We start from the raw sequence: 178,287 nt of genomic DNA, 5'->3' as shown, positions 1-178,287 counted from the left end.
CGGTCAACCAGACCGGGTCGCGCGATGCGCTGCGCCGTCGAACGGAAACGGAGCATCAAAGAGGCCATGGGCAACTGCGCGTGCTATCCGGCCACCAGTTTGCCGCCTTGGCGCAAACCGCGTTTTTTCCGGAAGCCCCTAAGCGGCGATCAGAATGTGGTCTTCTGCAAGAGCGCTCGTGAACTCCACCCCGCAGCCCGTATCCGTCTGCCGGACGACCCTGGCCTGCAGCTGGCTGCCGTCATCAAAGTCCAAAGTGATACTTTCGCCGATCTCCAACCCTTGCTGAACCTGGATCAAGGCACCGGTCCGGCTGACATCACCGAGCTGAACTGAATGAATGCTGCCATTCTTGCGCGTGAGCGTCACATTGTCCGAAACCGCCTTTCGGGCTGCGCCGCTCCGGTCTTCCACATCCCGTGTGACAGCGCTCAGGAACCGTTCCACCTCTTCTGACAGGAGGGTGCTGGCATCGGACACCAGGTCGGAGGCGGTTTTGACCGCACCGGTTTCCTCCGCCGTCTGCAGCACCGCGCCGGACACGGAAGCCATGCCGGTTTCTGCTTCTCCAGTACTCTCGCTGGCGGATCTTGCAGAGCGGGCAATCTCTTGATTGGCAGCCCGCTGTTCTTCAATGGCTCCGGCGACAGAGCTGGTCAGAGACCGGATTTCCTCAACCTTCTCACCGATATGACCAATGGCCCCCGCCGCGTCCTTTACGGAAGTCTGGATGCCCGTGATCTGGCCGGAGATCTCATCGGTGGCCTTGGAGGTCTGTTCGGCCAGTTCCTTGACCTCGGACGCAACCACGGCAAAGCCACGCCCGGCTTCGCCAGCCCGCGCTGCCTCAATCGTCGCGTTCAGGGCCAGAAGGTTGGTCTGCTCGGCGATATCACGGATCAGATTGACCACGCTGCCAATGTGTTCGGCCGCCTCCGACAGGGTCTGAACATTCTGGTTGCTCGCCTCTGCGGCTTCCACCGTCTCCGTAACGATCCGGGTGGTCGCCTCGGTCTGGTTGGCAATTTCCTGAACGGTCGCAGTCATTTCCTCCGTCGCAGCCGCAACTGCGGCAACATTTTCAGAGGCGTTTCTGGAGGCAGAGCCAGCCTGATCCGTTTCCGAACTGGCATTGTTCGCAAGTTCGCCGAGCGTGTCCGCCGATTGGCGCATCCTGCCCATCTGGTCGGCGACGGTTTCCAGCCGTTCGGACATGGTCCCCTTGAAACCGTTGATCAATTCTTCAAGGAACTTCTGCCGCTGGCGTTCCTTGTCCCGGTCGCCCCGGGCAAAGGCTTCCAGTTTCCGGCGTTCAATGGCGTTGTCCTTGAACACCTGGACCGCCCGGCTCATATCGCCGATCTCGTCCGCACGCTCCGCGCCGGCCAAATCCACATTCACATCCCCGCCCGCAAGCCGGGCCATCACATCCACAAGCCCGGTAATGGGCGTTGTGATCATGCGGGCTGCGAAGAGCCCAACAAAGGCTGCAACAGCGATCAAAAGGCTCCCGACCAGGAACATGCGGTTGCGCATGTCAATCACCGGCGCAATCGCTTCGCTATAGGCCTGCATGGCCAAAAGGAGATAGTGATTGCCGCGATACTCGAACCGGATGGCTTCGACATCCATCAGCTCTCCACGGTGCATCTGCGCATAGCCGAAACTTTCGCCCTTGGCCTTGGCCTCGTCCACAATCGGACCTTCGATCCGGGTTTCCAGAATGTCGTTGACATCAGGCGTATAGGTGCTGTCGTTGCGCATCAGACCGTCTTCACCGATCAGCACAAGCTCCCCGGTTTTGCCCAAGCCCAAAGTGTGGCTCATCAGTTCGTTGATCCTGTCAACCGGCATCTGGAAGGCCAGAACCCCAATCGTCTTGTTGTTCCCATCGATCACCGGATGTGCCATGAAACTGGCCGGCGCATCCGCACTGGGGCCATAAGGCGCGAAATCTTCAAAGGCCACGTCACTATGTGCCGTGATTTTCATCGCGTCCCGATAAACTTCCCCGAGATCGGAGTCCGCCCATTTGCCCCCGCCTGCCTCAAAATTGGTGGCGTAGTCCAGTTCCTTGAAGACGGAATAGATCAGGTTGCCCTTGGTGTCGAAGAGGAAGACATCATAAAAACCTTCATCCTGCTGCAGCTTGTGAAACCAGGGATGAAAGCGGGCATGCACCGCATCATAGGAAGAGCCACTGTCTGCAGCATAGAGCTTGTCTTTCTCGCCTGTCGGGTGGGGGTTGTCCGAGATATAGGCCCGCTGAAGCTCGGCCTCCATATCGGTTCCCGCAGCAGACATCTCCTGCCAGGCCTTGGAAAACGCTTCGACAGCCGAAGCTGTGCCAGGATTTTCCGCAATCAACACGAGCTCACGTTCAATCGTTTCCAGATAGGACCTGATTTCATCAGATCCGGTTTCCGCCGCTGCCAGAAGACGCTGTCTGGTAAGCTCTTCTATGCTGGCGGCCGATGTCATGTAACTGGCAACTCCGATGCCAATACCAACGACCGCAGCTACGCCGGCCACCAAAGCGGGAATCTTTTTGGAAAGTCGCATGTCTTCGTGTCTCCTTCCTCAAGGAGGAATCTAGTCTTTCAAAGAATTTTTCCTTAATCTAAAATCAAGCACCAAAAGAAACATTAACGAAACACATGAGATCGACCCAATAAAATAAGCAATTATGCTCACTTTATTTCAAAATTTCTATAATTATACTATAAGTAAATTTAACTAGGCGCGAACTTACTCGCGGTTTTAAAATAAAGGTCTTTAAACCGTCTCGATGCAGTCCACCAGCGCGCCCCGGTGCTGGATCACGGTTCCAGCCAGTTTCGCTCCGGCCGCCACACTGGAGGACACGGACCCGCTAACCAGATAGTCCGCCAGGAAGGCTGCGTTGAAACTGTCCCCTGCCGCTGTTGTATCGACCACGGTTTGAACTGGAGCTGGCTGGAACCTCTGCCGTTCAGTTTTTGAGGCACAGATCACTTCCTGCGGGCCGTTCTTGACAACGGCCATGCCCGCTCCGGCCGCAAGATACCGGTCCACGCTTTCCTCGGCGTTTGCGTCGCCAAAATAAGTCAGCTCATCCTCAAAGGACGGCATGACAAGGTCACAATGGCTGGCCGCCTCCGTCACACGCGCCCGCATCGTCTGCGCGTTCTCCCAAAGACGCGGCCGCAGATTGGGGTCGAACGCTGTCCTGGCTCCGGCCCGGCGGGCCGCTGCCAGAGCCTCAAAAAAGATCTGCCGGTCCGCGTCCGGCAAAATGGCCAGTGTAATACCGCTGAAATAGATCAGATCGGCACCGGAAAAGCTTTTGTGCAAGAAATCAGCCTGCTCCGCCAGACAGCGGGCCGCTGCCTGAGACCGCCAATAGGCAAAACTGCGCTCGCCGTCTTTCAGCTGGATCATGTAGAGGCCAACCGTCCTGTCCTCCATCCGGTGGATCGCCGAAACATCAAGGTCCGACTCTTCCAGAAAGGCGAGCATCCGGTCCGACACCTGATCCTGACCAACGGCTGTCACATAGCCAACCGTCCAGCCGGCCGGCAGGCATTTACGCGCATACCAGGCGGTATTCAGCGTGTCACCGGCAAAGCCCATGGCATAGGTTCCCTGGCCGGTCGGCGCCATCTCGACCATACATTCTCCAACGGCCAGAAACCTTTTCGACACAACAGCTCTCCTTTGAAACCACCTGAAACTTCAGATTGAGAACCCCGGCTTTTCCGGGATTTAAATCCATTTAAAAGCGGAGTGTGTTCATAGCATGAAACGGGGCCGGGTCAATTCCGGCAACCACTCGCCCCCCCCCCTCACCCAACAAGATCCTATTCGAGCGTGTCCTGAGAACGATGTGCAAGGAGCGTGTCACAGGGCGATGTGGGGCATCGTTCAGGAGGCGCGACACGGCGGAACGCATTCATGCCGTGGCCTCAGGGGCCTTTTTAGGTGAGCTTGGCATCAGGACCGGGAAAGGCACAGGCAGAAGCCCTGCCCAAAACGGGATCACCCGGCTATTTGATGCCCGCGCGCATGAAGCTCTGAACGAACTGGCGCTGGAACAGGAGAAAGGCGATCAGCAACGGACCTGAGGTCATCAGAGTCGCCGCATTGATCACCGACCATTCAATGCCGCTGTCAATGGCAGAAAAGATGCTCAGACCAACGGTGACCGGCCGTGTTTCCACCGAGTTGGTAACAATCAGCGGCCACAGGAAATTGTTCCAGTGGTGGCTGACGGAGACCAGCCCGTAGGCAAGATAGGTCGGTTTGGCGAGCGGAATATAGACCTTCCACAAGACACCGAGAAACGAGGCGCCTTCAATGCGTGCAGCCTCGTCCAGTTCCTTCGGAATGGTCATGAAGGTCTGGCGCAGCAGAAAAATGCCGAAGCCGGAGGCGATATAGGGCAGCGCAATCGCCGGGATCGTATCAACCAGATCCAGCAGGCGCATGGTCTGGTAGTTTTCGACCATCAGGATGTCCGGCATCACCAGAAGCTGCAGCAGCACCAATGCGAAAAAAAGATTGCGGCCCGGGAAGGAAAAACGGGCAAAAGCATAGGCGGCCAATGTGCACAGGAAAAACTGCCCGACCAGGATCATCGTAACCAGCACAAAGGTGTTGAAGAAATATCGCGCAAAGGGGGCCGCAGCCCAGGCGTTGGCGAAATTGTCCAGCGTCAGCGGCGCGAAGAGATCGAACCGGGCTTCATAGGCCGCGGGATGAATGGCGGTCCAGACCGCATAGGCGAGCGGCAGCACCCACAGGATCGCCAAGGCCCAGGCGGCCACCGTGTTCAGGGCCCGGTCAACAATCTGAGAAGCGCCGGTCATTTGTAATGTACCTTGCGGTCAAAGAAGAAGAACTGGCCAATCGCCAGCAGCGACAGCAGCAACAGCAGAGCCACGGTCAGGGTGGCCCCATAGGCCGTCTCCCAGAAGCGGAACGCCACCTCATAGATGTAGAAGAGCAGCAGAGCGGAGGCATTGTCCGGACCGCCATTGGTCAGAATGAAGATGTGGTCCACCAGACGGAAAGAATTAATCACCGCATTCACACTGACAAACAGGGTCGTCGGCATGAGCAGGGGAAAAGTGATCCGCCAGAACACCGTCCAGCGCCCGGCCCCTTCAATCTTCGCCGCTTCCTTCAAAGACACCGGGATGGCCTGCAGGGCAGCCAGATAGAAGATCATGAAGAAACCGGCTTCCTTCCAGACCGTGACGACAATGATGGCATTGAGCGCAGTGTCAGGACTGCCGAGGTAGTTGCTGGCGGGCCAGCCGAACAGGGTGCCCGTGATCTGGTCGAACAGACCGAAACCTGGCGTATAGAAAAACAGCCAGATATTTGCGACCGCAATCAGTGGCAGCACCGTGGGGGTGAAATAGGCCATGCGCACGAAAGACCGTCCGGCCAGCCTGTCATTCACCCAAAGGGCCATGACAATGGCCAGGGCGATGGAAAGCGGGATCGTGCCGGCGGCAAACCAGACATTGTTCCACAAAACCTTCCAGAAGACCGGGTCGTGGAGCATGCGCTCGTAATTGTCGAGCCCGATGAACTTGGCAGCCCGGCGCCCGCGCGGTGTGGAATAGAAACTGTTGATCAGGGTCGCAACGGCGGGAATATGCGTGAAGGCAAACAGAAACACCATTGCCGGCAGCAACAGCAGCCAGCCATAGATCCATTCCCGTTTCACCGTCACAGCGCGCATGTCAACAGCCCGGTTTTTTTAAAAGTCAAAGCCTGTAAAGGCCAGGAACAGAGCGCCGGATCAAAGCCCGGCGCTCCGCGTCTCAGAGCCGCTTAGCGGTATTCGGCCAGAATGGCGTCGGCTTCAGCCTGGGCATCTTTCAAAGCCGTGGCCGCATCCTTGGTGCCGGTGATGGCAGCAGCCAGGGCATCGTTGAAGATGCGCACAACACGCTGGTTCTGGTAGGTGGACAGTTCCGCCTTGGCATAGTCAAGCTGGTCCCGGGCCACCAGAGCCGGCGGGAAGTCAGCCGTATAGGCTTTCATCGTGTCCGTGTCCCAGGTCTCCGGACGCGGCGCCACATAGCCGGTGGCAATGGTCCACTTGGCGGACTGTTCCGGTGCCGTGATCCACTGAACGAATTTCACGGCTGCCGCGCTCTGTTCCTTGGACGCGCCCTTGAACAGATAGAAGTTGCCGCCACCAGTCGGTGCCCCGCGCTGGACCTTTTCCGGCAGCATGGCCACACCGAACTCGAACGGCGCATTGTTGCGCACATTGGTCAGGTTGCCGGTGGAGGTCCACATCATGGCCGTCTGGCCTTCAAAGAACGCTTTCGGTGTTGCACCCCATTCGATGATGCCCGGCGCCATGACCTTGTATTTGGTGCTCAGGTCCACGAGATATTGCAGGGCTTCGACCACTTTCGGATCATCAAAATTGGTCTGGTTGCCTTCCGCATTGGCGAGGGTCGCGCCGTTTTCAATGGCAAGGCCCTGGAACAGCCAGTAGGGGAACCCGGAGGACGGAATGCGCACACCCCATTGGGTGACATTGCCGCTGGCGTCGGTCTTGGTCAGCTTCTTGCCGAATTCAACCATGTCATCCCAGGTTGCCGGGGCAACCTCCGGATCAAGACCGGCTTCCTTGAACGCTTCCTTGTTCCAGTAAAGGACCGGCGTGGAGCGCTGGAACGGGATGCCATAGGTCTTGCCGCCGGTCTGGCTGTTTTCCATGAAAGCCGGATAGAAACCGCCCAGCCACGCCTTGTCTTCGGCTTCCGTCAGGTAGTCATCAAAGGGGGTGATCAGGTCTTCATCGATCAGCGTGAACATGTCGGTGGACAGGATCACGGAGAGCTGGGGCGGGTTGCCGCCGCGCGCGGCGGTGATCGCCTTGGCGACCGTATCCTGGTAGGAACCGGCATAAACGGCGTCGATGGTCACATCCGGGTTCTGGGCGACATAGGCGTCGGTCAGTTCCTGGATGGTCTCGGCAGCCTTGCCGCCAACGGCGACGGGGAAATAGAATTGCAGATCAACAGCCTGAGCAGACGCCCAGGTGCTGACAGTAAGCGCCGTTGCAGCAACGGCCTTCAGGAAAGTCGACTTCAACATCCATTCACTTCCTAAGGTTTGAACATCCGCATCATTGCGGCTGGTCTACGCAGGCGCGCGCAGTCGGTCAGGAACGCAGCCGCGTTCCAAATTCCAAAACAAGGTCATCCCGGCGCCGGCCCGTATCGGCGTCAAAAACATGAAGCGCTTCCGGCGCAAAGCCGAGGTCAATCGTCTCACCGGGCTGGACAGGCCGTGTGGTCGGCAGACGCACCTGAAACGAGGTGTCCGCGACAACACAATCGGCCAGAACATCCGCCCCCAGATATTCCACAGCCCGGATTTTGGCGGTAACCGGTCCGCCCTCTTCAACAAACATGGCCTCCGGGCGCAGGCCGAGCTGAAAATCCGGCGCAGTCGACAGTTTCTTGAGCGCATTTGCCGGAAACAGGTTCATGGGCGGCGTGCCGATGAATTTTGCCGCGAATGGATTGGCCGGGCGCTCATAAAGCTCCCGGGGCGCAGCCGCCTGCACCAGCTGCCCCTGATTGAGCAGCACCACCTGGTCGGCCATGGTGATCGCTTCCACCTGGTCATGGGTCACATAGACCATGGTGAACCCGAGCTGTTGCTGAAGAGCGCGGATTTCAAGGCGCATTTCATGCCGCAGTTTCGCATCCAGGTTGGACAGGGGCTCATCCATCAGGCAGATCGGCTTTTCGCCGATAATCGCCCGGCCAAGGGCAACACGCTGTTGCTGGCCGCCGGACAACTGGCCCGGCTTGCGGTCCAGAAGGCCTGACAGACCCAAAAGATCCGCCACCTTCTTGAGACGCGTGTCCCGTTCGGCCCGGCCGACACGGCGGACCTTGAGCCCGAAAATGATGTTTTCCGCAACGCTCAGATGCGGAAACAGCGCATAAGACTGGAACACCATGGACAGGTCGCGCTTGGGGGACGGCAGACCGGTTACGTCGCTGCCGCCAATCAGGATGGTCCCCTTGCTGACGCTTTCCAGCCCTGCAATCATACGCAAGGTGGTGGACTTGCCGCAGCCGGATGGCCCCAGAAGCGCCGTGAACGAACCCACCGGAATATCAATCGACAGCGCGTCCACCGCCACGGCCTCGTCCCAGATGCGCGAGACCTCTTCAAGAGAAATGGGTTTCCCGGCGGCCGCCAGACTGGTGTCCGCCATCACGTCCGGGCCCCTTCAACCGCCACAAAGACCTCGGTTGCCGATCCGTCCAGATTGTCCAGATAGGCACCGGGCACCGGCCGGTCAGTGAAAATGGCATCGACATCCTGCAAATGCCCGCCGCGCACATGGGCATTGCGGCCAAACTTGCTACGGTCGAGCACCAGATAGGATTTGCGGCAATTGGCCAGGATCGACTGGCGGGCGGCTACCTCATCCTCATGGAAATCGAGCAGAGTGCCGTCCTCATCCACCCCGGCAACACCAAAGATGCCGATATCGACCTTGTAGTTGGAGAAAAACGCCTGAGCGGCAGATCCGAGAATGTCCCGGTCGCCATGGCGCAGGCGCCCCCCGGCAATAGTCACCTGAAAGGTCGGGTTGCTGGAAGCCGTAAAAGCCACATTCAGATTGTTGGTGAAGATGGCCAGATTCTCATGGCTGCTCAGCGCCTGCATGACGATTTCCGGCGTTGTGCCAATGGAAAAGGCCAAGGACTGCTGGTTTTCGACCTTGCTGGCCACCAGGTGTGCGATCAGCTGCTTTTCCGGCAGTTTCAGGATCTGGCGGGTGGAATAATGGATGTTGGAGGCTGGGGCTGGCGGCTCGACGCCGCCATGGGTCCGGCGCAGGATACCCTGTTCGCACAGGCCGTTTACATCCCTGCGGATCGTCTGGGTTGTCACCTCGAACCGCTCGGCCAATTCCTCAACAGAGGCGAAGCCCGTCTTTTGCACGAGATCGGCAATCTCGGCCTGACGTTTTGATATATCCACCTGTCCCAGCATAGATCCCAATTCCGAATACCTTTTGACCCGTTGCTCCCAGACCGAAGGCTAGGCTGAGTCAGGCACGCCGCAGTGACGTGAACACGATCACTTCGCAGAAGCGATAAATCATTTTCATATGAACCTTATTCGACGTTCATATGAAAATGATATGACATTTTCAGAGGGAAGGTGAAGACCAGCCTATGCACTGGCCGGGTGGCCCTGCTGCGCAGCCACCTCAAACAGTTTTGCCGCGCCGGGTTCGCCAGTTTTCTGACGCTAAAGCGCCGGGCTCACTGAGACAGATGACCTGCCGGGCCTACCGGTAGAGGAACGACTTGCCCGCACTGTCAAACAGATGCAGCTTGTCCGGAGCGGCCGTCAGGCGAAGTTCGGTGCCCTTGGCAATCTTCTGTATGCCAGGCAATTTGGCAATGAAAGCGTCCTGCCCGTCACGAGGCGCGAAATAAAGCACTGTGGTCTCGCCCAGGGCTTCCACGATCTCCACTGTGGCCGAGACCAGATAATTGTCACCGTCTGTCAGCTGCAGGTCTTCCGGCCGCACCCCCACTTTCACCGCTGCATTCAGATCCGCGTCCCGGGACGCAATCGGCACCTGTGCATGGCCCTGATCGGGCATCTGCACGGCGGTCGTCTTTCCGGTGCCGGTGACAACCGCTTCCACAAGGTTCATGGCAGGTGAGCCGATGAACTGGGCCACGAAGGTGTTGGCCGGACGCTCGTAAAGCTCCAGCGGCGCGCCGAACTGCTCCACATTGCCCCCATGCAGCACCACGATCCGGCTGGCCAGCGTCATGGCCTCCACCTGGTCGTGGGTGACGTAGATCATCGTGCTGTCCGGCATGCTTTCCTTCAGCTGGGCAATCTCGATCCGGGTCGCTACACGCAGGGCCGCATCCAGATTGGACAAGGGCTCATCAAACAAGAACACCTTCGGGTCCCGCACAATGGCCCGGCCAATGGCCACCCGCTGGCGCTGCCCCCCTGACAGGGCCTTGGGCAGCCGGTCGAGAAACTTCGTCAGCTGCAGGGTTTCCGCAGCGCTGCGCACCGCCCGGTCGATTTCCTCCCGGGACTTGTGGGCCAGTTTCAAAGCAAAGGCCATGTTGTCATAGACCGTCATATGCGGATAAAGCGCATAGGACTGGAACACCATGGCAATGCCCCTTTGGGCGGGCGGCACGTCATTGACCACAACATCGTCGATTTCAAGCATGCCGCCGGTGATTTTTTCCAGTCCGGCTATCATGCGCAAAAGGGTCGACTTGCCGCAACCGGACGGGCCGACAAAGACGACCAGCTCGCCCTTTTCGATCTCCAGATCGATGTTGCGCAGAACCTCAACCTCGCCATAGGACTTGCTGACATTCTTCAAGGACAAGGAGGTCATGCCTGCGGTTCCCCAGTTCGTATCTTGTTCATATTATTTGACCGAGCCCGCCAGGAGCCCGCGCACCAGATAGCGCTGCATCGCGAAGAACACGCCGAGCGGCACGGCAATGGACACAAAGGCGGCCGTCGCCAGGATTTCCCAGTTGCCGCCCCGTGTGCCCAGAAGCTCGACAATCTGGTTGGTCATCACCGTGGTTGAGCCAGTTGCATCGATCAGGAACACCTTGGCCACCAGAAGATCGTTCCAGGTCCACAGGAACTGGAAGATGGCAAAGGAGGCCAGCGCCGGAAAGCTCAAGGGCAGGATGATGCGGGTGAAGATCTGGAAATCCGTCGCCCCGTCCACCTTCGCATTCTCGATGATATCGCGCGGCAGGCCGACCATGTAATTGCGCAGTAGATAGACCGCGAGCGGCATGCCGAAGGCCGTATGCGCCAGCCAGACCCCAAGATACCCCTTGCCGATCCCGATCCCCAGATGCAAACGCAACAGCGGGATCAGCGCCAACTGCAAAGGCACGACCAGAAATCCGACCACGGCCGCAATCAGAAGGGCGCGGCCGGGAAACTCCATCCAGGCCAGCGCATAGGCAGCAAAGGCAGCAACGACAATGGGAATGATCGTTGCCGGAATTGTCACCGTCAGCGTGTTGAAGAAAGCCTTGGCCATGTTGTCCTGGCCCGTGCCGGAAAACAGAATCGTACGGTAGTTGTCCAGGGTGAAATCCGGCGGCACGGTCGCAGTGATGAAGATCCGCTGCCCCCGCCCGGAGAGCTGTTTGTCCGACCCGCGCCAGACATAACTGCCATCATCCTTCAAGGTGACGGTTTCCCCGCCCTTCATTTCAGCCACATCGCCGGGCTGATAGGCATCGACCGCCCGGGAGGAGACACCCCAAGCCAGGATCTCACGCGGAGCTCCGTCGAAGATGGTGCCGCGCACCACATAACCGTCCCCGTCGGCCACCCGGTGGTCATCAGGGTCGGCGGCCCGGTAAACCTCGTTCTGTTCGGCCGGGAACAGGGCAGCCCACCAGCCCGAACTGGAAATCTGGTCCGCGGTGCGGAAAGAGGACACAAACAGGCCCACGGTTGGAAACAGCCACAGCAGCACAAGGATCAGAACTGAGAGGTGAACGGCCCAGGTCAGGCTCGACTTCTTGCCGGCAATGCGACCCATCACTTCATCTCCTTGCGCGCATTATAGACGTTCCAGACAAGGATCGGGGTCACCAGCAGCATGATGACGATCGCGCTGGCCGAACCGACGCCCCAGTCATTGGCGCGGAACAGCTTGTCATACATGTAGTTGGCCAGAACCTGGGTCTCCCACTGGCCGTTGGTCATGGCAAAGACGATGTCGAACACTTTGAGAACCGTCAGCGTGATCGTGGTCCAGACCACCACGATGGTCCCCATGATCTGCGGCACCTTGATCTTGAAGAAGATCTGAAACGGATTGGCCCCGTCGACAATGGCCGCCTCCACGGTTTCCTCCGGAATGCCGCGCAGCGCCGCGGACAAGATCACCATGGCAAAGCCCGTCTGGATCCAGATCAGCACCACCATCAGGAAGAAATTGTTCCAGAATGGCAGGGTCAGCCAGGTCTGCGGTGCGCCGTAGGGAAGTTCGACAATCCAAAGGCTCACAAGCGAGGTGAGCGACACATAAAGAAGCCAGAGCGCGGCGCCGGCGACCAGAAGGCGCAAGGGCAGAAGCCAGACCGACCTGTCCTCCCCCTGTGCCACAATCGCGCGCACGAACGACCAGGAAACGGAGGCCACCACAATTGCAAAGCCAATCAGCAGGACCGACGGCAACACCTGCAGCAGCAGGATGGAGCCGATCCCGCCATCCAGCTTCAGCCAGATGGCATTCAAAATGCCGATCTGGTTCTGGTCTTCCGGGCGGGTGTCATAGATCAGCTTGAAAATGACCGATGCCCCGACAAAGGAAATCGCCATCGGCATGAAAATAAGGGACTTGGCCAGGTTGCCCCAGCTGATGCGGTCGGTGAGCTGGGCCACCAGCAGGCCGAACGCGGTCGAGACCGCCGGAACGACGATCAGCCAGAGCATGTTGTTGCGCACCGCTTCCCAGAATTTGGGCTCATCCATCATCTGGCGGTAATTGGCCAGGCCCACAAAGGCGCCGCCCTGATCCCGGTCGGTCAGCGACAGGCGCAAGGTTTCAAAGACGGGATAGGCCAGGTAGAGCGCAAGGGCGAACAGGGCTGGAAACAGGAACAACCAGGGGCGGATCATGTTCGCCCGGTTGATGTTCCGCCCGGCATTCGGCCCGGAGGCGGGAAAGAGCACCTTGTCGAGAAACAGGTTCGACAGAAAAAAATATCCGAGACAGGCACCGACCCCGAACACAATGGTCGTCAGGCCCAAAAGAGCCGGATTGTCCGCGAACATGAACGCTCCCTCCCTGTTCTTCTGCCGGAGACCTCCCGGTCAGACCGGGGGCTCCTTGTTTTTGGGATAAGGGGCCGATGGGGAACGGTGCCTTATCCTGCAGACCCGGCGGACCTTATAGCCCTGCCGGTATTTCAGTGCGTTCTTATTTCAGAGCGTCCCAGCTTTCCTGGATCTGCTTGGCGACCGTGGCCGCATCCTTGCCGCCGGTATAGTCGACCATACCGGTCCAGAACGTGCCGGCCCCCACAGCGCCCGGCATCAGGTCCGAGCCGTCAAAGCGGAATGTGCTGGCATTGACCAGAATTTCCCCCTGCTTACGCAGCGTGTCATCCTTATAGGCCTGCGGATTGGCCCCCTTGTGCGGTGTCAGGAAACCGGTCTGGGCCATCATCACCTCGTGGGCGATCGGCAGCTGGAAGAACTTCATCAGTTCATTCGTTGCATCAGAGGGATTGGTGATCGCCATCAAAGTGCCGCCCCCCAGCACCGGACTGCCGAGATCCTTGTCCGCATAGGAGGGGAAATAGAAGAAGTCGACATCACTGCCAAATTCCACACCTTCCGGGAAAAAGGCCGGAACGAAGGATGCCTGACGGTGCAGGTAGCATTGCGGCGGCGAGGAGAAGAGACCTTTCGGGCTGTCCCGGAAATCAGTGGAGGCCACCGCACTGGCCCCGCCGGCCACTTTGGCATCATCGCGGGCGAACCAGCCGAATTCCTCAATGGCGCCGACCACACGCGGATCGTCAAACGGGATTTCGTTGGCCACCCACTGGTCATAGACATCAGCGGGCTGGGTGCGCAGCATCAAGTCTTCCACCCAGTCGGTTGCCGGCCATCCCGTGGCCGCGCCAGATCCGAGCCCGATGCACCAGGGCGTTTCCCCATCAGCAACGATCTGCTCGGTAAGCCCTTTCAGGTCTTCCATCGTGTCCGGCACTTCATAACCGGCATCTTCAAAATTCTCCGGCACATACCAGACAAGGCTCTTGACGTTGACATTGTAGAAGAAACCGAACAGCTGGTCTTTGCCGTCCGCATCCTTGTAGGTGCCGAGGTCCACCCAGCTGTCGCCCGCGCCGTAATTTTCGGCAATCCAGCTGCCCATGCCCTCCGGCAGGGGCTTCAAAAGGCCGCGCGAGGCCATGTCTGCTGCGAGGCCCGGCTGCGGAAACACTGCAATATTGGGCGCCGCGCCAGCCTCCGCATCGATAACGATCTGCTGTTCGAAGGAATCGGAGCCCGTATAGATGACCTCAGCGCCGGTGGCATCCGTAAAATAGGCCAGCACATTGCGGAAATAAACGTCTTCCGGCTGCAGCCAGGGACCCGCGATCGTCACGGTCTGGCCGCTCAGATCCGGTGCATTTTCCTTCCAGCTTGCGTAGCTGTCCCAGTTGAAAGGACCATCTCCCGGCGCGAATTTCAGCGCTTCTGCCTGTGACGCTTCGGAACCCAGCGCAACACCAAGCACCAAGCCTGCTGCGCAAGCCATCAAACGAGTTTTCATGTCAGTCCTCCCAGATTGGTCCTTTTACGGAACCTTCCCTTTAAAGTGGCACACTTGGCCGGGCATCTGCAATACCGGGGCCCCTCTCCCCTGCATCAAACCAACCGGAACCCGGCACCCAAACCGCTTTGGATTTCGCGATTACCATGTCGCCGCGCTTCTGTCTTGTCAAGCGAACAAGACGCGAATTATGGTTGTCTTTTCAAGAACCCGCTGCCGGGAGTTCGCAGTCACAGCGTTTTGAGCATTCATGAGCAAAAATGTTAATCTCAAGGAATTATCGCACCGGCTGAATCTGTCCCAGACAACCGTCAGCCGCGCGTTGAACGGCTATCCGGAAGTCAGCGCGAAGACGCGCCGCCGGGTGACAGAGATGGCGGACAGGCTTGGCTATGCGCCGAACAGCCAGGCCCGGCGCCTTGCCACCGGGCGCTCCATGGCCATTGGTCACGTAATTCCCCGCTCGATCCATGAAATGATGAACCCGATTTTTCTGGAATTCATTGCCGGGGCCGGAGAGACTTACTCCAGGCACGGCTATGACATGATCATCAGTGTGGTGGATGACGATCAGGAAACCGAGGCCTATCGGCAAATTGCGAACCGCAAGAAGGCGGATGGCGTGATCATCCATGGCCCGGCAGCGGAAGAACAGCGGCACAAGCTGCTGGGGGAGCTTGGCCTGCCCTTTGTGGTGCACGGGCGCATTCCAGGCGTGGAATCTGAAACCTGCTGGATCGACATGAACAACCGGCGGGCCTTTGAGCGGGCAACCAGCCTTCTGCTTGATCTCGGCCACACGCGCATTGCGCTCTTGAACGGAATGGAACAGATGGATTTCGCCCAGCGCAGGCGCCAGGGCTTTGAAGAGGCCCTGGAAGCCCGGGGCCTGAAACCCGACCCCGCCCTCATGCGCAGCGCCGAAATGACCGAACCATACGGCTGCAACAGCACCCTTGAGATGCTCCGCCTCGACACACCTCCCACAGCCTTTCTGGTCTCCTCCATGATCACCGCCATTGGAGTGGCCCGCGCACTCGGGCAATGCGGTCTTGAGCCGGGCAAGGATGTCTCCATCGTGACCCATGACGACGCCCTGTCCTTCTTGCCCAACAGCGGCGCGGTGCCGACTTTCACCTGCACCCGCTCGTCCGTGCGCTATGCCGGACAGAAGGCGGCCGAACTCCTTCTTGAAATGATCGCCGTGCCGGACCGGGAACCCACATTCCTTCACCTGGAAGCCGAGTTGATCCTCGGACAATCGACCGGTCCCGCCCCTGTGTCCTGACAAACGTTCAGATCTGGACATTCAGGCCAGGGCGTTCAGATCTGGCTGTTCAAGCCTGGACGTTCAGACCTGAGAGAGGCCACTGGATTGCAGAAGATGATCCATCGTCTTCAGACCGCGCTGACGGTGCGCCCGGGACACATCCGCCGCAAGCTCCGCATCTCCCGCTTCAAAGGCCTCGTAAAGGCGTTGATGCTCTTCCACATCCGCTGCCGGTGCCCCGTTGAGGCGCAACAGCACGGAATTTGCCCGAAAGACCTGATCCAGCAGCCCCTGGATCTGCCCCTGGAGCCGCTCGTTGCCGCAGTGTTCGGCGGTCAGCCGGTGCAAGGCATCATCCAGCCTCACCCAGGCACCGATATTGTCCGTTTTCAGAGCCATGTCGCTCTCCATCAGAATCACGCCCATTTTCCGCAAGGCCCGGCTGCGCTCATCAGACGCAGCAATTTTCCGGGCCGCCAGCGCCTCAAGCTCCGCAAGGATCTCGAAGATCTCCCGGATGTCCTTCTTGGTGATCGCAACCACCCGCGCGCCCCGGCGGGGAACAAGATCGACGAGCCCTTCCGCCTCAAGCCGGATCAACGCTTCTCGCACCGGGGTCCGGCTCATGCCGAGCCGGTTGGCAATGTCCGGCTCCGGGGCCTGATAGCCCGGCGGCAGTACCCCTTCGAGTATCTCCCTTTTCAGCCGCTCATAAGCGTTGTTGACCCGCGTGGACTTGGCTTTCACTAGCATCGCCTGACGTTTCCGAAACCTTTTGACATAAAACAATGGACTCAGGGCCTCAGTAAGGCCCCCGAGCGAACAGGCGTGTTTTGCTAGCAAATCAATTCTTGCGCCTTAACGAAAACAGTAAAATTTTAGGAAAACTCTACCGGCCTTGAACACATTTCAGGCAACACCACGAAAAGGCCCAATTTTCGCATTGAAAAATATGAAGAATTTCTGAGATTAACCCAGTAAGAATATCGTCAAAAATACTGATAACAATTCAAAACCGGCATTGTCAGAGACTGCAAAAGCCAGATCCCGGGAACAGGAACGGTCCTGATTAGGAGCCCCCCTGCAACGGCTGGCCCAGCCCACTGCCGCTTTCTTGAAAGTCAAACAGCCGGCGCGCGCCCAAACCTGCACCAGCCGCCTCTGACGTTAAGAAACCTGAAGTGATGCCAGCCCGTCAACGCGAGCAACTTTGCTCTCTCAGACGCGTCTCTGACAAAATAGAAAGTTCAGGAAATCCGCCGCACTGCTCCTTTGCAAAAAGTCTAACGAAGTGAACAGTCAACATCTCCAAAAATATCCAGATTTTCGAAACAAAACACCTTTGAATACACCAGAATAGTCACTTGTACGTATTCATCCTATTTACCCCAACCCCCTGAGGCTTAATACGTATTTTTTTACATTGGAAATATATGCCCTAGTGGCACTTGGGCAGAATTCACCGTCAAACAGCCCGGCGCGATTACGATTGCTTAACCAAGAAAATTTACTTTGACGAATGACGAAATCAATGGCGCAGCAATGACGTTTTCTTCCGCCTCTTTCAAGCTTTTTCAAGCTGCCAGGGCCCTCCCTGCCGTATTGGCAAGTGGAGCTGCTGCGGGCAGTGCCCTGCTTGTGCCCGGCTCGTTATCCGCCCAGTCCCTGGAAGAGGCGATGGCAGCTGCCTACGCGGTCAATCCTGCCCTTAAGGCGGAACGCTCGCGCTATCAGGCGACCAATCAGGGCGTCTGGACCGCACGCTCGGAGTTCCTGCCAACAGTGACGGGCTCCTATCTGGCCGAACATGATGCGCACCGGCTCGACAGCACCGGCAGCCGGGACCGGTCCTTTTCCCATGAGGTCAATGTCACTGTCTCCCAGACCCTTTTTCAGGGGTTTGCGGGGCTCAACCGGTTGAACCAGGCCCATGAGGAGGCCGCCTCCGGCCGCAATCAGCTGATGGGTGCGGAACAGTCTCTGCTGCTGAACACCGCCGACGCCTATCTTCAGGTCGTGCGTGACCGGGCCATTCTCAACCGGCTGCAGGCCTATACCGCCATCGTTCAACGGGAGGTCAGAGCCGCCCGCGCCCGCTACAAGTCCGGCGATGCGACCCGCACGGACATAGAACAAGCTCTCGCCCGCCTTGCGGAAGCGGAAGGCAACCGGGATCAAGCGATTGGCGATCTGGAAAGTTCCGAAGCCCTTTATGAACGGTTGACCGGCCAGACGCCAGGCAAGCTCGGCTGGCCCGCCATGCCCAAATCGCTCCTGCCGCACAAGGTGGACGAGGCCGTGGCCATTGCGTTGCAGAACAATCCGTCTATCCGCTCTGCTACCGCAGACGCGAGGGCAGCCCGCTATGCGGCCCGCGCCTCCGTGGGGGACATCCTGCCACGCGTGACGCTGGAAAGCGAATGGGAAACCGGATACGAGGACAATCTCGGCACCCAGGATGACGAGGAATTTCGGCTGGGCGTGCGCGTTTCCGCACCGCTCTTTTCCGGCGGGCGCAACATTGCTGCCGTCAAACGCGCAAAGTTCACTGCAGCCCAGGAAGAATATGAGTTGGATGACACCCAGCAGATTGTCCGGGAAAACGTCATCCGCTCCATGAAACAACGTACCGCCGCACAGCGCCGCGCCGAGGCCCGCAAGCGTGCCATTGAAGCGAACCGGCGCGCCGTAAAGGGCCTGCAGGTGGAATTTGACAGCGGCCAGCGCTCTCTTCTCGATGTACTGGACGGGGAGCGGGAACTGCTGTCGAGCCGGATCGACTATGTCCGGGCCCGCTATGATGCCCGCATCGCCGATTTCTATCTTCTGGCCAATATTGGCCGCCTGGCCCCCGGGCACTTTTCCATTGTCGAGGACCGGCCCGAACCGGCCGCCCGCCTTGTGCCCGAATTCAACACCTGGGACCTGAGGCTCAGTCCCTCTGGCAGCATCCCCGCTGAGACGGATCTGGCGGACGACCTCACCCTTGCCCCGCTGAGCTACAACGCGGAGACCACCGGATCCGTGGACTGGGTTAGCTGGCCTTACCGCACCGGCGCCCGGTCAGCTCCGGACCTGGGCAGCAAGACCAACCGGACCCGCACACTCTGGAACGCGCTCGCCGCACTGGGACTGCCGCAGTTTCCGTTGAGATAAGCTTGTGGCGGCCTGCCCCAAAGGCTAGGTGTAGCCCCCTGGGCCGTCCTCTGAGGGCTGAAAAGATCCAAGACCGGCGCACTCAGCCCCGCCGGTCAGCCTGTCACATGCCCAAAGCACCCTCCAGCCGTTTCAGGAGCCCCCATGACACCGGTCATCCCTTTCGTGCCCGCCCGCCAGCTGCCAGAGCGGGACATGTGGCAGGCCGCGCTTGCCAGCGCCCTGGGCACCTTTGCCCGTATCACGCCCTTTGAGGAGCTCACACCAGACGAGAGGGCTGCTGCCAAAGTGGCCATCGTGGCCAATCCGGCCCCTGAAGATGTCGCCGCCCTGCCGAACCTGTCCTGGGTGCAAAGCCTGTGGGCCGGGGTGGAACGGCTGACGGCGGACCTGCCAGAAGAGGGGCCGCTGATCGTGCGGCTGACCGATCCGCAACTGGCCGAAACCATGGCGGAAGCAGTTCTCGCCTGGACACTCTATCTCCACCGGGACATGCCCCGCTACCGGCAGCAGCAGGATCAGAAGGTCTGGCTGGAACACAGTCTGAAACTGCCCCGGGAGCGCACGATCGGCGTTCTCGGCCTTGGCAAACTGGGCAAAGCCTCAGCCCGCCGGCTGGCTGCCAACGGGTTTCAGGTTCTGGGCTGGAGCCGCAGCGTGAAGGCGCTGGATGGCCTGACCTGCCTGCATGGCCCGGAAGGACTGACCTGTCTCTTGCAGCACTCAGATATCATCGTCATTCTGCTGCCGCTCACCGATGAAACCAAAGGCCTTATCGGCAAAGCGGCCCTTCAGGACTGCAAACCGGGCGCGGCGGTGATCAATTTCGGGCGGGGTCCGGTTCTGGATAGCAACGCCCTTCTGGAGGCGCTCGACCGGGGCCAGCTCTGCCACGCCGTATTGGATGTTTTCGACGAAGAGCCCCTGCCCACGCAAAGCCCGCTGTGGCAGCATGCGCAAGTCACCGTCCTGCCGCATATTTCCGCGCCGACCGTTCCAGGCACCGCCTGCCGGATCGTGGCGCAGAACATCAAGACCTTTCTGGACAACGGTACTATCCCTGCTTCGGTTGACCGAAAACGGGGATACTGACCTCACACCGGTTGCCGCGTCGCAATAGTGTCAAGGACTGCACCGTATCAGTCTGGCAACCACTTCTCTTTCCAGCAGGTGTTTCATGCCAGACCTTCCGATCCTTGGTGCCGCCCTCAACCTCAACTCCCTTGAAACACACCGCCAGCTGATGCTGGACAAACCCCGGGACCTGGAGCTGCAGGACTTTGTGCTGGCCGAGATCCTGAACGGAGACTGGCAGTCTCTGGTGCAGCGCGCCAAGATCCTGCTCGACGGCCATGAGGGCCGGGTCGGCATTCATGGCCCTTTCTGGGGCTTCACAATCGACACGATGGATCCGGATGTGCGCGAGATTGTCAAAAAGCGCCTGTTGCAGGGCCTGGCGGTCTGCGAGGCTCTCGGCGGCACGCATATGGTCGTTCACAGCCCCTATTCCACCTGGGACCACAACAATCTGGACAACTACGACAACGCCCGCAGCCGCAAGATCGAACTCTGCCATCTGACCATGGCAGAGGCAGTCAAGCGTGCCGAAGAGATCGGCTGCGAGCTTGTGCTTGAGAATATCGAGGACAAGGACCCTTATGCCCGCGCGGAGCTTGCCGAAAGTTTCGGCTCCCAGGCAGTGAAACTGTCCATTGACACCGGTCACGCCCATTATGCCCATGGCTCAACCGGCGCCCCGCCCGTTGATTATTACGTGAAGGCTGCCGGCAATAACCTACGCCACATTCATCTTCAGGATGCCGACGGCTATGCGGACCGCCACTGGAGTCTGGGCGAAGGCACGATCAACTGGCCATCCGTTTTCAGTGCCCTTGGCAAGCTCGACAGCGATCCGCGCCTGATCGTGGAACTGCGCGACCATGCGGGCCTGCCCGGCTCCATCGCCAGCATGGCGGCCCTTGGGCTGGCGCAATAAGGACAGTAATGGAGGTTGGTATAAGGCTGCAACAGGGCAGCCGCCCACCGTTTTGTGAACAAGCGTTAGCGGACAGATCCGCCTCCTTTGCCTAACTACTGGTTTCAAACGCACCGGCGAACGAACCGGAGCATGTGACTTGATGGCTAGGCACAGGTGAGCAGATCAGATGCTTGAACTTCCCTTGGCGTATCTTGCCGGACTTCTGACACTCATCAATCCATGTGTGCTTCCTGTCCTCCCGATTGTGCTTGCCTCGGCGTTGAATGCGGACCGGCGCGCGCCGATTGCCCTTGCCGCCGGAATGAGCGTCTCTTTCGTGAGTGTTGGCATGCTGGTCTCGACCCTCGGCTATGCCATCGGCCTGACAGAGGACTTCATGGCGCGGGCCGGCGCCGTGCTCATGATCCTGTTCGGCCTGGTTCTGCTTGTTCCCGTCTTCAGGCAGCGCTTTGAAGTGGCCGTTGCCGGTATGGCTGGCTCCGCCGGACAGAAGCTGCAGGAAACCGACACCAATGGCCTGAAAGGGCAATTTGTCGGCGGCGCCCTTCTAGGAGCCGTCTGGTCCCCGTGCATCGGCCCGACCCTTGGCGGCGCCATTGCCCTGGCCGCCCAGGGCGAGCACCTGGCCTATGCGGCCCTGATCATGAGCTTCTTCGCCCTCGGGGTGTCTACCCTGATTATCGGGCTTGGCGTTGGCGCGCGGGAAACCTTGCGCCTGCGGGCGGACCGGTTGCGCGGGCTGGCGGAAAAATCCAAACCCGCCATGGGCCTTGTCTTCATTGTCGTGGGAGGTCTGCTTTTGATGAATGTCCATCACATGATCGACACCTGGGCGCTCAAGGTCCTGCCCGTCTGGCTGCAGGACCTGTCTGTCCGCTACTGATTGTCAACAGGAAAGGAACCGAAATGAACCGCCGCCAATTTCTGCTGTCCACCGCCTCTGCCAGTCTTGCCGCAACGCTCCTGCCGTCTGCTGCGACGGCCGGGACAACAGTCGATTATGCACCGGGCCTTATTGAAAAACAGCTCGCAGCCGGCAAGATAGTCTTTGTCGATTATGCCGCCTCCTGGTGCGGCACGTGCGCCCGCCAGGAACGGGTTATCAACGCCCTGCGCAACGCCAACCCGGCCTATGACCAGGCGATGGTGTTCGTTCGGGTGGATTGGGACACCTATAAGGGCCATATCGTGACCACGTCGCGCAAGATCCCGCGCCGCTCCACCCTGCTGGTTCTGAAAGGCGACGCGGAACTCGGCCGCATTGTCGCCGGAACCGGCGAAGCCCAGATCAAGGCCCTGCTGGACACCGGCCTTGAGGCGAGCAGCTAGAGATCGCGCTGCGCCTCTTCAAAGCTAATCCGGTGGCAGGCCCCTTCAGTGACAGGCCCCTCCAGTAAAAGGCGGCTTGCGTCAAGGGGGCCGCACACTACATGGCTGCGCCCCTCCTTTTGTCAAAGGAAGAAGGAGGGGTCGCTTCAGATCAGCCCATTGCCCAGGGGCCGTGATAGCCGCCACCATCCTTGTCGGTGCGCTCAAAGCCATGGGCGCCGAAAAAGTCCCGCTGGCCTTGCAGCATGTTGGCCGTAGACCGGCCCGTGCGCATGATGTCGAAATAGGACAGGGCAGCCGACAGGGCGGGAACCGGCAGGCCATGAAGGGCCGCAGCGGCCACCACCTGGCGCAGGCTGGCTTCGGTCTCTTTCAGTTTGTCCGCAAAGAACGGCGCCAGCATCAAATTGCGCTGCGGATCATCGGCCAGGGCTGCCGACATGTCGTTCAGCATCGCGGAGCGGATGATGCAGCCATTGCGCCAGATCCGGGCGATCTGCGGCAACGGCATGTCCCAGCCATATTGCCTGGCCGCTTCCAGGATCAGGCCGAAGCCTTGCGCATAACAGACGATCTTGCCCGCAACGAGCGCCGCTTCCAGCGCAGCCACACTGATGGCGGAGCGGTCAAGCGCCTGGGGCGCGGCCCCGAAAGCCCCTTCCCCCGCCTTGCGTTCCTCCAACCGGGACGACATGTTGCGCACGGCCACTGCCGCCTCGATCGTGCTGGCAGGCGTGCCCAGCATCAACGCCTCGATGGCCGTCCAGCGGCCCGTGCCCTTTTGCCCGGCCCGGTCCAGAATGATGTCCAGCATCGGCTTGCCCGTCTCCGGGTCCGCCGTTCCGGCCACCTTGCCGGAAATCTCGATCAGGTAGGACTGCAGGATGCCGCCGTTCCAGGTTTCGAACACGGACCCAATCTCGGCCGCAGACAGGCCAAAGCCGTCCCGCATCACTCCATACACTTCGGCGATCATCTGCATGTCGGCATATTCGATGCCGTTGTGAACGGTCTTGACCAGATGGCCTGCCCCCGCTTCGCCCAGATGGGCCGCACAGGGCTCGCTCTCATGCTTGGCCGAAATGGCCTCCAGAATGTGCCCGACCTGATCCCAGGCATCCCTGGCCCCACCGCCCATGATCGACGGGCCGAAACGGGCCCCTTCCTCACCGCCGGACACGCCGATGCCCATGAAACGCGGACCTTTTTCAGCCGCCTCGGCCGCCCGCCGGTTGGTGTCATGGTAATTGGCGTTGCCCGCATCGATGATCAGATCTTCCGGTGCCAGCAGTGGCCGCAGCGCTTCGATCTGGGCATCGACCGCCTCACCGGCCGGAACCATCAGGATCACGGCACGCGGACTCTTGATCGAGGCCACAAAGGCTTCCAGTGTCTTGGACGGCGTCAGCTTTCCGGCCAACGGCCCCGCCTTTTCCATGAACTGGTCGGTCTTTTCCGCCGTTCTGTTATAGACCGCGATCTGAAACCCGTTTTCGGCAATGTTCAGGGCAACATTGCCGCCCATCGTGCCAAGCCCGATCAGGCCGATCTGCGCAACAGCGTCTGGTGAACTCATCGGCGGTGCCTTTCTAAAATCGATTTAGCGTATCGTTGCGTCGTGATAGCCGACCTGCCCCGCTCCGGCAATGCCGGTCGCAAGCGGTTTCGGCCCCTCTCCTGCTGGAAAAGCACTGCCGCCGGCTCAGCTGGCCCTAAAAAGCTGATTGTCACGCTCAAATTTTATTCGCATCTGTCATTTTACGGACCTGCCGAAAAAGACTGTCACATAAGCCTGCTAACCACCGGGACACCCGCTTCTTCCTGCGGATCTGTTCAAAGGATTTGTCTGATGAAAACCATTCTGATCTCTGCCGGCCTTCTGGCCATGGCCTCCGTGTCCGTCCAGGCGGCGGACGTTTCCGGCAAGCTTGTGCTCTACACATCCCAGCCGAACAAGGACGCCCAGGCGACCGTCGACGCCTTCACCGCCAAACATCCTGATGTGGACGTGGAGTGGGTGCGTGATGGCACCACCAAAATGATGGCCAAGCTGCGCGCCGAGTTCGAAGCAGGCGCCCCGAAACCGGACGTTCTCCTGATTGCCGACATGGTCACCATGGAAGGGCTAAAAAAAGAAGGCCGCCTCATGGCCTATGAGGGCGCCGATGTCTCTGCCTATGACCCGGCGATCATGGACAAGGACAAGACCTACTTCTCCACCAAGCTGATCACTACCGGCATTGTCTACAACACCAATGCGCCGATGAAACCGGCCTCCTACAAGGATCTGCTGAAGCCGGAGGCCAAGGACAAGCTGGCCATGCCGTCTCCGCTGACCTCCGGCGCTGCGGCAATCCACATGGACACGCTGACCTCCAACCCCGATCTGGGCTGGGCATTTTATGAAGGCCTTGCAGAACAGGGCGCCAACCCGAAAGGCGGCAATGGCGGCACCTACAAGGCCATCGCAGGCGGCGAAAAGCTCTATGGCTTCGTGGTCGATTTCCTGCCGATTCGCGAAAAGCTGAAAGGCGCGCCGGTGGAGTTCGTGTTCCCGGAAGAAGGCGTTTCGGCCGTCACCGAGCCCGTTGCGGTTCTGTCCACCGCCCAGAACCCGGAGGCTGCCAAGGCTTTTGTCGACTTCCTGCTGTCTGAAGACGGCCAGAAACTGGCCTCTTCTCAAGGCTATCTGCCCGCCCATCCGGCCGTTGCAGCTCCCGAAGGCTTCCCGGCCCGCGATGACATCAAGCTGATGGCCTTTGATCCGGAAAAAGCTCTGGAACAGGACAAGGCGAACAAGATGAAATTCACCGAAATCTTCGGCGGCTAACCTTAGCTCCGCAGACGCCAGACGCAGCGCGGGCTCTCCGCGCTGCTTTTTCCTGTCACACCAATCTCGCTGATAGAATCCCAACCCGCCCTTGTCTTCGTATCCCTTCCCAGATCTGTCCCGAATTCGGTCTGCGGCCTCCGAACGGCTCACCCTAGGGGCGCTCGTTGTCAGCGCAACGCTTTTGTGCGGCCTGCCGCTGATGCTGCTGTTCAAGACCGGCCTGACAAACGGCGCCGGGCTCGACCTCGGCCCGCTTTGGGAGGCCGCGCAAAGCCGCTCGGTCCAGCGTGCGCTCTGGCACTCCATTGAAAGCAGTCTCCTGTCCGCTCTGGCCGCAACCGCACTCGGCACCCTTCTGGCCCTTCTGATTGGCCTTACGGATATACGCGCCAAGGGCCTTCTCGTGTTCCTGATCCTGCTGCCGATGATGATCCCGCCCCATGTGACGGCAATTGCCTGGATTCAGGCACTCGGGCCTGCCAGCCCTGTGCTGCGCTGGCTTGGTGTGGCGCCGGAACTGGGCTCCACCCATCCGCTCTATTCGCGCGGCGGGCTTGTGCTTCTCTTGACCCTGCAAAACAGCCCGCTGGTGTTCCTGGTGGTGCGGGCCGCCCTGCGCTCCTTCCCGAGGGAGCTTTCCGATGCGGCCCGGATTTCCGGCGCCGGGGCGCTGACCATGCTGCGCCGGATCACTCTGCCCCTGCTCGGCCCGTCGCTTCTGGCCGGTTTTGCGCTCGCCTTTGTGGCTGCCCTCGGCAATTTCGGCATCAATGCCCTGATCGGCATTCCCGCCCGCTACACCACCTTGCCCGTGCTGGTCTGGCGCCGACTGTCCAGCTTCGGGCCGGATGTGCTGCCAAATGTGGCGGTGATCTCCGTTCTTCTGTCGGCCGTCGCTTTTGCGGCCATACTGATCCAGGCCCTGTTGCAGCGGCGCCTGCGCGCCAGCCTGATCGGCCTGCCCCAGGCCCCGCTGGCCATTGCCCTGGGACGCAGACGCTCCATTGTCGAAGCTGCCCTATGGGTCTTTGTCGGCTTTATCCTCCTGCTTCCGGCCGCCTCACTGCTGGCGACCGCGCTGGTGACAACCTATGGCCTGCCCCTGTCCCTCAAGACGCTGACACTGGACAATTTCTCCGAAGTGCTGTGGCGCCAGACCGCCACCTTGCGAGCCTTTGCCAATTCCACCCTCATTGCAGGGCTGGCCGCAGTGGTGATTGCCGCCCTCAGCCTGCCGCTCGGCTATTTTCTGTCACACCGCTCCACCGGGCCAAGACGGTGGGCGGGGCTCGCCGTCACCCAGGCGGAAATCGCCTTCGCCGTGCCGGGCCTTGTCCTGTCCATCGCCTACATCCTGGCCTTCATCCGCCCGCTGCCCATCGTCAATGTCTCGCTCTACGGCACCCTCTGGATCATTCTTCTGGCCTATCTGTCCGCTTTCCTTGCGGTCGGCCTGAAACCGGTCGCGGCAGCCTTCCTGCAAATGGACGGATCGCTGGAAGATGCAGCCCGGGTGTCGGGCGCCGGTTTCCTCAGGCGCATGCGCCGGATCTTCGCACCGCTCGCTGCGCCCTCCGCAGCGTCCGGAGCCATTCTCGTCTTTCTGACGGCCTATAACGAGATCACGGTCTCGGCCCTGCTCTGGTCAACGGGCAACGAGACCATCGGCACCACCATCTTCAACTATGAAGATGGCGGCTACACCACACTGGCAGCCGCCATGTCGGCGGTTGTGGTCGCCGCCACGGTTGTCATCATGCTGGCGATGAACGCCCTTTCCAGGAAGGTTCCACCCGGAACGATTCCCTGGAAGGACTGAGACCAGTCACAATTGATGTGGGCCACCTGGCAAGTGGAAAGGGTCCGGCACGTTTCAGTCCGGCAGCACCCAGCCGCGCAGGATGTCGAGCCACAGAATCTCGCCCGGCGCGGCCTTCCGGTGCAGGCTCATCATCAGCGGCTGTTCTAGCCCCTCGATCGTGACAAAGACATCCCAGGCGCCGCCGCGGTAGATGGTACGCACCACCCTGGCCTCAAATCCGGCACGGCCTGCGGCCAGCACCAGATGCTCCGGACGCAGCAGCAACGTGGCCGGTCCCGTGCGCGTTCCTTTGGGGCAGTCCACCTCGACCGGCCGTCCGCCAACCAGAACCCGGGCGCCCGAACCATTCACCTGCTCCACCCTTACAGGCACAAGCGTGCTGCGGCCGATGAACCCGGCGACCTTTCGGGACAGGGGCCGCCGGTACAGCATGTCCGGCTCGTCCACCTGCAGGATTTTGCCATCCCAGAGAACCGCCACCTGATCGGCCAGCGCCATGGCCTCCCGCTGGTCATGGGTAATGAACAAGGTGGTCGCCCCGCTGGTCCTGTGAAAGGCGGCCAGTTCCTCTTCCATGGCACCGCGCAGATGCGGATCCAGATTGGCCAGTGGCTCGTCCATCAAAACGGTTTCCGCGCCCTGCGCCAGACATCTGGCCAGCGCCACCCTCTGGCGCTGGCCGCCGGACAGATCCGCCGGCTTGCGCTGCCCGTAAGGCGCCAGCGCCACCGTCTCCAGGCACTCGGCCACCCGGGCGGAGATTTCTGGGCGCGGTTTGCCCGCCGTTTCAAGGGGAAAGCCCACATTGGCCGCAACACTCATATGCGGCCACAGGGCATAGGACTGAAACACAACCCCGGCCCGGCGTGCTTCCGGCGCCACATGCACGCCCTTTCCCGCCACCCGGCGGCCACCCAGCGCAATCTCTCCCGCGTCAACCGGCTCAAGCCCGGCAATGGACCGTAACAAGGTGGACTTGCCGCATCCCGACGGCCCCAGCACGACAAAAAACGTGCCCGTCTCAATAAACAGGGACACGTCATTCAAAGCCAGATGCGAGCCGAAGGATTTGGACACGGAGACAAGGGAAATCGACATGCTTCCCGGTATCTCCCTTATGTGACAGGGACATAACACCAAGCCATCTGACGAAAGGTCATGATCAATTGCGCTTGGTATCGGTGCCTCTACTTGAGATCAAAGCCCTCGGGCTTGCCGCCCTCTTCGAGCCTCCAAGAACTCTTGCTATGCTTTCGGCAGATCGTAGATCACAATCCGCCCCCGCTCATCAATTTCAAGTACTCGATTCACCATGACATCAGCTGGATTTCCCATATTCTTGAGGTGAGCCACGGCAGCGCGAATGAGTTGCTTTGCTGAGTGTCGATCGACACAAGGTAAGATGATCATCCCAGGATGGATTTCAGCCCTGGCAGCCAACGCTCGGAAATCACGCGCGTTTTCCGTGACAATCAAAAGGTCTTCGTCAATGCACCTCTCGAGAACTTGGTGATCAGGAGCACCAAGCCCGCCCATGTTGCGAGGATGGACAATGTAGTGCCCATCCTCCTCCATCAATTCATTTGCAGTTTGAGGCGACAGGCACTCATCAAGAAAGATCTTCAAGTCCTAAAGCCTTAAGCGTTACGCCATGGCTTACCAGACTCGGGTCTTCCCCGGGGAGGATGTGTTCTCGCATAGATTTCCGCCGCTTCGAACGCTTCCCGAGGAATTTCAGGATAGTCTTCGGTCAGTTCATCGAGAGTTTCGCCACCTGACACGCGTCCAAGAACCGACCTACAAGTAATCCGGGTCCCCGTGATAACGGGCTCCCCGCCGAAGATTTCTGGATCTGACGAAAGATGTTTCTCGCGCGCGCGAAGGTAGCGAAGAGCTTTAATCCACTCTGTGCCTGCGACATCATTGAGTGTCAAATAAAGTCCGGCTGAGAGATGCACAACTCCGAGATCCTCGTCGTGACTGTGCTTAAGGAACTTCCAAATACGCTTCTTCGCAGATGTTTCCATTCGAATTCCACGAATTCTCGTCAATGTAGCAGCATACGCCACTGCATGAACTGGGACATGCGCAGCTTCATTGCGACGAAGCCGAAGCCTCATCTTGGTTTTTGGAACGATACCTTCTTCGGCAGCTTTTTCGATGCGCCTTACTGAGACGCCTGCGAGAAACGCAGCTTCATTCACAGTGAGAGCTTCACTTGCGATAGCCATGATAATCTTCCCCTATGAGGGAAAGATAAGATCTAGCCTCAAAAAAGTCAATGAAGCGAGCTTCCCCTCCATCGAGGCCCGTAGGCTTCGATTAAATTTTCTCGACATACTTACGATTAAGGTCAAGTATTTAAGATGATTTTATTCATAAAAAACAGAGCCCTACCGCAAAATCTGAGATAGGGTTGGCTCTCTTCGCGTCCCACCACACGGAATGTGTCCCTGCAGACGGGCCCCTGCACTTGACTCCGCCACCGGGGCGGAACCTTATTTCAGCCGAAGGATCTTCGCGCCAAGGCTGCGGGCATAGTTTTCCTGGCTGATCACCACCAGATTGGTCTCGCGCACATCCGTCTGTTTCAGCTCCAGCGGGGTCTTGCCATCCGGATTGACAATCACCTTTCGAGTGGGCGGCAGGCCCCGGAACACCAGAACACCGGCTTCCTTGGTCACAATCGCCCCATAGGGTTCATCATGGACAATACGGGTGGTGCCGCTCTCGGCCAGAGCCGCCGAGCCAAGACAGGAGACCAGACCGCCGGCAACCAGCGCAGATTTCAAAACGGTTTTCATGACGCACTCTCAATTAAGTCTTTATTTACCGTGAATCGTAACCTTTCCTTAAGATTTGCACCAGCTTTTCCGCCATTTTCACCAGAAAAAGACCCCAAAGACAAAGATCAGCGTTAACATTTGTCTTGAAATGAAACACCTTGACCAGCCCCGCTGCGAAACCGGCAGATGGGATCCGGTTGTCTTTTCTTCAGACAGATTGAACAAGCCAGATCTGGCCAGATCCGGCCAGATCCAACCCAAACCGAACGGGCGGGGCTTGGCGCGGCCGGGCAAATCAGGGTAAGCAACCAGGTCCGCAATTCGCAGGAGCGTTCCGGTGGCCTGGTCCCCTCAACAAGATGACGCCTTGAAAGAAGCCGCCGCATGGCTGAAGCGGGGTGACCGTCAGGTCTTCCGCCTGTTCGGCTATGCCGGCACCGGCAAGACAACCCTCGCCCGCCATCTGGCCGGGGATATCGACGGTGATGTCTGTTTCGGCGCCTTCACCGGCAAGGCCGCCCATGTGCTGCGCCAGAAGGGCTGCGAGGATGCGGGCACCATCCATTCCCTGATCTACCGCCCCCGCTCTGCCAAGGAAGAAGAAGAGGTGGACGATGACGAGGATGATACCGGACCGCAATTTGCCATCAAGCGGGACAGCGCGGCGGCGACCGCCAAGCTGATCGTGATCGATGAATGCTCCATGGTGGATGAGGATCTGGGCAAGGATCTTTTGTCCTTTGGCACACCGGTCCTTGTGCTGGGCGATCCGGCCCAGCTGCCACCGGTCAAGGGCGGCGGTTATTTCACCGAGGCCGAGCCGGATGTGATGCTGACCGAAGTTCACCGCCAGGCCCAGGACAACCCGATTGTGCGCATGTCCATGACCATCCGCGACGGCGGCCAGCTCGACTATGGGGACTACGGCGAAAGCAAGGTGATCCACCGTCGCCAGATCGACAAGGACCAGATCCTGTCGAGCGATCAGGTGCTTGTGGGCACCAACAAGACACGGCGTCTCTATAATGGCCGCATCCGGGAATTGAAGGGGCTTTCAACGCCCATGCCGGCGGTCGGCGACAAGCTGGTGTGCCTGCGCAACGACAAAACCAAGGGTCTGTTGAACGGCGGACTGTGGACGGTCAAGCGCCTGCGCCAGCCGCGCGGCAACACGTTGAGATTTGACGTTGTCTCTGAAGAGGAAGTTGCAGGCACGACGGTCAAGGTCAAGGTTCTGCCCGCCATGTTTGAGGATGGCGCGGAGAGCATCCCTTACGCTATCCGGCGCAAGGCGGACGAGTTTGACTATGGCTACGCCCTGACCGTGCACAAGGCCCAGGGCTCCCAGTGGGACGATTTGGTGCTGTTTGATGAAAGCTGGGCGTTCCGCGAACATAAGAGCCGCTGGCTCTATACGGCGGTGACCCGCGCGGCCGAACGCATCACCGTGGTGAGGTAGCCACAGTCAGCCGGACATTGCCGCCGCCGCCAAAGGTCTGGCTCTGATCGCTGAGAGGCAGGGATTGCAGGCCGGTCTCGATAAAGGTCGTCAGCTCTTCGCGCGCCACACCGCTGCGGCCCAGCACCGCGAGCGCCGAAAACTGCCCGCCAAGAAAAATTACCGCTCGGTGAATATCCGCATCCGCTGTTATTTCGGCCCTAGCAAGCGCTTTCGTCAGCCGTTCGCGGATGCCCTCATTGCGCCTGTCCCGCAGTCCCTTGACCACTTCCTGATGGCTCACCGGTCCGTAGGTGCTGTCCACCATGGCGTTGACCAGAAAACAGCCTGCGGGTGTCTTGTTGTTCAGGACGAGGTCGGCCACCGCATGCAGCGCTTCGCGGAAGTCTTCAAGCACATGCTGGCGTGCTTCCAACATCCGGGAAAAGATCGGCACCCCATAGGTGTCGAAATAGTGAACCAGAGCCTTTTCGAAAATGGCTTCCTTATCGCCAAAAGCGGCGTAAAGACCGGGTTTTGCCATGCCTGAGGCTTCGGAAAGGTCGGTCATGGAAGTGCCCGAAAATCCGTTCTGCCAGAACGCAATCGTGATGGCGTTCAGGGCCTCGTTGAGGTTCGTTTTTCTCGGCCGTCCGCGTGGCATTCACTCTACTCCTAAGTCACACCCCACACCAGGAACCGGACAAACCCCAATTGACCCGAATCCTGACACCGCCGATTTGGATACGTACCAGCAAGGTCAATTCGATCATCACAAATTGGCAGACCAATGACCAGGTTGCGGCGCAGCATACGCAGCTTGACGCGGTGCATTCAAGATACCTGGGCAAACTATTTCGAAAGCCGGTTCAATTCCGTCATCGGGACAGCGGGCACTTTGCGGCAGGGTGTGCTGGTCTTAAGCCAGTTAAACACCTCGATTCCCGCAGCTGGAGGAGAGAGCAGCTCCCGCTTCAGGCCAAATTGCCGGTGGACGGCCCCACACGGTCTCTTTTCCGCCGGATTGAGGCGGAATATCTTCGGCCGCCTGACTTGATCCATTTGAAAGCCGCATTCCACATGACCAGCCTCTCCTCTTCCGACACGGCCCCGGCCCACCCGAAAGGCGCGCTTGCCGCCGAAACGGCCTTGCGCATCGCGCACCGGATCGCAGACGAGGTCGGCTGCAAGGCCGGTCAGGTGAACGCGGCAGTCCAGCTTCTGGATGAGGGCTCCACCGTGCCGTTCATTGCCCGCTACCGGAAAGAAGCAACCGGCGGACTGGACGACAGCCAGCTGCGCAAGCTGGAAGAGCGGCTGATTTATCTGCGCGAACTGGAAGACCGGCGCGTCGCCATTACCCGATCCATCGAGGAACAGGGCAAGCTGACAGAGGCGTTGAGCGGCTGCATCGCAGCGGCTGAAACCAAATCCCAGCTGGAAGACATTTATCTGCCGTTCAAGAAGAAGCGGCGCACCAAGGCCCAGATCGCCAAAGAGGCCGGGCTGGAACCGCTGGCCGATCTGCTGCTGGCCGACCCGGGCAAATCCCCCGACGCCGAAGCGGCGGCTTTCCTTGATGACAGCAAGGGTATTGCCGACACCAAGGCGGCTCTCGACGGGGCCCGCCAGATCCTGATGGAACGGTTTTCGGAAAATGCCGGACTGGTTGGCCGCCTGCGCCGCCATGTGGAAGAGCGCGGCGTGGTCCAGTCCAAGCTTATTGACGGCATGGCGGACAAGGGCGCGAAATTCGCCGACTATTTCGACTACAACGAGCAATGGTCGAAGATCCCCAGCCACCGGGCCCTGGCGCTTTTCCGGGGCCGCAACGAAGGCATCCTGTCGGTCGACCTGACCGTGGACGCAGACGATGTGTCTCCGGTCCTGCCGGCCGTAAGGATGGTTGCCGACACCTATGGCATTGCCGATCAGGGACGCCCGGCGGACAAGTGGCTGATGGATGTCGCCCGGTTCGCCTGGAAGGTGAAACTGGCCCTTCACCTGGAGCTCGACCTGATGGGTGTTCTGCGCGACAAGGCCGAGGAAGAGGCCATTCAGGTCTTTGCCCGGAACCTGAAGGACCTGCTGTTGGCCGCCCCGGCAGGCGCCCGGTCCACCCTTGGCCTCGATCCCGGCATCCGCACGGGTGTGAAGGTGGCCGTGGTGGATGACACTGGCAAGCTGGTCGACACTGCCACCATCTATCCCTTCCAGCCGCGCAACGACCTGTCAGGCTCCCGCGCCACCCTGCTGGCGCTGATTGCAAAACACAAGGTTGGGCTGATCGCGATTGGCAACGGCACCGCCAGCCGGGAAACGGACAAACTGGCTGGAGATGTGCTGGCTGACATTCCCTCAGCCCAGCGGCCGGTGAAGGTGATTGTCAACGAGGCGGGCGCGTCCGTTTATTCCGCCTCCGAGCTTGCGGCAAAAGAAATGCCCGATATCGACGTCTCCTTGCGCGGAGCTGCCTCCATTGCCCGCCGCCTTCAGGACCCGCTTGCGGAACTGGTCAAAATCGAACCGAAATCCATCGGTGTCGGCCAGTATCAGCATGACGTCAACCAGACCAAACTGGCCCGCGCGCTCGACGCTGTTGTGGAAGATGCGGTGAATGCCGTGGGTGTCGATCTCAACACGGCCTCCCCGGCGCTCCTATCCCGGATTTCCGGCCTTTCGGACAGCCTGGCCAAGGCTGTTGTCGAGCACCGGGAGACCATTGGCCGTTTTGAAAAACGCTCCCAGCTGAAAGACGTGCCGCGGCTTGGCGCCAAGGCGTTTGAGCTTTGCGCCGGGTTCCTGCGCATTGCCGACGGCTCTGAGCCATTGGACGCCTCCTCGGTTCACCCGGAGGCCTATCCGCTGGCCAAACGCATCGTGAAAGCCTGTGGCCGGGACGTGCGCCAGCTGATGGGCGATGCTTCGGTGCTGCAAGGGCTCGATCCGAAAGAGTTTACGGATGAGACCTTCGGCCTTCCCACCGTGCGCGACATTCTGTCGGAGCTTGAAAAGCCGGGCCGCGATCCGCGTCCGGGATTCAAGACCGCCGCCCTTCAGGACGGGGTGGAGGAAATCTCGGATCTGAAGCCGGGTATGAAACTGGAAGGCACGGTGACCAATGTCACCAATTTCGGCGCCTTTGTCGATGTGGGCGTTCATCAGGACGGCCTTGTCCATGTCTCTCAGCTGGCCGACCGGTTCGTGGACGACCCGCACCAGGTGGTCAAGGCGGGCGATATCGTCAAGGTGACGATCCTGGAGGTGGATGTGCCGCGCAAGCGGATCTCCATGACCATGAAGTCCCAGGCTGATTACCAGGGCCAGCGGGAGCGGTCCGGCAGCGACCGGCCCGGCCCGGGCGGCCGTCCTCAGAACCAGCGCACCCCCGGCGGCCATGCCCCCCGTGGCAAAGGTCCGCGCGGCGGCGGTAAAGATGGCGCCCCCAAGGGGGGAGACAGCGGCAGCGGCAACAATGCCATGGCCGCAGCTCTGGCCGCAGCCATGAACAGGAAACGGACCTGAGCGAAATACCACCTTCGACACATCAACCCATCCAATAGGGTCTTATGTGCTCAGGCTGGTCAAAACCGCCCGCTTCGCGCCCGCAATTGGGTCCTTCACCGGCGCTTGTCCTGCAGACCGCCCTTCGTTGCACGGCAAGCAAGAACCTAAAAGGGCGGGAAGCGGACGTTCGCTGCCGTCGGAACGCAGAACCGAACTGGGGCCGTTTCCGGACGCTCAGGTTTAACGTGCCGGAAACGGGAGAGCTGCCTTTGGTGTGCCCTACCAAATAGCTGTGGCGCCACAATAATTCCGACGGGAAATGTTTCCCCGTGGCAACCTGTGATCGATCAACGGATAGTATTTCCAACCGTTTCGTTATCGCCTTTTAAGATTCACGCGTATGTCATCACCTTGGAACCAACCGCCTCCCTCGCTCCATGAAGAGATAATATCGCGAGAATCAAGCCATTGGACTAGCAAACGATTTTCATCTGAATTCGGTAATCTTGGTTTGTGATGTCCCGTCGTGATCTCACAAAACGGTTTCGGAAGTGACGCGAGGACTTCGCGAGCTTCCTCTACAGTCATGGTCGACTGAAGCTTGTTAAAGAGAGAAATCTGCGTCTCAACGGGGTTTGAATTGAGGATTAGCGATCGCCCTGTGCTAACATCAAGGTGGGGCAATCTTGCATCGGTGCGATCAAGAATCGAACCGATGAGTGCTGCTCGATCCGGAAACTCCGTGAGCGCGCTCATATTCATAAGATCAATGATGGCGCGCTTGTCGCCATCGTTTATGTCGCCTCTAAGGAGCGCTTCGCGGAAGTCGTCGTCAAGCGCAAACGTCTCAGGACTCGCGAGATAGGTTTTGATGTTTGCTGCTACGAAAAGCACCGGCAAGTCTGTCTCGTGATCTAGAAAGTCCAGGTTTTCCTTCGAAAAGGTGAGCTTATTCTCCTCGATAAGTATGGTGAGCTTCGAGGAAGATAGCTCCGCCGGAAAATTCTTCATCGGGTAGGGAATTGCTCGGACATACCCCCGGTAGCTTTCGTCGCTCATTGCATCCGCGTTAACGAGAATTTGGCGTAGCGGTAGTGTCTCCGAACCGCTCGGCAGAGGAGACTCCAGGATGACCGCGCGCACATCTTGCTGATCAAGATAGGTCACCAAGATATCAGCCGCGAAGCCACTGCCTCCCATAAACGCGATGCAATTCCCCCATGTCGGTTTGATACGTTGAAGCTCAAACACCATGGCGTGGAATCTCTCGGGAACTCCATCCAGCGTTGGGAGGAGAGCCGTTTGTCGTTCAAGAAACGTGCGCAGACTGCCTTCGTCAATTTCCTCACGGCATAGGATATCTATTATGGCCGCGACATCCTCTTCGGAATTGTCGTCAAGCTCGAGAAGCACGTCGCTAAGATAGAGACCGAAGTCGCGTTCAACCCTCGTCAACAATGTCGGGTCCGTGATTGAACGTATTGTCGTGTAGTTACGCTCGCGAAACGCGGTGAGATTTGTCTCCCCCAGAACCTCTCGATAGACATGTTCAAGATTGGGTATCGAGAGCTCAAACAACCCCTTATTTACCATGAAGCGGACGGTCCGGGCGTATGACCCTATGGCCGAAAGATCCCGCACCTCGAAGCCAATGCACTCCAAGCGTTCGGGTGGCAGGTCAGATGCAAGTGCCAGAATTTCAGCGAGGTTCTCCGCGACGAATCCAGAGAATTCGCCGTTATCGCTTGCCGTCTTTGTGAGTGCACTTGGAGGAAGGTTCGTCAACAATTGCGTGACATGGGAGAGACTGCGCGTGCTTGCGATGGCTGTCGGAATGAAGCGCTTCCAATTATTGGCCAGGCCGGAAAGCAACCCGGAGACGTTGCGTCCCGCAGCATAATAGGCCTCGAAGAAAGCTTCGCAGTTGTCGAAATTGGACGCGATGAACTCGAAGAGCCTCCGAGTCTGATCGCTATAATGGGTCGTCTCGCTTAGAAGGGTGTCAACCAGCTTGATGTTAAGGACATAACTTTGACCAAAGTCCTCATCGCGCATCGCCGCGATGACCTCTTTTGGGTTGTCGATTGGAAAGGCTGGAACAGGTGTAACGAACGCTCGTATCTGAATCAGGAACTTGTTGTCATTCGGCGACAGTCGGCCAGAGTGGAAGAGTGATGTATATTGGTAATATGTGTCGTCAAGATGCCCTTCCAAAATAAGAAAGCGAGCCAGATCTCCTTTCTCGATAAATCCGTCGAATAGATCAGTTACACGATCGGCGCTTGAACGGACAAGCTCATTGAATTTAATTGTTCGAAGCGTTCCGATTCTTGATCTTAGATCCCGAATTCGGCGCAAGCTCTCGTCCTTCTTGGCCGTCGCCTTGTTTTCTATTTCCAACTTGCGTTGCGAATAGGATTTCAAAGGATCAACATTGTCTTGCAAACTGGCGATACTCACACGCGGCTGGTGGCCATTGACCTGCAGGCAATGGAGATGTTCAGCTCCGATCAATTGTTCAAAATCATTGTGGCCTGCCACCTCTTGAATCATAATCCAAGACCGTCCGTCTAGGCTGACAGCGTAGACTTTTGCCGGCAGCATCTCCATAAGAGCCATTCCGTAGATCAGACGTAACTCTTTTAGGTCGGAGGGGGTCTGTCGCTCGGCGGTTTCAATCGTCTGTTCGAGATCCGCGATCTCGGATCGAAACGCGGCCTCGCCCTGCATTATGAGTTCATCTTTGCGGTTCAAGATGTTGGCGAGATTTCCTTCGCCGCGATGCAGGTGTTCAAAGTCTCGGGGATAAACGTTCTTGTAGATCAAGACTGCCAGCAGCTTATCTGCGTTGAGCACATTCTCGTCGTCGGTTTCCAAGTTAGCAGCGTATATAGCATATTCATTGAATATATTCTGGATCAGCCGGAGGTCGTTGAGATAGCGCGAAACTTCTCTGAGGAATTGACGACCAAGACGGCTGTCGAGCGCCAGCCTCTTTCCTTGCTCCAAAACCATATCGATCGAGTTCGATGCGTTAATGATCGGAATGACTGGAATTATGAATTCGAAGAACTTGGTTCGATCAGTATTGGCGAATACGTCATCGCGTAAGGCATAAAGAAACCTGATGGTTCGATTGACGCCCGCGTTCTCATTTACCAAGCTGTTGATTTCACGCAATGTCACGAAGATTTCGGGGTCTTCGAAGCGGTCTAAGTCCTCAATGATGACGAGATCATATTCTGTCGATTGGAAGAAATAGATGATTTCATCTAGGTGACGGTTGAGGATGGAATCCTGATTATCTGATGCTGGCCTTATCTCAATATCTTTCAGTGAGAAACTCTTCAGTGATAACCCGAAGCTGGCCACATAAAAGTGATGCAGCACTGCCCAGAGGAATAGCGCTGCGAAGGCGAAGCCTCCGAGATTAAGCCAATTGCTCAGAGCGAACGGACTGAAGAAACTGCCGTCTAGAATAACTTCGCGCTTTGCGAAAACGTACCAAAGCGCAACCAGACCGATCGTGATGTACAGCGATTTTAATATCGATAGAACGCCGGGCGACTGAATTCGCTTAAAGCGCGACAATGGGAGTTTATTGGCGTCGGCGCCGTAAAGCATCTGCTCCAGTATGCTTCTTTCAATTCTTTTGCGTCTTTCGTCACCATTCACTGGGGCCGCTTCGTGTGCGAACGCTGCGAGAGATATGTGAAGCCTCGACCTAGGATGTTTTTTAAGGAAGGATTGGATAATACTGCTTTTTCCTGACCCGTAGGGACCTGTAAGCGCAATATTAAATACCTTCGGATCGGTCGTGGCGAAGTCTAAAGCTTCTGCATATACACCGTCCTTGTCAGCTTGATCAGTTGGAGCGAGATTTACGAACCTAGACGGCGTGGCCGCCGAACTACCCATACTTTTCAAAAAGTCCGCCAAACCAATGAGTCGTGCCGCCAACCAGTTTGTTAGTTTTGCAATGCCTTTGCTCATAATTTCCTACAATCAACGTTCCAAGCAGTTAAAATTAATAGGGCTTGGAAATCACCTAATTCTAGCTGGCAATAGCTCCGCATCTGAGAATCAATCACTAGGACTCCAGCATTCGCAATCATAACGCGAAGTGGCCAACGGCAATAGTTTTGATGGTCGGCAGCTATCGCGCGATAACGATATCAGACGGAACGACGAGAATGGGGACGCGGAGCCGCCATTGAACCTGCTGGTGATGAATGACCGCTCTGGGCCGCGAACGACGCTGGGGCAAAGTCGATCGCTGTGATCATCGTTGCGGCGCAGCAGGTCGGCTCCGGGTCCCAGTGTTGACGACTGCTGCGGTTTGCACGAATGTCTGCCTCGATGGAGATCTCGTTTGAAGAGGCAATGCAATGATTGATTTTCACATCCTGCTCGTGTTCTTCCCCATTGCATTGGCTCTAAACATGACGCCCGGCGCAGATATGCTTTTCTGCCTTGGTCAGGGCGCGAAATCCGGACCAAGAGCCGGCCTTTTCGCGTCTCTTGGGATTGCGACCGGATCGTTCATCCACGCCCTTGCTGGCGGCCTTGGTCTTGCAACATTGATCGCTGCGAACCCCATCGCATTCGAAGTGATCCGTTGGGCGGGCGTCGCCTATCTCGTTTATCTGGCCTTTCAGACAATCATGTCTCCAATAGGTCAGGTTTCACCAAACAATATTGAACGTTCATCTGCTTTTAAGGCATGGAAAGACGGCGCTTTTGTTTGCCTGCTCAATCCAAAAGTTGCGATCTTCATGCTTGCGCTGGTTCCTCAGTTTGTTGATCCGGAGCGCGGCTCAGTCCTGCTCCAGTTTTTGATCTTCGGAACAATTCTGAACATTGGCGGCACTTTGATTAACGGGATAATCGGCATGTTTGCGGGCAGGATCAGCGGTGTCTTGGCGAAAAACAAGCGCGTAGCGCGTGGCCTCCAGTACGCGACGAGTTCCGTCTTTTTCGGGCTTGCAGCGAAGCTGGCGTTTGATCGGCGCTGATGTTTCCACATGCCTGTTGTCATTATTGACCGGACATTCACGGGATGAACCGCAGCTGTGGCAATGTCCCGCAGTGCCGGCATCTGGCGGGCAATCGTCTTTGCTGACGTAGCGAATGGAGGCTTCGACGGGCTGCATCGCGGCAGTATATCAGCGGGTGAATGTCGGCAATGAGCCGGAAGCGACGACGAGCCTACAGGGCGCGAGTGGCTGTTTCGCCAAATGCCGGAACCCAAACCTTTATGGCAACACATAACTGCGCTTGGTAGTGCTTGAAACCACATTTGGATCAGGGTCTGGGGAGCGCTTCCACGCCTTTTCTTTCAACGCAGGCGCCCCCAAGCCCTTCTTCCGGTAGCGCCTTCAGGACAGACGCACAAGCTGTTTGCCGGGAGAGATCCAGAACACCCGCTACGCAAAAACATCCGCTTCACTTGGCAGATGTTCGCCCTGCTCCTCAAGGTCCTTGCGATAGGCCTGACAGATGACCACCGCAAAGACGGCAAAGCTGGATGACGAAATCAGCTTGACCGCGGCCAGCGCCAGAGCCCCGGCCGGATCCGGAATGCCCTGTGGCGTGACCGGATCTGATCCGATGCCGAGATTTTCAAAAAGGATCAGGGCTGCGAATCCGAGTGCCATCACCCCGCCGACCCCAAAAGCCAGTCTCGGGAGCAGATACCGGGCCTGCCGGATCGCCCGGCCAACCGCCAATCCCGCTCCCGGGCGAACCCCCAGCAGCATCGCCGGAAAGGCCGTCCCGAAAAGGAACATCGTCAGAAAATAGATCCCGGCTCCGCTAAGGACTGTCAATCCGAGAAAAGCTTCCCGGTTCAAACTCTGGTCGAGGGACCCCGCCATGAGCAGAAAGATGACGGCGATACCCACCACGAGGATCGGCACATAAAGCAGCAGGAAATAACGCAGGAGAAAACCGGCAAATTTCCGATTGATATCCTTGCCCTTTGGGTCCAGCCCCAGCAGATGCACACAAAAGTAGAAGACAAGACCGGCCTCGGCGAGGCCACGCGCAAATGTGATCGAGTTGTTCAAGTCATAAACAACATTGACCGTTTCCAGACCATAGAGCGCGCCGGTAAAGCCGAGAGATGCCGGCCAGCACGCCAGGATCGTGCTGTAGGCCTGCGAAAAGATATTGGACCCGTTCACGCAAAACACCTTCCGGGGATATAATCGCCTTCCTGTCTAGCCGGTTTTCAGGCCTATGAGCAACCGGTCCGGGTACAGATGACAGTTTCCCGTATTGAGAATCCGGAGACATGGTCAATGCTTTGAAAAAAGCGATCTGAAAGCGTTGTCACAGATGAAGAAAGCAATGCGCCTCCGCCGGGTCAGTCCGGCCGTTTTTCCGGTGTCAACAGCCAGGAGAAAACGGCAAGTGCCAATGCCGCACCGGCAAATTCGGCGGCAATGAACCCGGGCAGATCCGCCGGGCGGATGCCCGCGAATGTATCGGTAAAGGCCCTGGAAATAGCCACAGCCGGATTGGCAAAGGAGGTTGACGCCGTGAACCAGTAAGCAGCCGTGATGTAAAGCCCGACCAGCCAGGGCACGGCCGCTTCCCGGAACCTTATGCCAGCCAGAATGCTGGCCAGAAGCCCGAAGGTGGCAACGACCTCCGCCACCCATTGCCCCGTCCCGGTGCGGATGGTTGAAGAGGCTTGAAGCACCGGCAATTCAAACATGATGTGGGCCACAAGCGTTCCGCAAATTCCGCCGAAGATTTGAGCGGCCATGTAACCGATGCCGGTGCGCAGGTTCATGTCGCGTTTCAGCCAGAAGACGAAGGTGACCACCGGATTGAAATGAGCCCCGGAAACGGGCCCCAAAATGGTGATCAGAACGACCAGAATGGCGCCGGTGGGAAGTGTGTTGCCCAAAAGGGAAACGGCAACATCCTCAGACAGGCTGTCCGCCATGATGCCCGAGCCAACCACGGTGCCCACCAGCATGGCGGTTCCAAGGGCCTCGGCGGCCAGCCGGCGGGAAAGGCTAAAATGCAGCATGAAGGGCCTCGTTCAATCTTCCAAAGTGCCAATGGCAGCCAGTCTGGATGCACCGTCTCCGGCCTCAAAAACATCCTCGCCAAGGGCAAGCATCTCGCCGATCCGGCGCTCCAGGCGTTGATAGGCAAGATCAAAGGCCGCGCCCCGCACAGCATCATCACCTTCCACTGAGGCCGGATCGGCAATGCCCCAATGAACCACCAGCGGATGCCCGGGCCAGACCGGGCAGGCTTCTCCCGCAGCGCTGTCGCACACCGTGACAATCAGGTCCATTTGCGGTGCTTGAGGGCCGGCGAACTCTTCCCAGCTCTTGGAGCGGAACCCGTCGACCGGCAGGCCTTTGCGGCTCAGACAGGCCAGAGCATCCGGATTGATCTGGCCCCTAGGCGTTGATCCGGCGGAAAAGGTCGCAAATTTCCCCGCACCCAGATGCCGTAAAATTGCTTCCCCCAGCACGGACCGTGCCGAATTTGCCGTGCATAGAAACAGGACATTGCGCATTGTCCGTCAGCCTCGCTTGCAGTTCATGTCTTGATGAAAGGGCCTGAGCCCCTGGAGAGGTCTGGAGACAGGCCGGCAAACGGAGCACACAGAGCCGGCTGCCCACCGCAGCAATCCTCAAGCAGATAGGTCACCAGGTGCTGCATTTGCACCAGGTTCGCCCGGTAGAGAATCGAACGCCCGTCCCGCTCGGCCTGCACAAGACCGGAACGGGACAGAGCGCCCAAGTGGGCCGATAGGGTATTCGGACGCACCTTGAGTGCATGTGCGATCGCCCCGGCGGTCATGCCGTCTTTTCCCGTTTTCACCAAAAGGCGGAAAACGTCGAGGCGGGTTTCCTGACCTAAGGCAGCCAATGCAGTCATGGCGTCTTCTTTTTCCATAATTCGAGAATACCCGAATTATGGAATTGATCAAGGACAAATTTTTCTCAGAACAAAGGGCATGGTTTGATTGCAAAAGCCAAAAGCCTGCACCTGATACCGCCCGCAACCATTGCTGCGCTCAGACAGAGCGGCGAAAAACAGCTTGGGCCGCGGGAAGATCTTCAGTCAGCGCGGAGGCTCGATGTGACCAGAGCCGCAATCGGCGTGCACAGATCCGGCTGGCCGCCGCAGCAATCCTGCAGCAGGTAGGTCAAGAGAGATTGCATTGTCGACAGGTCGGCCCGGTAATGAATGGAGCGCCCGTCCCGCTCCGCCTCTACGAGGCCAGACCGGGACAGGGCGCCCAAGTGGGTCGATAGGGTGTTCGGACGCACATTAAGTTCTTCTGCAATGGCACCGGCGGTCATGCCTTCTTTTCCCGTTTTCACCAGAAGGCGAAACACGTCGAGGCGGGTTTCCTGACCCAAGGCTGCCAAAGCACTCAAGGCATCTTCTTTTTTCATAATTCGATAATACCCGAATTACCGAATATTGCAACTTTCAACTGATATTCCATCCAACTTCAAGTGAAGATATGCGTTTTCACGGATCCCGGTCTGCGCGAATGCCGCTTTTTCCACAACTGAGAAACACCCCTGGCGCCCTTCTGCCGGGCATCTCATACCACCCTCACTAGATAGGAACCGATCTGACCGTGTTTGGGGACTGTTCGGCAAGGAGCAGGTTGCAGGGCGATATGGTTTATCGTTCAAAACCTGGGACGCAGCTGAACAGTCCTCAAACACGGCCTCGGTGGCCTGCTCCGGCCCGCCGGACTGCGTTGCGCCGCTTGAACGGCCAAAAAGGCCGTCCTGCGCAACGCGCCTTGCCGGCCAATCCGGACCAGCGCCATCAGATGGGTTTCTATCTAGTGAGGTTGGTATCAGGCGGCCTTGGCCGCCAGACGTTTCCTGATGCTGTCAATATCGGCCCTGGGGGTCGCGGCAAACAGGGTCTTGGTGTAGTCGTGCTGCGGGCTGTTGAAGACCTCATCGCGCGTGCCGTATTCTACCACTTCCCCGAAATACATCACCATCACCTTGTCGGCGATATAGCGCACCACCGACAGGTCATGGGAGATGAACACATAAGTAAGGCCCATCTCGTCCTGAAGGTCTGCCAGGAGGTTCAAGATCTGCGCCTGGACGGACAGATCCAGTGCGGAGACCGGTTCATCCAGCACCAGCAGTTTCGGCTTCATCATAATGGCCCTTGCAATGGCAATGCGCTGGCGCTGGCCACCGGAGAACATATGCGGATAGCGCCCGTAATGTTCCGGCTGCAAACCAACCTTCTGCAGCATTTCAAGGGCCAGATCCCGGCGCTCAGCGGCCGGCATGTCTGTGTTGAGAAGAAGCGGTTCTTCCAGCACATGACCGATCTTCTGGCGCGGATTGAGCGACCCATAGGGGTTCTGAAAGACAATCTGTACCTTCTGGCGCATTTCCCGCGAGATACCGGTTTTTGCAATATTGATGGGCAGGCCGTCGATTTCGATCGTGCCTGCGCTTTGCGCATCGATCATGGTCAGCATGCGGGCCAGGGTGGACTTGCCGCAGCCGCTTTCGCCAACCACCGCCAGGGTCGTACCCCGCTCAACATCGAGGCTGACGCCCTTGACCGCCGTTAGCTGCGACGCCTTCTTGAAGAGGCCGCCCTTGATGTCATAGGTCCGGTAAACATCCCGGACTTTCAGGATTGTATCCTCAGCCATTTCAGAACCCTCCTGCTTCGGCAAAATCACTGACCGTCGGCAGGCGGTCACCCGTTGCATTTTCCGGCAAAGCCGACAGCAAGGCCCGAGTGTAGGGGTTTTGGGGGTTTTCAAACAGGGACAAGACGTCCGCCTCCTCCATCTTGCGGCCCTTGTATTGCACGATCACCCGGTCGGCGGTTTCCGCAACCACCCCCATATCGTGGGTGATCATGATCAGCCCCATGCCGCTATCCTGCTGCAGCTGGACCAGAAGATCCAGGATCTGCTTCTGGATGGTCACGTCGAGCGCCGTTGTCGGCTCGTCGGCAATAAGCAGTTTGGGAGCACAGGAAATGGCCATGGCGATCATCACACGCTGGCACTGGCCACCGGACATCTGGTGCGGAAAGGCGTTGAGCCGGCCAGCCGGATCGGGAATGCCGACTGATGTCAGCAGCTCCACCACCCGGTCCCGGACCTTGCGGCCTTTCAACTCCGTATGGGTCTTGAGCGCTTCGCCGAGCTGAAAACCGACCGTGAAACATGGGTTGAGGCTGGCAATCGGCTCCTGGAAGATCATGGAGATGTCCCGGCCGATCACCCTGCGCCGGTCCCGGGCGTTCAAGCTGCGCAGATCAAGGCCCTCAAACGTCATGGCATCGGCCGTGATGGTGGCCGTCTCCGGCAGCAGGCCCATTGTGGCCAGCATGGCAACGGATTTGCCCGACCCGGATTCCCCGACAATAGCAAGCACTTCACCCGCATCGACGGTATAATCAACCCCGTCCAGCGCCTTGAACGGCCCTTTGGCGGTGTCGAATTCGACCCGCAGGTTGCGAATTTCAAGGAGTGGCATTATATTTTTCCTCAGTATGAAAGGTCATACAGCACAAGAGGCCAGACGACATGCGAACGAAACCTATCATTCCGCTGATCTGAACCCGGCCGGTTCCGGCTAAGGGGCCAGGCATTTTTGCAGCCCCCCGAACAGCGCCGCCAGGTCGGCCGCGTAAACTTTCACGACAAGATTGACAATCAGGCTGGCCGCAACAATGAGCAGCCCGGCGCGGGCCACTCTCGACAGCCAGCAATAGACAGCGATCATCCGCCGCGCATTCGCCCCCGCCTTCAGGCAGGACCGGGCGATCTCGCGCAAGTTGCCCAGAACCGCCGTCTTGCGGTCCACACTCAAGGCCCGGAACGCATCGCTGCGCAGATCCGACAAGAGATAGTAAAGCCCCCGCTCCAGATTGTAGTAGCGCACGATGGAGCGCAGCGGCGAGTTCGGGATGATGGACAGCTCGCTCTTCACCGTTCCCATGACCAGATTGTCGCCGCTGGCGAGCGTGTAGATGTCATAGGTCTTGAAGGCCCGGCTGGCCGCTTCCAGCTGTTCGGTGATCCGCTGATATTGCTCGTCGGACGCATGGGGTTCGACCCCGTCCATATTGGTGCGGATCTCGACCTTGAGCGCGGTCAGAAGCTCGTCCTGCTTGCGCAGGCGCTCATACCACCACACCAGCCAGGCAACGACGGATTTCGCCAGCCAGGCCGCCGCCGCGATCATCGCGGCCGTGGCCGCAGCAATCACGGTGGCCGCGCCCCGCTCCAGCCCTTGCAGAAACAGAACGGCTTCACACAGGACGTCCACCCGCCTCAGCTCCTCTTCAGTTTCGGGTCAAGCGCATCGCGCAGACCGTCGCCGACCAGATTGATGGCCAGAACGGTAATCAGGATCGCCAGCCCCGGGAAGGTCACCACCCACCAGGCCCGCAAAATGAATTCCCGCGCCTCGGCCAGCATCGTGCCCCATTCCGGGGTTGGCGGCTGGGCGCCCATGCCCAGAAAGCCGAGAGCGGCCGCATCCAGAATGGCATTGGAGAAAGACAGGGTTGCCTGAACGATCAGAGGCGCCAGGCAGTTCGGCAGGATGGTCTTGAACATCAGCCGCATGTGCCCGGCTCCGGCCACCTTGGCCGCAACCACATAATCCCGGGACCGTTCCGAAAGCACTGCCGCCCGGGTGAGGCGGACAAAATGCGGCTGCAGCACGATGGCAATCGCGATCATGGCATTGATCAGCCCCGGCCCCAGAATGGCCACCAGAACCAGCGCCAGCAGCAAGGAGGGAAACGCCAGGATGATATCCATGATCCGCATGATGAAAGTATCAACGGCCCCGCGCATATAACCGGCCACCACCCCCATGGTGATGCCGCCGGTCAGGGCGATCGTGACCACCATGACCCCCACCAGCAGGGACAGGCGCGCTCCATAGATCAAACGGGAGAGGATGTCCCGGCCGATGGCATCCGTGCCCAGCAGAAAAGCGTCCTTGCCGCCCTCCTGCCAGACCGGCGGGGTCAGGAAACTGTCCCGGTACTGGAAGTCAGGATCATGCGGAGCCAGGACCGGTGCGCCAACCGCCATGAGAACCAGCAGCACGAAGACCACCAGTCCGGCGACCGCGCCCTTGTTCTGGGAAAAATAATACCAGAACTCGGCGAGCCGGGCTTTGGTCGCATTCCGGCTTTCCGTTTCCAGTTTCAATGTGTCTGCCTTTGCAGGCGCAGAGGGATCTATCATTGCTCTTTTCCTCCGGCTCAGGTGTGGCGAATGCGCGGATTGATGAGGCCGTAGAGCACATCAACAATCAGATTGACCATCATGATGATCCCCGCGATCAGAAGCAGCCCGCCCTGGACCACCAGATAGTCACGCCGGGAAATACTGTCGACAAGCCACTTGCCGATCCCGGGCCAGGAGAAGATCGTCTCGGTCAGGATGGCCCCGGCCAGAAGCACGCCGACCTGCAAGCCAATGGTTGTGACCACCGGAATGAGCGCATTGCGCAGGGCGTGCAGGCCGATGACCGAGCGCGGCGGCAGCCCTTTGGCCCGCGCCGTGCGCACATAGTCCTCGCCCAGAACCTCCAGCATGGCGGACCGGGTCTGGCGGGCAATCACCGCCATGGGAATGGTCGCCAGCACGATGGACGGCAGGATCAGATGCTGAACCGCCGACAGGAAGGCGCCCTTCTGCCCGGACAGCAGGCTGTCGATCAGCATGAAACCGGTCACCTGTGGAAAGTAGTACAGCAGGGAAATGCGCCCGGAAACCGGGGTCCATTGCAGGATGCCGGAAAACAGGATGATCAGCAGCAGCCCCCACCAGAAGATCGGCATGGAATAGCCCACAAGAGCCGTGCCCATGATGGCCTGGTCTGCCACGGTACCGCGCTTGACCGCTGCGAAGATGCCCGCCGGGATGCCCAGGCAGACCGCAATCAGGATCGCGCACAGGGCCAGTTCTGCGGTTGCGGGAAACAGCGTCAGAAAATCGTCCAGAACCGGGCGTTTGGAGACAAATGAAATCCCGAAGTCTCCCTGAAAAATCCCGAGAATATAGTCGAGATACTGCTGCCACCAGGGTTTGTCGAAGCCAAGCTGCGCCAGGATTTCAGCCCTGCGTTCGGGGCTCACGCCGCGCTCGCCGGCCAGAAGAACAACCGGGTCCCCGGGCAAGAGGCGAATGAACACGAAGGCGACAAAGGTGACGCCAAGAAAAGTCGGGATCAACAGACCGATACGGCCCAGAAGAAAACGAAGCATGTCAGGTTCCAGATACGAAGAACCAGCGGACCCCTTCTCAGGAAAGGAAGGCCTCCGCCGGTCAGAATTTGCGAAAGCGCCGGCAGAATCCCTGCCGGCGCTTCACGTTTTCAGGCGGGTTTACTCCGCGATGTCCACACCCTTGAACCAGTGGCCACCAAGCGGGTCCATCACATAGCCGGAGACCTTGGAGGACATCGGCATGAAGACGACGGAATGGGCGATCGTGGCCCAGGGCGCCTGCTCCTTGAAGACAACCTGCGCCTCTTCATAGAGCTTGGTGCGCTCGGCCTTGTCGGTGATCGTCTTGGCTTTCTGGATCAGAGCTTCGAACTCGTCGTTGCACCACTGGGCACGGTTCGAGCCGCCAACACCATCACAGCCAAGCAGAACGGCCAGGAAGTTGTCCGGGTCGCCATTGTCACCGGTCCAGCCGAGCAGAACAGCCCCGTCGCGGTTGACGTCCTTGGAGCGGGACAGGTACTCGCCCCACTCATAGGAGACGATCTCGACATTGACGCCGATCTTGGCAAAGTCGGCCTGAATGACCTCGGCCATACGCCGTGCATTCGGGTTGTAGGGCCGCTGTACCGGCATCGCCCAGATCTTCATGGACAGGTTTTCGACACCGGCAGCCGCCAGCATTTCCTTGGCCAGCTCCGGATTGTAGTCGTCGTCTTCAACAGCGTCGTTGTAGGACCACATGGTCGGCGGAATCGGGTTCTTGGCCGCTTCGCCGGAGCCCTGGAAAACCGCATCCAGAATGGCCTGTTTGTTGATGGCGTGGTTCAGGGCCTTGCGCACTTCCGGCTTGTCAAACGGCGCGACCTTGGTGTTGTAGGCCAGATAGCCCACATTCAGGCCCTGCTGTTCCATCAGGGTCAGGCCGCTGTCAGCCTTGATATCAGAAATATCGGCCGGTGCCGGAAAGGGCATCACATGACACTCACCCGCCTTCAGCTTCTGAAGACGCACCGCCGCATCCGGGGTGATGGCGAAGATCAGGTTGTCGATCTTTTCCTTGCCGTCCCAGTAGTCAGGATGGGCCGCATAGCGGATGACCGCGTCTTTCTGATAGCCGACAAACTTGAACGGACCCGTGCCGACCGGCTGCTGGTTGAGCTGTTCCTTGGTGCCCGCGGCAGCCAGCTGATCGGCATATTCGGCGGACACGATGGAGGCGAAATCCATGGCCAGGTTCGCGATCATCGGCGCTTCCGGCCGGTTCAGCACGAATTTGACGGTATAGTCGTCAACCTTCACGATCTCCTTGATGAGATCAGGCATGGACATGCCGTTGAAATATTCCCAGGCTGCACCGGCGGTGTATTCATGCCACGGATTGTCCTTCTTCAGCTGGCGCTCGAAGGAGAAGATCACGTCATCGGCGTTGAAATCGCGGGTCGGCGTGAAAAAATCGGTCGTGTGAAACTTCACACCCTTGCGCAGGTTGAACGTGTTTTCCAGACCGTCTTCAGACACATTCCAGCTTTCCGCGAGCCCCGGAAGCACTTCCGTGGTGCCGAGCTTGAACTCGACAAGCCGGTTATAAAGCGGTTTGGAGGACGCATCGAATGTGGTACCGGCGGTGTAAAGGGCGGTATCGAAGCCTTCAGGAGACCCTTCCGAGCAATAGACCAGGGTCTTTGCCGACGCGCCGCTTGCCGCAACCACAGCAAGGCTCGCACCGAGAAGAGTTGCCTTCAAGGTTTTTTGAAAATTCATCAATTTGTTCTCCCCTTGATGAAGGGCAAGGGCCTTGCATCATTGAAACGTGCAAAGGAGTTAAGCCCGAGCCAGCGCAAACTAAGGCTTTTTTCCGACAGAAAATCAACTGCCAACATATTTCTAATTTTACGCATGTTTTGAAATGTTTTTGCTAGGTAAGCGGCGCTGACGTAGTTTTCTCACCGGAAACACTCTTAACGGGGAAGCTTTATCACAGCAGAATTATTTGACCGAATGGTCTAAGTTTTTGAAAAAGAAAGATCTCTCAGCACCTTCCCTTTCAGAAGGGCAAAAGGCCGCAGGAATCCAGGCGCCAGCGGGCCAGCTCACTCCCCCAAGGGAAGATGCCAACCCGTCCGGGCACCCGGGGCATGGCCTTTTCAAGAAGATTTTGAGCGTGTTCTGCCAACCGCATCCCGCCAGCCTGCCAGCAGACGGCCCCGCTGGATCTCCTCAAGCCCGGGCTCGAAACGTTTTTCCAGTTTCCATTGGGCGGAAAACGCGTCCTGCCCCGGCCAGATCCCGGCCTTTGACCCGGCCAGCCAGGCCGCCCCCAGTGCTGTTGTCTCAGCAATCGTCGGACGATCAACCGGCGCGCCCAGAATGTCGGCAAGAAACTGCATCGTCCAGTCGGAGGCGGTCATACCGCCATCCACCCGCAAGACAGGCGGCTCGACGCCGGACCAGTCGGCCCGCATTGCCTCCACCAGATCGCTGGTCTGATAGCCGACACTTTGCAGAACCGCGCGGGCAATTTCCTTCGGCCCGGTGTTCCGGGTCAGGCCGAACATCGCCCCGCGCGCCTCCGCATCCCAATAGGGCGCGCCGAGCCCGACAAAGGCGGGCACCAGATAGACATCCTGCGTGGGATCAGCACCTTCCGCGAGCCCCTGGGTGTCGGTGGCGCTTTCAATGAGCCCGAGCCCGTCCCGCAGCCACTGGACCGCCGCACCGGCTACAAAGATCGAGCCTTCCAGAGCGTAGGTGGTCTCACCATCAAGCCGGTAGGCAATGGTTGTCAGCAGCCGGTTCCTCGACCGGACGGCCGTGCTGCCCGTGTTCATGAGGGCAAAACAGCCGGTGCCGTAGGTCGACTTTACCATGCCGGGATTGAAACAGGCCTGGCCGACCGTCGCCGCCTGCTGATCGCCTGCGACCCCGAGGATCGGCAGCGCCCGGCCAAACAGCTCCGGATCGGTCGTGCCGAACTCATCCGCGCTGTCCTTGACCTGCGGCAGGAGGCTCATGGGAATGCCAAGCACTCCGCACAGCTCTTCGTCCCAGCCGTTTTCGTGAATATTGTAGATCAGCGTGCGCGAGGCATTGGTCGCATCCGTCGCATGCACCTTGCCGCCGGTCAGATGCCAGATCAGCCAGGTATCGACCGTGCCGAATGCCAGCTCACCGCGCTCGGCCCGGGCCCGCGCGCCGTCCACATTGTCCAGCATCCAGGCGACCTTGGTTCCGGAGAAATATGGATCAAGCAGCAAACCGGTCCTGGAGGTGAACATGTCCTCCAGCCCTTTCTCGCGCAGGCCCGCGCAGAAATCCGCCGTACGCCGGTCCTGCCAGACGATCGCATTATAGATCGGCTCTCCCGTGGCCCGGTCCCAGATCAGCGCCGTCTCGCGCTGGTTGGTGATGCCGATTGCCGCCACGCCGCGGCCGCCTTCGGGCGCCTTGGCAAGCGCGTCCCGACACACCCGCAAAGTGCTGGTCCACAAATCGGAAGGGTCATGCTCCACCCAGCCGGATTTTGGAAAATGCTGCGGAAATTCCTGCTGTCCCACACCAACAGGACTAAAGGTCCCGTCAAACACAATGGCACGGCTTGATGTTGTGCCCTGGTCTATGGCCAAAACACATCCTGCCATGGCGCACCTCCCGATAGTCTTGTTGATTTAATCCGCCTCGAGTGTGGTGGACTTGAAATACGCCTGATTTGTGCAGCGCGCGCCGTAGCGTATTCCAATTCCGAAAACCATACTAGAAACATAGACTTTCTAGTCACCCTCATGAAGCTGAAGCTTGTTCTGAACGCGCTGGAAAGGAGACGAACTTCAGATTCAAGAGGGTCACCAGGCAAACCGGCCGCGATCTGCGGCCGGGCAAACTATGCCGCAGCGCCGGTCTTCTCTGCAAGACGGCCAGTCATATAGGCATCAAGCCGCTCAGCGGCCTCCTTGCCGACGCGCAGGCCCAGCTTGGTTCGCCGCCACAAAACGTCTTCCGCCGTCCGTGCCCATTCACGGCCCATCAGCCAATCGACCTCCGCGAGCGTCAGATCTGCCCCGAAACACTCGCCCAGATCGTCCAGGGTGGCTGCCGCCCCGAGCACTTGCCGGGCATCCGTGCCGTAGAGCCGGACAAGCCGGGTGGCAAATCTATCGGTCAGGAACGGATAGTCCTTCTGCAGCCCGGCCACTTCCGTTTCGAAGGCCAGCACCTGGAAATCCCCGCCTGGCAGTGGCGCCCCGCCGGTCCAAAGCCCGCCCTTCAAGGACAGATGATCGTCAAGTTTCTCCAGAACCTGCTCCGCCAGCTTGCGGTAGGTCGTGATCTTGCCCCCGAATACCGACAGAACCGCTGGCCGGCCTTCGCCCGCATCCAGTTCCAGCACATAGTCGCGCGTTGCCGCCTTGGCATCCTTGGCACCGTCATCATAAAGCGGCCTCACCCCGGAATAGGTGTGCACCACATCTTCCGGCGTGATCTCCTGTTCCAGATACTCGCTGGCGGCCGCGCACAGATAGGACACCTCATCACCGGAAATCTGCACCGCACCAAGGTCGCCCTGATAATCCACATCGGTGGTGCCGATCAGCGTGTAGTCGCCCTCATAGGGAATGGCGAACACGATCCGGCCATCGCCATTCTGGAAGATGAAACAGCGGTCGTGATCAAACTGGCGCGGCACGATGATATGGCTGCCCTTGACCAGGCGGATACCGGAGCTGTTATTGGCACCAACAACACCGCGCAGCATGTCCGCAACCCACGGCCCGGCCGCATTGACCAGCACCCGTGCGGTTACCATCCGCTCTTCGCCGGTCGCCAGGTCTTTCAGAACCACGGACCAGGCTTCGCTGTCCCGGCGGGCGCTGATGCATTTGGTGCGGGTCAGGATCTTTGCGCCCCGGTCCGCCGCATCCCGGGCATTGAGCACCACCAGCCGGGCATCATCCACCCAGCAATCGGAATATTCAAAGCCCTTGCGGAACAGTTTCTTCAGGCCTTGCGCATATGGCCCCTGGTCCAGACGGACCGTTTGCGTGGCCGGGAGCAATTTGCGCCCGCCCAGATGATCATAAAGAAACAGACCGAGGCGCAGCAGCCAGGCCGGCCGCAGGTCCTTGTGATGGGGCAGAATGAAGCGCAGCGGCCAAGCAATGTGCGGCGCAATACCCCACAGCACTTCCCGTTCCTTCAGCGCTTTGCGCACAAGATCGAATTCATAATATTCCAGGTAGCGCAATCCGCCATGGATCAGCTTGGTAGAGGCAGACGAGGTCGCGCTGGCCAGATCCCCCATTTCGGCCAGAAGCACCGAGGCGCCGCGCCCGGCCGCATCCCGGGCAATCCCCGTTCCGTTGATCCCGCCACCAATTACCAGAAGGTCATATTCAGCCGCCATCGGCCTGTCTCCGGCTGGAGCCTCCTGCGCGTGAGCGAGCGCCCAGGAAGGCTCGATCCATGAAAAATCCGGCCAACGTCCAAGAGCGCCCCGATTTTGGCCGCGCGCCGCTGACCCCGAGCGCATACGCGCCCTTTGAACTCCAAATGAAAATAAAACGAAACTTCTCGAAATTCAACCAACAATTCGGCCGAGACCTCAAGACACGCTTTCAGGGCCAGCTCGAAGGCCAGCCCTCACAGTGCGAACTGTTTGAGAGGTATCTGTTTTCGAACGCGGCCCGCTCATCCGGCTTCAAGACGCCCTGTCCTGCGCGCCGGTATTTTTTCAGTGTCAGACTGAAAAAGCCCTCCCGGTAGAGCACGATGGGCTCAAAAGGCGCCTATGGCCGACGTCTAAGGCGCAGCTTCGGCGTCAGCCGGTGCATCATCCGCAGGCGCGTCAGACACGGCAGACGCGCCGTCTTTCCCCATTAACGGTGCCTTGCCCCCGGCAAAGGGTGGGGTTGCCGCGTGATAGGTCACCTGCGGGAACGGGATTTCGATGCCCCTTTCATCAAACACCTGCTTGATGAATTCATTATAGGCCCGGCCGACAGACCACTGGTCCCCTGGCGTTGTCTTGATGCGCGCGCGGATGTCGATGGAGCTGGCCCCGAAATTGGTGACCCCGTGCATCTCCAGATCGCCGAAGATCTTGGCCCGGAAATCCGTTTCCTGCAGCCGATCGAAAGCATCGCACATGGCCTGTTTCGCAAAGGCGATATCCGTGTCGTAAGACACCCCGATCAGAGCCACATGATAGGAGAAGCCGCGCATGAAATTCGACACCATATCGACCGAGGAGAACGGAATGATATGGGTCGTGCCGTCCAGATCACGGATCCGCACGGAGCGGATGGTGATCCCCTCCACCGTGCCGGTCAAACCGGCCACCGTGACCACATCCCCCTCATTGATGGCATTTTCAATCTGAATGAAGGCCCCGGTGATGATGTCCTTCACCAGCGTCTGGGCGCCGAAGGAAATGGCCAGACCGACCACACCGGCACCGGCAATCAGCGGCCCGATATTGACGCCAATTTCCGACAGGCCGAGAAGCACTGCCATCACCAGAATAATGATGCTGAAAGCATTGCGGAAGAGTTGGAACAAGGTGCGTTCGCGAGCGCTGACAATATAGCCTGCCCGCGACTGCAGGCGCAGATCCACCCAGGACATGACCGCGAGCCAAACCACAAAGGCCACGAGCACCACAAAGAAAGCGGAGCCGTAACGCCCGACAAGATCCCGCCCGATATCACTGGAGAACCAGCCCAGCACATCCATGACACCCCAGATATCCAACAGGAGAAGGATGGTGCCGAGAAACACGACAAAGCGGATGATTTTCAACAGACGTGGCACAAAGGCATTGAGCCGGTACTGCAGCGCCGGCAGCTTCCGGTGAATGTCTTCCGGCAGCCGGATGCCCCCCTTGATAGCCCGGGTCATCACCAGAGAGAGCAGCATGCCGGCCATAATGGTGATGATCGACAGGCCCGTGGCCCGCAAAATGATGGTGGTGGCATCAAAGGGCCGCGTCACCCAGACCAGGAACACCGCAAGAATGTAGCCATAGGCAGCCAGATGCCAGAGATTGCCGAGATTGGACAGGGCCCGCTGCGCCAGGACGCTCTGGAGCGACTGCGCATAGGCCTTTACTCCTTTGCGGACCTTGACCCGGTTGATGCTGATGAGCCCCATAAGCCCCAGCATGCCGGCAAAGACCACCAGAAACCGCAGCGCGTTGCCAAGCACAAAGGAAACGGCGAGATTGGCCGCCGGAACCAGCAGGAACACGCCGTAATTGTTCCAGTACATGTAAATGCGCAGCCTTGAATACCAGTAATCGGAGCTTTCGTTCCCGAAGGGCAGCAGGCGCAGTTCCGGACGCCGCGGTGCAAATACAAACCGCAGGGCGACATTCGACATGCCCGTGATGAAAAAGGCGTTCAGCGCCAGACTTTCCTGGATTGTCACGCCGGTCTCCAATCCGCCATAGCCCAGCAGCGCGATGACATAGCCGACCCCGAGGCCAACGGCGACCGTCAGTGCGTCGATCAGCGTTGTCACGATCAGGATGAAGGCGCGCATCAGGCCGCCCCCATAGCGGGCCTTGAGCGCCATCTTGGGATAGATCCGGCGCGCGGCAAACTGGCTGATCCAGAAAGCGCCATAGGCAACCACCAGAACCACCGCAACCTGCCAAAGCACCAGATAGACCCGGTCCCACTTGACCGGAATGTCCCCGCTAAGGATCAGCCGCAGCCCTTTCAGAGAATGGCGGACCCGGTCCAGAACATTTCCGGCTTCATCGGCCAGGGCACGCGTGTACTCGCCAACCCGCAACACAAAGCCCCGCCCAGCCGGATTGGAGGCTGCCGCCTCTGGCGTGGCAGCGGCCCCATCCGACGCAAGCGCCGCGCCTTGCGCAGGCGGCGCCGCAGGTGCCGCCTCCTGAACTGCGCCTCCGGCCTCAGTCCCGTTTCCGGCAGCATCAGCTGCGTTTTTCTGCAAAATTCCGATGAGCGCTTTCCGGCTCTCCGGATCGTTCAGAACCTTGATCAGCGCCTCACTGGCCTCTTGCATTTCGGCCGCATTTTGTGATGCAGACGCCTGCTCCTGCGCAGCAGCCGGAGCCTCAGACAGCACAAACATTCCCAGAACAACCGCAAGACATAGGCGCAGCGTTTTCATCTCATTCCCGCTTGGTTCGACATCATCATGACCGCTTCAGTCACAGACGGACACTAGACAGGGATCTGCACCGGATGAAAAGCCCCCGGAAATGCCCGTCAACGGCTTTCGCGCGACGCGCTAAAAACAACCTGAGATACACATAAACCCTTTTTTAATTTCGATAAAATCACCTGAATCTTACGCTTGGGAACAATTTATACGCGAACCACGCAAGCCTCGGTAATTTTTAGTAACGCAAAAATAACAATATTCAGAAATAATCCTCCTGTTGGAGGTAGGATGGCACGCTCACTCATCAAACTTGCTCAAGATGAGACCGTGGAGGCACGGCGCAAGCTGTTTGCTGAAGTCAGCAGGCTTGTGGCGAACGATCTGGACAAAAGATCGAGCAAGGAACTCGCGCTGTTTGCCGAAGTGATGCTCGAACTGTACAGCATCGGTGCACCTGATGACCGTCTGCATCTGGCGCAAAAGGTCGCCCCGTTTGATCAGAGCCCCCTTAATCTGGTTCTCAGGATTGCCTGTGACGACCTGAAGGTTGCCGAGCCGGTCCTGGCCAGATGTTCCCTGTTGTCGCCGGAGGATCTGCTGGATCTGTCGCAACGCCTGAGCAAGGCCCATCTTCAGGTGCTCGCCCAGCGCACGGACCTGCCCGCAGAGGTGTCGGACTTGCTTGCAGAAAAGGGCGGCACGCCCGTACATCACATTCTGGCAGGCAATCGGGAGATCAAGCTGTCCCGGGAGACCCTGTCGACCTTCACCAGGCTGGCGGCCGATGACACCAAGCTGCGTGACGCCCTTGCCTTGCGCTCCGATCTTTCACCGGCCGCCTGCCGGCAGTTGCTTCCGCTCGTGGATGAAGAAACAAAGCAGCGGCTTCTGGACATCATCGAAGGGGCCCTGTCGAAGGACCAGCTGGATCAGATTGCCCGGCTGAAAGCCCTGCGCAAATCCTTCGGCCACTCCTTGAAGTCACAGGATGTGAGCCAGCTGTGGCGTGAAGCCCAGCGAGCGGACGTCACCCTGGACGAGCTCATGATCCTTTTGCTGCAGGACAACCGCTTCAACCATGCAGTCGAACTGTTGAGCGCCAGAGGACGGATCGCCCTGTCTTCACTGAAGGATGCCCTCTTCAGCGGTAAAATGGATGTGGTGCTGCGCACCGCTGCCAAGGCCGGTCTGCAAGTGCCCGCCTTTGCGCTTTTGGCCAAAGCCCGCAGCACCCATATGAGAATTCCCTCCGCCCAGGGCGGTGAATGGACGTCTGCCTACGCCAAACAACTGTCCGATGCAGCCAAGGCAAAGGAAAACCGCAGCGACGATTTTCAGGCCCGCCGGCGGGTGAAAAAGTCCTGAAGCATCAAGCCGGTTCCCAAATCCGGTCCTTGTCCCAAACTCAACACATCATACCAAGTTCAATTGGATTTGCGCTTTGCTCCCTGAAATCAGAGGGCTCAACATGGAACACAATACGCTTTGAAACCGGATGCGCTCGGCGCACTTTAATATCTTGAAAAACACATGACGATCAGGTGCGGGAACACATACTCGCGGCGACGGCGGTTGACAGGGTCGCTGCAGCATAGAACCAGAGACCTGGCAAAATGGCCGCCGCCGCAAGGCCACTGGTCTTGGCTGCGAACAGAACCAGCGCCACCAGCATCACATCCAGCATCGACCATTTGCTGACCATGGACAGAAGGGCGAGGGATTTCGACCGCCCACCGGTCACCACGGCCACATGGATCAGCAGAATCTTGACAGCGGGAAAGCCGATAGAAAAAAGGCCGACAATAGAAGCCAGCGCGACATCGCCCTGCTCCCAGAGCCCGCCAATCATTTCAATCAGGGTGGGCCGCTCTTCCAGAAAGTACAGCCGTTCGAACCGCATCAGCGGCTGGGTCAGCCCCAGCGCAAAAGAGAACGTGGACAGCGGCAGCAACACAGCCAGAAACAAACGCATCGTCAGACCCAACTCCCCGGAACGTGATCGCCGCCTTCACACATGAGGCTCGCGCGGCCTGTTTGCAACAAACAGGCACCGGCACAGGAAAGACAAGCCCGCAAACGACGAAACCCGACCGCCGGATCCCGGCAATCAGGTTTCAAACGGGAAAACCTCCGTCAGGGGGGCACGTACCGGCGCGGGGACCCAAGCCCCCGGGCCGGTCTTTAGCGGGTGCGCGCGCGTGCCGCGACTTCGTCGAGCTGGTCCTGTTCGGCAATTTCCTGTGCCGTACGCTCCCTCTGATGGTCGCGCTCTTCCAGCTGTTCAAATTTCTTCAGTTCCTCGATCGCTTCGCTGAGCTCATCCTGAGCCCGCTGCAGCTGATCGTCCAGCTCATGGGCGGAATTGCGCAGGTTATCCCGCCGGTCCGCCGCCGCCTTTGCAAAAGTCGGATAGGCAAAATGGGTCACATCCGTAATGCCGACGCGTTCCTGCTCGGAGCGGATCTGGTCATCCAGCTCGTCGGCCATCCGGTTAAATTCGGCAATCATGCTTTCGATCTGCGCAAGTTGCCGCCGTTTTTCGTCAACCTGAAACCGCTTCAAGCGGATCAAACTGTCGCGGGTCTTCATAACTCAATACTCCCCTAACATGGGCAGTCTACTCTGGAGTCATTTCCAAAAGGTTGGCGAGTTGCAAATATCCATCAGAAAGTGATGTTGCCTCGTCTTTTCCCTGATTGAGAAAATCATCAATCAGGGCAAACCGGTGAATTGCCTCGTCGACGGTCGGATCAGAGCCCTTGCGATACGCCCCCAGGCGGATGAGTTCTTCCATATCCGTATAGGTCGACAGCAACTGTTTGGCCCGCCGCAGGATCGGAAGCTGCTCCGGCGGCACACAGCGCGGCATGGTCCTGGACACGGATTTGAGCACATTGATGGCCGGGTAACGCCCGCGTTCGGCAATGGCCCGCTCCATGACCACGTGACCGTCCAGAATTCCGCGCACCGCGTCGGCCACTGGTTCGTTGTGGTTGTCGCCTTCCACCAGAACCGTGAACAGGCCGGTGATCGAGCCTTCCTCCGCACGGCCCGGGCCCGCCCGCTCCAGAAGACGGGGCAACTCGGTAAAGACGGTCGGCGTGTAGCCTTTGGACGTGGGCGGCTCGCCGATGGACAGACCGATTTCCCGCTGCGCCATGGCGAATCGCGTCACCGAATCCATCATGCACAGAACATTATGCCCCTCATCACGGAAGTGTTCAGCCACTGTCATGGTCAAATAGGCCGCCTGCCGGCGCATCAAAACACTTTCATCCGATGTCGCCACAACGACAACTGAGCGCGCCAGACCGGCCTCCCCGAGATCATCCTCGATGAACTCCTGAACTTCACGCCCCCGCTCCCCGATCAAACCGATCACCGCCACATCGCAATTGGTGTTGCGCGCCAGCATGGACATGAGCACGGATTTGCCCACGCCCGAGCCCGCAAAGATGCCCATACGCTGGCCTTCACAGCAGGTGACAAAGGTGTTCAACGCCCGGACACCGAGATCAAGCGCGCCCCCCACGCGCTTACGCTCAGAGGCGGGTGGCGGTGCGCTTCGCAATTTGCGAGGCACTCCGCCATTTGGTAAATCCCCTTTTCCGTCAATCGGTTCGCCGAGAGCATTCACCACCCGGCCCAGCCACGCTTCCGCCGGATGAACGACGCTGTCCCGGGAGCTGATCACCGCCTTGCAGCCCATGCGCACGCCTTCCAGACCTGAGAACGGCATGCAAAGCGCATGCCCGTCCCGGAAGCCGACAACTTCCGCCGGAACTTTCGGGTTATCCTCTCCACTGTCGATCAACAGCCGGGAGCCGACACTCATCTCGTGAATGGGCCCGGCGATCTCCACAAGAAGGCCCTGCACCGCAGTTACACGGCCATAAATTTCGGTCGGCATGAGCGAATCGATCTCGGCAAAAAGCGCCTTCAAGGAAAATTCCTTTCACTGTTAACGGATTTGGTAACCGATCGTTTACGACTCTGGTTAATCTTAACCTTTGGAAGGCCCACAAGCGAGAGCCATTTCGAAGTCAAACTGGGTTTGTTGAAAGGAATCTGATCGGAATCGGTTACGCCGATTTGTTAATGTTCAACTTTAAGCTTTATGAATCCAAGTTTTTTTCGGGGATTCAACAAGTTGTCCGTTGTTCACAGATTCGTTTCTTCGGAGCTTGCAGCTACGAATCATAATTTGTTAACCATTAACCGATAGCTTTGAGTCGGGGTTAACAACAGTCCTTCGTAGTCCGGTACCGACAGAGCCGTTGCGACTTGCCCAGGAAAGGCAGAATAAGGGGATTGGCATGCGTGTATTGTTGATTGAGGATGATAGCGCCACAGCGCAGAGCATCGAGTTGATGCTGAAGTCCGAGAACTTCAACGTCTACACGACAGATCTTGGCGAGGAAGGCATCGACCTCGGCAAACTGTACGACTACGACATCATAATGTTGGATTTGAACCTTCCGGATATGTCCGGATATGAGGTTCTCCGCACACTTCGTGTTTCCAAGGTCAAGACTCCGATCCTGATCCTGTCCGGAAACGCGGGCATCGAAGACAAGGTTCGCGGTCTCGGCTTCGGCGCCGACGACTACATGACCAAGCCCTTCCACAAGGATGAGCTGGTTGCGCGGATCCATGCGATTGTCCGCCGCTCCAAGGGACATGCCCAGTCGGTGATCGTGACGGGTGACCTGAAGGTCAATCTGGATACCAAGACCGTGGAAGTCGGTGGCCAGCGTGTCCACCTGACCGGCAAGGAATATCAGATGCTTGAGCTTCTGTCCCTGCGCAAGGGCACGACGCTCACCAAGGAAATGTTCCTGAACCACCTTTACGGCGGCATGGACGAGCCGGAGCTGAAGATCATCGACGTCTTCATCTGTAAGCTCCGCAAGAAGCTCGCTTCTGCGACCTCCGGCAAGAACTACATTGAAACGGTCTGGGGCCGTGGCTACGTTCTGCGCGAACCGGAAGTGGAAGCCGCCGCCTGATCCATCGGATCACCACACAGAATTTAAAAACCCCGGTCTTTCGGCCGGGGTTTTTGCTGTGAAGATTTGCGCCTTTCTGAGAGCATGCCGCGTCATACAGATTTCAGCCGGTTTGTCTTAGCGTTGAAATCTCTGATTTCAGGCAGCAGAACATCCGGTGACAGGCGGTGTGATCTCAAAGGGACATCTGATAAGAGGCCGGCACATAGCGGTAGCCGCTGCCGTCTTTGGCCACATATCCCACTGCCGGGAACGGCATGTGGTAGCCGACAAAGGGGATCTTGTCCGCAGCCAGCATGTCGAAAACCGATTTGCGGGTGGCAGCAGCAGCTTCCTTGTCCATGTCGAACCGCACTTCCCAGTCCGGGCGGGCCAGCGACCAGACATAATGGTTCGCCGTATCGGCTGCCAGAAGCAGCTGTTGCCCGCCGCTTTCCAGCATGTAGACCATATGGCCAGGCGTGTGCCCATGGGCACCCACGGCCGTAATGCCCGAGGCGACAGCGCCGCCATCGCCGAGAAACGTCATGTTTTCGGCCAGCGGCTTGACGTTGCCGGCGACCAGCCTGGTCACCCCATTGGCCTCAGGATCCATGCCCGACCAGAAGTCAAACTCCTTCTGGCCCGTCACATAGCGCGCATTGGCAAAGGCCGGGGCGCCGCCTTCCATCAACCCGCCAATATGATCGGGATGCATATGGGTCAGGACCACGATATCGACCTGTTCGGGCGTATAGCCTGCACTTTCCAGCGCAGCCCGCATGTTGCCACGCGCCGGACGGCCACCCTCGCCCACGCCGGTATCAAACAGAACCAGTTCATTGCCCGTGTTGACCAGGGTCGGTGTGAAAAAGGCCCTGAAACTGTCCGCCGGAATGAAATTGTCTGCAGAGGTTTGGGCGAAGGACTGCGCATCCACATTCATACCGAAGGTTTTTTGCGGCTCGGCTACGGCCACCGCACCGTCCAGCAGTGTATTGACCTCAAACTCCCCCACCTGATAGCGGGCGACAGGCGCAGACAAAGCTCCCTGCTTATCCGCAGCGGCCAGCGCAACGCCGGATGTGGCCAGGCCAGCCCCGGCCAGTCCGGCTCCAGCCCCCATCAAGGCGGCGCGGCGTGTCAGGTTCACAGTCAGGCTCATATTTTTCCCTCCAGCAGGAACGTTGGTGTCCGCGGGGCCCTCAGCTTCGCATGCCGGTCACGGTTCACCGCAACCAGCAACCACAGGCAAGCACCCGCTTGTTTCACACCGACTATGTGGAGCAAAGCTCTGGAAAGAAAAGATCCCGTGCAGGAGAGCGGCGGACTGCAGAAACAGATCCTACGCCCAATGGCAGCGAAACTTCCCCAGAGGGATCAGGTTTTTAGCGTGAAACACCACCTCCCGCCACGCTGTGAAACCGCAATGCAGGCGGGCGCTCACCAATATGTGAACACAAGGGAGGTGCGAGCGCCGGATGCGGCCAGTCCCCCGCCAAAACAAAAGGGCGGTCGAAAGACCGCCCTTTGCAATTCCATCTGGAAAAATCTCAGACCGGCCGGAGGCCTAGCGGTGGAACCCCGCTCCACCACCAACGGCCAGTTTCGGACGCGGTGAGGTTCCGGTGGCGGCCTGGACGGCCGCCTTTTTCTGGAAGAGGCCGCGCTTGCCAGCGACCGGCTTGAACGCATCGGTCAGACCGACGACCGTTTCGGCGGCCCCCAGAACCAGATAACCATCATCGGGCAGGCACTTGGCCAGCCGGCCCAGGATCTCCGATTTGGTGGGCTGATCGAAATAGATCAACACGTTCCGGCAGAAGACGATATCAAATTCGCCAAGATGGGAGAAATTCTCAAGCAGGTTGAGCTTCTTCCACTCCACCATGGCCCGCATGGCAGCATTGATCTGCCACATGTCGCCCTTCTGGTCGAAATATTTCAGCAGCATCTGGATCGGCAGACCCCGCTGGACTTCGAACTGGCTGTAAAGACCGGCTTTTGCCTTTTCCAGAACCTCCTGTGACAAGTCAGTGCCCAGAATGCGCGTGCGCCAGCCCGCCATCTTCGCCGCTTCTTCCTTCAGGCAAATGCCCAGGGAATAGGGTTCCTGTCCCGTCGAGGCCGCAGCACACCAGATCTTGAGCTGGCGGCGGGAGGCCCGGGCCTCCAGAAGCGACGGCAGCATGGTGTCCCGGAAATGGTCGAACGGGGTCTTGTCCCGGAAGAAAAACGACTCGTTTGTCGTCATGGCTTCGATGACGTCGGTCTCGAGTGCCTTGTTGGTGCCCCGCTGCAGGGTCTGGATGACCGCGCTTAAGGTTTCCAGCTTCGAGCTACGGGCAATCGGCTGCAGACGGCTTTCCACCAGATATTGCTTGTCGTTCGAAAGCACCAGGCCGGACCGGGTTTTCAGGAAAGTCTTGAGGAATTCGAACTCGCTCGGAGTCATCTTGTATTCCCCTTCAGTACGCGAGAAATCTTCGACCCAATCTGGTTCAACGGCAGAATGTCACTGCACATGCCGGTTTGAGCAGCAGCTCCCGGCATCCCCCAGACAACGCTGGTGGCTTCATCCTGCGTGATCACGCTGCCACCACCGGACGCAATTGTCTTGACCCCGTTGGCACCGTCATGGCCCATGCCGGTCAGGATAACCCCGAGGCTTGCGGACCCATAGACCTTGGCAACACTGTCAAAGAGCGGGTCGACTGCCGGTTTGCAGAAGTTCACCGGCTCATCATCCGTCAGACGGATTTTGACAGCCCCGCCATCCTTTTCCAGGATCATATGTTTGCCGCCAGGGGCAACATAGATGTTTCCGGGCTTGAGGGTTTCACCGTCTTCGCCTTCCTTTGCCGGGCGCAGGGCAGCCTTGCCCATATGTTCGGCCAGGATGGCGGTAAAGGTCGGCGGCATGTGCTGCGTGATGACCACGGGCACATCATTGATCGCGGTGCCCGCTTCCTTCATGACTTCCTGAAGGGCCTGAGGCCCGCCGGTGGATGAACCGATGGCCAGGATACGCGGCCGGGCAGAGGAATAGGGGCGCGTCTTGAGACCGGCTTCCGTTTTGGCGGCTGGCTGCGCAGCCCCGCGGAAACTTGCGCGCGTGTCGGTTGCCGGACGGCTGGAGACTGGCCTGACCGGCTGGGCCGTCTTGCCCGCACGGGTTTCGGCACGCATGGTCCGTGCCGGACCGCGCATGCGGATGGCCCGGGCGCCAAGCGCCTTTACCTTTTCGATCAGCTCGCGGCGGAAATCGACGGAGGTGGTGACTTCGGAAGTCGACTCAGGCTTTGGCACATAGTCGGCCGCCCCGAGAGACAGGGCCTTCAGACTGATCTCCGCATTGCGTCGGGTCAGTGTGGACGCCATGATGACGACGAGGTCACGTTTTTTGGCCAGCATCAGCGGCAGAGCCGTCATGCCGTCCATTTCAGGCATTTCGATGTCGAGAACGACAACGTCAGGATCACTTTTTTCGATGTCTTCAACGGCCAGTTTGCCGTTGCGCTGGGAGCTGACAACTTTCAGTCCCTTGTCTTCGCCGAGCCAACGGGTCAGCAGACCGCGGATGACGACTGCGTCGTCAACAACCATTACTTTGATGGGGTCATTACCTGGGTTGGTTCCCAAGGAAACGTTTCTTTGTGCAAATGCCATTTAGGACCGCCCAACTGAAGCTAGATGAGACCAACTTCCTGAAACTTGGCTTCGACGATCTCCCGGTCGAAGGGCTTCATGATATATTCATTTGCGCCGGCACGGATCGCGCGGGCGATATGGGCCACATCATTTTCCGTCGTGCAGAATACGACGACCGGGTTTTCACCGCCCTCTTCAGCCCGCAGGCTGGTCAGGAATTCCAGGCCATCCATCACCGGCATATTCCAATCCAGAAGAATGGCGTCCGGCATGGTTTGCTTACAGGCGTCAAGCGCCTGCTGACCGTCTTCCGCCTCCACAATCTCGAAGTTCATATCTTCGAGAATACGGCGCGCTACCTTACGGATGACACTGGAGTCATCAACTACAAGGCACTGTTTCATCTGGCATTACTCCACTCGTTGGCCTGTTGGCCGTTATGCTGCCGCCATAGGTTCTGTAAACATTGATCCAAGCAAGCGGTCCACATCCAGGATCACCATCAGCTTCCCATCCAGACGGTGCACACCGCCGGAGATTTCCGCCCAGCGGCGATCCAGGTTGGACGGGTTCGGCTCGGCGGAGGCGCTGGTCAGTGTCAGCACTTCCCCTACCGTATCAATGACCAGCCCGTAGCTTTCCTGCTTGTATTCGATGCCGACAGCCATCATCTGCTCGTCTTCCAGCGGCGGCAGATGCAGGCGGCGGCGCATGTTGATCGCGGTGACAATGCGTCCGCGCAGATTGAGCACACCGGCCACTTCCGGGGCCGACATGGGCACCCGGGTCACGCTTTCCGGAACGAACACGTCATGGACCTGGGAGATCGGCAAACCAAAGAGCTGGCCCCCGATCACCACGGTCACATACTGGATCATGTCGCTGGCAGTGGCAGCGTCCTCATTGAGTTTATGTTCCAGCACACTCATGCTGCAGCTCCCAATTCATTGGAGAAGACATCTTTAAGGGCCGCGATCAAGCCGGGACGGTCGAACTTGGCGACATAGTCGTCAAACCCGGCCTGGCGGCCGCGCTCGATCGAGGCCGGGGTCACCAGCGACGACAGCGCAAGGATCGGAACCTGCCGGAAACGCGGGTCACGCCGGAGCGATTCACAGAACTCGAAGCCGTTGATTTCCGGCATTTCGATGTCGCTGACAATCGCATGGAACTTGTCGCCGTTCTCCAGAATCTCGAAGGCCTGCTGCGGTCCGATACAGGTGGTCACATCATACCCGGCCGCCTTGAGAACCGGCGTCAGCATGTTGCGGAAGAAGGCGGAGTCGTCGACGAAGAGAACCTTCTTCGTCAGCGCTTCGATGTCCATCTCCTTGCGCATGAACCAGTCTTCAAAGGCCTGTGGCAGATAGTAGCCAAGATCGATGATTTCGGTTGCACGTTCCTTGATCACCGCAGAGCCGAGAATGCCGAGGCGTTCCGAGCCGACTTCGATGTCCAGGCGGTCTTCGACAATGTCGACGATCTCGTCGACCACGAGGCCCATGGAGCGGCCGGAGTCGGAGAACACGAGCATCGGCTGCGTGCCTTCCGTCTTGTGGCAATCGCCGTCGTTGACATAGACCAGCGGCATAAGCGCGCCGCGGTACTGAACCAGATCCCGGCCATTCGAGCGTTCGATCTTGGAGACCTCGAATTCTTCCAGGCGGGTGACCAGGGACAGCGGCACAGCCTTCGGCTCCGGCGCCCCGGCCCGGAAGAGCAGCATCGAGATTGCGTTCTGGCCGGTCATGGCCTTGCGATGCAGATCTTCATTGTCTTCTTCCTGGCTCTCGGCCACCGCGCTGGACGCATGGCTTGCCATGGCGCCTGCAATGCCGTTCGGGTCGATGATCATGATCACCGAGCCATCGCCGAGAATGGTATTGCCGGAGAACATGTCGAGATTGCGCAGCATGGTCGACATCGGCTTGACGACGATTTCCTCCGTGTGGAAGACCCCGTCAACCACAACACCGAAGGTCTGACTGCCGACCTGCATAACAACGATGAAGCCGTTGTCGGAGCTGATCGCCTGCTCGACATCTTCACCTTCATAGATACCCAGAAGCTGGGACAGATGCACCAGCGGCAGCAACTTGTTGCGCAAGCGCAGCACCGGGGTGTCCTTGATGCGCTCGATGCGGTGCTCCGAATTCGCCTGAACCCGGACAAGTTCCACGACCGAAAGCTGCGGAATGGCGAACCGGTCACCGCCTGCTTCCACAATCAAGGTGGAGACAATGGCCAGGGTGAGCGGAATCTTGATGATGAAGCTGGAGCCCTTGCCCGTGGTCGAGCGCAGGTCAACCGTGCCGCCGATCAGCTCGATGTTGTTGCGCACAACATCCATACCGACACCGCGTCCGGAAACGCTGGTAATGGCGGCAGCGGTGGAGAAGCCCGCATGGAAGATGAATTTATGGATCTGGGAATCCGTCATCTTCTCGACTTCGGCTTCCGTTGCAAGACCGCGTTCAACGACCTTCGACTTCACCTTGTCGACATCGATGCCCTTACCGTCGTCCCGGACTTCGATGATGATGTGGCCGCCTTCATGATAGGCTGCAAGGGTGATCGTGCCTTTTTCAGGCTTCCCAGCCGCCCGGCGGTCTTCCGGCAGCTCCAGACCATGGTCGGCGGAGTTGCGGACCATGTGGGTCAGCGGGTCCTTGATCATTTCAAGGACCTGGCGGTCCAGTTCCGTATCGGCGCCGATCATTTCCAGTTCGATCGGCTTTTCCAGTTCCTGGCTCAGATCGCGCACGATCCGCGGCAGTTTCTGCCACGCATTCCCGATCGGCTGCATCCGGGTCGCCATGACCCCTTCCTGCAGCTCAGCCGTCACGTTGGACAGGCGCTGCAGCGGTACCTTGAATTCGCTGTCTTCATGACGGCGGACAATTTCAAGAAGCTGGTTCCGGGTCAGCACGAGCTCGGAAACCATCGTCATCAGATGTTCGAGCGTGTCGACTGCGACACGGATGCTCTGGTTGGAAACACCGCCTCCGGCAGCTTTCTTCTCAGCGCCACCCTCCGCCTTTTTGGCGGCGGCCGGTTTTGCAGGTTCGGGTTTGGCTTCCGCCTTGGCAGCAGGTGCAGGCGCAGGGGCCGGAGCAGGCTCCTCGGCCTCATCCGCAGCCTCTTCGGCTTCTGCGGTTTCCGGCTCGGCGACCTCAACCTCTATTTCCGTCTCACGGAACGCCCGCTCAAGTTCATCCAGGGAGACTTCCCCGGGGCGCAGCGGCCGTTCAAGCGCCTGATCAGCAGCGTTTTCCTCAGCAGCCTCTTCGGCCGGGGCCTCAGCTTCGGCTTCGGCTTCCGCCGGCGCGCTTTCCGCCGGAGCGTCGGCTTCTCCTGCCATTGCCTTGTCGGCCTTGGCGGACATCTCTTCCAGATTGCCGATCAGCTCGCTGTCGTCGCCTTCCGGCTCCTCACCTTCGGCAGCTTCCAGCTCACCGAGGATGTCCTTGATCTGGTCGATGGAGACCAGAATGAGCGAAACCGCCTCCTGGGTAACCGGAGCGCCGTCACGGAATTTGCCCATAAGGGTTTCGGCCGCGTGCGCAATCCCTTCCAGCCGGGGCAGACCCAGGAAGCCGCAGGTACCCTTGATGGTGTGTACCAAACGGAAAATGTTATCAAGAATAGTAGCGTTGTTCGGTTCCTGCTCGAACTTTACGAGCTCAACGTCAACAACATCGAGACTCTCATTGGTCTCGGTAATGAATTCCCTGAGGAGGTCGTCCATGGCCTGCTCTCACCCGACTTGTTACTGGTTCCGCATCCCGAAAGGGACGTCTGGACCGAAAGTCCATGAGAGTAGGTTGACCTCAAAGAGTTAAGATACGCTGAAACGTTTGCCGACTTTTGTTCCGGTCGACTAGTTCTTGGGCAGGGCCGTAATTTTTACGCAGTCTTCTTGCTTATCTATCGTTAATACCATGCCTGACTCACGGGCGAGAAGCAGTGTATAGATCGGCTGAACCGAGTGAGCATCCACCCGTTCAGGCTCCTGTCCGTCAAGGGTTTCCTTCATTCCGAGCGGAATACGCGGGTTAAGCCCGCTCGCCTGGAGGGTAAAGGACGGCGATTGCGGATCGCCCTCCATCTCGACCTTGATTTCGCCCCCCCGCGGTACGCACTGATTGGCGATAAGAATGAGATTTAAGAGAAGTTTGACATAATTTTTCGGCATTAAGTGCCGGGTTACTTGCCAAACTAGGTCGGATTTTTCGTTTTCCATAAACCCTGTGGCAACTACCTGTGCGTCACCGAGGTCAATCTCCGCACCGGCCGACCCCGCAGCCCCAAAGGCAAGACGGGCGAATTGCAGCTTTGCCGAGGCCTGGCGCGCGCTTTTGCGGATCAGGTCCATCGCAAAGTCGCGCATATCCTCCGAGCCCTCCTCATCGAGAACCTCAAGACCATTGGTAATGGCCCCGACCGGACTGATGATGTCATGGCAGACACGGCTGGCGACCAGAGCGGCGAGATCAAGTGAAGACAGCTCTTGAAGTGCGGACATGGCGTTGCGAGGCTCTTTTGCAGGGTCTAAGCAGAAAAACTGATTCGAGATCGTCTGACCAAGGGTTACACATCCACAAAGCGCCTGCCAAGGCAGCCCCGGACGGCAATTCGGGTCTTCCAGATGAAAGTTGCGGATTTCGCGAATTTCCGGCGATTTTCTGCCGTAGGGGAAGTTAAATTTCACTCCTCCGGAGTGCATCCTACCCTTGCAGCGTTGTCTTGCGCCTCTTTAAGAAGCTGGGTTCCGTTCACGATAAACAGGAACCGGTTCACGATTGAATAGAAGAACACCAGCCGCCCTTCGACCACCGCATAGATGAACGGGCTACCCGCAGCCGCATAGCCTTCTGACAATGCGTAGCCGCCGCACCCGGCAAAAAGCGGCGCATAGGTTTCCGGATTGCGCTTGAACGCCGCCATATTGCCCTGATTGACAAAGAGCCATTCGGCCCCGCCCCATTGCAACTCAAAGCGCCGGTCTCCCTTGCGCGGCTTGCCGTCGACAAAATAACTGACCGGATCGTGCCCGCCGATGGCATAGCCGGTGATGGAATCAGGAACAAAAAGCTGGGGACGTGCTGCCACAGTCCCTGCGAATCCCGCCAAAAGGACGGCCATTGCCACGCAAAGACACATCCATGTCTTTTTTTCAGGCCAGCTTTTCATCGATTCGGCTTATGTAGGTGCAAAGTCATGGGCGAATCAGCATGATTCTGATTCAGTGTAGGCCACAGGGTCTCAAATGAGAACGCACGGCCTGGGGATATTGCGTGACCCGGCAAGGCTTCCGGCCGACAAAAGGAGTGTTTTTAAAATGGAACAAGGGTCCTGGCGCCTGGCGCCCTGGCTACACGCCGCCTTTTTCTGTCTGATCTTGATGGCCGCGCCCGCGCCGTCTCTTGCCCAAACCTCCGGATCTGAGCCGATCCCGTCCAACCAGACCTATGACGAGGACGAGATCCTGAAAACCGGCCATGAGTTTTTCGGCGCCGTCTCCGGCGGGCTGGCCTCGGTTTTCGAAAAGGCCTTTGCCCGGTTCGGTGAGCCCAACGGCTATATTCTCGGGGAAGAAGGCTCCGGCGCCTTTGTGGCAGGCGCCCGCTACGGCGAAGGCCATCTTTACACCCGCAACGCAGGCAACCACAAAATCTTCTGGCAAGGCCCTTCGGTTGGCTGGGATTTCGGCGCGGACGGCGCACGGGTGATGATGCTGGTCTATGGCCTGCCCAATGTGGATGCGATTTACGACCGGTTTACCGGTGTCAACGGTTCTGCCTATCTGGTGGGCGGTGCCGGCATGACGGTTCTTCTCAAGGATGAGGTCGTTCTTGTTCCCGTAAGGGCAGGAGTCGGGGCCCGCCTCGGTGTGAATATGGGCTATCTGAAAATCACACCGAAGCCGACATGGAACCCGTTCTGAGTTAAAAGATTAACGGTCTGCCGGTCTAATGTGCGGGAAGACTGTAGTTTCTAGCAGCCTTGGCGGCAGCACGGCTGTGGTCTAAAGGTAATAGAAGGGGCTTGGGAAAGCGACCGGGAGCCTGATGTGATCGAAGCGGCAATGTATGTGGCACTGGGATTTTGCACGGCCAGTCTGATCGGCCTTGCAATCCTGCCCGCCTTTTACCGCCGGGCGGCCCGCCTGACGGAGGAGGCTCTGCGCGCAGTCAATCCGACCAGCTATGCCGAAGTCCGAGCTGCCCAGGATCAGCAGCGCGCGCGCCACGCGGTCGACCTGCGCCGGGTGGAGCAGCAGCTGGAGGAAGAGCGGGCCAAGGCCGCAAAACACCATCTGGAAACCTCCCGTCTGCGCACCGAAATTGCAGCGCATACCAAGGCCCATGAAGCCGAGACCGCGGACCTGAAACAGCAGTTGGACCTTTTGAAGGGGGACGAAAAGGCGGTCGATCTTCTGACCGCCGAAATCAAGACCCTCAAGGACAAGCTTGCGGACTCGGAAAAAGCCCTCGCCGACAGCTGGAAGGCGGAACCGGAGAAGGCAGACGCCCCGCAGCCTGACAAGCCCCGCGACAGCGGCCATGACTGGATGCCGGCCGTCGACACGATGGCGCTTGCCACCATTACCGGACTGGAGGCAGAGGTTGCCACCTTGAAGGCAAAACTGGCGAAACTGGAGCCGACGGTCACCTCCGAAATCGAAGCGTCTCTGGCAGCCGACTCCAAGAGCCGGCTGGCGGAGCTTGAAACCCAGCTGATCGATACGGAAGCAAAATATGTCGCTGCGCAGGCGGAAGTCACCCGCCTGTCACTGCTGGTGGATTCCGGCACAAGCGGAGAGACTGATGCCCGCAACGGTTTGACGGCCCAGATCGAGGACCTGACCCGGAAGAACATCCAGCAGCAGGCGGACCTGACCAGCAAGGAACGGGTGCTGGAGCGGATGAAAGGCCAGGTGGAAAAACTTCAGAACGACCTGACCGACAGCCCCGCCCTGAAAGATCTGCGGCGGGATTTCAAAGCTCTGGCAGCCCGGATTGCCGTGGCCGGGGACGCGCCGGTCACCATTGCCAAATCGACTGCCCCCGCAAGCGCTACAAGGGCGGAAGCCGCTCCGGACAATCCTGCCGCCAAACCTGCGGCTGCAGACAGCACCTCCAAGGCCGCGAAAGATCAGGAGCGTGCGCCCTCCTCTTCGCCCACCCTGTCGCCTTTTGAGGTGGCCGTGAAATCGAAACGCGCCGAAAGCCCGGCCCATGCGGCTTCCGGCGCAGGCGCGGCCATTGGTACAGCCTCATCCGCTCCGTCTGCGGACAGCCTGAACTCCGCCGAGATCGCGTCGGCCGCCGAGGCTCTGGTCAGCCGGATTGTGGCCTCGAACCGCCGAAAGGACGGCGCTGCGAAAGCCGACACGTCCAAGAGTGACAAGGCGGGGGGGCCTGCGGCCAAGGCCAAGAGCACAACCCGGGCAGGCAAAGGGGCGAAAAGCAAATCCATAAAACAAAAAAAGATGGATGTGGCTTGATCTTAACGCATGGGACCGGTCATTTAGAGGGTAACCTCAAAAGAGCCTGAAGAGCCTGCTGTCCATGCTGATTGAACGCCACAACGCCATTTTGGAACTTGCCCGGCAGGTGGGCCGTGTCAGCGTCGAGGATCTTGCCAAACGCTTTGAAGTCAGCCCCCAGACAATCCGCAAGGACCTGAACGAGCTGTGTGAACGGCGCCTGCTGGCCCGAACCCATGGCGGCGCCCTGCTCTCCTCAGGGATCGAGAATGTCGGTTATGAAGCCCGCCGGATCATTTCAAGCAAAGAGAAGGCCGATATAGGCGAAAGCGTCGCTGCACTCATTCCGGACAACACCTCCATCTTCATCAATATCGGCACCACCACGGAGGCCGTTGCCCAGGCGCTGCTCCAGCACCGGGGCCTGATGGTGATCACCAACAACATCAATGTCGCCAGCTTAATGCGCGGTTATTCCCAGATTGAAGTGGTGATTGCCGGCGGTGTACTGCGCCATGCCGATGGCGGTATTGTCGGCGAGGCGGCTGTCGATTTCATGCGCCAGTTCAAGGTGGATTTTGCCGTGATCGGCGCCTCCGCCATCGACCCGGACGGATCCCTGCTCGATTATGACTACCGGGAAGTCAAGGTGACCAAGACAATCATGGACAATGCCCGCCATGTCATTCTGGCCGCCGACAGCACGAAATTCGAACGCACCGCACCGGTGCGGGTCGGCCACCTGTCTCAGGTCACCACCTTTGTCACCGACCATTGCCCGGATCCCGGCTTTAAGCAGATCGCCGCCGATGCCGAGGTCAGGCTGATCGAAACCGGCCCGGAGCCCTTGCCGGAAGACGGCTGACAACACGGCGGCCCCGAGCTGGGGAAGAGCTGTGGAGATCCTGTGACAAATTTTTGGAAAAGAATGGCACGCCCAACGGGACTCGAACCCGTGTTTCCGCCGTGAAAGGGCGGCGTCCTAGACCGCTAGACGATGGGCGCGCATGACTTGAAGCCGTGTCGGTTTCAAGCCGAGGACCGAGCGTATAAGGCGGCTTGCGGATGGACGCAAGCCCCCTTTTCATTTTTTTGTCACATGGCTGTTCATAACCCGGCTCAGGACAGGTGCAACCCTGCCCTCGCCCCTTTTGTCTGCGGTTTGGCGGGCCGCATTTTGTGGTTTCAAACAGGCTTTCCTTTGAGGTGGCCTCTTTGAAATCAGGCCGCGCAAGGCGAGCCCGGTGAAACGCAAAATGCGCTAGCGGGCGACAAAATCCGTCCGCCCGATTCGCTTGCCGGAGGCTGGATCAAAGCGCAGCAGGGCTGTCTTGCTGCCTTCCTTGACCAGAACCAGCATCACCCCGTCGGCAAAGCTGACCTGCTGCACCTCAGCCTCGGGGCCCACGGCCACGCTGGACGCAAAGGCGTCCCCGGAGATTTCACCTTCATTGGAGTTGATCTTGTACACAATTGCTGCAAAGACAGCGATCAAACCGGCAAACATGATCAGGGAAGACCCGAACAGAAGGCGCTTCAGCCGCGCCTGCATCCGTTCCGCCGCCGGATCCAGCGGCACCTCCTTCTGGTCTTCATCCCGAAAGTCAGGTTGTGACATGACAAACAATTCCCCCGAAAATCCGGCCGGAGACGGCTCGGACTTCAAATTAACGGTCGATGCAGCCGATGCCGGAAAACGGCTGGATGCGGTGTTGGCAGCGCATTTGGAAACGCTTAGCCGCAATAGGATCCAGTCCCTTGTCAGATCGGGAGATGTCACCGTCGGCGGCGCGAAAATAGTGGAACCGAAATTCCGGGTCAATGAAGGCGACGCCCTGGCCCTCACCCTGCCTGACGCGGAAGATCCCGAGCCAAAGGGCGAGGCTATTGCGATCAGCGTCGTCTATGAGGATGATCACTTGATTGTCGTCGACAAACCCGCCGGTTTGGTGGTGCATCCGGGGGCGGGCAACTGGACCGGCACCCTTGTCAATGCCCTGATCCATCACTGCGGCGACAGCCTGTCCGGGATCGGCGGCGTCAAACGGCCAGGCATTGTCCACCGGATCGACAAAGACACTTCCGGCCTTCTGGTGGTTGCCAAGACGGATCAGGCGCATCAGGGCCTGGCCGCCCAGTTTGCCGATCACGGCCGCACCGGCCCGCTAGAGCGCGCCTATTCCGCCCTTGTTTGGGGCGCGCCCCCAAGCCTGAAAGGCACCATTGACGCCAATCTCGCCCGGTCCCAGGCCAACCGCCAGAAAATGGCGGTGGTGAAAACCAGTGGCCGCCATGCGGTCACCCACTGGCAGGTGAAGGACCGGTTCGGGCCCGCAGACGCACCGGCCCTTGCCGCCTTGATGGAATGCCGGCTGGAAACGGGCCGGACCCATCAGATCCGCGTGCACATGACCCATATCGGCCATCCGCTGATCGGCGATGAAGACTATGGCTCCGGTTTCAAAACCAAGATCAACCGTCTGGAAGAGCCCCTCAAATCGGCCGTAATCGGCTTCAAACGGCAGGCTCTTCATGCCGGATTACTGGCATTCGAGCATCCGGCCAGCGGGGAAACCTTGCGTTTTGAAAGTCCTTACCCGTCTGATTTCGCAAATCTTTTGTCGATATTACAAAAATTTTAGGATCTAAATCCGCTCTTCTGCCATGCAATCGGCAATTTCGAACCTATATTGAGCTTGCGTGTGTGCCATTATGGACACGACAAAGCGTTTTCCGGTCTTCTGACATGGTTTGCTTGCGTATGGAGTGCGGGGCAGCAGGGAAGACAAAGGGGCGCGAACTTTGCGAAAGGGGGCGCATTCAATGGCCCAGAACGTACCTACTCTCACCGCCGGGGAAGGTGGCCTGAGCCGCTACCTGGATGAGATTCGTAAATTTCCGATGCTGCAGCCGCAGGAAGAATATATGCTCGCCAAGCGGTACAAGGAGCATGAAGATCCGCAGGCTGCCGAGCGTCTTGTGAATTCCCACCTGCGTCTTGTTGCGAAAATCGCCATGGGGTACCGCGGCTACGGTCTGCCGATCGGGGAAGTTGTGTCTGAAGGCAATGTCGGCCTCATGCAGGCGGTCAAACGGTTCGAGCCGGACAAGGGCTTCCGGCTGGCGACCTATGCCATGTGGTGGATCAAGGCGGCCATCCAGGAGTACATCCTGCGGTCCTGGTCGCTTGTCAAAATGGGCACCACGGCCAACCAGAAACGCCTCTTCTTCAACCTGCGGCGCCTGAAAGGCAAGATCCAGGCCCTGGACGAGGGCGATCTGAAGCCGCATCAGGTGAAAGAGATCGCGACTCGCCTGGGCGTTTCCGAAGACGAAGTGATTTCCATGAACCGGCGCCTGGGCGGCGATGCCAGCCTGAACGCACCGGTTCGGGCGGAAGCCGATGCCGGAGAATGGCAGGACTGGCTCGTGGACGAAAGCGACAGCCAGGAGACCCTTCTGGCCAATCAGGAAGAGCTGGACATGCGCCGCAAGCTCCTAAGCGATGCCATGGACGTGCTCAATGAGCGCGAGCGCCGCATATTTGAGGCCCGCCGACTGTCGGAAGATCCGATGACCCTGGAGGATCTCTCCGGTGAGTTCGGCGTCAGCCGGGAGCGTGTGCGCCAGATTGAGGTGCGGGCCTTTGAAAAGGTGCAAAAGGCGGTCCGCAGCACGGCGCGGGCCCGCGAACACCAGCAGCCCGCCGCATAACGGCATATACTGCCTGCATCATGGACGGACACAAAAACGCCGGAGACTTGCTCCGGCGTTTTGCTTTTCTTATCGTCTGATCGCAAAGAGGGGCTCGCTCCTTGAGATGTCCTTTTAGAGGGCATCAGATCAGCGAAGTTCCTTGGCATAGCTCTCCACCGGAACAACCTTGCTAATCAAACCGGCCTCGGCCATGAACTCCGCAAAGCGCATGTAGCGGCCTTCATCCAGCACGCCCGGCCGCTTGGCAAAGCGCGGCAGCGTGTCGGCCCAGGCCCGCTTGTTCAACTCATCGTTCAAATGCGGATAGGCCTCGATGAAGGCATCCCAAGCCTCATCCGGATGGTTTGTCAGATAGATGGTCGCAGCTTCCACCGCAGCCAGAAACTTGACATAACGCGGATCATCCACCGTATCCTTTCCGACCACATAGACCAGCTCATCAAAAATCGGCACGCCATTTTCTTCCGGGAAGAAGGCCCGCCCCTCCTTGCCCTCGATCTCGATCTGGGTCAGCTCGAAATTGCGGTAAGCCCCGATGACCGCGTCCACCTGACCTGCCATCAGCGCCGGAGACAGGGAGAAATTCACATTGATCAACTCCACATCATCGATGGTCAGTTCAACCGATTTGAGCATCTGCCCCAGCATGGCATCTTCAAAGCCGGACACGGAAAAGCCGATGGTCTTGCCCTTCAGGTCCTTCAAGGTCTTGATGGGCCCATCCTTGAGCACGATCAGCGAGTTAAGCGGCGTTTCCACAAGGGTTCCGATCCAGGACACCGGCAGGCCTTCCTCGATCAGCGCATGCAGGGTCGGCTGATAGGAAATGGCAATGTCGCCCTGCCCGGCCGCAACCAGCTTGGGCGGCATGGACGGGTCGGCCGGCTCGATCAGCTCCACCTCCAGCCCTTCCGCCGCGAAGAACCCCTTGGTCTTCGCCGTGATGACAGGAGCATGATCGGGGTTCGTGAACCAGTCCAGAAGCACGGTAAGCTTCTCAGCGGCCTGAACCGGACCGCTGGCCAGAAGTGCGGTGGCAAGAGACAGGGACAACAGGATTCTTTTCATGAAACTCCTCCGGAATGTGGCAGTCAGTCTTCGGCCTGCCAGGGAACAAGACGTTGGGTGAGGTGGTCGACTGCAGCGCGCATCGCCAGAACCATCAAGGCCAGCAAAATGACTGCAGCAAAAAGAAGATCTGCTTTTCCGCGGGCATTGGCCTGCAGCATGATGAAGGCAAGCCCGCCTTTGGCCCCCGCCCATTCACCAACCACCGCCCCTATGGGCGCAAAGACGGCGGCCACCCGCATCCCTGAGGCAAGCGCCGGAAGGGCCGCAGGCAGCCGGAACACCACAAGTTCCTGAACCCGGTTGACCCGGTAAAGGCGCGCAAGATCGGCAAGGCCGGGATCGAGCCGGCGCAACCCGTCATAGACCGTGGAGGTCACCGCGAAAAAGATGATCAGGATGGCCATGACGATCTTGGAGGTCATACCGAAGCCGAGCCAGAGAACAAGCACAGGGGCAATGGCAAAGACCGGCAAGGCCTGGGTCACCAGAACGGCCGGCATGACCAGGCGTCCGGCGAGCGGAAACAGCCAGACCAAGACGGCAAGCGCCGTTCCGCACAGCACCCCAAGAACAAACCCCAGCAGGGTCTCTGACGCGGTGATGCCCGCATGGTAGAATAAAAACCCTGCATTGGTGGGAAAGGCACGCAGAACATCGACCGGGCCGGGCAGCAGGAATGCAGGCGGCTGAAACACCGCCACAAGTAAGGCCCAGACCCCGAAGACCGCAAGGACAGAAACGGCAATGCGCCTCAGCACCAACAGCACGTCTCTCATGCGGCCTCTCCGGGCGCACGGCAGCTGTTTGGATCTTTCTTTCCAGCAGCCGGTCTTCGCTGGTGCGATGACGGCTGCCCTGGCAGACACGAACGCATAGGATCTCCCGTCCTCACCCCGGCCTCGCACACCCATTCAAAGGCATGCAAAAGAGACCGGCGCTCACGGCTGGCGCCCCCGCAGCTTCCAGAATCCGGTTACAGCAGGAAAATGACCAGCCAGTATGACACTGGAGATCCGGGATATAGGCTAAGGATTCCGTCCCTTCGCCGGTATGACCCGGATCAGGTTCTAAGGGTTCAGCTTAACGCCATCTCAGCTCCGGAAACCGGAACACCCCTCGGACCGAGGCGCGAACATGCCCCGCCTTGAGACAAAACGCAAGACCGGTCCGGAAACCTTTTCTCCGGCAAACCTTAAACACACTGCCATTTCAGAGAGAAAACGGCTGAAGCAACCGCATTTCATGCGCTTTGACTTTCGCTTCCAGACATCAGAGATATCACAGCAAAGCGGTTTGAAACCGGATGACAGAGCGCTCTTTCAAGCCTTAGCCCGCTTGCCAGGAGGCAACCGCCTTGTTGACGACGTCATTGCCCGTTTCGCCCTTTTCGAGGGTCAGGATGCCGCGCTTGCCGTTTTCATACAGCATCGGAATATCGATCCAGCCACGCCCGCTCAAGAGTCCCATATTGCGCTCTTCCTTGTCGATGTCATTCGACAGGGCAATCCAGAAGATGCCGGGAGAGACTTTCACAGACGCGCCGATCAGGGCATCGCCCCGGGCTTCTTCCGTCGGCTTCATGACAAGACCTGGCACATTGACCACGTCCCCGGCCGCAAATCCGTCCGGAAAGTCATATTCGATTTCCACCAGATGGCTTGCAGGCAGTGACGTGTCGTCATTCGGCTTGATACGGATATCAACTTTCACCCCACGCTCGGGGATGTCCACTTGCGCGGTCAGAACAGACAGCTGGTTGCCGTTGAGATCCGTTTCTTGCCTCAGGCCCCAGACAACCGCCCCTTGAGACGCCGTACCTGCTCCGGACGTATCTTCCCCTTCTTCATAGAGGATGGACCGCTGGGCCCCACTGGGTGCTGGCGCGCTTGCAGAGGCGCTTGCTCCCGGCTGGGTGATACTTGCCAGACCGCCCTGTGTCCCGCCAACAGACGGCTGGGCTGGTTCCACAAGCGGAATTGCAGAGGTTGAGCCGGTGCTGGCCGCTCCCGGCGAGGAGGGCGTGGAGGCAACCGGTGCGGACGGCCGCGGCGTGATCGTCGTTGTGGTAACCGTGCGGGCATCAGGCGCAACAACCTCGCCGCCGCTGTCATCCAGAAGCCTGTCGGTGTTCTTGGCACTTGCGCCCGTATCTGCCGGGTCCTCGGCCACCGAGGCCTGGGACGGCGCGGGCTCTGGCTGAAAAGTGGCAGGCTGCGTGTCCTCTGCCGGTGTCTCCTGACGGCTGACCGCCGCCTGGTCCTCCGACGGCAGGAAGAAATAAGCGGCGGCGCCCAGAACGATCAGAACCAGAACCCCAGCGAGCGCGACCGGAACCATTCGTCCGGCCCCTGACCCGCGCAACGCATCCGACGCGCTGAGCCGCTCCCGTTTGGACCGATCCTGAGGCACCGGCACCGGAACCGGCTCATGCCGGTCGGCAAAGAGCGAGGGCATCTCCTCGTCTGTACCATCTTCTTCGGCGTCATATCCTTCGTCGCCAGCGCGGATCGAGCCCCGGAAAGCCGGTTCCTTACGGGCATCGATCACAACTCCAGAGCGTTTTTCCGGGGCCGGGTCGACGGCCTCCTTGACGTTCTGAACCGCTTTGTTGGCCGCTGCGCCCAGTTGCTCGGCCTCAGACAAAGTGTCTTTCAAGGGCGAGGGAATATCCGTGTCCGCGTCTGCAGCTTTACCGTCAGAGGCCTCTGCAAATGAGGAGGCCCGAGACGGCTCCCTCTCAGGACCGTCAAGCGCGGGCAGTCCATCCTTTGGACCGGTCTCCGGCATCACAGGTGCAGCCGGTGGCGTCACGGGGGACGACACCGGCGCGGATACAGGCGGAGCTTCGGCCGCTTTGACCTCACTGCCGGGGACGTCCGGCACCGGATCTTCAGGCCGCACATCCTCGGGCGCTTCAACCTCGGGTGCAGCGACAGAAAAGTCTGGCGCCGGGGATGTAGAAGGCGCAGCAGGTTCAGGGACTTTGGCCACCTCAGGGGGGGCCTCAGCGTCTTGCGGTTCCGGCGCCTGCGGCGCGGCCGCAGAAGAAGAGGACGGCGGCGTTGGCGCGGATGTGGAGGTGCCGGGCGACGGGCTCAGCCCTAGGCTTTCCCGGGCAGCTTCCGCTTCCACTTTCCGGATCGCCTCTTCAAGGCGCAGCTGCTCGGCCGTGATTTCGGACGGGGAAAGCGGCGGCTCATAGGCTTTCAGCTGATTGACAATGGCGTTGCGTGCCCGGCTGTAAACGCTTCTGCGGGCAGCTCCGTTGCTTTCCGGCAAGGACGCGATTGTTTTCTTCAAAATCGAATAGTAATCAGCCATCTTCCTGCCTACAGGCCACGCGCGCGTTCAATTTCTGCCAGCCCGGGATATGGTTTCCCCAGAGGCTTATAGCAAGTTTTCGATGACCGGTGCCAACTCTTCCCGTATTCGCCCACACATCGTCCCTTACACAGCACATCCGTGGAACGGTTTGAAGGTCGCCTCTTGACGGCCTTCTGCCATTCCAAAGCGACGCAGAGTGATTCGCCCAGCGCCACTTTTTTTTTCAATATTGGGCCTTTTCAGCCAAAGATCTCAATCCTGGAAGGGATTCTGCACAAGAATTGTGTCATCACGCTCCGGGCTCGTCGATAGAAGCGCAACCGGTGCTCCGATCAATTCTTCGACGTGACGGACATATTTGATAGCCTGAGCCGGCAATTCTGCCCAGCTGCGGGCCCCTTCCGTGGATTCCTTCCAGCCCGGCAGGCTTTCATAGATCGGAACAACCCGCTCCTGCGCGCCTTGCGACGCCGGCAGATAGTCGATCCGCTCCCCGTCCAGCTCATACCCGATGCAGATCTTGATTTCGTCCATCCCGTCCAGAACATCGAGCTTGGTCAGGGCAATACCGTTGATGCCGGAGGTGCAGACGGTCTGGCGCACGAGCACCGCGTCGAACCAGCCACAGCGGCGGCGGCGGCCGGTCACGGTTCCAAATTCATGGCCGCGCGTGCCCAGGAACTCCCCAACCTCGTTCTGCTGTTCCGTCGGAAACGGTCCTTCCCCGACCCGTGTCGTGTAAGCCTTGGTGATGCCAAGCACATAGTCGACCGAGCCCGGCCCGAGGCCACAGCCAGTTGCCGCCTGACCTGCAACCGTGTTGGAGGACGTTACAAACGGATAGGTGCCGTGGTCGATATCCAGCAGCGCCCCCTGGGCGCCTTCAAACAGAATACGCTTGCCCTGGCGGCGCAGGTCGTCCAGCAAGTACCAGACCTTGTCCATATAGGGCAGAACCTTGTCGGCAACGCTGGCCAGTTCGTCATAGATGGCCTGCGCGGAGATCTCATCCTGCCCCAGACCGCGCCGCAAGGCATTGTGGTGGGTCAGAAGCCGGTCGATTTTCGCAGGCAGGGTCGTCAGGTTCTTAAGATCCATCAGCCGGATCGCCCGGCGGCCAACCTTATCTTCATAGGCCGGGCCGATGCCGCGTTTTGTGGTCCCGATGCGGGTGCCGGTGTTGGAATTCTCGCGCAGCGCGTCCAGCTCCCGGTGGAGCGACAGGATCAGCGTGGCATTTTCGGCAACACGCAGGGTTTCCGGCGTGACAACCACCCCCTGCTGACCGAGACGTTCCACTTCTTCAGCCAGGGCGTGCGGGTCGAGCACGACCCCGTTGCCGATGACGGACAGCTTGCCTTCGCGGGCAACGCCGGAGGGCAGCAGGGAGAGCTTGTAGCTGATACCGTCAATGACGAGCGTGTGTCCGGCATTGTGTCCGCCCTGGAACCTGACAATGACATCGGCTTGTTCCGACAGCCAGTCGACAATCTTGCCTTTGCCCTCGTCCCCCCATTGCGAACCGACAACCACCACATTCGCCATCTAGTCTTTGCTCTCCTGAAAGCAGCTTGGGCCTCTCCGGGCCTGCCGGAACGCCAACACGACAAGCCCCGGCAAGGCGGCCGGGGCAAACGGCGCGGACTATAGACAGGTTTCCCCCCGCAGGCGAGTCTCCAGAGACAAAATATCCGGGCTGCCCGGCCAGACAGGCGCAACGCCGCTTCCCTCCCTCGTCAAAACACCCCGGCAAGGTAACCTTACCTTGCGATGCCAAAGGCTTATTTCGGCGGATCAGACGGTTCCCCGCCCCTTTCACCTCCGGCCATCCTGTTGATCATCGGGGAGGTGCGCAGCAGCCAGACAAACCGCCGCCTCTGGCTGGCCGGCACAGCGTCCCGGCGGAACATCCGCATGATGATAAAGAGAACCAGCATCAGATGCAGCGTGGCCGTGTAGACAAAAAACGTGGCCGGCCCAAACATCCCCATCAAGAGAGAGGCGGCAAACGGGCCGATCATCGCCCCGCAGCCAAAGGCCAGCATGAGACCGGCCGCCATGTCGACAAACTGTCCCTCCAGGGCATGATCATTGCCATGGGCCACCGACAGGGAATAGAGCGGCAGCGCGAACCCGCCAAACAGAAACACGCCGATGAAAAGCTCAAGCTCCGTTTCGGAACGGGCAATATAGAGACAGGCCAGTGCGGCCCCAATGGTGAAGACGATCAGCACCAGGCGTCGGTCAATCCGGTCGGACACCCACCCCGCCGGATACTGGAACACCGCGCCCGCAAACACCCACAGTGCGATGAAGGCCGCCACAGTCTCCAACCCCAGCCCGATGCTTTCCGCATAGACCGGTCCGACCATCCGGAACGCCCCATTGGTCAGGCCAATGGTGAAGATCCCGACCATGGCCACCGGGGACACCTGCCACAGATTGAGCGGATTGACGATGCGGGCGGGCGGCGCCGGTGGATTGCCCTCGCGCGCCAGAGCAATCGGCACGATGGCAAAACAGAACAGCACCGCCAGCACCATGAGAATTTCAGACCCCGCAGCCCCGAAAACGGGCAGGATGAACTGCCCTCCCATCACCGCGCCCAGATCCACGATGCGGTAGACCGACAGGATGCGGCCCCGCGAAGCGTTGGTAGCAATGGAGTTCATCCAGCTTTCCAGCACCATGGCCGTGCCGCAAAACGCCGCACCGCTGACAAACCGGGCCAGCATCCAGGGCCAGCCCGCCGGAGCAAAGGCAATTGACAGCACCGCAATTGCGCTGATGGAGGCAAGCGCCGCAAAGACCCGGATATGCCCGGCCCGCGCGATCAGGAACGGTGCAAGCAGAACCCCGCAAATCATGCCGGCAAAATAGAGCGAGCCCAGCAGGCCGATACTCGCATCGGGCAGCGCCTCGGCACGGGCGCGCACCGCAATCATGGTCATGGACAGCCCGTTGGCGCCAAGCAGGCAGGCCGCAGCAATCAGGAGCGGCGCAAGGCGTCCGGCAAGAGACACGCTTTGAGCTGGCGGGGCAATCTGTGGCATGGGCACCTGGGTCTTGGGGTCCGCGGCGTAGGGACACTTTATTCTGAACGGACAGAGGTTCAGCACAACGCCTTTGACGAGATCAGCGGCACTTTGCCGAAGTGGCCCGCCAAGGCAAGTCCGGAAAGACAACTATCTCGCCAAAGGATCGGTTTTCGGGTGTTTCGGCGGCGCGGGGCCTGTTACATCGACTTCAACCATAAGACTCTATTGGGTGCGGTTGGTATTCCACCAGACAGCACCGCTGACGAAACCTAACCCGATACCGGAACACTCATGTCCCTTCGCAACTGGATCCTTCTCCTTTGTCTTGGCGCGATCTGGGGCGGATCGTTCCTCTTCGCCAAGGTGGCGGTGGCCGAAATCCCGCCGTTCGTGCTGGTGTTTTTGCGGGTCTCCAGCGCCTGCCTTGTGCTCCTCGCGATCCTCTGGGCCCAGAGGCTGCTGCGGTCGTTTCCGCTCCATCTGGCTGGCGCCTTTCTGGTGATGGGGCTGTTGAACAACGCCATCCCCTTTTCGCTGCTCTTTTGGGGCCAGACGGAAATCGGGGCCGGGCTGGCCTCGATCCTCAACGCCACCACACCGGTTTTCACCGTGCTTGTGGCAGGTCTCCTGACTGGCCAGGAACCTTTGCCCTGGACCAAGATCGCGGGAGTTGCCCTTGGCGTTGCAGGTGTGACGGTGATGCTGTCCGGCAGCCTGTCCGGGCTTGTTCAGGAACCGCTATGGGCACAGCTTTGCTGCCTCGGCGCGGCGCTCTCCTATGCGTTTGCGGCAACCTACGCCCGGCGGTTCCGCTCCATCCCTCCGCAGATCGCAGCTGCAGGCCAGCTGATGGGCTCCAGCCTGATCATGCTACCTGTGGCACTGGTGACTGGCTCCAGCTGGTCCCTTTCCGCCACCAGCCCGGCGGCCTGGGCCAATGTGGCCGCCCTTGGCGTTGCGGCAACCGCCTTTGCCTATCTGATCTATTTCAAACTGCTGGCCGATGCCGGGGCGACCAATGCGTCCCTGGTCACCCTGCTGGTTCCCGCCAGCGCGCTCTTTTTCGGCTGGCTGCTTCTGGATGAAACCTTAAGCGCCCTACAGCTTGGCGGGTTCAGCCTGCTTCTGAGCGGGCTGATTGTTCTGGATGGACGCCTGGTCCGCCGGTTTTCCCCTGGCAAGATCTAGAAACAACGTTTTGCACAAGACATATTGTGAAAAATACTAGGCATCCGGTGTCTGACTGGGCAAATTGGAGCTTCCTGCCGGGGCAGCTCCCACCAGCTCTGCCCAAGTCTGACCGAATGGAAATCCCTTCATGACCAAGTTTTTTTCTGCAGGCGCTCTCGCCGCCACGTGCCTTGCCCTGTCGGCCTGCGCCAGCATCACGCGCGGCACGCAGGAGACGGTCAAAGTCTATGTTTCCCCGGCGGATGCGCTGATTGCCAGCAATATCGGCCTGAGCTGCAACACCTCGCCCTGTTCCTTGAAGGTCTCCCGCAAGACGGAATTTGCGCTGACGGTCTCCAAGGAAGGCTACGAGAAACAGACGATTCTGGTGACAACCGGCGTTGCCCCCGGAGGTGTTGCCGGCATGGCCGGCAATGTTGTGTTTGGCGGTGTCATCGGCGTTGGCATCGATGCGGCCACAGGCGCCACGCTCGGCCACAAACCGAACCCGGTTCTTGTCGAGCTGGTTCCGCTCAACCCGAACAATCCGAAGACACCGAAAGGCGACCTGTCCGATGTGCGCGAACGCCTTGCGGCCCGCCAGCGGGAACAGGAAGAAGCCGCAAGGCGCAAATCCGGCGGCGTCTGAGACAGACGGACCGGATCAGACGCGGCGCACGCCAGTCACCTGAAACTGAAATACGCTCCGGCGCACGCTGCACAAATCAGGCGTATTTCAATTCCACCACACTAGAACTTGAGCGACTTGACCTGCTTGACGTGGGAGACCGCCTCCAGCCGGGCCATCACATCGGCAGAAACCTCCCCGTCCACCTCCACAAGGCAGATCGCATCGGAGCCCGGCGCAAGCCGGCCAAGATTGAAGGTGGCAATATTCACGCCGCTATTGCCGAGTTCCATGCCCAGCTGCCCAATGAAGCCGGGTTTGTCCTCGTTGGTGATATAGAGCATGTGCTCGCCCAGCTCAGCTTCCATGTTGATACCCTTGACCTGAATGATCCGGGGCTTGCCGTCGGCAAAGACGGTTCCTGCAACGGAGCGCTCCTGGCGTTCGGTCATCACCGTCAGGCGGATATAGGTCTCATAGGCGCCCTGCTTTTCCCGGCGGATTTCCTCCACCTTGATGCCACGGTCCTTCGCCAGCGCCGGAGCCGACACCATATTGACCGTCTGCAGCAGCGGTGTCAGCAAGCCGGTGAGTGCGGCCGCCGTCAGGGCCTGCAGGTTCATTTCCGCAACCGCCCCGGCATATTCCAGCCGGATACCTTCAATGGCTGATTCCGTCAGCTGACCTGCAAAAGACCCGAGCTGCTCGGCAAGGCGGACAAAGGGAGCCAGTTTCGGCGCCTCTTCGGCGGAGATGGACGGCATGTTGAGCGCATTGCGCACCGCCCCGTCGAGCAGATAGTCACACATCTGTTCGGCCACCTGCAGGGCGACATTCTCCTGGGCTTCGGACGTTGAAGCCCCCAGATGCGGAGTGGAGACGAAATTCGGTGCGCCGAAAAGACAGTTCTCCCTGGCCGGTTCTTCCACGAACACATCAAACGCGGCCCCGGCCAGTTTGCCCTCATCAAGGGCGGCGCGGACCGCCGCCTCGTCTGCCAGACCACCCCGGGCACAATTCACCAGATAGGCCCCGGTGCGCATTTTCGAGATCGCCGCCGCATCGATGATATTGCGGGTCTTGTCTGTAAGCGGCGTGTGCAGCGTGATCAAATCGGAGCGGCTGAAGAGATCGTCCAGCTCCACTTTTTCCACGCCGAGTGCAACGGCCCGCTCCGGGGTCAGGAACGGATCAAAGGCGATCACTTTCATTTTCAGGCCGATGGCCCGGTCGGCCACGATGGAGCCGATATTGCCGCAGCCCACGAGACCCAGCGTCTTGCCGGTCAGCTCGCGGCCCATGAAACGGGACTTTTCCCATTTTCCCGCCTGCGTGGAGGCATCAGCCGCCGGGATCTGCCGGGCAACTGCCATCATCATGGAAATGGCGTGTTCAGCCGTTGTGATCGCATTGCCGAACGGCGTGTTCATTACAATGATGCCGCGCGCCGTGGCCTTGGGAATGTCGACATTGTCGACCCCGATCCCGGCCCGGCCCACCACTTTCAGCTTGTCCGCGGCCGCGATGATCTTTTCGGTGACCTTGGTGGCCGAGCGGATCGCCAGACCGTCATACTGGCCGATGACCTCCAACAACTTGTCCTTGTCCTTGCCCAGCTCCGGCAAGAAGTCGGCTTCAACACCCCGGTCCTTGAAAATCTGCACTGCAGCGGGGGACAGCTTGTCTGAAATAAGCACTTTGGGAGCCATGTTCATTTCTCCTTGAATACGGGAACGAACCGGGCAGCAGGCCGCCCGGCAGAGTCGTCAGGGGGAGAAGAGCGGGGTCAGGCAGCCTGGGAGAAGGCCGCCTTTTCGCACGCAAAGGCCCAGTCAAGCCACAGTGTCAGCGCCTGAAGATCAGAAGCTTCCACCGTGGCGCCAGCCCAGATGCGCAGCCCCGACGGGGCATCCCGGTAGGCACCAATGTCATAAGCCACCCCTTCCCGGTCAAGCCGGGCCGCGAGAGCCTTGGCAAAGGCCGCCTGACGGTCGCCGTCAAGCGCCAGAATATCCGGATCGGTGACTTTCAGGCACACGGAGGTGTTGGAGCGCGTGGCCGGGTCAGCCGCCAGGAAACCAGCCCAGCGGCTGACCTCCACCCAATCGGCCAGAACCTTCAGATTGCCATCCGCACGGGCCTGCAGCCCGGCAAGGCCGCCAATTCCGGCCGCCCATTTCAGCGCATCCAGATAATCTTCCACGCACAGCATCGACGGAGTGTTGATCGTCTCGCCCCGGAAGATGCCCTCAATCAGTTTGCCGCCCTTGGTCAGGCGGAAGATTTTCGGCAGCGGCCAGGCCGGCGTATAGGTTTCCAGACGCTCGACTGCGCGCGGGCTGAGGATCAGAACCCCGTGGGACGCCTCGCCGCCCAGCACCTTCTGCCAGGAGAAGGTGACAACGTCGAGCTTGTCAAAGGCAAGGTCCTGGGCAAAGGCGGCGGAGGTGGCATCGCAGATGGTAAGCCCGCCCCGGTCGGCCGGGATCCAGTCTCCATTGGGCACCCGCACACCAGAGGTGGTGCCATTCCAGGTGAAGACGACATCCCTGGAAAAATCGACCTGACCCAGGTCGGGCAAGACGCCATAGGGGGCTTCCAGGCAGCGCACAGTGTCCAGCTTGAGCTGCTTGACCACATCGGTCACCCAGCCCTTGCCGAAGCTTTCCCAGGCCAGCATGTCAACGCCGCAGGCGCCGAGCAGAGACCAGAGAGCCATCTCGACAGCGCCGGTGTCCGACGCCGGAACAATACCGATCCGGTAGTCTTCGGGAACCTGAAGGATGTCCCTGGTCAGATCGATGGCCTCGGCAAGTTTCGCCTTGCCCGGCTTGGCCCTGTGGGACCGGCCAAGCGGCGCATCGCTCAAGCCGTCCAGCGTCCAGCCGGGACGCTTGGAACAGGGACCAGATGAAAAATTGGGATTGGCCGGACGCACGTCCGGCTTCACGGTAAGCTCAGTCATATCTGTCTACCCTCGCAGATAGTTGCCCCTCGTTGGGGAGGGGTGGCCCACCTATGGGGATAGGACGTTCGCAGCAGCCCGTCAAATCAAATCCGGCTAACACGCAAAAAGGCCGGTCTCCCGGACCGGCCTTTTCAGAATGCCCCTGCCCTTGCGGGGACAGAAATGTGGAGATCAGAAATTGCTGCTGATCGGTCCCTGCGGCTCGTAATAGACCGGACCGGCCGGTGCGCTCGAATTGAACGTGTAACGGGCGCCGAGCCGGAATTCATGGGCTGTCAGATCGTCCCAGACAACGCGGGAATCGGGGCTTGCCGTGTTATCCAGCTTGACCGTCTTGGCCTTGCCGAGATCCTTGTAGCGGTAGCCGGCATCCAGGCTCCAGTTCGGCGTAAATGCATATTCCGCACCAGCCATCAGGGCCCAGGCGAAGTTCCATTGGCCATTCGAACCGTTATAGTCGCTGCTGCCAACGCCCGGATTGATCGAGTAGGTGCTGTCGGTGCGCACATAGGCCGCACCAATACCGGCCCCGACATAAGGCGTGATGCGGTGCCAGGTGCCCAGATCCACATAGCCGTTCAGCATGAGGGTCCAAACGTCAATGTCCGTGCCTTCTTCGGAGTAACCACCGCCACAGCCGCCACAGACCGCGTAGCCTTTGGCGGTGGCAGGTGTTTCATAGTCAAACGTGATGTCGGAGCGGAAATAATCGTTGAACTGGTAACCGACACCTACGCCGATCATCCAGGCATTGTCCATGCTTTCCCGCTCGAACCGCAGCAGACCGGCATTGTTATAGTCATTGAAGCTGCCGCTGGGATCACCATAAACCTTGTAGCCGATGTCGCCGCGCAGATACCAGCCGCCAACAGCAGGCACTTCAGGAATATGTTCGATGACCGGCGCTGGAAGGTCCGCCGCGAAACTCGCGGAAGACAGAGCAACTGCAAGTCCGGTCAACGACAAACGCTTGAGAAGTGGGAACATGTTTCCGTCCTTGTCCAGTGAGGGTCCGTGAAATATGTCCGGACACATCAAACTTGCGCCCACCGTGACGGAAATTCATTAAAACCTGCTTAACCCTGCCCTTTAACCGAACTTCTTTACCTTAACAAGAACTTAACGCCACTAGTATCAAACAAACAAAAAAGAGAAAACGCCCCTTTAAGAGCGATTTCTCCTTCATATTTAAATCAGATAACCTTAAGCAGCAACGGAAGCCACAACACCGGCAATATCATTGACGACCTGCTTGACCAGCTCCGCATCGTCTCCTTCAGCCATGACACGGATCAGCGGCTCGGTGCCGGAGGCCCGGATCACCAGACGGCCCGACGTGCCAAGACGCGCCTCTCCGTCTTGGATCGCAGACTTGACGGCGTCCTGTTCCAGCGGTTTGCCACTGCGGTAGCGGACGTTTTTCAGGATCTGCGGCACCGGGTCGAACCGGCGGCAGACTTCGGAGACCGGCCGGTTCTGATCCTTCACGCAGGCAAGAACCTGAAGCGCGGCAATGAGACCGTCGCCGGTGGTGGCAAAGTCCGACAATACGATATGGCCGGACTGTTCCCCGCCCACATTGAAGCCATTGGCGCGCATATGTTCGACCACATACCGGTCACCGACCTTGGTGCGGGCGAGATCGAGACCGAGGCCGTCCAGATACCGCTCCAACCCAAGATTGGACATGACCGTGGCCACAATCCCCGGGCCGGACAAACGGTCACTGGCCTGCCAGGACTGAGCGACAACCGCCATCAGCTGGTCGCCATCAACCACCTGGCCGTTTTCATCGACAATGATGACCCGGTCCGCATCCCCGTCCAGCGCAATCCCGATATCTGCGCGCACTTCATGCACCTTGCGGGACAACGCATCTGTCGAGGTGGATCCGCATTCCTTGTTGATGTTGTACCCGTCCGGGGAGACCCCCATGGAGATAACATCCGCCCCCAGTTCCCAGAGCGCTTCGGGGGCCACCTTGTAGGCGGCGCCATTGGCGCAGTCGATGACCACCCGCAGGCCTTCCAAGTTCATCTCCCGCGGCAGCGTGCGCTTGGCAAATTCGATATAGCGCTGCTGCGCACCATCGATCCGCCGGGCTCTGCCCAGCTCGCGCGGGCCTGACAGATTTCCGCTCAAATCCCCTTCAATCAGTGCCTCGATGCGGTGCTCGATCTCGTCGCTGAGCTTGAACCCGTCGGGCCCGAAAAACTTGATGCCATTGTCATGAAAAGGATTGTGCGAGGCGGAGATCATCACACCGAGATCGGTACGCAAGGACCGGGTCAGCATGGCCACGGCCGGGGTCGGCATCGGCCCAAGCAGAAACACGTCCATCCCCACCGACGTAAATCCGGCCACCAGGGCATATTCAAGCATGTAACCTGACAGGCGCGTGTCCTTGCCAATCACCACCCGGTGGCGATGGCCGCCATTCTTGAAAGCCTGGCCCGCTGCCATACCGACCTTGAGAGCCATGTCCGCAGTCATGGGATAGGAATTGGCCTCGCCGCGGATGCCGTCCGTACCGAAAAATTTACGCATCAATCATGCCTGTCTGAACTGGTTGTCTGCGTTCTTGTTTAACGCACTTGCTTCGAAATTGGCTTCAAAATATGTGAGCAAATATTACGATTCACTAACGTTGTGTCTGCTGTCCCTCAAAACGCAAGAAGCCCGGCAAGCCGGGCTTCTCAACGTCACAACCGGCCAAATCAAACCTGAGGCTGGGGCTCCAGCCCACCCGACGGCTCGTCTCCGCCCCGTTTGGCGCCAGCGGTGGGCACAGCAGATGACCGTCCAATCGGCTGATCATCATCCGTATCCCGCACCGGCGGCTTGCCGTTCAAGAGATCCTTGATCTCGTCACCGGACAAGGTCTCGTACTCCAAAAGACCCTTGGCTATGGTGTGCAGCTGATCTTCATGTTCAGTCAGGATCCTCTCGGCGGTGCCGTAACCCTGATCGACATAGGCCTTGATTTCCTCATCGATCATTTTCTGCGTTACGCCGGAAATATTCTGCTGGCGGGCCACGGAATGGCCCAGGAACACTTCTTCCTGGTTCTCGCCATAGGAAATCAGGCCGAGCTTGTCGGACATGCCCCACTGGGTGACCATGGCACGGGCCAGACGGGTGGCCATCTGGATGTCGCCGGACGCTCCTGAGGTGACTTTCTCGTAGCCGAAGATCTTTTCTTCTGCCACACGGCCGCCCATGGCCACCGCCAGATCCGCATAGCACTTTGCCCGCGTCAGCGACACCTGATCCTTTTCCGGCAGGCGCATGACCATGCCAAGAGCCCGGCCGCGCGGAATAATCGTCGCCTTGTGGATCGGATCGGAGGCTTCCTGATGGAGCGCCACGAGAGCGTGTCCGGCTTCGTGATAAGCGGTGAGTTTCTTTTCTTCCTCGGACATGACGAGAGTGCGGCGTTCCGCGCCCATCATCACCTTGTCCTTGGCATCCTCGAACTCGGCCATCGTCACAAGACGCTTGGAGCGCCGCGCCGCCAGAAGGGCCGCCTCATTGACCAGGTTCATCAGATCCGCACCGGAAAAGCCGGGCGTTCCCCGTGCCAGGGTCTTCACATCCACATCCGGAGCCAACGGCACTTTGCGCATATGAACCTTCAGGATCTTCTCGCGGCCGGTGATGTCCGGGTTCGGAACCACGATCTGACGGTCAAACCGGCCTGGACGCAGCAACGCCGGGTCCAGAACGTCCGGGCGGTTGGTCGCCGCGATGATAATGATACCCTCATTGGGCTCAAAGCCATCCATTTCGACCAGAAGCTGGTTCAAGGTCTGCTCGCGCTCGTCATTGCCGCCGCCAAGCCCGGCCCCGCGGTGTCGTCCGACCGCATCAATCTCATCGATGAAGATGATGCAGGGCGCATTTTTCTTGGCCTGTTCGAACATGTCGCGCACACGGGACGCACCGACGCCGACAAACATTTCCACGAAGTCGGAGCCGGAAATGGTGAAGAACGGCACATTCGCCTCACCCGCCACGGCACGGGCGGTCAGGGTCTTACCGGTGCCCGGAGGACCGACCAGCAGCACACCGCGCGGAATACGGCCGCCCAAGCGCTGGAACTTCTGCGGGTCCCGCAGGAATTCAACGATTTCCTGAAGATCTTCCTTGGCCTCGTCAATGCCGGCAACATCTTCAAAGGTCACCCGGCCATGCGCTTCAGTCAAAAGCTTGGCCTTGGACTTGCCGAAACCCATAGCCTTGCCGCCGGAGCCCTGCATCTGGCGCATCACGAAGATCCAGATACCCAGAATGATCAGCATCGGCAGCCAGGACACCAGGGCCCCGAGCAGAGGGGAGCTTTCCGACGGCGGGCTCGCCTTGATCATCACACCCTTGTTGCGCAGCTCATCCACATACTGGGCCCCTTCCGGCGCATAGGTATGGAAAGAGCCACCGCTGTTGTAGATGCCGGTGATTGTCTGTTCCTGAATGGTCACGGATCTGACGTCACCATTGTCCACCTGCCGCATGAACTCCGAATAGGCGACATCATTGGCGGCGCCTTGCTTTGCAGGATTTTGAAACAGCTGGAACAATGCGATCAGCAATACGGCGATGATCACCCAAAGAGCAAAATTGCGAAAATGTGCGTTCATTTCGTTCCCTTAACCGCCCGACGCGACATAGTGCACGCGGTTACATTTCTCTAGAGCGAAGATAGGTCGCCCAAGGCCCGCTGCCAAGGCGGTGCGCCATAATGCGCATATGCACTGACTAATTTATTAAGCCGGGACGTCTATCAGAAGTTTGATCCCAGGAAAACTCCAGAAATTCCGTTAACGTCCGATCCTCCCGTCAATTGCCCGCCAGTTTACCCCGGAACGGCAGCCTCGCCAATCTGAAGCTGCTGCCATGGTTATTTTCAGGAACGCGCAGATCAAGCATCTCCGGAAGCCGGACCACCTCCCGGTTTTGCGTCCAGAGCACCGGGGCACATTCAAAGGCCTCCTTGGGCCAGCCGCACGGCCAGACAACACTGCTGCTTTTCAAAGGAGAGGCGCCAAACGGCCCGAGAGACAATCCCTCCCCCTTGTCAATGCCAACAGCGTCCGGCAGCACCTGATATTTGAAGCGCCGGTCCCAGATCCCTTCGCCCGTCAGCCCGTGGACAGTCTCCGGAGGTTGCCGCCCAGCTTCCCGCCAGCACCACAGAAACACGCCATCCGTTTCAAAAACAGCGCCGGACAAACACTGGCGGGCAGGCTCACCGGCCCTCAAGACCTCATCCAGAGCCCGCAGTTTGGAGAAGCGCGGCCGGGGGCGAAGACCCGTCACATCCTGGGTGATCCGGTTCAGAAACCGCAAACGCAGGTCGTCCGGCAGCCCGGCATAGGCCTGGCGCTCCACCCTAGCCGGTCCCGCCGGATGATGGGTCACGTGTTCGTCCGCAAAACCGTTGACCGTCACTTCCAGGGCCTGCCGGGCCCGCCGGAGGTGAGCGGCCGTTTCCACCAGCCGGTCCGGCGACAGGCCTTCATCTTCCAAAAGCCCCATGATCCGGCGCAGGCGGCTGCGCTTGTATTTTTCATCCCGGTTGGAGGGATCGGCACACCAGGAAAGCCCTCTGGCGCGCAAACTGGCCTCCAGCCGCGCCTTGCGCAGTCCCAGAAGGGGGCGCAGCAGATGGAGCCCCTCCGGCCCCTCGCGCTCATCAGCAGCCATGGCACTGAGGCCTGAGAGGCCACTGCCCCGCGTCAACCGGTCCAAAAACGTCTCGGCCTGATCGTCCAGATGGTGGCCAAGCAGAAGCGCCTGCGCGCCCGTTGCCCCCATCCTGGAGGCCATCAAGGCATACCGCGCCTGCCGGGCAGCCTCCTGAAGATTCTGATCGGGCTTGGGGCCCTGCCAGCGCAAAATTGCACCCCGCAACCCCAGCCGGGCCGCCTCGGCCATGACAAATTCGGCTTCCTGTCCGCTTTCCGCGCGCAATCCGTGATCCACCACCAGAACTTCGCATAGGCCGGTCCAGCCGGCACGGCGGCGCCAGTCGTCAAACAGAACCATCAGGGACAGGGAATCCGCGCCGCCGGACACAGCCAGCGCGAGATTGGAAAAAGAAAACAGGCCCGCGAACAGCGCGTCGGCCTCAGTCCGCGTCAGAGCCTCCGGCTCTTCTGCCCTATCAGGAACATTGCGCACGGCTGCGTTCGTCACGGGCCTGGGAAAGAACGGCAGGCGCTGCATTCGGGAATTTGGTCAGGAGTTCGGCCAAGGTGGCACAGGCGGCGTCGGCCTCGCCCATGCCGCGCAGGGAGACACCCAGTTTCAGCAGGCTGTCCGGGGTCTTGTCGCTGCCGGGATAGTCCGTATATGTCTTCAGGAAAGCATCTGCCGCGCCCCGGTAATTCTGCTGAGCCAGCAGACTTTCGCCCAGCCAGTATTGGGCGTTGGCGGTCAGGTTGCTGTCCGGATAAGTTTCCAGAAAAGTGCGGAAGCCACGTTCAGCGCCCGCATAGTCCCCGTTGACCGCCAGCGAATAGGCGCTGTCATAGTCTGTGCGCGGATCGCCGGTGCCAATCACATCGGCAATGGCATCGTCTTCCGTCGCCAGTCCCGGTCCGGGCTGTTCTGCGTTACCGCCCCCCGGAAGGCTTTCCAGGCCATTGGCCAGCTTGGACAGGTCAATCGGCCCGTCGCTCGGCTGGTTGCTGCCATCCTCATAGCCACCGGTCTGACCCCAATTGCCATCCCCGGACCCTTCTGCGGGCAAGGTGGCAAAGCCACCACCTGGCGCGATCAGAGGCTGCGTCTTGGGGCTGCCGTCGGCAGCCAGGCCCGGCGCGGTGCTGCCGGGTGCCCCTGTCGGTGCAGATTGGCTCGGGGCAACCTGTGAGCGCTTGCCCGGTGTGCCGCCTTCCAGCTGCTGGAACCGGTATTCATTGTCCTCCTGCATGCGGCGCATCTGGTCCTGCATTTCCCGCATCTGGTGGGAAAGTTGTTCGATCTGCCCGGTCAAAGCCCGGATCCGCTCTTCCAACTGGGTGATCCTGACTGCGGAATCGTCCTTCTTGCGGCCAAAAAGCTGCGCCTCGGACGGGGTGGCCGCCACCACCAGCACCAAGGCCAGAACCATGCCGGAAATCTGTTTTCCCGAGAGCATATGCCGGGAAAGTGTCTGACCCAAAAGGGCTTTAAAAGTCTGCATTCGGTCCTCCGGTTCGCGGACTGGGAGCCAGGAGATCACGCAGGTCAGGCTGGGCGGCCAGGGATCTGCCCTGGTCAACGGCCTGAAAACGGCGCGCGGCCACTCTGCTTTCCAGCAAGTGTCCGCCACTCCTTCCCTGCGAAGTCTTAACGCATGCCCGGCCCTGCACTCAAGGTCACAGAGCCTTGGGACTTCGGCTAAATTTTGACGGGGGGAGCTGGCCTGGCAAGAAAGACCGGATTTGCCCCCGCAAAAGCCGTCAGGCCGGGAAATACCCGGCCTGACGTATGGAAATCAGTCTCTTTGAAGATCAATTCGTGGCGTTGTTCAGCACCGTCACAGCCCGCCGGTTCTGGGACCAGCAGCTGTTGTCGTTACAGACCGCAACAGGCCGTTCCTTGCCATAGGAAATGGTCTTGATCCGGGACGCGCTGACGCCCTGGGAAATCAGATAATCCCGGGCGGCCTGAGCGCGCCGGGCCCCCAGCGCGATGTTGTACTGGCGGGTGCCGCGCTCATCTGCATGGCCTTCCACCGTGATGGTGTATTGCGAATAGCGGTTCAGCCACTTCGCCTGCCCGGCCAGCGTGGACTGGCCTTTGGCGTTCAGGACTGACTGGTCCTCTTCAAAAAAGACGCGGTCACCGACATTGACCACAAAGTCCTGTCCCGTGCCCGGTTTCACATTGCTGGTCAGGCCATCTGTGTCCGTGGTGCGCGCACAGGCTGCCAGAAACAGGAGAGCGAAGCAGACCGCAATCCATCGCGTTCCCCGAACAGCGTTTTCTTTCATCAACATTCCCGTCTCCTAACATCCCCGGCCCGCTCTCAGGGCCTCCGGCTCACCCCGGCCCAAGGTAAATGCTTTCTAGCCAAAGGTGGTTAAAAGCGCCTTGTCAAAGGTGGTTAACAGATTATGACCAATCCCTGGACTTAAAATAGAGGGGCTGGTGCCTAATTGATCAGCGGCGACCAGGATGGATCGGAGGCAAAGGCCGGTGTCTCCAGCCGCTGCTCGTTGTACCCAGTCAGGTCAACCGTCCAGATCTGAGGACCGCCATTTGCCCCTGGTGTATCTCGGAAGAACACCAGCACCCGGCCATTGGGCGACCAGGCCGGCCCCTCATTGTGATACCCCTCGGTCAGAACGCGCTCGCCTTTGCCGTCCGGCTTCATGACACCGATCATGAACCGGCCCTGATGCTGCTTGGTGAAGGCAATCAGATCCCCGCGCGGCGACCAGACCGGTGTCGAATACCGTCCAGGCCCGAAGGAAATGCGTCTGGCTTCGCCGCCATTGGCACTCATGACATAGAGCTGCTGGCTGCCACCCCTGTCCGATTCAAACACGACCTGCTGCCCGTCGGGCGAGAAGGAAGGGCTGGTGTCAATTGCAGCGGAATTTGTCAACCGTGTCGTGCGCCGCGACCTCAAGTCCATCTTGAAGATATTGGCATTGCCGCCCTGCTCCAGGCTCATAACAACGCTTTGCCCATCCGGTGAAAACCGCGGGGCAAAGGTCATGCCCGGGAAATTGCCGACAATCTCTCGCTGACCGGTTTCGATGTTCAGCAGATAAACGCTCGGGTCCGCACCACCATAGGACATATAGGTGATTTCCTGGCTGGTCGGCGAAAAGCGCGGGGTCAGCACAAGGTCGTCGCCCTTTGTCAGATAGCGCACATTGGCCCCATCCTGATCCATCAGCGCCAGGCGCTTGACCCGCTTGTCCTTGGGGCCGGTCTCATCGACAAACACGATGCGCGTATCAAAATAGCCCTTTTCCCCGGTCAGCCGCTCATAGATGGCATCGGCAATGATATGGGCCAGACGGCGCCAGTTCTCTGGTGTGGTGTAGAATTGCTGTCCCAGCATCTGTTCCTGGGCGAAAACATCCCAGAGCCGGAACTCCGCCCGCAGGCGGCCGTCCGGCTGCTTGATCACCGTACCGGTCACCAGCGCCTGAGCACTGATCTGGCGCCAGTCCCCGAAGCGCGGGGTCGAATTCACGCTCATATTCTTCTGGATGAAGCTCGCCGGATCCAGAGGATTGAACAGGCCGGAGCGTTTGAGATCTGCCGCAATAACCGACGTCATGTCGCTGGACAGGGTGCTGTCGCCGCCATCTGCGGAAAAGGAGGGCAAGGCAATCGGCAGCGGCTCGATATTGCCCTGGGTGATGTCGATCTCGACAAGCGCTGCGGCTGGCTGTGGCGACATGACAGCGGCAATGGCCAACACAACGGCAAGGCCGCAGGCTCTGTGGCCAGCCGGACCGAACAGCGTTTTCAAGATTCCCTGCATGAGCGCTGAGCTCCCTTTCCGACATTTTTCCCGGCGTTGCGGGACTATCCCCCCAGCATTTCTCTGGGGTCGAAATTGATGATCACTTCCTGCCAGGCATCATACTTAGCAACGGGGAGCGAATAAGGCTGGCACCGCATGATTGCGCGCACCGCGCTGCTGGAAGCAGCGCCGAAGGCGGGATTTCCGCTGGCATTGAGCACTTCCGGACTGCTGGACACCTGCCCGTCCTGGGACAGGGTAAAGCGCACGCGGACCGCCAGGTCTTCGGCACCGACTGCCCCGACCGGCGGGTTCCAGCACTGGGCCACCTGGCCGCGCAGGGCATCAAGCTCCGACTGGGTCATGCGCACATTCTGCGCGCCCTGGCGGGACCCCAGGGCGGCCGGCTCCTGCGAGGCATTGCCCTGTTGCCTTGCCGGTTCGACTTTGTTGAGAAGCGCCGCAATCTGCTGGGAATCAAAATCATCCTTGGGCGGCGCCGGACGCGGAGGGGCCGGTTTGGCCCGCGGCCGGGCGCTGGTCACGATCGGCTGCGGTTCGGGGGCAGCCTGTTGTTGCGGGGCCGGGTCCGGCGCGCTTTCAGGCTCCGGGGCTGGGGCCGGTTCCACAGCCTCGGCTGGCGCAGGAGCAGGCTCTGGCGCGGGTTCAGGCGCAGGTGTGGGTTCAGGCGTGGGCGTGGGCGCGGGTTCAGGCGCCGAAGCCTGTTCTGGCGCAGGTGTGGGGTCGGGCGCCGGAGTTGGGGCCGGTGCCGGGGTCGGAGGTGTTGGCTGTTGAACCTGGCTTTGCCCGGGCTTGTCAGCCGGCTGCGGCGGCTCTTCCACCTCTGCTTCGCTCGGCTGAAGGGCGGCAACATCGCGCACTTCAGCCGTTTTTTCACCCAGACGCAGCTGGGTGAATTCCTCAACCGGGACTAGGTCAACAGGCATCGAATCTACTTGCGGCACAGAAAAGCGCTCCGCGTCCGGAAAGGCGATCAGGCCCCAGACTAGAATAGCCGTATGACCGGCCAAAGACGCGATGAGACCTGCGCGCATGCGGCGTTACGAGTCCCGTTCTTCCAGTGTGACAAGTCCTAGTCGTTTGAAACCGGCCGCGTTGATGCGGCCCATCAGCTTCATCATCGTGCCGTAGTCGGCATCCTGGTCACCGCGCACATAGATGCGCTCGTCATAGCCGTTGGCGGCAATCGCCTCCAGTTTCGGCACAACTTCGTCCAGCCCGATCGGCGTATCCTGAATGAAGATCTCCCCGGCCGAATTCACCGACAGGGTGATTGGCTCCGTGTCCCCTTCCAACGCCTTGGCCTGGGTCTCGGGCAGATCAATCGGCACGCCGACCGTCAGAAGCGGCGCGGCCACCATGAAAATGATCAAGAGCACCAGCATGACATCCACAAAGGGCGTCACGTTGATTTCGGTCATCAGGGCCGCGCGGCGCCGCCGCCGTCCCCGGCGTCCTCCGCCGCCCGATCCTCCACCGGCCTGCATGCCCATGGCTCAGCCCCTCTCGTCGATCTGGCGGGACAGGATCGCCGAGAACTCGTCGGCAAAGCCTTCCATGCGTGCAACCGCCCGGCCCACATCGGAGGAGAACTTATTATAGGCAATCACGGCCGGGATCGCGGCCAGAAGGCCAAGCGCGGTCGCAAACAGCGCCTCGGCAATCCCAGGCGCGACAACGGCAAGGTTGGTGCTCTCGGACGCGGCGATGGCCTGGAAGGCCGTCATGATGCCCCAGACCGTACCGAACAGGCCGATAAAGGGCGCCGCAGAGCCGACCGTTGCCAGGATCAGCAGCCGGCTTTCCAGACGTTCCGCCTCCCGTTGGATGGTCACATCCATCACCCGGTCAATACGCTGTTGCAACGACCCGATAGCCGGGCGCGCGCCCTCATGAGAGCGTTTCCACTCACGCATGGCGGCCACGAACAGCGCCGCCATGGAATGGTTCACCCGGTTATGCAGCGTGCCATACAGTTCTTCGAGCGACTGGCCCGACCAGAACACGGTTTCAAAACGGCTCATCTGGCGCTTGGTGCGCCCCATCAGCAAGACCTTGTCAACGATGATCGCCCAGCACCACACGGACGCCCCGAGCAGTCCGAGCATGACGATCTTTACAACGATATGCGCTTGCCAGAACAACGCGAAGAAGGAGATGTCGCCATGTGGCGCTGCCAATGTCGATTGGACAAGTGTTTCCATAAATTCAATGACCCCTTGGCCGTCTGACGTGGTAGTGGTCCCGGACCCCCGGGCGCGGCAATGGCCGTCCGATATCAAAACGCCAGCTTCTCATAGCCAGCCGCCTCTCTGACGTTTGAATTTGTCAAAACTGGGACTTTGCCCAGCAAAGCAAGTCTCCTCTAAAAGGAGTCAATTAAGGTTACTGCAAGATTAACGGAGGAATCTGTTTTGCATTTTTTTGCCGGAACCTTGACTGTTCTAGCTCGGTCCCACCCGCAAATCCTTCATACGGCAGGCAGATCCCCCGGAACATAGCGCGCGAGCCGTTCTGCGAGTTTGACGGGCAGACGGGTTGGCCGCCCTTCCATCGTGATCACCGCAACATGCACGGCCGCAGACACCAAAAGGTCCTCGCCCTTGTAGACAAGCTGGTCCAGTTTGATTCTGGCCCCCCGCATTTCCGACAGACTGGTGTGGATCTCAAGAACATCGTCGATTCTCGCCGGCTTATGGAAATCAATCGTCATGCCACGCACCGCAAACGCCATAGCTGTTCCGTGGATTCCAGAGGCCAGTTCCTTGTGGTGAATGCCAGTCAGGCGCAAAAAATCGGACCGGGCCCGCTCGATAAAGCGCACATAGGCGCCATGGTAGACAATTCCGCTGAAGTCCGTGTCTTCGTAATAAACACGCACGGGGAGTACATGGCCACCATCTTCCAAGCGGCCCGGGAGGTCCGGCCAATCCGTCACAAGGACATTCCTCTTCAGCACGTCACGATTCATCGGGTTTGCCTTGCGCGGCCTGAAATCACAGATTTCAACGCAAAAGACAAAGCTGCTTCAATCCATAGGAACGCGGCGCGCTCTAAGGTTCAACAGACAAAGGCCGTCCGGTCTTGCGACCAGACGGCCTTCTGATACCTAAGTCTGCGGTCAGGCGGCTGCAACCTCAGAAAGGAATTTCTCAACCGACGTCCGAAGATGCTCGGCCTGCTCTTTCATCTCCAGGGTTGCCGTCATCATGTCACTGACAGCACCGGAATTCTCCGCAACCCCGTCGTTCAGAGAGGCGACCGTGGTCGCGACACTGCGGGTTCCCTTGGCGGCTTCCGCAACATTGCGCGAGATCTCGCTGGTGGCCGATCCCTGCTGCTGAACCGCATCGGAAATGGTTGCGGTGTAGGAATTCACCTCCTCCACCGCTTCCGACACCCGCGCAATCTCGTCAACGGCTTCGGTTGTCGAGGCCTGGATCGCCGCAATCTGGGTGGAGATTTCTTCCGTCGCCTTGGCCGTCTGTCCGGCCAGCGACTTCACTTCAGAGGCCACGACCGCAAAGCCCTTGCCCGCATCCCCGGCGCGGGCCGCCTCAATGGTCGCGTTCAGGGCCAGAAGGTTGGTTTGCTCGGCAATCGCCTGGATGAGGGACACAACGTCGCCAATCTTGTTTGCGGCTTCCGCAAGACCGGAGATCTTGTTGTTGGAACTCTGAGCCGTCTCCGTGGTGTTTTCAACGATGGTTGCCGTTGTTTCCACCTGGCGGGAAATTTCAGAAATCGAGGCGTTCAGCTCTTCGGTCGCAGATGCCACCGCCTGCACATTGGAAGACGCGCGCTCAGAGGTGGACACAGCCGCCTGCCCCTGATCCGAGGCAGAAGCAGAGCGGGTGTTGAGCTCCGAGGCAACATCCTGCACCCGGGAAATATTGGCTTCCACCAGCTCCAGGACAGACTGGGATTCCGCCCGGAAGGATGCGATCAGCGTGTCGATAAGCTCTTCACGCTTTGCCCGGGCCTCATGGCCAACCCGGCGTTCAGCTGCAAGCCGTTCCCGTTCAACCGCGTTGTCCTTGAAAACGGCGATGCACCGGGCCAGCCGGCCGATCTCATCCTGCCGGTCCGTTGCCTGAACGGCCACTTCCAAATCGCCATCGGCAATCTTGCGCGCGGTCACGGACAGGTCTTCCATGGGCGCAAACATCCGCCGGGTGACCCACCAGATCAGACCGACAATGGGCACCAGGCAGAGAAACCCGGACAGAATCGCGCCATAGGTGATCCGGTCCGCCGCAGCCGACAATTCCGTCTGCTTGACCGCTTCGATGATCCCGTAGGGCGTATCTTCGAACCTGTCCCTTGCCTCTGCATAGCGGAAGTCGCTGCCGTCCAGACGGATCAGGCGGTCGCCAGCCGAAATATCACTGAGTGCGTAAACGGCTGCAGCCCGGCCCTTGGCATCCAGCTTGACCAGTTTTCCGGCTGCATCCTCAAGCAGGTTTTGCTCGCTGTCGCCAAGCCCGGTCTTTTCATTCATCAGCCCGGCCAGGCGCTCCATGTCCGCCGTAAAGGCAATCGCACCGAAGAACTTGTCCAGATAGAAGACCGGAGCCGCCAGCACCAGGGCAACCTGACCGTCTTTGCCGACCTGGAAGCCGGAGGAAAAGATCTGCCCGGCCTCAAGGCTCTGGTTCTCTGCCGCTGCATAAAGGCCTGCCATGGCAACTTGCACCGGCGTTCCCCGGATCTCTGCATCCTTAACATTACGGGCAAATTCCGGCCCTTTGCGGTAGGAATAGGTGATGTCCCCTTCCGGGTTGGACAGGGCCACATCGGAGAACAGGCCCTGGGAGACGACCTCCTGATAGACCGGGTGCACAACCTTGTGATTGTTCACATAGTAATTCGATTCATCCGGCTCCACCAGCAAGTGGCGCTCTTCAACGGGATGCGGATTGTCCGTCACGAAAATCTTGCGAAGGGTCTCGGTCTGACCTTCCTTGAGGTTCTTCCAGCCGACGAGCGTCTTCATCAGGCTGTCCTTGGCCTCCTTCAAGGACACGAAGAAGTTGGCGCTATAGGTCACTTGATCGAGCGCCAGTTCCAGAGCCTTCTGTTTGGCCTTGGTCGCGCTCTTCAGCCCGTTATCCGCCTGCCCGTTCGCCACATCCCGCGACAGGGTCGAGGTCACGGTGACGATGGCCACGCACATGGTCAGGGCACCAGCCAAGAACATGAGAACGAGCTTGGATGAAAGCCGCTTGCGCATAAAATCCCCCCGGAAACTTGTCGTTTGATCTAGGCAGACAATCTCCAACAACCCCTTAACCAACCGTAATCGGATTAGGCATTTCTTACAATCATAAGTGGGGACGTGAGAAAAAAGGGCTATTCCGGCTCGGAGAACAGGCCCATCTGACCAGCCTCAAGCCGGTCGGGCACAGCCAGGCCCAAATGCGCAAATGCCATCTGGGTCAAGATGCGGCCCCTTGGGGTGCGCTGCAGGAATCCATTCTGGATCAGATAAGGTTCGACAATTTCTTCGATGGCGTCCCTGGGCTCGGACAACGCGGCCGCAATGGTCTCAATGCCGACGGGACCGCCGCCGAAGTTGACGGCAATCTGGTTGAGATAGCGCCGGTCGAGACTGTCCAGCCCGGCCCCGTCCACCTCAAGCTGCAGAAGGGCCCGGTCGGCAAGCGCCCGATCCACCTTCTCAATGCCTTCAACCACGGCAAAGTCCCGGACCCGCCGCAAAAGACGTCCGGCGATGCGCGGCGTGCCGCGCGAGCGTTTGGCGATCTCATGGGCACCGTCTCCGGCCATGCCGATGCCAAGCAAAGCAGCCCCGCGTTTGACGATATGTTCCAGTTCCCCGACCGTATAGAACTGGAGCCGCACCGGAATGCCAAACCGGTCCCGCAAGGGCGTCGTCAGCAGCCCCAGCCGGGTGGTGGCCGCCACAAGGGTGAATTTGGCCAGGTCAATCTTCACCGACCGCGCCGCCGGGCCTTCGCCGATGATCAGGTCGAGCTGATAATCCTCCATGGCCGGATAAAGCACTTCCTCAACCGCCGGGTTCAGCCGGTGGATCTCGTCGATAAACAAAACGTCCCGCTCTTCCAGATTGGTCAAAAGCGCCGCCAGATCTCCGGCCTTGGCGATAACCGGCCCGGAGGTGGCCCGGAAATTTACCCCCAGTTCCCGCGCCATGATCTGCGCCAGAGTGGTCTTGCCAAGGCCGGGTGGCCCGACAAACAAGACATGATCCAAAGCCTCGCCCCGCGCCTTGGCCGCCCCGATAAAGACCTTCAGATTGGCCCGCGCCTGGGCCTGACCGACGAAATCGTCCAGCGTCTGCGGACGCATGGTGCTGTCGATCTCATCGCCGCGGATTTCCGGCGTGACGATGCGGCTGTCATCCGACATGGCTTACCACCACCAGAAGCAAAACAATGAGCAGAAGCGACCAGCCCACCCTGAAAGCATAAAATTTGCGGAACTGATTGCGCACAAAGGGATCATCCGTGTCGATCCGGCGCCCTTTGATCGCGAAGGGGCGATCGCCGACGGACTTGGAAAACAGATGATCGAGATACATGATCCCGCCAATGCCGAGGGTCACGAACACAACCGCGATCACGGCGTAGGTGAAGGCAATCATCCTGCCAGTTCCTTCAAGCCGAGACGGATCAGCGTCTCGGTAGATGCGTCTTCTCCGGCCGATTGCACCGCTTTGGCGACGGCCGCACTTGCCTGCGCCTGTGCATAGCCCAAATTCGCAAGCGCGGAAACCGCTTCGGCCACCGGGCGCGCCGCGGCATTTGCCGCAACACTCTGGGACACGGCAATCGTGCCCTGATCGACCGTGGCAAGGGCGGGCGCCTTGTCCTTCAACTCGCTCAAGATACGCTCTGCCACCCGCTTGCCGACCCCCGGCGCCCGCGAAATCGTGGCTTTGTCGCCAAGCGCGATGGCGTTTGCCACCTCGCTGGCCTTTAAGATGCCCAAAATGCCGAGCGCCACTTTGGCGCCCACGCCCTGAACCGTCATCAGGATGCGGAACCATTCGCGCTCCGCTTCCTGACCGAAGCCGTAAAGGCGGATCATGTCTTCGCGCACGATGGTTTCAATGAACAGCACCGACGCCTCACCTGCACGCGGCAGCCCTTGCAGGATCCGCGACGGGCAATGCACTTGATAGCCAACCCCATGGACATCAAGGATCACATGGTCCTCGCCATAGCTGTCTATGGTTCCTTTGAGCTTGCCGATCATGCGCCCCCCTGTGCGGCCAGACGCGCCGCCGTGCTCGCCCGGTGCTGGGCATGGCAGATGGCGATGGCCAGCGCGTCGGCGGCATCGTCCGAATTGAATGTGGCTCTGGGCATCAGCACCTTCACCATGGCCCGGATCTGCTCCTTTTCCGCATGGCCCGTGCCGACAACGGTCTTCTTCACCAGGTTGGGCGCATATTCGGCCACCGGCAGCCCGGCCTGCGACGGCACCAGCAGAGCGATTCCCCGGGCCTGGCCGAGCTTCAGCGTGGCGCCCGCATCCTTGTTGACGAAGGTATGCTCGACCGCCGCTTCCATCGGTTCATGCCGGGCGACGACGGCGCGCAGGCCCTCATGCAGCTCGACCAGCCGTTCGGCGAGGCTCTTTTTGTTGTCCGACGTGACCGTTCCTGACGCGATGAAAGACAGCCGGTTTCCCGACGCTTCGATCATGCCCCAGCCGGTACGCCTCAGTCCCGGATCAATGCCGAGCAATCGAATCGCATGTACCATGGAACAAATCGGTAACAAAACTTCCCCGTTGACGCCAGACAAAGCGCATCCTACGGCTTGAAAGCCTGTCCAAAACCAGCATCGGACAGCTGATATCAAGACGCCGTGGCGCTGCCTTGATCAGGAAGGAAGAGCATGTTCAACCCGCTCGCTACATTCCCGCCCGGCCTTCTGGCTGTGCTCGCGGCTGTTCTATGCGTGGCAGGCACCGTGCGCGGCTTCACAGGCTTTGGCGGCGGCATGATTTTCATGCCGGTGGCCGCCAGCCTGCTGCCTCCGGCCGTGGCGGCGGCAACCTTTCTGGTAATCGACACAGTGGTCACCCTGCCCCTCGTATTTACAGTTCTGCGCCGCTGTGACTGGGCCACTGTTCTGCCCGCCTGCCTGGGCGCCATTGTGTTTGTTCATTTCGGCGCCTGGCTGCTGGCAACAGCGGACGTTCTTGTGCTGCGCTGGTGCATTTTTGCAATCGTTGCAGCCCTGTTGGCGCTGCTGTTGTCCGGCTGGCACTTGAGATCCCGCCCCGGCCCGGGGCTGTCGTTTGCCACCGGCGCCCTGTCCGGTGTGCTGGGCGGAGTGTCCCAGATGTCCGCACCGCCTGTTGCGGCGGTCTGGCTGTCCAGCTCCAGCAATGCCCCGGTGGTCCGGGCCAACCTGATTGTCTTTTTTGTGCTGGCAGGCCTCGGCACCTACTTTGCCTATGCCAGAATCGGCTTCTTCACAGCCGAGGTGGCCGCCCTGCTGGTTCTGGCCGTCCCTGTCTATGGAGCTTCACTCCTTCTTGGCACTTACGGGTTCAAATCCTCCGGCGGGCGCCACTACCGCAAGGCGGCCTATCTCCTGATTGCCCTTGCAGCCCTCACCAGCATGCCCCTGCTGGATCCTTATTTGCGCTGAGTGGCCCTAGGCGGACCGTTTCTGAGCGTCGACCTTGTCCTGCCATTTGGCGCATTTTTCCGCCATAAGCCGGTTCAGTTCCGCCTCAAACTCTTCCTTGCTGTCCGACGCATGAGCCAGCAGGCTTAGCGCGACAATGGCAGCGTCCGCCGCTTCCTCGCGCACATCGGCAAGGGTGTGGTTCTTGTAGGCGCTTCCCGGCGCCTTGGTGACGGACAGAACCGCCTGGGCCAGCTCGCCCGCTTCTTCAGCCAGTTTCAGCGCCCGTTCCTGAAGGGATTTCGGGTCTGCCTGGGTCAGATCATAGATGCCGAACATGGTCTTTCCATTTGGTGTTGAGCGCCAGCCCCCCCCCCAAAGAAAAACCCCGGCAAGGCCGGGGTCTTCAAAGCGTTGGTCAATCGCGCCTCAAGAGGCCAGCGCAGCCATGGTTTCCTCGTCCACATCGAAATTCGAATAGACGTTCTGGACGTCATCATCGTCTTCCAGCATGTCGATGAGTTTCATGAGGGTCTGGGCCTTGTCTGCATCGACCGGTGTCAGGTTCTGCGGCTTCCAGATGATCTTGGTAGAATCGGCTTCCCCCAGCGCTTCTTCCAGAGCTTTGGCAACGTCGTTCAGGTCTTCAAAGGCCGTGTAGATGGTGTGCCCGCTCTCGTCGGACTGAACGTCTTCAGCACCTGCCTCAATGGCGGCTTCCAGGACAGCATCCGCTTCGCCCGCTTCCGGCTTGTAGACAATTTCGCCCACCCGGTCGAACATAAAGGACACGGATCCGGTTTCTCCCAAAGACCCGCCGCATTTGGTGAAATAGGAGCGGATGTTGGAAGCGGAGCGGTTGCGATTGTCGGTCAGGGCCTCAACCACCACAGCAACCCCTGCCGGGCCATAGCCCTCGTAGCGGATCTCTTCATAGTTCTCGCCGTCCCCGGTCTGGGACTTGTTGATGGCCCGCTGGATATTGTCCTTCGGCATGGACTGGGCCTTGGCGTTCTGCACGGCCAGACGCAAGCGCGGATTGGCATCCGGGTCCGGATCGCCCATCTTCGCGGCAACAGTGATTTCCTTGGACAATTTGGAGAACATCTTGGAGCGGGCCGCATCCTGACGGCCCTTGCGATGCATGATGTTCTTGAATTTTGAATGGCCTGCCATGGCTCTTCTCGGTTCTTTGCGGATGATCTTGATGAAAACTGCGCTGCTTATAGGCAAGTTAGCCGCGAAAATCCAGCTTGGTCACGCCGGCTGGCGCAGATCAACGGGCCGCCCCCCAAAAGGACGGCAGCACCGGCTCCAGCCGCCCGCCGATCCGGACCGGGGCGATCCGGGTTGCCAGACCCGTGCGCTCGTCCGTTTCAATCGCCACACCGCTGATGGTGGCAGCCCCTGACGCCGGGCTGAAGCGCCCGCCGGGGATCTTGCGCTGGAACCGGTTCACCGGCTCGTCCTTTTCCATGCCCAGAACACTGTCATAGGCCCCGCACATGCCCGCATCAGACATATAGCCGGTGCCGTGTTCCAGGATCTGGTGATCGGCGGTCGGCACATGGGTATGGGTGCCCACAACAAGGCTCACCCGGCCGTCCAGAAAGTGGCCCAAGGCCTGTTTCTCGCTGGTGGCTTCCGCATGCATGTCGACAATGATCGCATCGGCCACGTCACCGAGCGGGCACTCGTTCACAGCCGCATCAATCGCCGCAAACGGATCATCGAGCGCGTCCATGAACACGCGGCCCATCACATTGGCGACCATGACCCGGGCGCCATTGCGCGCCGTGAACAGATGCGCCCCGCGCCCCGGTGTTCCTTTGGGAAAATTCAGCGGACGCAGCAGCCGGTCCTGCCGTTCGATATAGACCAGCGTGTCGCGCTGGTCCCAGACATGGTTTCCGGTCGTCACCACATCGGCGCCCGCATCCAGCACGTCCTGAAGGATCGCTTCGGTAATGCCAAAACCGGAGGCCGCGTTCTCGCCATTCACAATCACGAAGTCGAGGCCGTTCGCCTCCACAAGAGCGGGCAGTTCCTCGGTCACTGCGGTGCGTCCTGTCCGGCCCACCAGATCGCCCAGAAACAAAATACGCATTCTTCCTCGCCCGGTCAGCCAAACGGCCGGTAGCCGTTTTCGGTCAAAATTCCGTCCAAAGGCCTGTCATGCGCTTCTGCAGGCACCTGGTCAACCTCCTGAATGGAAAAGGCAAGCCCGATGCACAGGAGAGGCCCCTCCCGCTCCAGCGCCGCAAGAGCCGTATCATAATGCCCCTTGCCATAGCCGATCCGGTTGCCCGTCCCGTCAAATCCCGCCAGCGGCATGAGAACAACATCCGGCCGCACGGCCTCCGCCTCAGGCCCCGGGCCCATGGTGCCGAACCCGGCCTCTACCAGCTCCGCCCCGCGTTCCAGCGTTCTGAACAGAAGATGCGGCTCGGCAACAACCGGCAGGCACAGGCGATGCCCGGTCCGGCGCAGAAGATCAAGAAGCGGCCTGGGATCGATCTCGTCCCGGATCGGCCAGAACCCGGCAACACACCCCCCGTCCGGAAGCGGCAGGCTGTTGCCATGACCGGCAAGCTGCAAGCTCTTTTCAATACGCTCCACCTCCTCCATGGCCCTGCGGCGGGCCAGCACCTGCTTGCGCAGCCGGTCTTTGTGAAGGGCTTGGGCGGAACGGTCGCTCATGGGTCTTTTTAAAACAGAAGGTGAGTGTTCAAAGAGAGGTTTTTCAAGAGGCCGGGAACGGGCCGCCTATACGGGCCCGGCAAAATTGCCTGCCGGAAATGAAGCGCAGCCGTCCGACCGTTGGAAGTGCAATCCCGGGAAACCTACAATGTAGGTGGGCGCCGTATGCAACAGACCACGGTCCGAAGCAGGGACAGCTCCCGAAGGAATGCGTAAGGCCCCGGGGATAATGTTCCTGACGCACCGGGCAGCCGCCCTTCGCATATAAACCGGTGGACCGGCAATTACCAGAGCGGCGTCAAAAATGAGCCGGACTTTGGGCAGACCAATCAGGCCGTTTCGGACGGGCGCAGGCTCTTGGTCAGGCCGTCGGCGAGGCTTTCGATCCGGGTTGCTGCCGTGTTGACTGCCCGGGCCAGTTCCTCTTCGGTCTGGCTCATGTCGTCAAGGGCTGCAACCTGCTGTTGGCGGGCATCGGCCAGCTGGGCTTCCAGGGCCTGAACCTTGCGCTCCAGTTCCGACAACTGGTCGGTGGCCATGATACCGGCCATCACAGTCAACCTCTGATCGCCGATTTCGCCGAAAGCCCCTTTCAGTTCCGTGATCCAGCCGTCGAATCGGGAGGCCAATCCCTGCAGACGGTCTTCCTCCCCGTCGTCGCATGCCATGCGGAAGGATTTGCCATTGATCGTGACTGTTATCTGCGCCATTGCGGTCCCATTCTCCCGGCCTCAGCCTCCATGCGCATCCAGAACGCTGCGGATCGTTTCCATGGCTGTGACAAGTCTGCGGGACACATCCTTGTTGGCCTCTTCCAGGCGGTCTGCCCGTGCCTGGCTTTCATCAAGCGAAGCCGCCAGTTGCGACCGGTCTTCGCCAAGCCGCTGAAGATCATCTTGAAGGGAATTCAAGGACCTGTCCGCATCCATCCGCCGCTGAACCGCAGTTTCCAGATTTCCGACGGCAGCGTCCAACCGCTTTACGGCATCAGCAAGGCTGGTTTTTTCTATGCAGTCGATTTCCGCCATTATTTTAAGTCGTCCTGCCCATTTTTTGCGGCGGCCCGCTTATAAATTCCAAACTCCGAAACTGGTGGTCCGGCACCTGTGGCACAACACGCGCTGAAGTATCTTCCTGCCGCCCCGCCCGGCACGCATGTTTCAGCGAAAAAGCAAACCTCTATCAGTATTACGAGCTTAGGCATCGCACATTCTCCCCGTCAATGGCACCCTTGGCAGAATCCTCAACTCTATGCCTTGCGGCCGGTTGTTTTTCTTTCAGCCTCCGGCAGCCGCAGCTTTATTGACTTGGGGACCGTTCCTGATATTTGTCTGGCGCCTGAGCGTCACCGGCCCCGCCGGTCATGAGCCAAGACACCAGATTTTGCGCCTAGCCGGACGATTTGCCCCGGTAAAGGTGCGTCCTATGCGAGCAACGGGAAGACGATGACCGATCTTGAAAAACACCAGCGCATGGCAAATGCGATCCGCTTTCTTGCCATTGATGCCGTGGAGAAGGCGAAATCCGGTCATCCCGGACTGCCCATGGGTGCAGCCGATATTGCGACGGTCCTATTCACCGAATTTCTGAAATTCGACCCGACCGCCCCGGCCTGGGCCGACCGGGACCGCTTTGTCCTGTCTGCGGGCCACGGCTCCATGCTGCTCTACAGCCTGTTGTATCTGCTGGGCTATGAAGATTTCACCCTGGACGAATTGAAGAATTTCCGCCAGCTCGGCGCGCGCACCGCCGGCCACCCGGAATTCGGCCATGGCGCAGGCATTGAAACCACCACCGGCCCGCTCGGCCAGGGCCTCGGCAACGCCGTCGGTATGGCCATTGCCGAGCGCCTGCAGGCGGACCGGTTCGGCGCGGATCTGGTCGATCACTACACTTACGTACTGGCCGGCGACGGCTGCCTGATGGAAGGCATCAGCCAGGAAGCCCTGACGCTGGCTGGCCACCTTAAACTGAACAAGCTGATCGTGATCTGGGACGACAACGGCATTTCCATTGATGGCCGGGTCGAGATCACCGACAGCACCAACCAGCAGGCCCGCTTCGCCGCGTCCGGCTGGCAGACCATCGACGTGGACGGCCATGATCCGGAAGCCATTGCCGCTGCGATCCGCCAGGCTCAGGCCAGCGACAGCCCGACGCTGATTGCGGCCAAGACCACCATCGGTTTCGGCGCCCCCAGCAAGGCTGGCACCGCCAAGGTCCACGGCGCCCCGCTGGGCGCAGACGAAATCACAGGCACCCGGGACGCTCTCAACTGGCCGCATGAGCCGTTTGAGGTTCCCAGCGACATTCTGGACGCCTGGCGCATTGCCGGGCTGCGCTCCGCCCAGGCCCACAAGGACTGGCAGAAGCGCTTTGCCGAGACGGAGGCCGAAACCCGGGCCGAATTCGAACGCCGCAACCGGGGCGACCTGCCTGCAGGCTTCACCCAGGCAGTGCTGGACTACAAGAAACAGCTTGCCGAAGACCAGCCCACCATGGCGACCCGCAAGGCCTCCGAAGCTGTGTTGACTGTGATCAACGGCGTTGTTCCGGAAACCATTGGCGGCTCGGCGGACCTGACCGGGTCCAACAACACCAAGACCCCGCAAACGGCGCCGGTCACCCCGGACGATTTCTCCGGCCGGTATATCCACTACGGCATTCGCGAACACGGCATGGCCGCCGCGATGAACGGCATGGCGCTTCACGGCGGCATGATCCCCTATTCTGGCGGTTTCCTGATCTTCTCCGACTATTGCCGCCCCTCCATCCGCCTGGCGGCGCTGATGAAACAGCGTGTCATCCATGTGATGACCCACGATTCCATCGGCCTTGGCGAAGATGGCCCGACCCACCAGCCGGTAGAGCATTTCGCCGCCCTGCGCGCGATCCCGGACCTGACCTTCTTCCGTCCAGCTGACGTTACCGAAACGCTGGAATGCTGGCAGCTGTCCCTGGAAAACCGTGACGGCCCATCCGTTCTGGCCCTCACCCGCCAGAACCTGCCGTCCGTGCGCCCGTCCTATGAGGAGCAGAACCAGTGCGCCAAGGGTGCCTATGTTCTGGTAGACAGCGACGAGGACGACGCCGTCACGCTGTTTGCCTCCGGCTCCGAAGTCGAGATCGCCCTGGAAGCCCACAAGGAACTGACGGAAGCCGGCACACCGGTCCGCGTCGTGTCCGTGCCCTCATTCGAACTCTTCGAAGCCCAGTCGGATGACTATAAGGAAGCCGTCATCGGCACCGGCCCGGTCAAGGTGGCCATCGAAGCAGGCATCCGCATGGGCTGGGACCGGTTCATCGGCAATGACGGCATCTTTGTCGGCATGACCGGGTTTGGCGCCAGCGCGCCCTACAAGGCTCTTTACGAACATTTCGGCATCACCAGCGGCGCGGTTGTCGCGGCTGTGAAAGCCAAACTGGACATTTAATCAAAATCAATTCCCGGCGGCTGCCTTTCCTCCATAAGCTGCCGGGGCCCGGGCACAGATGTGCTCTTTATCGCAGCCACCTTTCAGGTGGCCGACCAATGGGCGCCGGATTTCAGGCGGCGCCAGAGTGCGGGAGTGGAAAATGGTAACCAAGGTAGCAATCAACGGGTTTGGCCGCATCGGCCGGAATGTTCTGCGGGCAATCGTGGAGAGCGGCCGCACCGACATTGAAGTCGTTGCAATCAACGATCTCGGACCGGTTGAAACCAATGCGCATCTGCTTCGCTACGATTCCGTCCACGGCCGGTTCCCGGCAGAGGTTTCTGTTGACGGCGACACCATTTCCGTTGGCGGCGGCAAGCCCATTAAGGTGACCGCGATCCGCGACCCGAAGGATCTGCCCTGGGGCGAGCTGGGCGTTGAAGTCGCCCTGGAATGCACCGGCATCTTCACCGCCAAAGAGAAGGCGTCCCTTCATCTGGAAGCCGGCGCCAAGCGCGTTCTGGTCTCCGCTCCGGCCGCTGGCGCCGACAAAACCATTGTCTATGGCGTCAACCATGACAGCCTGACCGCCGAAGACCTGGTCGTCTCCAACGCTTCCTGCACCACCAACTGCCTGTCACCGGTTGCCTATGTGCTCAACGAAGCCGTCGGCATCGAAAAAGGCTTCATGACCACGATCCACTCCTATACGGGCGATCAGCCGACCCTGGACACCATGCACAAGGACCTCTACCGGGCCCGGGCCGCTGCCATGTCCATGATCCCGACCTCCACCGGCGCTGCAAAAGCCGTGGGCCTTGTACTGCCGGAGCTGAACGGCAAGCTGGATGGCGTTGCGATCCGCGTTCCGACCCCGAATGTGTCCGTTGTAGACCTCAACTTCATCGCCAAGCGCGACACGACGGCCGAGGAAATCAACGCTGCGATCCGCGAAGCTGCCGATGGCAAGCTGAAGGGCATTCTGGGCTACACCGACGACAAGCTGGTCTCCATGGACTTCAACCATGACAGCCACTCCTCCGTCTTCCACATGGACCAGACCAAGGTTCTGGACGGCACCTTTGTGCGCATCCTGTCCTGGTACGACAATGAATGGGGCTTCTCCAACCGCATGGCCGACACCGCCATTGCCATGGCAAAGCTGATCTGATCCATGACGCGGATGTGCGGACATCCCCGTTAAGACCCGACCTTGGGGCGGATGCGGAACCTGCGCATCCGCCTTTTCTGTGTGCCTGCCAGTGGAGCTTTCCTTGCTCGAACTTCTGACCGTTATCTCCCTCACTATTGTTGTTGCCATCGTGCCCGGCCCGGATTTTGCCGTCGTTTTGAGGAATGCCCTGATCGGTGGCCGTCTTGCCGGGATCATGACCGCCCTCGGCATTGCGCTGGCCCTCGGCGTTCACGTGACCTACGCTCTGGCAGGCATCGGCCTGATCGTCTCCCAGTCGATCTTTCTCTTCAATGCGCTGAAACTGATCGGCGCCGCCTATCTGGTCTTTCTTGGCGTTACCATGTACCGCAGCGCCTCCAAAGAAATGCCGGCAGACACTGCGCTGGCAGGCATGCCGCCGCTGAAGGCCCTGCGCTGGGGCTTTTTCACGAATGCGACCAATCCCAAGGCCACCATGTTCGCGCTCAGCGTGTTTCTGCAGGTCACCTCCCATGAAACCCCGCTCTGGACCCAGATCGGCTACGGGGTGATCATGGCCAGCGGCGTCTTTTTGTGGTTTGTTCTGGTCACCCTGTTTTTCACGCTTCCGTCGGTCCGTCTTCAATTCACCCGCGCCAAGATGTGGCTTGAACGGTCCTTCGGCATTTTGCTGACCCTGTTCGGCATCGGCATTGCCGTCACCACCAATTCGACCCGTCCCTGACACAGGTGCCCCCATGACTTTCAAAACTCTCGACGATCTTTCCGACCTCACCGGCAAGCGCGTTCTGGTGCGTGTCGACCTGAATGTGCCGATGGAAGACGGCAAGGTCAGCGACACGACCCGCATCGAGCGGGTTCTGCCGACCTTGAGCGAGCTGTCCGGCAAGGGCGCCAAGGTGGTTCTTCTGGCCCATTTCGGCCGTCCCAAGGGCGAGCGCGTGGCCGGCATGTCTCTGGCTCCGGTCGCGCCCGCCGTAGCCCAGTTGCTCGGCAAACCGGTCGCCTTTGCCAATGACTGCATCGGCCAGCCTGCCGCAGACGCCGTTGCAGCGATGGCGGACGGGGACGTGCTGCTGCTGGAAAACAGCCGCTACCACAAGGGCGAGGAACAGAACGATCCGGAGTTCGCCAAGGCCTTGGCCGCAAATGGCGACCTTTATGTGAACGATGCCTTTTCCGCAGCTCACCGGGCGCATGGCTCGACCGAAGGCCTGGCGCGGCTTTTGCCCGCCTATGCCGGGCGCACCATGCAGGCGGAACTGGAGGCCCTTAGCTCCGCCCTCGGAGCGCCGGTCCGGCCCGTCGTGGCCGTGGTCGGCGGTGCGAAAGTGTCTTCCAAGATCGATCTTCTGGAAAATCTGGTGTCCAAGGTCGACATGCTGGTGATTGGCGGCGGCATGGCCAACACCTTCCTGGCGGCCGAAGGCATTGACGTGGGCAAATCCCTTTGCGAACACGATCTTGCCGATACGGCCAAGCGGATCATGGCAGCCGCCAAGGCTGCGAACTGCAAGATCCTGCTGCCGGAAGACTGTGTTGTGGCCAAGGAATTCAAGGCCGACCCGGACACCAGCGTGACACCGCACACCGGCATTCCTGCCGACGGTATGGTGCTGGATGCGGGCCCGGTTGCCATTGACGCCATCAAGGCCGCCTTTGCCGATGCCAAGACCCTGGTCTGGAACGGCCCGCTCGGGGCATTCGAGCTGACCCCGTTCGACAAGGCCACGGTTGAAACCGCCCGATATGCGGCGGAACTGACCAAGGCCGGCAAGCTGAACTCCGTGGCTGGCGGCGGCGATACGGTCGCGGCCCTCAATCATGCCGGTGCAGCCGCCAGCTTCTCCTACGTGTCCACCGCAGGCGGGGCTTTCCTGGAATGGCTGGAGGGCAAGGACCTGCCCGGCGTGAAAGCCCTTGAGGCCTGACCCCGCCACAAAAGACCCCAAAAAGGAGGAGATCATGCAGCGCTGCTTTGCCAACATCCTGACCGAAGAGGTGGCTGTCACTGCCGCCTTTTACGAAGAGCTTCTGGGATTGCAGCCCGCCTTCTCCTCAGACTGGTTCGTCAATCTGGTGGATCCCGAAACACCCGGACTGGAACTGGGAATCCTGCGCCAGTCCGCCGACAGTGTGCCCGCGAGGGCGCAGCGGGCCCCTGCCGGGGTCATCCTGACCTTTGTGGTCGACAATTGCGATGCGGTTTATGAGCGCGCTCTGGCCGCCAAGGCCAATATCGTGGAAGCGCCGCGCGAAATGCCCTATGGCCAGAGGCGAATGGTGCTGCGCGATCCGGCGGGAACCTTTATCGACATCAGTTCGCCCGTTTGAGACACCTGGCGCCGCCACAGGGTCCGGCCTGTGCCCTTGCGGCGGATTAATTTGCGAACCAAATTAATTCTCTTCGGAAAATTTCCCGCAGGTGCTTGTAGTTTAATTGATTTAAGCGCTCGCCACGCTCTTTCCATCACCGAAAATCTTGTTAGAACGACGGAGCTTGACGCATCGTTCGTCCCGTTTGCACTTTTTCACCAACGAGCGGCGCACGGAACCGGACTCAGGGAGTTAATTGATGGCTCGTATTACCCTTCGCCAGTTGCTTGATCACGCCGCCGAGAATGACTACGGCGTCCCGGCCTTCAATATCAACAATATGGAACAGGCCCTTGCGATCATGGCGGCGGCGGATCAGACCGACAGCCCGGTGATCATCCAGGCCTCCCGCGGGGCCCGCGCCTATGCCCATGACGTGATGCTGAAACACATGATGGACGCGGTGGTGGAGATCTACCCCCATATTCCGGTCTGCGTGCATCTGGACCACGGCAATGCACCCCAGACCTGCATGACCGCAATCCAGGCCGGGTTCACCTCGGTCATGATGGACGGATCCCTGGAAGCGGACGGCAAGACCCCGGCGGATTGGGTCTATAATGTAGACGTCACCAAGACCGTGACCGACATGGCCCATCTCGGCGGCATTTCCGTAGAAGGGGAACTCGGCGTGCTCGGCTCCCTTGAAACCGGCATGGGCGACAAGGAAGACGGCCATGGCGCGGAGGGCAAGCTGAGCCACGACCAGCTTCTGACCGACCCGGAAGAAGCCGTCAAATTCGTTCAGGAAACCAAGGTCGACGCGCTTGCCATTGCCATGGGCACCAGTCACGGCGCCTACAAGTTTACCCGCAAGCCGGACGGCGAGATCCTGGCGATGCACGTGATTGAGGAAATCCACCGCCGCCTGCCGGACACCCATCTGGTGATGCACGGCTCGTCCTCCGTACCGCAGGACCTTCAGGACATCATCAACCAATATGGCGGCGAGATGCCCCAGACCTGGGGCGTGCCGGTGGAGGAAATCCAGCGCGGCATCAAGAACGGCGTGCGCAAGATCAATATCGACACAGACAACCGCATGGCCCTGACCGGCCAGATCCGCAAGGTTCTGAGCGAAAATCCGGGCGAATTCGATCCGCGCAAATACCTGAAACCGGCCCGCGAAGCCATGCAGAAACTGTGTGTTGAACGGCTGGAAGCCTTCAACACCGCCGGACAAGCCTCCAAGATCGCGAAGATCGCCACCCTGTCCGACATGGCGGCGCGCTATCAAAATGGCAGCCTCGACCCGAAAATCGGCTGACCGCCCGGGCAAAACACGAAATCGCGCATTTTGTTGAAAGAGGGGCCTTGCGTCCCTCTTTTGCCGTCTTTAGGGACAAGAACCCGTAACTGGAACTTTGCCTGTCAGGACCGTGACCCCGTGAACCGCCCGCGCCTCTTTCTTGTGACCCCGCCCCAATTCGACGCTGCGGAGCTTGCCGTCCGGCTTGAAAACGCCTTTTCGGGCGGCGATATCGCCTGCGTGATGATCTATATGCCCGGGGCGGCCACCAAGGATGTTCAACAGGCGGCGGACATCCTCGTGCCCATCATTCAAAAAGGCGGGGCTGCGGCCATCGTCTACCGGGACACCCAGGCAGCAGGCCGCAGCGGCGCCGACGGCGTTCATGTGGACACCTCCCTGGACGACCTGAAACTGGCCGTGGACAGCTTTCAGCCAGAGCGGATTGTGGGCACCGGCGGCACCAAGCTCAAACATGATGCCATGGAATGGGCCGAGACTGGGGTCGACTATATTTTCTTCGGCAAACTGGACCTTGCCGAAAAGGAAACGGCCCACGACAAGACCCTGACCAGCGCCGCCTGGTGGGCAGAGCTGTTTGAGACCCCCTGTGTGGCGCTGGCCGGCAACACGCTGGACACCCTGGCCGATGTCGCCGCCACCGGCGCTGACTTTGTTGCGCTGAAAGAGGCCGTCTGGCAAGCGGGCGCCGACAGCCGCGCCATTGTTGAACAGGCCAACACCATTTTGGATGCCCACCCTTTCCCTGACGTGGATTGAACACAGGAGACGGCGCCTTGAAGACTGCGGGAGACGCACTGATGCAGACCGGGAGCAGCCGGTCCTGCCAGGACCAAAGCGCCGCTGCCAACGGATCCAAGGCCGCCTTTGCGGCCGCAGTCCTGCTTGCGCTGACCTCCCTGCCCGTCCAGGCAGAAGACCCGGCCCCCAAGGCCGCCCAGCCTGCAGACGCTGCGGCCGAAAGCGGAGTGGCAGCCGAGGCTGACACCGGATCTGCAGCAGCCCCGCCGCAAGAGGGCGAGGACCGCCCGAAACACGCGCTGATCGATGTCACCACCAAGGACAGAACCCTTTACAGCATTGTCGATGCCGGGCCGCCGGATCTGGAAAAAGGCGAGACCGCCAATGCCGCAACCGCCTATAGCGCGTTCCAGCGGGGCTGGTATCTGACCGCCGTTGGCATTGCCACTCCGCTGGCGGAAAAAGGCGACATGGCCGCCCAGGCCCTGCTCGGCGTGATGCATGAGGAAGGGCTTGGCATCCGCAAGGATATGGCCAAGGCGGCGGACTGGTACAGTCTGGCCGCAGCGGCCGGGGACACGGGCTCCGCCCTGCAGCTGGCCCAGCTCTATCTGCTGGGGACCGGGGTCAAGGAAGACAAGGCCAAGGCGGCAGACCTCTTCGAACAGGCTGCCAAGGCGGGCAATGCCTCCGCACTTTACAATCTGGCCCTGCTTTATCAGGAAGGCGCCGGACGCCCGTTTGACGAGAAGAAAGCCCGGGAGCTGCTGGAACAGGCGGCGCAGCAGAACGACCCGGAAGCGCAATACGCGCTCGGTCTGTCCTATCTGGAATCCCAGACCGGCCTCAACGATCCCAGCAAGGGCGCCTTCTGGCTCGGACGCGCCGCCCGGCGCGGCAATGTGTCCGCGCAAGTTTATTACGCGATCCTGCGGTTCCAGGGCAAAGGCGTGGAACCGAATGAACAGGAAGCCGCCGACTGGTTCGAGCGGGCGGCCATGGCGGGCAATCCGGTGGCCATGAACCGGCTGGCCAGAATCTATGCCTATGGCCGGGGCCGCGAACAGAATTTTGCCGCCGCTGCGGCCTGGCACCTGACGGCCCGCGCCCTCGGCGTTCCCGATTTCAAGCTCGACCGGATCGTGGAAACCCTGGATGACACCACCTTGTCAATCGCCCGCCAGCAGGCGGAGCGATATTCGGCAACCCTGATGCCGCCCACTGAGGACCCGGCGAAGTCCTCCCCTTAAGGCTCTGTTTGTGGGCCGGCCGAAGAGCTCCGGTGCCTCCGTAGTTTCCGCAAAGGCGCTGGTGCCGCTGCGAGGCAAAGGCGGCGCAAACGCCCCTGCCCCGGCCGAACATGAAGAGAACATGCCTTTTTTCCTTGAAACCGCCCCGCTTTTGTGGTGGACAGGCGCGAGCAAATTCTGGCGCCCTTGCCGAAGGCCGGGGACCGCGCTGCTTCAGATCCTAACAATTGATAAAGTCGGTCGTTCCATGAAAATCAACGGTAACGAAATCAAGCCCGGTAACGTGCTTCAGCATCAGGACACCCTCTGGGCCGTGGTCAAGGTCCAGCACGTGAAACCGGGCAAAGGCGGCGCCTTCGCGCAGGTCGAAATGAAAAACCTGCTGGATGGCCGCAAGCTCAACGAGCGCTTCCGCTCTGAAGACAAGGTCGAGCGCGTCCGGCTGGAACAGAAGGACTTCCAATATCTTTACACCCAGGACGACATGCTGATTTTCATGGACACGGAAACCTATGAGCAGCTGGAACTTCAGTCCGATTTCGTTGGCGACCGCGCGGCCTTCCTGCAGGATGGCATGATGGTGACGGTGGAGCTCCATGAAGAGCGCCCGATCGGCATCACCCTGCCACAGCATGTTACGCTGGAAATCAGCGAGGCGGATGCGGTGGTGAAGGGGCAGACCCAGTCGTCCTCCTACAAACCCGCCCTGATGGAAAACGGTGTCCGCGTGATGGTGCCGCCGTTCATCACCGCCGGTGAAAAGATCATCGTCGACACCGGCACCCTGGAATATGTCCGCCGCGCGGACTGATTTTCCGGCACGATCCCTATCAAATGGCGCGCCCGCAAGCGGGCAGCGCCCAAAAACAAGTGACACGCAATGGCCCGCACAGCACTCCTCAACGTTATGGTTCAAGCCGCCATCAAGGCCGGGCGCAGCCTGGTCCGCGATTTCGGCGAAGTGGAAAATCTGCAGGTGTCCCGCAAGGGGCCGGGGGATTTTGTGTCCGCCGCCGACCGCAAGGCGGAGGAGATCCTGCGCGCTGAGCTGAGCAAGGCCCGCCCGACATATGGTCTGGTGATGGAAGAAAGCGGCGAAGTGGACGGGACGGACGGCCAGCACCGCTGGCACATCGACCCCCTCGACGGCACCACCAACTTTCTGCACGGCATTCCGATATTCGCCACCTCCATTGCACTGGAACGGGCGGGCGAGATCGTGGCCGGGGTGATCTTCAATCCCGTGATGGACGAGCTTTACACCGCCGAGCGTGGCCGGGGCGCCTTCCTCAATGACCGCCGCCTGCGAGTGGCGGGCCGTATGGAACTGCCGGAAATGCTGTTCGGAACCGGCCTGCCCTTCATCGGCCGGGGCGACCATGGCAGGGCCCTGCGCGAACTGCGCTATATCATGCCGGAAGTCTCCGGCATCCGCCGCAACGGCGCTGCTTCCCTGGATCTCGCCTGGACCGCCTCCGGGCGTCTCGACGCCTATTGGGAGCACAATCTGAATTCCTGGGACATCGCTGCCGGGCTTTTGATGGTACGCGAGGCCGGCGGCTTCGTCAGTGACCTTCAGGGCAAGAACAAGATGCTGGAGAGCGGCGATGTGGTTGTCGGCAACGAATTCGCCCACAAACACCTGCTGCGCCTTTTGAAACAGGCTGAAGCCGCGTCTTGAGCCCCCTCTCGACCCGGACACTACCGGGCCCTCTGAAAACGGCACGTCCCTTCCATGAGGCCGCCGTTTTTGGAGCAACAACCACGCCTTACCCGTTGCCTTGCAACAGGTCAGCCGTTTTCGGGCCTTCTTTTCCCGCTTTTCAGATTTAATTGCCTTTCCGCCTTAATTCGAGGTTTTCAAGGTATTAAAAATCACGCTATCAAGGAATTACCTCTTTAAAAGGTGATTGATAGCGCAATATGGCCCGTGAATTTGATCCTTACAGTTTGTCCAGCCCGAAGGCCTACCTGACGTTCATGATCATCTTTCTGGTGATCGTTGCCTTCATCGCTTTCATCCTGTTTCCGCAAATCTCCACTGCCTTCATGAGCAATCCAGGCCTGAACGGCCTGATTGTGTTTGTCGGCGGCTTCGGAATTCTGCTCCTGTTTGGCAGGGTGATCCGCCTGTTTCCGGAAATCTCCTGGGTGAACAGTTTCCGGATCGGCGACCCCGCCCTCGACACACGCTCGCCGGTGCTGCTCGCACCGATGGCCGCATTGTTGGGCAACAAGTCCGGAAATATGGCGCTGACGCCGACAACGGCACGCTCCATCCTTGATTCCATCGGCATGCGCCTGGAGGAATCGCGGGAAATGTCCCGCTATCTCACCGGTCTGCTGGTGTTTCTGGGCCTTCTCGGCACATTTTGGGGCCTGTTGCAGACCGTCAGCTCCGTCGGGGCGACCATCCAGTCCCTTGATGTGGGCTCGGGCGATGCCAATGTGATTTTCGAAGATCTGAAAGCCGGGCTTGAAGCGCCCCTGTCCGGCATGGGCACCGCCTTTTCGTCCTCCCTATTCGGCCTGACCGGATCCCTGGTGCTCGGTTTTCTCGACCTTCAGGCGGGCCAGGCCCAGAACCGGTTCTACAATGAGCTGGAAGACTGGCTGTCCACCGTCACCGATATTGACCCGGAAGACGGGGTGTTCAGTTCGCCCGATTCTCCTGGCGTTGAACAGATCCAGGCCTCCATTCAGGCCCTCCAGCAAAACCTTGAGGACAGTGGCAGCAAAAACGCCACCCAGGCCATGGCCAATCTGGCCGAAGGCATTCAGGGACTTGTCAAACATGTGCGCTCCGAACAGCAGATGATGCGCGACTGGGCGGAAGCCCAGGGCGAACAGCAAAAGCGGATCGAGGGTCTTTTGAGCTCTATTGCCGCCGCCTTTGACCGCGCCAAGGAGTGACACCGTGACACCAGCAAAGCCGGGAGCACAGTAAATGGCCGCAGGACTGCGGGGCCGCCGCCGCGCCCAGCAAACGGATTACTGGCCCGGCTTCGTGGACGCGATGGCAACGCTGCTGCTCGTCATCATCTTTCTGCTGTCGATCTTCATGATCGCCCAGTTCTTCCTGTCCCAGCAGTTGTCCGGGCGGGACACGGTGCTGAACCGCCTGAACGCCCAGATCAGTGAACTGACCGAACTTCTGGCCCTGGAACGGGCCAGTTCCGGGGAGCTGGAAGACACGATCCTCGGGCTGCAGGCCAGCCTGTCGGATGCCCAGGCGGAGCAGACGCGCCTGCAGGGGCTTCTGGACAGCAGCTCCGGTGAGGCGGATGCCGCCGGCGGCCGGGCGGCCCGGCTGGAGAACCTTCTGGACGACGAAAAACAGGTCAGTCAGGAAGCCCTTGCCCAGGTGGAGCTGCTCAACCAGCAGATCTCCGCCCTGCGCCGCCAGATCGCCGCTGCCAATGCGGCCCTGGAAGCCTCCGAAGCCAAGGAGGCGGAAAGCCAGGCCAAGATCGCCAGCCTCGGCAAACGGCTCAATGCGGCCCTGGTCCAGCGGGTTCAGGAACTCTCCCGTTACCGGTCGGACTTTTTCGGGCGCCTGCGCGAAATCCTGTCCCAACGCTCCGATATTTCAGTGGTGGGCGACCGCTTTGTGTTCCAGTCCGAAGTCCTGTTTGATTCCGGTTCGGAAGACATCAACCCGGCCGGACGCCAGGAGCTGGACAAGCTGGCCGACGCCATTCAGGAACTGAGCGGCCAAATCCCGGATGAAATCAACTGGGTCCTGCGGGTGGACGGCCACACCGATGCCCGGCCCCTGTCCGGCACCGGGCGCTTGCGCAACAACTGGGAACTGTCGGCGGCCCGGGCCATTTCCGTCGTGCGCTACCTGATTGAACGGGGTGTTGACCCCAAACGTCTGGTCGCAGCCGGGTTCGGCGAGTTCCAGCCGCTGGAGGCGGGCGATAGTCCGGAAGCACTTGCCAAGAACCGGCGCATCGAATTGAAGCTCACGGAACGCTGAGGGCGTCCGGAAAAACCTCCCGGGCCCTGGTCAGCAGCGCCGAATAAACAGGAGCGAAAGCGGTTCCCGTGCCCTTTCTAAAAGGCCATTGGCAGCTGATTGCGGTCACTTTGCTGCTGTTTGTGCTGTGGCCAACACCGGTCGCCCTGCCACTCAAGATTCTCATCGTCTTTCTGCACGAACTGGCCCACGCCCTTGTTACCCTTTTGACCGGTGGATCGGTCGTGGATCTGTCCCTGACAATCCATGAGGGCGGGCATGTGCTCTCGCGCGGCGGCAACCGTTTTCTGATCCTTTCGGCCGGCTATCTCGGATCGCTGGTCATCGGTCTCGCCCTTCTTGTGATTGCCCTGCGCACGGAGGCCGACCGCTCTGCGCTGGCAGCCCTTGGCGGCCTGACCCTTGTGGTGACCGTGCTGTATGTCCGTGACCTCTTTGCCCTGATCTTTTGCGCCGCCACGGGGCTTGCCATGCTGGCCACGGCCCGCTACCTGAGCCGCCCTATCAATGACATGGTGCTGCGGGTCATCGGCCTCTCGAGCGTTCTCTACGTCCCCTATGACATCTTCGATGACACCATCCGCCGGTCCGGTGCGCGTTCCGACGCGGCTATGCTGGCGGAGGAATTCGGCGGCCCCACCCTGTTCTGGGGCGGCCTCTGGCTGATCTTGAGCCTTGTGGCTATTGCCGCCTGCCTGCGCTTCGGGCTCGGGCCCAGCAGCAATCTGAACATCAAGACAAAACGCAGGTAATTCCCCGCGTCCAGACAGCAAAGCGCCGCCCTCTGGAACCAGACGACGGCGCTTCTGTTGCTTTAAATTCAAGAGCCTCGGACGATAAGTCTGCACGATGCTCAAATGTAAATCACGCTTCGATGGATTTGTCTTTTGCAGGCAAAAGACGCTTATTTGAACGCCGCGTCCGGGTCCTCGCTCACCACATCTTCGGGTTCTTCGGCATCATCCGCTGCGTCCTCTTTCAGCGAATTAAGCTTGGCAAACACGGCGTCGGCGTCGATTTCCTCTTCCTCCTCACGCTGGACCGGCTGAGTCGGGTCGAGCGAGAAGGCAGCCGCAATGGCGTCTTCGCTGGTGCTGTCTTCCACCGGCATCAGGGTCTGCACCGGTTCGCCTGCTATCGGCTGCGGAGCGTTCTTCGCCGCCTTTTCCACTTCCATGTCCAGCTCAAGCTGGCTGCACAGGCCGAGCGTGACCGGATCGGACGGGGTCAGGTTGGCCGAATTCCAGTGGGTGCGGTCACGGATGGCGGCAATGGTCGGCTTGGTGGTGCCGACAAGGCGCATGATCTGCGCGTCTTTCATTTCCGGGTGGTTGCGCACCAGCCACAGGATCGCGTTCGGGCGGTCCTGACGGCGGGACACCGGCGTATAGCGCGGCCCCTTGCGCTTGGCTTCCGGTACCACCACCTTGGAGCCCTGCAGTTTGAGCTGGTAATTCGGATCGTTCTGAGCCTTTTCGACTTCTTCGCGCGTCAGCTGGCCGGTCAGGATCGGGTCGAGACCCTTGATGCCCTGGGCTGCTTCCCCATCCGCAATCGCCTTGACCTCCAGCGGGTGCAATTTGCAGAAGGATGCGATCTGAGTGAAGCTCAGAGCCGTGTTGTCCACGAGCCAGACGGCGGTGGCCTTCGGCATAAGCGGCGTGTTCGCCATCAGATAAATTCCTCTCGTGTGCTCCCCCGCCCGTCAGGGCGAAAAAGCGGTGTTCCATTTCTATTTCATGGGAAGTGGCGCGAATATAGGCCGAAACCTGCGGAAAGGCAAATCCGCTTCGCGCCCCCGCCCGGGCCCGCACAGCGCGGTGAAAGCGCCCGCCCCCGCCCCGCCGGTCATCCGGACTTAATCCCCGGTTGTCAAAACGATTTTTCCAATGTGGCCGGAGCTTTCCATGCGCCGGTGCGCTTCGGCTGCCTGCTCCAGCGGAAAGGTGGAGTCCAGGACCGGCTTCACCTTGCCCGATTCGATCAGCGGCCAGACCTTGGCTTCAAGGCTTTCCGCAATCGCTGTCTTGAAGGCATCGCTGCGCGGGCGCAGGGTTGAGCCCGTATGTACAAGCCGCTTCACCATGAGCCGGGAGAAATTGACGTTTTCAGAAACCCCGTTCAGCGTTGCAAGCTGACAGATACGCCCCTCCACGGCCGCGGCTTTCCAGTTCCGTTCCACATAGTCGCCCCCCACCATATCGAGGATCACGTCGACCCCTTTCCCGTCCGTGATCTCCAGAATACGTTTTTCAAACGTCTCTTTCCGGTAGTTGATCACATGATCGGCCCCTAGTGCCTTGACCGCCTCCGCCTTGTCTTCCGAGCCGACAGTGGTGAAAACCTCTGCCCCGAAGACCTTGGCCAGCTGGATGGCGGTTGTGCCGATCCCCGATGTGCCGCCGTGAACCAGAAAACGTTCGCCCGCGCTCAAGCCGCTCCGGTCAAAGACATTGGTCCAGACGGTGAAGAACGTTTCCGGGAGCGCTGCCGCCTCGATCAGGGACAGGCCTGCGGGAACCGGCAGTGCGTGCCCCTCCGGCATCTTGCAATAGGTGGCGTAGCCTCCCCCAGGGGTCAAAGCCGTCACCAGGTCCCCTGGCGCATAGCGGGTCACATGCGCCCCGCAGGCCACAACTTCCCCCGCCGCCTCAAGGCCCGGCAGATCGGACGCCCCGGCCGGAGGCGGATAGGCCCCTTTGCGCTGAAGCACATCCGGCCGGTTCACCCCGGCCGCCGCCACGCGGATCAAAATCTCCTCCGGCCCCAGGTCCGGCAGGGGCCGGATTTCCGGTTTCAAGACCTCCGGCCCCCCCGGTTCGGAAATCGCAAGTGCGGTCATGGTATCCGGCAGGTTTTGCATGGAGAGACATTCCTATGGTTCATTTTGGGACGGTCAGGCCCGCTCGCGCCTGATTTATGGTTAAGATATGGGCTGGTTTCCGAAAAGAAACCTTGCCATGGAAGGACACTTCGGTAGAGATGGGGTGTCACGCTTCAGGGAACGAGACAATGGGTCTTTTTGACGAAGATGTCCCCAAAAAATCCGGACCTGCAAAAATCAGCGTCGGAGACGATCTGTCGAGCCTGTCGGAAAACGAGCTTTCTGAACGGATCGCCGCCCTTGAAGCGGAAATTAACCGTACGCAGCAGGAACTGAAACAACGCAGCACTATTCGCAATGCAGCCAATTCCATTTTTAAATGAAGCCTTGTAAGCTGTTACATATTTTCTGAATATCTACGTAAATTCCTTTTAACTTTCATGCTTCAAGTAGGTAAAATTTTACCTGTTTACCTACTGTTAATCTTTCCAAAGTATAAATGACCTCATCCAGACATCTGGATGTGAGTGGCTCCTGTCCACTCTGTTTGACGCCTCCCTGTTAAAGACTCAGAGCCGCATCTTCGCGGCTCTTTTTTTTGTCCGGGCGCCATAGTATCCTCACTTCATTCTGGTTAACCGCCTCCTCAGAAGCGGAACTGGCATACGGATTGCTCAACAATTGGCATGAAGACGCGCAGCGTTTCGAAACGGGACATTCGAGACAGAATGTTCCGGCCCGGGACAGAGTTTTAAAAATGCGCGGCACACCGGAAGACTAGTTTGAGGCGCAGTAACCCATGACGGAAGACATGAAAAAAGCCGGCGGCCCTGTAGACGCAGTTCACATTGCGCACCACCTCGCCAATTCGGACAACTTCCAGAACCTTTTTCAGGAAGGCATGTCGCTCGTTGAGGAAACCGCCATGTATCTGGATGGCGAGGGCCGCGAGGAAGCCAAGCACCTGCCCCGCCCCGCCTCCCTCGCCTACGCGACGGAATCCATGCGCCTGACCACCCGCCTGATGCAGCTGGCCTCCTGGCTGCTGCTGCAACGCGCGGTCAATGAGGGGGAAATGTCCCGCGAGCAGGCTGGCAGCGAAAAGAACAAGGTGCGCCTGGACAAGCTCAGCAGTTCCATGGGCGGCCCCGCCTGGCAGGACCTGCCCGGCAACTTGAAGTCCCTGGTCGAACGCTCCACTCGTCTCCAGGAGCGCGTCGTGCACCTGGACAAGATGCTGTACCGCAAGGGCCTCGACGAGCATCCGGTCGAAGCGATCAATGACAACCCGGTCGCATCCCAGCTCAACCAGCTGCACGCCGCTTTCGGCAATCTCGGCTAGATCTAGCCCTACCTGCCAACCAGCTTCCAAGCCGCCCTCCGGGCGGCTTGTTGTGTTTAAAGGCAATCCATACCAAGCGCAGAACCCTGCGGAGATCTGGGACCAGCGCCCCTGCCTTCCCGGCCTTTTGCTCATACCAAGCGCACTTGATGATGACCTATTTGATGCCCCAATTCCGTTCAACGGCTAGGCGCATCGCGCGACCCGGTCTGGTTGACCGGATAAGCGGTGCAACGATGTCCGTTGGGCGGAATTGGGGCACCGGAGGCCGCGCTTGGAGGGACTCCGGACGTTGTCGCACGTCTGGCCCGATACCCCGTATCGGCCTGCGACGCGCTCCTAGCCGAAGACCATCCAAGCACGGTCAAATAGGTCATCATCAAGTGCGCTTGGTATCAGCCCGCTGAGCCCGGCCGCATCTGCGCCTTGGCTGCCAAATCGTTATGAGAGGCGGCAGCGTTTCTTCCTCTTAATCTTGAGGAGACCCAGCAGCCCCTCTCGAAAGATGCGCTGCGGGGTCTGAACAAGCGGCCAATGCTTCGAGACAGGCTTTCAGCCTTCCTAAAGATGAGGCAGCGCGGAGATTGGGCTTGAGACTTGCCGCCCGCTACGCCAACGAACGCCGCCAAGGCGCCTGCAAAACAGCGCCGGAAACGCAAAAAACCCGGCCAACGGCCGGGTTTTCAACATCTGACAGGCCGAATGGCTTAGGAGCCGAGGAAGCCTGCGAACTTGTTCTTGAAGCGGGACACCCGGCCGCCGCGGTCCATAAGCTGACGGTCACCACCGGTCCAAGCCGGGTGGGACGAAGGGTCGATGTCGAGCTGCAGGGTGTCGCCTTCCGCACCATAGGTGGAGCGGGTGGTGAATTCGGTACCATCGGTCATGACGACCTTGATGGTGTGATAGTCGGGATGGATATCCGCTTTCATGACCGGTCCTTTCAAGCGCTTGAACGCGTCTTTCCCTGAAAGCCTGCTCATCAGCGCAAAACGAGATTAAGGGCCACCGATCCGGAAGCGGACGCAGCCCTCAGAAACATGAGGCGGGGATATACCCCAAGGCGGCAGGCAAGACAAGAGGCAAATTCCCGCAATCCATCTTTCCTGTCAAAGCATTTGTTGCAAGCCTCCGGCCTCCTTATCTGCCTCCCTGCGGCCATGTGTCCAGGTGGTGCAGCCGCCGCTCCGCCCCGCCCTGCCACCCGCCACCTCACGGGGCCATTGTGCCGCTGCGCGAACATGATAAGACAAGCCCGTTGCCCAAGGCACAGCCGCCGCCAAAACATCAAGGAGAGCCCCATTGGCTGACGCCCCAGGATCCGAACCGCAGCATGACCTGCAAACCGGCAGGGACCGGCCGCGCAGATCCTTAAAGCCGCTTGGCCGCCTGTTGCCCTATCTCATGAAGCACAAGGGCATGGTGCTGGCGGCCATCGCCGCACTCTTTGCGGCCGCTGTGATCACCCTTGTGCTGCCTGCGGCCGTTCGGCGGATGATCGACAACGGGTTCGGCGCCGGGGACCCGGCGCTGGTAAATTCCTATTTCGCGGTTCTGATCGGCGTTGTGTTGGCCCTCGCGCTCGCCAGCGCGCTCCGGTTCTTCCTCGTCATGTGGCTGGGCGAGCGGGTGGTCGCCGAAGTGCGCTCGGATGTCTTCAATCATTTGACCCGGCTCAGCCCGGCCTTTTACGACAGCGCCCGGTCCGGCGAAATCCTGTCCCGGCTCACCGCCGACACCACCCAGATCAAGTCTGCCTTCGGGGCCAGCGCCTCCCAGGCCATGCGCAACCTGATCATGTTTTCCGGCGCCGCCGTCATGATGGTTGTGACCAGCCCACGCCTGTCCGTGTTCGTTCTGGCCGCCATTCCCGTCATTCTGGTGCCCATTATCGGCTTTGGCCGCAATGTGCGCAAACGCTCGCGCTTTGCCCAGGACACCCTGGCAGACGCGTCCGCCTATGCGGGAGAAATGCTTGGCTCGGTGCGCACCTTGCAGGCCTTCACCCATGAACAGCGCAGTGCGGACCACTACAGCACCGCCGTGGAAGCCGCCTTTGCGGCCGCCCGCAAGGCCATCACCGCCCGGGCTGCACTGACCGGATTTGCCATCTTCGTGATTGGCTCCAGCATCGTCGCGGTCCTTTGGATCGGGGCCAGCGATGTGTTTGCCGGGCGGATCAGCGGCGGCGAGCTCAGCCAGTTCCTCCTCTATTCCATTCTGGCGGCCGGATCACTGGCCACCCTGTCAGAGGTCTGGGGAGAGCTGTCCCAGGCTGCAGGCGCTGCCGAACGGCTGGCGGAGCTACTGGAGATCGATCCGGAGATCACCGCTCCCGCCACCCCGGTGCCACTGCCTGAAAACGCTGCAGGAGCCGTTTCCTTTGACGCGGTTTCCTTTGCTTATGGGACCAGCAAGACCCTGCCCGTGCTCCGGGATCTGACACTGAAGGTCAAGCCCGGGGAAACGGTGGCGGTTGTCGGCCCTTCGGGGGCAGGCAAATCCACCCTGTTCAGCCTGTTGATGCGTTACTATGATCCGGTGACGGGCGCGATCCGCCTCAACGGTGTCGACCTGCGCCAGCTCGACCCGGCCGCCCTGCGCAGCCATCTTGCTCTTGTGCCCCAGGACACCGCCATTTTCGGCACGACCATTGCCGAAAATATAGCCTATGGCCGCCCCGACGCCACCCGGGAGGAGATCATTGCTGCCGCCAAGGCGGCTCAGGCCGCCTCCTTCATCGAGGAAATGACGCTTGGGTATGATACGCTGGTCGGGGAACGGGGCATCACCTTGTCCGGCGGGCAGCGCCAGCGAATCGCCATCGCCCGGGCTGTTTTGAGAAACGCTCCGGTGCTGCTTCTGGACGAGGCCACCAGCGCTCTTGATGCGGAAAGCGAGCATCTGGTCCAGAAAGCCCTCGACAGCCTCATGGAAGGGCGGACCACCCTTGTGATTGCCCACCGGCTGGCAACCGTTCTGAAGGCGGACCGCATCGTGGTGATGGAAAACGGGCAAATCGTGGAAAGTGGCACCCATGCCGACCTGAGCGCAGCCGGCGGTCTTTATGCCAAACTCGCGCGCCTGCAATTCGGCGCCAAACCGGACGCAGCGACTCAAAAGGCGACGGCGTAATTGCCATCGCCCTGTTGTGTCGTGATGCCGGAAAAAGCTCCGGCGGCACGCGTCTCAGTCGTCGTCCGGAACCGCAACCGTATAGTTGAGCGGCAGGCGGCCACCGTCGGCGAAGATGGTCTGGCCGGTGATATAGCCCGCATCGGCTGAGGCAAGGAACGCGGCCACACCAGCAATCTCGGCCGGTTCGCCAACCCGCAGCATCGGCGTGCGGGACATGACCCGCTGGCGGGCCTCCTTGTCACTGTTCACCGAGGCCAGCATTTCCGTCATGATCGAGCCCGGGCCGATGGCATTGACCCGGATCCCGTGGGGGGCAAGAGCCAGCGCTGTCGTTTTGGTCAGCTGGGACACCCCGCCCTTGGAGACGCAATAGGGGATCTGGCTCGGGATCGCGAGCACGGAATTGATCGAGGACATGTTGATGATGCAGCCTGGTGCTCCACCGGTCTCGACCGTCTCCACCATGTGGCGCGCAACCGCCTGGGAACACAGGAACGTGCCCTTCAGGTTCACGGACAGAACCCGGTCGAAATCATCTTCTTCCAGTTCCAGGAAGCTGGCCCCGCCGACAATCCCGGCATTATTGACCAGAATGTCGATATCACCATAAGCGTTCAGGGTTTCGGCGACCATGTTGCGCACATCAAGGCGCTCGGCCACGTTGCAGTGGATATACATGACCTCGCCATGGGTCTTCAGGTCCTCAACTGCTGCTTCGCCCTTGGCATCATCCACATCGGCGATCACAACCTTGGCCCCGTCCGACACAAATCGTTTGGCAACGGCAAAACCGATGCCCTGGGCTGCGCCCGTCACAATGGCGACCTTATTTTCCAAAGACACGAAAAACCTCACGGCTGAAAGACTGGAGTCCGCGCCAGGAAGGGACGCGGGCCGCTGCGCGGCGGCCCGACCTTAGTGCCAATGCCGGAAAATATGAAGCCTAGGGTCGCGTTATTGTGCTTGAAACGCGGCAGCAGGTGCGGTTCAGCTCGAAATTCCGTGGGTTTTCATGGCTTCGGAAATCTCGTCCAGAATAGCCGGATCATCGATCGTGGCCGGCATTTTATAGGCTTCCCCATCGGCAATCTGGCGCATGGTGCCCCGCAGGATCTTACCCGACCGGGTCTTCGGCAGCCGCTCCACGGTGATCGCGATCTTGAAGGCCGCCACCGGCCCGATCTTCTCGCGCACCAGCTTCACCAATTCTGCTTCAATCTCCTCATGCGGCCGCTCGACCCCGGACTTGAGCACCACGAAACCGCAAGGCAACTGTCCCTTCAGCGCATCGGCAATACCGATCACCGCGCATTCGGCCACGTCCGGATGAGTGGCGAGCACTTCCTCCATGCCGCCGGTGGACAGGCGGTGGCCTGCCACATTGATAATGTCGTCGGTGCGCGCCATGATCGACAGATAGCCGTCCTCGTCGATCACCCCCGCATCCGCCGTTTTGTAATAGCCCGGAAACTCAGCCAGATAGGCATCAAAGAAGCGTTTGTCCGCGTTCCAGAGCGTGGGTAGAACCCCGGGAGGCAGCGGCAGTTTCACCACAATGTTACCCAGGGTCCCGGCTCCGAGCGGATGCCCGGCATCATCCAGGACCTGAACGTCATAACCGGGCATGGGCACCGTGGGCGAGCCCGGCTTGACCGGCAGCTGGCCGAGGCCCAGCGGGTTGCCCACAATGCACCAGCCGGTTTCCGTTTGCCACCAATGGTCGATCACCGGAACCTGAAGCTGATCAATGGCCCAGTTGACCGTCTCCGGATCCGCCCGCTCGCCGGCCAGAAACAGGGACCGGTACTGGGACAGGTCATAATTGCGGATCAGTTCTCCCTCCGGATCTTCCTTGCGGATCGCCCGGAAGGCGGTCGGAGCGGTGAAGAGAGACACCACCTTGTGGTCGGAAATCACGCGCCAGAACGCGCCCGCATCCGGCGTGCCCACCGGCTTGCCCTCAAAGACGATGGTCGTGCAGCCCTGCAACAGCGGCGCATAACAAATGTAAGAATGGCCAACCACCCAGCCCACATCGGAGGCTGCCCAAAACACTTCCCCCGGCTGCACATCATAAAGATTGGCCATGGACCACTTAAGCGCGACCATATGGCCGCCATTGTCCCGGACAACGCCTTTGGGCTGGCCCGTGGTGCCGGACGTGTAAAGAATATAGAGCGGATCCGTCGCCTTGACCGGAACGGGCGCAATCCGGCGCCCGGCGGCCTTTGCGGCGTCGGCCAGCTGGCCGAGATCGTGATCACGCCCTTCGATCAGGTCCGCTTCCTGGTCCGCGCGCTGAAAGACAAGGCAGCTTTGGGGCTTGTGCGCAGCAAGATCAATTGCAGCGTCAATCAGCGGCTTATAGGCAATCACCCGGCCCGGCTCGATGCCACAGGACGCGGCAATAATCGCCTTTGGCGTGGCATCATCGATCCGGGTCGCCAGCTCATTGGCGGCAAAACCACCGAAAACCACCGAGTGGATGACCCCGAGACGGGCACAGGCCAGAACCGCCATTACCGCCTGGGGGATCATCGGCATGTAAATGATCGCCCTGTCGCCCTTTTCAAGCCCCTGGTCGGACAGCACTGCGGCAAAGGCCTCCACCTCCGCCAAAAGCTCCGAATAGGTGTAGCTGGCCGTGCGGCCGGTGATAGGGCTGTCATAGATCAGCGCGGGCTGGCCCGGACGGCCCCGCTCGACATGCCGGTCCAGGCAGTTGTAGCAGGTGTTGCACTCCCAGCCGGGGAACCAGCGGCCATATTGCCCCTGATCCGGGTCAAACACCGTGTCGGTGGTGCGGACCCAGTCGATCTCCGCTGCCGCGCTCTTCCAGAAGCCGAGCGGATCCTCCTTCCAGCCCTGATAGACCTCATGATACCGGCTTGCCATGTTTTTTCCTCCCAAACAGCCGCCTCGGTATTTTGCCCCACAGTGCTGTAAGGAACGGTCCAGATGCAAGTGGGCAGGGATAGACAATTCGGAGGTCGGGACTTTACGTAATCCCTCTGGCGTGCTTGTCTCGCGCATCTTCTGTCTCGACCGCTTTGATTTTCCCGCAAATGATCCCAATTTCCGACCCCTGGTTCTATGCCGCAGCCCTTCCGGCCGTGTTTCTTGTCGGCCTGTCGAAAGGCGGCTTCGGTGGCACCCTTGCCATGCTTGGCGTGCCGCTCATGTCCCTGGTGGTGCCTCCGCTTCAGGCCGCCGGGATCATGCTGCCGATTCTGGTGGTGATGGATATCGTGGCGCTGATCGCCTACCGGGGCGAAGCCGACTGGAAGAGCCTTGCGATTCTTCTGCCCGCCGCCACGCTCGGCATCGGCCTGGGCTGGGCCACCGCCGCCTATGTGAATGACGATATCGTGACCCTGTTGATCGGCGTGCTGGCCCTGACCTTTGTTGCCGACTACCTGTTTTTGCGGCGGCGGAAGCCCCAGGCCGCCGGGCACAGCCTGCCCAAGGGCAGTTTCTGGGGCGCCATTGCCGGTTTCACCAGTTTCATCAGCCACACGGGCGGCCCGCCCTTTCAGATGTATGTGCTGCCGCTGCGCCTGGCACCGACCTTGTTTGCCGGAACGGCGGTCATTTTCTTCGCCGTGGTCAATGCCATCAAGCTGCCGCCCTATTTCCTGCTCGGCCAGTTCGACACGACCAACCTGACCACGTCCATCACCCTGTTCCCCGTGGCCCTGGTTGCGACCCTGGCCGGGGTGCGCCTGGTGCGGATCATCAAGGCGGAGACCTTTTACGCCTTTATCTATGTCTTCATGGGCCTGATCGGGGTGAAACTCACCTTTGACGGCCTTGCCGCCCTTATGGGCTGATAGGGTGCGGAGCGGCCGCCCCGCCGCGGCCGGAGGCTGTGCAAGGCGTTGCACAAAAGCGGTTTAGCGGGTTTGATACGTCAACAAAATCAAGGGAGGATGGCCATGGATGCCGATGTCAGCCCCTACACCCATGGGCTTGATAAAAACACAGCAAATTATGCGGCGCTCAGTCCGCTCAGTTTTCTGGCCCGGGCGGCGGATGTCTTTCCGCACACCACCGCAATTGTCCATGGCAGCCGGCGCACCGACTATCGCAGCTTCTATCGCCGCAGCCGCCAGCTGGCCTCAGCGCTCACGGGATTGGGGGTCGGCAAGAATGATACGGTCAGCGTCATGCTGTCCAATGTGCCGCCCATGCTGGAGGCCCATTACGGGGTGCCCATGGCCAAGGCGGTGCTGCATTCCATGAACACACGCCTGGACGCAGCCGTCATCGCCTTCCAGCTTGACCATGCGGACAGCAAGGTGCTGATCACCGACCGGGAATACGCCCCCGTCGTCAAGGAAGCTCTGGCCCTGGCCCGGGTTGCGCCCATCGTGATCGACTATTCAGACCCTGAATTCCCGCAGGATGGCGAACGGCTTGGATCCCTCGACTACGAGGCATTTCTTCAATCCGGCGATCCGGACTTTACCTGGAGCCTGCCCGATGACGAATGGGACGCCATTACCCTCAACTACACCTCCGGCACCACCGGCAATCCGAAGGGGGTGGTCTATCACCATCGCGGCGCCTATCTTCTGGCCCAGGCCAATGTGATCACCGCGTCAATGGCGAAACATCCGGTCTATCTGTGGACCCTGCCGATGTTTCATTGCAATGGCTGGTGTTTTCCCTGGTCCCTGTCCCTCGTGGCCGGCACCCATGTGTGCCTGCGCTGGGTGCGCGCCAAATCCATGTGGGATCTGATTGCCGACGAGAAGGTGACCCATCTATGCGGCGCGCCGATCATCATGTCGACCCTGTTGAATGCGCCTGACGGCCAGAAGCGGGATCTGGAGCGGGAAGTCGAGTTTTTCACCGCAGCCGCCCCGCCACCGGAAAGCGTTCTGGCGGCCATGAAACAGGCTGGCTTCAATGTGACCCATCTCTACGGGCTCACCGAAGTCTATGGCCCGGCGGTGGTCAATGACTGGCAAACCGCCTGGAACGCCCTGCCTCCGGACAGTCAGGCCCAGAAAAAAGCCCGCCAGGGGGTGCGCTATGTGGCGCTTGAAGACCTGAAAGTCCTCGACCCGCAGACACTTGAGCCCGTGCCCAGTGATGGTGAGACCCTCGGCGAAGTCATGTTCCGGGGCAATGTTGTGATGAAAGGCTATCTGAAGAACGAAGAGGCGACGCAGGACGCATTTGCAGGGGGCTGGTTCCATTCCGGCGATCTCGGGGTGATGTATCCGGACGGCTATATCCAGCTGAAAGACCGGTCCAAGGACATCATCATTTCCGGCGGCGAGAACATTTCCTCCATCGAAGTGGAGGAAGTGCTTTACAAGCACGCCGATGTGCAGGCCGCCGCCGTGGTGGCCCGGCCCGACGAGAAATGGGGAGAGACCCCATGTGCCTTTGTGGAATTGCGGCCGGGCAAAGATCTTACCGAAGCGGCGCTGATTGCCTTCTGCCGTGAGCATATGGCCACTTTCAAGGCCCCCAAGACGGTGGTTTTCTGCGAGCTGCCCAAGACCTCCACGGGCAAGATCCAGAAATTTGCCCTGCGCGAACAGGCCAAAGCGCTTTAGGGGGCGGAGAGTTCGCAGCCCCTGTCAGCCGCTTGCGCCAGAGCCCATCGTGCAAGGACAATCTGGCAACAAAAAACGCCGCGCAGAGCGCGGCGTTTCAACACTCTCAGGTAAGACGCTTAATGCAGCGTTTCACCTTGCCGTATTCGCTCAATCTCATCCTTGATCTTGAGCTTCTGTCGTTTCATGTCAGCCAATTCCAGGGAGTCCGTACTCGGGTGCATCAGAGCGGTTTCGATCTTGCGTTTCATTTCCGCATGACGGCGCTGAAGTTCTTCGAGATGCGACTGCATTGACATGGATATCCTCCTGTCTGTTGGCTCAACCCTACCATCGTGCCATAGGCCTTCCAGCCTTGTCGATTGCAGATTCCGCATATCTCTTTCGTTTCGCCGTCGAATAATGCATTTGTGCCGCCATGCTTGAGAAACCCTAAAAAAACAGGCGGAAAATTAAGCTCTGAAGGGTGATAAATAATACTCTTGGGAATTTTGCCAGCACAGCATCCTGCCCGCGCCGCAAGGACAGGAAAAGACCCCAGCAAGGCATCGCTAAAGACTTGTTTTCCCGGCTGCTTACAGCTAGGCAGAAGATGCTGTCTTGCCCGGCAGCCCGGAAATGGACTAGGACTTGTGTCCTGATTCAGTCTGATCGAGGACGTAGATGGACACCGAAGCTTTGCGAATGGAGCTAGCGCAGCTTCGTCAGGAACACAGGGACCTGGACGTTGCCGTTGAGGCGCTTGCAGCCACAGCAAACCATGACGTTCTGCAGCTTCAGCGCCTCAAAAAGAAAAAACTGATGATCAAAGACCGGATCTCAGTGCTGGAAGACCAGCTTTTTCCCGACATCATCGCCTGACCCTATTCATCTGGCCCCAATCAACTGACCTAACGCCAGATCTTCGGGCGGCAAATCCCTTTGTTCCCTTTTGGCACTGAAGACGCTCGCCAAAGACACTTTGGGGCGCGTTTCGAGCTTGCGATGCGCGCCGTGCTGCCTATACTCCGCGCCTTTCTGTACCTGGCTCGGCCACATTCGGTTGAGCACCGGGTGATCGCAGTCAAAAGGGGCGGGCATCTTGAGGCGTTGACAGAAACGCGGGATGTTCCGGCCAAATATGGAGCAAAGCATGGCGCAAGCGGATGTCGCAATCATCATGGGCAGCCAGTCGGACTGGCCGACAATGAAACATGCGGCGGACACGCTCGAGCAGCTCGGCGTTTCCCATGAGGCCCGGATCATTTCCGCTCACCGCACACCCGAGCGCATGTATGACTTTGCCAAGGGCGCCAAGGGCGAAGGCTTCAAGGTGATCATCGCCGGGGCGGGGGGCGCGGCCCATCTGCCGGGCATGACCGCCTCCCTGACCCCCCTTCCCGTCTTCGGCGTTCCGGTGGAAAGCAAGGCGCTGTCCGGCGAAGACAGCCTTCTGTCCATTGTCCAGATGCCCGGCGGCATTCCTGTCGGCACCCTTGCCATCGGCAAGGCCGGCGCCACCAATGCCGCGCTTCTGGCCGCAGCGGTTCTAGCCTTAAGCGATCCGGCCATTGAAACCGCCCTGGACGCCTACCGGGCGGAGCGCACGGCGGCGGTGGCCGGCGCGCCCAGCAACGACCTCTGACAGCGGCGGCAAAGGACAGAAGGATGATGGCATCAAAGAAGCTCCGCCCCGGCGATACGGTCGGCATTCTGGGCGGCGGGCAATTGGCGCGGATGCTGGCACAGGCCGCTGCCAGCCTTGGTTTGAAAACCCATATCTTCTGCCCAGACCCGGCCAGCCCCGCCTTTGACGTGAGCACCGCCCAGACTGTGGCACCCTATGAGGATCTTGCAGCGCTGGAGCGGTTTGCAAACGATGTGGATGTCGTCACCTATGAATTTGAAAACGTTCCCGGCGCCACTACCGCGCATCTGGACGCCCGTGTGCCCGTGCGGCCCGGCGTGCGCGCCCTGCAAGTCTCTCAGGACCGGCTGACGGAAAAGCAGTTCCTGTCCGGCACCGGTGTCGGCCTCGCCGGCTTTGCGGATATCACCTGCCAGGAGGACCTGGACACCGCCCTGGACCGGTTTGGCGGCCAGGGGGTCTTGAAAACCCGGCGCTTCGGCTATGACGGCAAGGGCCAGCTTATGATCCGCACGCCGGGGGACAGCGCGGGCGCCTTTGACCGGATTGGCTCCGTCCCCGCCGTTCTGGAAGAGCTGATCCCGTTTGACTGCGAAGTCTCGGTGATCGTTGCCCGGGATCTGAACGGCACCTGCTGCTGCTATGACATTGCCCGCAACCACCACGAAAATCACATCCTGAAGACCTCGACTGTGCCAGCAGGCGTTGCCCCGCAAACCTGCGCGGCCGCCCGGGACATCGCCGAGCGCATTGTCTCCGGTCTTGGTTATGTCGGGGTGATGGGTGTTGAAATGTTCCTGCTGCGCCAGGGGGCTGAGGAAACGCTGCTGGTCAATGAGATCGCCCCGCGCGTTCACAATTCCGGCCACTGGACCCAGGATGCCTGCCTGACCTCCCAGTTCGACCAGCATATTCGCGCGGTCGCGGGCTGGCCGCTGGGATCGGCCGAGCGCCATTCAGATGCGGTGATGGAAAATCTGATCGGCTTTGAAGCGGACCGCTGGGCCGAAATCCTGACGGCCCCGGAGGCCCGCCTGCATCTTTACGGCAAGGCGGACACCCGCGAGGGTCGCAAGATGGGGCATGTGAACCGCCTCACGGCTAAGACGGCCTAATACATAGCGTTTGCCCGACATCTGAGAGGACACCGCAAGAGACAAAGCGGTTTGGAGCCGGGTGAACGCGGCATGCTCAAGGCCCCGGCATTCGGAGCTCTTGTCAGCCCCCCCTATCTGTCAGCCGCCCAGCAGTCCGAGGTCTTCCCGGCGCGCGAACCTGACATTTGCCATTAAGGCAACACAGGCGAGCCCCGCCGCAAGGCCGCACCAGACGCCAACTCCGCCCCACCCGGCCCCAAAGCCGAGGCCGAGCGACAGGGTGATCCCGACCACCCAATAGCCGAACAGCGCATAATAGAGCGGGACGGTGGTGTCCCCGAGGCCACGCAGATTGTTGACGCCGATGATCTGCCCACCATCGGCGATCTGAAACAGCGCCGCCACCAGCAGGAATGAAGCGCCATAGGCCAGCACCTCCCGGGCCTCCGGGTCCTCAAGATCCAGATAAAAGCCGACAAGCGTTTCCGGCAGGCTCCAGAACAGGACCGCAAAACAGGCCATGAAGGCCAGCGTGACGGCCAGCGAGGTCCAGCCGGCACGGCCCACCGCCACAGGATCTTTCCGCCCGGCCGCAAGACTGACACGCGTCATTGCGGCCACCGACAGACCAACGGGGATCATGAAGGTTAGCGAGGCGATCTGCAGCGCAATACCGTGCCCGGCCAGTGGTAACGCCCCCAGCCAGCCAATCATGATGGACGAAGCCACAAACAGGGACGCCTCGGCGATGATTGTGAGGCCGATCGGCGTACCCAGACGCAGGATCTGCAGGAACACCGGCCAGTCGGACCGCCAGATACGCCCCAGCAGCGTGTAGCGGCGCAGTTTCGGATGCCAAAGCGCATAGGCCAGCAGGAACAGAAAGGTTGCCGTGGCACTGATGACGGAGGCAATGCCGGCCCCTGCAAGTTCAAGGCGGGGAAAGCCGAAGGTCCCGAAAATCAGGAGATAATCCAGAACCGCATTGACCACGGCCCCGGCCAAGGTCGCCCATAGCACCACCTGGGTGCGCTCCATGACCGTCAGGAAGCCCCGCACCGCCATGATCAGCAGCGCCGGCATCAGCGTCCATTGCAGCATCGACATGTAGTGGCCGGCCAGGGCAGCCAAGCCGGGCTCCTGCCCAAGAAGCAGAAGGACCTGTTCGGTAAACGTCAAAAACAGCCAGGCCGGCAGGCTGAACAGTACAGCGACCCAAAAGCCCATGCGCACAGCCCGGCGCAGGTCACGGAGCTTGCGCTGACCGCGCGCCCGCGCCGCAAGCGGGATCACGGCCTGTAGCACCCCCATGCCGAAAAACCACAAAAGCGTATAAAAATTGAACGCCAGCACGGAGGCGGCAAGCTCCGGCGCACCCAGGCGGCCGATCATCAAAACATCTGTTGTGTTGATCGCCATCTGCGCCAGCTGGGCCCCGGCCAGTGGCATGCCAAGCGACAGGGTCGGCAGGATGTCGCTTCGCCACAAAGAGCTGCCCCCAGCCGAATCGGGCGCCCCTGACGCGTGTTGCGCCATTGTTTCCTCCAGCAAATCAGGGCAAAAACCGTCTTGCGCAGCCTAACGATCCCAGTCAGATCTTGGGCAGATGCCAGATTTAGGCGACGGCTCTGGCCCTGTCCATCATCTTGTCTTCTTTCCCGGCCAGTTCGGACCGGTTCCGTGAGGTTTATTTGCGAATGACTGTGGACAGGCCCGGATCGCTCTGGTATGAAGCCCGTCAATGTGAGCGACGCGTCAGCGGCGATCAGGTTTCTGCACACAAGTGAAAGCCCTGCAGCATGGTGACTGCAACGGTCTGACACTGCTTGCGGTCAGGACCCGTCGCAAATTCTGCTGACAATGCCTCTCTCAACTCATTGTCTAATTTGTCTGCGGATCGGCCGCTGGACATCAGAACGGGAAAAAACGCGTGCAGGTTTTGGTTCGCGACAACAATGTCGATCAGGCGCTGAAGGCGCTGAAGAAAAAGATGCAGCGCGAAGGCATCTTCCGGGAAATGAAACTTCGTGGCCACTTTGAAAAGCCGTCTGAAAAGAAGGCCCGCGAAAAGGCTGAAGCCATCCGTCGCGCTCGCAAGCTGGCGCGCAAGCGGGCTCAGCGTGAAGGTCTGCTTCCGGGCAAGTCCGCTCGCCGCTAATCCGGCTGGAGTGCTCCCGGCGGTCAGAACCGCTTCTGCCAGCAAATCTGCCGTAGGCCGACCGACTCACCGGTCGGCTTTTGGCGTTTTGCAGCTCCCCTAGCGAAGATGGGCTTGTCGATAAGGCCATCTCTGCGGTTCATAGCCACATTACCGCCCAATTGGCAGCGGATGAACGGCGTGTCCAACTGCTTGACCTTAAGAAAGCTAATGTGCCGCATGCGCAAGACCCTGCCTCACGCACTTTTGTTCAGCCTGGCAACCTTGCTGGCTGCATGCAACACGTCCGGCGTTTATGAGGATGCCCCGGTCAACCGCTCTGCGGGCTCGTCCTCCAACATCGCCTCGTTGACGGCGGTTATCGATTCCAATCCGTCCGACGCGACCGCCTACAGCACCCGCGGTATTGCCTACGGCCAGGCCGGCAAGCTCGACAAGGCGATCGAGGACTTCAACAAGGCCCTGCAGCTGAACCCGCAAGCCTACCAGACCTATGCCAACCGGGCACTTGTCTTCCGGCGGCTTGGCAAGAACGAGCAGGCCATCTCCGACTACACCCGGGCCATCAACATCAAGCCTGACTATGATGCAGCCTATGTGGGGCGCGGCAATATCTACCGCCAGCAAGGCAACTACAATGCCGCCCTTGCCGATTTCAACTCGGTGATCACACGGGACAGCAGCGACGCGCGTGCGTTCTACAACCGCGGCCTGATCTATCAGGCCCAGAAGCAGGACAATAAGGCGATTGAAGATTTCGCCACCGCCATCGGCCTCAACCCGAAGGCCAGCGCGCCCTATATTGCCCGCGGCATTTCCTATCTGGCGATCAACGATCCCAATGCGGCCTTCTCGGACCTGTCGATGGCTGTCAATCTCGACCGGGAATCCTCCATTGCCTGGGCCAATCGCGGTCTGGCGCTTGAAATGCTGGGCAAGCCCAAGGACGCGCGGCGCAATTACACCCGCGCAATGACCCTGGACAATTCCAACAAAATCGCCCGCGAAGGCCTCGGCCGCGTCGGCCAGGGCTGACCAGCCCCACCCTTCCGGTCATTTTACGGATCCAGGCAGTTCAGAACGGGCAACCAGTCGTAAAGACCACCCGCTCGCCGCCATCCGGGTGGTGCAGTTCCAGACTTTCCGCATGCAGCGCAAGCCGGTTTGAGGCGGCCAGCGCCTCTCCGCTGGCATAAAACCGGTCGCCGATGATCGGATGCCCCAAGGCCAGCATATGCACTCGCAACTGGTGGGAGCGCCCCGTATGGGGAAAGAGATGCAGGCGCGTTGTCCGCTCTTTCCGCTCCAGCACCTGCCAGCGGGTCAGGGCCGGTTTGCCATGTTCAAAGCTGACCATCTGGCGGGGTCGGTTCGGCCAGTCGCAGACAAGCGGCAGATCCACCTCCCCCGCCTCGTCCGCCAGGTGCCCCCAGATCTCCGCTACATAGACTTTCCGGGTTTTCCGCCGCTCAAACTGCAGCCCCAGATGCCGGTGCGCGGCCGGGGTCCGGGCCAACACCATGACGCCGGAGGTATCCATATCGAGCCGGTGCACGATCCGCGCTTCCGGATAGGAGGCCTGCGCCCGCGCCTCCAGACAGTCCGAATGCTCTTCCGCCTTGCCCGGAACACTCAACAGCCCGCTTGGCTTGTCGGCAACCAGCAGGTCCTTATCGGCATGAAGAAGGCTCAGATAAGGCTCCAGGGGCGGAGCATAGATGAAGGGGCCGGGCGCATGTGCTGACATGGCGCGCTTATAGATCCAAAAACCTGGCATCCCAACACAAAAAGGCGCGGACCGGGCCGCGCCGTTCTTCAGAACCGTTGGCTAAAGAGGTCTGATCCGCTTCAGACGGACCCGTCAGACGGTCAAAATCGCCAGGATGCCGGTCAGGACAAAGATGGCAGCGGGCGGAACCCAGCCTTTTTCGCCAAGGGCAAGACCGATTGCGGAGGCAACGATCGTTCCGATAAGCATCAACCAGCCGAAGACATGGGCAACTGTGCCGCCAAAGCCGAACAGGATCAGGCACAGCACAATGTTCAAAACAGCCACGGTGCCGACTTTCGAGAAGTTGATGAACCCCTCATACGTGCGCTCGTGTGCGTCATAGTCCATTGCAGGTGCGTTGTCGTCTGCCATCAATTCCTCCCAGAAACGGTCAGTCGCTTGAAACCTTCATACAATAGAAATTGCCTGTTCGGCAATCTCGGTCACCTTACCAAGAATGCCCTTAAGGAAAGTTTTCGCACTCTCAGGGTGTCTGCATTGACCCTGGCCCGTCAGGCGGCGTTTGACACGCCCCCAAGCCCCGCCGCCGCAAGCACTCTGTCCTGGCGTGCGCGCACGGTTTCAGCCTCGAAGCCCTCGATCTGCTCGTTGAACAACTGAAAGAAGTTCAGCTCCGCCCGCAAATGCAGGAACACCCCGCCAAGGCCAATGGCGGCCCGGTCCATGAAGACAAATTCCTGCGGCACGGTCACCGGTCCGAGTTCCTTCAGCGCCGAATGTACCCGGAAGGCTTCCTTGCGGCCATATTCGGCGGCCGACACGCCGTCGGCAATGGACCGAACCCGGTCGCTCAGGAGCGGGCCATAGATGAACCGTGCCCAGATATTGAGAACCTCGATGGTCTCTTTTTTCAGATTTTTAAAACCCCAGCGCTCATAGGCGGAGATCACCCGGTCCGCGTCCTCTTCCAGAAGCCCCTTGTAGAGGTCGACGACCCCTTGCACGAAGCCTTCGGGAAACACGCGGATACAGCCATAATCGAGCAGATTGATGCCCCCCGGGCCGCCATCTTGTTCAAACACTGTGTAATTGCCCAGATGGGGATCCCCGTGAATGACGCCGAAATGGCTGAAAGGGTGCCACCAGGCATGGAACATCGTTCTGGCCAGCAGGTTGCGCTCTTCAAGACTGTGGTCCTTGAACGCCAGCAACGGCCTGCCGGTTAGCCAGCCCATGGTCAGTAGCCGCTGGGTGGACAGGTCCTCCACCACCTGCGGCACCCGGATCATATCCGTCCCGGCAAGGATCTCCCTGTACATGGCAATGTTGCCGGCCTCACGGGTGTAATCCAACTCCTCGCGCACCCGGGCGCTGATTTCCTTGGCAATTTCCCTGGTATCAATGGCCGGGCTCATGCGGCGGTGCAGGGAAAACAGCATTTGCAGCTGCTTCAGATCCGCCTCGACCGCAGAGGCCATGTCCGGATATTGCAGCTTGCAGGCCAGCACACGGCCGTCATGGCCCGTGGCCCTGTGCACCTGCCCGAGGGACGCGGCGGCCGCCGGTTCCCGGCCGAACTCCGCGAACCTGTCCTGCCAATTGCTCCCGAGTTCCGCCCGCATCCGGCGTTTGACAAAGGCCCAGCCCATGGGCGGGGCGCTGGCCTGAAGTTTGGCCAGTTCGGTGGTGTATTCCGGCGGCAAGGCATCCGGTATGGTTGACAGCAGCTGGGCCACCTTCATCAGCGGCCCCTTCAGCCCGCCAAGAGCCTCCGCCAATTCAGCCGCATTCTTGGCATTGTCCAGCTCCATGCCAAACAGCTTGGCGCCCGCAAATTTCGCGGCAATTCCGCTCATATTCGTGCCCACCCGGGCATAGCGGCCCATGCGGGCACTCAAACGGTTGCTTTCGCGGTCCTTGGTCTTCGGCATGCCTTGGGGCGCTCCTTGAACAAATGATCAGATGCTGACGTCTAAATATGCGATCTGGCCGGGATATCCAGCCCGCAGACCCGCGCGGGGGTCAGCCCCTTACCCGCCAGTCAGGCGGGGACAGCCGGACAGAACCCTTCCAGCACCCCGGCCAGCGTGTCCCGGACGCCGGTCAGGCCCTTATACGCCAGTTGATCCGCGTCCAGATCAAGCATCTGGCGGCGCAAACCGGCGGCAATCTCAGCTCGGTTGTCCTGCTGTTCCAGGGCAGTCAGCGGGTCATGGTGGATCTTGATGGTAAAGAGGATATCGCCCGTGCCTTCCAGACGGCGCAGCGTCTGACGCTCAACCCGCAAGAACAGGCCGGCCAGGGCGTGCGCCTCCATATCCATCCGGATCACCCTGGGTTCGGGATGGTGCAGACCGCTGCCCTCGTGGAGCGACCAGTTAAAACGGCAGACCAACTGTCCCGGCTTCAGATTGTCGAACAGGCGCGCAACCATCATGCCCATACGGCTGCCATTGAAGCCGGGCACCGTTTCGTGAATGCCGGTCATGGACTGGCCGAATTTCTCCGCCAGCGACCAGGACGAGGGAAAGCAGAGTGACGCAGCGGCCAGGCGGTATCCTTCCGGGGACGGACTCATGATCACCAGATCTTCCTGCACGAGACGCGACGCGGTCAGAAGGGCATCCCCTCCTGCCATCCGGACCGGCTCCTTGAGCCCGTTGATAAAGACAGCGGCCCCTTCCATCCTGTGGGTCTTGCCGTGAAACCGGCGCAGATTGCCCACAACAAGCTCCAGCACCTCCTCCTGCGACGGACCTGTCTCCAGTCCGGCCCGGAAGACCGCATCGGGTCTGGACCGAAACAGAAGATCCTTGTTCGCCAGATGCCGGGCAAGAAACGGATCGGGCTCCAGCCAGACATCCTCCGGAATGGGTTTCAGCCCGACCGTGAACGGGCTGCTGGAGCCGTCATAAGGCGTGTGCTGAAAGGGCGGTGCAGAGGACATCTGAAAGCGGTCCCGGTCAGGCCCGGTCAAGCTCTTCCAGCTCGTCAATAATCCGCTCGATCACCGCCAGACCCTTTTTCCAGAAATCCGGATCGGTCGCACTCAGGCCGAAGGGCGCCAGCAGATCCGAATGGTGCTTGGTGCCGCCCGCCTTCAGCAGATCGAAATATTTCTCCTGAAACCCGGTCTCCGCATCCTCGTATACCGCAAACAGGGAGTTCACCAGACAATCCCCAAAGGCATAGGCATAGACATAGAAGGGCGAGTGGATGAAATGCGGGATATAGGTCCAGAAAGTCTCATACCCTTCGTTCAACCTGATCGCCGGACCCAGGCTTTCGCCCTGAACGGACATCCACAATTCGCCGATCTTGTCAGCGGTCAGCTCCCCATTGCGACGCTCGGTATGGACCTTGCGCTCAAAGCTGTAAAAGGCGATCTGGCGCACCACCGTGTTGATCATGTCCTCGGCCTTGGACGCCAGCATGATCTTGCGGGTGCGCGGATCTGCGGCCTTGGCCAGAAGCGACTTGAAAGTAAGCATTTCGCCAAAGACGCTGGCGGTCTCTGCAAGGGTCAACGGTGTTGGCGCCATCAGGGGGCCATTGTGGCCAGCCAGCACCTGATGCACCCCGTGGCCCAATTCATGGGCAAGCGTCATCACATCCCGGGTCTTGCCCTGATAATTGACCAGCACATAGGGATGCGCGCACGGCACGGTGGGATGCGCAAAGGCGCCTGGCGCCTTGCCAGAGCGTGCCGGAGCATCGATCCAGCCCTTGTCGAAAAAGCGGCCCGCAATCTCCGCCATGTCGGGGGAGAAAGTGTGATAGGCAGACAGCACCGTGTCCTTCGCCTCGTCCCAGGGGATGACCCGTGTGTCCGCATCGGGCAGCGGCGCGTTCCGGTCCCAGCTGTTCAGCTGATCCTTGCCCAGCCAGCCGGCCTTCAGTTTGTAATAGCGGTGTGACAGGCGCGGATAAGCCTCCCGGACGGCGGCCACCAGCGCATCAACCACCTCCCGCTCGACCCGGTTGGCCAGATGGCGGCTATCGGCGATATCCTTGAAATTCCGCCAGCGGTCGGAGATTTCCTTGTCCTTGGCCAGAGTATTCGTGATCAGTGTGAAGGTGCCCAGATTGTCCGAAAACGTCCGCCGCAGCGCCTCAAAAGCGGACTGGCGTTTGTCCGGCGCCGGATCGACCAGAAGATTGAGCGTCGGCTCGATCGCAAGATTTTCGCCGTTCACATCAAAGGTCAGTGAGGCCATGGTCTCATCGAACAGCCGGTTCCAGGCGTTGCTGCCGGTTACCGACTTTTCGTGAAAGAGTTGCTCGACCCGGTCTTCCAGCTGATAGGGTTTGCCCTTGCGAAGATCCTCGATCCAGGGCCTGTAGTGGTCCAGCTGCTCATTTTTGAGAGCCGCCTCGATCAGTCCGTCCTCCACCGTATTCAATTCCAGAGTGAAGAACAGAAGATGGGAGCTGGCCGTGGTGATCTGCTCCTGCACATCCCCATAAAATTTCTGCGCCGCCGGATCGATTGTGTTCCCGGCATAGACGAGACCGGCAAAGGAAATCAGTTTGCCCATAAGTTCTTCGAGATCCTCATAGGCGCGGATAGCAGTGACCAGAGCCGGAATATTGCTTTCCGCCATCTCGGCGAGCCGCCCCTTGTAGGAGGCTTCGAACGTCTTGGCCCGGTCAAGGCTCTCTTTCAGGTCCTGGGCCACTTCCGGCGCGTCCAGGGCCGGGTAAAGATCACTCAGGTCCCATTCCGGCAGAGCGCCCAGATCAGAGGCAGCAGTGGTATCGGGCGCAAGGACGGGACGCGGCAGGGGCATTGTTCACTCCGGTGGCAGATTGCCCAAGGGGCAAGGAACACGTTTAGTCTTTGTTTTAGATAGGACGGGCGGCAAGGACCGCGCAATTCTGAAAACCGATTTTTTTAACCGGCCTTGGACGATTTATTTACCCAAGTGCGACCATACTGCGTCGAAACGAGACATTTTGAAGCGAATTGATCCAGCCCATGCAAGCGACAAACGGCAAAATCCTTATTGTTGACGATGATCCAATCCAGCGCCGGCTTCTGGAAGAAGCAGTGCGTAAATTCGGCTATCGCTCGAAAACAGCGGAAAATGGCCTTGAGGCCATGCGCATCATGAGCGGGCCGGAAGCCAGCGAAATCGACCTGATCATTCTGGACATGGTGATGCCGGAACTGGACGGGCTCGGTGTGCTGGAGCAGCTGCGCGCCAACAAGACAGCCACGCCGGTGATCGTGCAGACCGCCCATGGCGGCATCGACACGGTGGTCAGCGTCATGAATGCGGGCGCTCAGGACTTCGTGGTCAAGCCGGTCGCGCCGGAACGGCTGAATGTCTCCATCCGCAATCTTTTGAAAACTTCGGCCCTTGAGGACGAGATCACCCGGTTCCGCAAACAAGCCTCCGGCACGCTGACCTTTGCCGATATCATCACCCATTCCGCCGCCATGGAGCGGGTGATCGATCTAGGCAAGAGGGCCGCCGCCTCCAACATCCCGATCCTGATCGAAGGGGAAAGCGGCGTCGGCAAGGAAATGATCGCCAGCGCCATTCAGGGCTCCAGCGACCGCCGGTCCAAGCCGCTTGTGGCGGTGAATTGCGGCGCCATTGCCGAAAATCTGGTGGAATCCATCCTGTTCGGCCACGAGAAAGGCGCCTTTACCGGTGCGGTCGACAAGCATGTCGGCAAGTTCCAGGAAGCCCATGGCGGCACCCTGTTTCTGGATGAGGTCGGGGAACTTCCACAGGACGTACAGGTAAAGCTGCTGCGTGCCCTGCAGGAAAACGAAATCGACCCGATTGGCGCCCGCCGTCCGGTCAAGGTGGATTTCCGCCTGATTTCAGCCACCAACCGGCGCCTGATCGATCAGGTCAAGGAAGGCGTCTTCCGTGAAGACCTTTATTACCGGCTGAACGTGTTTCCGATCTGGATCCCGCCCCTGCGGGACCGGCGCGAAGACATTCCCGCCCTCACCCGGCATTTCCTGGCCCGTTTTGCGGCCGAAGAAGGCAAGCCCCAGGTGGCCGGTGTTGCCCCGGACACCTTGGCCCTTTTGCAGGCCTATCACTGGCCAGGCAACATCCGCCAGCTTGAAAATGCAGTCTTCCGGGCTGTTGTCCTGTGCGATGGCGCCCAGCTGACGGTAAACGATTTTCCGCAGATTGCCGCCGCCGCCGACCAGCCTCTGGGCGGCCACCAGACCCCGGGCTTTCAGTCTTCCGGCAGTCCTGGACCCGAGGTCCAGAGCCCGGCCGCAACCCAAACACCCCCATCACATCAGGCGGCTTCGCATCAGGCAGCCCAGCCCCAGGCAGCTCAAGCGCAGGCTGCCGCCCGGACAGGGACCTCCCACACGGAGATGGCCCAGCCCCCTGCCCCCACCGCGTCGCAGCCCCATCCAGCGCCCCAGGCAGGGTTCGAAGGCGGTGCGCCCTTCGGCTTCATGCGCAATCTCGACCGGGAAGGCCATGTGCGCAAGCTCAACGATGTGGAAGAAGAATTGATTCGCGCTGCAATCAATCACTATTCCGGCCGCATGACAGAAGTCGCCAAGCGCCTTGGCATTGGCCGGTCCACACTTTACCGCAAGCTGAAGGAATATGGCCTGGAGGATGGCGACAAAAACGCGGCAGCGTGAGCCCTGTGTCCTGACGGACGGGGAAATCCTGCCCATAAGGCAAACACGACGATTTTTTGACGTATTCTGCCCCTATCCAACGCTGGGGAAGGTTTTTGAGACGTGCGCCTTGCGAGTTGTAATTTTGTCACATTTATCAAGCGCGCGAAAATAGGGTAAAAACTTCTTAACTTGCACAGATTAGACTGTTGCTCCTGCTGGGGAGCACAGGATGGGTGAAAGCCATCAAAACGGCGAGACAAAGATTGCAGAACCGCTTAGTTGATTTCAGCGTCGTCGGTTGGATGTGGCGCGCGGCCAAAGCTGCGGGCCTGATCGTGATCATGTCCGCGTGTTTTATCACGGCGGCTGTTGCCGAAACCCGCACCCTCAAGCTTTACAATACCCATACCAAGGAACGGGTCTCCATCACGTTCAAGAAGAACGGCCGCTATCTGCCGGCAGGCCTTCGGGAAGCCAACCGGTTCTTGAGGGACTGGCGCCGCAACGAGATCATCAAGATCGATCCGGAACTGCTCGACCTCGTATGGGAAGTCTACCAGCAAGTGCGTGCCAAGGACTATATCTACGTCGTCTCCAGCTACCGGTCTCCGGCCACCAACAACATGCTGCGCAAGCGCTCGCGCGGCGTGGCCAGGAACAGCCAGCACACGCTTGGCAAGGCAATGGATTTCTACATTCCCGGCGTCAATCTGGCCAAGCTGCGGGCCACGGGCCTGCGCAAGCAAGTGGGAGGTGTCGGCTATTACCCACGCTCCGGCTCGCCATTTGTTCACATGGACACCGGCAGCGTGCGCCACTGGCCGAAAATGAGCCGGTCCCAGCTGGCCAAAGTGTTTCCCGACGGCAAGACCTTGCACATTCCCTCTGACGGCAAGCCGTTGAAAGGCTACAAGATCGCTTTGGCAGAATCCAAATCCGGGAAGCGCCGCACCTCCAAGCCGACGCTGGTTGCCGACAGCAGGCCGAGACCGAGCAGCAACGCTCCCAGCACCCGCGACCAGAGCCTGACCGCGCCGGGCAAACCGATTCTCTCCAGTCCGGCCTCCAGCACCCCGGCTGCGCCCGCACCACGGACCGCAAAACGGAAAGAGACCAAACAGCCGGCAGGTGGCAATCTCTTTGCCGGTCTCTTTGGCGGCGGCCAGACCCGGGACCGGAACCAGGCGAACCGGGCCGGAGCCGTGGGGAATGCGGCCCCGGCACAGACTGCAGATGCTTCTCTAACCTTCGACAACCCTCCGGTTCCGGCCAGGAAAGTGCTGGCCAGCGGGGTGTCTCCCGTCCCCCCCGCACCACTTGTGGTGGCCAGTGCGGATACGACGGGTGCGCAAGCCCAGTCCCCGGTTCCGGCCGGGACACGGCTTACACCGCCCGGACCGACACCGCCTGCAACGGTCGGCTCCGTACCTGCGGCCAATACACTTGATGCCCAGCGTTTTGCCCTGGAAAACGGCCAGCCGGTCTTCCGGCCCCAGCCGGTGGCCAATCCAGCAACGCCGAACGAGGCCATTGACAGCCGCTTCCAGATTGCTGCCGCCCCAGCGCTGAAACCGAAACATGGCCTGAGCGATGCGGCCAAGCTTGCCGCCGCCGAGCTTGGCATTACGAATGCTGCGGCCGGATCCGTTCCGGTGCCCCGCACCCCACCGGCTAATGATCCGGTGGCCGCCATTGCTGCGGCCACAGGCGCTGGCACACCCTCACCGGCCCCGGCCCCCCGGCCCGAAACAACCCTGGCCTATGCCTCGGCTTCTGCCATACCGGCCAGCCTGACCAGCGCTTTGCGCCCGGCCGCTTCCCTTAACCGCTCCGAAGCCGCAGTCCGCCCCGGCGCAGCCTCCGAACCGGCCCGCGGTGCAAGCCGTCAACCGTCCCTGTCCGGCCGCATTCCAAGTGAAGAGATCCTTGATCCCATGGCCGGCTTTGCCCGTCTTCCGGACAAGTCGGAACCTGCGCTTCTCTCCGGCGCAGGCACCACCCGGCACAAGGCTTTCGCGCTTCTGAGCCATCCGAACCAGCGCGCTTTGAAAAACGTAATAATGCCGGGGAACCGGTTTGTCGCCTCCAGCTTTGCCGCGGCCCCCTATGGCACCTTGCGCGCCGACCGCTTCGCCGGTCCAGCCGTCGTCATCCTCCCGGTTCGCTACGCCCGCTGACGGCAGAAGCGTCTTTCCAAACATACACAGCCTCTAAAGGCGGCGCCCTCAGAAGGGTCAAAGCGCACCGCACCGCCTCAAAGACGCATTCCTTGTGCAGGTGCCTGACTAATTTCTAAGCACACTCACCCGCAGCACCAGGCAAACGCACTGTTCAGAATTTTAACACTCTGATTTCATTGAAATTTCTCAAAACTCCTGATCTGGCACGGTTTCTGCTTTAGTAATATCCGGTTGAAACCCGATCAATACTGCGTCCAACGGCGGACGCAATGGCAGTGTTGCCATGAGTGTTTCGCTCCGCCCGCGCCCCTTTTGCGCCGTGGCGAGGCGGATCGTCTGAGCGCCGTATACTCCTGCGCCCGAAAAGTTTTTGCACTGGTCATGCCGCGCTGTGTCTTGGGCACACGCGCCCGGATGCGGTCCAAGCGGTCAAAGACGTGCCGGCACTCATCCACCACTGCCATTTCCTTCCCGGGCCCAGTTTCCTGCCGGTCCCAGGTCCTCCCAAGGCTGCGCGCCTGGACAACTTCTTGAAAGGACGTTCCATGTCATATGTCTCACCACAGGAATTCGCCACGAAGATGATCGAGGCCGGCGAAGCCAAGGTGTTCATGTCCACCAAAGACACCCTGATCCGGGCCTATATGGCCGGGGCCATTCTGGCGCTCGCCGCTGCCTTTGCGGTCACGATCGCAGTCAATACGGGCAACTTCCTGATTGCCTCTTTGCTGTTTCCCGTGGGATTCTGCATGCTCTATCTGCTGGGGTTCGACCTTCTGACCGGGGTGTTCACCCTGGTGCCCCTGGCCCTGTGGGCCAAACGGCCGGGGGTCACGGTCAGCGGCATGTTGCGCAACTGGGGCCTGGTCTTCCTTGGCAATTTCGCAGGTGCCATGACCACCGCCATCTTCATGGCCGTGATCTTCACCATGGGCTTCAGTCAGGAGCCAAATGCCGTCGGCCAGAAGATCGGCGTTATCGGGGAGGCCCGCACGGTCGGCTATGCGGCTGCCGGCTGGGCCGGTCTTCTGACAGTCTTCATCCGGGCGGTGATGTGCAACTGGATGGTGTCCACCGGAGTGGTCGCGGCCATGATGTCCACCTCCGTCTCCGGCAAGATCATGGCCATGTGGATGCCGATCCTGGTGTTCTTCTATCTCGGCTTCGAACACTCCATCGTCAACATGTTCCTGTTCCCGTCCGGCATCATGCTCGGCGGTGATTTCACGTGGTTCGACTACATCGTCTACAACGAAGCGCCTGTGATCCTGGGGAACCTTGTGGGCGGTCTGACCTTTGTCGGCGGCATGATCTACGCCACCCATTACAAGACCTCTCCCAAGCGCAATGCCGGCTATGAAACCCCGGCGGCAACCCCGGCCGAATAAGCCGTTCCGTCCGGCTCCCGCCGCAAGCCGGCGGGAGCCTTTTTCATGACACCAGCACACCGGGCCCGATGAAACCACTGGCGCACCATTTGAAGGTCCAACTGGGGCAGTTTTCCTCGGCCGGCGTGAAACCTGCCAATCAGGATTTCCACGGGGCCGTGGTGCCGGAAGACCAGACGCTCGTGCACAAGGGCATCGCGGTTGCCTTGGCCGACGGGATTTCCAGCAGTCCGGTGGCGCATATTGCCGCTGAAACAGCAGTCAAATCCTTCCTGACAGATTACTACTGCACGTCCGATGCCTGGAGCGTTCGCACCGCCGCCTCCAAGGTGATCCGCGCCGCAAATTCCTGGCTCCACAGCCAGACGAAGCAGGCCGCCACACCCGACAAGGGCTATGTCACAACCTTTTCCGCCCTCGTTCTGAAGGGGCGGCAGGCGCATCTGTTCCATATCGGTGACAGCCGGATCTGGCGTCTCGCCGGGCAGAGCCTGGAATGCCTTACGGAAGATCACAGGCTCCAGCTGTCAGCCTGCGACCACACGCTCAACCGGGCCCTTGGCCTGTCACAAGCCCTGGACATCGACTCCCGCGCTCTCGATCTGCGGCCGGGGGATGTGTTCATTTTGACCACCGATGGCATTCATGAGGTGCTCTCCCCGGCCCATCTGGCAAAAGCCGTCTCCCAGATGCCCGATCCGGAAACGGCCGCACGGTTGATTGCCGAAGAGGCCATGGCAGCGGGCAGCACCGACAATCTGACCATTCAGATTGTCAGGGTCGTCAGCCTGCCCGATGCGGGCCTAGAAGACATGCTTACCGGCGAGGTCGGCCTGCCGCCCGCACCCCTTCCCCGCGTTCCGGGCACCCATGAGGGTTACCGGCTGCTAAGGCTGCTGCAGGCCACCAGCCGCAGCCATATCGTTCTGGCCGAAGATCCAGAAAGCGGCCACAAGGCCGTGCTGAAATTCCCTTCCCAGGATCTGCGCGAAGACCCGGGCTATCTGCGCCGTCTCGCCCTGGAAGACTGGATTGCCTGGCGGCTGTCATCCCCCCATGTCCTCAAGGCGGCCCGCCAGCGCCAGCCCAAACAAACGCTCTTTGTGGCCACCGAATTCATCGAAGGGCAAACCCTGCGCCAGTGGATGACGGATCATCCCCATCCGGATCTGGAAACCGTGCGCGGGCTTCTTGAACAGATCGCAAAGGGACTGCGCGCGTTTCACCGCAAAGACATGGTGCATCAGGACCTGAGGCCTGAAAACATCATGATCGATGCGGCCGGAACGCTGAAGATTATCGATTTTGGCTCCGTACGGATCGCCGGCGTCATGGAAGCAGCCCCATCGCTCAACCGGGCAGAGATCCTGGGCACCCACCAATATTCCGCGCCGGAGCTTTTTCTGGGCTATCTGGGCACCGCCCTCAGCGACCAGTTTTCCCTCGCCGTCATTGCCTATGAAATTCTGACCGGACAGCTGCCTTATGGCAGCTCTGTTGCCCGCGCAGACACGCCCAAAGCCCAGTCAAGACTGACCTACCGGCCCGCTGCCGCCTTGACAGCGCGTGTGCCCAGCTGGGTCGACGGGGCACTGGCCAAGGCCCTCCATCCAGTACCCGGCAAGCGCTATGAAGCGTTGAGCGCCTTTCTGGAAGACCTGCGCCGCCCCAACCCGCAGTTCCAGTCAGAACATGCCAGACCGCTTCTGAGCCGCAACCCGGTCCTGTTCTGGCAGCTTCTCAGCGCCGGCCTGGCGGTCCTGTGCCTCGCTCTTTTCTTTCACCTTTTCCCCCCAAAATAGGAGATCCGAATGTCCCCCCTCACACGCGAAGACATCACCACCTTGATCCTGTCGGCCAAGCGCCAGGCAGGTCTGACCTGGGAAGGCCTTGCAGAGCAGATCGGCATGTCCCCGGTCTGGACCCATTCGGCCGCCATGGGCATGAACGCCATGCCCGAGGACAAGGCCCTTGCCCTGACGCAGGCCCTCGGCCTGCCCCAGGAAGCCGCGCTGATCCTGCAGGAAAGCCCCACCAAGATCTGGGAACAGACCGTTCCGACCGACCCGTGCATATACCGCCTTTATGAGATCGTCGGCGTCTACGGCCCCACCATTAAGGCGCTCATCCATGAAAAATTCGGCGACGGCATCATGTCAGCCATCGATTTCGACATGAGTGTGGAGAAGGTCCCGCACCCGAAAGGCGACCGGGTCAAGGTCGAGATGAGCGGCAAGTACCTGCAATACAACGCCTGGTAATCGCGGGGCCCGGGACCCACTGGGCCCGCCTCCGCAAAGTCAGTTTAAAAGGACGCAGGGAGAGAGAGAAATGCATGCGCCTGTCGAAAAACGCGGGTTCAGCGAGGAGCAACTCGCCTACCTGGCAGACATCGTCGCCAAGTTCGGCCTGGACAAGGCGTTTCAGGCCGGCCCTGCCACCGGCAATGGCAATGTCACGGAGACTGTCTATGGCACTCCCCTGGAGGATCTGTGCAAGGAAGAAGTCGCCAAGTTCAATCTTCATCCGCTGGATCTGAGGGCGCGGATTGAACGCTGGACAGACCGCAATGAAATGGCGACCGGGCTGGACCAGTTTCTTCTGCGCCATTGGGGCTTTTTCAACGTGGAACCCAACAGCCCAGGATACATGGTTCGCCTGCGTCTGCCGGCTTGCAAATTGCGCGGTGATCAACTGGTCGCGCTCGCGGAAATCGCCGAGACCTATGCGGGCGGCTATGCCCATGTGACAACGCGGGGCAATTTTCAGCTGCGGGAAGTCCAGCCGAAAGATGTGCTCAATGTCATGTACGCCCTGGACCAGGCGGGCCTGTCCTGCCATGGCTCGGGTGCCGATTCCGCACGCAACATGACCGCCTCCCCCACGGCCGGCGTCGATCCGCAGGAGCTGATCGATCTTGCGCCATATGCGATCCGGCTATCCAACCGGGTGCTCAACACGCGGGAGCTGCAAGGCCTGCCGCGCAAGTTCAACATTTCCTTCGACGGCGGCGGCACCATTTCCACCGTCAGCGATTCCAACGATATCTGTTTCCAGGCCATCAAGGTGGCCGCCAATGACCGGGGGCTGGAGCCGGGCGTCTATTGCCGGATCCTATTGGGCGGCATTTCGGGCCACCGGGATCTGGCGCGGGACACGGGCCTGATCTGCACACCGGAGGAAAGCGTTCTGGCAGGCACGGCCATGCTGCATGTGTTTGTTGAACATGCGGACAGGACCAACCGCAAAAAGGCCCGGCTGAAATATCTTCTGGATGCCAAAGGCCTGGACTGGTTCCTGGAGCGCACCCAGGAAAAACTGGACAGCCTTGAAGCCGGGTTCCGGCTGACCCCGCTGTCAGCAGAGCACGACCTGCCACGCCCGCCCGTGCTCCGCCAGGCCCATATCGGCGTCCACAAGCAAAAGGCAGCGGGTGAGAATTACATTGGTGTTGCTCTGGAAATGGGCCGTCTGTCTCCGGACCAGATGCGGCTTGCCGGTCAGATCGCCCTGGCAAGGGGCAGCAACGACGTCCGGTTGACCGTATGGCAGAACCTGTTGATTGCGGGCGTAAAAGACGCGGACATTGCCGCCACGGTTCAGGAGCTTGAGGCCAGCGGCCTGCCCACCAGGGCCACGGCCTTCGCCGCCGGGGCGGTGGCCTGCACCGGCCGCTGGGGATGCAAGCTCGGCCTTGCCCACACCAAGGAAAGCGGCACCAGCCTGGTGCGCCATCTGGAGCAGAAATTCACCCTCGACCGGCCGATCAACATCCATCTGACCGGTTGCCCCAATTCCTGCGCCCAACATTATATTGGCGACATCGGCCTTGTTGGCACCACCTTGCCCGATGGCGGCGAAGGTTTTCATGTGGTGGTCGGGGGCGGCAGCGACCAGGATTACGGCATTGCCCGCCCGCTTTGCGGCCCGGTTCCGGCCGAGGATGTCAACGCCCTCGTGGAAACCATCATCGGCAACTACCTGAAGCGCCGCGTTCCGGGAACAAGCTTCCTGGACTTTGTACGCGCCCTCTCCGACGCAGACCTGCCCACCCTTCTGGACGGCGCCGCCCTCGCCGCCTGATCCCCTGTCAAGGAAAGACCCGAGCCCATGAGCCAGCATGACAAAGCCTTTCTGGAGAAGATCTCCGGGGCCTCATTGAAGGAAGAGCCTCAGATCCCGGCCGATTTTCTGCCGCCCGATGCACCTTTTGACGGGGCACAGAGAGAATGGCTGAACGGGATGTTCACGGGCCTGTTTGCCGTCACCAATGCAGCGGCGAGACAGGACCATGACGCCGTACCGGGCACCGCCCTGCAAATCCTGTTCGGCTCCCAGTCGGGTACGGCGGATGCCCTGTCCAAGGACTTGAGAAAATACGCCAGGACCCAAGGGTTTGAGGCCGCCATCGCCGAACTGGATTCTGTTTCCCCTGCAGATCTTGCCGCCGCCCATCATGTGCTGATCATCGCCGCCACCTTTGGCGAGGGTGAACCGACGGACAATGCCAGGAGCTTTTACGACAAACTCATGGCCGACGATGCCCCGCGCCTTCCCGAAAGCCTTCATTTCAGCGTCTGCGGGCTTGGGGACAGCAGCTATGCGAAATTCAACCAGGTAGGCCGGGATCTTGACCGGCGCCTTGGAGAGCTGGGAGCGACACGGGTTCAGGATCTGGCCGCCTGTGACGTGGCCTATGATGATGATTATACGGACTGGAAGACAGCCGTGTTTGAGACAGAGCCCTTCAAATCCGCCGCTGGGGCCGCACAGGCCGCCGAGCCCGAGGCACCGGGAGCAGCATTTGACAAGAACCACCCCTTCATCGCCACCCTTCTGGACTGCCGGTGCCTGAATGCTCCCGGCTCCGCCAAGACCGTGAACCATATCGAGCTTTCCCTGGCTGGCGGCGGCGAGGATCTGGACTATGTTGTGGGCGACGCCCTGGGCCTGTGGCCGGTCAATGATGCGGCCGAGGTGGACGCCCTGCTTGAGGCGGCCGGATTTTCAGGCCGGGAAACGGTTGAGCTCAAAAGCGGTCCGAGCAGCTTGCGTGCGGCCCTGCTGATCCGGCTGGATCTCAGCACAATCCCGCCGAAGACTCTCGAGCTCTGGAACACGCAAAAACCGTTTGAGGCCGCGCAGATCATCGATCTCCTGCCCCTTGCTCCGTCCAGCCTGACCCCGCAGCGGCTCGTGGACGGGCTGCGCCCGTTGCAGCCGCGCCTCTATTCCATTTCCTCAAGCCCGAAAAAACATCCGGGCGAAGTTCATCTGACGGTGGGAGAAGTGCATTATGAGCTGGAGGGGGCCGCGCGCAAAGGCGTTGCCTCCACCTATCTGGGCAACCGGCTCGCCCCCGGAGGCAATGCCGGCGTCTATATCCAGCGCTCCAGCCATTTCCACCTGCCGGAAGACGACAGCGTGCCGCTGATCATGATTGGCCCGGGCACCGGGATTGCGCCTTTCCGGGCCTTTCTGGAAGAACGCGAAATGCGCGGAGCGGCGGGGGAGAACTGGCTTTTTTTCGGCGACCAGCACGAGGCCACAGACTTTCTTTACCGGGATGATATCAGCGCCTGGCAGACGAGCGGCCTCTTGACAAAAACCAGCCTTGCCTGGTCCCGTGACGGGGCAGAAAAAGTCTATGTCCAGCATCTGATTGAACGCGAAGGCGCTGGATTCTTCGATTGGCTGCAGCGGGGCGCTGCGATCTATATCTGCGGTGATGCCTCCCGCATGGCCCAGGATGTCGATACGGCGCTGCGCAAGGTCATTGCCACGCACGGCAATCTGGACGCAGCCGGGGCGGACGCCTATCTCGCCGATCTCGCCAAATCCGGCCGCTACCAACGGGATGTCTATTGATCAGCGCCTGAGAACCGGCAAGGACCTGAGGATCTGCATCCAGGACAGATTGAACGGGCTGTCAGCTGCCCGGTCCTGGGCCAGCACCAGAACACAGGCCCCGGATCTGGAATAGGCTTCCAGAGACAGGCTGTCCCTGCTGCGCACGATCCAGAATGTCTCGATAAGCGCCGGATCGGCGAAGATCCGGCACGATCCGCTGGCAAGTTCGATCAGACCGCCATGGCGGGTGACGCCGTCGAGACGGCCGGATATCAGCTGCAGGCAGGCAGCGCTTGGAACGCCAACAGTCACGGGTTGGCGCATTTCGCACAGATAGCGCAGCATATGGGGAATGACCTGGCGGTCGACCTGCCAGGCCTGATCCCGGTCCAGGATTTCAAGCCGGTCATGACGGCCCCGGCCCTGATCCAGCAGACAGGCATCCAGGTTTGAGGTGATCCCGCTGGCACTGAAGGCTTGCTCCGGCGCGCGCCTTTGCAAAGTCAGCGCTCCCTCCCGCTGGCCACCAAAAGCCTCAGGCAGATAGGCGGCCAGATCCTTTTCCCTTGTGCCATACATGAGCACATCAAAGGCAAGTTCGTCTGACAGGGACGCGATATAGCATTTATGCGCTGCCCGCCCCAGATCATCAAACACCTGCAGGGACGGCGCCTCCCGCTGCGCCTCATCCCCTTCCACCGCCACCAGCGTTTCGATCCCGTCCGGCAGCAGCCGGAGAGCAATGCCGCTATTGTCGAAGGTCAGCACTTCACCTGCCAGCATCGGCTTTTGATACATGCCGAGATCGCTCATGACGGCGGCTTCGTTCAAGGTGGTCGCGATCACCCGCACGAAGCCGGGCAACCAGTCCCGCAGCAGATCAATCCCCTCATCCAGCCCGCGCGCCCTCCGGCCCGCTGACAGGAACAGATCGGCCAGATCACAGGACCGGTCCTGAGGCGCCCGGGACAGGGGCTCCGGCCGGGTCCCGTTGTCCACCACCAGCCTGGGCCCAAACCTGTGCCCCTTTACCATCTTGTTCACGAAGGACGGCTCCCCTGCCGGATGTCATGCCAATCTCAACTGATAGAGACGTCAGTAAACGTCGCGGAGATAGCGTTTTTCGCGCTTGAGATTGGCTACATAAGCCTGCGCTCCGTCTTGCGAATGGCCGCCAAACTCGGCAATGACCTGATGCAGTGCCCGGTCCACATCCTTGGCCATGCGGGTGGCATCACCGCAGACATAAAAAGAGGCCCCCTCTTCCAGCCAGGCATAAAGATCCTTGCCGTTTTCCTGCATCCGGTGCTGCACATAGACCTTCTGGTCCTGGTCGCGCGAAAATGCGAGATCGAGCCGGTTCAGGACGCCCTGCCGGCTAAAGGTACTGAGCTCATCCTGATAGATGAAATCATGGGCCTTGTGCTGATCGCCAAAGAACAGCCAATTCGGCCCCTTGCCCCCTGCTGCACGGCGCTCTTGCAGGAAAGCGCGGAACGGGGCAATTCCCGTGCCCGGTCCGACCATGATCACCGGCCGGTCCGTGTCCTGCGGCAAGCGGAAGCTGTTGTTGGGGGACAGGAAGATGCCCGCGCTGCCGCTGTCCTCCACCCGATCGGCCAGGAATGTGGAACAGACCCCGCCATGGTCGCGGCCATGGCTGCGGTAACGCACGCTGGCAACGGTCAGATGAATCCGGTCCGGCACCTCCAGCGGACTGGAGGATATGGAATAGGCCCGGTGCTGCAACGGCTTCAGCAGCTTTGAAAATGCGCCCGCAGGCAGGCTTTGCGGTGCAAGCAGATTGAGCAGATCCAGAGTGTCCCGGCCCCAGAGCCAGGCCTCCAGAGCTTCCTTGTCCCCATGTTTGACTATGTGGCTGAGTTCCTCGTTGCCGGCCCGCTTTTCAACTTCGGCAACAAGGTCCTTAGACGGCGTAACAATTTCAAGCCGGTGCTGCAATGCGTCGCCGAACGGCCCGTCAATTCCCTCGACTGACGCATCATGATCCACCCCAAGCCAGGCCAGAAGGCTGGCAACAAACGCAGCGTCATTGACCGGCATCACCCCAAGCGCATCGCCCGCCTGATAGGAGATGCCGCTGGTGCCGAGGTCAAACTCGAAATGACGGATTTCCTTGCTCGACCCGTCCCCGGACAGGAGCCGGTTCACCGGCATTTGCGCCAAATAAGGGGACTTCCGGGTCCATTTCGGCCTGGCCGCCGCGCTTCCCGCGTCCGGACCGGCCACCGGTGCACCACCACCGGCGGCCGGACCGGCCTTGCGCTCGCCAGCCAGCTTCGGCAGAGCCTCAGCTATCCAGCCGGCAGCTGCATCTTCAAAATCGATATCGCAATCCACACGGGGCAGCAGACGGCGGGCACCCAGCTGTTCCAGACGCGTGTCGATCAATTTGCCCGCCTGGCAGAAGTCGTCATAGCCCGTATCCCCAAGGGCCAGCACACCGAAACTCAGGTTTTCCAGGCGCGGCGCGTTTTCCGCCGACAGGGCGTCCCAGAACAGCTGGGCGTTGTCCGGCATCTCGCCTTCGCCGTAAGTGGAGATCACAACCACCAGATCAGTCACGGCCTGCAAGGCGTCCAGGTCAACATCATCCAGCGCCTTGACCACCGGGGCCAGACCATTGGCCTTCGCTGCGGCCGCTGCATCCATAGCAACGGTTTCCGCATTGCCGGTCTGGGTGCCGAACAGGATATGCACCTCCGCTGGCCCGGCTCCCGTTTGCGCCGCCGGGGCGGCCGCAGCAGCAGGTCCCTGCAGGGCCAGGCGCGAATGCAGACCGGCCAGGAACCCGGACAGCCAGGAACGCTGATCCTCGTTGAAGGGGGCATCTTTCGGAATGAAGGGAATTTGCATTGTTCTTGTCTCGTCTCAGCGCGCATGGGCGGCCGTGAAGGCCATCAGGTCGTCAAGGCTGTGCCGTGCGAACAGTTCCTCGAAACTGGGCAGGGAGCCGACAAGCGCGCGGTTCTTGGCATTCTGGAACAGGATCCAGCCATAGGTGCCCGGACTGTCCATGGAAAGGACATTCCGGCGGGCAAGCGCGGTCTTGTAGTCCCGCAGCCGTTTGTCCGCGATCAGCACGGCCAACTCCTGATCGTCATATTCGCTGACCGCCGTGCGCGCTGCACTCTGCAGCTTTTTCAACAGTGCAAAATCCTCCGTCAGCAGGAGATTGCGGGCCGCCTTGTCCACTGCCTCGTCGGTAATGCTCCGACTGCCCTGCACCCGGCCTAGCGCAAGCGACTGGGCCGTGGACATGACCAGATAGTTGTTCAGAAGAACAAACATCTCCTCAGTGTCCGTCTCGCCATAGCCGGGCACCGCTCCGTCCAGAACCGGTGCGCCGGATTTCAGGGCTGTCTTGAATTTCTGCATCTGGTACGCCACCAGCGCGCTGCTCAGTTCCTCAATCAGCTCCTTGCGCGAATGGGCCGCCAGGATCGCATCACTGTCCTGATAAAGCCGCAGGGATTTCGGCATGGCGTAGACGAAATTGCGCCGCTCGCTCTCCCAGTTGTCCAGAAGCCAGACGGCCTTGGCCGAGCCGGTTGCCTCCGCATGAAGGCTCAACAGGAAATGGACCGCATCCGCATGTATCCGGGCCAGCGGCGCCTCCTCGCCGAGGGCGCCCAGATCCACCGAATCGTGACTGACTTTGGAGCCAAGCTCACCGTAAGGATCGTACTGGTAGGCAAAGCCGCCGCTCATGCCATTGGCAAAGCCCTTGCCAAAGCTGCCAATGTTCAAGACCGCACCATTGGTCATGTATTCGCAGCAGAATTCGCCAACCCCTTCAACAACGGCCGTTGCGCCGGAATTGCGGACTGCGAACCGGTCCCCGGCCTGCCCCTCAATAAAGGTGCGACCACCCGTGGCCCCGAACAGGGCGAAATTGCCGATCAGGACATTGCCGCCAGCATCCCCGGACCCGCCGCCGGGAGAGCGCACGATCAAGGTGCCACCACAGGCGCTCTTGCCGACCCCGTCATTGCAGGTGCCGCTGTGGTCGAGGCGCATGCCGTCATTGCAGAAGGCGCCGAAAGACTGGCCAGCGGCGCCCGATGTCTCAATCCGCACCGTGTCCGCATCCAGATAACGGCGGCCCCGGTCATCCTGCAGCACAGCTGGAGACAACTTGCCGGACAGGGCCTCGCCCTCGTGGTTCAAAAGGCGCTCAATGTCGATGGCCAGCTGACCGGCCACCGTCTTGTTGCAGGTGTTCAGCTGTGCGTTCGGCCGCAGCCATACGGTCTGTGCGCCGTCTTCCAGAAGCTCCTTGCGGACTGTCTCCGCAAAGCGGTCATCCAGCTGAAAGTCCTTTTCCAGATAGACCGGGTCCTCAACCTGCCTGTCTTCAACACAGGCCAGCATGGAGGTCAGATCCAGATGCCCCACCTGGGCCGCGTGGTCGATCAGGTGTAGAAGATCGCCCCGGCCTCGCGCCGCCCCAAGAGACGGCAGGCCGAGCCCGGCCAGGATTTCCCGGGTCTCGTGGGCAATGTTCAAGAGATACTGGGCAAGCGCGCGCGGATCGCCATCAAACACTTCCGGATTGGTCGTCAATCCGGCCGGACATTTGACATTGCAGTTCTTGGCCATGACGCATTTCAGCATCATCAGCGCGGTGGTGCCGAATTCAAAGGAATCCGCCCCGAGACAGGCCGACTTGACCACATCGCTGGCGGTCTGATGGGCCCCGGAACAACGCAGCACCACCTTCTGGCGAATGCCGTTGGCGCATAGCGCCTGATGCACTTCGGCAATACCGATCTCGGCGGAGCGGCCGGTATATTTCAGGCTCGTCACGGCCGCCGCCCCGGTGCCGCCGGTGTTTCCGGCCACATTGATCACATCGGCCCCGGCCTTGGCAACGCCCACCGCAATCGTGCCGATGCCTTCGGAAGACACCAGCTTGACGATCACCCGCACCCGCGCCGCTTTCGCATCATGGATGAGCTGGGCCAGATCCTCAATGGAATAGGTGTCGTGATGGGGGGGCGGCGATACCAGCTCCACGCCGGGCGTACCGCCCCGGGCTGCCGCAATTTCCACCGTCACCTTGGGCGCAGGCAGCTGCCCGCCCTCGCCCGGCTTGGCGCCCTGGCCGATCTTGATCTCGATTTCTTCCAGGTTCGGGTCAGCCAGATAGCCCGCCCAGACGCCGAAGCGGCCAGAGGCAAACTGCTTGATCTTGGAAGAGCGGATGGTGCCGTAGCGCGAAATATGTTCCCCGCCCTCGCCGGAATTGGACATGCCACCCGCCATGTTGGTGCCATGGGCCACCGCCTCATGGGCCGCAGCCACCAGCGCTCCGTGGCTCATGGCCCCGCTGGCCAGAAGCGGGGTGATCGCGCTGGCTGGCTGGACCTTCCGAAGGGCAATGCCATCGGGCGCAGGGCAGATCCGGCTCAAAAAGGCCGCAGCCTTGCCCTCAGCACGCACCTTGAGGTGGCTGTCTTCCAGCCAATGACCCTGGATCGCCCCGCCAAACCGGCGCACAAGCGCCTCGGCCAGATCAGAGCGCCGGGTCAGTTCATTGCCGCCAGCCCCGGTCAGGGCCAGTTTGAACCTATCCTCCGCCTCCCGGGCACAGGTCAGGCCCCGGATCTGGAAGGACGTATTTCCAGCAAGGGAAAAGCGGCGGAACTCGCGTTCAAATTCCGGTGCGGAGGCCGCGAACGAAACATCCGCCGGAAAGTCCAGAACATCGCGCAAGGCGGCCGGGCGGCGCGCCCGCTCCTCCGCCATCATGCGCGAAAAGGCCCGGTAGCCCGGAGTGACCGTAAACGCGTCGATCATCTGCGGGGTCAGCGTTTCGAAATTCGTATAGGTATAGGCGGTTTCGTCCAGCCCGAACGCATCCTGCAGCCGGTCAACCGGCAGAAGGCGCAGATAGTCGTCCTCCGCCCCCGCATCCGGATTGCCATTCAGCTGCACAGCTTCCTCGGTCATGTCGACAAAGCCGCGCACCGCGGTGGTGCCATAGGAATGGCCGGCCCCTTCCGCCCGCTCCTTGAAGAGGCCCAGCAGCGGAATGTCCTTTTCGCCGCTGACAGTGCGCGCGCGCTCATGCCAGTCATGAACGGCGGCTGCAATCGTCTCAAAGCCGACCCCGCCCACCGGCGTCTTCACATTGGGGAAATAGCGTTTCAGAACCGGATCCTGCGTGTCCAGGAAGTTGGGCTCGAAAAATTCCCCGCCAATATAGCTTTCCGCCGTGCACAGGCCGACCTTGCCCATAGTCTTGAGCAGCGACTTTTCCGCCGCCTTGGCAAAGCGCCTGAAGGCCGCGTCCGCGTCTTCCGGGAAGGTTTCTTCCGCCCGCAGCTGGACCGCCAGCGGATAGACCGCAGACGCGCCGAACCCAAGCGCGATGGCAATATGATGGGCCGAAGAGATCTGGCCGCTTTCCACGATCAGCGAGGCCTTGAGCCGCAGCCCTTCCTCAATCAGCTTCTGGTTGACCGCCGAGACCACCAGCGCCGTCGGCAGGGCCGCACGGCCGGAGGCAACCTGGCGGTCGCTCAGGATCACGATGCCGCCCTTGTCCGCCACATGCTCTGCCACATCTGAGCAAAGCGCATCGATCGCCGCTTTCAGGGCAGACGCATTCGCCGCCGGGTTGCCTGACACCGGACAATAGAGCATTTCCGCGACCCGGACCGGCGTCACGGTCTGGGTGCGCAGCCATTTCATGTCCGTGCGGGACAGGATCGGGCTTTCGATCACCACCTGTTTGTGGTCCGACCCGGTAAAGCTCGGTTTGCTGCCCAACGCCACGCGCAAGGTCATGCCATCGGCTTCGCGGATGGAATCGAGCGGCGGATTGGTCACCTGGGCGAAGCGCTGGGAAAAGTATTTCGCAACGCCGCCTTCCCGGTCGGACAGGGCATTGATGGCGGCGCCATAGCCCATGGCGGAGATCTTCTCCGCCCCGGTGGCCAGCATCGGGTCCATGAGAAAGCGGAAGCTTTCCTGATTGTGGGAATATGCAACGTAGCGCTGGTGCAGTGACAGGTCGCCCTCATAGGGCACAAGCCGTCCGGGGATCTTGATCGGCTCGCCCCGCTCCTCGGCAAGGTTCAGCCGCGCTTCGGCCAGAAGCGCCATGTAATCCCGCTCCGACGCCAGCCGTTCCAGAGTGTCGCGCGTTTCCCAGAGGCGCTTTTCGCGATGGTCATAATAGAGCATGCCGCCAGCTTCGATCCGCCCACGCCGTAAAATATCTTCCGGCGGGAAGTTGATCTGCCCCGCCTCGGACATGACGGTCAGATATTCGGCCGTTTCGGTGGAGCGCAACGGGCGTAGGCCCAGCCGGTCCAGCCGGGCTCCAACAATCGTGCCGTCGCTGAAGATCAGCGCCGCCGGGCCGTCATTCTTCTCCTCATAAAGAGAGAAATATTCCAGCATTGCCCGCACATCCGCGGAAAGCGAAGGATCGTTTTCCCAGGCGGGCGGCATCATTGAGACCACAGCGGTCACAAGATCCAGCTCGTCCTGCAGCACACGGCCCTGCAGGGTCTGGTCCAGACGGCAACTGTCCGACTGGCCACGCGGGCGGATGATGCTGGCGTTTTTCGCGCTCGCAACGGCCGCTTCCGACAGCCGGTTCTTCTTGTCCGTATTGAGTTCCCCATTATGCGCCATCAGGCGGAACGGCTGCGCCATGCTTGGATGGGGATCGGTGTTTGTGGAAAACCGGGTATGGAAAAACAGGGTGTGGACCTTGTGCGCCGGGTCGCGCAAGTCGGTAAAATAGGGCACCAGCTCATAGGAATTCAGCCGCCCCTTGAACACTTGCGTGCGGGCACTGAGCGACAGCGGATAAAGCCCGTCCAGCGCGGCATCCGTATAGGCCTTGGCCTCAATCGCAAGCAGGGCCTGGTGCACGGTTTTGTCGCAGATCACAGGCGTGCGCTCGTCAGCGGACACGAAAACCCATTGCCGGATCGGCAGCTGATAGGGCACGGCGCGCGGGCGCAGGGCGGCATTGTCCACCGGCACATCCCGCGTCAGGATCACCTCAAACCCATGCAATTGCAGCACGGTCTCCACAAGGGCTTCCGCCGCCGGATATTCGGCAGGATCGTTGGGCAGAAAGAAATTGCCAACGCCGAATGTGCCGGGTGTGAGCGTGTCCCGGCCGGTCAGCTGGCGGAAAAACGGTTCGGACAGATCAATCGACACACCAGCGCCATCGCCAACCCCTTCTGACGACATGCCGCCGCGATGGGGGACCGCACACAGGGCCTCATGGGCCAGCTCAAGGACGTCATGGGTCTGGACACCGTCCTTGCGTGTGATGAAACCAACCCCGCAGCTGCTCTTGGCGTCCTGCGGGTCGTATAATCCGAACTCACCCTTATGCACCTATATGCGTCTCCTCAATCTGTTGACCTTCTGCCGCCTGCCTTGTCCGTCGCGCGCACCGGCGCATGCAAAACCCGGCCGGACCGCAAACGCGGACCGTGCCTTGTCAAAGGTTCTGAACATTCAGGATATTTTGGCTGACCCGGACCTCCCGGTCTGGGCTGGCGGAACCTTAGGCCACTTGGGTATTAAACTTGACTAAAAGTTTCAAGTTTATTTTTGACAACGCGGAAGAACCGGAGAACCTGCAGAGCCGGACGGCGGATCTTTGTCAGCTTGACCTTTTCCCAGCGGCGCGGGTTTCCCTTGGGCGAGATGGAGGCTTTGGCCGCCGTTGCACAAAACAGGTTCAGGCAGATTTTTTTTGAAGCGATCAAGGCCCGCAAAGCGCTGCGGATCGAGCGATACTCTAAAAGAGTGCGAAGGGCTTCTCGCAGCAAATAGAAGCTGGAAAGGCCCACTCATCCGGAAATTCTACAGAAAACGGCTTCAAGAGCCCATCCGTTCCGGAGGCGCTGTCCCCTCCATCGTTCATGATGAGCTGGCAGCCGGGTTCGGTCTTGACAATAAGCCGGTCAGGCGGCGCGCGGATCACACCCAAAGTGCAATATCCGGCCGGACCTTTTTGTCAGAAGACACCCCAGAAAAGTTTTGGCACTTCTTAAATTTACTTAACGTCATTATTTGCCGGAAAATAAACCCCGACCGTGCACCGGATCAATTCTGAACAGAAGTTAATTTGACCTTGCATAGCCCTCTCCACATGTATGGGAACGTAATCGTTGCACATGTCTCCCGGTCGGGGCTTTGACCGGGGTTCGCCACCGCCAGTCATGTCTTCACACATACCGTTATTGGGCCGGGGTCTCCGGTCTTGTGCTTCCTGTTCGGGTTGGAGCGAATACTATGGCGAACATAGATCACGTGCGGACGTGCGCCAGTCCTTTTGGACCTGACGTGCTTCCCGCAGGGTTTTTAACACAAAAAGGGTGCTCCCAAGCCCTTGCCCGGATCACATGCCCAACTTTGCATTCTCGCCTGAAAGCACCGTTCCCGCTCCTGCGGGACACCGCCCAGCCCCATAGCCGCATCCAAAAGCCATCCCGCCAATCCCCCTGCAAAACAATACCCTGGCAGACCTGCCGATTGACCCCTGTGCCGCCCGCAGCCGGTCTTCTGCAAGACCGCGCATGTCTTGAAACTCCGGCGCTGAGGCGCCAGGAGCCGCGCCGCTTCAGGTCCGGTTCCGTCCAAATTCAAAGGTAGCCCGATGTCACGAATCACAAAGTCACTCGCCCATGTGCTGATCGGATCAGCCGCCCTCACGCTTGGCACCCAGGCCCAGGCGCAGGATGTCACGTCAAAGGTCATCGACGGGTCCTGGGACACGCCTGCCGGCTTTTTCGCCTATGTGGAATATGAATTGTCCGGCGAGCCGCTTGCGGAAGGGCTTGGCCTCAATCTCGACGTTCTCGACCCGGACCAGGCCAACAAGCCGGATCCGTTCGATTTCAGCGCCGGGATCCTGTCCTATGAAATGTCCGAAGAGGCCATGTACTCGGTCTATTACAAGTCTGGCCTGGGTCCACATCTGGCCAATGGCCCGGTCAACCTCAAGCGGGCTGGCAAGGGCAACCCTATGGAAGCGCTTGGCAAGCGGGTGGTGGATCTGGCAGCTGCAGCGGGGGAAACACCTGCCGACCTGCCGCAAAATTTCTATCCGATCACGTTCCCCTTTCCCAAAAGCACGCCGCAATTCGCCAAGCCGGTGGACGTAGCGGTTCAGGCCACAACACCGATGGATGTGGTCACGGATGCCGGCCATGCCAGATCGATCCAGGCGGTGCTGCCGGCCTATTTCCGCGACTACAAGACCCTGCGCTGGACCGGTCAGGGCGCTGTTCATGCCTTTACGCCGGAAACCGCCGGCATGGGTCTTTTGAAAGACGTGCTTTGGGCCCAGGATTACATGCGCCAGATGCATAAAGTGTCCACGGATGAGGCCCTGGACAATGTCAGCGGCCCCCAGACAGACAAGGACCCGGATATCGCTCTTGGCGATGTCGGCTCGGACGGCTTCAACGGGAACATGCTGACGGAAATTTCCTGGGACGCGCTGACAATGATGCGTGATCAGTTTGCCTATGACGGCACAAAACTGGGCGCCAGAATCCCGGTGGACTATGATGCCAGCGCCTCTCCGGTCTGGTTCCCCAACCGCATCCATGTGGACATGACCCGGAAAAACGGCGTCTCAGCAGTCGGCAAGGCCACAGTGGAAGACGGCAGCTCCAGCCTGCGCTCGCTCTGGTCCATGCTTTGGCCACTCGGCGAATTCTACGGCTTTGCCGATCAGCGCACGGTCAATCACAACAAAAAACCGGAATTTGAGGCCGTCTTTGATGGTGCCCCCTTCCCGGCCGCTCCGAAGGAAAATCTCGGCACCGGCCCGTTTGCCAAAAAAGCGGCGGATGATCCTTTCACCATCGTGCAGGAACTGACCCGCCTGACCTCGCAAAACCTTCTGACCCTGAACTACGACAAAAAGGACGGCATTTTCCTCGACACCTGGAAAGACGGCAAACAGGGCACCAAAAGCACCACCTATGACGCGGCCTATGCCATGGTGGCCCTGCGCATCTATGAGCGGGCAATTGACGCTTTGCCGGTGGGCTACGCCTCGGCCAGCAGCGGCAAGTCCCTGGAAACAGCGGAAGGCAAACAGGCGCTGAAGGCGATCCGGTCCGAAGCCGATTTCATGCTCACCAAGCTGATCGGCAAGGAGGGCCTAATCTCCGACAGCTATGACACGGTCAAGGGCCCGTCCGGCACCCACTCGCTTCTGGCCCAGTTCGCGGCCCTGCGCGGGCTCAGCGCCGCATATCTGGCAACGGGAGACGAAAAATACCGCGACGCAGCAAAATCTCTCTATTTGGCCGCAGAAGCCCATTTCTTCGATCCCGCACTCGGTATATTTAACAATCATCCGGGATCATCGTTCGACGTTGACCCGAGAACAGCCGGAGTTGTCAGCGGGGGCCTTCGCGAGTTGATGCTCAACCTTGTTTCACGCTCGGATCCCTCAGATCCGAAGCTCAGCCTTTCCCATCTGTCCGAGCGCTATGCGGCCTGGTTCAAGACCGTTGCGCTGAAGCTGCAGCTGGCCGAATGGCTGAACGACACCGGTGAACACATGACCGCCAAGAATGATACCGGTGATGTGAACGAAAACGGCGTGAAATCGGTCACCTTTGCAGGCGGCCCGAACGGCACGGCAGCCGTCATGGCTTCCAAGGTCGAGATAAGCCCTGCGAACTAGGCCGGACACCGGCGCATATTGGGCAGATGGCCGGGCCGCCGGCCATCTGGGAGAGGACAAGCTGGATTGAACCGCGTGGACGAGGCCTTGACATCCAACCCGGCACCAACCGGAGCGCAATCCGGCACACGGCATCAGCCCCGGACCCGGCCGGCGGCTGATGCGCAGCCTTTGTCCCGCTCCGGTGCGCCTTCCCCCTTCCAGCGCAGGCTGCGCAGCCTCGCCCGTTTGTCCATGAAACTCATCCGTCCGGTGGAAGCCTGTCTTGTGCTGTTGCTGGCCACCGGCCTGATGATCACCGAATACACCCACGTGCCCTGGGTTGTGAAACGCTGGGCGCTGACCGTTCATCTGGCCGCTGCACTCGTGCTGTTTCCAGCCGTCATTCTCATCTTCTGGGCCCTGCACCGGGGCCATCTGGCCGCCAGCCGGCGCCCCCGGTTCCGCCGCACCGGCCGGACCATCGAAATCCTGTTGCTGGTCATGGTGCTCTGCGGCGCATGGCTGTTGTTCATTGGCGAGAATTTCTCGGCCATCGGCACCGCCGCCCATCTCATTCATCTTCTTCTGGCCGTGCCACTGATGGCCGTGGTGCTGTGGCATTCCTGGCCCCGCAGCACCTTGCGCACCCTGCTCCGCCGTCTTGGACTGACCTCCCTGACCGCGGCGATGATGGCTCTCTCCTCCGCCGGCAGCGAGCTTCACGCAACCCCGGCAGCGCCTTCAAAGGCAACCGCCAGCACATCGCTTTTGTTCAGTGCGGACAAATCCGTTCTCTACAGTGCCAATTTCGAGGCAGGCTCAGTGTCGAAAATCCGCCGCAAGGACGGCAAGCTGCTGAGCGAGGCCCAGCTTGGACGGGAGATCCGCACCGTCGCCCTCAATGACGACGAGACCCTGCTCGCCGTTACCGACCATGGCGGCGACATGGTGCATATCCTGGATGCCAAAACCCTGAAGACAAAGGCGTCCCGCCACCTGGCCAGCAAACCCTATGGGGTGATCTTCGATGCCAGAAATCAGCTGTTCTGGGTGAGCGCGGGAGAAAGCCACACCCTTTACGGGCTCGACACGGATGCCCGGATCAAGGTGACGCTGAATGTGGAAGACACACCGCGCGGGCTTGCGCTGCTGCCCGATGGCCGCCTGCTGATCACCCATGCGCTGACCGGCGCAGTGTCGATCTATGACACAATGGTGCTGCCGCCCAGGCTTGAAAAGACCATCCGACTGGCCAAAAGCACCAATGCCGATCCAACAAAGTCCCAAGGGGTCCCGAGAGCGCTCGACCGGATCGTGCTGAGCCCGGATCTGAAACAGGCCTGGCTGCCGCACCACCTTTGGAACTTCACCCATCCCTTCCAGTTTCAGACCAACCTCTTTCCCGCGCTCTCCGTGCTCTGGCTGGAACAGGGCAAGGAGCACGAGCTGGTCAACCGGCGCAAACAGCTGTTTGCGCAGATCAACGTGATTGACGCGGGCAATGTCCAGCGGATCGTGTCAAACCCTTATGACGCGGCCTTTTCGGAAGACGGCTCCAAGGTCTATGCGGTGATGGCCGGGAGCGAGGACCTGGTGATCTTTGATCTGTCCCGCGCTCCCAAAGCCTCTGGGGACGAAGATGCCAAAAGCGGCACGCTCGGCGCCATGGCCTCCAAAGTCTTTGCCCTGCCGGGTGAGAACCCGCGCGGGATCGTGGTGGATGGCAACGATATTCTGATCCAGAACGCCATGGGCCTTGACCTCTCGCTGATCTCCGCAGGCGGCGGCGGACCATTTTCGCAAATGTCCGTCACCAGCCCGAGCTTTGCAAAACTGGTCAGCAAGGACCCGCTTGACCCGCATCTGCGCCGGGGCTTGAGGCTGTTTCATCTTGCCAAAACCGCAGCCTTTCCCGACGCGCCCATGGCCGGGCGCAACTGGATGAGCTGCGCCAGTTGCCATTTGACCGGGTTCAACTACACCAATGGTGCGCTTTTCCGGGACACGTCCCGGGACATCACCCGGAACGCCGTTCCGGGCCACTTCAGTCTCAAATCCTTCGTCAGCGGCAATTTCGTTGGCGAATATATCCGCATGGCCCAGCAGACCCAGGGCGGCATGGGTGCAGATCCCCAAAGCACTTCACCAAAAATCGACCCGGACAACCCGCCGCCGGAGGTTGCCGCAAGGATGCGGGATCTGCATGCCTATGTGACCTCGGATTACAATCTGCCACTCCTGTCCACATGGCTGCGCGGGGAAGACGGCTCCGGAGCGGTCGATCACAAGGACTGGATCAATCCGGCCCTTTGCGGCACGTGCCACAGCAAAATCTATCAGGAATGGACCGGCTCGATGCACCGTCTCATGGGCGAGTCCAATCCTTATTATGTGGTTTTGGAAGACCTGGCTGCGAAATCGGTTGGCGAGCCCTTCCGGGTCTGGTGCATGGGCTGCCATGCGCCCCAGGCGCTGCTGTCGGGCAAACGCAAGACCGGTGGCGGCCAGGGCGTTGCCCAGTTGTTTGCAACGGACGGCAAGGCACTTGAGGCACGGCTGAAGCACTATGTTCATGCCATTGACGAGGGCACTGGCTGCGTCTTCTGCCACCGCACGAAAAAAGTGGAACTTGCGGGCCCAACCGGCGGCGGCAACGCGAGTCTCCAGATCTCCTTGAAAGACCGGCAAACCTATCCGGGAGAAGCCTCCTCCTCTCCGGCGGTGCGCTGGCTGGCCGAACGGGCGATCCGGGCAGAGCCGGAAGAACATGCCCGCTCCTTCAGCCCGCCAGCCCTGAAAGGCCCGGAATTCTGTTCCGCCTGCCACGAGGAATTCACCCCCGGCTTAGGCGCGCAAACCACCTCCACCTACTCCGAATGGCTCGCCTCCCCGTATCACGACAGAGACAATCCGGCCGCCTCCACCACCTGCAATGACTGCCACATGAGCCTGAATGTCACCGGCAGCGATCCGGCGCCGGGCATTGCCACCGATGGCGGCCCCGTCTCGCCCCGCTACCGGTCGCACAATTTTGTCGGGGCCCAATACCATCTGGCCGGGCTGCGCAGCCCGGAGCGCCGCCGGATGACAATCGAACACTTGAAGAGCGCTGCGGAGCTGGAGACCTCTTTCAAGGCAGAAGCAGATGGCAGCGGCGATGTGGTGGTGCGGGTCAAGAATGTGGGCGCAGGCCACAACCTGCCGACCGGCGTTTCCGATTTCCGTCAGCTCTGGCTGGATGTGAGCGTGTGGGACGCCACGGGCAAGGAAATGGTGCACTCCGGCAAACTGGCTTCGGACGGAACCCTGGATCCGGACGCCCATCTGTTCCGCGATGTTTTCGGCGATGCCAAGGGCCATCATCTGCTGTTAAAATTCTGGGAGCACCGGAAAATGCTTCAGGACACGCGCATCCCCCCCGGCGGGTTCCGCGATGAACTCTACAAGGTGCCGGCCTCGGCCCGGTATCCCCTCAAGGTCGAAGCGAAACTGATGTTCCGGACATTCCCTCAAAAGGTTACGGATCTAGTCCGCGAACGTTTCCCCGAAATGCCGCCTCCGGAAGCCATCGAGCTGGAGCATGTCACCCAAATCCTGGAAGGCCGTGAACCATGATCGGAACGTTTTTGATTGTCTTCCGCGAAGGCCTTGAAGCCTTCCTTCTGGTCGGCATTCTGCTGGCCTATCTGCGCAAGCTGGAAGCGGGGCGATACGCGGTCTGGATCTTTGCCGGCGCCCTTGCCGGAGCCATCGTCGCCCTTGCCGCCGCCTTCGCGTTCGAATTCGCCGTCAACGAGTTTTACAGCAAGACCTATCGCCTGATCTTGACCGGCGCGATCATGCTGCTCGCCGCCGCTGTCCTGACCTATATGGCTGTGTGGATGGAAAAACAGGCTCGGGAAATGACCGGCTCGGCCAAGGCGCATTTGCGGGACTATATCTCCACCGGCAATGTCATCGGCATCGCCTTTCTGGCCTTTGTCTCCGTCTGGCGCGAATTTATGGAAACCATCCTGTTCCTGTCCGCACTGATGTTTTCCGGGGTTGAGATTTCCTGGACCGGGGGCGTTTTGGGGGCCGGGCTTGCAGCCCTGCTGGTATGGCTGATGATGCGGGGCACACGCCATCTGCCCATTGGACGTTTTTTCCGCTGGTCCAGCTTTCTGATCCTGTTCATTGCTGCTGGCCTGTTGTCGTCTGCAACGAATATCTTCCAGGGGCTTGGCTATCTGCCCGGCCCGCTGACACCCCTTTTCGACCTCTCTGCAGTGCTGCCGGACACGAGCGGGGTGGGCCAGTTTCTGCGCGGGCTGTTCGGCTATTCCGCTTCGCCCAGCCCGCTGCAGTTTGCAGTCTGGTTCGGGTTCTTGAGCCTGTCATTGACCCTGTGGCACCGCGCCTATGCCACTTCAGCCACCCCCAAAAACGCATGAGAGCTTGATGCTGACGCCCCCAAAGTCCGGGCCCGCCCGCCCAAGTTCCCTGCGCCATGTGGTGGTGATCGGAGCCGGACCGTCCGGTCTGATGGCTGCCTATACACTTGCCAGGGCCGGGACAGCTGTCACGGTGCTGGAAAAGCGCGATGGCACCGGCGGGCTTGGCGGCACGACGGTGTTTGACGGCAAGGCCGGGCGCTACCGGTTTGACTTTGGCGGCCATCGCTTCATCACCAGCAACCAGGACCTGCTGAACCTGGTGGAAACCCTGGTGGGCGCTGATCTTCTTTATGCCGAACGGCGCTCCGTCATCCGGCTGGGCGGGCGCACCTATGACTATCCCCTGTCGATCGGGAACCTTCTGGCAACGGCGCCGCCCTCCCTTCTGGCAGGGGCTGCAGGCGATCTTGCCGGAAAGCTGCTCAAACGGGAGCAACCGGACGGGACGGCGGATTTTGAAACCTGGACAAAGGCGCGGTTCGGGCCAACGCTCTACAAGCGGTTTTTTGCCGGCTACACGGAAAAGCTCTGGGGCATTCCCCCGTCCGAGCTCTCCGGCGACTGGGCCGAACAGCGTATCAGCCTGATCGATCTGAAGGACGTCGCCCGCCGCCTTCTGCCCGGCAGCGGCAAGGGTCTGCGCACCTATGCCAGAACCTACCGCTATCCGCGCCTCGGGTTCGGCATGCTGTTTGAACGGCTCGCCCGGCATGTGGAAGCGCTGGGAGCAGACATCCGGACCGGAACCGGCGTGACCGGGTTTCAGATGAGCGGGAACAGGATCAGCAAGGTGGAGACCGAAAACGGCTGTCTGGCCTGCGATGCGGTGATTTCGACAGTTCCCCTGCCCGACATGGTGCGGCTGACCGGCGGCCGGTCGGCGCTGACCTTCCGGGGCCTGAGGTTTTTCAACATGCTGATGGATGTGGAGGATATCTCCCCCAACACCTGGCAGTATCTGTCCGATCCGCACATTCTGGCGACCCGCCTTCAGGAACCCAAGCGGCGCTCTGCCGAAATGGCTCCGCCCGGCAAAACGTCGATCATGCTGGAAATTCCCTGCAACCCCGGACAAGCACTTTGGGAAATGCCCGATGATCAGCTTTTTGCCACCTTGTGCCTGCAACTGGCCGAGTTGGGCATCGATCCGGCCATGGCCAGCGGCGAGTATTTTTCCACCCGTGCGGCCAAGGCCTATCCCTTGATGCGCCAGGGCTATCAGTTGGAGCGGGAGCGGGCCTTTGCCCGTCTGGGCCAGATCGAAAACCTGACCCAATGCGGCCGGCAGGGCAGCTTCCGCTATGTCTTCACCGACACGGCCATGGAGATGGGCCAGATGGCAGCGGAGGCGCTGCTGGACGGCCGGGACCAGCGCCGGGCGGTGCGCGATCACCGCAACGAACGGGTCGTCATTGAAACCGAAAGCATTGCCTGAAACGGAGGCCGGAAGGACCCTGCCCATGAGACCCCAGCTGATCTTTGCCGCCTTTTTGAGCCTCACCCTTTTGGCGGCGGCCCCGGCACAAGCCTATACCTATGCCTCCCCCCAATCCGATCCTCTGATTGCCGGACGTGAGGCTTTTCTTGCCGCCGTCAATGGCGGAGATTGGCCGGCGGCTGAACAGGCCGCCGCCACCTTCAAGCCGGATCTCGATCTTCTGGAAAAAGGCGAGGAGAGTTTCAAGGGGGACCCGGGCATTTCCGAGGCCTTCACAAAGGCCCTGGCGGCGAAAAACGCAGATGCCGCAAAGGCGGCACTGCGGCGCGCCACCATTGACCAGATCGACCGGCGCCTGTCCTCCGCCTCCCAAAACATCACCACCTACCAGACCGCCTCGACCCTCATTGCATCCGCCCTGGCCTTTTTCTCCGCCCTTGAGGGAGACCTTCCGGCAGACACCCGCCAGACCATTTCCGCCGAGCTTCAAAAGGCGCTGGATGCGGTCGGCAAGCCGGGCGTTTTTGGCTATGGCGCACAGGATCCAGACCCTGCCGCCCTCGCCGCCGCCCATGACAAGATCCTGAGCGCCCTGCGCGCCGCGCCCCAGAAGTGACGCAGACCCTTCTGTCACAAGGACCCCCCACTCCCAAAGGGCGACCGCCACACGGGGTGGCGTCCCTCAGGACGATGGGGGGCGCAAGAACTCAGGCAGGGCTGACCCTCGCGCTTGCGCTCGCGTCTGCGGCCTATCTCGTCTGGCTCGCACGTTTCCTGCTCGCCCTGCCGCCCGACCTGTCCTGCGATGATGCGCTGTTCTTTTCCAGGGCGCTGACACGGTTTTCAATCCTCGATTATTCGCCCCACTTTCCAGGCTATCCCGCCTTTGTCGGCCTCGGCCGTCTTGCCCTTCATGTCTGGCCGGATCCGGCGGCAGCGCTGATCCGCACCAGCCTCTTCACATCACTGGCCCTGCCCGGTGCCGCAGCCCTGATCACCTGGCGCTGGACACGCTCCGGTGCCCGCGCTGCCCTGTGTTTTGCACTGGTTCTGGCCCAGCCTTTTTTGCCCCTTGCCGCGCTGTCCGGCCTATCGGACAGCATCGGCCTGCTGTTTTTTCTGATGTTCTTTGCCCTGTTGCCGGATCAGACGGACGGGGCTTCGCATGGTCTGAAAGAAGACGCCCAGACCTTTCTGGCAGGCCTTGCCCTTGGCCTGTCCGCCGCCGCAAGGCCCTCGGACGGGCTGGTTCTCGCCGCAGCCTTTGCTCCCATTGCCTTCAGCTCCCGGCGCACGGCACTGGCGCTCAGTGCAGGTGCCCTTGCCGCCGCGCTGCCCGCCCTCTTAGCTCTGATGGCGCTGGAAGGCTGGGGCTATTTTGCCGAAGGCTGGCGCTTTTTCGAAGGTCATATGCTCGGCTGGGGCAACACGGTCCTCAGCCGCCACCCTCACAGCGGCTGGTCCCAGGTCCTGACCCATGGCGCTGTTCTGGGCGGCCTTGTTCTGCCCTATTCCGCCCTGCTTCTGTGCTGCCATCTGCCCCGGGGCAAAGACCGGCGCTCCGCGGCATTTCTGGCCAGCCTGCTGGTGGCGGCCCTGTGGACCCTCCTCTTCCAGAACCCTGAGCACCTGCGCCATCTGCTGCCGGTCACCACCCTTCTGGCCGTGGCGGTCTCGCACCATCTGAAACACATACGGGCAGGTCTCGCCGCCGGGCTTGGTGCGCTAATGATTGCCAGCATCCTGCTGCATCCACCTCTTGGATCTGCTGAGCCAGCGCCAAATCGCGCGCCCCTTCAGGCTGCTGTTGAGACCATCAACAGGCTGGGACCGGATGCTGTGGTCCTGGCGCAGGACGGCCTTGCGCTCTTGCGTGCCCGGCTGACCCGGGCCCGTGTCTATGACCTCACCTATCCGGCCAGCACTGCGGCCTCCCTCAAAGGCAAGACTGCGGTCTTCGTGAAGATCAGTGCGCAGCGCGGACCAAAGTGCAGAAAGGCCCGCTTTCTGCCCGGCCGGGTTCCGGGCGAGCAGGGCCTCTGGCTCTGCCAGCCGGAGCGCTGGCCGCCGGACAGCTGACGGAAGATTGGCCCGTTCCAACACACCCGCGCGGACCGGACTTCTTACATACCACAATTCCGGCAGCCACTCTCCTGAGCCTATGATGCGGGGGCGGAGCAATGGCCCCAAAAGGCATGTAAGAAAAGCGCCCGCCGGTATTGCACTATGTATTACAAAGGCTGAGC

Annotated in this window: 149 protein-coding genes, 1 tRNA gene, 1 other RNA gene and 1 riboswitch (1 of these 152 cut by a window edge); of the genes, 58 read left to right on the top strand and 93 right to left on the bottom strand. The window is 60.2% G+C overall.

The annotated features are described in order from the left end of the window. Nucleotides 1–138: 138 nt before the first annotated feature. The 11 genes from ACXAIC_RS03915 to ACXAIC_RS03865 all read right to left on the bottom strand — a co-directional run bounded on the left by ACXAIC_RS03915 (nucleotide 139) and on the right by ACXAIC_RS03865 (nucleotide 14,362). Nucleotides 139–2,562, bottom strand: coding sequence for a methyl-accepting chemotaxis protein (locus ACXAIC_RS03915; protein WP_475173845.1), 2,424 nt, complete (start codon nucleotides 2,560–2,562; stop codon nucleotides 139–141). Between the two features lie 213 nt (nucleotides 2,563–2,775). After that, nucleotides 2,776–3,684, bottom strand: a complete 909-nt coding sequence (locus tag ACXAIC_RS03910) for a sugar kinase (RefSeq protein ID WP_475173842.1) — start codon at nucleotides 3,682–3,684, stop codon at nucleotides 2,776–2,778. Between the two features lie 341 nt (nucleotides 3,685–4,025). Then, nucleotides 4,026–4,847 (bottom strand): carbohydrate ABC transporter permease, encoded by an 822-nt coding sequence (locus ACXAIC_RS03905; RefSeq protein WP_475173841.1) that lies wholly within the window; start codon nucleotides 4,845–4,847, stop codon nucleotides 4,026–4,028. Next, nucleotides 4,844–5,731 carry a carbohydrate ABC transporter permease gene (locus tag ACXAIC_RS03900; protein ID WP_475173839.1) on the bottom strand — a complete coding sequence of 296 codons (888 nt, stop codon included), beginning with the start codon at nucleotides 5,729–5,731 and terminating at the stop codon, nucleotides 4,844–4,846. The genes ACXAIC_RS03905 and ACXAIC_RS03900 overlap by 4 nt, the downstream gene beginning before the upstream one ends. A 92-nt stretch (nucleotides 5,732–5,823) precedes the next feature. Then, a complete protein-coding gene (locus tag ACXAIC_RS03895) occupies nucleotides 5,824–7,107 on the bottom strand; it encodes an ABC transporter substrate-binding protein (protein ID WP_475173837.1) in 1,284 nt (427 codons plus the stop codon). Between the two features lie 67 nt (nucleotides 7,108–7,174). After that, a complete protein-coding gene (locus tag ACXAIC_RS03890) occupies nucleotides 7,175–8,245 on the bottom strand; it encodes an ABC transporter ATP-binding protein (RefSeq protein WP_475173836.1) in 1,071 nt (356 codons plus the stop codon). After that, a complete protein-coding gene (locus ACXAIC_RS03885; RefSeq protein WP_475173834.1) occupies nucleotides 8,245–9,033 on the bottom strand; it encodes a DeoR/GlpR family DNA-binding transcription regulator in 789 nt (262 codons plus the stop codon). The genes ACXAIC_RS03890 and ACXAIC_RS03885 overlap by 1 nt, the downstream gene beginning before the upstream one ends. A gap of 301 nt (nucleotides 9,034–9,334) precedes the next feature. Continuing rightward, nucleotides 9,335–10,426, bottom strand: coding sequence for an ABC transporter ATP-binding protein (locus ACXAIC_RS03880; protein WP_475173832.1), 1,092 nt, complete (start codon nucleotides 10,424–10,426; stop codon nucleotides 9,335–9,337). A gap of 33 nt (nucleotides 10,427–10,459) precedes the next feature. Continuing rightward, nucleotides 10,460–11,608: a carbohydrate ABC transporter permease gene (locus ACXAIC_RS03875; RefSeq protein ID WP_475173831.1), complete on the bottom strand. Its 1,149-nt coding sequence runs from the start codon at nucleotides 11,606–11,608 to the stop codon at nucleotides 10,460–10,462. Then, nucleotides 11,608–12,849: a carbohydrate ABC transporter permease gene (locus ACXAIC_RS03870; RefSeq protein ID WP_475173828.1), complete on the bottom strand. Its 1,242-nt coding sequence runs from the start codon at nucleotides 12,847–12,849 to the stop codon at nucleotides 11,608–11,610. The genes ACXAIC_RS03875 and ACXAIC_RS03870 overlap by 1 nt, the downstream gene beginning before the upstream one ends. Nucleotides 12,850–12,994: 145 nt before the next feature. Further along, the gene (locus ACXAIC_RS03865) at nucleotides 12,995–14,362 is read right to left on the bottom strand and encodes an ABC transporter substrate-binding protein (RefSeq protein ID WP_475173826.1); all 1,368 of its coding nucleotides are present in this window, start codon (nucleotides 14,360–14,362) and stop codon (nucleotides 12,995–12,997) included. 250 nt (nucleotides 14,363–14,612) lie between these two features. On the opposite strand from ACXAIC_RS03865, the gene ACXAIC_RS03860 reads away from it, so the two are divergent. After that, nucleotides 14,613–15,650 (top strand): LacI family DNA-binding transcriptional regulator, encoded by a 1,038-nt coding sequence (locus ACXAIC_RS03860; protein WP_475173825.1) that lies wholly within the window; start codon nucleotides 14,613–14,615, stop codon nucleotides 15,648–15,650. 63 nt (nucleotides 15,651–15,713) lie between these two features. On the opposite strand, the gene ACXAIC_RS03855 is transcribed toward ACXAIC_RS03860, so the two are convergent. After that, on the bottom strand, nucleotides 15,714–16,385 hold the full coding sequence (locus ACXAIC_RS03855) for a GntR family transcriptional regulator (RefSeq protein WP_475173823.1): 672 nt from the start codon (nucleotides 16,383–16,385) through the stop codon (nucleotides 15,714–15,716). 789 nt (nucleotides 16,386–17,174) lie between these two features. On the opposite strand from ACXAIC_RS03855, the gene ACXAIC_RS03850 reads away from it, so the two are divergent. From ACXAIC_RS03850 to ACXAIC_RS03830, 5 genes are all read left to right on the top strand, one after another. Beyond that, a complete protein-coding gene (locus ACXAIC_RS03850) occupies nucleotides 17,175–18,788 on the top strand; it encodes a TolC family outer membrane protein (RefSeq protein ID WP_475173821.1) in 1,614 nt (537 codons plus the stop codon). A 144-nt stretch (nucleotides 18,789–18,932) separates the two neighbouring features. Then, complete coding sequence (locus ACXAIC_RS03845; protein ID WP_475173819.1) at nucleotides 18,933–19,880, top strand: 2-hydroxyacid dehydrogenase; 948 nt, start codon at nucleotides 18,933–18,935, stop codon at nucleotides 19,878–19,880. A gap of 85 nt (nucleotides 19,881–19,965) precedes the next feature. Continuing rightward, the gene (locus ACXAIC_RS03840) at nucleotides 19,966–20,784 is read left to right on the top strand and encodes a sugar phosphate isomerase/epimerase family protein (RefSeq protein WP_475173816.1); all 819 of its coding nucleotides are present in this window, start codon (nucleotides 19,966–19,968) and stop codon (nucleotides 20,782–20,784) included. 169 nt (nucleotides 20,785–20,953) lie between these two features. Next, a complete protein-coding gene (locus ACXAIC_RS03835) occupies nucleotides 20,954–21,670 on the top strand; it encodes a cytochrome c biogenesis CcdA family protein (RefSeq protein WP_475173814.1) in 717 nt (238 codons plus the stop codon). Between the two features lie 23 nt (nucleotides 21,671–21,693). Continuing rightward, a complete protein-coding gene (locus ACXAIC_RS03830; RefSeq protein ID WP_475173811.1) occupies nucleotides 21,694–22,116 on the top strand; it encodes a thioredoxin family protein in 423 nt (140 codons plus the stop codon). A 151-nt stretch (nucleotides 22,117–22,267) separates the two neighbouring features. Here ACXAIC_RS03830 and gndA read toward each other — a convergent pair whose 3' ends face one another. Continuing rightward, nucleotides 22,268–23,692 (bottom strand): NADP-dependent phosphogluconate dehydrogenase, encoded by a 1,425-nt coding sequence (gene gndA, locus ACXAIC_RS03825; protein ID WP_475173810.1) that lies wholly within the window; start codon nucleotides 23,690–23,692, stop codon nucleotides 22,268–22,270. Nucleotides 23,693–23,965: 273 nt separating this feature from the next. Between gndA and ACXAIC_RS03820 the strand changes: the two genes are divergently transcribed. Further along, complete coding sequence (locus ACXAIC_RS03820; RefSeq protein WP_475173807.1) at nucleotides 23,966–24,946, top strand: ABC transporter substrate-binding protein; 981 nt, start codon at nucleotides 23,966–23,968, stop codon at nucleotides 24,944–24,946. A gap of 91 nt (nucleotides 24,947–25,037) precedes the next feature. Then, nucleotides 25,038–26,768 carry an ABC transporter permease gene (locus ACXAIC_RS03815; RefSeq protein WP_475173804.1) on the top strand — a complete coding sequence of 577 codons (1,731 nt, stop codon included), beginning with the start codon at nucleotides 25,038–25,040 and terminating at the stop codon, nucleotides 26,766–26,768. A gap of 54 nt (nucleotides 26,769–26,822) precedes the next feature. Here ACXAIC_RS03815 and ACXAIC_RS03810 read toward each other — a convergent pair whose 3' ends face one another. From ACXAIC_RS03810 to ACXAIC_RS03795, 4 genes are all read right to left on the bottom strand, one after another. Further along, on the bottom strand, nucleotides 26,823–27,869 hold the full coding sequence (locus ACXAIC_RS03810; RefSeq protein WP_475173802.1) for an ABC transporter ATP-binding protein: 1,047 nt from the start codon (nucleotides 27,867–27,869) through the stop codon (nucleotides 26,823–26,825). Nucleotides 27,870–28,016: 147 nt separating this feature from the next. Further along, nucleotides 28,017–28,397 carry a DUF5615 family PIN-like protein gene (locus ACXAIC_RS03805; RefSeq protein ID WP_475173800.1) on the bottom strand — a complete coding sequence of 127 codons (381 nt, stop codon included), beginning with the start codon at nucleotides 28,395–28,397 and terminating at the stop codon, nucleotides 28,017–28,019. A gap of 11 nt (nucleotides 28,398–28,408) precedes the next feature. Then, the gene (locus ACXAIC_RS03800; protein WP_475173798.1) at nucleotides 28,409–29,002 is read right to left on the bottom strand and encodes a DUF433 domain-containing protein; all 594 of its coding nucleotides are present in this window, start codon (nucleotides 29,000–29,002) and stop codon (nucleotides 28,409–28,411) included. A gap of 267 nt (nucleotides 29,003–29,269) precedes the next feature. Then, nucleotides 29,270–29,575 (bottom strand): hypothetical protein, encoded by a 306-nt coding sequence (locus tag ACXAIC_RS03795; RefSeq protein ID WP_475173797.1) that lies wholly within the window; start codon nucleotides 29,573–29,575, stop codon nucleotides 29,270–29,272. A gap of 319 nt (nucleotides 29,576–29,894) precedes the next feature. Between ACXAIC_RS03795 and ACXAIC_RS03790 the strand changes: the two genes are divergently transcribed. After that, a complete protein-coding gene (locus tag ACXAIC_RS03790) occupies nucleotides 29,895–31,016 on the top strand; it encodes an ATP-dependent DNA helicase (RefSeq protein ID WP_475173796.1) in 1,122 nt (373 codons plus the stop codon). Here the strand turns inward: ACXAIC_RS03790 and ACXAIC_RS03785 are convergent. Continuing rightward, complete coding sequence (locus tag ACXAIC_RS03785) at nucleotides 31,000–31,659, bottom strand: TetR/AcrR family transcriptional regulator (RefSeq protein ID WP_475173793.1); 660 nt, start codon at nucleotides 31,657–31,659, stop codon at nucleotides 31,000–31,002. The genes ACXAIC_RS03790 and ACXAIC_RS03785 overlap by 17 nt on opposite strands. A 416-nt stretch (nucleotides 31,660–32,075) precedes the next feature. On the opposite strand from ACXAIC_RS03785, the gene ACXAIC_RS03780 reads away from it, so the two are divergent. Beyond that, entirely contained in the window at nucleotides 32,076–34,520 is a 2,445-nt protein-coding gene (locus ACXAIC_RS03780; protein WP_475173865.1) for a Tex family protein, read from the top strand. Between the two features lie 357 nt (nucleotides 34,521–34,877). Here ACXAIC_RS03780 and ACXAIC_RS03775 read toward each other — a convergent pair whose 3' ends face one another. After that, entirely contained in the window at nucleotides 34,878–38,495 is a 3,618-nt protein-coding gene (locus ACXAIC_RS03775) for a YobI family P-loop NTPase (RefSeq protein WP_475173791.1), read from the bottom strand. A gap of 395 nt (nucleotides 38,496–38,890) precedes the next feature. On the opposite strand from ACXAIC_RS03775, the gene ACXAIC_RS03770 reads away from it, so the two are divergent. Beyond that, nucleotides 38,891–39,517 (top strand): LysE family translocator, encoded by a 627-nt coding sequence (locus ACXAIC_RS03770; protein ID WP_475173788.1) that lies wholly within the window; start codon nucleotides 38,891–38,893, stop codon nucleotides 39,515–39,517. A 411-nt stretch (nucleotides 39,518–39,928) separates the two neighbouring features. Here the strand turns inward: ACXAIC_RS03770 and ACXAIC_RS03765 are convergent, their stop codons facing one another. From ACXAIC_RS03765 to glpD, 13 genes are all read right to left on the bottom strand, one after another. Next, complete coding sequence (locus ACXAIC_RS03765) at nucleotides 39,929–40,687, bottom strand: hypothetical protein (protein WP_475173786.1); 759 nt, start codon at nucleotides 40,685–40,687, stop codon at nucleotides 39,929–39,931. Nucleotides 40,688–40,869: 182 nt separating this feature from the next. Next, a complete protein-coding gene (locus ACXAIC_RS03760) occupies nucleotides 40,870–41,544 on the bottom strand; it encodes an aquaporin (protein ID WP_475173785.1) in 675 nt (224 codons plus the stop codon). A 12-nt stretch (nucleotides 41,545–41,556) separates the two neighbouring features. Next, nucleotides 41,557–42,045: an arsenate reductase ArsC gene (locus ACXAIC_RS03755; RefSeq protein ID WP_475173783.1), complete on the bottom strand. Its 489-nt coding sequence runs from the start codon at nucleotides 42,043–42,045 to the stop codon at nucleotides 41,557–41,559. Nucleotides 42,046–42,068: 23 nt separating this feature from the next. After that, nucleotides 42,069–42,428: an ArsR/SmtB family transcription factor gene (locus ACXAIC_RS03750; protein ID WP_475173779.1), complete on the bottom strand. Its 360-nt coding sequence runs from the start codon at nucleotides 42,426–42,428 to the stop codon at nucleotides 42,069–42,071. Between the two features lie 164 nt (nucleotides 42,429–42,592). Further along, nucleotides 42,593–42,934 carry an ArsR/SmtB family transcription factor gene (locus ACXAIC_RS03745; protein ID WP_475173777.1) on the bottom strand — a complete coding sequence of 114 codons (342 nt, stop codon included), beginning with the start codon at nucleotides 42,932–42,934 and terminating at the stop codon, nucleotides 42,593–42,595. Nucleotides 42,935–43,353: 419 nt separating this feature from the next. Next, a complete protein-coding gene (locus ACXAIC_RS03740) occupies nucleotides 43,354–44,184 on the bottom strand; it encodes a dipeptide ABC transporter ATP-binding protein (RefSeq protein ID WP_475173774.1) in 831 nt (276 codons plus the stop codon). A gap of 1 nt (nucleotide 44,185) precedes the next feature. After that, entirely contained in the window at nucleotides 44,186–45,022 is an 837-nt protein-coding gene (locus ACXAIC_RS03735; RefSeq protein ID WP_475173771.1) for an ABC transporter ATP-binding protein, read from the bottom strand. Between the two features lie 99 nt (nucleotides 45,023–45,121). Next, nucleotides 45,122–45,817 (bottom strand): hypothetical protein, encoded by a 696-nt coding sequence (locus ACXAIC_RS03730; RefSeq protein WP_475173769.1) that lies wholly within the window; start codon nucleotides 45,815–45,817, stop codon nucleotides 45,122–45,124. A gap of 5 nt (nucleotides 45,818–45,822) precedes the next feature. Next, the gene (locus tag ACXAIC_RS03725) at nucleotides 45,823–46,752 is read right to left on the bottom strand and encodes an ABC transporter permease subunit (protein WP_475173767.1); all 930 of its coding nucleotides are present in this window, start codon (nucleotides 46,750–46,752) and stop codon (nucleotides 45,823–45,825) included. Nucleotides 46,753–46,769: 17 nt separating this feature from the next. Further along, a complete protein-coding gene (locus ACXAIC_RS03720) occupies nucleotides 46,770–47,777 on the bottom strand; it encodes an ABC transporter permease subunit (protein ID WP_475173764.1) in 1,008 nt (335 codons plus the stop codon). A 120-nt stretch (nucleotides 47,778–47,897) separates the two neighbouring features. Continuing rightward, nucleotides 47,898–49,502: an ABC transporter substrate-binding protein gene (locus ACXAIC_RS03715; protein ID WP_475173761.1), complete on the bottom strand. Its 1,605-nt coding sequence runs from the start codon at nucleotides 49,500–49,502 to the stop codon at nucleotides 47,898–47,900. Nucleotides 49,503–49,885: 383 nt separating this feature from the next. Further along, entirely contained in the window at nucleotides 49,886–51,379 is a 1,494-nt protein-coding gene (glpK, locus tag ACXAIC_RS03710; RefSeq protein WP_475173759.1) for a glycerol kinase GlpK, read from the bottom strand. A gap of 239 nt (nucleotides 51,380–51,618) precedes the next feature. Next, complete coding sequence (gene glpD / locus ACXAIC_RS03705; protein WP_475173758.1) at nucleotides 51,619–53,139, bottom strand: glycerol-3-phosphate dehydrogenase; 1,521 nt, start codon at nucleotides 53,137–53,139, stop codon at nucleotides 51,619–51,621. A gap of 59 nt (nucleotides 53,140–53,198) precedes the next feature. On the opposite strand from glpD, the gene ACXAIC_RS03700 reads away from it, so the two are divergent. Beyond that, on the top strand, nucleotides 53,199–53,498 hold the full coding sequence (locus tag ACXAIC_RS03700; protein ID WP_475173756.1) for a hypothetical protein: 300 nt from the start codon (nucleotides 53,199–53,201) through the stop codon (nucleotides 53,496–53,498). Nucleotides 53,499–53,534: 36 nt separating this feature from the next. On the opposite strand, the gene ACXAIC_RS03695 is transcribed toward ACXAIC_RS03700, so the two are convergent. Further along, nucleotides 53,535–55,877, bottom strand: coding sequence for a mechanosensitive ion channel domain-containing protein (locus ACXAIC_RS03695; RefSeq protein ID WP_475173755.1), 2,343 nt, complete (start codon nucleotides 55,875–55,877; stop codon nucleotides 53,535–53,537). 282 nt (nucleotides 55,878–56,159) lie between these two features. Between ACXAIC_RS03695 and ACXAIC_RS03690 the strand changes: the two genes are divergently transcribed. After that, nucleotides 56,160–57,236 (top strand): DUF2336 domain-containing protein, encoded by a 1,077-nt coding sequence (locus tag ACXAIC_RS03690; protein WP_475173752.1) that lies wholly within the window; start codon nucleotides 56,160–56,162, stop codon nucleotides 57,234–57,236. A gap of 172 nt (nucleotides 57,237–57,408) precedes the next feature. On the opposite strand, the gene ACXAIC_RS03685 is transcribed toward ACXAIC_RS03690, so the two are convergent. The 3 genes from ACXAIC_RS03685 to fliI all read right to left on the bottom strand — a co-directional run bounded on the left by ACXAIC_RS03685 (nucleotide 57,409) and on the right by fliI (nucleotide 59,814). Then, the gene (locus ACXAIC_RS03685; RefSeq protein ID WP_475173749.1) at nucleotides 57,409–57,843 is read right to left on the bottom strand and encodes a paraquat-inducible protein A; all 435 of its coding nucleotides are present in this window, start codon (nucleotides 57,841–57,843) and stop codon (nucleotides 57,409–57,411) included. A gap of 209 nt (nucleotides 57,844–58,052) precedes the next feature. Beyond that, entirely contained in the window at nucleotides 58,053–58,460 is a 408-nt protein-coding gene (fliJ, locus tag ACXAIC_RS03680) for a flagellar export protein FliJ (RefSeq protein ID WP_475173747.1), read from the bottom strand. A 28-nt stretch (nucleotides 58,461–58,488) separates the two neighbouring features. Beyond that, a complete protein-coding gene (gene fliI / locus ACXAIC_RS03675; RefSeq protein ID WP_475173744.1) occupies nucleotides 58,489–59,814 on the bottom strand; it encodes a flagellar protein export ATPase FliI in 1,326 nt (441 codons plus the stop codon). 373 nt (nucleotides 59,815–60,187) lie between these two features. On the opposite strand from fliI, the gene ctrA reads away from it, so the two are divergent. After that, nucleotides 60,188–60,880: a response regulator transcription factor CtrA gene (ctrA, locus tag ACXAIC_RS03670; protein WP_029064643.1), complete on the top strand. Its 693-nt coding sequence runs from the start codon at nucleotides 60,188–60,190 to the stop codon at nucleotides 60,878–60,880. Nucleotides 60,881–61,055: 175 nt separating this feature from the next. Here ctrA and ACXAIC_RS03665 read toward each other — a convergent pair whose 3' ends face one another. From ACXAIC_RS03665 to ACXAIC_RS03630, 8 genes are all read right to left on the bottom strand, one after another. Beyond that, a complete protein-coding gene (locus tag ACXAIC_RS03665; protein ID WP_475173737.1) occupies nucleotides 61,056–62,024 on the bottom strand; it encodes an MBL fold metallo-hydrolase in 969 nt (322 codons plus the stop codon). Nucleotides 62,025–62,429: 405 nt separating this feature from the next. After that, on the bottom strand, nucleotides 62,430–63,314 hold the full coding sequence (locus ACXAIC_RS03660; RefSeq protein WP_475173735.1) for a CheR family methyltransferase: 885 nt from the start codon (nucleotides 63,312–63,314) through the stop codon (nucleotides 62,430–62,432). After that, complete coding sequence (locus ACXAIC_RS03655) at nucleotides 63,311–64,528, bottom strand: protein-glutamate methylesterase/protein-glutamine glutaminase (RefSeq protein ID WP_475173732.1); 1,218 nt, start codon at nucleotides 64,526–64,528, stop codon at nucleotides 63,311–63,313. Before ACXAIC_RS03655 ends, ACXAIC_RS03660 begins: the two co-directional genes overlap by 4 nt. A gap of 20 nt (nucleotides 64,529–64,548) precedes the next feature. Continuing rightward, nucleotides 64,549–64,914 (bottom strand): response regulator, encoded by a 366-nt coding sequence (locus ACXAIC_RS03650; RefSeq protein ID WP_475173730.1) that lies wholly within the window; start codon nucleotides 64,912–64,914, stop codon nucleotides 64,549–64,551. A 33-nt stretch (nucleotides 64,915–64,947) separates the two neighbouring features. Further along, complete coding sequence (locus tag ACXAIC_RS03645) at nucleotides 64,948–65,439, bottom strand: chemotaxis protein CheW (RefSeq protein WP_475173728.1); 492 nt, start codon at nucleotides 65,437–65,439, stop codon at nucleotides 64,948–64,950. Further along, entirely contained in the window at nucleotides 65,436–68,258 is a 2,823-nt protein-coding gene (locus ACXAIC_RS03640) for a hybrid sensor histidine kinase/response regulator (RefSeq protein WP_475173726.1), read from the bottom strand. Before ACXAIC_RS03640 ends, ACXAIC_RS03645 begins: the two co-directional genes overlap by 4 nt. Before the next feature lie 132 nt (nucleotides 68,259–68,390). Beyond that, nucleotides 68,391–69,035: a histidine phosphotransferase ChpT gene (chpT, locus tag ACXAIC_RS03635; protein ID WP_475173863.1), complete on the bottom strand. Its 645-nt coding sequence runs from the start codon at nucleotides 69,033–69,035 to the stop codon at nucleotides 68,391–68,393. Between the two features lie 182 nt (nucleotides 69,036–69,217). After that, the gene (locus ACXAIC_RS03630) at nucleotides 69,218–69,622 is read right to left on the bottom strand and encodes a YHS domain-containing (seleno)protein (RefSeq protein WP_475173723.1); all 405 of its coding nucleotides are present in this window, start codon (nucleotides 69,620–69,622) and stop codon (nucleotides 69,218–69,220) included. 229 nt (nucleotides 69,623–69,851) lie between these two features. On the opposite strand from ACXAIC_RS03630, the gene ACXAIC_RS03625 reads away from it, so the two are divergent. The 3 genes from ACXAIC_RS03625 to ACXAIC_RS03615 all read left to right on the top strand — a co-directional run bounded on the left by ACXAIC_RS03625 (nucleotide 69,852) and on the right by ACXAIC_RS03615 (nucleotide 72,867). After that, nucleotides 69,852–70,457, top strand: a complete 606-nt coding sequence (locus ACXAIC_RS03625) for a DUF1134 domain-containing protein (RefSeq protein WP_475173721.1) — start codon at nucleotides 69,852–69,854, stop codon at nucleotides 70,455–70,457. A gap of 126 nt (nucleotides 70,458–70,583) precedes the next feature. Next, complete coding sequence (locus ACXAIC_RS03620; protein ID WP_475173718.1) at nucleotides 70,584–72,020, top strand: hypothetical protein; 1,437 nt, start codon at nucleotides 70,584–70,586, stop codon at nucleotides 72,018–72,020. 64 nt (nucleotides 72,021–72,084) lie between these two features. Continuing rightward, nucleotides 72,085–72,867, top strand: coding sequence for a DeoR/GlpR family DNA-binding transcription regulator (locus tag ACXAIC_RS03615; RefSeq protein WP_475173715.1), 783 nt, complete (start codon nucleotides 72,085–72,087; stop codon nucleotides 72,865–72,867). A gap of 64 nt (nucleotides 72,868–72,931) precedes the next feature. On the opposite strand, the gene ACXAIC_RS03610 is transcribed toward ACXAIC_RS03615, so the two are convergent. Together ACXAIC_RS03610 and ACXAIC_RS03605 are read right to left on the bottom strand one after the other, a co-directional pair. Then, a tRNA-Glu gene (locus ACXAIC_RS03610) sits at nucleotides 72,932–73,007 on the bottom strand. Between the two features lie 256 nt (nucleotides 73,008–73,263). After that, nucleotides 73,264–73,620, bottom strand: coding sequence for a hypothetical protein (locus tag ACXAIC_RS03605; protein WP_475173713.1), 357 nt, complete (start codon nucleotides 73,618–73,620; stop codon nucleotides 73,264–73,266). On the opposite strand from ACXAIC_RS03605, the gene ACXAIC_RS03600 reads away from it, so the two are divergent. Both ACXAIC_RS03600 and rpoH read left to right on the top strand, forming a co-directional pair. Next, a complete protein-coding gene (locus tag ACXAIC_RS03600) occupies nucleotides 73,619–74,644 on the top strand; it encodes an RluA family pseudouridine synthase (protein WP_475173711.1) in 1,026 nt (341 codons plus the stop codon). The genes ACXAIC_RS03605 and ACXAIC_RS03600 overlap by 2 nt on opposite strands. A 181-nt stretch (nucleotides 74,645–74,825) precedes the next feature. After that, a complete protein-coding gene (gene rpoH / locus ACXAIC_RS03595; RefSeq protein WP_475173707.1) occupies nucleotides 74,826–75,716 on the top strand; it encodes an RNA polymerase sigma factor RpoH in 891 nt (296 codons plus the stop codon). A gap of 129 nt (nucleotides 75,717–75,845) precedes the next feature. Here rpoH and ACXAIC_RS03590 read toward each other — a convergent pair whose 3' ends face one another. From ACXAIC_RS03590 to ACXAIC_RS03570, 5 genes are all read right to left on the bottom strand, one after another. After that, a complete protein-coding gene (locus tag ACXAIC_RS03590) occupies nucleotides 75,846–76,787 on the bottom strand; it encodes an ABC transporter substrate-binding protein (RefSeq protein WP_475173705.1) in 942 nt (313 codons plus the stop codon). 23 nt (nucleotides 76,788–76,810) lie between these two features. Next, the gene (locus tag ACXAIC_RS03585) at nucleotides 76,811–77,566 is read right to left on the bottom strand and encodes an ABC transporter permease (protein ID WP_475173702.1); all 756 of its coding nucleotides are present in this window, start codon (nucleotides 77,564–77,566) and stop codon (nucleotides 76,811–76,813) included. A gap of 244 nt (nucleotides 77,567–77,810) precedes the next feature. Further along, nucleotides 77,811–77,917: riboswitch (TPP riboswitch) on the bottom strand. Between the two features lie 199 nt (nucleotides 77,918–78,116). Further along, nucleotides 78,117–80,111 carry a hypothetical protein gene (locus ACXAIC_RS03580; protein WP_475173701.1) on the bottom strand — a complete coding sequence of 665 codons (1,995 nt, stop codon included), beginning with the start codon at nucleotides 80,109–80,111 and terminating at the stop codon, nucleotides 78,117–78,119. Nucleotides 80,112–80,366: 255 nt separating this feature from the next. Then, entirely contained in the window at nucleotides 80,367–81,659 is a 1,293-nt protein-coding gene (locus ACXAIC_RS03575; protein ID WP_475173698.1) for an adenylosuccinate synthase, read from the bottom strand. Between the two features lie 236 nt (nucleotides 81,660–81,895). Further along, entirely contained in the window at nucleotides 81,896–83,167 is a 1,272-nt protein-coding gene (locus tag ACXAIC_RS03570; RefSeq protein ID WP_475173697.1) for an MFS transporter, read from the bottom strand. Between the two features lie 276 nt (nucleotides 83,168–83,443). Here ACXAIC_RS03570 and ACXAIC_RS03565 point away from each other — a divergent pair, with 276 nt between their 5' ends. Further along, nucleotides 83,444–84,340, top strand: a complete 897-nt coding sequence (locus ACXAIC_RS03565; protein WP_475173695.1) for a DMT family transporter — start codon at nucleotides 83,444–83,446, stop codon at nucleotides 84,338–84,340. Nucleotides 84,341–84,470: 130 nt separating this feature from the next. Beyond that, nucleotides 84,471–84,971 carry a translation initiation factor 2 gene (locus ACXAIC_RS03560; RefSeq protein WP_475173693.1) on the top strand — a complete coding sequence of 167 codons (501 nt, stop codon included), beginning with the start codon at nucleotides 84,471–84,473 and terminating at the stop codon, nucleotides 84,969–84,971. 101 nt (nucleotides 84,972–85,072) lie between these two features. On the opposite strand, the gene serA is transcribed toward ACXAIC_RS03560, so the two are convergent. The 18 genes from serA to ruvC all read right to left on the bottom strand — a co-directional run bounded on the left by serA (nucleotide 85,073) and on the right by ruvC (nucleotide 105,165). Beyond that, on the bottom strand, nucleotides 85,073–86,659 hold the full coding sequence (gene serA, locus ACXAIC_RS03555; protein WP_475173692.1) for a phosphoglycerate dehydrogenase: 1,587 nt from the start codon (nucleotides 86,657–86,659) through the stop codon (nucleotides 85,073–85,075). A gap of 77 nt (nucleotides 86,660–86,736) precedes the next feature. Further along, a complete protein-coding gene (locus tag ACXAIC_RS03550; RefSeq protein WP_475173691.1) occupies nucleotides 86,737–87,915 on the bottom strand; it encodes a phosphoserine transaminase in 1,179 nt (392 codons plus the stop codon). A 174-nt stretch (nucleotides 87,916–88,089) separates the two neighbouring features. After that, nucleotides 88,090–88,905: an outer membrane protein gene (locus ACXAIC_RS03545; RefSeq protein ID WP_475173689.1), complete on the bottom strand. Its 816-nt coding sequence runs from the start codon at nucleotides 88,903–88,905 to the stop codon at nucleotides 88,090–88,092. Nucleotides 88,906–89,121: 216 nt separating this feature from the next. Further along, on the bottom strand, nucleotides 89,122–90,465 hold the full coding sequence (glmM, locus tag ACXAIC_RS03540) for a phosphoglucosamine mutase (RefSeq protein ID WP_475173686.1): 1,344 nt from the start codon (nucleotides 90,463–90,465) through the stop codon (nucleotides 89,122–89,124). 170 nt (nucleotides 90,466–90,635) lie between these two features. Then, a complete protein-coding gene (gene ftsH / locus ACXAIC_RS03535) occupies nucleotides 90,636–92,555 on the bottom strand; it encodes an ATP-dependent zinc metalloprotease FtsH (protein WP_475173684.1) in 1,920 nt (639 codons plus the stop codon). Nucleotides 92,556–92,754: 199 nt separating this feature from the next. Beyond that, entirely contained in the window at nucleotides 92,755–94,098 is a 1,344-nt protein-coding gene (gene tilS, locus ACXAIC_RS03530) for a tRNA lysidine(34) synthetase TilS (protein ID WP_475173682.1), read from the bottom strand. Beyond that, nucleotides 94,082–95,104, bottom strand: a complete 1,023-nt coding sequence (gene ybgF / locus ACXAIC_RS03525; RefSeq protein WP_475173680.1) for a tol-pal system protein YbgF — start codon at nucleotides 95,102–95,104, stop codon at nucleotides 94,082–94,084. The genes tilS and ybgF overlap by 17 nt, the downstream gene beginning before the upstream one ends. Nucleotides 95,105–95,414: 310 nt before the next feature. Next, nucleotides 95,415–95,903: a peptidoglycan-associated lipoprotein Pal gene (gene pal / locus ACXAIC_RS03520; RefSeq protein WP_475173677.1), complete on the bottom strand. Its 489-nt coding sequence runs from the start codon at nucleotides 95,901–95,903 to the stop codon at nucleotides 95,415–95,417. Nucleotides 95,904–96,058: 155 nt separating this feature from the next. After that, a complete protein-coding gene (gene tolB, locus ACXAIC_RS03515) occupies nucleotides 96,059–97,408 on the bottom strand; it encodes a Tol-Pal system beta propeller repeat protein TolB (RefSeq protein ID WP_475173674.1) in 1,350 nt (449 codons plus the stop codon). A gap of 44 nt (nucleotides 97,409–97,452) precedes the next feature. Further along, on the bottom strand, nucleotides 97,453–98,445 hold the full coding sequence (locus tag ACXAIC_RS03510; RefSeq protein ID WP_475173673.1) for a TonB C-terminal domain-containing protein: 993 nt from the start codon (nucleotides 98,443–98,445) through the stop codon (nucleotides 97,453–97,455). A gap of 6 nt (nucleotides 98,446–98,451) precedes the next feature. After that, complete coding sequence (locus ACXAIC_RS03505) at nucleotides 98,452–98,904, bottom strand: ExbD/TolR family protein (protein WP_475173670.1); 453 nt, start codon at nucleotides 98,902–98,904, stop codon at nucleotides 98,452–98,454. Nucleotides 98,905–98,907: 3 nt separating this feature from the next. Next, nucleotides 98,908–99,615, bottom strand: a complete 708-nt coding sequence (gene tolQ / locus ACXAIC_RS03500) for a protein TolQ (RefSeq protein ID WP_475173669.1) — start codon at nucleotides 99,613–99,615, stop codon at nucleotides 98,908–98,910. 266 nt (nucleotides 99,616–99,881) lie between these two features. Beyond that, complete coding sequence (gene ybgC, locus ACXAIC_RS03495; protein ID WP_475173667.1) at nucleotides 99,882–100,349, bottom strand: tol-pal system-associated acyl-CoA thioesterase; 468 nt, start codon at nucleotides 100,347–100,349, stop codon at nucleotides 99,882–99,884. 183 nt (nucleotides 100,350–100,532) lie between these two features. Further along, the gene (locus tag ACXAIC_RS03490) at nucleotides 100,533–102,644 is read right to left on the bottom strand and encodes a methyl-accepting chemotaxis protein (RefSeq protein ID WP_475173665.1); all 2,112 of its coding nucleotides are present in this window, start codon (nucleotides 102,642–102,644) and stop codon (nucleotides 100,533–100,535) included. Nucleotides 102,645–102,763: 119 nt separating this feature from the next. Next, nucleotides 102,764–103,804: a Holliday junction branch migration DNA helicase RuvB gene (gene ruvB / locus ACXAIC_RS03485; protein ID WP_475173663.1), complete on the bottom strand. Its 1,041-nt coding sequence runs from the start codon at nucleotides 103,802–103,804 to the stop codon at nucleotides 102,764–102,766. Then, entirely contained in the window at nucleotides 103,794–104,039 is a 246-nt protein-coding gene (locus ACXAIC_RS03480; protein ID WP_475173661.1) for an endonuclease, read from the bottom strand. Before ACXAIC_RS03480 ends, ruvB begins: the two co-directional genes overlap by 11 nt. Then, nucleotides 104,036–104,653, bottom strand: coding sequence for a Holliday junction branch migration protein RuvA (gene ruvA / locus ACXAIC_RS03475; protein ID WP_475173660.1), 618 nt, complete (start codon nucleotides 104,651–104,653; stop codon nucleotides 104,036–104,038). The genes ACXAIC_RS03480 and ruvA overlap by 4 nt, the downstream gene beginning before the upstream one ends. Further along, nucleotides 104,650–105,165, bottom strand: coding sequence for a crossover junction endodeoxyribonuclease RuvC (ruvC, locus tag ACXAIC_RS03470; RefSeq protein ID WP_475173658.1), 516 nt, complete (start codon nucleotides 105,163–105,165; stop codon nucleotides 104,650–104,652). The genes ruvA and ruvC overlap by 4 nt, the downstream gene beginning before the upstream one ends. A 135-nt stretch (nucleotides 105,166–105,300) precedes the next feature. Between ruvC and ACXAIC_RS03465 the strand changes: the two genes are divergently transcribed. Further along, nucleotides 105,301–106,062, top strand: a complete 762-nt coding sequence (locus ACXAIC_RS03465) for a TSUP family transporter (RefSeq protein WP_475173656.1) — start codon at nucleotides 105,301–105,303, stop codon at nucleotides 106,060–106,062. A gap of 6 nt (nucleotides 106,063–106,068) precedes the next feature. Here ACXAIC_RS03465 and ACXAIC_RS03460 read toward each other — a convergent pair whose 3' ends face one another. The 7 genes from ACXAIC_RS03460 to ACXAIC_RS03430 all read right to left on the bottom strand — a co-directional run bounded on the left by ACXAIC_RS03460 (nucleotide 106,069) and on the right by ACXAIC_RS03430 (nucleotide 109,769). After that, complete coding sequence (locus ACXAIC_RS03460) at nucleotides 106,069–106,380, bottom strand: MazG-like family protein (RefSeq protein ID WP_475173654.1); 312 nt, start codon at nucleotides 106,378–106,380, stop codon at nucleotides 106,069–106,071. 90 nt (nucleotides 106,381–106,470) lie between these two features. Further along, nucleotides 106,471–107,217 (bottom strand): YebC/PmpR family DNA-binding transcriptional regulator, encoded by a 747-nt coding sequence (locus tag ACXAIC_RS03455; protein ID WP_475173652.1) that lies wholly within the window; start codon nucleotides 107,215–107,217, stop codon nucleotides 106,471–106,473. A gap of 100 nt (nucleotides 107,218–107,317) precedes the next feature. Further along, nucleotides 107,318–108,148 carry a TIGR00282 family metallophosphoesterase gene (locus tag ACXAIC_RS03450; RefSeq protein ID WP_475173650.1) on the bottom strand — a complete coding sequence of 277 codons (831 nt, stop codon included), beginning with the start codon at nucleotides 108,146–108,148 and terminating at the stop codon, nucleotides 107,318–107,320. Nucleotides 108,149–108,162: 14 nt separating this feature from the next. Continuing rightward, nucleotides 108,163–108,741, bottom strand: a complete 579-nt coding sequence (locus ACXAIC_RS03445) for a 5-formyltetrahydrofolate cyclo-ligase (protein WP_475173647.1) — start codon at nucleotides 108,739–108,741, stop codon at nucleotides 108,163–108,165. A 102-nt stretch (nucleotides 108,742–108,843) separates the two neighbouring features. Then, nucleotides 108,844–108,998: non-coding RNA, 6S RNA (ssrS, locus tag ACXAIC_RS03440), on the bottom strand. A gap of 72 nt (nucleotides 108,999–109,070) precedes the next feature. Continuing rightward, on the bottom strand, nucleotides 109,071–109,451 hold the full coding sequence (locus ACXAIC_RS03435; protein WP_475173645.1) for a cell division protein ZapA: 381 nt from the start codon (nucleotides 109,449–109,451) through the stop codon (nucleotides 109,071–109,073). A gap of 21 nt (nucleotides 109,452–109,472) precedes the next feature. Beyond that, entirely contained in the window at nucleotides 109,473–109,769 is a 297-nt protein-coding gene (locus ACXAIC_RS03430; protein ID WP_475173643.1) for a DUF4164 domain-containing protein, read from the bottom strand. Between the two features lie 417 nt (nucleotides 109,770–110,186). On the opposite strand from ACXAIC_RS03430, the gene tkt reads away from it, so the two are divergent. The 13 genes from tkt (at nucleotide 110,187) to ACXAIC_RS03365 (ending at nucleotide 123,702) form a co-directional block, all read left to right on the top strand. Next, nucleotides 110,187–112,175, top strand: a complete 1,989-nt coding sequence (tkt, locus tag ACXAIC_RS03425) for a transketolase (protein WP_475173641.1) — start codon at nucleotides 110,187–110,189, stop codon at nucleotides 112,173–112,175. A 142-nt stretch (nucleotides 112,176–112,317) separates the two neighbouring features. Then, nucleotides 112,318–113,328, top strand: coding sequence for a type I glyceraldehyde-3-phosphate dehydrogenase (gap, locus tag ACXAIC_RS03420; RefSeq protein WP_475173639.1), 1,011 nt, complete (start codon nucleotides 112,318–112,320; stop codon nucleotides 113,326–113,328). Between the two features lie 103 nt (nucleotides 113,329–113,431). Then, on the top strand, nucleotides 113,432–114,055 hold the full coding sequence (locus tag ACXAIC_RS03415) for a LysE family translocator (RefSeq protein ID WP_475173637.1): 624 nt from the start codon (nucleotides 113,432–113,434) through the stop codon (nucleotides 114,053–114,055). A gap of 13 nt (nucleotides 114,056–114,068) precedes the next feature. Then, nucleotides 114,069–115,262, top strand: a complete 1,194-nt coding sequence (locus ACXAIC_RS03410; protein ID WP_475173634.1) for a phosphoglycerate kinase — start codon at nucleotides 114,069–114,071, stop codon at nucleotides 115,260–115,262. A 34-nt stretch (nucleotides 115,263–115,296) separates the two neighbouring features. Further along, nucleotides 115,297–115,665: a VOC family protein gene (locus ACXAIC_RS03405; protein ID WP_475173632.1), complete on the top strand. Its 369-nt coding sequence runs from the start codon at nucleotides 115,297–115,299 to the stop codon at nucleotides 115,663–115,665. A gap of 241 nt (nucleotides 115,666–115,906) precedes the next feature. Next, the gene (fba, locus tag ACXAIC_RS03400) at nucleotides 115,907–116,974 is read left to right on the top strand and encodes a class II fructose-bisphosphate aldolase (RefSeq protein WP_475173629.1); all 1,068 of its coding nucleotides are present in this window, start codon (nucleotides 115,907–115,909) and stop codon (nucleotides 116,972–116,974) included. Between the two features lie 120 nt (nucleotides 116,975–117,094). Then, nucleotides 117,095–117,736, top strand: coding sequence for a thiamine phosphate synthase (locus ACXAIC_RS03395; protein WP_475173626.1), 642 nt, complete (start codon nucleotides 117,095–117,097; stop codon nucleotides 117,734–117,736). A gap of 41 nt (nucleotides 117,737–117,777) precedes the next feature. After that, nucleotides 117,778–118,968: a tetratricopeptide repeat protein gene (locus ACXAIC_RS03390; RefSeq protein WP_475173623.1), complete on the top strand. Its 1,191-nt coding sequence runs from the start codon at nucleotides 117,778–117,780 to the stop codon at nucleotides 118,966–118,968. A 247-nt stretch (nucleotides 118,969–119,215) separates the two neighbouring features. Further along, nucleotides 119,216–119,779, top strand: a complete 564-nt coding sequence (gene efp, locus ACXAIC_RS03385; protein WP_094074798.1) for an elongation factor P — start codon at nucleotides 119,216–119,218, stop codon at nucleotides 119,777–119,779. Nucleotides 119,780–119,848: 69 nt separating this feature from the next. Further along, on the top strand, nucleotides 119,849–120,649 hold the full coding sequence (locus ACXAIC_RS03380; RefSeq protein ID WP_475173620.1) for an inositol monophosphatase family protein: 801 nt from the start codon (nucleotides 119,849–119,851) through the stop codon (nucleotides 120,647–120,649). A 242-nt stretch (nucleotides 120,650–120,891) separates the two neighbouring features. Next, nucleotides 120,892–121,881 (top strand): OmpH family outer membrane protein, encoded by a 990-nt coding sequence (locus ACXAIC_RS03375; RefSeq protein ID WP_475173618.1) that lies wholly within the window; start codon nucleotides 120,892–120,894, stop codon nucleotides 121,879–121,881. Nucleotides 121,882–121,915: 34 nt separating this feature from the next. Then, the gene (locus ACXAIC_RS03370) at nucleotides 121,916–122,950 is read left to right on the top strand and encodes a peptidoglycan -binding protein (protein WP_475173615.1); all 1,035 of its coding nucleotides are present in this window, start codon (nucleotides 121,916–121,918) and stop codon (nucleotides 122,948–122,950) included. Between the two features lie 68 nt (nucleotides 122,951–123,018). After that, nucleotides 123,019–123,702: a M50 family metallopeptidase gene (locus ACXAIC_RS03365; RefSeq protein ID WP_475173613.1), complete on the top strand. Its 684-nt coding sequence runs from the start codon at nucleotides 123,019–123,021 to the stop codon at nucleotides 123,700–123,702. 152 nt (nucleotides 123,703–123,854) lie between these two features. On the opposite strand, the gene ACXAIC_RS03360 is transcribed toward ACXAIC_RS03365, so the two are convergent. Next, on the bottom strand, nucleotides 123,855–124,622 hold the full coding sequence (locus ACXAIC_RS03360; protein ID WP_475173612.1) for a DUF1013 domain-containing protein: 768 nt from the start codon (nucleotides 124,620–124,622) through the stop codon (nucleotides 123,855–123,857). Between the two features lie 186 nt (nucleotides 124,623–124,808). Next, nucleotides 124,809–125,813, bottom strand: a complete 1,005-nt coding sequence (locus tag ACXAIC_RS03355) for an NAD(P)H-quinone oxidoreductase (RefSeq protein ID WP_475173610.1) — start codon at nucleotides 125,811–125,813, stop codon at nucleotides 124,809–124,811. Nucleotides 125,814–125,962: 149 nt separating this feature from the next. Here ACXAIC_RS03355 and ACXAIC_RS03350 point away from each other — a divergent pair, with 149 nt between their 5' ends. Then, a complete protein-coding gene (locus ACXAIC_RS03350) occupies nucleotides 125,963–126,157 on the top strand; it encodes a DUF1192 domain-containing protein (RefSeq protein ID WP_475173608.1) in 195 nt (64 codons plus the stop codon). Nucleotides 126,158–126,573: 416 nt separating this feature from the next. After that, nucleotides 126,574–127,116, top strand: a complete 543-nt coding sequence (rcdA, locus tag ACXAIC_RS03345; RefSeq protein WP_475173606.1) for a protease adaptor protein RcdA — start codon at nucleotides 126,574–126,576, stop codon at nucleotides 127,114–127,116. Nucleotides 127,117–127,823: 707 nt separating this feature from the next. On the opposite strand, the gene rpmE is transcribed toward rcdA, so the two are convergent. Continuing rightward, on the bottom strand, nucleotides 127,824–128,048 hold the full coding sequence (gene rpmE, locus ACXAIC_RS03340) for a 50S ribosomal protein L31 (protein WP_475173603.1): 225 nt from the start codon (nucleotides 128,046–128,048) through the stop codon (nucleotides 127,824–127,826). A gap of 370 nt (nucleotides 128,049–128,418) precedes the next feature. Here rpmE and ACXAIC_RS03335 point away from each other — a divergent pair, with 370 nt between their 5' ends. Further along, complete coding sequence (locus tag ACXAIC_RS03335; RefSeq protein ID WP_475173601.1) at nucleotides 128,419–130,251, top strand: ABC transporter transmembrane domain-containing protein; 1,833 nt, start codon at nucleotides 128,419–128,421, stop codon at nucleotides 130,249–130,251. 54 nt (nucleotides 130,252–130,305) lie between these two features. Here ACXAIC_RS03335 and ACXAIC_RS03330 read toward each other — a convergent pair whose 3' ends face one another. Further along, nucleotides 130,306–131,097 carry an SDR family NAD(P)-dependent oxidoreductase gene (locus ACXAIC_RS03330; protein WP_475173599.1) on the bottom strand — a complete coding sequence of 264 codons (792 nt, stop codon included), beginning with the start codon at nucleotides 131,095–131,097 and terminating at the stop codon, nucleotides 130,306–130,308. Nucleotides 131,098–131,241: 144 nt separating this feature from the next. Further along, on the bottom strand, nucleotides 131,242–133,149 hold the full coding sequence (locus tag ACXAIC_RS03325) for a propionyl-CoA synthetase (protein ID WP_475173596.1): 1,908 nt from the start codon (nucleotides 133,147–133,149) through the stop codon (nucleotides 131,242–131,244). Between the two features lie 170 nt (nucleotides 133,150–133,319). Between ACXAIC_RS03325 and ACXAIC_RS03320 the strand changes: the two genes are divergently transcribed. After that, complete coding sequence (locus ACXAIC_RS03320) at nucleotides 133,320–134,084, top strand: sulfite exporter TauE/SafE family protein (RefSeq protein WP_475173594.1); 765 nt, start codon at nucleotides 133,320–133,322, stop codon at nucleotides 134,082–134,084. A gap of 105 nt (nucleotides 134,085–134,189) precedes the next feature. Continuing rightward, nucleotides 134,190–135,824 (top strand): acyl-CoA synthetase, encoded by a 1,635-nt coding sequence (locus ACXAIC_RS03315; RefSeq protein WP_475173593.1) that lies wholly within the window; start codon nucleotides 134,190–134,192, stop codon nucleotides 135,822–135,824. Nucleotides 135,825–135,943: 119 nt separating this feature from the next. Here ACXAIC_RS03315 and ACXAIC_RS03310 read toward each other — a convergent pair whose 3' ends face one another. Next, the gene (locus ACXAIC_RS03310; RefSeq protein ID WP_475173590.1) at nucleotides 135,944–136,123 is read right to left on the bottom strand and encodes a YdcH family protein; all 180 of its coding nucleotides are present in this window, start codon (nucleotides 136,121–136,123) and stop codon (nucleotides 135,944–135,946) included. Nucleotides 136,124–136,487: 364 nt separating this feature from the next. Between ACXAIC_RS03310 and ACXAIC_RS03305 the strand changes: the two genes are divergently transcribed. From ACXAIC_RS03305 to ACXAIC_RS03295, 3 genes are all read left to right on the top strand, one after another. Further along, nucleotides 136,488–136,685, top strand: a complete 198-nt coding sequence (locus ACXAIC_RS03305) for a YdcH family protein (RefSeq protein WP_475173588.1) — start codon at nucleotides 136,488–136,490, stop codon at nucleotides 136,683–136,685. A 271-nt stretch (nucleotides 136,686–136,956) separates the two neighbouring features. Further along, nucleotides 136,957–137,448, top strand: a complete 492-nt coding sequence (gene purE, locus ACXAIC_RS03300; RefSeq protein ID WP_475173586.1) for a 5-(carboxyamino)imidazole ribonucleotide mutase — start codon at nucleotides 136,957–136,959, stop codon at nucleotides 137,446–137,448. Nucleotides 137,449–137,471: 23 nt separating this feature from the next. After that, nucleotides 137,472–138,566 (top strand): 5-(carboxyamino)imidazole ribonucleotide synthase, encoded by a 1,095-nt coding sequence (locus tag ACXAIC_RS03295; protein WP_475173584.1) that lies wholly within the window; start codon nucleotides 137,472–137,474, stop codon nucleotides 138,564–138,566. A gap of 120 nt (nucleotides 138,567–138,686) precedes the next feature. On the opposite strand, the gene ACXAIC_RS03290 is transcribed toward ACXAIC_RS03295, so the two are convergent. Then, entirely contained in the window at nucleotides 138,687–140,084 is a 1,398-nt protein-coding gene (locus tag ACXAIC_RS03290) for an MATE family efflux transporter (protein ID WP_475173582.1), read from the bottom strand. A gap of 394 nt (nucleotides 140,085–140,478) precedes the next feature. Here ACXAIC_RS03290 and rpsU point away from each other — a divergent pair, with 394 nt between their 5' ends. After that, complete coding sequence (gene rpsU, locus ACXAIC_RS03285) at nucleotides 140,479–140,706, top strand: 30S ribosomal protein S21 (protein ID WP_008188883.1); 228 nt, start codon at nucleotides 140,479–140,481, stop codon at nucleotides 140,704–140,706. 219 nt (nucleotides 140,707–140,925) lie between these two features. Continuing rightward, nucleotides 140,926–141,741, top strand: a complete 816-nt coding sequence (locus tag ACXAIC_RS03280; RefSeq protein ID WP_475173580.1) for a tetratricopeptide repeat protein — start codon at nucleotides 140,926–140,928, stop codon at nucleotides 141,739–141,741. 40 nt (nucleotides 141,742–141,781) lie between these two features. On the opposite strand, the gene ACXAIC_RS03275 is transcribed toward ACXAIC_RS03280, so the two are convergent. From ACXAIC_RS03275 to ACXAIC_RS03255, 5 genes are all read right to left on the bottom strand, one after another. After that, complete coding sequence (locus tag ACXAIC_RS03275) at nucleotides 141,782–142,453, bottom strand: pseudouridine synthase (protein ID WP_475173577.1); 672 nt, start codon at nucleotides 142,451–142,453, stop codon at nucleotides 141,782–141,784. Between the two features lie 114 nt (nucleotides 142,454–142,567). Then, nucleotides 142,568–142,849 carry an aa3-type cytochrome c oxidase subunit IV gene (locus ACXAIC_RS03270; RefSeq protein WP_475173575.1) on the bottom strand — a complete coding sequence of 94 codons (282 nt, stop codon included), beginning with the start codon at nucleotides 142,847–142,849 and terminating at the stop codon, nucleotides 142,568–142,570. Nucleotides 142,850–142,989: 140 nt separating this feature from the next. Beyond that, nucleotides 142,990–144,369 (bottom strand): ABC1 kinase family protein, encoded by a 1,380-nt coding sequence (locus ACXAIC_RS03265; RefSeq protein WP_475173573.1) that lies wholly within the window; start codon nucleotides 144,367–144,369, stop codon nucleotides 142,990–142,992. A gap of 110 nt (nucleotides 144,370–144,479) precedes the next feature. Continuing rightward, nucleotides 144,480–145,385, bottom strand: a complete 906-nt coding sequence (locus ACXAIC_RS03260; protein WP_475173570.1) for a heme-dependent oxidative N-demethylase family protein — start codon at nucleotides 145,383–145,385, stop codon at nucleotides 144,480–144,482. 16 nt (nucleotides 145,386–145,401) lie between these two features. Further along, entirely contained in the window at nucleotides 145,402–147,228 is a 1,827-nt protein-coding gene (locus ACXAIC_RS03255; RefSeq protein WP_475173568.1) for a M3 family oligoendopeptidase, read from the bottom strand. A gap of 188 nt (nucleotides 147,229–147,416) precedes the next feature. Here ACXAIC_RS03255 and ACXAIC_RS03250 point away from each other — a divergent pair, with 188 nt between their 5' ends. From ACXAIC_RS03250 to ACXAIC_RS03220, 7 genes are all read left to right on the top strand, one after another. Beyond that, entirely contained in the window at nucleotides 147,417–149,072 is a 1,656-nt protein-coding gene (locus tag ACXAIC_RS03250; protein ID WP_475173565.1) for a sigma-54-dependent transcriptional regulator, read from the top strand. 323 nt (nucleotides 149,073–149,395) lie between these two features. Next, nucleotides 149,396–151,231, top strand: a complete 1,836-nt coding sequence (locus ACXAIC_RS03245) for a peptidoglycan L,D-endopeptidase MepK (protein ID WP_475173860.1) — start codon at nucleotides 149,396–149,398, stop codon at nucleotides 151,229–151,231. A 548-nt stretch (nucleotides 151,232–151,779) separates the two neighbouring features. Further along, nucleotides 151,780–152,622 carry a formate/nitrite transporter family protein gene (locus ACXAIC_RS03240; RefSeq protein WP_475173563.1) on the top strand — a complete coding sequence of 281 codons (843 nt, stop codon included), beginning with the start codon at nucleotides 151,780–151,782 and terminating at the stop codon, nucleotides 152,620–152,622. 68 nt (nucleotides 152,623–152,690) lie between these two features. Continuing rightward, nucleotides 152,691–154,424 (top strand): bifunctional protein-serine/threonine kinase/phosphatase, encoded by a 1,734-nt coding sequence (locus ACXAIC_RS03235; RefSeq protein WP_475173561.1) that lies wholly within the window; start codon nucleotides 152,691–152,693, stop codon nucleotides 154,422–154,424. Nucleotides 154,425–154,433: 9 nt separating this feature from the next. Next, nucleotides 154,434–154,883: a cyanase gene (cynS, locus tag ACXAIC_RS03230; RefSeq protein WP_475173559.1), complete on the top strand. Its 450-nt coding sequence runs from the start codon at nucleotides 154,434–154,436 to the stop codon at nucleotides 154,881–154,883. A 70-nt stretch (nucleotides 154,884–154,953) separates the two neighbouring features. After that, the gene (locus ACXAIC_RS03225; protein WP_475173558.1) at nucleotides 154,954–156,705 is read left to right on the top strand and encodes a NirA family protein; all 1,752 of its coding nucleotides are present in this window, start codon (nucleotides 154,954–154,956) and stop codon (nucleotides 156,703–156,705) included. Between the two features lie 27 nt (nucleotides 156,706–156,732). Then, the gene (locus ACXAIC_RS03220) at nucleotides 156,733–158,490 is read left to right on the top strand and encodes a diflavin oxidoreductase (RefSeq protein ID WP_475173555.1); all 1,758 of its coding nucleotides are present in this window, start codon (nucleotides 156,733–156,735) and stop codon (nucleotides 158,488–158,490) included. Here ACXAIC_RS03220 and ACXAIC_RS03215 read toward each other — a convergent pair whose 3' ends face one another. From ACXAIC_RS03215 to ACXAIC_RS03200, 4 genes are all read right to left on the bottom strand, one after another. Then, the gene (locus tag ACXAIC_RS03215) at nucleotides 158,491–159,507 is read right to left on the bottom strand and encodes a ChuX/HutX family heme-like substrate-binding protein (protein ID WP_475173857.1); all 1,017 of its coding nucleotides are present in this window, start codon (nucleotides 159,505–159,507) and stop codon (nucleotides 158,491–158,493) included. It lies immediately after the preceding gene. A 60-nt stretch (nucleotides 159,508–159,567) separates the two neighbouring features. After that, nucleotides 159,568–161,349: a diflavin oxidoreductase gene (locus tag ACXAIC_RS03210; RefSeq protein ID WP_475173553.1), complete on the bottom strand. Its 1,782-nt coding sequence runs from the start codon at nucleotides 161,347–161,349 to the stop codon at nucleotides 159,568–159,570. Between the two features lie 15 nt (nucleotides 161,350–161,364). Next, on the bottom strand, nucleotides 161,365–166,866 hold the full coding sequence (locus ACXAIC_RS03205) for a glutamate synthase-related protein (RefSeq protein WP_475173550.1): 5,502 nt from the start codon (nucleotides 166,864–166,866) through the stop codon (nucleotides 161,365–161,367). Nucleotides 166,867–167,054: 188 nt separating this feature from the next. Continuing rightward, nucleotides 167,055–167,327 carry a hypothetical protein gene (locus ACXAIC_RS03200; protein ID WP_475173548.1) on the bottom strand — a complete coding sequence of 91 codons (273 nt, stop codon included), beginning with the start codon at nucleotides 167,325–167,327 and terminating at the stop codon, nucleotides 167,055–167,057. An 809-nt stretch (nucleotides 167,328–168,136) separates the two neighbouring features. Here ACXAIC_RS03200 and ACXAIC_RS03195 point away from each other — a divergent pair. The 6 genes from ACXAIC_RS03195 (at nucleotide 168,137) to ACXAIC_RS03170 (ending at nucleotide 178,120) form a co-directional block, all read left to right on the top strand. Then, nucleotides 168,137–170,185, top strand: a complete 2,049-nt coding sequence (locus ACXAIC_RS03195; RefSeq protein ID WP_475173546.1) for a hypothetical protein — start codon at nucleotides 168,137–168,139, stop codon at nucleotides 170,183–170,185. Nucleotides 170,186–170,251: 66 nt separating this feature from the next. Beyond that, nucleotides 170,252–173,782 carry a hypothetical protein gene (locus tag ACXAIC_RS03190; RefSeq protein WP_475173544.1) on the top strand — a complete coding sequence of 1,177 codons (3,531 nt, stop codon included), beginning with the start codon at nucleotides 170,252–170,254 and terminating at the stop codon, nucleotides 173,780–173,782. Next, nucleotides 173,779–174,600 (top strand): FTR1 family iron permease, encoded by an 822-nt coding sequence (locus tag ACXAIC_RS03185; RefSeq protein ID WP_475173542.1) that lies wholly within the window; start codon nucleotides 173,779–173,781, stop codon nucleotides 174,598–174,600. Before ACXAIC_RS03190 ends, ACXAIC_RS03185 begins: the two co-directional genes overlap by 4 nt. A gap of 7 nt (nucleotides 174,601–174,607) precedes the next feature. Then, a complete protein-coding gene (locus ACXAIC_RS03180) occupies nucleotides 174,608–176,038 on the top strand; it encodes an FAD-dependent oxidoreductase (RefSeq protein ID WP_475173541.1) in 1,431 nt (476 codons plus the stop codon). 25 nt (nucleotides 176,039–176,063) lie between these two features. Further along, nucleotides 176,064–176,657, top strand: coding sequence for a hypothetical protein (locus ACXAIC_RS03175; protein ID WP_475173539.1), 594 nt, complete (start codon nucleotides 176,064–176,066; stop codon nucleotides 176,655–176,657). A gap of 74 nt (nucleotides 176,658–176,731) precedes the next feature. After that, complete coding sequence (locus ACXAIC_RS03170) at nucleotides 176,732–178,120, top strand: hypothetical protein (protein WP_475173537.1); 1,389 nt, start codon at nucleotides 176,732–176,734, stop codon at nucleotides 178,118–178,120. 152 nt (nucleotides 178,121–178,272) lie between these two features. Here ACXAIC_RS03170 and ACXAIC_RS03165 read toward each other — a convergent pair whose 3' ends face one another. Then, a protein-coding gene (locus ACXAIC_RS03165; protein ID WP_475173535.1) for a formyltransferase family protein crosses the window boundary here: on the bottom strand, nucleotides 178,273–178,287 show its 3' portion. Its footprint extends 852 nt past the window's final position; the window shows 15 of its 867 coding nt (coding positions 853–867); the start codon falls outside the window, past its right edge; it ends in the stop codon at nucleotides 178,273–178,275.

Source organism: Roseibium sp. AWQ4_254, from assembly GCF_056161025.1.
The sequence above is the reverse complement of the archived record's forward strand: the minus strand, read 5'-3'. Positions and strand labels throughout refer to the sequence as shown.

Bases quoted from the DNA above. Each gene is read 5' to 3' on its own strand.
- ACXAIC_RS03915 (WP_475173845.1), bottom strand. From the start codon at position 2,562: ATGCGACTTTCCAAAAAGATTCCCGCTTTGGTGGCCGGCGTAGCTGCG.
- ACXAIC_RS03905 (WP_475173841.1), bottom strand. From the start codon at position 4,847: ATGACCGGCGCTTCTCAGATTGTTGACCGGGCCCTGAACACGGTGGCC.
- ACXAIC_RS03900 (WP_475173839.1), bottom strand. From the start codon at position 5,731: ATGCGCGCTGTGACGGTGAAACGGGAATGGATCTATGGCTGGCTGCTG.
- ACXAIC_RS03895 (WP_475173837.1), bottom strand. From the start codon at position 7,107: ATGTTGAAGTCGACTTTCCTGAAGGCCGTTGCTGCAACGGCGCTTACT.
- ACXAIC_RS03890 (WP_475173836.1), bottom strand. From the start codon at position 8,245: ATGGCGGACACCAGTCTGGCGGCCGCCGGGAAACCCATTTCTCTTGAA.
- ACXAIC_RS03885 (WP_475173834.1), bottom strand. From the start codon at position 9,033: ATGCTGGGACAGGTGGATATATCAAAACGTCAGGCCGAGATTGCCGAT.
- ACXAIC_RS03880 (WP_475173832.1), bottom strand. From the start codon at position 10,426: ATGACCTCCTTGTCCTTGAAGAATGTCAGCAAGTCCTATGGCGAGGTT.
- ACXAIC_RS03875 (WP_475173831.1), bottom strand. From the start codon at position 11,608: ATGGGTCGCATTGCCGGCAAGAAGTCGAGCCTGACCTGGGCCGTTCAC.
- ACXAIC_RS03870 (WP_475173828.1), bottom strand. From the start codon at position 12,849: ATGTTCGCGGACAATCCGGCTCTTTTGGGCCTGACGACCATTGTGTTC.
- ACXAIC_RS03865 (WP_475173826.1), bottom strand. From the start codon at position 14,362: ATGAAAACTCGTTTGATGGCTTGCGCAGCAGGCTTGGTGCTTGGTGTT.
- ACXAIC_RS03860 (WP_475173825.1), top strand. From the start codon at position 14,613: ATGAGCAAAAATGTTAATCTCAAGGAATTATCGCACCGGCTGAATCTG.
- ACXAIC_RS03855 (WP_475173823.1), bottom strand. From the start codon at position 16,385: ATGCTAGTGAAAGCCAAGTCCACGCGGGTCAACAACGCTTATGAGCGG.
- ACXAIC_RS03850 (WP_475173821.1), top strand. From the start codon at position 17,175: ATGACGTTTTCTTCCGCCTCTTTCAAGCTTTTTCAAGCTGCCAGGGCC.
- ACXAIC_RS03845 (WP_475173819.1), top strand. From the start codon at position 18,933: ATGACACCGGTCATCCCTTTCGTGCCCGCCCGCCAGCTGCCAGAGCGG.
- ACXAIC_RS03840 (WP_475173816.1), top strand. From the start codon at position 19,966: ATGCCAGACCTTCCGATCCTTGGTGCCGCCCTCAACCTCAACTCCCTT.
- ACXAIC_RS03835 (WP_475173814.1), top strand. From the start codon at position 20,954: ATGCTTGAACTTCCCTTGGCGTATCTTGCCGGACTTCTGACACTCATC.
- ACXAIC_RS03830 (WP_475173811.1), top strand. From the start codon at position 21,694: ATGAACCGCCGCCAATTTCTGCTGTCCACCGCCTCTGCCAGTCTTGCC.
- gndA (WP_475173810.1), bottom strand. From the start codon at position 23,692: ATGAGTTCACCAGACGCTGTTGCGCAGATCGGCCTGATCGGGCTTGGC.
- ACXAIC_RS03820 (WP_475173807.1), top strand. From the start codon at position 23,966: ATGAAAACCATTCTGATCTCTGCCGGCCTTCTGGCCATGGCCTCCGTG.
- ACXAIC_RS03810 (WP_475173802.1), bottom strand. From the start codon at position 27,869: ATGTCGATTTCCCTTGTCTCCGTGTCCAAATCCTTCGGCTCGCATCTG.
- ACXAIC_RS03800 (WP_475173798.1), bottom strand. From the start codon at position 29,002: ATGGCTATCGCAAGTGAAGCTCTCACTGTGAATGAAGCTGCGTTTCTC.
- ACXAIC_RS03795 (WP_475173797.1), bottom strand. From the start codon at position 29,575: ATGAAAACCGTTTTGAAATCTGCGCTGGTTGCCGGCGGTCTGGTCTCC.
- ACXAIC_RS03785 (WP_475173793.1), bottom strand. From the start codon at position 31,659: ATGCCACGCGGACGGCCGAGAAAAACGAACCTCAACGAGGCCCTGAAC.
- ACXAIC_RS03780 (WP_475173865.1), top strand. From the start codon at position 32,076: ATGACCAGCCTCTCCTCTTCCGACACGGCCCCGGCCCACCCGAAAGGC.
- ACXAIC_RS03775 (WP_475173791.1), bottom strand. From the start codon at position 38,495: ATGAGCAAAGGCATTGCAAAACTAACAAACTGGTTGGCGGCACGACTC.
- ACXAIC_RS03770 (WP_475173788.1), top strand. From the start codon at position 38,891: ATGATTGATTTTCACATCCTGCTCGTGTTCTTCCCCATTGCATTGGCT.
- ACXAIC_RS03760 (WP_475173785.1), bottom strand. From the start codon at position 41,544: ATGCTGCATTTTAGCCTTTCCCGCCGGCTGGCCGCCGAGGCCCTTGGA.
- ACXAIC_RS03755 (WP_475173783.1), bottom strand. From the start codon at position 42,045: ATGCGCAATGTCCTGTTTCTATGCACGGCAAATTCGGCACGGTCCGTG.
- ACXAIC_RS03750 (WP_475173779.1), bottom strand. From the start codon at position 42,428: ATGGAAAAAGAAGACGCCATGACTGCATTGGCTGCCTTAGGTCAGGAA.
- ACXAIC_RS03745 (WP_475173777.1), bottom strand. From the start codon at position 42,934: ATGAAAAAAGAAGATGCCTTGAGTGCTTTGGCAGCCTTGGGTCAGGAA.
- ACXAIC_RS03740 (WP_475173774.1), bottom strand. From the start codon at position 44,184: ATGGCTGAGGATACAATCCTGAAAGTCCGGGATGTTTACCGGACCTAT.
- ACXAIC_RS03735 (WP_475173771.1), bottom strand. From the start codon at position 45,022: ATGCCACTCCTTGAAATTCGCAACCTGCGGGTCGAATTCGACACCGCC.
- ACXAIC_RS03725 (WP_475173767.1), bottom strand. From the start codon at position 46,752: ATGATAGATCCCTCTGCGCCTGCAAAGGCAGACACATTGAAACTGGAA.
- ACXAIC_RS03720 (WP_475173764.1), bottom strand. From the start codon at position 47,777: ATGCTTCGTTTTCTTCTGGGCCGTATCGGTCTGTTGATCCCGACTTTT.
- ACXAIC_RS03715 (WP_475173761.1), bottom strand. From the start codon at position 49,502: ATGAATTTTCAAAAAACCTTGAAGGCAACTCTTCTCGGTGCGAGCCTT.
- glpK (WP_475173759.1), bottom strand. From the start codon at position 51,379: ATGGCAGGATGTGTTTTGGCCATAGACCAGGGCACAACATCAAGCCGT.
- glpD (WP_475173758.1), bottom strand. From the start codon at position 53,139: ATGGCGGCTGAATATGACCTTCTGGTAATTGGTGGCGGGATCAACGGA.
- ACXAIC_RS03700 (WP_475173756.1), top strand. From the start codon at position 53,199: ATGAAAAATCCGGCCAACGTCCAAGAGCGCCCCGATTTTGGCCGCGCG.
- ACXAIC_RS03695 (WP_475173755.1), bottom strand. From the start codon at position 55,877: ATGAAAACGCTGCGCCTATGTCTTGCGGTTGTTCTGGGAATGTTTGTG.
- ACXAIC_RS03690 (WP_475173752.1), top strand. From the start codon at position 56,160: ATGGCACGCTCACTCATCAAACTTGCTCAAGATGAGACCGTGGAGGCA.
- ACXAIC_RS03685 (WP_475173749.1), bottom strand. From the start codon at position 57,843: ATGCGTTTGTTTCTGGCTGTGTTGCTGCCGCTGTCCACGTTCTCTTTT.
- fliJ (WP_475173747.1), bottom strand. From the start codon at position 58,460: ATGAAGACCCGCGACAGTTTGATCCGCTTGAAGCGGTTTCAGGTTGAC.
- ctrA (WP_029064643.1), top strand. From the start codon at position 60,188: ATGCGTGTATTGTTGATTGAGGATGATAGCGCCACAGCGCAGAGCATC.
- ACXAIC_RS03665 (WP_475173737.1), bottom strand. From the start codon at position 62,024: ATGAGCCTGACTGTGAACCTGACACGCCGCGCCGCCTTGATGGGGGCT.
- ACXAIC_RS03660 (WP_475173735.1), bottom strand. From the start codon at position 63,314: ATGACTCCGAGCGAGTTCGAATTCCTCAAGACTTTCCTGAAAACCCGG.
- ACXAIC_RS03655 (WP_475173732.1), bottom strand. From the start codon at position 64,528: ATGGCATTTGCACAAAGAAACGTTTCCTTGGGAACCAACCCAGGTAAT.
- ACXAIC_RS03650 (WP_475173730.1), bottom strand. From the start codon at position 64,914: ATGAAACAGTGCCTTGTAGTTGATGACTCCAGTGTCATCCGTAAGGTA.
- ACXAIC_RS03645 (WP_475173728.1), bottom strand. From the start codon at position 65,439: ATGAGTGTGCTGGAACATAAACTCAATGAGGACGCTGCCACTGCCAGC.
- ACXAIC_RS03640 (WP_475173726.1), bottom strand. From the start codon at position 68,258: ATGGACGACCTCCTCAGGGAATTCATTACCGAGACCAATGAGAGTCTC.
- chpT (WP_475173863.1), bottom strand. From the start codon at position 69,035: ATGTCCGCACTTCAAGAGCTGTCTTCACTTGATCTCGCCGCTCTGGTC.
- ACXAIC_RS03625 (WP_475173721.1), top strand. From the start codon at position 69,852: ATGGAACAAGGGTCCTGGCGCCTGGCGCCCTGGCTACACGCCGCCTTT.
- ACXAIC_RS03615 (WP_475173715.1), top strand. From the start codon at position 72,085: ATGCTGATTGAACGCCACAACGCCATTTTGGAACTTGCCCGGCAGGTG.
- ACXAIC_RS03600 (WP_475173711.1), top strand. From the start codon at position 73,619: ATGACAAACAATTCCCCCGAAAATCCGGCCGGAGACGGCTCGGACTTC.
- ACXAIC_RS03605 (WP_475173713.1), bottom strand. From the start codon at position 73,620: ATGTCACAACCTGACTTTCGGGATGAAGACCAGAAGGAGGTGCCGCTG.
- rpoH (WP_475173707.1), top strand. From the start codon at position 74,826: ATGGCCCAGAACGTACCTACTCTCACCGCCGGGGAAGGTGGCCTGAGC.
- ACXAIC_RS03590 (WP_475173705.1), bottom strand. From the start codon at position 76,787: ATGAAAAGAATCCTGTTGTCCCTGTCTCTTGCCACCGCACTTCTGGCC.
- ACXAIC_RS03585 (WP_475173702.1), bottom strand. From the start codon at position 77,566: ATGAGAGACGTGCTGTTGGTGCTGAGGCGCATTGCCGTTTCTGTCCTT.
- ACXAIC_RS03580 (WP_475173701.1), bottom strand. From the start codon at position 80,111: ATGGCTGATTACTATTCGATTTTGAAGAAAACAATCGCGTCCTTGCCG.
- ACXAIC_RS03575 (WP_475173698.1), bottom strand. From the start codon at position 81,659: ATGGCGAATGTGGTGGTTGTCGGTTCGCAATGGGGGGACGAGGGCAAA.
- ACXAIC_RS03570 (WP_475173697.1), bottom strand. From the start codon at position 83,167: ATGCCACAGATTGCCCCGCCAGCTCAAAGCGTGTCTCTTGCCGGACGC.
- ACXAIC_RS03565 (WP_475173695.1), top strand. From the start codon at position 83,444: ATGTCCCTTCGCAACTGGATCCTTCTCCTTTGTCTTGGCGCGATCTGG.
- ACXAIC_RS03560 (WP_475173693.1), top strand. From the start codon at position 84,471: ATGACCAAGTTTTTTTCTGCAGGCGCTCTCGCCGCCACGTGCCTTGCC.
- serA (WP_475173692.1), bottom strand. From the start codon at position 86,659: ATGGCTCCCAAAGTGCTTATTTCAGACAAGCTGTCCCCCGCTGCAGTG.
- ACXAIC_RS03550 (WP_475173691.1), bottom strand. From the start codon at position 87,915: ATGACTGAGCTTACCGTGAAGCCGGACGTGCGTCCGGCCAATCCCAAT.
- ACXAIC_RS03545 (WP_475173689.1), bottom strand. From the start codon at position 88,905: ATGTTCCCACTTCTCAAGCGTTTGTCGTTGACCGGACTTGCAGTTGCT.
- glmM (WP_475173686.1), bottom strand. From the start codon at position 90,465: ATGCGTAAATTTTTCGGTACGGACGGCATCCGCGGCGAGGCCAATTCC.
- ftsH (WP_475173684.1), bottom strand. From the start codon at position 92,555: ATGAACGCACATTTTCGCAATTTTGCTCTTTGGGTGATCATCGCCGTA.
- ybgF (WP_475173680.1), bottom strand. From the start codon at position 95,104: ATGCAGACTTTTAAAGCCCTTTTGGGTCAGACACTTTCCCGGCATATG.
- pal (WP_475173677.1), bottom strand. From the start codon at position 95,903: ATGTTGATGAAAGAAAACGCTGTTCGGGGAACGCGATGGATTGCGGTC.
- tolB (WP_475173674.1), bottom strand. From the start codon at position 97,408: ATGCAGGGAATCTTGAAAACGCTGTTCGGTCCGGCTGGCCACAGAGCC.
- ACXAIC_RS03510 (WP_475173673.1), bottom strand. From the start codon at position 98,445: ATGCGCGCAGGTCTCATCGCGTCTTTGGCCGGTCATACGGCTATTCTA.
- ACXAIC_RS03505 (WP_475173670.1), bottom strand. From the start codon at position 98,904: ATGGGCATGCAGGCCGGTGGAGGATCGGGCGGCGGAGGACGCCGGGGA.
- tolQ (WP_475173669.1), bottom strand. From the start codon at position 99,615: ATGGAAACACTTGTCCAATCGACATTGGCAGCGCCACATGGCGACATC.
- ACXAIC_RS03490 (WP_475173665.1), bottom strand. From the start codon at position 102,644: ATGCGCAAGCGGCTTTCATCCAAGCTCGTTCTCATGTTCTTGGCTGGT.
- ruvB (WP_475173663.1), bottom strand. From the start codon at position 103,804: ATGTCGGATGACAGCCGCATCGTCACGCCGGAAATCCGCGGCGATGAG.
- ACXAIC_RS03480 (WP_475173661.1), bottom strand. From the start codon at position 104,039: ATGATTGCCTTCACCTACGCCGTGATCGCGGTTGTGTTCGTGACCCTC.
- ruvA (WP_475173660.1), bottom strand. From the start codon at position 104,653: ATGATCGGCAAGCTCAAAGGAACCATAGACAGCTATGGCGAGGACCAT.
- ruvC (WP_475173658.1), bottom strand. From the start codon at position 105,165: ATGGTACATGCGATTCGATTGCTCGGCATTGATCCGGGACTGAGGCGT.
- ACXAIC_RS03465 (WP_475173656.1), top strand. From the start codon at position 105,301: ATGTTCAACCCGCTCGCTACATTCCCGCCCGGCCTTCTGGCTGTGCTC.
- ACXAIC_RS03460 (WP_475173654.1), bottom strand. From the start codon at position 106,380: ATGTTCGGCATCTATGATCTGACCCAGGCAGACCCGAAATCCCTTCAG.
- ACXAIC_RS03455 (WP_475173652.1), bottom strand. From the start codon at position 107,217: ATGGCAGGCCATTCAAAATTCAAGAACATCATGCATCGCAAGGGCCGT.
- ACXAIC_RS03450 (WP_475173650.1), bottom strand. From the start codon at position 108,148: ATGCGTATTTTGTTTCTGGGCGATCTGGTGGGCCGGACAGGACGCACC.
- ACXAIC_RS03445 (WP_475173647.1), bottom strand. From the start codon at position 108,741: ATGAGCGACCGTTCCGCCCAAGCCCTTCACAAAGACCGGCTGCGCAAG.
- ACXAIC_RS03435 (WP_475173645.1), bottom strand. From the start codon at position 109,451: ATGGCGCAGATAACAGTCACGATCAATGGCAAATCCTTCCGCATGGCA.
- ACXAIC_RS03430 (WP_475173643.1), bottom strand. From the start codon at position 109,769: ATGGCGGAAATCGACTGCATAGAAAAAACCAGCCTTGCTGATGCCGTA.
- tkt (WP_475173641.1), top strand. From the start codon at position 110,187: ATGACCGATCTTGAAAAACACCAGCGCATGGCAAATGCGATCCGCTTT.
- gap (WP_475173639.1), top strand. From the start codon at position 112,318: ATGGTAACCAAGGTAGCAATCAACGGGTTTGGCCGCATCGGCCGGAAT.
- ACXAIC_RS03410 (WP_475173634.1), top strand. From the start codon at position 114,069: ATGACTTTCAAAACTCTCGACGATCTTTCCGACCTCACCGGCAAGCGC.
- ACXAIC_RS03405 (WP_475173632.1), top strand. From the start codon at position 115,297: ATGCAGCGCTGCTTTGCCAACATCCTGACCGAAGAGGTGGCTGTCACT.
- fba (WP_475173629.1), top strand. From the start codon at position 115,907: ATGGCTCGTATTACCCTTCGCCAGTTGCTTGATCACGCCGCCGAGAAT.
- ACXAIC_RS03390 (WP_475173623.1), top strand. From the start codon at position 117,778: ATGCAGACCGGGAGCAGCCGGTCCTGCCAGGACCAAAGCGCCGCTGCC.
- efp (WP_094074798.1), top strand. From the start codon at position 119,216: ATGAAAATCAACGGTAACGAAATCAAGCCCGGTAACGTGCTTCAGCAT.
- ACXAIC_RS03380 (WP_475173620.1), top strand. From the start codon at position 119,849: ATGGCCCGCACAGCACTCCTCAACGTTATGGTTCAAGCCGCCATCAAG.
- ACXAIC_RS03375 (WP_475173618.1), top strand. From the start codon at position 120,892: ATGGCCCGTGAATTTGATCCTTACAGTTTGTCCAGCCCGAAGGCCTAC.
- ACXAIC_RS03370 (WP_475173615.1), top strand. From the start codon at position 121,916: ATGGCCGCAGGACTGCGGGGCCGCCGCCGCGCCCAGCAAACGGATTAC.
- ACXAIC_RS03360 (WP_475173612.1), bottom strand. From the start codon at position 124,622: ATGGCGAACACGCCGCTTATGCCGAAGGCCACCGCCGTCTGGCTCGTG.
- ACXAIC_RS03355 (WP_475173610.1), bottom strand. From the start codon at position 125,813: ATGCAAAACCTGCCGGATACCATGACCGCACTTGCGATTTCCGAACCG.
- ACXAIC_RS03350 (WP_475173608.1), top strand. From the start codon at position 125,963: ATGGGTCTTTTTGACGAAGATGTCCCCAAAAAATCCGGACCTGCAAAA.
- rcdA (WP_475173606.1), top strand. From the start codon at position 126,574: ATGACGGAAGACATGAAAAAAGCCGGCGGCCCTGTAGACGCAGTTCAC.
- rpmE (WP_475173603.1), bottom strand. From the start codon at position 128,048: ATGAAAGCGGATATCCATCCCGACTATCACACCATCAAGGTCGTCATG.
- ACXAIC_RS03325 (WP_475173596.1), bottom strand. From the start codon at position 133,149: ATGGCAAGCCGGTATCATGAGGTCTATCAGGGCTGGAAGGAGGATCCG.
- ACXAIC_RS03320 (WP_475173594.1), top strand. From the start codon at position 133,320: ATGATCCCAATTTCCGACCCCTGGTTCTATGCCGCAGCCCTTCCGGCC.
- ACXAIC_RS03315 (WP_475173593.1), top strand. From the start codon at position 134,190: ATGGATGCCGATGTCAGCCCCTACACCCATGGGCTTGATAAAAACACA.
- ACXAIC_RS03310 (WP_475173590.1), bottom strand. From the start codon at position 136,123: ATGTCAATGCAGTCGCATCTCGAAGAACTTCAGCGCCGTCATGCGGAA.
- ACXAIC_RS03305 (WP_475173588.1), top strand. From the start codon at position 136,488: ATGGACACCGAAGCTTTGCGAATGGAGCTAGCGCAGCTTCGTCAGGAA.
- purE (WP_475173586.1), top strand. From the start codon at position 136,957: ATGGCGCAAGCGGATGTCGCAATCATCATGGGCAGCCAGTCGGACTGG.
- ACXAIC_RS03295 (WP_475173584.1), top strand. From the start codon at position 137,472: ATGATGGCATCAAAGAAGCTCCGCCCCGGCGATACGGTCGGCATTCTG.
- ACXAIC_RS03290 (WP_475173582.1), bottom strand. From the start codon at position 140,084: ATGGCGCAACACGCGTCAGGGGCGCCCGATTCGGCTGGGGGCAGCTCT.
- ACXAIC_RS03280 (WP_475173580.1), top strand. From the start codon at position 140,926: ATGCGCAAGACCCTGCCTCACGCACTTTTGTTCAGCCTGGCAACCTTG.
- ACXAIC_RS03275 (WP_475173577.1), bottom strand. From the start codon at position 142,453: ATGTCAGCACATGCGCCCGGCCCCTTCATCTATGCTCCGCCCCTGGAG.
- ACXAIC_RS03270 (WP_475173575.1), bottom strand. From the start codon at position 142,849: ATGGCAGACGACAACGCACCTGCAATGGACTATGACGCACACGAGCGC.
- ACXAIC_RS03265 (WP_475173573.1), bottom strand. From the start codon at position 144,369: ATGCCGAAGACCAAGGACCGCGAAAGCAACCGTTTGAGTGCCCGCATG.
- ACXAIC_RS03260 (WP_475173570.1), bottom strand. From the start codon at position 145,385: ATGTCCTCTGCACCGCCCTTTCAGCACACGCCTTATGACGGCTCCAGC.
- ACXAIC_RS03255 (WP_475173568.1), bottom strand. From the start codon at position 147,228: ATGCCCCTGCCGCGTCCCGTCCTTGCGCCCGATACCACTGCTGCCTCT.
- ACXAIC_RS03250 (WP_475173565.1), top strand. From the start codon at position 147,417: ATGCAAGCGACAAACGGCAAAATCCTTATTGTTGACGATGATCCAATC.
- ACXAIC_RS03245 (WP_475173860.1), top strand. From the start codon at position 149,396: ATGTCCGCGTGTTTTATCACGGCGGCTGTTGCCGAAACCCGCACCCTC.
- ACXAIC_RS03240 (WP_475173563.1), top strand. From the start codon at position 151,780: ATGTCATATGTCTCACCACAGGAATTCGCCACGAAGATGATCGAGGCC.
- ACXAIC_RS03235 (WP_475173561.1), top strand. From the start codon at position 152,691: ATGAAACCACTGGCGCACCATTTGAAGGTCCAACTGGGGCAGTTTTCC.
- cynS (WP_475173559.1), top strand. From the start codon at position 154,434: ATGTCCCCCCTCACACGCGAAGACATCACCACCTTGATCCTGTCGGCC.
- ACXAIC_RS03225 (WP_475173558.1), top strand. From the start codon at position 154,954: ATGCATGCGCCTGTCGAAAAACGCGGGTTCAGCGAGGAGCAACTCGCC.
- ACXAIC_RS03220 (WP_475173555.1), top strand. From the start codon at position 156,733: ATGAGCCAGCATGACAAAGCCTTTCTGGAGAAGATCTCCGGGGCCTCA.
- ACXAIC_RS03215 (WP_475173857.1), bottom strand. From the start codon at position 159,507: ATGGTAAAGGGGCACAGGTTTGGGCCCAGGCTGGTGGTGGACAACGGG.
- ACXAIC_RS03210 (WP_475173553.1), bottom strand. From the start codon at position 161,349: ATGCAAATTCCCTTCATTCCGAAAGATGCCCCCTTCAACGAGGATCAG.
- ACXAIC_RS03195 (WP_475173546.1), top strand. From the start codon at position 168,137: ATGTCACGAATCACAAAGTCACTCGCCCATGTGCTGATCGGATCAGCC.
- ACXAIC_RS03185 (WP_475173542.1), top strand. From the start codon at position 173,779: ATGATCGGAACGTTTTTGATTGTCTTCCGCGAAGGCCTTGAAGCCTTC.
- ACXAIC_RS03180 (WP_475173541.1), top strand. From the start codon at position 174,608: ATGCTGACGCCCCCAAAGTCCGGGCCCGCCCGCCCAAGTTCCCTGCGC.
- ACXAIC_RS03175 (WP_475173539.1), top strand. From the start codon at position 176,064: ATGAGACCCCAGCTGATCTTTGCCGCCTTTTTGAGCCTCACCCTTTTG.
- ACXAIC_RS03170 (WP_475173537.1), top strand. From the start codon at position 176,732: ATGGGGGGCGCAAGAACTCAGGCAGGGCTGACCCTCGCGCTTGCGCTC.